The organism is Candidatus Nanopelagicus hibericus, from assembly GCF_002288005.1.
Taxonomy (GTDB): Bacteria; Actinomycetota; Actinomycetes; order Nanopelagicales; family Nanopelagicaceae; genus Nanopelagicus; species Nanopelagicus hibericus.
Genome location: NZ_CP016771.1, coordinates 115,344 through 344,618, shown reverse-complemented (window position 1 = coordinate 344,618; position 229,275 = coordinate 115,344). Strand labels below are relative to the sequence as shown.

The following is a 229,275-nucleotide window of genomic DNA, read 5'->3' as shown; positions in this document are numbered from 1 at the left end:
TTGTTTAAGTAGGTGCTCGGTGATATCAAGACCTAGGTTTTGTAATTCACTACCAATCTGCTCACTTTTTGTAATATCTGGAAGTCCCAAACTATCTATCTCACCTGGGGATAAGGCAAGGGATAATTGACCATTTGCTGCTTTGCCAGCATTTAATTGTTTTAACTCAGATAGGTGAACATAGAGATCTCGCCGATTTAATTTGCTTCCCTTTGTAATTCCATGAAGTAGATCAAAGGCGCCGATCTCAACCAAAATTTGGGTAGTTGGCCAATGAGCACCTGAGCGATAGGTGAAATCAGCTAGATCTGTATAGGGGCGGTTTTCAATAATTGATTTAATCTCAGAGGCAGATATCCCAGCAATATCTGCCAGGGATACTCTGATTCCATAACCGCTAGCATCTGGCAGAGTTAATTTAGCACCGCTGCTTTTTGTATTTGGTGCGGTATAGAGGTACTTATCTTTTTCACTCACCACCTTCTCTACTTTATAACCGGCAGCTGATTTATTTATATCTACCGGCAAGATTTCAATCCCCCACTGCCTTGCCTCATCAATTATTAATCGCTTTGGATACATCCCTGGTTCATGAGTTAAAACTGCTGCTAAGAAAGCTGCGGTGTGATGGGTTTTTAAATAAGCAGATTGATATGTGGTCATTGCAAAGGCAGATGCATGGGCTTTACAAAATCCAAAGGAGGCAAAATCTCGCAGGATCTGCCAGGTGTAATCAACAACTGATTTTGCATAACCACGTTTTGCTGCTCTTTGATAAAACCAATCACAAACCTCTTGGGCGCCCTCTTTACTGCCCATGTTTCGACGCATCTGATCTGCTGCGCCGAAGGTGGCGCCAGTCATCTTGGAGATTATTTCAATTACCTGCTCATGAAAGACCACTACCCCTTTGGTTTGCGCCAGAATTGGTGCTAAATCATCATGAATTAAATTGGCACTTACCGCGCCAGTTCTAGCATTTAAAAAGGGTGTGATCATCTCAGATTTAATTGGACCTGGCCGAAAGAGTGAGATACCAATTACTAGATCATTAAATTGATCAGGAACTAACTTGCCAACTAACTCCCGCTGTCCTGGGCTTTCCACCTGAAATAAACCTAAGGTTCTAGTTGATTTGATTAAATCAAAGGTTAGCTTGTCATCTAGTGGGATTTTATTTATATCTAGGAGCTCATCCTCACACTCTGCGATTTCTTTGATGGTATAGGCGATGGCAGATTGCATTCGTACTCCCAGCACATCTAACTTTAAAAAGCCAAGTGATTCCACATCATCCTTATCAAAGGAGAGCATTGGGTAATTACTTTGATTAATTGAAATGGGTGAAAAATCTAACAATCTGTTATCTGAGATCACTACCGCACATGGATGCATCGATAGATGCCTAGGCAGCTTATCTAGCCGCATTGCTAAGTTAATAGTTGCCTTAATTAATGGGGAGGAAAGATCTAATCTTCTTAACTCTGGTAGCTGATTTATTGCATTGCCAATATTTCTAGCGCTGACATGTGGCATAGATTTTGCCAGTAGATCAATCTGGGTTCGATCTGCCCCTAATGCGTTTCCGGCATCTCTGATGGCATGGCGAGCGCGGTATCGCTCCACCATCGAGACTGTGGCGCACCGACTTTGATTATTAACCTTTGCCCAATCACTTTCGCCATATCTTTTAAAGATTAAGTCATAGATCTCATACCTTCGATCTGACTCAACATCAATATCAATATCTGGTAACTCATTTCGCTCCAGTGAGCAAAACCGCTCCATTAATAAACCATTACTGATTGGATCAACCTCTGAGATACCAAGTAGGTGACAGGTAAGGGAACCGGCGGCGCTTCCCCGGGCTGCAACTCTGATGCCAAGTGATCTAGCTGCATCCACAACACCTGCAACTGTTAGAAAGTAGGAGGTAAAACCTAATTGGCCAATTGTGTTTATCTCTTGGGCAAGCCGGTCGTTAGCAGTTTTTTTTAAATCAGCTGGGTAGTAGTAAGTAATAGCACCAGCTGCTTTTTGCTCAAGCTGCGTCAGTAACTGCGCTTGGTTACTTGCGTTAAATAATGTTGGCTCCGGCAGGTGCACCCCACCAAGGCCAATCTCACCTCTTGGCTTTAATTCACAGCTTTGGGCAATATCTAAGGTGGTTTTTATTAATTGATACCCATCAGAAAGGCCCGCCTGCTGTGATATTTGATCAGCTAATTCATACATCTGCTTACTATCTTTTAAGTAAGCCTCACCATTGCTGCGCTCAATACTGGCATCACTAATTAGCGATAACTTTCTACTGGCATCTAGCAGATCTGCAACTGGGCCATCTGATCGATCTAAAAATCTAACTGCATTGGTAATTACCGCTGGTATTTGGTGCTTATTAGCAAAGGTGAGTGATTTAGCAGCATTTGAGGTTGATCTTAAGTTTCCACTCCGCTCTAAGTGGCTAACACACTCAATTACTACCTGATTAAAGTGGCTCTTTGCTAGCTGATAGATACTTAAAGCTGCCCCTTCCTTTCTAGCCAGTAGATTGCTAATCAACTGTGATTGCACACCAAAGAGTGCGATTAGATCAGATGAGTATTGATTAAATTTTTCAAGTAACTCAACAGTTAATACCCCATCACTGGTGTTGGTATTAATTGCAGTAATTAATCTATAAAGAGATGATAATTTGCCGCTTTTAGCAAGTAAGGTAAGCCGAGATTGTTTTTGAATAAAGCCAATATTTACTCCCAGAATTGGCGTAATGCCATATGTTTCACAGCTCTGAGCAAATCTAATTGCCCCAGCTAAATTATCAACATCGGTTAATGCCAGGGTATTCATATTTAATTGGGCAGCCCTTGCCACCAGTTGATCTGGATGATTAACCCCGTACTTAAAGGAGTAGTTAGAGCAGGCAGATAGATGGGTAAATGATTTGAGCATTTTATTTTCCTCTTGAGCTTGGCCGAATCTGCCAAGAGTTATCGCCTTGATTAAACTCAATCTCAAAGGTGGTAAGTGCGCCAATTGGCGCCGCCTCCACCTGCCAATACCTACTCACCTGCTCATTAATCTGATCAGAATCAATTTGCTGCCACCAAGAGCTGCTTTGTAGCCAGGTAGTGAGCACCGAGTTAATATGAAAGCGCACACCTTGATAAATAAACTCAACTGGTTCACCAGCTTGATTGGTCAGGCAGATTTTGGCAGCGGTATTTTGCGGTGAGTTTGGGCTTAATTTGTGTTCGAACATTTGTTCGATAAGATACTAAACCCTACTGACAGTGGCAAGTTGGGCTACTTGAGGTTAGAAGATTAAAAGAGTGTGCCGGCAGGTGGCAGCTCTATTTGTGCTGCCAACTCTGGGCCAGTATTTCGGGCATTGTTAACCTCATCAGCTACTGGCCAAAAGGTTAGCCCGGCATCTGGTGATTTTAAATCAATCATCTTTAGGTACTGATCTATCTCATCTGCTGCAAGTGATTTACTACTAAGCCAGCTGCTCCATAAACTTTTTGGCAAGATCAACGGCATGCGATGGTGAATTGGTTTTAATATCCCAGCAACCTCGCGGGTGATAATCGCTGCGGTGGTAATTGGTGAGGATGTTTGTGGATTAATCCACTCTTCATAAATACCAGCGATAGCAATGCTGCTCTTATCTGTATTTGAGATATAAAAGGGCTGCTTTGGTTTGTATTGACCCAGCTCTGTTGCCCATTCATAATAACCAGTGGCAGGTATTAAACATCTTCTTGATTTAAATGCACTCTTAAAGCTTGGTTTTTCAGCAATTGATTCCACTCTGGCATTAATTGCATTTGATTGCCTGCTTGCATCCTTCGCCCAGGATGGAATTAAGCCCCACCTTGCCAGATGAATCTGTCGATTATCACCTGCCAGATTATCTGCGGCAATAAATAGAATTGGTGTGGTGGGTGAGATATTCCAATTACTTGGTGTGATTGCAATATTGGCATTACCTGCTGCAAACTCAACCGCTAAATCCTCACCTGAGATATTAAGCGCGTATCTGCCACACATTTACTAATTCTAACTAATCTACTGGCAGTAATTGCTCTGGACAGCTTTCCAATACCCTACTCATCGCACTTTTTTCAGGCGCAGTAAGCCAAAGTGAGTACTTCAACTTCACTGCGATCTGAGCTGCCACATATTCACATCGAAAAGATTTGGCTGGTGGCAACCAGGTGGCAGCATCACCATCTCCTTTTTGACGATTCAACTTGGCATCAACTGCCAAAAGATTAAGTGGATCATTGGCAATTTGAGTACGTTTTGCCTTGTCAAAGTAGGCCGCCCCGGTTTGCCAAGCATTTGATAATGCCACTAGATGGTCGATATCAATATTAGATTTTGTGCTACTAAAGGTAATTGATTTGCCACTAAATGGATCTAATAATTGCCCACCTACCACCTTGCAATCTCTGGTCCCCACTTTGTAGGTAATATTTGTTAAATCTCGTTTAAGTGTGTCATTTCTAGCATCACAACCATTTCGATCTGGATCAGACCAGTGAGGAAATTGAGCGCGACTGTATCCAGTTTTAGCAGCACGCCCCTTCACCTCTAATTGATTTAAAGCGGTAAGGGCATCATTGGCAGCAGCTGGCGCTGTGGTGGGCAGAAGTGTGAGCAGTAAGCCAAGTACAACTATCCGTCTCATCCCGCAATACTCTTAGTAATACTTAGATAAGGCAAGTATTTAAACTACAAAGCTGCCAATCTTTGAGTTTGTTGCATTTATTAACAAAATTACATCCACAATCACAGTGACCATTAAAGACTTAAAGATTACTGAGTCTGGCGCAGCGCTAGTAATCACCGCAGCAATTAAACCAACTACCAACAACGAAGTGTTGGCAACAGTTGCATGCAATAGCAGGGTGGTTAATATCAATAAACTGGCGGTGATGACTCGGCTAGCTCTTTTGCCCAACCGCTGCGGTAATCCCTTTATGCCAGAGGTTAGATCCTGATCTAAATCTTTGAGCACATTGGCAAAGTGTGCTGCCACACCAAGTAAGGCTCCTGCTGTAATTAACCAGATTGGCACTAGGCGATCAGTTGAGATCACCAAGGATGAGACAAGTGCTGCAAAAGCTAATGCATATGGCAGTGGTGATAGCAGGGTTGATTTGAAGTAAAAGTTATAGGCAACACCCATTCCCACCCCAAATAAATAGAGTAGCCCGCCTTTAATTCCCAACGGTCCAAACAGATTGAGTACAACTGCAGCCGGAGCGGTGATCTTAATCGCCCGCAATAATTGAGCTGTAGTGATTACCCCAGAAACTAATGGTTTGCTGCTGCGATTATGCTTTAAATCATCCTGATAATCATTTAAGTCATTAGACCAGCCAACTAATAATTGGCCAAGAAAAATCCCAAAAGCGATTACAAGTGCCGGACCTTCCCACCAAAGGTTTTTCGCAAGCAGTAATGAAACCAGAGTAACTGCAATTGTTGGACCAAAGTGTGCTGCTTTTAATAATCCAATTACAAACTTCATCTTATAAGAGTACTAGTTGAAGACTTATTTATTACCTATTGCCTTCTTCAGATCTAGATACTCTTCACAGGTAACACCACACAAGCTCTTTAATTTCGCTAGGTTTTTCTTTGCATCCGCAGTTTTTTTAGTCAGCATAAATAACTCACCCTGATACTCCAGGGCGCCCAGATGTTTAGGATCAATCTTTAAAGCTTTGGTGTAGTAAGTGGCAGCTGGCTTATATTGCTTCAATTTTCTTGAGCTATAACCTAGCAAATTATTAATATCAGCATTATTTGGGAAATCTTGATCGGCTATCTTCAAAGCTGCCAGCGCTTTCGTGAAATCATTTTTAGCAATCAAAGCCCTAATTGTTGTCAGTTCACCATTTAAACTCTTAGCTGCAGCAGTGGGGGTGGATGCCACTTGAGTTGGCGTAGGCGTAGGTGTTGCGGCAGGTGCTGGCGCTGTGGTGGCGGCAGGTGCTGGCGCAGGTGTACTGCGATCAACAGCATTTGCAGCTGGGGATAAACCAAAAACTAGCAGGAGGATTAACAGCTTTTGCATGTGGATATCTTATATTGCTTTCTATCCACAGGGAATTAAGGAGGTGAAACTTAATCCCGCCTTCACCTAATAAAGTGATCTAGTTAACTGGAAATTAATAAACAAATGAAAGATTCCATTTGGTTTACGTGACAGATTTATGCGCGAGATAAATCTGACAGTAGATCCTCCTACAAAGTGGCTCAATCAAGCCCTTTGGTAAAGGCCCCGCCCACCCTTCCTGCGGGGCTTTTACAGTTTAAATAACAAAATTAACTAATTTTGGTGCAACAGTAATTACTTTTTGAATTGTGCTGCCCGCGAGTGCAGCTTTGATCTGCGCATTTTCCATACCTAATCTCTCTAACTCATCCTTTGAAATATTTGGTGAAACTTCAATCCGATCTTTTATTTTGCCATTAATCTGCAAGATTGCAATTACATTATCAGCCCCAAGTAATGATTTATCTACCACTGGCCAACCAGCATTGGCGATGGCAGGTTTATGGCCAAGTTTTTCCCACATATCCTCTGCGGTGTAGGGAGCAACAAGTGAAAGACAGATCGCAATCGCCTCACTCGCTTGTCTCACCGCTGGATCACCAGCGCCGCATCCAGAGTCAATCGCTTTGCGAGTGGCATTTACCAACTCCATCACTCTGGCAATTACTACATTAAATCGAAATGATTCAACTGCAATCTCAATATCAGATACCGCCTTGGCAACTACTTTACGAAGTGTGAGATCACCTTTAGAAAAATCTACCCCCGGCTTACTATCTACCTCTTGGCTGATCTTCCATGCACGGTTTAAAAACTTTAATGAGCCAGCTGGTGACACATCAGACCAATCAATATCATCTTCAGGTGGGCCAGCAAATACCAAGGAAACTCTAATTGCGTCCACACCATGTTTATCTAACTCATCAGATAATTTCACAAGATTGCCTCGGCTCTTGCTCATTGCCGAACCATCCATCAACACCATTCCTTGATTTAGTAATCTAGTAAATGGCTCATTGAAATTAAGCAAACCAAGATCATTTAACACCTTAGTGAAGAATCTGGAGTAAAGCAGGTGCAAGATTGCGTGGGTGACCCCACCTACATATTGATCAACCGGCAGCCAGGTTTCAACAGACTTTTTATCAAAAGCAAGCTCATGGTTATTTACTGAGGTATAGCGAAGAAAGTACCAAGATGAGTCCACAAATGTATCCATGGTGTCAGCATCGCGTTTTGCAGCCGAGCCACACTTTGGACATTTAACATTTACCCAATCAGAGGCTGCTCCCAGTGGGGATGAACCTTTTGGCTTTAAATCTAAACCTTTGGCATCTGGTAATTTCACTGGCAGTTGATCTTGCGGCACTGGGACTAAGCCGCACTTGTCACAATGAATAATAGGAATTGGCGTTCCCCAAAAACGTTGGCGGGAGATCAACCAGTCGCGCAGGCGATAATTCTTAGTCGCCTTACCTAATTTCTTTTCTGCCAATTCACTAATAATCTTATTTATGGCATCATCTTTTTTTAATCCAGTGATTGAGCCAGAGTTAATTACTAAGCCATCTCCATCGGTGGCGATCCCTGAAGTGTTTGGATCCTCAAGGCCAGTATCAATCACCACTCGGATCGGTAGCTTCATTGCTTTAGCAAAATCTAAATCTCGTTGATCATGTGCTGGAACAGCCATGATCGCACCTGTTCCATAATCAGCTAAAACATAATCCGAGGCCCAGATTGGAATTTTTTCATTATTGACCGGATTAATTGCGTAACGATTTAAAAACACGCCACTTTTAATGCGATCTGTAGCCAGGCGATCAATATCAGAGGCAGATTTAACAGTTTCTAAATACTTTTTAAACTCTGCCTCAACTGGTGTATTTGCAACTAAATCTGCTGCCAAGGTTGAATCTGCCGCTACCACCATAAATGTTGCACCATACAAAGTATCTGGCCGGGTGGTGTAAACCGTTATTTTTTTATCAGAGCCATCAATTGCAAAATCAACTTGCGCGCCAGTTGATCTGCCTATCCAGTTGCGTTGCATAAGCAAAACCTTCTCCGGCCAAGCCCCCTCTAATTGCTCCATGTCATCTAGCAGGCGATCTGCGTAATCAGTGATCTTTAAGTACCATTGATTTAATTTCTTTTTTGTAACAGCGCTATCACACCTCTCACATAATCCTGCTACTACCTGCTCATTAGCCAAAACAGTTTGGCAATCAGGGCACCAATTAACCGCTGAGTCTTTGCGATAAGCCAGCCCCTTTTCAAACATCTTAAGAAATAACCATTGATTCCATTTGTAATACTCAGGGTCACAGGTGTGAAGTACTCGATCCCAATCAAAGGAGCAGGCATACCTGCGCATTGAAGCTTTTTGGACATCAATATTTTCATAGGTCCACTGCCTTGGATCAGCATCTCTCTTTATCGCCGCATTTTCTGCGGGTAATCCAAATGCATCCCAACCAATTGGGTGCATAACATTAAATCCTTTTTGGATCCAATACCTGGCAATCACATCCCCTAATGCATAAGCCTCAGCATGACCCATGTGTAGATCACCTGATGGATAAGGAAACATATCCAAAACATATTTCTTAGGACGCTTGTCATCATCCTTGCCAGATTTAAATGGCGCTAACTTATCCCAGAGTGGCAGCCACTTATCTTGCACCGCCTTAAAGTCATACGCCTCTTGCATTACTTAGTACCAATAATTTTTTTTACTACAAAAATGAGTAAGGGTTTTGGCATTGATAAAGTCTTCACTACCACTACTCCCCTTACCTGTTGATTTAAATAACGTGGAGCTGAGGGGATTTGAACCCCTGACCCCTTGCATGCCATGCAAGTGCGCTACCAGCTGCGCCACAGCCCCGCTTGTGTATTAGAAGGTGCAACCTTATCTAATTGACCGCATCATCTCCAAAGACAGGCTCAGGTAATGAGCCGGCATTGTGCTCTGCTAAATACCACTTACTGCCAGTGTGATGCTTTGTTAACTCTAGGACTGACCAACATGCATTTGAAAGGCCGCCGATGATTCCCCATTGTGGAATCGGTAATTTAAGAATTGAACCTAAAACACTTCTTACAGTTCCGCCGTGGGTTACAAAAACTACCGTGCCAGAGAAATTATCTGTTTCTTTTTCAATTACCGCTACCGCACGCTTTGCTACATCACTCCTTCGCTCACCAGTCACACCCGCTGGTTCATCTCCACCTTCATACCACTTAGCAAATAAATCACCGTGGGAAGCTCTGTTTTCCGTAGCGGTTCTGCCCTCCCATAATCCTCCGTTGGTCTCTCTTATTCCCGGATTTATTTCAACTTTAATGTTAGTTAAATCGGCAAGGGCAGCAGCAGTTTTTTGCGCCCTGATTAAATCACTGGAGATAATTCGATCTGGCCTTAAAGCAGCAAGTACTTTTGCCGCTTCAACCACTTGATACTCACCCACTTTATTTAATGGGATATCTGAATGTCCCTGAAATCGATTTTCAACATTCCAATCAGTCTGTCCATGTCGCCATAAAACCACTCGTATTGGTGTGTTAGCACTACTCATTACCGATTCACCTGCTCTAACTCTAATTCAATTGTTGGACAATCATTCCAAAGGCGATCTAGCATGTAGTAATTTCGAAGCTCACTGCTTTGAATGTGCACAACTAAATCGGTGTAATCCAACAAAATCCAGGAGTTACTTCCCTCTTTTCGAGCAGGCTTCTGACCAATAGCAGCCAACTTTTTCTCAACCTCATCAGCTAACGCTTGTAATTGTGGCTCATTATTTCCAGTTGCAATTAGGAAAACTTGGTTTAAAACTAATTGTTCAGACAAATCAATTGCCACAATTTCACTACCTAGTTTTTCTGCCAATGCTGCAGCTGCAATCTTGGTTAACTCTATAGTTTCACTACCGACTGCCATATAACCCATACTCTCTAATAAATGTAACCACCTTGGGTGGTAATAAACTGCTTACATTCTCTCGATTAGATATTGATTTTCTCACCTTTGTTGATGAGATATCCAATGCTTTAATTGAGATTTCCTCAAAATCTGAGGGTGGAGTTGCTGGTCGCTTGACCACCAATATCTTCACTAACTTTAATAAATCAGCAGATCTATGCCATTTATCTAGATGCAACGCGGCATCAGAGCCGATTACCAAGGTGAAGTTGGCCTCTGGATAAATCTGCTTAAGATCCTCAACAGTATCTATTGTGTAGCTGCTACCCGCTTTTCTAATTTCAATTGGAAGTACCTCTACTTTTTCAGCAAGGCCCATTGAGGTAACAGCAAGGTCAGCCATTTGAAATCGCTGTTCAGAATTTGCCAGCGGTGGGTTGTCTTTGAGCCAAGGAGCTCCTGCTGGAATAACCAGCACTTTTTCAAATTTATTTGAGATCTCTTTTATAAGATGTAGGTGACCGAGATGAATGGGATCAAAAGTTCCACCAAATATTGCAAACTCTTTACTTACTGCGCTGATAATTAATCCCGGTCAATACGAAGGGTTAAATAAAGCAGGAGTGAGAGAATTCCAAAGGTAACCAAGCCAAATAATGCTGGCGACATCGGTAGTTCCCGCAGATTCTCATTAAGCATTATCACTTGATTAGTTTATCCCTTTCTCAAGTAATAATTTAAATCCTGCCTCATCCAGTATGGTAATTCCAAGCTCTTGTGCCTTATCTAACTTTGATCCAGCAGCATCTCCTGCCACTAGATAATCCGTTTTTGCAGAGACAGAAGATGCTGCCTTGCCACCCCTGGCAATAATCGCCTCACTAGCCCCATCCCGAGTGAAATCATTGAGGGATCCAGTAACTACGATCGTTAATCCAGTTAAGGTTTGTTTTAGTTTCTCCTTAGGTGCATCTACCAGCATTACACCAGCCTTCTCCCATTTCTTTATTATTTGTTTGTGCCAATCCACGCTAAACCACTCAATAATTGCCTCAGCCATAACACCGCCGACACCATCGATGTTGGCAAGCTGATCCGCGGTTGCTTTTTGGATATTTGTAATTGAACCAAAATTATCGGCAAGTGCTTGTGCGCTAGTTGGCCCAACATGTCTTATAGAAAGTGCAACCAATATTCGCCAAAGTGGTCGCCTTTTGGCTACCTCCAGCCCCGCAATAAAACGCTCAGCAATCGCTCCCAGTGAGCCATCTTTTTTGGTGAAAAATTCAGATTTACTTAAATCTTTCAGTGTGAGTGAAAACAAATCACCCTCATCAACTATTAATTTATCAGCTAACAGCGCAGCTGCTGCTTCATAACCTAAAACATCAATATCAAGGGCAGATCTTGAGCCAATATAAAACAACCGCTCAACTACCTGTGCCGGACAAGATTGCGAATTAGGGCATCTGATATCAACATCGCCCTCACTCATCGCACGAAGTTTGCTGCCACAATTAGGACACTTACTGGGCATGACAAATGCCCGCTCACTTCCATTTCGCTTTTCAATTACTGGCGCCAAGACTTCAGGAATTACATCGCCTGCTTTTCGAATGAGTACTGTGTCGCCAATTAAAACTCCTTTACGTGCAATCTCTTGCGCGTTATGTAATGTAGCGTTAGTAACTGTTGATCCAGCTACTTTCACCGGCTCCATATAAGCAAAAGGTGTTACTCGTCCAGTCCTACCAACACTTACCTTAATATCTAATAATTTAGTAACTACCTCCTCCGGTGCATACTTATAGGCGATCGCCCATTTTGGCGCACGGGAGGTGAAACCCAAGGAATTTTGTGAAGCGATTTCATTTACCTTAATTACTACACCATCTATTTCATGCTCTACATTATGGCGATTTTTTTCATATTGATTAATAAAATCTAAAACTTCATTACGATTTGAAACCACCTTGTACTTGTCACTTGTTGGCAATCCCCAACCCTTTAGTAATTCATAAGCGCTAGATTGCTTTTCAAATGAGACTCCCGTAGCTGCGCCAATGCCGTGAACAACTACTGCAAGCGGACGAGAGGCGGTGATCTTAGGATCTTTTTGGCGAAGAGATCCGGCAGCAGCATTTCTAGGATTAGCAAAAGGTGGCTTACCAGACTCAACTAGTGAGTCATTTAAATCATCAAAGGATTGCAGTGGAAAAAATACCTCACCTCTGACCTCAAGAGTTTTTGGTAGATTTTTTCCAGACAATTCAATTGGTACTGATTTGATGGTCTTAATATTTAATGTTACATCCTCACCTGTTGCGCCATTTCCTCTGGTCAATGCCCTACTTAATCTGCCATCTTCATAAAGTAAATTAATGGCTAAGCCATCCACTTTGACCTCACACAGCCAGGTATTTCTTATCTGCGCTTTCTCAATTCGATCAAACCAATTAGCCAACTCCTCCTGATCAAATACGTTATCTAAGCTCATCATTTTCTCAATGTGATCATGTTGAGTAAAGGAGGTAGAAAAACCGCCACCAACTTGCAGGGTAGGTGAGCTTTCTAACTGGTACTGCGGATACTTACGCTCTAGCTCTAGTAGTTGATTCCACAACTTATCAAAGGCGGCATCGGTAATGGTTGGTGCGTCTAATACATAATATTTGAATTGATGATCAGTGATCTCTTCACATAATTGTTGAATCTGATGCCTAATTGCTGCACTCATATTTAAATAGTTTCACAAATCGTGCCAGAGCCAACCACCCGATCACCATCATAAATAACCAATGCTTGCCCAGTTGCTAATCCAAAAACTGGCGTTTCCAAATTAGCAATTAGATTCTTGCCATCAAATTTGTATTCACAAGCGAGTGGTTCACCATGCGCCCTAACTTGGGCATAGCCAGATAAATCTGCATTGATCTGCGGTGCCGGGCCACACCAGGTAGGAGGGGTAGCAATAATTGTTGAAACCGCTAACGCTTCATGGGTGCCAACTACAACTGTGTTGCTCTTTGGTTCAATCTTTAATACATATCTAGGTTCACCAGTTGGATCGGGCACAGTTAATGCTAAACCGCGCCGCTGACCTATTGTGTAGGTATAAGCACCTTTATGCTCACCTAGCTTTTTACCATCTTGATCCACAATGTCACCGGTTTCAGAGCCTAATTTATCTCGCAACCAACCAGCGTTATCTCCTGATGGCACAAAACAAATGTCATGTGAATCTGGTTTATTTGCCACAAATAATCCGCGCTCCTTCGCCTCTTTACGAGTATCTGTTTTCACCGTATCACCTAGCGGAAAAATTGCCCCTTCAATCTGATCAGTACGAAGGACAGCTAAAACATATGATTGATCTTTAGCAATATCTGCTGCTCGATGTAAGGTTTTTCCAGCCGCGCTATCTTTAGTGATTGCATAATGTCCAGTTACAACGCCATCAAAGCCAAGCGCCTTGGCGCGATCAAGCACCGCTTCAAACTTGATTTTTTCATTGCACCGTAAGCATGGATTAGGTGTTCTACCTGATTGATACTCTGATAAAAAGTTTTCAACTACTCCTTTGTGAAACTCCTCCGCCATATCCCAAATATAAAAAGGAATGCCAATTACATCAGCAGCGCGCCTGGCATCATGTGAATCTTCAATGGTGCAACAACCACGAGCACCCGAGCGATACTTTTGTGGATTACTAGAAAGTGCTAAGTGGACACCAACAACCTCATACCCGGCATCAACTGCTCTGGCGGCAGCTACCGCGGAATCAACCCCGCCACTCATTGCTGCTATTACCTTTAATTTTTTCATTTTTTCCCTGAGGCTGCTTTTGATCTAGCCACAACCGATGCAATCACCGATCCTAATCTGGCAATCTCATTGATGGTATTCAAATGGCTTAATGAAAATCTTAGCGTGGAGGTGGTTTCATCCTCACTTAATCCCATCGCCATCAACACATGACTTGGTCGCTGCACTCCAGCACTGCAGGCAGAGCCAGTTGAACATGCAATTCCCTCTGCATCGAGCAGTAGCAATAAACCTTCGGAGTCTGTTTTAGGAAATGTAATTGAGACGATTCCTGGTAGAGATTTTTCAAGATCTCCATTTACCTGTGCCTCTGGCACACTCTTCTTTATACTTTGAATTAACTCCCGCTTCAATCCCCTAACAGTTTGCTCTCGCACTTTTCGATTTGCCTGCGCATCAGTTGCAGCAGCTGCAAAGGAGACAATACTTGGAGCATTAAATGTGCCACTTCTAAGATCTCGCTCCTGACCGCCGCCATGTAAAACTGGTTCGATATCTAAACCTTTTTTTAAGATTAAAGCGGCAACTCCCAACGGGCCACCGAGCTTATGTGCGCTAATTGTGGCTGCAGTTAAGCCCAGTTTCTTAAATGAAAGCTCAACTTTGCCAAAACTTTGCACACAATCTGCATGAACTGGAATCTGCCCAGCAATTGCTACCACTTGGGCGATATCTTGAATGCTGCCCACCTCATTATTTGCATGCATAATTGAAATCAATGCAACTTCACCAGCATGCTCTGAAACCGCTTGCTTCAACTCATCTAATTTTATAAATCCTTTGGAATCAACATTTATCCCCACGACCTGAGCACCTTCATGCTCTGCCAACCAAACAATTGGATCCATTACTGCATGGTGTTCAAAGGTTGAGGTGATAATTACTTTTTTATTCTCCTTCACACCCTTCCAATACAGCCCTTTGACCGCCAAATTATTTGCCTCAGTGCCAGTTGCGGTAAATATCACCTCACTAGCTTCACAAGTAATAGCCTTAGCAATCCCCTCCCGCGCCGCCTCTAAATCTTTTCGCACCGACCTGCCAGCTGAGTGCAGTGAGGAGGCATTACCTAATTTTTTTAATTGAGTATTAAGTGCAATTACTGCAGCCTCTGCCATAGGTGTGGTGGCAGCATGATCAAAATAGATACTCACGTAGTAAGTCTAAAGGTTGCACCGATTGGTGATGTAATTTAAGCCTTTCGCGCAACAATCTGTGCGGTGGCTTGTGGCAAAACATTAAATAAATCACCAACTACTGCAAAATCTGCGATCTCAAGAATTGGTGCCTCTGGATCTTTATTAATTGCCACAATTGTCTTGCTTGTCTGCATACCAGCGCGATGTTGAATCGCACCTGAAATTCCGGCTGCAACGTAGAGCTGTGGTGAAACAGTTTTTCCAGTTTGGCCCACCTGGTGTGAGTGTGGATACCAACCAGCATCGGTGGCAGCACGGGAAGCGCCAACTGCTGCGCCCAGCGCATCTGCTAACGCTTCAACTGGTTTGAAATCTCCATTTGTGCCACGCCCGCCTGAAACCACAATTGATGCTTCAGTTAAATCTGGTCGCCCGCCCTTAACTACTGGAGTGGCAGATGAGATCGGTGCCAATTTGGCTGCCGCAGAAATAGTTGCAGCAAAGGTTTCAACTGTTGGTGATGAGGTGGCACTTACCGCCTCAATTGAATTAGCCCGCAAAGTAATGATTGGCACACCCTTGGTCACAGTTGAGTGAACAGTTGTTGAGCCACCAAAAACTGATTGGGTGGTGATTAAATCCTTATCTACATTTACCGCATCGGTAATAATGCCAGAGCCACAAATAACCGCAACTCTGCCGGCAATCTCTTTGCCATTTGCCGATGAGGTGATCAAAACTGCAGCTGGGTTTTTAGCCTTTATTAACTGCGCTAGACCATCAGCAATTGCCGGAGCGCCGTACTTGTCCCATTCACCTGCAACGGTAATTACCTTATCGACTGCAAATACCTTTAATTGTGAAGTAATCTCATCTGCACTTTGCGCAAAAACTACCGCAACCGAATCACCAATTGATTTAGCGTAGGTGGCAAGCTCACCCGTTGCTTTACTTATCTTTCCACCAAGATGATCTACTAAAAATAAAACCTCACTCATGCCAGCCTCTTTTCTACCAAAAACTCAACTAACTTTTCGCCGCCGCTTCCCTCATCAGTTAATTTCACACCAGCACCACGTGGTGGCCTTGGTAGGGCATCTTTAACCGCGCTCCAAGCAGCAGATTGGCCAACTGAGCTGGCATCAACTCCAGTATCTGCAATTGTCATCGTGGTAATACTTTTCTTCTTTGCCGCCATAATTCCCTTAAATGATGGATATCTTGGTTCGTTTATCTTTTCAACCACCGATAAAAGTGCTGGAAATTTTGCACTCATGACTTGATTACCAAACTCAGTCACCCGCTCAATCTCAACAGCTGTATTAGCAAGATCAACCTTAACTTTTCCGGCGAAGGTTAATTGCGCCCAACCCAATCGAGCAGCAATCATTGCTGGCACTACACTCATTCGGGCATCAGTACTTTCGGTGCCACAAATAACTAGATCATAATTTTCTTTTTTAATTACCTCAGATAAAACTAATGAGGTGGCGAGTGCATCCGACCCTGCCAAAGATGCATCACTTACCAAAATCGCATTGTCAGCGCCCATGGATAAACCTTTTCTGATTGCCTCGCTAGCTCGCTCTGGTCCCATAGAAATTAATGTGATGGTATGGCCACTTGCCTCACCCACCTCTTTACTTGGTGAGTTTGCCTCCACAATCCGAAGTGCCTCTTCAACTGCGTACTCATCTAAATCATTTAAAACTGCATCAACATTGGCGCGATCTAAAACTTGACCCGCCATTTTTTTCTCAGCCCAAGAGTCTGGAACCTGTTTAATGCAGACTGCGATTTTCATACCTCAATGTTACTCGGGGGTAGATTGCGGCGCCTATTTTCACCTGGCCTTCATCAACATTTAACCTCAACCTTTACTTAAGGCTTCCTGAGTGCCTCACCCTACCTTTATGAGAGTTGCGGTGGTCACAGAATCATTTTTGCCAAATGTAAATGGCGTTACCAACTCAGTACTTCGCATCTTAGAAAACTTAGCTCAAAACAATGATCAAGCATTGGTAATTGCGCCAACCTGTCCTGGTACACCTCGATCTTACGCCGGCCACCAAGTACGAACTACACCAGCGATTCCAACTCAAAACTTTTTACCAGTGAATATGCCGATGGGTTTACCACAACGAAAATTAAAACATTTACTAGATGGCTTCTCACCCGATGTTATTCACTTGGCCTCACCTTTTGCCCTTGGCTCCTACGCTGGAAAATTAGCCAAGCAGTTAGAAATTCCTACAGTTTCAGTTTATCAAACTGATTTAGGTGGCTTTGCCAAACAGTATGGCTTGGGTGCGGCTCAAAACTCTCTGCAGAAAATTCTTTATCGAATTCACTCCCAAACAGATCGCACCTTGGCGCCGTCAAACTCCGCCTGCCTAGATCTACATCTTGCTGGTGTACCAAATGTGCACCTGTGGCAACGAGGTGTTGATAGCAACTTGTTTAATCCAGCAAAACGAGATGAAGAGTTGCGCACTCGCTGGCGTGGCATCAACCAAGAGAAAACCATTATTGGCTTTGTCGGCAGATTGGCGCAGGAAAAACGAATTAGTGATCTAGCTGTTTTAGCTAACAATCCTGATATTCAACTGGTAATTGTGGGAGATGGCGCTCATCGTAAAAAACTTGAGCAGTTACTGCCTGGCGCAATATTTCTTGGCTTTAAATCTGCAGATGAGTTGGCCAAAATCTACGCCAGCTTTGATCTGTTTATTCATCCTGGCCCTAATGAAACTTTTTGTCAGGCGGTGCAGGAGGCACTTGCTAGTGGTGTGCCAGCGATTGTGCCACTTACTGGTGGGCCAGCAGATTTAGTAGTTGATAACCGCACCGGATACATTATTGATACCAAAGATGGCGCCGCTTTGTTGCAAGCAGTAACCAAACACCGAGGCAGATTAGATCGCAAGCAGATGCGAATTGCTGCCAGAGATTCAGTAAGTATGCGCACTTGGCAAAATATTATGGATCAACTACGCCAGCATTATCAGCAGGTAATCAGCGAAAAATCAGCCAGCCAATCAGATTCGGTAGGTGTGGCGTGAGAATTGTCCATGTAGCAAACTTTTATGGCCCAAGCTCTGGTGGTATTAAAACAACTCTGCATGAGTTGGGCGCCGGTTATTTAAAGTATGGTCATGAGTTTATTTATATTGTCCCTGGCCCAAGGTATTTAAAGGAGCAGACCCCATTTGGGCTGAAAATCAGCTTGCCTAGCATCACCTTGATCGGTAGCGGTGGGTATCAAATTATCCGCAGCAACCGGCAATTACTTAATCTTTTAGAGTTTTTACACCCGGATCGGGTGGAGGTCTCAGATCGCTTCACCTTGATGAAGGTTGGAAAATGGACGAAGCAAAACAAGATTGCCAGCTTAGTTTTCTCCCATGAAACCTTAAATGGTCTAGTTAAAAAGTATGCCGGCTTTATCCCCACAGCTATTCGCAGCAAATTTGTGAACTGGCATAATAGAAAATTAGCCAGCAATTTTGATCAGGTAATTGCTACTACCAATTTTGCCGCAGCTGAGTTTGAGCAAATTGGAATAACCAATTTAAATAAAATTGCCTTAGGTGTTGATCTAGAGCAGTTCAATCCAGCAAATCGTGATTTGGCGCTACGTACCTCACTTCTCAAAGGATCACGATATCTACTAATTCACTGCGGCCGGCTCTCACCAGAAAAAGAGCCAGCAAGAAGTGTGCAGGCGGTAGAAAAACTGATAGAAGCTGGGATTGATGTGCGACTAGTAATTATTGGTGGCGGCCCGTTGTGGAAAAAAATTAGAAAACAAAGCAGCAATTTGCCGGTTGAGATGTTGGGATATATTGCAAATCGTAAAAAAGTTGCTGAGTATCTAGCCTCAGCTGATGTGGCAATCGCACCTGGCCCACTTGAAACCTTTTGCTTATCCGCACTTGAATCACTTGCCTCTGGCACACCAGTTGTTGCCTCGGCATCTAGCGCGGTGGGTGAGATTTTAGATATTACATCTACTAACCCGGCCGGGGCGGTGGCGAAAGATAATGGTGCATCCTTTGCTAATGAGATAAATAAATTACTCCGTGATAGCTCTTTAAGAGTTACTGCCAGAAAGCAGGCAGAGCTTTACTCTTGGACAAATACTGTTCACAAAATGCTGGAGCTACATGGTGCTAAGCAACCCATGGTGGTTACAAAACGTAGGTTAAGAGTTGCTTAAAATGGATGCGATTAGATCTCATCCAACCTTTGTAGTCCTTGGCGACAGCGCAGCATTTGGTACTGGAGATGAAGTCAATAAAGGAAAGTTTCGTGGCTGGGCTGGATTCCTAGCAGATGCCTTTCAAGATGGCTGTGATTACTATAATTTTTCTAGGCCAGGTGCGAAATCCGCTGAAGTATTAGCGGTGCAACTACCAAAAGCGCTGCGACAAAATCCAGATATTTGTGCGGTAATTGTGGGTGGTAATGACATGCTCCGTAATGGTTTTGACCCAATTACGCTTTATAACAATCTACGCAGTTGCTGCCAACAATTACTGGCAATGGGTAGTGAAATAATCATGGTGGAGTTACATGATCCAAATAAGTTGCTTAGATTGCCAAGGTTAATGAGTAGGGTGCTCAGCAGAAGAGTTAATGCGGTAAATGCGGTCTATCGCAAAGTAGCCCTGGAGTTTGAGATCGTAACCATCAAAACTAGAGCGATAAATGATGTTCATAACCTGCGGAATTGGCATATAGATCGAATGCATCCTGGCCCTGCTGGCCATTTTATGTTGGCAAGAAATATCGCAATGCAATTACGCCAGCGCGGCTGGGCAATCTCATTGCCATATGAATTATCTGTAACTCACAAAAGTCGGGCGCAGAAGGTCAAGTGGATGCTACGTAATGGCACTCCTTGGTTCTTAAAGCGCAGCGTGGATCTTCTGCCTGCAGCCTTAATTTTGATGGCCTTTGAAATGGGGAGAATTATTTTTGAAAAAATTAATCCACATAAAAAAGCAGCAGAGCTGCCATTTCTAGCCAAAATTGAGCAAGACCCTCAAATACGCGCCCTGCTAAAAGCTAGTTAATTAGTTTTAAAACTTGCAGATAAAGTGACATTAACTGTTTTATCAATTGTTGAAACATCATAAAAGCCACCAGCTGTCCGCTCAAGTGAATCCTTAGTTGTCACCTGGGTTGGACCAGATGAGACGGAGATAAGAGAACCTACCTCACCACCAACCGCTTCCGTGATCGCCTGCGCCCTGGCCTTTGCATCCAACATGGCAGCAGCTAATAATTTTGCACGCATTTGATCTAAGGTTGAAAGGTAATAGGAAGGTCCATAATTTCCCACATTTACGCCAGTGGCAAGCAGGGAGCCAATCTCATTGCTTAGCTTTGAAACCAACTTAACATCCTTAGTTCTAACAGTTACGGTGCGATATGCCTGATAGGAAATAACTCGCCCAGTTGGATTTCCATTTATGTACTCCATCAACGGATTACTGTTAATTGGGCCAAGCTCAATTTGATCTGCAGTAACTCCACCATTTAATAGGTAACTCTTTAATGCTTCTGCGCTGGTATCAATTTTGCTAACCGATGCGGCTAAAGTTTTTTGAGATTCATTTAAATTTAAATTCCAGACTGCATTATCTGCAGTGGCATTTTCAGAGGCGGTGCCAGTAACGGTAATTGCATTACCAGCGCGAGAGGCAAGACCAGAGCCAACCTTATAAAGCCCAAGAGTAAGCCCGGAGGATAAAATTGCCGCAGCTAAAATACCGGTTGCAAATTTGATCCGATCAGAGGCTTCAAAATTCATGCACTAATCCTATCCAATATTTGAAAAGATCTCTGCAGATCCACCTGCAAGTGCTAACCGATAAGGCTCCAACTCAATCTCCCATTGATTACCCAGTGCTTTCTCAAGATCTTGCTGCAATCTCTTTTGTGAAGGTGCATTTTGAATTAACTTATTTACTTGATGTTCATTTAAAACTACATCACCATTTGATGCCAGAGATGCTTGGTGCAAACCAAGATCTGGGGTGATGCGATACAAAGTAGCATCACCATTTTTCTTGCATTTTTGGGTTATCTCAAATCTTAAGTAACGCCAGCTGATTAAAGCTTTTGCAATCTTTGCCGCCACTGGTTGGTCGCTATAAAAATCCACCTCAGTTGCTTTTGCGCCAGGTGATAGTGGCTGATTGACCCAATTTGGCTCCACTTGATAGCCAAGATTTTGATTAAGCGCCCACTCAATATGTTGAGTCAGGGCTGCCGGGGTTGAATAAATAAGTATTCGCCCAGCATAAATTGGAGATTTACTCACTAGTACCTGCCTTTAGATCACTCGGTGTGACCTTCCCCAGCCCACCAGCGCCTAATGCAGTAAGAGATTTATACATCTCTTTTCGCAATTAGCCAATAGCAGGGTAAACTTTGCAACAGTCCGACGCTTGGCAGTACCCGTTCCACTGATTGTTGATTGGGATTCGCTGTAAGAATAAAGACCGGCGCTTGTTATATTGCAAGAGTCCAACATAATCAAAGGAAAAAAGCTAAATGGCAACAGGTACAGTTAAGTGGTTCAACTCTGAAAAGGGTTTCGGTTTCATTGCAGTTGATGGTGGCGGACAAGATGTTTTTGTTCACTACTCAGCAATCCAAGGAAACGGTTACAAGTCCCTTGAAGAGGGTCAGGCAGTTACATTCGAAGTAGTCCAAGGTCCAAAAGGTCCTCAGGCTGACGCTGTAAACCCTGCATAAATAACCATTAACCTTTCGAGCAACTCTCGAAAAAGAATTAAGGCCTGCTAGAAATAGCGGGCCTTATTTTTATTTACTTCGTAGGCTCAGCTGGAATTACCGCAGGTGTTACAACTTTTGGTTTCAAATCTTTACCCATCTGCCAAGCTTGCAAATATTTAAATGGTGGCGTCTTACCTTTACTCTCTAAACCAACGCCACGTCTCACCCACCAAATACCTTTTTCAGTTGGGTATGAGATACCAAAGTGCAGATGAGGCTTAGTTCCCCGAGCACTGCCGGATGATCCAATCTCACCTAACTTTTCCCCAGTTGTAACTCGATAGCCGGGCACAATATTTGCTTCAATTTTAGAAAGATGGCTTCCATAATATCTAAGGCCATCATCACCAATGATTGAGATTGATAGGCCGCCGCGATCTGCGCCAAGATTTGTTTTACCACTCCACTTGTCAACACTGTTTACCTCATCTATTACACCTGCAATGGGTGAGACAAATGCGCAACCTTTTTTACCAAAAATATCTGCGGCCGGATAATCATGATGGTATTTGGTATAGGTAACGGTGCAGCCGGCAACTGGAAAGGTATAGATAGGGGCAGCGGTGGCTGGTTGAGTTGATAGAAATAGAAAAATGACAGAGATAAATACTGCTCTAGTTTTCATACTTTTTATTATCCTGTGTGAGCATGTGAATATTGCCAATTAATGCTTAGTGTTGGGATAGATGTAAGGTATGACACTCACCTCCTTATTAGGGGCGGTAGCTCAGTTGGTTAGAGCCCCGGACTCATAATCCGGTCGTCGTAGGTTCGAGCCCTACCCGCCCCACATGATTAAATTAGATGGAGGGCTCTCAACAGCATTAGAAAATAATGGCAATAAATTAACAACCTCACTTTGGACAGGTGAGTTGATTAGATCAAATCCTGCGCAAATAACCAAGGCGCACTTAGATTTTATAAATGCTGGGGCGCAAATCATTATTACCTCCTCCTACCAACTCTCCTACCCTGGGTGTAGTGCACGTGGTTGGAGTGAGCAAGAAACTGATCAGGCTCTAATTACCTCAACCAAATTAGCAAAAGTTGCAGCTACTCAAAGTGGCAAGAGTGTGAAGGTGGCAGCATCGGTTGGTCCATACGGAGCATCCCTTGCAGATGGCTCTGAGTACAAAGGTAATTACGGTGTTAGTAAATCAGTATTAAAAGATTTTCATTCCAGACGTCTTGAGTTATTAATCTCAACCTCACCAGATTACTTAGCACTTGAAACCATGCCAGACACCTTTGAAGTTGAGATTTTATTAGAGCTATTAAAGGATTGCCCAATCCCATTTTGGATCTCCTACTCCTGCAGGCAGGGTAATCAAACAAATGGTGGGCAAAGCTTTCAAGCAGCGGTTGATCTAGCAAAGGAGGCAATGGCGGTGGGTATTAATTGCACTAGGCCCGAGTTGATTACAGATCTATTGCGCTCTGCTTCATCATCTAAACCTTTTATTGTCTATCCCAACTCGGGCAGAGTTTGGGATGCAAAACATAAAGTGTGGACAGGAAGTGGTTCTGCTGGGTTTAGCGATCAATTAATAAGTGAATGGGTTGGTGCCGGGGCCCAAATTATTGGTGGTTGCTGCGGTATCAGTGCTGCTGAGATCGCAGATTTGAGTATTTAACTAGGAGTTACGCAACCTTGCGCCAGTTTTTTGCACCTCAGCAATATTTCTAGCTCCAGTTAGCGCCATGGTATTTATAAAATCTCGCTTCATAATCTCAATCACTCTTTCAACACCTAATTCTCCTCCTGCCATAATTCCATATAGATAGGCACGTCCAATAAATACAGCCTTCGCTCCCATTGCAACTGCAGCATATGCATCTTGACCTGATAGGACAGCACCGTCGATATAAACATCAGCTTTCTTACCAATCGCTTTCACTACCTCTGGTAGTAACTCAAGGGGTACTGGCCCTTTTTCTAACTGCCTCCCACCATGGTTTGAAAGAATAATTCCATCTACTCCCATTTTTGCAAGCCGTTTTGCATCCTCTAAATTCTGAACACCTTTCACAATAATTGGGCCACCCCATACCGATTGCAGCCACTTAAGATCCTCGAACTTAGTCGCTGGATCAAATATTGCCGCTGCTAACTCAACAAGTGTCTTATTCCAACCCCTAAAGGCTGCAAACTCTAGTTTTTTGGTAGTAAACAAATTCAGCCACCAAATAGGTTTTCTTGCTATTGCAAAAACTGTGCTCAATCTTATTCGCGGCGGAATAGTTAGACCATTTTTCATATCTCGGATGCGAATGCCACTGACTGGCGTATCGACGGTGAGAATTAATGCTTCAAAGCCAGAGTCTTTTGCCTGTTTAATAACTGACAAACTATCTTTACGATTTTGCATCACATAAAGCTGAAACCATCGACGTGCCTGGGGCACCTGATCTGCTAATTCCTTAGGTGAGGTAGTTCCCATAGTGGAAAGTGAATAAATTAAATTATTTTTTGCTGCTACATTTGCAACTGCTGGTTCACCAACGTGATACATGAATCTGGTGTAGCCAGTGGGTGAAAATAGAATTGGAAGATCTACTTTTTGACCAAATATTTCAATTGATGGATCTATCTTTGAAACATCCCGAAGTGCGTGAGCTGTAAATTCAACTCGATCAAAAGCTGCTTGAGATCGGGAGTAGCTAACCTCATCTAAGGCTGATCCTTCTACATAATCAAAGACCACTTTTGGAACTCTCTTTTTTGCAATTTTTGCTAAATCACTAATCGTCATAGCTCTAGTAATCCTGGTTCTATTTCTATGAATTGATGGAATCTTCCAATCAATCAAAGAGACCAAATGCGGAAGATCGGGAAATCTACGTTTAGATTTGATCATTTATTGCTTATGCATACCGGGCGTGTAAAGCGCCATCAACCATCAAGTCGGCTCCAGTTATAAAAGATGCATCCTTTGACAGGGTAAATAAAATAACATTTGCGATCTCCTCCGGTGAACCAAATCTGGCATTTGGAGCAACTGATAGTGCATGAGCTTTTTCATCAGGAAATTTCTCCATATAACTTTTTAAAAGCGGAGTTGCAGTTGTGCCAGGTGATACTGAATTCACTCGAATTCCGTACTTTCCTTCATCTAGTGCTAAGTTTCTAGACAATCCAATTATTCCACCTTTAGCGGCAGAGTAAGGGAAGAAATTTGGTCTAGACATTCGGCCATGAATTGATGAAATATTTACAATTGAGCCGTACTTCTTTTCTCTCATGTCAGGCAGGCACAGCTTTGCGAGGTACCAACTTGATTTAAGATCAAGAGCAAAAAAATCATTCCACTCCTCATCTTTGTACTCAACCGCATCGGCATATGAGTTACGGCCAGCATTAGATACTGCAACTGTGACTGGACCAAAGGTTGAAACTAATTTGTCATAACCTGTTTTAAAGGTTTCAAACTTGGAAACATCTGCCTTTGTATATTGGACCTGATGCCCTTCTTTTGTTAATTTTTCAACCAAAGCATTGGCTTTCGCATCATCAATATCAACAAAAGATACTTTGGCGCCCTCTTTGGCGCCGCCAATTACTAATGCCTCACCAATTCCAGCTGCTCCGCCGGTAACAAATAAATGCTCCCCTTTTAATATCATGCTGACCTTGCTCCTAATCCACCATCAACTGCCCAGTCAGAACCACTTACATATGTAGATTTATCGGAGAGTAAGAATGTGACAACCTTTGCTACCTCACTTGGTTGACCAATTCTGCCAAGTGGTTGAATAGAGTTTGCGCGCTCTGCTCTACCCACCTCAGCGTTAAGGTAATTCTTCGTTAGATCGGTGAGGATATAACCAGGTGAAACTGCATTAACTCTTATCTCATGCTTTCCTTCATCTAAGGCTAAGTTTCTAGTTAAGCCGAGAACTGCAGATTTTGCTGCGCCGTAAGGAAAAAATCCAGGATAAGTAAGCCGGCCATGAATAGAACAAATATTTACAATCGAGCCACTCTTTGCCTTTCGCATTGCAGGCAAGGCTAACTTTGCAGTTAACCAGACTGGCTTCATGTCAATTGCAAAAAAATCATCCCATTGCTTATCAGTCATAGTTACTGGGTCTGCATGTGAATTGACCCCAGCGTTATTAACTACGCCAGTTACATCCCCAAATTTTGCTACGACTTGTTCAAATGCAGATTTTAACTGTTCAAAGCTGGCAACATCTGCTTTTACAAATGCCACTTGCTTACCTGTTGCACTTAATTCAGCAGCAAGTTTTTCACCTACTGCTACATCAATATCAATGAATGAAACTTTGGCACCCTCTGCGGCAGCATCCCTAACAATTGCTTCACCAATTCCCTTGGCGCCGCCTGTTACGAAGATATGTTTATTGGCTAACTTCATGTTTATAAACTACCTTACTAGCTTGCTCAATTGCAGTGCGGAAAGCCAAAACATTTCTACTTACCCCACTTACACCGTCTTTGGTTAATGGCCCACCTAAACCAACCAGATCCGCTCCAGCTGCAAACCACTTTGGAATTGATTCCAGAGTAATCCCAGCAGTTGGGCACCAGCGATTATTTGGAAATGGCTCTCTGATCGACTTTAAATGATCAGGACCTAATACTGATGCTGGAAATAATTTCAAAATATCAGCCCCAGCATCAACTGCAATCCCGACCTCAGTAGGGGTTGAAACCCCTGGCATTGATGCCAATTTCAATTTCTTAGTTGCTTGGATTACATCCTCATTAGTATCCGGAGAGACAATAAATTTTGCGCCAACCTCTGCCACTTTTTTTACATCTTTTACGGTTCTAACAGTCCCAGCACCAACTAATAGCTGCTTATTTTTCACCAAAGATTTAATGATCTTTAAAGCACCTGGGGTAGTTAGGGTGATCTCAATTGCCTTAACACCTGCTGCCACCAAAGCATCAGCCATCTCTTGACCTTCTTTTTGAGAATTACACCTGACCAAACTCATCATCTTCTCTGTGAGCAAGAAATCAACTGTCTTCAAAATTAACCCCTAAACCTTTTTTGATAACTCATCTGAAATTAATCCAGCGCTACCTGTTGGCATGCCAGTCCAGTCCCCAAACATACTTGCAACTAGCGCCCCACAGATACTTCCCTGTTTGAGGGCATCACTTGGTGCTAAGCCACTTAATAATCCAGCGATGCTGCCACCGGTAAAGGCATCTCCAGAACCAACTGGATCAACTGCAACCACCTTTGGGGGTGTGATTTCATCATATTGACCATCGATGGAGTAACGCATTACCTGATCACCTTTTGTCATTACCGCGATTTTACAGCCACGTTTATTCATCTGTGCAAGTACTCGCTTTGCATCACTATCGCCAAAGACGACTTTGAACTCATCTTCTCCACCAATTAATAATTCAACATTCTCTGCAATTGGTGCCAAGGTTGCACTTGCTTGAGATTCACTCCAAAGTTTTCGCCTAATATTCAAATCAAAACTAGCTTTAACTCCTAATTCACGTGCTGTCTTTAATGCATGCTTTACAGTTTTCTCACCACTTTGTGAGATCGCACAGGTAATACCAGTGGTGTGCAACCACTTGGCGGATGATATGTAGGAATCTAAAATATCTGCTGGTTCAATGGTGGATGCGGCTGAGCCTTTTCTTAAATAACTTATCTCAACTGCTTGGGATTTACCAGAGTTTCGCACCATGGCACCGGTGAAAGAATCAACTCGCTTAACTAATGAGGTATCAACACCCTCTGCCTCAATATCAGCCAGCATTACTGAGCCCAATTGATCATTTCCAAATCTTGAGAAAAATTGAGCTTTTAAACCCAATCTGGAAAGTGCAACTGCAACATTTACCTCAGCCCCTGCGGTAACCCGTTCATACTTGGTTGCGCTCATTACCGAATCAGTATCACTTGAGATAAAAACAGAGAGTGCCTCACCAAAGGTGAATAAGTCTGTGCCCAATTAGGCACCAAATAAGTTTGTTTTTTTACCCACTACCCCAGGGGTGGCAATAAATGTCATACCTGCTTGTGGAAACGCATCTAAATCAACCTGTTCTCCTGGGTTTCCAACGGCTGAGGTAATAATTAGTTGATCAAGCTTTTCTCCCGCAAATACACAGGAGGTAATTTTCTGAGTGGGTAATTTTATTTCCTCAAGTTGCTTACCAGTTTTACCATCAAAGCATCTGACACAAGAGCCTAACCAAAATGCTACCCAAAGATTATCGTTCGCATCTGAGCACATTCCATCTGGATATCCCATACCCTCTGTTACCTGTACCAATGGCCTTCTATTTGAAATTTCACCATTGAGATAATCAAATTGATCAACCCGCAGCGTTAAAGTGTCAATATAAAACATTCTGCTTTTATCTACTGACCAATCCATACCATTTGATATACCAACTGAACCAAATAACTTTGTTAGCTTTTTGCCATCTTTGCTTAAACGATAAAGCGCTCCCTGATCACTTTGATTTTCATATGCCATTGAGCCAAGAAAGAGATCTCCATCTGGTGAAACTTTGGCATCATTCCAGCGAATTACCCCTGCATAGTTATCACCATCTACATCTGCCCGAGTTGGTAATTTGCGAATTACTCCATCTGCATCTCGCAGCACCGGACCGTTAGCGGTTCCTAAAATATCACCGCCCACACTTCTTGGAATTTGAAAGCCAATATGTTCATCGGCAAGGTACTCACTACTTTGTCCAGTGAGTAAATCCTTTGACCTAACCGCTTTGCCATAGATGTCACACCACTGAACCTGATTGTTATTTTTGCCAGTGGCAGTTGGACCCTCACCCAATTGATTGCATCTAGAATCAAATACTTCAACTGCGATCGCCATGCTTATCCTTTCAAGGAGCCAGAGAGTAATCCTCGTAGAAAGTAACGTCCTAGGAAGATATAAACAATAAGTGTTGGTAGTGAAACGATTAATGAAGCGGTCATATTTACACCGTAATAAACCTGATTTGAGGAGCCGGTAATAAAATTAAGCGCTGTAGTTGCCACAGAAAGCTTGGGAGAACCGCCAGTTAAGAAGATGGCAAAGAGGAAGTCATTCCATGCTGAGGTGAATTGCCAGATTAAGACCACCACAAATGCTGGTATTGATAGTGGCAAAATAATTGAGCGATAAATTCTTACCATCGAGGCTTTATCTACCCGGCCAGCCTCAATTAACTCATTTGGAATAGCTTCATAGTAATTGCGGAAAATCAGCGTACAGATTGGAATTCCGTAAATAACGTGCGCAAAGACTAAGACATAGATAGATTTGTTTATGCCCACCTCAGTTGCCACCCTTACCAACGGAATCATGATCGCCTGATAGGGAATAAACATTCCAAAAAGGAATAGTGTAAAAATAAAGTTTGATCCCTTAAATTTCCATTTGGCAAAAACATAGCCATTAATTGAGCCAATCACCGCCGAGATTATTGATGATTGAATTACAAACAATAAGGTCCTTGTCATTGACTCCGATATTGATTGTGGGAAGTAATCAGTTCCACTCCAAGCCACCGACCAAGCTGAAAAATCCAATTTCTCTGGCAATTTAAAGGCGTTGATCAAATAAACATTTTTTACACCTTTTAGTGAGTTAATTACCATCACATAGATAGGCATTACGATTAAGAACCAAATAAAGGTAAGTGATACGTATCGGAAAATCAGCCAAAACTTCTCTTTTCCGGTTCGCTTGCGCTTTGAGTTGCGCACACCATGCTTAGTGGTGATTAAATCGACTATATCTTTACTCATTGACGGTACGCCTGTTGCTTGTTGTTATATCGAAGATATGGGATCACTACTATTGCAATTAAGACCAGCAACACAATTGCAATCGCAGTTCCTTTGGCATAATCACGGGCATCAAAGGTTGCCTCCCACATATAAACCGCTACTACCTGAGTTACGTAGGACTTTCCATTAATGCCAATAATCAGATCAAATGCCTTCAAAGATATGTGGCCTAAAATAATAAGTACCGTCAATAATGTGGGTGTTAATTGAGGGAACAATACGTAGCGATATATCTGTGATTCAGAGGCGCCATCAACTCGAGCTGCCTCTCGCATATCATCTGGAATACCGCGAAAACCAGCTAGAAAAAGAGCTAGAACATAACCAGACATCTGCCAGATGGCAGGAAGTGCCATCGCATACATTGCCCCTCGCTCTGATACATACCAATCATTTTGTAAAAAGCCTAAACCCATCTTCTGTAAGGCAAGATTTAAACCACCCGCCTCTTCATCCCTGGCGGAGTTAAGTATCCAGTTGAACACTGTTCCCATCGCAATAAATGAGATTGCCATTGGGTATAAGTAAAAAGAGCGGAAGAAACCCTCACCCTTTATCCCTTTTTCAAGTAAAAGGGCCATAATAAAACCAGTTACCAAAGTTCCTAAAATAAATACTATTGTGAATTTAACTAGATTGCTCAAAGAGTGCGTGAAGCGGTCATCACTAATCAAATCGGTGTAATTTTTTAGTCCAACATACTTAATTTCTTTGACACGACCTGAGTTTTGATCGGTTAGTGAGACATTTATTGACCAAATAATCATTCCGTAGACGAAAATTAATACGGTAATTATTGAGGGTAGTACAAATAATAAACCACCGATACGAGTCCGAAGGGGGTAGCGATTAGTATTTGATTTAGCCACCTAATCCTCCCCTGACCTAAAAGTTAGCAGTTGGTGGAGCCTAGCGAATTAGCCTTAAATTAGAAAACTTTGGTGGGCAATTAACTTGCCCACCAAAGTTATTTACTTCTTTATTGCTATTAAGCCTTGCCAGCTTCGTAAGCTGCAGCAAGATCCTTAGCAAGTCCGGCGTTATCTTTTGATCCGCCTGAGAAGTACTTACCAACAGCTGCGTTGTACTTAGCCATCAGTGCGTTATTTCCCATTACGCCGTGGACAGTTGAACCGACTAAGCGATCCTTTGACCAATCAGCAGAAGCAGATTTTAGATAATCATCGTATTTGGATAGATCAGCATCAGTACGTGCTGAAATTGATCCCTTCTTTGGATTAAATGCATCCTGTCCAGCTTGTGATCCACAAACCTTCAACCATGCAATTGCAGCGTTGCGGTGTGGTGCACCAACTGGAAGTGTGAATGAATCTGATAGCCATTGGTATGTACCAACAGTTCCTGGAGCTGCTGCGAATGTGTAGTCAGTTCCAAGCTTTAGACCATCTGATTGCCACTGTGCTGAAGCCCAGTCACCCATGATAAAGAATCCAGCTTTACCGGAAGTTACTAACTTTCCAGCATCTGGCCAATCAAGGTTTCCTGCTCCCTTATTTCCATAAGAAAGTGCCTTCTGGAAGTTCTTAAGTCCGGCAGCAACCTCAGGGCCTGTCCAAGAAGTTGATCCGTTGTATAGACCTTCAAACTTATCTGCACCCATTGATGCAAGAAGCATCCAGTCAAGAAGGTGAGCAATCGCCCAGTCTCCCTTTCCTGCAAGTGCTAGACCAGTTACGCCAGCTTTCTTAAACTTCTCAAGGTCAGCAAAGAACTCATCTAGAGTCTCAGGTGCTTTTGTGACGCCAGCTTTTGTTGCAGTTGCTGGATTCCACCAAAGAACATTTGCTCTGTGAATGTTTACTGGGACTGAATAAATTTTTCCGTCAACAGTAAGAGTTTTGATCAAATCAGATGGGAATATTTTGTCCCAACCCTCTGATGCGTACAAAGAGGTTAGATCCTCTAACTGTCCGCCTCTTACATAACCATCAAGCTCCATACCAGCGTGTGCTTGGAATGAATCTGGTGGCTCATTAGCATCTAAACGGCTTTGTAGTACAGCCTTAGCGTTTACACCAGCACCACCAGCAACAGCAGCGTTAATAAACTCTGTGTTTGGATTCTCTGCTGAGTAAACGTCAATCATTCCTTGTAGGCCAGCAGCTTCGCCACCAGATGCCCACCAGGTAAAGATTTCAAACTCTGTGTCTTCATTCGCTGCTTCATCAGATGATGATGAACAACCAGTTACCGCAAGGGCAATAGCTGCTGCAGCTGCAACAAGACGAAATGAACTTCTACGCATTCATTTCTCCTTTTCTATATAGAATGGCACAACGAGATTCGTCGAACCTGAGCCAATCCTTACTACTGCATGAGAAGCAGTCAACAAAGGCATGCTAACAATGCTTTAATAATCATCACTTTATCTGATTGTTATAAATTCCCACGCCCAATGCCTCAAGTAATGGTTAAGGGTCTGTTGGATCACCAGTGCAGCCTCTAATCTTTGGGGTGTGAGTAGCAAAAATTATGATCTGCAAAAACTCTCCACCATTTTCACCGCAGCCTTAGCCTCTGATTGTTTAGACCACATGGGATTGCGCAATCAAGTTTTAAAATCTGATATTCAAATGATCTCAGGTGATGGCGTGATGATGGGGTATGCGTTTCCAGTAAGAGTTGAGGCGGTTTTTGCTTCCCCTGATGTGCCATATGTGGGATTACTTAAAGCACTAGATGCAGTTGGCAGAGATCAAGTTTATGTAACACCATCTAATCGAAATAATGGTGGTGATCATCCGGCAGCATTTTGGGGTGAGTTACTTTCAACCGCGTGCAAACATAAGGGTGTGGCAGGTGCGTTAACTGATGGACCGGTAAGGGACACCACCAGAATGCAGGCCTTAGGTTTTAAAGTTTTTGGTGTGCAAACTTCCCCCCTTGATATTAACTCTAGGTATGAGGTGGTTGAACATAATGTGCCAGCGGTTATTGATGGCGTAAGAATTAATCCTGGTGATTTAATTGTTGGTGATATTGATGGCGTGGTAATTGTGCCAAAGGGTGCAATTGATGAGGTGATTGCCAGAGTGGAGGAGAAAAACTCTGGGGAGAGTTTATTTAGAAAAGCTGTCAAAGAAGGAATGCCACCTAGTGAGGCCTTTGCTAAGTATGGAGTGTTGTAGGTGAAACCAATTGTGCAGGTCTCACTTGATTTAATCGATATCAAAGAGGCGATGGAGATGGCGCACACTGCGATGCGCGCTGGTGTTGATTGGTTAGAAGCAGGCACGCCATTTATATTGGCGGAAGGATTACATGGTGTACGCGCACTTAGAAAAGAGTTTCCAAATATCCCAGTGGTAGCGGATTTAAAAACTATGGATGGTGGCTATCTGGAGGCGGAAATGATGGCAAAGGCTGGCGCTACTCATGTTGTGGTTATGGCAAGAGCGCATCCTGAAACAATTAAAGTTGTTGTTAAAGCGGGCGCGGATTACGGAATTACTGTGATGGGCGATAACTTAGGTTGTGACGATATGGTTGCAGGTGCAAGACAACTTGAAGATTTAGGTTGCCAGATGATCATTCACCATATTGGATATGACGAGCGACGCGGCATTGCTGCAAGTGGCAAGGTTGCACCAAATCCACTTGATCAATTAAAAGCCGTAGTCGATGCGGTTGGTATTCCAGTGCAAGCAGTTGGTGGCTTATCACTTGAACAAGCAATTGCTTGCCCTTCATATGGCGCCCCATTGGTAGTAATTGGCGCACCACTTGCCATTGATGCTGACTCTTTTTCAAGGGGTGCTGGAAATGTGGAAGAGGTTCTTAGAAAAATTTGTGAAAAGGTTCATGCATATGGTGATATCCCAATTACACCAAGAGTGAGGTAAAAATGAAATCAATCGGAGTTGTTAATTTCTCCTCCAAGCCAGGCAGTGTTGAGCTGCAAGAGATTGATTACCCAAGCTTTGGTGATGATGATGTGATTATGCAGGTAGAGGCGGTAAGTGTTTGTGGCTCCGATTTACATCAGTGGCATGGCACTAATTCTTGGGCAGTAAATTACCCAGTTGTCTTAGGACATGAGTTTTGTGGAGTTATAAAAGAGTTAGGGAAAAATGTTAAATCAGTAGGTAAGTGGAGGGTTGGTGATCGCGTAGTAACTGAGACTGCTGCGGTAATTGATACTGAATCACCGCTTAGTAGAGAGGGAAAGTACAACTTAGATCCCACACGAAAAGGCTTTGGTTATGGCGTAAACGGCGGTATGACTAGATATGCCAAGGTTGCATCCCGATTACTTCATAAGATTCCAGAAAATATCTCATTTGAATACGCTGCTATGACTGAGCCATGTGCGGTGGCGTACAGCGCAACTATTGCGCCCGGTTTTGTTAGACCAGGGGATCGAATTGTGGTTTATGGCCCGGGACCAATTGGAGTTCTCTGTGTTGCAATGGCGCGGCTTGCCGGCGCTGAGGTGGCGTTGGTTGGTTTAGAAAAGGATCGGAATCGATTAAATATTGCAAAAACTTATGGTTGTGAGGTAATTATTGGTGACGCCAAAGAATGGGCAATGGCGGCAGATGGTTTGGGTGCAGATGGTGTGGTTGATGCCGCCGGTGTAAGTGCTTCCTTAAAAAATGCTCTTGAAGTAATCCGCCCAAATGGATGGATTTCAAAGGTTGGCTGGGGGCCACAGCCACTTGATTTCTCAATGGATCCTTTGGTTGCAAAAAATGTGACATTGCGTGGAAGTTTTTCACATAACTGGCCAATGTGGGAGCGGGTGCTTCGATTGCTGGAGAGTGGTTCGTTAGATCTAAAGCCAGTGTTAGGTGGAGTATTTCCAATAAAAGATTGGAAAACTGCATTTGAAAAGATGCAATCTGGTGAGATTTTAAAATCAGTAATTAGGCCGGAGTAATCATGCGCTTAAAAGATAAGGTAATAATCATTACCGGTGCCACCTCTGGAATTGGAAAAGCTATTGCAATCAAAGCAGTTGCTGAGGGGGCAAAGGTATTAATTCATGGGATTGATAAGAGTGGCGGTCAGGAAGTAGTTGATCAATTGGGAAAAAGTGCATCACTTTGCATTGCAGACCTCGCAGATAAAAATACTCCAAAAAAAATTGTTGATGATGCAATCTCAGCCTTTGGTCAAGTTGACGGCTTGGTTAATAACGCAGCAATCATTGAGCGAAATAATCTTTCACAATTAACCCCAGAGGCATTTGCTAAAACCATCACGGTTAATTTGCAATCAGCTCTATTTTTAATTCAAGCAGCTTTTCCATATCTGAAAAAAAGCCAAGGATCTGTTTTAAATATTGGCTCAATTAATGCCTACAGTGGGGAATCATCTCTGCTTGCTTACAGCATCGGCAAGGCTGGATTACAAACTATGACTAGAAACTTAGCAAACGCCCATGGGGTGGATAAGGTGAGATTTAATTTAATTAATCCGGGTTGGATACTTACTGAACGTGAGTATGTAGATCAGGTTAAAAAAGGTATGCCAGTGGGCTGGCCAGAAAAACTAGGTAAAGAAAATATTCCATTTGGTGTTATGAGCACGCCAGAACAGTTAGCTGTTGCCTGTATTTACTGGCTAGGAGATGAATCCAAACCATTTACTGGAGCGGTGGTTGAGTTGGAACAGTTCTCAATAATTGGTAGAAATCCTGAAAAGTAATGCCTAAGTTAGCCGCCTTTCCCAAAGGATTTATTAAGCAATTAGTTTCAGGACAGATGAGTATTTATGAGTGGATTAAATTAGCTGATGAATTAAATGTTGATGGCCTTGAATTTTATAACAACTTTGCTGATCTAAAAGACCCAAGTAATTGGCCAAAGATTAAATCTGCAGTTGAGGAAACTGGCATGGTAATTCCTATGATGTGTGCCTCCCCTGATTTCACCATTCCAGATCCATCACTTCGCCAAAAAGAGATTGAGAAGGAGATTCAAGCAATAAAAATGAGTGCAGCCCTGGGTGCTAAATACTGTCGAGTGTTATCTGGTCAAAGGCGAAAAGATATTACACGGGAGGAGGGTATGAATTATGTGGTTGATTCCATCAATCAATGTATTCCGGTTGCAAAAGATGCAGGAGTAATTTTAATTATCGAAAATCACTATAAAGATGATTTTTGGACTGAGCCTGAGTTTGCTCAGATGATGGATGTATTTGTGGATCTAGTCAGCCGAATTGATTCACCCTACTTTGGAGTTAATTTTGATCCATCGAATGCAATTGCGGCGGGGGAAGAGCCGTTGGAACTACTAGAGAAGGTGAAACATAAAGTCTTAACCATGCACGCCTCTGATCGCTATCTTGCCAACGGCACTATTGAAGATCTACGCAGGGCAGAGGGCGGGAGTGCTGGATACGTTTCGTTTTTCAAACATGGCGTAATAGGAAAAGGACTTAATGATTACGACGCAATATTTAAGACATTAAAAGATGTTGGCTTTGATAGTTGGATATCAATTGAAGATGGCGTAGATGGCATGGAACAGATGCACCAGAGCGCAGATTTCTTAAGGGACAAAATTAAAAAGTATTGGCCTAATTACCAGCCACGATAACATTATTAAGCGGCTTACCTTGCACTAATAAATTTAATTGAGATTCGATTAATTTTCGAGCACGCTTTTCAAATGCTGATGAATTACCTCCCACATGTGGTGAGATCAAAACTCCTTTTGCTTTCCATAAAGGGTGATCTTTTGGCAGCGGCTCAGGATCAGTGACATCAAGTCCCGCGGTAATTCGGCCAGAGTTAAGCTCTTTAATTAGAGCTTGAGTATCCACAATTGGACCGCGGGCAACATTTACCAATAGCGCGCCATCCTTCATAAGTGCAAGACGACGAGCATCGAAAAGGTGTTTACTCTCTTTAGTCAGCGGCAAAATTAAAATTACTACATCAAGAGTTGGTAGGTGTTTATCTAAATCAGTAATTGCATTTGTGTTATCTCGGCCGGATTGAGTAAAAGCCACTATCTCAACTGAAAAACCGGAGAGCATTCTGGCGATTGTGGAGCCAATTGAGCCAAAACCGACAATTCCGATCTTTCGATCATTTATTGATTCGTAATTCTTATTTACCCACTCACCCTTATCTTGATCTCTTACAAAGGTAGCAAAGCCACGTAGGGAGGCAATTGTTAATCCAACTGCTAACTCAGCGGTTGAATCATCATGAATTCCTCGGCCATTACACAAAGCAATTCCTGGACGTAAAAATTCAAGAGCATCGTCATAGCCTGCGTTTGGAACCTGCAAAACTTTTAAGTTGGGCATTTTTTTAGTTAACTCAAGTGCGGGGCGTCCACCCAGATATGTTGGCACATAAAAAGTTACCTCAGAAAAATCTCCAGCCTCAGTAGGGGTAGTTGCCGGTGATAAGCGCTTGAATTTACTTGGAACATTTAAGTCATCCCATTGAGTCCAAACTACATGTTCACTCATTATTTAATCCGCTCATTAATATCCTCTGGCGTTACTGCCACTTTATTTACTAATGTCCCAATTTGATCAACGGTTATGGTTACTAAATCCCCTGCTATAAGTGAAATTTCAAGGGGGGGCACAATTCCAGTACCAGTAGAGAGAATTACCCCAACTGGAAAATGCTGGCAGCGAAATAGATACTCAATTAGGTCATCAAAGGAACGATTCAATGATTTAAGTGAGGTCTCTGCCTGCCAAACAACTGAACCAGCTCTTTCAATCTTTGCGTAGATATCTAATTTGTCTTGGTCAACGATCTCCCAAATTGGGCGAATCATTGGACCTAATGCATTAGATCCATAGTAAATCTTCGCTTGTGATAGATATAAGGGATTTTCCCCTTCAATATTTCTTGAGGTCATATCATTACAAATGCTCATTCCAATTAGTTCACCAAACTTATTCATCACAATTGCAACCTCAGGCTCGGGCACTGAGGTCAATGCATCAGCTCTAATTCCCACCTCTGCTAAATGGCCAACTGTCCTACGTGCGGTGGCTTTAAAAAATAACTCTGGTCGATCTGCTTCATAAACTAATTGGTAGACATCTGGGATATCACTCTCTTCTTTTCTAGCATCCCGTGAGCGTTGATAGGTAACACCCGCTCCCCAAACTTCTGTATCTACTGCAACTGGCGCAGTTAACTCACCCTTTATCTCTTTATTTCCAGAAGCCTCATAAGCTTTTCGAAAGATAGGTGAACGCAGTACGAGAGCTTCGGATAAGTCTTTAACGCCTTCAATTTCAAAGTACTTGCCATTAATCTCTTTGACTAACCGATATGGCTCAGATGCGGTTTCAATAACTGCTATATGGCTCATAAGGAAAATCTAGTAGTAGTGTGCAATATGAACATTCTGCTAATAGTATAGGAGCGTGTTGATTTAGTGAATACGCTTCGGATATTGAGATAGTAGATCGGAATTGGTGAACATGGATAAAGAGTTTGCAGGCCTTACCGCAATTATTACTGGTGGCGGCTCTGGCATTGGCTTAGCGGTTGCTAAAGGATTAAAGGAGCGCGGGGCAACTGTATTTGGCTTTGATATAAATCAAGGTGAGATGGCGCCATTTGCCACCTTTATTAAGTGCGATATTGCAGATGCAGCATCAGTTGAATCAGCTTTTGCTGAGTTTAAAAAAGCTAGCAATAAATTGGATATTTTAATTAACAATGCTGGCATTGGATCACTGACCACTGTTGAGAAAGAAAGTGATGAAAATTGGCATAAAGTCTTAAATGTAAATGTGGTTGGCACAGCCAGAGTTTCACGCTCTGCAATTCCACTTTTACGGGAAAGTAAATCTGCTGCGATTGTAAACACTGCCTCAATTGCTGGCACAGATGGGGTCCCAAATCGCGCTGCATACAGCGCATCAAAAGGTGCGGTGTTGGCATTAACACTTGCCATGGCAACTGATCACCTAGTCGATGGCATTAGAGTCAATGCAGTAAACCCAGCAACCACCGATACTCCTTGGGTTAAACGTTTACTGGATCAATCACCAGATGCTAAAGCTGCAAGATCAGCGCTAGAGGCAAGGCAACCAATGGGACGCTTGGTATCACCTGCTGAAATTGCCAGTGCAATCATATTCTTAGCAAGTCCATTGCAGAGTTCGGTTACCGGCACCACTATTAGTATTGACGGTGGTATGCACTCACTTAGAATTCCAAAGTAATGAATCCCCTTAATTATTTCCGCTTTGGCGCATACGCCATACTTGCTATGGGGCTCATAAATTTGCGATATCAAACAGGCAGTGAAGCAAATTTGCCCAAAAGCTCGGCTTTAATATTACTTGGCTCGCTGGTGCTTTTAATTACTTTTATTCCGGGAGTTAAAAATCTGCTGCTATCAAAATTTAGTAAAGTGGTGGGAATTTTGGGATTAGTAGCATCCATTATCTATGGCTTCCTAATTTAAGTTGATGGATTTAGATCAAATAAAATCAAGATGGAATGAGGTCCTAGACCTTCTGCTGGAAAATAATCGCATCATTTGGCTAGCTTTTTTTGACGCCAGATTGGTTTCATTTGAAAATAATCAATTAACCTTAGATTTTGCTGATAGCCAGAAGTTTGCAAATCCTCATGATTTCAAAGCCAGTCGTAATCCAGCACACACTCAGGCTTTAATCGATGCAATTACAGCAATATTTGGCATCTCACCTACCATAATAGAGCGGTGAAAAAGGGAGTTATTTTCTTAGTAGTAGCACTGCTATCTACTTCTCTTGTTCCTGCTGCAAATGCGGCGACTACAAAAACTATAATTTCATTCAATGTTGAGAGCACGCCTAATGCTGGTGAATCTCTAGTCACTTTTTATGGACAAATAAAACCCGCCGCAAAGGGCAATGTAAGTATTGAAAGCTTTGATGGTGATGTTTGGAAGGTAACCCCGTTAAAGACCACCGCCAGCGCAAGTGGTGCTTGGCAAATAAAGACTGTTGCAACCGCCATTAAAGCCCAGGGCAAGTACCGCGCCAAGGTTGTAGTTGGTAAAAAGAAGGCGACTTCAAAAACTGCAGATTTCATCGTTGATAACTCCAAAACTTTTGCCGATACAAATGCCTTATTTATTACCCCCGAGACAAGTAAATTAACTGGTGGTCGAATTCAAGGTGCAGATATAAGTAGGTGGCAGCACCCAAATGATCAACCAATTGATTTTAAGCAGATGTTTGATGCTGGTATGAGGTTTGTCTTAATAAAGGGCTCAGACGCGCAAGAAAAAGCAGATATTGAGACCATGAAGTGGTTGATTGGCGATCGAAATGCTGCCCAAGCAGCTGGCCTATACACCGGTATGTATCACTTTGCTTATATGCCAAACAGTACTGATGAAGCTTATGTAATTAGAGATGCAAAAGCGCAGGCACAAAAAGTTATTTGGCGGCTTGCATCCCTTGGTGGATATAACGAACGTGATCTGCCAATCGCACTTGATTTAGAAAATAACTGCGTAAAGAAAAGTAGCTCTGGAGTTTGCATTAAAACCTTGCCTAGAAGTTTAGTAACTTTATGGGCAGAGACTTGGCTTTCCACAGTTGAAGAAAAAACTGGTAGAAAACCATTTCTTTACTCTTACGCACAATTCTTAGAGATGGCGATGGAGCGAAGTGAAACTCTTCGCCAATATCCACTTTGGCTTGCCCACTATGGAATTAATCCTGCAGATCCAATCGCCAAGCCAGGACAGAGAGAGAAAATTGGTTGCTTTGTGCACTCTTGGAGCACGGCAAACTGTGCATCGCAGTGGCAGATTTGGCAGTACTCATCCTGTGGAATTGGTAAAAAATATGGTGTGCCAAGTTCAAGGCTTGATCTAAATGCTTTCCGCGGAACTCCGGAAGTTTTCCTTTCGCTCATCAAGGGCAAATGGCAGCCAGAAGCGGTGGATTTAATGCCGATAAATGAGGCAACATCTATTAATTTAATTTCAGTGGCCGCAACTGATACCAATAAGCCAGTCATAATAAATGTGGAGGTATTTAGGAGTATTGGGACGCCAGTTGTGACTGGCACAGTGGTATTTAGACCACTTGATCCAAAAATTAAAGTCAAAAAACAAACTCCTGAGCGATCTGCCAGTGGCAGATGGGAGTTAAAACTCGAGGGTCTGCCAGCAGGTATAACTGAAGGAACTTTAAATTATGTTGATATCTCAAAAACTCATGCTGATAATCTGCTGCCACTTTCAATTAATTTAATGCAAGGGCCAGAACTTCCAGCGCCAACTCCAACCCCTAAGCCAACTGCCACTAAGAAACCAACCGATAGCTGCGCTAAACAAATAAAGCACTGAAATTTTCGACTACCCTTAGCCATCATGAGTCAGAAAATATCTGGTGGGGTATTTAGAAGTGATCTAAAGCTTGCTGATGGTAGAACCATCTCTTACTACGACGGTGCTGAGATAAAGCGAAGTGCTGTTGATACCAGAGATGAGAAAGCGCAACCTGGTATTGGTCACCTTCGTCTTGACCCGCTTGTAAATGAATGGATCTCTGTTGCATCTCATCGTCAGCATCGAGTTTTTCTACCACCAAAAAATCTCTGCCCACTCTGTGCGAGTAAGGGTGATAAGTTAACGGAAATTCCAGATAGTGATTATGAAGTAGTGGTTTTTGGAAATAAATCACCTGCACTTACTGCGCCAAGTAGTAATTGGCAGCTGCCACAGATAAATGGAATTGATACTCCAAATGCAGATGCAGCTGGTGCTTGCGAGGTCGTTTGTTACACATCTAATCATGACTCTAGCTTTGCGAAATTAACTGAAAAACAAATTAGAACTGTGTTAGAGGCTTGGAAGGATCGAGATGCGGCACTTTCGAGATTAAATTATATTGAGTATGTCTTTCCATTTGAAAATAGAGGTGAAGAGGTGGGCGTAACCATCTCCCACCCACATGGTCAGATCTATGCCTACTCATTTGTGCCCCCACGGGTTGAAAAAATGCTGCAGGCAGCAGATGCTCACCTGAAAAAAACGGGCAAAGTATTACTAGATGATGTAATCGCTCGCGAGATTAAGGATAAAAAGCGAATTATTTGCCAAAACACTGAGTGGATTGCCTACGTGCCATACGCTGCCAGATACCCATTTGAAATACATATTGCGCCAAAACGATCGGTGCCAGCTTTGCAAGATTTGGATCAATCACAATCAGAGCAATTTGCAGCTGTGGCAAAGGAGTCATTAAGTAGATTAGATGGGGTATTTGGAATCGAAATGGCTTATATCGCCGCTTGGTATCAGGCTCCAGTAAATATTGGTCGAGATAGCATGCGGCTGCACTGGCAAATAGTTTCAGTTCGGCGCCAGCCTGGAAAATTAAAGTATTTATCTGGCTCAGAATCTGCCATGGGAGCTTTTATTATGGATTTAGAGCCAGAGCAGTCTGCTGAACAATTAAAAGCGGTTAAATATTAATTAACTGGGGTTACTGATAGAACCTCAACCCCACCAATAGCGGTTAAGACATTTACTAGATCAGTTGGGTCACTGCCTGGCACTGCAATTGTGATGTCATCAATGCCTCGACCATCCTCACTTCGCAGCACAACTAAGCCACGAATATCTCCGCCAGCGAAGCCAATAGCGGATGCGACCGCACCTAATGAACCCGGGCGATCTGGTAGTGCAACTTGCAATCGATATAACCCCATGCTCCCTGACTTGGACTCGAACCAAGAACCTGCCGGTTAACAGCCGGCTGCTCTGCCAATTGAGCTATCAGGGATTACACCAATCTAATTACAGATTAGTGAGGCAAATAGTAGCGAATATCTAAACTCTCTCAAACCTAGCCATATATTAGGTTTAACTCTCTCCTAATGCCAACTCTTTTTGCACCCGTCGTGCTGCCTCCATACCAACTAGCTGCCCAAAAATCTCTTGGTACTGCGCATCATTTTCAACTGGATTTAATCGCTGCAGGGTGGATTTAATCTCTGCTATTGAGCGACTTAATGCCACCTCACGTAATCTTGCAAAAATACTGATGATGTAACGATCTGAAACCTCACCATCTGTTCGAATTGGCTCCACAATTAACTCGGTAATCAAAGACTTCAACTCATCTCGATCGCAAACCTCTAGTAATTGTTGAACATTAAACTCTGCTTGCGCATCAATTAATTTACGTAGGTCGTTGTAAAGCGGAAATGAGAAAGCAGTAGGCTCTAAATCCACCCAACTATGAGCTAGCTCAGGTATTTGCAGCTTAACCTTTAAAACCTCACGCTCTAATATCAAAATTGGATCAGTCAGATTAATTCGCTTATCACTTTGAGGTTGCTCAGATTTACCACTTTTCTTCACAGCTGTTGAAACAATATCAACCTCCATACCCAACCAACCAGCAAGTAATCTCACATACTCTGGCCTTAAGGATGCATCCCTAATCTTGCCGATTAATGGCGCTACTTGGTTTAGTGCATTTACTCTTCCTTCAGCAGCAGTAATATCATAATTAGCAATTACAGATTTGATTGCAAACTCAAATAACGGAACTCTTCTAGCAACTAAATTGCGCACTGCATCATCACCATGAGCTTGGCGCAACTCACATGGATCCATGCCATTTGGTTCAACCGCCACAAAAGTTTGTGCCACAAATTTTTGATCATCTTCAAATGCACGAAGTGCCGCCTTTTGACCAGCTGCATCCCCATCAAAGGTGAAGATAACCTCACCCCGAAATGCATCAGCATCCATCAGTAATCTTCTAATAATTCTTATATGTTCATCACCAAAAGCGGTACCACAAGTGGCAACTGCGGTAGTAACACCTGATAGATGAGCCGCCATTACATCGGTATAACCCTCAACAATTACAACTTGGCGATTTTTTGCAATCTCTTTTTTAGCCATATCTAAGCCGTATAAAATCTGATTCTTTTTATAAACAGGAGTTTCAGGTGAATTTAAATACTTTGGACCAGTATCAACCTCATCACTTGCTAATTTTCTGGCTCCAAAGCCAACAACATCACCAGAGATGTCTTTTACTGGCCAGATTAATCGATTGCGATATCGATCAATCATGCCCTTACTTGCCTCTTTGACTAACCCTGCCAAATTCAACTCTTCATCGGTAAAACCTTTGCCTTTGAGGTTTTTGTATAAACCATCCCACTCATCTGGGGCGTAGCCGACATTAAAGTTCTTTGCCGCATCACGATCAAAGCCTCGTTTAGTTAAGAAATCTCGACCATGTTGGGCAGCTGGTAGTTGCAATTGCTCTTGATAAAAAATGGAGGCAGCTGTATTTGCAGCAACCAACCGTGAGCGATTAATTGATGGGCCGGTGCTAACACCAGAGCTTTCATACTTCAGGGTGTAGCCAATTCGTTCAGCTAATCGCTCCACTGTTTCTGTGAAGGTTAAATGCTCTAATTTCATAATAAATGCAATTACATCACCACCTGCCTGGCAACCAAAGCAGTGAAAAAAACCTTTACTTGGCGTTACATGAAAGGAGGGAGATTTTTCATCATGAAATGGACAAAGACCTTTTTTCTGTCCACCGCCAGCATTTTTTAGTTGCACATAATCACTAACTACATCATCAAGTGCACTGTGCTCGCGCACATATGTGACATCTTCTGCCTTAATTCTTCCCGCCATGCTTCCTATCCTAGTTTCAAATTAGACAACCTAAATTATCCCCTGTTAATAAGCCGATTATGCAGTGCAACTGCGCCAGGATCAGTTAGCGATGCCACCTGATCAATCACTACTCGCAGGCGAGCTTGATCAGTTTGGGCCCGCTGCCAATCTTGCAGGAAAAAACTTTCTAAGGTTGTGGGTGCACTTTCAAGGATTGCTGCAACCAACTCAGTTAGTAGTTTTTGCTGCTCACCGTATCTAATCTGGGAGTCACTAGCGTTAATTACATAATGGCCAGCCATTGATTTAAGCAATGCCACCTCAACCCGCTGCGCCCTAGGCACAACTAAATTTGCGCCATACCTTGTTAGATCACCATCCCCATACTTTTCTTGGGTTGCAATCTCTGCGGCCTGTGCGAATCTGCCAATTAATTGACTAGCCAAATCCTTTAATCTTGCTAAGGAGCGATGTGTGCCATCGTAATAACGTGGCCAACAAGATAGTTTCTGCAAGGCATCTAATGCTGATTGCATCTCAACTTCGGTGATATCAGCTAAATACATCTCCTGGGCAACTTTATATAGCTTAGGCAAATCATTACTTAATTGATCTAATTTAACTTGACCAGAAACTAATGAATCCTCTAAATCATGAACGCTGTAGGCAATATCATCAGACCAATCCATAATCTGCGCCTCCATAGAGGTCTTGCCAGAATCAACACCGCTGCGATACCAATTAAAGATCTCAAGATCATCTTCGTAAATACCAAATTTTTTAGCATTGACCGCTCTGCTCCAGGGATACTTTGTCGCTGCATCTAATGATGCCCTGGTTAGATTTAATCCAATTGATTTCCCATCAGGCAAAACTGTTTTTGCTTCAAGTCTTATTAATAATCTAATACTTTGGGCATTGCCCTCAAAGCCGCCACATGAGTTAGCGATTTGATTCAACGCCTCCTCGCCATTGTGACCAAATGGTGGATGACCAATGTCATGGGCAAGACATGCCCCTTCCATTAAATCTGGATCCGCTCCTAAAGCGGCGCCAAGTTCGCGGCCAACCTGTGCACACTCAAGTGAATGTGAAAGTCGTGTTCTTGGAAAATCAGTTGCCCATGGAACAGCTACTTGAGTTTTAGCAGCAAGTCTTCGAAGTGCGAAGGAGTGAATAATTCTGGCGCGATCTCTTGCAAACTCAGTTCGACCACCACGTTTTGCTGGCTCATCTAAAAATCTTGCACGGTCAAAATCAGAGTATCCGGGGTGTTCATTCGCTGGTCTGATTACCATTTGGTAATCCTATCTGCCAACAAAATTAAGTGCGATCACTTAACTTTATACCCAGCCTACCGAGAGTTATATAAGCAAGATATGCCCCAGTTTCTCTTGCCAAATACTTATAACCAGAGTTTGCAACTGCAGCTGGCCCAGTTTCAACTGCTGCACAACTTGCCGATAACCCTTGATCATTTGCCATTTTTAATGATCGAAAACAATGATAAGGATCAGTAACAATTACCACTGAAATAAGCTTTGCTTTTTTCATCACATCAGCATATGCCTGAGTACTTCCTAAGGTATCTCTACCTTCTGTAATCGATAAAATATTTATCCGCTTTACTCCATTTTTAATTAGCCAGTTTTTACTAGCCGCCGCCTCAGTGGTTCGATCCCCAGGTGCTCCTGAGCCGACGGTATAAATCCTTGGTGCCAGCCCTGCTTTATAAATCTTTAAACTCTCATCCAACCTAGATTGCAATACTTCACTGGGCCGACCATCAAATTGCGCAGCTCCCATTACTAAAATCACCTCAGATTTAACTGGCTCTGAGTTCCTGGCTGCATACCAAATACTGCCAGCCAAATATAATGGAATTACGATTATTAATAATAAAATAAATGAAATAACTCTTCTAATAAATTTAAATAAGAACAATTACTTATCCACCACTTATTGCATCATCAATTGTGATGGTGGCTAACTCATCTGGATCATCAAGCCAACCTGCTGGTAATTTCACCTCACGACCTTGACTAGTACGCCCCCTTGGTCCATCACCCACCTCTTGTGGGTATGGCTGATCCTGCAATCCTGATAACAATTGCTCCATTTCAACTAGTGATGAAACCATGCCAAGGGATGATCTAATCTCTCTTGGCACTGAGAAACCTTTCAAATACCAAGCCATATGCTTTCTAATATCTCGCATCGCTCTATCTTCATTTTCAAAGTACTCAACTAATAATTGACCATGGCGAAGCATTATTTTTCGTACCTCAAATAGATTTGGATTAACCCGCTTATTTTCACCATTTATTGAGCTAACTAAATCAGCAAATAACCAAGGTCTACCTAAACATCCCCTACCAACTACTACACCTGCGCAACCAGTTTGCTGCATCATATTTACTGCATCCGCACCTGACCAGATATCACCATTTCCAAGCACTGGCACATCAGTATCTGATAAATGTTCAACTAACTCAGTAATTTTTTTCCAATCAGATCTGCCCTCATATAACTGCGCCGCAGTTCTAGCATGCAGTGCCACCCAAGTAACACCTAGATCTGCTGCTGATTTTGCTGACTCTAAAAAGGTTTGATGATCAGAGTTAATACCAACTCGCATCTTTACCGTTACTGGAATTCCATATCTACTTGCAGCCTTGACTGCTGACTCAACAATTGCCGAAAATAATTTACGTTTAAATGGCAAGGCTGCTCCCCCACCCCGGCGAGTAACTTTAGGAACTGGACAACCAAAATTTAAATCAATGTGATCTGCTAAATCCTCACTACCAAGTAGATCTGCTGCTTTTCCGATTACATCTGGATCAACAGCGTAGAGTTGAATTGATCTAGGTGTTTCCCCAACTCCTGGCTTAATTAATCTAAAGGTTTCTTCCCGCCGTTCAATTAAGGCACGTGCGGTAACCATCTCAGAAACAAATAAACCAGCCCCTTGCTCCCGACATAATCTTCTAAATGCTGCATTAGTTATGCCTGCCATTGGGGCAAGCACAACCGGGGTGGCTAGTACTACCTCATTATTTTCAAATCTGCCATTAGAAATTGGCAGATGAAGTGGCTTAACTTTGGTGAGCAATTAGCAACCTAATAATTTTGTGGCAAGATAATTTTGAACTTGATCAATTGCAATACGAGATTGGGCCATGCTGTCACGCTCTCGAATTGTGACTGCTTGATCCTCTAAACTTTCAAAATCAATGGTGATACAAAACGGTGTACCAATCTCATCTTGGCGACGGTAGCGTCTGCCGATCGCACCAGCATCATCAAAATCCACATTCCAATGCTTACGCAGAGAATCAGCTAAATCCTTTGCTTTCGGCGATAGATCTGCATTTCTAGATAATGGCAGCACACCAATCTTTACTGGTGCTAATCGGTAATCTAATTTCATTAACGCCCGCTTTTCCATCTCACCCTTTGAGTTTGGCGCCTCATCTTCGGTATAGGCATCTAACATAAATGTCAGCGCGCAGCGATCAACTCCAGCTGCTGGTTCAATTACATAAGGCGTCCATCGCTCATTTTTTTCTTGATCAAACCAAGTTAAATTCTCACCAGATGCCCTGGAGTGTGATTTCAAATCAAAATCAGTTCGGTTTGCAATTCCCTCTAACTCACCCCACTCAGTACCAGTGAACTCAAACTTATACTCAATATCTGCAGTCCGCTTTGAGTAATGAGAGAGCTTTTCTTTGGGATGTTCAAAGACTCGAAGCCGGTCTGGATTAATTCCTAAATCTTTATACCAAGCTAATCTGGTATCAATCCAGTATTGATGCCACTCTTCATCTGTTCCTGGAACAACAAAGAATTCCATCTCCATCTGCTCAAATTCGCGAGTTCTAAAGATAAAGTTTCCAGGAGTAATTTCATTTCTAAATGATTTACCTATTTGGCCAATACCAAATGGTGGCTTTTTGCGTGAGGTTGATGCCACATTATCAAAGTTAATAAATATTCCTTGCGCAGTCTCTGGCCTTAAATACGCCAAGCCTGATTCATCCTCAACTGGTCCTAAATAAGTTTTAAGGAGTCCAGAAAATTGTTTTGGGGAGGTGAACTTGCCCTTGGTGCCACAGTTTGGACAATTTATTTCAGTAAGTGCGGCGGCTTTTTTCTTATGCTTATTTTCATAAGCCTCCTCTAAATGATCTGCACGGTAGCGTTTATGACAACTTGTGCACTCAGTTAATGGATCAGAGAAGGTTTCAACATGACCGGAGGCTTGCCAAACCTCGCGAGCTAAAATTACACAAGAATCTAAACCGACCACATCATCGCGGCCCTGCACCATGGATCTCCACCACTGGCGCTTAATATTATTTTTTAACTCAACTCCTAAAGGACCGTAATCCCAGGAGGCACGAAGTCCGCCATAAATTTCAGATGAGGGGTAAACAAAACCACGCCTCTTAGCGAGTGAAACAATTGTTTCTAATCGATCTTGCGCCATTTAATCTCCATCCGGCTGGCTGTCGGCGGCTTGCTCTTACTGCACTACCTTACGCTAGATTACGCAAATGTTAGTTATCGCACTTGCAACTACCACAGTAATAGCAACATTTTTTGGCGGTTTACTAGCCCTTCGCGCCAAAGATCGCTTTCATTTGGTCCTGGGTCTGTCAGCTGGACTCTTACTTGGATTGGTGGGCTTTGATCTACTTCCAGAAATATTTGAAATGAATTCTCAAGATTTAATTGGGGTTAAAACTGTATCGGTTGCATTGATTGCTGGATTTCTCGCACTGCACTTCATCGAACAGTTTGCTGGTTCTCATGAACCAGCAGAGTCTGATTATGGTCATGAGCACTCCCATACATTTGAGATCGCTGGCACAGTGGGCGCAATTGCCATGGCTGGACATATATTTTTAGATGGTGTGGCTCTTGCCTTAGCATTTAAAGTAAGTAATGAGCTTGGCTTTGCAGTTTTCATTGCAATGCTTGTTCATGCATTTAGTGACGGCTTAAATACTGTTGCCTTACTTATTAAAACTGGAAGTTGGAAAAAGCGTGGAAAGTTTCTCTTAGCAGTTGATGCAGTCGCCCGCATAGGTGGTGCTGCAGTTGGTTCTTCTCTGACAATAAGTGATAGCAATCTTGCAATTTATCTAGCAATATTTTCTGGAATTGTTATTTACCTCGCTACTGCACATATCTTGCCAGAGGCTCACTCTCGACATCCATCCAAGATCACTATGATTTCAACACTAAGTGGTGTGGCAATAATGTGGGTAGTGATAGCTAATCTTTAATTACGCCTTACCAAACCTTCTCTCACGCTCAGCATAAATCTCAATCGCCTTCCAAAGTGTGCGCCGGTCTGCATCTGGCCAGAGCACATCTAGGAATACCATCTCCGCATAGGCCGATTGCCACATTAAAAAATTACTAGTGCGTTGCTCCCCCGATGATCTTAAAAACAAATCCACATCACTCATTTGAGGTGAATAAAGATACTTTTTGAGTGATTTTTCAGATAATGAATCTGGCTTAACTTTCTTGCGAAGAGCATCCTTTGCAATAGCAACCGCTGCATCTAGCATCTCAGCTCTGCCACCATAATTAACACACATATTTAAAGTTAATACTTTATTGTTTTTGGTTAACTCTTGTGCCTCTTTCAAATCCTTTAATACTCCGGTCCATAACCGCTTTTCTCTACCTACCCAACGAATCTTTACACCCATCGCATTCATTTCATCACGACGTTTTCGCAAGACTTGACGATTAAACTCCATCAGAAAACGAACCTCATCCGGTGATCTTTTCCAATTCTCAGTTGAAAATGCGTAAGCACTTAACTCTTTAACACCAATTTCAATAGCGCCATGGACTATATCTAGTAACGTAGCCTCACCCGCCTCATGGCCAGCAGTTCTTGGTAATCCTTTTTGTTTTGCCCACCTACCGTTGCCATCCATTACTAGCGCCACATGATTAGGAATTTGTTTTGGATCTAACTTTGGTGGGGTAACACCGCTGCGATGCGGGGTTGGCGGTGTAACTTTTTTTCGCTGGCTTACCTTGCTCTTCTTTTTAACCACGACTAATTCTCTCAACTAATGGCAGGGATCGTAAGCCCCGCTCTAAATGCCACTGCAAATAAGCGGCGATCAAGCCAGAGGCTTCATTGCGATTTCTACTCTCACTCTTAACCGCTTGCTCCCAATCCCCAGTCAATAAATGAGCCATTAGATCTAGAGTGGCTTGCGCAGGAGTAGCACTTGCTGATGGCTTACAAACTAGACAAACACAACCACCACCTTGCAATGAGAAAAACTTATGTGGCCCTGGTGCATCACATCTGGAGCAGATTGTTAAGGATGGTGCATATCCTGCAACTGATAAGGATCTTAAAAGGTAGGCATCTAATATTAAAGAAGGGTCATATTTCTTATCAGCAAGCACCTTTAATGAACCAACAACTAATAAGTACTGCTGCAGCGCTGGTTCATGCTCTGCTTGGGTAAAGCGCTCAGCTGCTTCCAAGATAGCATTTGCAATCGTCCAGCTTTGATAATCACTAGATAAAATATCACCGTAATTTTCAATACTGACTACCTGTGTGACGGTGTCAAAGGTTCGCCCGGTATATAACTGCAGATCAACATAACTTGCGGGTTCTAATCGTGCGCCAAATCTTGATTTAGTTCTGCGCACTCCTTTTGCAACCGCTTTAATCCGGCCATGTTCTTTGGTAAACAAGGTGATAATTCGATCCGCTTCCCCTAGTTTGTGGGTGCGAAGCACAATCGCCTGGTCGCGGTATAACGGCATCCCCCTAAGTTACTAGAGGTGTAAGACAGAGTTTGTTAGCGAACTGCGCGATTGATCGAGGAGATAACTGCTTTTAGCGCTGCAGTAGTTGTACTTGGATCAATTCCTACTCCCCAATAAACCTTGCCCGCAATTTCACACTCAAGATAGGCGGCAGCTTTTGCATCCCCACCAGCAGATAAGGCGTGCTCGTAATAATCTAAAACCCGAAGCGATAACTTTGATTCGTAGGCATTAACAATTGCTACAAATGCTGCAATTGGGCCATTGCCGGTGCCAGATAATTTCTGAGCCTTACCTTTATCAAGTAACTCAATAGATAGATCAACATCCTTATCCATCTGCGAGCTTTGTGCCAAAGCGGCTAATTTAAATCTGCCCCATTGATTATTTTTTGCAGGTAGGTACTCATCTTCAAATATATGCCACATAGCCTCCGGTGTTATCTCACCACCTTCACTATCAGTCTTTGATTGAATCACCTGACTGAACTCAATTTGTAATCTGCGCGGTAAATCTAATTGATGCTCATGCTTCATCAGATATGAGACGCCACCTTTACCAGATTGACTATTTACTCTAATTACCGCCTCATATGTGCGACCAATATCTTTAGGATCAATTGGTAGGTAAGGAACTGCCCAAGTGGCTTTATCTTTTCCTATCCCTGCAGCTTTTGCATCTGTCTCCATGTGATCAAAGCCTTTTTTAATAGCATCCTGGTGTGAACCAGAAAATGCAGTAAATACCAAATCACCGCCATATGGATGACGTTCTGGCACACGCAGCTGGTTGCAGTATTCAACGGTGCGCCGAATCTCATCAATATCTGAAAAATCAATCATTGGATCAATGCCATGACTTAAAAGATTTAGCCCTAAGGTAACTAGACAAACATTTCCAGTTCGCTCTCCATTACCAAATAAAGTTCCTTCAATTCGATCAGCACCTGCCAAATACGCAAGCTCTGCCGCTGCAACTCCTGTGCCACGATCATTATGTGGGTGCAAACTTAAAATCACACTATCTCGATACTTTAAGTTTCTATGCATCCACTCAATTGAGTCGGCATAAACATTTGGTGTTGCCATCTCAACTGTTGCTGGCAGGTTCATAATTGTTTTCCAGGCAGGTGTTGGCTTCCAAATATCATTTACCGCGTTGCAAACCTCAACTGCAAACTCAAGCTCTGTTCCGGTATAAGACTCGGGTGAGTACTCAAATGAGACCAATGTGCCAGGCACAGATTTAACTAAATCCAAACAGATCTGGGCGCCGTCGGTAGCAATTTTTTTAATTCCATCCTTATCTTGGCCAAAAACCACTCGCCTTTGCAAGGTTGAGGTTGAGTTATAAAGATGCACAATCGCCTGCTTTGATCCTTTGATCGATTCAAAGGTTCGCTCAATCAACGGCTTTCTGGCTTGAGTTAGCACTTGAATGACTACATCATCTGGAATGAATTTTTCTTCGATAATTTTACGAATAAAATCAAAATCGGTTTGGCTAGCTGCCGGAAAACCAACCTCAATCTCTTTGTATCCCATCTTCACTAGCAACTTAAACATCGCCAATTTGCGATTGGCATCCATGGGATCAATTAATGCTTGATTACCATCGCGCAGATCCACCGAACACCACTTAGGTGCTTTGCTCATCACCTTATTTGGCCAGGTGCGATCTGGTAGTGAGCCATTATTTGGAAATGAGTTGTATGGGGCATACCGAGATATCGGCATCTGCGATTTACGTTGTTCTGGAAAGTTACTCATCTTATTTCTTCTCCTCGTCGGTTAAATCTGGTCTACCGGTACGACCAACCTCCGCGACGAGGGAGCCGGTTACTTGGCCCCGCCGCGGCGAAGAAGAAGCAGAGTTGACAGGCGTAATGAAGGGATAAGTAATGAGCTTTCACCTGTCGCTAACATGGCTCAAGGCTAACTCAATCTAAACAAATTCACCAAATAACTTACTTAAAGCCATTCTATTTAAGTGTAAATCTGCTTATCGTTGAGCCATGAGCATTGCTACATCAAAGCCTTATTCAGCCCCAAGACCAAATGAGTACACGCCAATCCCAGCGCCTATTCTGCGAAAGAGCTGGCTAGGTGATCCAAATATTCCGGGTCCTAATCCAATTTTTTCAGATCTACTTACCGCCACCTTCATGATTGATACCCCAAAGTTTTTACTTAAAATGCAACACAAATATGGTGATACTTGTTCTTTCTTTTTATCTCGAAGATTATTTATTGGACTCTTCTCTCCTAATGCTGTCCATCAAGTAACTGTTGCCCAGCAACACAAATTTGTAAAAGGCGTTGGCTTTGCCAGAATGCGCAAAGTACTTGGTGAGGGCTTATTAACAAATGAAGAACCAATCCACCTAGCTCACAGACGAATGATGCAACCACCATTTCACCATGGAAATTTAGATGGTTATGTTGCAATTATGTATAACTTGGTAAATGAGCACACAAATAAGTGGCGAGATAAATCAAGTATCGAGTTAGCACCAGAGATGATGGCACTTACCCTGGAGATCGTAAGTCGCTGTTTATTTGGCTTAGATTCTGCCCAATACACCAAAGCGATTGCCGATTCGATGGAGGTAGCAATTGATCGAATTGAGCGAACTATGTTGCCTGGGCTTGATCGTTTTGATAAATCAGGGATCAAGTACTTTAAAGAGTTTGAAGTAGCATCTGATCGATTAGTAGATATTGCTGAGGCAATTATCAATAAGCGAATTGAGGGTGGGCAAACGAAGGATGATGATCTGCTGGGGATCTTGCTACAAATGCGAGATCAGATTTCTACCGATCACATACGTGATGAGGTTCTAACATTAATTTTAAGTGGTCATGAAACTACTGCAAATGTAATGAGTTGGGCTTTTTCTTATCTTTCCAAAAATCCAGAGGTAAGAAAACAATTAGAGGATGAGGCAGAAGGTGCTGCCTGGATTAAAGAAAATCGCATCCCCACCTACCAAGAGTTGGAAGATAGCTCAAAAGTGGCATCTGCCATTTTGCAAGAGACGATGCGCCTGGCACCACCAGTTTGGGTGGCACCAAGAATTGCTACAACTGATTGTGAAATAGATGGCGTAAAGATTCCAAAAGGAGCCCATGTTTTAGTAAGTCAGTATGTAACCCATAGAAATCCCAGGTATTTTCCTGAGCCAGAAAAATGGCAGCCAGAACGTTGGCTCGATGTGGGATTTGAAAAGTCGCTTCCAAATGGTTCTTACTTTCCATTTGGTGGCGGCAGTCGAAAGTGTTTGGGCGAGTACTTTGCGATTGCCGAGGCAAGATTAATTTTACTAATGGTGGCAAAAAACTTCAGATTAAGTGGAGATTTTCCCAAGGCCCAACCCAGAGCAACCTATCGACCAAAGGGTGAGGTTAAGAATAAGGTGGAAGTTCGTTAACTAAGTGAGAAAGATGGATACTCATCAGTTATTAAAAGTACGGCATATCCATATAAGCGATTCCAATAAGCAATCACCTTCACTACCTCCTCCGCCTTATCAGCAGGGTAGTAACCCTTGGTAACCACGGTAAACCAAGCGATCAGTGTTAGTGCAAGTAGATATATGGCATAAATTAGACCAAGCAAAAATAATGGAATCGCTAAAAACCATTTAACCAGCGGCATCCAAGGTGATAATTTTCTTCCACCATCAATCTCAGGGTAGGTAAGCCTGACTTTTTGATTTGCCTCAATTGACGGATAATCATCGGTTAATACCAATAAATAAGCTGTAACTCGATTATCTAACTCTAAAAAAGCTTTATTAAAAGCCAATACATAGGATGGATAAACATTTCTAAAAAGCAATGAGAGCACAACCGGCAATACTAAAAAGCCACCTATCCAACCCATAGCATCATCGGCAAAGGCAGCGAAACTGGATAAAAATATCAGCACCGGAACAGCTAGAAAAATCCTAAACAATGCGGTGTTCTTATCGCGATTATCTAAATCAACACTTATTTCAGTAATAATTTGGTTGCTCATGGATAGAGCATATCTAAAGTACTGGCAAATACCTGCCTAATTCATAGGCACTTACCTGTTTTCTATACTCATCCCACTCACTACGTTTATTTCTAAGCACATATTCAAATACATCATTACCTAATGTTTTCTTTACCAACTCACTTTTCTCCATTGCGCTAATCGCCTCTGCCAAATCAGTTGGTAGTGGTGTGGGATTTGTGTTTTCCTTTAACTCATACTTTCCTTCTACCCCAGCAATACCAGCAGCAATAATTACCGCATAAGCCAAGTAAGGATTACAAGCTGAGTCAGGAGATCTGACCTCAATTCGAGTTGATGCCTCTTTTTTTGGTTTATAGGTTGGAATTCGAACCATCGCATTGCGATCTGCTTGCGCCCAAGTGGCGTAGGCAGGTGCCTCTCCTCCCCCACTTAATCTTTTATAAGAGTTAACCCATTGATTTGTAATTGCAGTTATTTCAGCTGCATGTTTGATAATTCCCGCGGTAAAGGATCTGCCAATTTTTGATAATTGCATTGGCGCACCCTCTTCATAAAAAGCATTTTTTTCACCATCAAATAATGAAAAATGTGTATGCATGGCAGAGCCAGGGTGATTAGTAAATGGTTTGGGCATAAAGGAGGCATAAAAACCTTGATCTAACGCCACCTCTTTGATTACATGTCTAAAGGTCATGATGTTATCGGCGGTGGCTAACGCATCGGCGTAGCGAAGGTCAATCTCTTGTTGGCCAGGACCTCCTTCATGGTGGGAGAACTCAACTGAGATTCCCATCGCCTCTAAAATCGTAATTGCTTGCCTTCTAAAATCATGTCCCACCACAGCTGGTGTGTGATCAAAGTATCCGGCGGAATCAACTGGTATTGGTTGATCTCCCGGCTTTGGCTCCTCTTTAAATAAGAAAAACTCAATCTCAGGGTGGGTGTAACAGGTGTAGCCAAGCTTTGCTACCTTTTCTAATGTTTGACGCAAAACTCTTCTGGGATCAACTGATGCAGCGCTGCCATCTGGCAGGGTGATATCACAAAACATTCGCGCTGCGCCTGGTGATTCCGTGCGCCATGGCAGAATTGAAAAACTTGCTGGATCTGGTTTTGCCAACATATCCGCCTCGGTAACTCTGGCAAACCCTTCAATCGCCGAACCATCAAAACCAATACCTTCTGCGAAGGCGCTCTCTAACTCAGCTGGTGCGATTGCGACTGATTTTAAAAAACCTAATACATCGGTAAACCAAAGTCGAACAAATCTAATGTTGCGCTCCTCTAAGGTGCGCTGCACAAAAGCTTGTTGTTTTGCTAAATCATTTGGGGAACTCATGGCTGTATTAAAGCCAACAATGATTACGGCTGTGTTAACTACAAAGATTTAAGCGCATTAGTAGGGGTTAGATAGCAAAAAACTCGGATGAATCCACCATGGTCCTAGCCGGAACGCTCTTAGTGACCACCACATTGGCATTAATTTTTACCCCATCACCAATGCTGATATCTCCTAAAACTCTAGCCCCCGCACCAATTACTACATTATTTCCAATAGTTGGATGTCGCTTGCCGCTACCACCTGTGCGAGCGCCGAGAGTTACATCATGATAAATCATTACATCTTCACCAACTACTGCTGTTGCACCTATTACCACCCCCATGCCATGGTCAATAAAAAACCTACGACCAATCTTGGCGGCTGGGTGTATTTCAATTCCAGTTACAGCTCTCACCCAATTTGAGTAAATCCGCGCAAGAAGTTTGAGTTTTACTCTCCACAAAAAATGCGAAATTCGATACCCCCAAACTGCGTGCACACCTGGATAGGTAAGTAGCACCTCCAACCAATTACGCGCTGCCGGATCTTGCCGGAGCGCAGCGCTGATATCCTCTTTAATAAATTGAAACATTTAGCCAATTAAATCTTGAAAGAGAATTGTTGATATATACCGCTCACCAAAGGATGGAATTATCACCACAATGGTTTTGCCAGCAAACTCATTGCGCTGCGCTACTTGATGCGCTGCCCAAAGAGCCGCCCCGGATGAAAGCCCAGCTAAAATTCCCTCTTTGGTGCCAGCCTCACGAGCATACTTAACTGAATCATCAGCTGAGGCATCAAAAATTTCATCATAGATTTTTCTATCTAAAACTGGCGGCACAAAGTTTGCTCCGATTCCTTGCAGCGGGTGCTTGCCAGGCTCACCACCATTTAATATTGGCGATGCAGCAGGTTCCACACCAAATATTTTTATCGCTGGATTTTTAGATTTTAATGATTGACCGACTCCAGTAATTGTGCCACCGGTGCCAATGCCAGAGATAACCGCATCCACTGTGCCGTCGGTATCACGCCAGATCTCCTCCCCAGTTGTTCGGCGATGAATATCTGGTCCAGCTTGGTTTTCAAATTGGCGAACTAAAACTCCACCAGAATCCTTTAAGGATTCCGCCTTTGCAACCGCGCCCTTCATTCCTTCCGCAGCTGGGGTAAGAATTAACTCGGCGCCAAAGGCTCGCAGTAATGCTTTGCGCTCACTAGACATCGACTCTGGCATAGTCAAAATAGTTTTATATCCACGGGCTGCTCCCACCATTGCAAGTGCGATGCCGGTATTGCCACTAGTCGCCTCCACAATTGTGCCACCTGGTTTTAGCTCACCAGATTTTTCCGCCGCATCCACCATCGCAATTGCCAGCCGATCCTTCACCGTTGAGGTGGGGTTATAAAACTCAAGCTTTGCCAGCACGGTAGCGGTTGAGTTGGTCATCATCTTATTTAGCTTCACCAACGGGGTATTTCCAAAAACCTCAGTTATATTGTTGTAGATCTTCACTTTTATCTCCTTATATTATTTGTTTTTAGGATTAAATTGATTTTATGCAAGCAAAAAGTTGGGCAAAGCCCAATTGAAATATTTTTAAATTAGCAACTAGTTGATGCGATGCGGCCAAAATCAACCACCCGGCGACGGGTGAAGAACCAATGCTTAGTTTGAGTCAGATTCCTTGCTGATTTTCCCATTGTGAAATTGTAGGAAATTACTTATTTATTACCTAATTGCAAATGCTTTGCGTGTTCTAATCTATGCGTAAAAATTCTTAAGATTCATTCCAATGTGAGGTAATAGGCAATCTGCGATCCTTACCAAATGCCCTACTTGAGATCTTTGTGCCTGGTGGATACTGCCGCCGTTTGTACTCAGCCCGATCTACCAACCTAACTACCTTGTCCACCAGAGCAGGATCAAAACCGGCAGCGATCGCAGCTGGCCGGCCACCATCTTGATCTATATATATAGCCAAGATCTGATCAAGTGTTCCGTAAGGGGGCAGAGAATCAGAATCCTTTTGATCAGGTGCCAGCTCCGCACTTGGCTCTTTTTCAATTGAGTTAACTGGAATAGGTGGAGTTTGCCCTTGCAAGATTGCCAACTCATTGCGCCACTTTGCCAACTGCCAAACCTGGGTTTTATATAAATCTTTTATTGGCGCAAATCCGCCAACTGCATCGCCATACAAGGTGGAGTAGCCAACTGCTAACTCAGATTTATTGCCGGTGGCCAGAACCAGATGCCCCTCTTGATTGGATAATCCCATCAAGGTAATACCCCGCACCCGTGCTTGCAGATTCTCCTCTGCAACTCCTGCCAGATGTAGATTTTCAATTAAGTTTGCCACCATCGGAGTTATTTCAATGATTCGATAATTTAAACCGGTATTTATCGCAAGCTCCTTTGCATCAGCTAGTGAGTGCTGCGATGAGTACTTGCTTGGCATTGCTACGCCAAAAACTCGATTACTACCAAGGGCATCAGCTGCTAAGGCTGCAGTTAATGCAGAATCAATTCCGCCAGATAAGCCGAGAATTACAGATTTAAAATTATTTTTCTCCACATAATCACGAAGACCAATTACTAAGCCTTGCCAGATCTCCTCTAGATCTCCCAACCTTCTGGCCACACCAGATTGCAGCTTTTTATACTTTAATATTGGCGGATTAGAGATAATTAAATCAGGATCAGATGAGGCTAATCTGACATCAAGATCAATTACAGCTAATCCATCCTCAAATTGTGGGGCTCTGGCAATTACCTCACCAGTTGGGCCAACCACAATTGTGTCGCCATCAAAAACTAAATCATCTTGACCACCTGTCATATTGACATAGGCAAGTGGGGCGCCAACCTCAATCGCCCGCTTTTGCACCAAAGCTAATCTGGCATCATCTTTATTGATCTCATAGGGTGAGCCATTTGGCACCAGTAATAAGCCGATATTGCGTTTAGTTAACTCCGCAACTGGGCCACCGCTTTGCCAAATATCCTCACAAATAGCAATCCCAATATCCACCCCACAAACTCGAATTACCAATGAGTGATTGCCGGGGGTGAAGTTTCGATACTCATCAAAAACGCCATAATTTGGCAGATGGTGCTTGATATAGGTGGCAACTATTTCGCCCCGATAAATAACTGCAACACAGTTTTGTGGCCGGGCAGCATCACTTTCTCCCAGATAGCCAACTAGCAAAGTTAAATCACCATTGCCCTCATTATTAATCCGGGCTGCAAGCTTTGTGATCGCCGCAATTGAGGCTGCTCTAAATGATGGTCGGTTTGCTAAATCCTCTACTGGATAACCGGTTAAAACCATCTCCGGATAGACCACAACCACGGCGCCTGCGTTGGCGGCATCAAAGGCGTACTTAGATATTAGATCAGCGTTCTTACTTAGATCACCAACAGTTGGGTTGATCTGGGCAAGTGCGATTCTGATCTGTCCGGTCTGGCTCACTTTTCAAGAGTACCTCAGGTGGTGTGATCTTGGCAGTTAAGTTAAACTCATCCCTACCTAGCAAAGACAGGGACCTTATTTATAGGCCTTGATCTAAAAGGAGTAAGTATGAGCAATGCTCAAAGTGTGCGGATCTCAGTTGCGGATTTAGCTGCCAAAAAGCGGGCGGGTGAAAGATTTGCGATGCTGACCTGCTACGAACAGATCACCGCAGAAATTTTTGACTCCGCAAATATTCCAGTTTTATTGGTGGGCGACTCTGCTGGTAATAATTTCCTCGGCTTTGAAAACACTATCCCAGTAACAGTTGATGAGTTGATTCCCATGGCTCGGGCGGTGGTTAATTCAAGTAGCAAAGCGATGGTGGTGGCAGATCTGCCATTTGGCTCATATGAGAGCTCCCCAGAGCAGGCGTTAATTACCTCAATTAGATTTTTTAAAGAAGCAAAGGTGGGCGCAGTAAAACTAGAGGGTGGAGTCAAAGTAGTGCCACAGATTCAAAAACTTGTTGCTTCTGGTATTCCAGTGATGGGACACCTTGGTCTAACCCCACAATCTGTTCACACCCTGGGTGGCTTTAAGGTGCAAGGACGTGGTGATGATGCTCAGGTGATCATTAATGATGCCAAAGCTTTGGTTGCGGCTGGGGTTTTTGCCATCGTCTTGGAGGCGGTCCCTGCGCAACTGGCAAAGCAGATAACCAGCGCCATCTCAGTTCCCACAATTGGCATTGGTGCTGGGGTTGATTGTGATGGCCAAGTTTTAGTTTGGACTGATCTGATGGGATTAACCGCGAAAATACCAAAGCTTGCAAAGGCGTACCGAAATATGCGTAAAGAGATGAGCGATGCGGTGAGTGAGTTTGCCCAAGATGTAGCAGCGGGTAGATTTCCGACTGCAGAGCAAAGCTTTAATTAATCCTCTGCTGGGGGGCTTTTGAAAGCAAATCTGGCGATAGATTTTTCACCTCTGAAGCGGTATCCAGATTTTCGCCGGCTATGGCTCTCTGGATTAATTTCCTACTTTGGCTCCATGTTCACCTATGTCGCACTGCCCTTTCAGGTGAAGGAGTTAACTAACTCTTTTCTAGCAGTTGGCTTAATTGGCTTGGTAGAGATTATTCCGCTGGTGGTCTTTGGTCTCTACGGCGGGGTGCTGGCAGATCATATGGATCGCAAAAAAATGATCTGGGCAACTGAGTTCGCCGCATTATTTTTATCAGCAATACTATTAATCAACGCGCTGCTGCCAGAGCCAAAATTAGCCCTGATCTATATTGTGGCCGCACTCTTTTCAGCAGTTGATGGATTACAACGACCTAGCGCAGATGCGATTTTGCCCAGATTAGTTGAACACAAAGATCTGCCCGCAGCAAGTGCGTTAATGAGTTTGCGCTGGCAGATTGGCATGGTGGCTGGGCCAGCATTAGCTGGAGTTTTAATCTCCGTAGCCGGAGTTCCTGCCGGGTACATCTTGGACATCCTTACCTACTTTTTATCCTTAACAATATTGATCCGAGTTAGAAGTGTGCCGCCAATTGAGGTCAATGAAAAACCAGCATTTTCTAGTTTGGTGGCAGGGGTTAAGTACGCCACCAGCCGCAAGGATTTAATGGGTACTTATCTAGTAGATCTTTCGGCGATGTTTTTTGCAATGCCAACTGCGCTGTATCCGTTTTGGGCAGATCAGGTAAATGCACCTTGGGCGCTAGGTTTCTTTTACGCCGCCGGCACTATTGGTTCATTACTAGTTACGGTGACCAGTGGTTGGGTTAAAAGCTATACCAAACATGGTCGGGCAATATTTTTAGCAGCCCTTGGCTGGGGGGTAGCAATTACCTTGGCTGGATTGGTAAATAACCTGGCATTGATTTTGCTATTTCTAATCTTGGCTGGTGCCTCCGATATGGTCTCGGCGCTATTTCGATCAGTGCTTTGGAATCAATCTATTCCAGATGAGTTTCGTGGCAGATTAGCTGGTGTAGAACTTATCTCCTACTCAGTTGGGCCATTAGGTGGGCAAACTCGCGCCGGCTTCACCGCCGAGCGCACCTCACTTCGCACCTCAGTTGTCTCAGGTGGCTTACTTTGCATCGGTTTTGTCTGCTTTTTCACCGCATTGCTGCCAGATTTTCGAAAATATGACAGCAAAAGTAATAAATTTGCAATTTCAGAGGCAAAAAAACGTAAAACTGCACCAAATAATTAACTCGTCAGTAGTTTTTATTAAATTAACACCAATAAAATCGATAAATTTTTAAAAAAACGGCATAAAATTCCAATTAAATAAAGTTGCGACACGCTCCATATTTTTTGCCAAATGAGTGGATTCTTTTCCCATTTAGTGCCACGCTTATCCCTGAAACAGGTTCGGTGACGGATCGAACCACTTTGATAGGAGACCACGTGGCTAAACGCCGTAAGAAAGCAGCAAAAGCTGCACCAAAGCGTCGTCGTCGCAAGAAGGCAGCTAAGGCTGCTCCAAAGCGTCGTCGTCGTAAGAAGGCAGCTAAGGCTGCTCCAAAGCGTCGTCGTCGCAAGAAGGCAGCTAAGTCTGCCCCAAAGCGTCGTCGTCGTAAGAAGGCTTAAGTTATTTAATAACTTAAAAACCCCGCCAGTAAAATGGCGGGGTTTTTTTATGGTTTAAATTTCATATCACTGTTAGATAAGGTTGCCCCCTGATGCGAAGCGGCCTAGATCTAACCCACATCGATAAAAACACCCGCCCCCAAGATGACCTGTTTAGGTTTATGAATGGCAAGTGGTTAAAGGAATCGGTGATTCCAGAGGACCGGGCTAGTGATGGTGCTTTTTATAAGCTTTTTGAAGCGGCTGAAAAACAGGTTAAGCAGATAATTCTTGACCAAGCAAATAGCAAAGCTCCTAATGGCAGTATTGCCCAAAAAATTGGCGATTTATATAACAGCTATATGGATGAGGCGAAGATTGAAAAGGATCACCTCACCCCCATTGCTAAGGATTTAGCAGCTGCGCAATCCTTTGAATCTGCAACTGAATTTTTTGAGTTGCTGGGTAAATTTGAGTTGGAGGGGTTATCTACTCTCTTCTACTCCTATGTATCAACTGATGACAAGGACTCTGCTAGAAACATTTTATATCTTGGCCAATCGGGCCTATCACTGCCGGATGAGAGCTACTACCGCGAAGAGCAGTATGTAGATATCAGGGCAGCTTTTATCGCACATGTAAAAAAGATGTTTGAGCTTGCCGGGATTGATCGGGCGCAACAACGAGCGGATGATCTGCTGGCACTTGAAACCCAGATCGCATCCCATCATTGGGACCAGGTGAAGGATCGAGATGCGATCCTTACCTACAACAAGATGAGCTTTGAGCAACTCAGCCAAATTACACCAGCATTTAATTGGCAACTCTGGATTGAAAGATCACAAACTCCACCTGCGGCATTAGCAGAGTTAATTGTCCGCCAACCCTCCTACCTGGCTGGGTTGGATAAGTTATTGGCAGATTTTGATCTAGAAAAGTGGCGTACCTGGCTCACCTGGCATTTACTATCTGGCGCGAGCCCTTACTTAAGCTCTGCCTTTGTCAATGAAAACTTTGCATTTTATGGCACTACCTTGTCTGGCATACCTAAGCTCAAAGAGCGGTGGAAGCGCGGTGTGGGCTTAGTTGAAGGCGCACTTGGTGAGGCGGTGGGTGAGATCTATGTGGACCGACACTTTGGCGCAGCTGCCAAGGAGCGAATGGTTGATTTAGTAAAAAATCTAATCCAGGCATACCGCAACAGCATCCAATCTTTAGATTGGATGAGCCAGCAGACAAAGGAAAAGGCATTTGTTAAGTTAGAAAAGTTCACCCCCAAGATTGGCTATCCAGATAAGTGGCGAGATTACTCAAAACTCAGTATTACTCCCGGTGATCTAATCGGCAATCTTGAGCAGATCGCAAAATTCTCCGCCGATTATGAGTACGCAAAGCTTGGCAAACCAGTTGATAAAACTGAGTGGCATATGACCCCACAAACAGTTAATGCTTATTACAACCCTGGAATGAATGAGATTGTCTTCCCAGCCGGAATATTGCAGCCACCATTTTTCGATGTTTTGGCCGAGGATGATGCTGCAAATTACGGCGGCATCGGCGCAGTAATTGGACATGAGATTGGCCATGGCTTTGATGACCAGGGCTCTAAATATGATGGTGATGGCAACCTAGTTAATTGGTGGAGTGATGCCGATCGAGTGGAGTTTGAAAAGCGGACCAATAAATTAATTGATCAATACAACCAACTATCACCAACCGATGCACCAGAGGTGAAGGTCAATGGCGCACTTACTGTGGGTGAGAATATTGGCGATCTTGGTGGCCTAACAATTGCTTACAAGGCTTACTTAATCGCCTTGGCAGGAAAGCAACCACCAGTAATTGATGGCTACACCGGTACGCAGCGATTTTTCATGGGTTGGGCGCAATCATGGCGGGGTAAGTATCGAAGTGAAGAGGTTAAGCGGCGGGTTGCAACTGATCCCCACTCTCCAGATGAGTTTAGATGCAACCAGATTGTGACAAATTTAGATGAGTTTTATGAGGCCTTTTCAGTTGCTAACAATGACAAACACTTTATGCCAGCTGATGAGCGGGTAAGGATCTGGTAATTACTCCGGGAAGTGACAGGCAACCTGGGATTTTCCAACAGTTAATAACTCAGGGGTCTTGCTGCGGCATACCTCTTGTACTTTCCAACACCTAGTATTAAATACACAGCCAGCAGGTGGATTAATTGGTGAAGGCAGATCTCCTTTAAGGATTATTCGCTCCCGATTTCGCTCACCACGTGGATCTGGTTGGGGAACAGCTGATAACAACGCCGTGGTGTACGGATGGTGTGGGGCGGTGAATAAATCCTCAGTCTTAGCTAGCTCCATAATCTTGCCCAAGTACATAACCGCTACTCGATCAGAGATATGTTGAACCACAGATAGATCATGGGCAATAAAGACGATTGAGATGCCATCGGCCTTTTGCAGATCATCAATTAGGTTAATTACCTGGGCTTGAATGGAGACATCAAGGGCAGATACTGGCTCATCAGCCACAATTAGTTTTGGTTTTAAAGCAATAGCTCTGGCAATTCCAATTCGCTGACGTTGCCCACCTGAGAACTCATGCGGATATCGGTTGTAATGCTCAGGGTTTAGGCCCACCCGCTCCATTAGGGCTGCAACCTCTTTTTTAACTCCACCTTCCGGTGTCACTTTTTGAATCTCAAATGGGGCAGCGATTATTTTTCCAACAGTCTGACGTGGATTAAGGGCGGAGAATGGATCTTGAAAAATAATCTGCATCTGTGCTCGCAGAGGAGTCATTAAGCCTGGACGAAGTTTGGTTATATCTTGACCTTCAAAAACTATCTCACCAGCGGTTGGTTCAATTAACTTTAGAATAGTTCTACCAGCTGTCGTTTTGCCACACCCGGATTCACCAACTAACCCAAGCGTTTCCCCCTTCATTAAATCAAAAGAGATGCCATCAACAGCTTTTACCTGCAGCTTTTCTTTTCTAAAGCCAACATTTCTAGAGGTTGGAAAGTATTTCTGTAAATTTCTAACACTAAGTAATGGAGAACTCATTAGGTGCGAGCCCCCTTTATCTCAGCGGTAAATAATTTATTCCGTTTCTCCTCCGGCACATGACACCTTGATTTATGAGAGTCAGAGTTTCCAAGAAGTTGGGGTCGAAGATTTTCACAGCTATTTTCACCAGCTAGAGATATGTACTCACATCTTGGGGCAAAGGCGCAGCCAATTGGTAAATTAATCAGTGATGGCGGCTGACCTGGGATTGCCTTTAATCTCTCTGAGCCTCTACTGCCAATGCGAGGTACTGATTTTAATAATCCCAAGGTATATGGAGCGTGTGGTGAGTAGAAAATATCATCCACATTTCCTTGCTCCACAATTCTTCCGGCATACATAACATGTACTCGATCTGCCACCTGTGCTACTACACCAAGATCATGGGTGATTAATAAAATTCCCATATTAAGATTCTTTTGTAGATCTTTTAGTAATTGCAAGATCTGGGCCTGCACCGTTACATCAAGTGCGGTAGTGGGTTCATCAGCGATTAATACTGCTGGATCATTCATCAGCGCCATTGCAATCATTACCCGCTGGCGCATACCGCCAGAGAACTGATGTGGATACTCCTTAGCCCTTACTTGTGGCTCAGGAATTCCAACTAAAGAAAGCATTTCAAGTGCTTTTTTGTTTGCCTCCTCTTTTTTACCAGGGTGATGAACTAAATATGCCTCCGCTAATTGTGAGCCAATCTTGTAGTAAGGGTGAAGTGAAGACATAGGATCTTGAAAGATCATTGAAACTACCCGACCACGATAGCTTCGAATTTTATCTAGTGGGGCTGAAACAATATCTAAACTTTCATCCTTATCCTTGACTAAAATCGAGCCGGTGATCTGAGTTACTTTTCGGTTGTGCAGACCAATTACCGATAAAGATGTAACAGTTTTACCAGAGCCAGATTCACCAACAATTGCTACCGTCTCACCTGGGGCAACTGAGATTGAAACTCCATCTGCCGCCTGGACAAAACCATCATCGGTAGGGAAAGTAACCTTTAAATCTTTGATCTCAAGTAAATTTTTCACTTCATTCTCACCCTTGGATCTAAATATCCATAAGCAATATCTACAATTAAATTCATGGTAATTACAACTCCTGCTGCCAAAATCGTGGTCGCAACAACCACTGATAGATCAAACTCATATACAGCCTGCAAAGTCATGCGGCCAAGACCAGCTAAATTAAATATTGACTCAGTGATAATGGCTCCCCCGATTAAGCCAGCAATATCTAGGCCGGCGCTGGTGGTAATTGGCGCAAGGGCGGCACGCATAGTGTGTTTAAGGAGTACCACACGCTCACTTAATCCCTTAGCTCGAGCAGTTCTAATGTAATCCTCACCTAAAGTTTCAAGCACTGTTGCTCTTGTGAATCTGGTGTAAAAGGCGGCATATAAAATTGCCAAAGTCAGCCAAGGCAAGATGAAGTATTGGAAGTACTTCACTGGACTTTCAGTAATTGGTACAAACCCTTCCAAACTTAACGGGACTATTTTCCACTTTATAGTCACATAAATTAGAAAAAATAATCCAGTTACAAATGTTGGTAGAGATGTTCCTAGCAAGACAAATACTGAACTTATGGTGTCTGGGTAACGCCCTCGAAATTTAGCTGCCAGAAGTCCTAATCCCACTCCGACAGTTATCCAAATTACAAATGCCCCAATAGCGAGATTGATAGTCACAGGTAATGCCTCTGCCAACATATCTGTCACACACATATTCTCATTAAATGAATAACCAAAGCTTGGAGCTGGACAAGTGAACTCAGCAGATCCTGCCCCATATGTTCTACCTAAAAATATCCCAGATAAAAATAACCAGTACTGCTGCCAAAGCGGTTTATCAAAGCCTAGTTTGACTCGATTTGCCTCAACGATTGCTGGTGTGCACTTTTGACCACAGGTAAGGGCTGCTGGATCAAATGGCAAAATCGAAAATACGCCGTATACAACTATTGATACTAATAAAATTGTTAAAGTTGCAAAGTAAGCACGGCGTAATATAAATCTTGGCAATTCGCTACCCCTTAATACTAATTTTTTAAGCCTAGAGTAAGTAAATAGGACCCGCAGTGACGCGGGTCCTATTTATCTATACTGTCAGTGGATTATTGATTAATCCATAACTTTCCGTAGGCCAAGTTGCCCTGTGGAACCCAGAAGAAGACGTTTTGGACCTTTGAGCCCCAAATTTCTTGAGCCTTACCAAACAATGTTGGTAGAACCCAGAAGTTCTTCATCGCTTCTTTGTCTAATTCCTTCCAAAGTGCAGCTTGCTTCTTACGATCAGTTGTCTTCATCGCAAGATTTACCTTGTCCTCAAAAGCCTTGTATGCAGGATCCTTTGAGTTTTGGCTTAGGTTAAATCCACCCGCTGTTGTGAATAGCTCTGGAATAACTGTTGAGGCATTTGCCCAGTCAGCTCCCCAGCCAGAGGTTGATAGATCACTCTGTTTTGTAGCATCCATAACAGTTGGGTAGTAACCACTCTTGATCAAGTTATAACTGATCTTAATTCCGACTCGTGCAAATGCTGCCACGTTGATTGGAATTGTGTCGTTATCACTTGCAGATGGACGACCGTCAATAACAATTCCGTCCTCAGTAGCCTTCTTGTAATCAGCAGGACACTTAGTCTTTGCTGTATCCATTAAAGCTTGAGCCTTAGCCACGTTACCAGATGGTTTAAATCCAGTAGTTGGATCTAAAACATCAGCAGTGTTCTTGTAATCAGATGGTCCGACAACCTTAGTTGGCGCAAAATCTGTTGCCAGAAGTGGGCTAATTACACCGGTTGCATATGAACCTGCATAATCAGGACCGCCTGCGTAATCAAGTAGCGCCTTAGCATCACGTGCGTAGTACATAGCCTGACGGATCTCCATGCAAGGCATCTTGACAAGGTTAAATGCCAAGTAGCGAGCATAAGGGTCAGAGTTATTCATACGACGGTCTGCAAATTTTGCATCCTTGAAGAACTTATCGCGGTTGGTTGGAAGTGGTCCACCAAAGTTAACAGCGTTTGGAATTGTATCTTCCAACATAATCTGATCGATTACTTCCTCATCCAAACCGAATTGGATAATTACCTCATCTGGATATGGTGTGCGAACGGAGTCAGATGACTTCTTCCACTTGGTATTTCGGACCAAACGAAGTTGAGTGGCGCTATTTTCAACAATCTTGTATGGGCCAGTTGCCTGTGGATTAAGGTCATACTTATCGCCAGTGTCTAACTTCTTCTGAACTGGAGAAATAACTCCATAAGTTGCAAGATAGTTAAAGTCAGCGATTGACTTATTTAAATTAAAGGTGATGGTGCTTCCCTTACAAGTTACTGCCTTGTTAAACGCAGCCACACCAGCTGGTGTGTTCTTATAAGGACCGGTATAGATTGAAGTTCCATCTGCGTTCTTTGGGATATCTAGCCATGAAACTAGGTATTGAGGTCCGTCAGAGATTACATCTGTAGCAAATACTCGGGAAGAACCATACTTAACATCTTCACAAGTAATTGCTTTGCCATCTTCAAATGTTCCGCCTGGGCGAAGAGTAAACTTCCAAGTCTTTGCCTCATTGCTTGGGACTCCAGTGTTGGTAGCAAGATCTGGAACAAGAGTTGTTCCCTTCTCACCTGGAACTGGATTGTAAGCAACCAATGTGCGAGTGTGGAATGAGTTCATGAACGCTAGATCACGGCCAGTATAAATTCTGGACGGGTCATAGTGATCAAGGCGAGGAGTGTGCTCTAGAAAATAAAGCGTTCCGCCTGCCTTTGGTGTTGCTGCATTTGCTGTAGATGTTGCGCCAACAGTAATTACTGTGCTGACGAGTGCACCTGCAGATAATGCTGCTAGCACGCGAGTGCTAATTGCATTTTTACGCATTAAATCCTCCTAGGGGATTTGTGGGCTTTTGCCCGGTGAGGCAGTTTGCCACCTCCCAGCAGTTTTGGGTAGCCAAAGAGAGCCCCCATCATCAAGCCAGGGTGAGATTGAGTGTGAATATGTGGCTATTTAGGAGCGGTTATAACAAATTTGTTAGCGTTCAGATCTTGGGTCTAACGCATCACGCAGTGCATCCCCCACCAGGTTAAAGGCAAGTACTACCAAGACTAATGAGCCAGCAGTGATTAGGAAGAAGTTTGGATACACCGTAACAAATCGTCTGGCGTTATCTAACAAAATTCCCCAGGTAGTAGCAGGTGGTTGAATCCCAATTCCTAAGAATGAAAAAACTGCCTCAGCTGCCAGATAGCCTGGAAGAGATAAAGAGACCACCACAATTACTGGCGCCCAAAGATTTGGCATTAACTCCTTAAAAATAATTCGCTTTCTAGAAGCACCCATTGCTTGAGCGGCGGTAACAAAGTCACGTTCACGCAGTGAAAGCACTTGTGACCTTACCAACCTAGAAAATCCTGGCCAACCAAAAAATGAAAGAAAGAAAATTAAAAAGATAACACGTGCGCCATTTCCTTGTGCGATACCTGTTTCTTGAATTCTTGCCACCATCGGCTCGGAGAGTGCGACGATCATAAAAAAGGCTGGAAAGGCGAGCAAAAAGTCGGTAAATCGTCCTAGGTAATCATCTATTCGGCCGCGGAAGTATCCACCAACGATTCCTACGATTAATCCAATAAAAATTGCTAGCCCGGTGGTAAGAAAAGCCACCAAAAATGAGATTCGAGATCCATAGAGCAGATTGGCTAATAAGTCTCGGCCAATTCCTGGAGTAAGACCTAATGGATGCTCCCAACTGATACCCCCATTTGGCAATGTTGGAATGCCAGAGCTGTCAATTAAATCAAGATTTAATTCATCTGGATTTATTCCAAGAATTTTACAAACCACTGGCGCAAAGAGTGAGAGCATTAAAACCACAATCGATATGCCAGCAGAAACCATGCCAACTTTATTTCGACGAAAGCGACGCCAAGCAATCTGACGTGGGCTACGGCTAGTTATCTGCCCAGCAGCGCTGGCATTAGCACTCTTTAACTTGGAGACCACTCAAACGCCCCTTCCTATTTTCTAAATTTGATCAAGTCGTAAAGGTAGCCTATGAGGGGTGAATCTTAAAAGAGTGATCAAAAGGGCCCGTAATTTAAGGGGCTAAACTTGATCAGAATTTAGTAGTATTTGCCCCTAGAGGCCGTGTATTAGATAGATAAAGATATGGAGTCAGGTAAAAATGGAGAGCAACTCAAAGTTTAAATTAGCAGTTTTAGCCGTAGCAGCTGGGTTGCTTTTAACAGCCTGCGGTGGGGGAAGTGATAGTGCTTCAACTGAATCAAACCAGGAGTTAGTAGCACCGCCTGAGCAAGAGGTGCAGGCAACTGGTGGTTTTAACACTGCCGTAAAAATCCCATCTGGGGTTTCATTTACATTATCTGAACCATCTGCATTTCGTCCTGGAAAGTTTGCAGCCGGGCAACTTCCTGGTCAGCGCTATCAACAATTTAAGGTTGATATAACAAATGGATCTACTGCTGCAATAGATCTAACTACTCTGATCATCATTGGTAAGAGTGCCACTGGTTTGTGCGTAGATATATTTGATGGTGATAATGGCATGGAGGGTGCTCCCCAAGATCCATTAGCGGTTGGAAAATCAATCTCATTTAACTGGGGTCTATCTTGTGAAGGAAAAGCTGGTGAGGATCTCTCCCTAGTACTTTCCAATGAGGGCGTGGCAATTATTGAGGTTACTGGCAAACTGGCTTAACTAAGTTTTTTTCAACTTAGTTGTAGTAATTGCCGGTTAAATATGTCCTTCTCCTTTAAGGTTGAAAAATCTTTAAAGGGTGCCTTAGGTCGAAGTGGTCTTATTTCAACCCCGCATGGGCAGATTAAAACTCCAGCTTTTATTCCAGTTGGTACTAAAGCAACCTTAAAATCAGTACTGCCTGAATCCTTATCTGATCTTGGCGCGCAAGCAGTTCTGGCAAATGCATACCACCTTTACCTACAACCAGGGCCGGAAGTTGTTGATCAAGCAGGTGGCTTAGCAAAATTTATGAATTGGAAAGGTCCAAGCTTTACCGACTCTGGTGGCTTTCAAGTTTTATCCCTAGGTGTTGGCTTTAAAAAAGTTATTGCCATGGATGAAAACACCTTTCAAGCAGATGATGTAATTGCTGATGATAAGGAACGCTTAGCTCATGTTGATGATGATGGTGTCACATTTAAATCACATTTAGATGGCTCACTGCACCGCTTTACCCCAGAGGTTTCCATGCAGGTGCAACATCAAATTGGCGCAGATATTATCTTTGCCTTTGATGAGTGCACCACTTTGCATAACACCAGGAGTTATCAAGAAAAAGCATTAGAGCGAACCCGGCTTTGGGCAATTAGATGTTTGAAAGAACATGATGGCCTAACTAAAAAGCGAGCAGGCAAGCCCTACCAAGCACTCTTTGGTGTGCTGCAAGGTGCGCAATATGAGGATCTGCGGCGCAAGGCTGCTAAAGATTTAGCAATGATGAATGTTGATGGAGTTTCCTTTGATGGCTTTGGTATTGGTGGGGCGCTAGATAAACAAACACTGGGTGATATTTTGAAGTGGGTTAATGAGGAGTTGCCGCAAGATAAGCCAAGGCACTTTTTGGGAATTGGTGAGCCAGATGATTTATTTGTTGGGGTTGAAAATGGCGCAGATACCTTTGATTGTGTGGCCCCTTCAAGGCAAGCTCGAACAAGTTCAGTCTTTACCAAAGATGGTCGCCTAAATATCTCAAATGCCCCGCATAAAAATGAGTTATTTCCCATTGAAAAAGATTGCACTTGCTACACCTGCCGCAATTACACCCGAGCATATATTTGCCATTTATTTAGAGCCAAAGAGATGGTGGCAGCCACCTTGGCCACAATTCATAACCAGCACTTTATTGTTGGCTTAGTAGATCAAATGCGCTTAAGCATTGAAGATGGCACATTTTTTGATTTTAAGGCTCAATTTATGGCCAGGTACTACGGAAAGTAATTTGAGGGTAGATTAAAGATATGAATGACGCTCGCAAGCCTCTTCGTATTGGAATATTAGGCGCAGCCCGAATTGCACCGAGTGCCATTATTTTTCCAGCCCAAGCAACAGGACATCTTTTAGTTGCAGTTGGCGCCAGAGATAAAGCACGCGCTTCTGAGTTTGCCAAGCAGTATCAGATTGAAAAAGCTTATGGTTCTTACCAAGAGGTGCTTGATGATCCAAATGTTGATGTCATCTATAACGCCCTGCACAACGGTGGCCACGGACCTTGGAATATCAAGGCATTAGCAGCTGGTAAACATGTTTTAAGTGAGAAGCCTTCTGCTTCTAATGCTGCTGAGGCGAAAGAGGTTGCAGCAGCTGTAAGTAAATCTGGCAAGGTATTTATGGAGGGGTTTCATTACTACTATCACCCAGTTTTTCAAAGATTACTTGCGATAGTTAAATCAGGTGAGATTGGTGAGGTTATAAAGGTTGAATCCTCACTTCTAATTCCACGCCCTGATGAGAGTGATTTAAGGTTGCAATTTGATCTAGCTGGTGGCTCAATGATGGATGTTGGCTGCTACGCACTTCATAGCCAGCGCATGATTAGTCAGGCTATTGCAGATGGTGAGCCAACAATTGTTAAAGCAGAGGCAAATGCTGCTGATGGAAAAATTGATACCAAGTTATATATGCAACTTAAGTATCCAAATGGAGTTGCCTGCTTAGCAAAGGGTGATTTTGAAGCACCAGTTATGGAGGCACCTTTAACTGTTACCGGCTCTAAGGGAAGCGTTCACCTTCCTAACTTTGTGGTTTCTGGTTGGGATCCAAGAGTGATTGTTGATCTTGCTGGTCAAAAACGTGTTGAGCACCTGCCATCTATTTCTACCTACACCTATCAATTACTCGCCTTTGCCGATGCGGTCGATTTAGGCAAACCAATTAAGACTGATGCAAAAGATGCACTATTGCAAGCACAATTAATTGATGCAGCATATATTGCAGCGGGATTACCGCTTCGGCCAATTTTTAAACATTAAATTAGTAAAAGTTTTTGACCCTTATCGACCGCTTCTGCTCGTCCAGCAACCTCTAATTTGCGATAAATGTTTTTAAGGTGTGTTTTCATGGTGTTTTTTGATATGTGCAATGACTTGCCAATCGCATCTATAGATTTACCAGTAGCCAGATGTTTAAGAACATCTATTTCGCGAGAGGTCAGGCCCTCACTAATAGCTTTGCTAGATTCACTTCGTTCTTTTAATCGGTTAATACAATCTCGAGCAAGTTCCTCCAAATAAATTGAGGGTTGCTCTTTAGCAATCTCAATAATTAAATTTATGTGATAGCTGTTTTGTCTAATAAAGAACTCACGACTACCTGTAATTTCTCCAATTTTTAATGCTTTCTTAACCCAATATTTGGGATTTTCATCCAACTCAGCCTTAAATTCAGATAAAAACAAATATTTATATATCTGCTCTTTATAAGTTTGTTCTGGAAATTTAATAACTTCCGCTCTAGTAGGACTCTTACTGCCTGAACTTTCCGCAATTGATGCTTTAACATGTCTGACATAAGGTAAGTCAGGACAGCGAGCAACTAAAAGATTTGCTCTGGTAAAGTCGCCTAAAATAAATCTAATGTATAGCTCGGTAACATCAATTAACCAAGCTAAGTCGTTGTTCTTTGAAACTACATCAACCTCGTTATGAAGATTTTTTAATCTTTCCAATGCTTCAGAATGCTTAAATTGAGCTGTCAAAATTCGGATTGCAAAAGTTTCTGCAAGGACAAAAAAGAGAGTTGATTTAGAGCGCTTAGCCTCGATTTTCAACTCAGCTAGCTCAATTAAAGCTTGATCTAACTTAGAGAATTCGAATAAGGTTCTAGCCAATATGTACTTGCAATCTAAAGGTACCGAAACCCCTATGAAACCATTTGCCTCAGCAGATGCGACTCCCATTTTTGCATATTCATTTGCCTTTATAAAATTACCTTCTTCATAGTAGATTAATGTTTTGATCGCTATTAAGTGATATGAGATATTGGTTCCACCAAACTCAGTCATCAAATTCTCTACTTGATTTTGTGCCTGTTGCATAGCTGGTAGATCTGAATACAGGTGGTCAATTACTGATCTCATTCTGATTAAAATTGGCTTATCCATACCACCCAAGTCATTTGTGATTACTTGTGAATTTAGCGCGATGTCAATTTGTGCTCGAGCATTGGCCAAATCTCCACTTGCAAAATAAATAAAGGCACGAGTGTATGCAATTAGTTTTTCTAAGAAATCACCTATTTTTGTTTTAGACTTTTCAATCTCAAGCTCCATCGCTAGTGCTTGAGCCACTACAAAATCTAATTCCACCAAATATCCCATCAAGGAAAACGCTTTCTGTAGTGCCATTCCATCAATGGATTGATCGCCTGCATATTTAGACAAATTTATTAATTGTTTTCCTTGTCCAGTTTGAGCCAACTCTCTCGCCGTGTTTGCAAACATTTGATATATAAAATCAACATCACCTCTTTCAATAGCCGCTTCCAGGGCGGCGGTAGTTGAACCTCTGACTGAGGGTGATGAATTAGCTTGAGTAGACATGGCGTAAGGGTGAGGCAAATGCCGGAATTTTGATAGTGGCCTCACCCCTGGCTTAGGGTGAATAGCGGGGGGATTTAATCTGACTCGTTGGGTCAAATCCTCAATTTGAGCGCAAAATTCTCACTCCTTCATAGGGCGGTTAAAATCAAGTTATGGATCTTCCCAAGGTAATTCTTTACTACATCTTCACGCCATTATCTGATCCGGCTGCAATAAAGATTTGGCAAAAAAATCTTTGCCAAACATTAAATTTAAAGGGACGAATAATTATCTCCCCCCATGGCATCAATGGCACTTTGGGTGGTGAGATGAATGACCTAAAAAAATATATTCGCCAAACAAGATCATATGAAGGCTTTGCCAAAATGAAGTTTAAATGGTCGCAAGGCACTGGCAATGATTTTCCAAAGTTAAGTGTGAAGGTGCGAGCTGAGTTGGTGGCATTTGGCTATCCAAATGAGATTAAAGTTGATAAAAATGGAGTAGTTGGTGGTGGAAAACATTTAAAGCCTGCCCAGGTTGATGAGCTGGTAGCAAAACATGGTGATGATGTGGTTTTCTTTGATGGCCGAAACGCATATGAGGCAAAGGTTGGCCGGTTTAAAAATGCAGTGGTTCCACAGGTTGAAACCAGTAGAGATTTTGTACAAGAGATTGAAAGTGGCAAGTATGACCATCTAAAGGATAAGCCAATTGTTACTTACTGCACCGGTGGTATTAGATGTGAGGTTTTATCATCAGTGATGAAGACACGTGGATTTAAAGAGGTTTATCAAATTGATGGTGGCATAGTTACCTACGGTAAAGAGATTGGTGATGATGGCCTATGGGAGGGCGCTCTTTATACCTTTGATAATAGGATGTCGATCGAGTTTAGTGAGAAGACAAAATCAATAGCTAACTGTGAAAAGTGTGCTGCACCCGCAAATCGTTTTTATGATTGCCCAAAGCCGCCATGTAACTCTCTGAATTTATTGTGTGTCACTTGTGCTGAAAAACTGAATGATGAGATCTGCAAACACCCACAGCGAAAATACTCTAAGGCTGAATTAATCGGCTAACAACTGATTTGCGTGATCCCTTGGGTGGTTTATATAGGATGAAAACCACTTTTTAAGATCATAAGCACCAGATTCAGTATGGACTCCAGCATTTGATAGTTGAGCAACCTCTAATCTTTTAATGATCTCAAGACTTGCTGCCCTAGATGCTTTATAGAAAGCTAAAGAGTTTTCAATTGGTAGCACGGTGTAACCCAAGGTGGTGTTTTGTGCCCAGATATTTTCATCATAACCTTGGATTGTTGTGCCAGGTTCTGCAACTAATCTTTTTAATCGAGCGCAAGATTGGGATTCAGAATCTGCTAAATGATGAATTACCTGCCTGGCGTTCCAGCCATCTTTTTTAGGCTTATCTAAATCAGCCAGGTTTACCTTTTTAAAGGCTTCAAGAAATACATTTGTTGCTGCTTCATACTCAGCAGCTAACTTTTCAATCTCAGAATTACTCATCTGTTTATCCTACTAGCGGCGCAAGAAGGTGCGAAGGGCCATAAGAAGTCCTCGATACAACCTGCTTGTCTGCTTAACTGGGGATAGACCAATTACCTTGGCGCTAGTTGGCTCCCCTGGTGTTATAACTGAGTGCAAGGCGGGTGAGCTCTCATCTAAAGAGTTAGCGATGATTTTCATCTGCGAGACGATTGCAATGCACCTAACAAATTGGCTACGAGGCAGCTTATCTGCCATTGCAATTAACTCCTCAGTTAAATTATCAGCTGCTTGCCGTAGATCTCTGGCGATATTGTCAATGATTCGCTCTCGATTTGAGGATTGCAGTAACTCTAGCTTTTCAGTAATTGCAGTTGAGGTAGCAGAGAGTGCGTAAGCAATCTGGCGATCAACAGTATCTTTTCGATTTGGATCAGAGGTTGAATCAAATAATGCTCTTGCCATTCCCCTTATTTGAACCACCATATGTTCAATTGCTACTCCTTGAATATATAAAGATTCAGCCTCATCAACTTCGGCAAGTGGTGACCATTTGGCATAACGTTTTGCCTCAATGGCTTGGCTTCTTAAAGTTGGGATCTCCTCAACTAATAATCTTGCTCTGGATAACCAAGCACCCGCCTGCTTTTGGGTGAAGCCACCGGCCACTCCCTCTGCCATATCACTAATTAACTCTGCCCCTCTTTTACCCAACCTTGTTATTTGATTAACAGTTCGACCTGCTGGGGTATTTGGATGTGAGAAGTAGGAAAAAATGATTGCAACCGCTGCGCCAATTAACGTGGAAACTAATCTGTGTTCTGCTGTTGAGCCAGAGATACCAGGACCAATAACAATTAATGCCGTAACTGGCACGTTGACAGATGCCACCTCACCGAGGCGAAGTCCACGTGCAACAACTGAGCATAAAAATACGGTAGTGCCAATAGCAATTACCCCAAAGCTAAAGTAGTGAACTGTTAACAGGGCAACTCCTGCGCCAATTGCAGTTCCAACTATCTGACCTAATCCTTCTCTTACTGATTTATAGAGTGAGATTCGAATGCTTAAAGCGCAAACAATTGCTGCTACTAAGCCGCCTTTAAAAACTAAGGAATCTCCTATTACCCAGGCGGTAGCAGATGCAAGAGCGGCCACCGTAATTTGGCGAACCCAAATCCTTCGATCAGTAAATAACCTTATAAACCAACTTATAAAACGCTTCACGGGCGAAACTTAATTTTTTTAGCATTCATTAATACTTTAAGCCTTGCAACAGCTGATTTACCCATGCCATGTAAGCCTTCTAATTCAGCCAGTGAAATCTTTCGCAGGTCTGAGACCTTATATAACTTGGCATCAACTAGTGCTCGCCTTGCTGGGGCTGCGATGTTGTATTCGCGCCACTCTTGATCTAATTTCTCATACCGATCTAGCTCTGCTTGAGGGATATCAACTACTTGTTTTGGCTTAGCTACGTTTCCCATGATCAGATCTTACAACTTTACCTACCTTTTCTTTTGACCATTATCTGCACCATTCGCTGCGTCATCAGTTTTCTCACCAAAGTTTTAGGAAGTGGTGCATCAAAGTGCAAAGCACTCTTAGTTTGCTTATAAATGACTAAATCTTTATTCAAGGCAGCAAGTACTGAGCCACTAAATGGATAAAAAGAGCAACCAGCACGCCGGGCAGCAATTCCACAAACAACATCTTTTCCTAATTTAAAGGCAGGAATTCCATAAGAGATCCCCTGCTTAAGCTCTGGTTCTATCTCTAAAATCATCTTGCGCATATTTTTAAGCAAGGTTTTCTCAGGCTCTTTTTGAGCTGAAATATATTGATCAATCTCTAACTTGCTCAATCTATTTCACCTGCCTATACATTCCTAGATACATCTGACCTGGTTTAGATCTAGATGGCAATGGCTTATCTGCCTCCACAAATCCTAACTTCTTATAAGCACTCCTTGCCCTTAAATTCTCTGGCCACACGCCCAAACCAATCACCTGCCAAGTATTTTCTTTAGACAATTTAATAACCCAATCCAACATTAATTGTGCAATATTTTTGCCTCTAAATTTCTCGTTAATCCACCAGCTAGATAACCAGCAATCACTATTGCGATCTTTATCAGCCCTATCTACCGCTAGTAATCCAACATCAACACCATCTGCCACCACAAAACACCATTGGGTATTTACCATCCGCTCTTGCCACTGAGAGTCTTGAATTAATAATTCATCCTCATACTTTGCTCCAAATGCCTCAGGGGCATCTTTTAATGCACTAAGTCGAAGCGATTTAAGCCGGGAAGGATCCTGGCCAGTTACAACCTCAATTGCCACGCAATTACCTGCTAAATAACTTGCTAAATATTCCCGACTTTTTTACCTGACCTTCATGGCCTTGGCAACGATCAGCTTTAGCAATACCTGCCAACGCCTCTTCAATATGTTCGCCACATCCAGACCAGGTTGGTTTCTTACACTGCCGGCAAATAACTTTGCTACACATATCTAATTCCTAACTCTTCTGGAGCCAATAATCAAAATCAAACTGCCAATAATTGCAGATAAGAGCGCAGCTACTAATAAACCAACTTTAGCCTGATTAAGCAAAATATCAGCGGTATAACTCAAGTTTGCAATCATGATTGATACTGCAAGTCCCATGCCAGCAAGGGCAGATCCACCAATTAATTCCAACTTACCTATCAACAACTGACTCTTAAAGAGTTTAACCCCAATTAATGCAAAGAGTGTGATGCCAACAATTTTTCCAACTACTCTAGCGATAATAATTGAATTACCAAGATCAGATTGCAGTTCAAGATCAGCCGTTAGAGTTGGGTAAACATTTGCAAAGACATAGATCGGCAAAATCGCAAAGTTAACAAACTTTATAAAGTATTTTTCAAGAGGTGCTTTACCAATTAACACTCCAAGCAATACTGCACCAATACTTGCCAAAACCTCAGTTGCCTTTAGCGCCCCGGTGTATTTAACTCCCAGCACAATAATTGAAAGTAGATCATCAGCAACAGCTAAGGCTAATAAAAAAGTTTTTAAAGCAACTGACGCACGTTTGCCTAAGGCAAGGACTACCAACATCACAAGTGCGATATCAGTTGGCATAACTAATGGCCAACCAGAGGCTATTGCTGGATCAGAATTTAACCCTATAAAAATTAGCGCTGGAAATAGCATCCCACCTAAGGCAGCAAAGATTGGCAATAAAATCTCTTTTGGGTGGGAGATCTCATTCCTTAGTTGCATGCCAATTAAAAAGAAAAATGGCGCCAATATTTCACTATGCGCAAAAAACTCTAATTCCATTAGAGTAGTTAAGCATATTCAGCTGGTCGGCTGCTGTAAGTGCAGTTGTTCCACTGTAATCAGATATACAATTTATACATGAGCATTAATATACGTTCAATTGAATTATCTGATAAAACAAGGTGGCTCGAGTTATTTAAAGAGTACATAGTTTTTTACAAATCAAAATTGTCAGATGAGCAGTTTGAATTGACCTGGCAGCGTATTCATTCAGATTTTAATATTAATGGCCTCGTGGCAGAACTTGATGGCAAGGTTGTGGGTTTTACACACTACATCTGGCGGCCAGACACCTGGGAGGTTGAGGATTTTTGTTACTTAGAAGATCTCTACACCGACCCAAAGGTGAGGGGTAAAGGTGTTGGTAGGGCGCTAATAAAAGCTGTTGAAGATATCGCAATTGCTAAAGGATCAAAGCGGCTTTACTGGACAACTGCCCCAGATAATGAAACTGCTCGAAAACTCTATGACAAGGTTGCCATTACAGATCGTGTGCAATACAAGATCTTCTTAAATCAGTAATTAATGCCCGGCTGTTTTTGAATTTTTAGTAACAATTAAAGTACCTAAAGCAGCTAGAGCCATACCAATTAAACCAATGCCCTTAATTCGTTCATCAAAAAAGTAGTAGGCCTGCACCGCAGCAAGGGGTGGGACCAGGTAGTAAAGGCTGGAAACAGATGAGGCACTGTCATGCCTTAGTAGGTAAAAGAGTAAAAATATAGAGCCAATTGAAAGAGCTAACACAATCCAACTTAAGGCTAAGACAAACTCCAAAGTGATATTTACTTTAAGTGGCTCAAAGATTACAGATGTAATTGCAAAAATAACTGTTGAGGTAGCGAATTGCACTGCGGTTCCAGCTAAGAATGGAATATCTGCTCCCCCTTTTTTCTGCAGCAAGTAACCAGCAGTTGTTCCAAGGAGAGCTAGAACACAGCAGATAATTCCAAAGGTTGAAAAGCCGGTGGAGAGATCTCCTTCAAATAACTTTGGTGAGAGCAAAAAGAGCACACCAATAAAACCAAGTGCTAACCCAAATACCTGGCGGTATGAAAGCTTCTCCCCCAGTAACGGAATAGCGAGTGCTGAAACTAAAATTGGTTGCAAGCTAACAATTACTGCAGTAATTCCCGCTGGAATATCAATAAATATTGCATAGAAAACCCCACCGATATAAATAACATGCAAGAAAAGCGCCACAATCATTGATTGCTTTATTGCCGCCTTACTAATACGAAGCGGCTCTCTTAGTGCTTTTGCAATTAAAACCAAAACAAGAGTGGCGAAGAAGTATCTAATAGTTAAGAAAACAAAGGGCTGCGCATATGGAAGTATGTACTTAGCGCCGATAAACCCTGTGCTCCAGAGTAAAACAAATATGAGTGGTGCAAATGTTTTTACTCTAACCATTACAAGATAGTAAGGGCTTTGTCTACATTAACCAAGAAGCGGCCTAAGCTCAACCTTACGATTACAAGCCTTAGATCCAGCAAATGCTAACTTTCTCGCCACTTCAATACTTTCTGCCTGGATCAACCAAAAACCAGAGAAGTTCTCTTTGTTAGCAAATAGTGGTTTCCCAGTGGACAAATTCGCATCATTTCGATTATCGATTACATCAGCACTCTCTGGAGCAGCAAGGCCGCCAGCAAAGATAAATTGACCATTGACTCGCAGTTGATCATTAAACTTATTTATCTCAGCCATTTCAGCTGGGCTGCCAGAGTTTGATTGATCATCTATTACGTTGATAATGAATTTCATTAATTAATTGTAGTAAAGAGTCGGCCTATAAGCCGGAAAAGTTCAGATTAGCTCACAATTTGGGGAGCACTAGCTTCTGCAATACCCGACTTTGCTTGTTTCTCTAGCCCTGCTGTAACCGCAAAAGTATCTTCATAAACATCGAAGTCATATGCCTTGCCCCAGCGCAGTTTGATTACATGGATTCCAGGATTTACGTAAGGTTCTCCATTTTCAAGATTGCAGGTTGCTACCCATCGGGCAATAACTGTTGTGTTCCATGGCCCTCCTTGAACTAAAACACTTGTAACCTCAAACTTAAGATTTGGCAGCACAGTCCCTACTCGCTTGAACCATCGACTCATAGCTTCTTTGTCATGTCGGATGCCACCCAGTGAGTTAGGACCTGCAAAACGATGGGTGAGGTTGGTAGAGGACACACCCTTTAACACTTCTTCATAATTGTGATTTTGGACGGCAAGAAATGTTTTACGTACCAATTTCTCAACGATTGAACTGTAAATAAGCATGTGCTTTTGTACCTTTCAAGGAGTTATCATCGACAATACTAAACACCAAGAAGTGGTTTGTAGTCAAAATCTGCCCATATCTGCCCATCGATTCCCCATAAAAACATCTAAATCTGCGACAGGTTATGTAACAACTTGTACAACGAATATGCAGAAAGGTGAGCGCAGTTTTAACCTACGCCCACCTAATTGGAAGAAGAGTCGCCCTATAAGCCGGATCCTGTTCTCTTGCGAGAGATCATCATCCATCTAGATCTGTAATTGCTTACAGATTCAAGCAACCTACCCGTTGACTCGAGCGAGTAGCTCTCAAATGCCAACAATCTGGTCTTGCTCCAGGTGGGGTTTACCTAGCCATATACGTTGCCGTAAATGCTGGTGGTCTCTTACACCACCGTTTCATCCTTACCATTATTGCTAATGGCGGTTTATTTTCTGTGGCACTAATCCCGCAGGTTTCCCTGGATGGCCGTTAGCCATCACCTCACTCTTTGGAGTCCGGACTTTCCTCGGTATTTTCATAACGCGATGATCCAGACGACTCTTCAGTGCTAATGATACCGAAGATATTTTTAAGAAGGAAATGCTTACATTCCGCTATCTAATACATCATTAAGTATTGAATCTGCATGTGAGTTCTCCTCGCGGGGAATCCACTGATATGAGACAAGTTTTGGATCATGGGTAGCAAAGGCTTGTTTTGCCAGCTTTTGCATATTTGGATGCTTTACCTTCCATCTTCCACTCATCTGCTCAACAACTAACTTTGAATCCATCTTCACCAATATTGTGGCTGCTGGATCAATCTCATTAGCCGCCTTAAGTCCTGCAATTAAACCTTCATACTCAGCCACATTATTTGAAGCAATTCCAATTGATGCACCAACCTCTTTAAGGATTTGATCATTTTCATAAACCACTGCGCCATAGGCTGCTTTGCCTGGATTTCCTCTACTGCCACCATCTGCGGTAATTATAAAATGTCTTGGCATTTAAATTCTTACCAATATCCGCCGGCACTCTTCACATCTAAGTAATTCATCTTTGGCTAAGGATTTAATTCGATCCATCTCAACTGCGTTAATTGCCAGATTACAGCCGTTGCATTTATTACCAACTAAGGCTGCAGCGCCAACTCCACCACCATTTCCTCTAATCTTTTCATAAAGATCTAACAATGCTTTTTCAATTTTGCCAGCAACTGCATTACGTGCTGTATTTTTATCTGCAATTACCTTATTTATTTCATCGGTTGCACTTTGTAATCGGCCTGAAATCTCATCCTTTAAGGTTTGAAGAGAGGCTAGATCAGTACTTAAAGTATTAGTACGAGCAATAACTGCGTCATTTCTAATCATGATCTCTAGCTCAATCTCCTCCAATGACTCTTGGCGCTTTTTTAAGGTTTCCACCTCATGTTGGAGTTGCTCTAACTCCTTTGGGGTGGCATTGCCGGAGGATAATCTGGCCTCATCTTTTTTAATACGATCTGTAACAGTTTCAACATCAACCTCACCACGGCGAAGCTCAAGTGCAATTTGATCAGATTCCGTTTTTACTACTGATAGCTCATCATTGGCGGCGGTAACTCTTTTTTCAATATGAAGTAATTGTTCTATTTCAGGTAAGGATTTAAGTTTGGTATTTGCCTGCATAATTTCATTATCTAGGAGCTGAAGTTCTAAAATTAGGCCTTGCTGCTCGGTAGATGCCTGCACAATGCACCCCCTGTTTTAATTGTTTAAATCTTTACTTTTTTAGTTGTATTACAAAGGATGAGTTTACTGATCTTTGCCCACCCTTTCTACCTGGTGATTGCAGCCTTAATCTGCGCACCAAACTGCTTAATCTTTGCAAGCTCGGCTTTGTAATCCCTAGATACCTTAAATTGATCACTTCTTATTGCCGTTGGTAATTGCGAGAGCTCAGTAATACATATCCCGCCGCGATATAACTTATTAAAGGCTGCAATTTTTGGATCAAATGAGATTGCAATATATGGTCGATTAAAGGCGTAGGCGATGATGGCGCCATGTAATCGGGTGGTAACTACATAATCGCAATCTTGATACATCTTTAAGTTCTTCTTCAATGGATTTTTTGTGCTCTCGATATTATCCGTAAAGTTGTAATCAAAACCTGACTCTTTGATTACTCTCTCTATCTCACCAGCTGCACCAGTTGGCTCTAAATCCACATGTGAGCTATGCAAGATCCTCTTTCCAACATCACTCTTTGGTGCCACCTTAAATTTATTGGCCACATAGACCAAGGTGGGACAGGCGGTTATGGAGATCTCAGATTTTAGATCGTAAAAATCCCGAGTTAACTCATCCCTTACATTTGCAAAAGTTGTTCTATTAAATACTGATTGCACAACTGCCTTTGGCACACCTTTAACTGAATCATTATCAGGTAGGCACACCCCAATTCCCCAGATAATGATTGGCAACTTGCAGTTCTTATCTAGATCAACCCAAAACTTTTCAAAGACTGAGTGCAATAACCCTGCGCCACCAACAATTACCTGATCATAGTTTTTATGAACAAACTCCCAATCAACTGGGGATTTATGGATATTCCAGGTATCTAACTCTTGATCTAACATCTGATGAATTGCTAGCACCGGTAGATAATTACCAATATTTCGATTAGCGGAGTAGAACTGAAGGGTTTTACTTTTTACAACCCGCTCACCCTTTGAAATATCATTTAATTTAGTAAGGGATGAGCTGGCAGAAAAGATTTTGGCAAACCTAGTGAGCATTAACAAAGCGTACCTGCTTGGTGATTTAAGAGATGGTTTGCTTCTTTGTCTCATCTCTGTGCTTGCGCAGGTAGGTCATAAATGGTGTGCCACCAGTTCCTACTGCAGATGGATTACCAGGTGTTGCTTGTGCTTGAGCGTGAATATATGTGCCGGCATACTCAAGATGCATTGCTCTAAAACTAGCTACTAACTCAACACACTCATTAAATACTGAGGTTAAAGATGTGCGCTTAGTAGTTGTGACAAAGTTGCGAACAGATGGACCAGCTTCTACCGCTTGGATAAATGCCACATGCTTTGGTGGCATATAAGTTCTCATCTCCATTAAATACTCACGTAATTCATCTCGCTCATGTTCAATTCCAAGGACACCATCCATCGCTGGAATAATCGCACTCTGCGCTCCGGTCTCTCCCCTAAACTTTTGCCCTACTCCTTTGTACTCATCCACTCCTTCATAGACCACACCATCTGGCAATGATGGGTTATTGCGCCAACCGAAGATATATGGACGAACTCGGTGGAAGTAAATATATGGATCACATCTTTCTGGCATTCTGCCCAATACTTGATACATCGAAGCTAATGCATCACGTAGTTTTGTAAGTGATGCCTCTAACTGATCAGCATCATTTGAAGCTACAGCAGCCTGTGCATCTTCAATTGCTTTAAGTGATTTACCAGCTTTTTTCTCAATATCGATGTGAATTAAAATAAACCACTCTTCATCTTGCCCGCCTAAGAAACATTGGGCCAAGCCAATATTGCCGCACTCAATTGGGCCAGATTTATCAAAGCGGCGCCAATTATCTGAGGCATAACTTTGATAAGAAAGAATCGGTGGCCGTCCTACTAACTTACCAACCTCATACCAAGGAAGAGCTAAGTTTGCTGGCATTACAGTGGCTGGGGTGTTCTCACTCCATTGATATGACTGTCCGATATAACTTAAAACCAGCATCGCTCTTTGAATCTCAGCATCACCTTTTAACTTGTCAATATTAAATTTAGGTAGTGCTTTAACCTTTGCTCTAAAGTTTGTGCTCATTAATAACTTAGGAAGATCCTTACCAAACTGATCCCACTCCTCATTGCCAGCAGAAAGTGATTGGGCAGGTTCATAAGATGGCAAATAACCAAACTCTTCAGTTATTCCATAATCTGCGATCTTGGCTGGCTTCATTTTGCTCCTTGTTATTTTTCTATGTGGGCGGTGAGGGTTTCGTCTGATTTTCCTCATTCATCCATTTCATATATTTACTTTTTCTTGACTTAGCACCCATATTAGTCAATTGGTCTGACATTTACTAGATATTGAACGGATATAGGTCAGATATAGGCGACATTATTTTCTATCCAAATTCACAGGCTATTAACACCAAATCCATTAAATTTATCAGTTTGCACTGTTAAGTTCCGCTGATGAAAATAAAAATAATCGCCACATCAATACTAGTTTTATCCATTTTCGCTGGAGTGTTTGGTCTTGAAAAATACATTTCATCTCAGATTGCTTCAGGCGTAAAGCGAGAGATGCCAAATGCTTCTGGGGTTAGCGCATCTATTCCACTAACTGATATAGCAAGTAATATAACTTCAGATTCAATCAAGTTAGCTAATATCGATATAGAAAAATATCCTTTAAAGGAAAGCAATACAGATTCTTCAATAAAAATTTCAGCAGGAAATATCAGTAAGTCCAAGCCAACACTTATTGGCTCTTTAGAAATAACTGCCACAATTCCTGTATCAACTATTGCAAAGGCATCGGAGTTCGGTGATGCACAGATTGTGGGTAATACCTTGCAGGTTGCAGCCGGAGCTGGTGGAATGGGTAAAGCAAGTCTGATTCCAAAGTACTCAAATAATCAACTCTATTTTGAACTTAAAAGTGTTTCACTTTTCGGTAATGAGATTCCCGCTTCATCATTGCCAGCAGATCTTCAGACTCAGATCAAAAGTAAGAGCCAACGCAGCCTTACGCCCCCTAAAGGGCTTAAAGTAAAATCAGTATCACTAAGCAGTAAAGGACTAGCTGTGAAAATGTATGGCACTAATGTCCAACTTGGTAATTTAGGTTTATAATTAATTTATGAAGTTTGATTTCAAAAAACTACTTCCAAACAACCCCACAAGTTTTGAGGGTTTTCGAGCAATTCGTATAGTCACAGCCATCTATATGTTAGTAATGGTGGTGCGCAGTTGCATTCACCTCTTTGCAGCAGATGGCGGTGCTCAGAGTATTGCTGGCATTGATACATCCGTTGCAGGCGGAGATAACATAATTGCGATATTTCACCAATGGGGGGCAATACAACTTATTCTTGCAGTGCTTCTATTTGTATTGTTTTTCCGTTATCCAGGATTAACTCCATTGATTTTGTTAACTCTTGCCCTTGATCCAGTTATGCGTTTTATTGCCGGGCAGATGATGAGTGTAACTTCGACGGGAACACCGCCTGGTGAAGCACTAAACGGGGCATCTTTTTACTTATTGGCGTTGTTGTTCATCGCTTCGTTAGCAAAAAAGAATTAGGCCGATAGAACTAGTGAAATAGGAGTTATTTCCTTAAAGGTTTTTGCTGACTTACATCCTGAAATTAATTACCAAAGTAAGTGACTATGCGTGCTGTGTGGGCGGTGAGGGTTTTACTCCGCTTTTTTCGGGTACTTCCCCGACTTTTAGATTGTCGGGTCATAATAAGTTAACTTACACGAGAAATCTGAAGTAAGAAAGAGTGAATTCTTATATCTAGCCCTATTTCACAATGCTCGATTCAATTAGGCTTAATTCATGGGGATCCGCCTTATTGCCTTACTAGTGATTACACCCCTTCTACTTTCATCGCAACTCTCCACCTCTCATGCCGTAGCTAAGGCCGGTGCAAAGTGCACAAAGGTGGGAAGTAAATCTGTAGTTGGCGCAAAGACATTTACCTGCATAAAGTCTGGAAAAAAGTTAGTTTGGGATAAGGGAGTTAGCGCAGTAGTCGCAGTTGATTTATTAGCTGACTGCAAATTGCCGGTTGCTGACGGTCGTGGTGATGTGTCGATCGGTGGCTGGCCACGGATTGATGAAAGATTAAAATCAACTGGAGGTGTGATATCCACCGTTGTGATGGTTGATTTTCCAGATTCACCAGCAAGTATGACGCCTACTGATGCCTTTGCTCGAATATCACCATCTGCTGATGTATTTAATGAGATGTCTTATGGAAAGTTAAGTTATACATTCAAGCCACAGTTAAAGTGGTATCGCATGAGTAAAAAGTCAACTGATTACGTTGCAGGTGGTTGGACATTTATTAAACATCGAGAGTACATCACTGAGGCAGCAAAGTTAGCTGATGTTGATATCGACTTCAGTAAAACCGATAGCCTAATTATTTTAGCGAATCCAGATTCGACTGGGATTGGAAATTCAGGACCTGCGTTTGCAGCAATTAGAAAAAATGGCATAACTCTTGATGGTAAATATATCTCTAATGGTGCTACATCAGCCTATGATCTAAACAATTGGAAATCTATCTGGTTAAACCACGAGGTCACTCACACCTTAGGATTAGTAGATCTATACGCATTTACTCAAAGTAACTCGGCTAATCGCTACGATGGCTTTAGATACACTGGCGAGTTTAGTTATATGGGTTTCAGTAGTTATGAAAGTAATGCACCAAGTCTGTTTGCTTTTGAAAGGTGGAATTTAGGCTGGATTAATGACTCACAAATTAAGTGTTTAAAGGATGCAAAATCGACTGAATTAATCTCACCAGTTCAAACTTCTGGTGGAGTTAAAGCGGTTGTTATTCCAATTTCTAGAACTAAGGCTGTTGTAATTGAAAGTAGAAGAGCAATCGGCATAGATAAAAACATCGCAAAATCCGGAGCGTTAGTTTATGTAGTTGACTCGTCAATTCAATCTGGTCAAGGTCCGGTAAGGGTATTTCCATCTGATGTAAGCAGTGATCCTCGTTATTTAAAGGCACCAAGAGCACTCGGTGAATCTGTAACCACTGAGGGCATAACGGTTAAAGTTACTAAATCAGATGACTCTGGAGATACAGTAGAAATAACTAAATCTTAATTTATTAACTGTGGGCGGTGAGGGTTTCGAACCCCCGACATCCTCGGTGTAAACGAGGCGCTCTACCACTGAGCTAACCACCCGGTGAGAGTGGGAATATTACTAGTAGATCAGTATTACTCCCAATTATCTCTGCTTATAAGGCTGAAAGTGCTGCCTTATATTCAACAAGATTTCGAGCATCACCAAGGCCATTAACAATTTGCCACTTTAAATTGCCATCTTTACCGATGATATATGTGCCGCGTTTAGCACAACCTCTACTCTCTTCAAATATGCCATAAGCCTTAGTGGCTTCACCATGTGGCCAAAAATCAGAGAGTACTTGGAATTTATATCCTTCTTGCTCAGCAAATACTTTATTTGCATACATCGGATCACATGAGATCGCCATTAATTCAACATTATCATTTTGAAAGGCTGATAGATCATCACGTAATGCGCAAAGCTCACCTGTGCAGATGCCGGAGAAGGCAAATGGATAAAAAACTAGCACTACATTTTTCTTGCCCTTAAAGGATGAGAGTGAGATCTTCTCACCATGTTGGTTTACTAATTCAAAATCTGGGGCAGCATTTCCTATTGCGAGCGCCATCTATCTATCTCCTTCGTTAGTAGGGTACTTACTTACTTTTCTTTTTATTGCTGCCAGCGTGACGAGCAACTAATCTGGTGGCAGACCAATCTGCACAAGCTGGAAAGGAGGTGGTTTGAGAAAGTCCTGCGGTGGGGGCGGCATCTTGAATATCACTTGCTTCAACATACCCAGCCCTGCCAACCTTTGGTGTGAAGAGCCAGATTGGACCATCCTCACTTAGATATGTAAGGGCATCTACTAACTCATCTACTAAATCACCATCACCATCTCGCCACCAAAGAATTACCGCATCGACAACCTCTTGCGCTGTGGCATCTAAAAATTGATTGCCACTCTTTGCATTAATTGCAGCACGTATTGTTTGATCACAATCTGATTGGTCAAAACCAACCTCAAGAATTAGTTGATCTGCTTTTATGCCAAGCCGTTCAACGGTGGCATCAGGTGCCAGTGCTGAGTTCATTAGGAGTAGTCCACCCAACTTTGGCGCAAGGTGCAACTCGTAATTGCTCATTCACCCAAAATTAAGCCAGATCACGCCTATCTACCCATTTAAATATGACCAAACCCCCCTTTAGGAGAGAGAATAAGGGAGTGAGTGAAAACTTTAAGGCCCCAGACCACTTGGTGGACCAATTAGTTGATACCGATCCAAATGAGAGCGCCGAGTGGCAACAATCCTTTGATGCAGTCTTAAAAAACGCGGGTCCTGTCAGAGCTCGTTACTTGATGCTTTCATTACTACAACGAGCAAATGAAAAAAATGTTGGTGTCTCAGGACTTCGTACCACTGATTACATAAACACAATTCCACCAGCACTTGAGCCAACTTTTCCCGGGGATGAGTATTTAGAGCGACGCATCCGGGCATTTATTAGATGGAACGCAGCGGTGATGGTGCATCGTGCGCAACGACCTGGTGTTGGTGTTGGCGGACATATTTCAACCTACGCATCTAGTGCATCTTTATATGAGGTTGGTTTTAATCACTTCTTCCGTGGCAAAGAGCATGCAGGTGGTGGGGATCAAATATTTTTCCAAGGACATGCATCCCCTGGCATGTATGCCAGAGCATTTATGGAAGGCCGCCTTACCCAAAAGCAATTAGATGGTTTCCGCCAAGAGTTATCACATGATGGTGGCGGATTATCTTCCTATCCACATCCAAGGTTGATGCCAAATTTTTGGGAGTTTCCAACTGTTTCCATGGGTATTGGTCCAATTAATGCAATTTATCAAGCAAGATTTAATCGTTATTTACACGCCCGCGGCTTTAAAGATACTAGTGATCAAAATGTTTGGGCATTTTTAGGAGATGGTGAGATTGATGAGCCAGAGACATTAAGCGCTATCTCATTAGCTGCGCGAGAAGGTTTAGATAACTTAACCTTTGTAGTTAATTGTAATCTTCAAAGATTAGATGGACCGGTCCGGGGTAATGGCAAGATTATTCAAGAGTTGGAATCTGTATTTGGTGGAGCAGGTTGGAATGTAATCAAAGTTGTTTGGGGCAGGGAGTGGGATCCACTCTTAACTGCAGATCGCGAGGGCGCCCTAGTTGATTTGATGAACAAGACCCCTGATGGGGATTTTCAAACCTTTAAATCAGAGAATGGCGCATTTGTAAGAGAGAATTTCTTTGGTAGAGATCCAAGAACTGCTGCGATGGTCTCATCTTGGAGTGATGAAGAGATTTGGAATCTAAAACGTGGTGGCCATGATTATCAAAAACTATACGCTGCGTATAAAGCAGCTACTGAACACAATGGCAGGCCTACCGTAATTTTGGCAAAGACTATTAAGGGCTGGACTTTAGGTTCACATTTTGAGGCAAGAAACTCCACCCACCAGATGAAGAAGATGACGTTGGAGGATTTAAAGAACTTTAGAGATCGCTTATTTATACCGTTAAAGGATGAAGAGATTGATGCCAAGTTGCCGCCTTACTGTCACCCAGGCATTGATTCACCTGAGTACCAGTACATGATGGATCGGCGCAAAGAGTTAGGTGGCTTTTTGCCAGCTAGGAGATCAGTTTCCAAACCATTGCCACAGCCAAAAGATGAAAGTTATGAATCGGTAAAACGAGGCTCTGGCGCCCAAGAGGTTGCCACCACTATGGCATTTGTTAGATTATTAAAAGATTTACTCAAAGATCCAGGAATCGGTAAGCGATTTGTGCCGATCATTCCAGATGAGGCAAGGACCTTTGGTATGGATTCTTTATTTCCAACACTTAAAATTTACTCACCGCAAGGTCAGGGATACACCGCGGTTGATCGTGAATTGATGCTCTCTTATAAAGAATCCAAAGAGGGTGTGATCTTGCATGAAGGAATTAATGAGGCGGGCTCAGTTGCCTCCTTCACTGCAGTTGGCTCCTCCTACTCAACCCATAATGAACCGATGATTCCGATTTATATTTTCTACTCCATGTTTGGCTTCCAACGCACTGGTGATTCATTTTGGGCGGCAAGTGATCAATTAGTAAGAGGTTTTGTCTTGGGTGCAACCGCAGGGCGAACCACACTAAATGGTGAGGGCTTACAGCATGAGGATGGTCATTCAATATTGCTGGCCTCAACTAATCCAGCTGTTATCTCCTATGACCCAGCATTTGGTTATGAGTTAGGCCATATTGTTAAAGATGGTCTAAAGAGAATGTATGGTGAAAACAGTGAGAATGTTTACTACTACCTAACTGTTTATAACGAGCCGTATGTGCAGCCAGCCCAGCCAGATAATCTTGATGTAGAGGGTTTATTAAAAGGTATTTATCTACTTAAGAAACCACTTAGATGGCGACGTAAGAAGGTAGCACTCCTTGCCTCTGGAGTTGCGGTTAATTGGGCGATCAAAGCACAAAAACTACTAAATGATGATTTTGGGATTGCAGCAACTATTTACTCCGTCACCTCTTGGAATGAGCTGCGCCGTGATGGGCTAGCAGTTGATCGACATAATCTATTAAATCCAGATAAGAAAGTAAGTGCCTTTATTACTAAGAAATTAAAGAAGGAATCTGGCCCAGTAATTGCAGTCAGTGATTTTATGAGATCGGTTCAAGATCAAATAGCCCCATGGGTTAAGCAACCTTTCTACTCACTTGGCACAGATGGCTTTGGCTTATCCGATACCCGTGGCGCACTTCGTCGTCACTTTAAAGTTGATGCTGAGTCCATTGCAGTTGCAGCGCTATCTCAACTACATAAAGAGGGATTGGTAAGTAAGCGTAAGGTGAAGAAAGCTATAAGTAAGTATCAGATTAATGATGTCACAGCAGCTGAGGCTGGAAATACTGAAGGTTCTGGGTAACAGCTAAATAACTACTGTTGGTAGTTTTAAGATCTTAAATTAAAAAATCATCTGTGCTATATTTTTAGCGAGTTAGTCATTCTCAGATTAGGTAAGCAAAAGGGCTAAGAGAAATTCTTGGCCCTTTTGCTATTTATGCAGAGATATAGATCAGATACTCTTAATCCATGGAATCACTAGCACTGCTTGCTACTTTGATTATCTCGTTAACTGTTTTAGGTGGGCCAATCTCATTGGCACTTACTTTTTTGCCACAAAGATTGCTACCACTTGCCGTAATTAAGGTCCTTGCATTTTTAATTGCACTAATAGCAGTATTTTTCGGAATTGCCCTAGTTGTTAGCGTTAATTCAATTGGTGCAAGAATCATGGGCAGCTTTGGAGTCATTACTGCTGCTACTGCGATCTATCGAATAATAAAAGTAATTCCAAAAAAATAAATGGTGGAGGTGCCGGGAATCGAACCCGGGTCCTCTAGCACTATTTCAAAGTTTCTACGGGCGTAGTGCAATTAACGCTTTCTCAGTCCAAACTCTCACATGCACAAGTAGTTTGCGGACTCAGTTACAGATTTATGTCCCCATTAACCTCCGTAACACGGTTAGGGGTAAGTCCTCTAGCGACGTTAGATCCGAAGGCGAGAACAAACTTCGGGTAACGGATAACAGAGCTAGCTTAGGCAGCTAGTTGATAATCAGCGGCAGTTTTACTTGCGCTTATAATTTGCCATGTTTTTGTGGTTAACGAGATCATCACGGCTTCCTCGGCCCGCTTGCCTTGAAGTAACGACTAAAGTCGAGACCGTTCACCCCCAAGATTAAAGCGAATTTATATTTCTATATTTAGTTGTTTGAAGGAGTTATTTTACAGGCAATCTTTAAATACTGTTAATTGCGCTACTAATCGTAATCAGCATCTGATTTTTTGCGCTTACTTGTAGCCGTACTTTTGCCAGATTTACGCCGTGATAACTCTCGATTAACCTCACGGGTCATCTGTTGCTCCATCAATGTATTTCGCTTGTCATGTGCCTTCTTACCCTTAGCAACTGCAATCTCAACCTTTGCCTTGCCATCTTTGAAGTAAAGTGAGAGTGGGATCAATGTCAATCCACCTTGTTTGATCACGCCAATAATCTGCGCAATCTCCCGGCGATTAAGCAACAGCTTTCGATCCCTACGTGGGGTGTGGTTGGTCCAAGAGCCTTGGTTGTACTCAGGAATATGAATGCCACTTACCCAGATCTCGCCATCTCTAGCCATCGCATAACCATCTGTTAATGAGGCACGGCCAGCTCTTAAAGATTTGACCTCAGTGCCAGTTAATACCAGCCCGCACTCATAGACCTCTTCAATAAAATAATCATGGCGAGCGCTTTTGTTTTGGGCAATTACTTTTCTGCCTAACTCCTTGACCATAAGTAAGCCCCCAATTCTTATTTAAGCGCTGGTGTTACACCTTTAAATATTTACGAAGGGTAATTACTGAGGCAATTGATGAGACTACTAATCCAGTAAGCAGCAACCAAGCAGATGCCACCCAAACATCCTGCCAGGTGAAGTAATTGGTAAATGTCAAAAGTGGTGCCACCCTAGAATCAACCACCGCTTTAAAGCCAGCTAATACGCCAACTGAAAATACCCAACCAAATAAGGCGGCAAATACGCCCTCTAATAAAAATGGAAGTTGGATAGAAAAACTAGAGGCACCTACTAATTTCATTACCCCAGTCTCCCTTCTGCGGTTAAAGGCGGCTAGGCGCAGGGTGTTACTAATCAATAAAGCTGCGGTAAGTACTGATGCGGCGCCAATTGCCAAGGCACCATTTCTTAGTACTCCAAGTAATCTAAAGAATTTTTCTAAGATCGCTTGTTGGTCCTGCACAATATCAACACCAGGACGGCCGGCAAAGGCGCTTTCTATTACCGCAAACTTTGTGGGATCTTTAAGTTTTACCCTAAAAGATTCTGGTAGCTGATCAGGTGTGACATTTTGCGCAATCGCTGATCCTTCAAATCTCTCTTGAAAACGTTTAAATGCTTCAGATTGTGATTCATAGAAAACTTCTTGCACGACAGGAAGTGCTTGGAGATCTCGTTGAATTCCTATTTTTTGCTCTTGGGTAATTACTCCCTTGGCGCAAGATGAACCTTCAGAGAGTGAGCCACATAGAAATATTGAAACCTCTATCTTGTCATACCAGTAATCCTTCATTACCCGTACCTGCGAGTTGGCAAGTAAGCCAACACCAAGTAATGACAATGAGATTGCTACCGTAATTACCACTGCAAAGGTCATAGTTAGATTTCGGCGCAGGCCAATGCCCACCTCACTCATTACGAATTTAGCGCGCATTTTCTAACCCTATCTTTCCCATCTTGAAATTAACCGGTATAGCCATAGACACCACGGACTTGGTCTCGAATTACCGAGCCACCCTCCAACTCAATTACTCGCTTTCGCATTTGATCAACAATTCCAGCATCATGGGTTGCCATCACTACCGTGGTTCCCTCACGGTTGATCCGATCTAGTAATTTCATAATCCCAACCGAGGTGGCAGGATCTAGATTTCCAGTTGGTTCATCTGCAATCAAAATTGTTGGCCGAGAAACATAGGCCCTAGCAATCGCCACTCGTTGCTGCTCACCACCTGATAATTCACTTGGTTTGCGATCACCTTTTTCCTCAAGCCCAACCAACTCCAATACCTCTGGCACCTCTCGGCTAATTTGTTTATTTGGATAGCCAAGGACATGCAAGGTGAAAGCGACATTTTCAGAAACGGTTTTATTTGGCAGTAACCTGAAATCTTGAAATACAGTTCCCACCTGACGTCGTAACTCTGGCACTTTATGGTTGGCCAGAGTGTTTAACTCCTTACCAGCCACATGAATTACCCCAGCTGTTGGACGTTCCTCCCGCAAAACTAATCTTAGAAAGGTTGATTTTCCAGAGCCAGATAGACCAACCAAGAAAACAAACTCGCCCTTATTTATTTCAAGGTTTACCGCATTTAAGGCTGGCTTTTCCTGTTTGGGATAGAGTTTGGTTACATTCTCAAAACGAATCAAAATCAAAACCTCTCATTAGTAAATCAACCTAATCTGATCCTAGTTTAGATAAGTAATCAGAGATCTTTGGTGATTTAGCGGTAATTTTCCACAATTAATACTGAGAATCAACGCTTATATGTGAGATTACTCCCGCCCCTTGCGCCATTTAATACCCGCCTCAATAAATCCATCTAAATCACCATCTAGCACAGCTGATGGATTACCAACCTCATAATCTGTGCGCAAATCTTTTACCATTTGGTATGGCGCCAATACATAAGAGCGCATTTGATTTCCCCAAGAGCCAGTGTTGTCACCTTTGAGTGCATCCATCTTGGCCCGTTCTGCCAACCTTCGTCGCTCCAATAATTTTGATTGCAATACCGCCATTGCAGTTGCCCGATTTTGAATTTGAGATCTTTCATTTTGGCAGGAGACCACAATCCCAGATGGAGTGTGGGTAATACGCACAGCAGAGTCGGTGGTATTAACACCTTGGCCACCAGGACCTGATGAACGATAGACATCAACCCTTAAATCTTTTTCATCAATCTCAATATGATCACTTTGCTCCACCACAGGTACTACCTCCACGCCAGCAAATGATGTGTGCCGACGTGATTGAGAATCAAATGGAGATATTCGAACCAAGCGATGGGTTCCCTGCTCTACCGATAATCTGCCGTAAGCGTAAGGGGATGAAATACGAAATGTGGTTGATTTAATCCCTGCCTCTTCAGCGTAGGAGGTTTCTAGCACCTCAACCTTGTAATTGTTTCGTTCGCAAAACCTTAAGTACATCCGCATTAACATCTGCGCCCAATCAGCCGCCTCAACTCCACCAGCCTCAGATCTGATAGTCATCAACGCATCCCGCTCGTCATACTCACCACTTAATAATGTTTGCACCTCTAAATCATTAATAACTTGAATGAGATTATCTAGCTCTTTATCAATATCTTTAAAGGCAGCTGCTTTATCACCCTCACTATTTGCTAACTCAACCATCACTGGCAGATCATCTAATCTAGATCTAATTCCACTGATTTTATTTATCGTTGATTGCGCCCTGGATAATTTACTGGTGATTACCTGCGCAGCTTGTGGGTCATCCCAAAGATTTGGCACAGAGGCTTGGTGCTCTAAATCTGCAGCAGTTGCCACCAATTTGGGCAGGTTTAATACCTGTTCAATTGATTTAAGGGTGAGATCAATTTTGCTTATCTCACCTTGATAATCTCGCACCGCCATGGGGCAAGGGTAATCTAATTAGGCATGTATACCGAACTCGCGCCAACCTTACTTCGAATTGTCAGAGTATTTAACTGATCAAGATGAAGAAAGGTGAGATCAACTGGCAATTTGCCAGTAATGGAAACCTGCGCCCAAACTTCATATAGTGAGCAATTAAAATCTTCTACCAGTATTTGCTTGTCAGATAAGCGTGCGTTGGCAATCAAATTATGAAACTTAATATTTGCAACTACACAATCTATTGGTACTTGTTTGTTGGAGTTAAATCTATTTAGCTCTGCGTAGTAAGCCAAGATATTGATTGATTGTGCAGATTTATTTATCGCACCCTCTGCAATATTAGTCAACTCTTTCTTTATATTGTATGCCGATGCAACATTGATTGAAATAAATGCCAATGTCATTGCTAATAAGTAGAAGCCAAAAGATAATGCCATTAATGAACCACGGCTTTGGCCAAGTACAATTCCCTTAATTATTTTAGAGTTTATCGCCATAGATCTACATACTCAGTTGCTGAAGATTTTTGATCTCTACCAATAGTGATAGTGGCAGTAACTAAATTCCCAGCCTTAAAACATGGATGGTCACTGCAGGTAATCTCAACTGTAATTGGCCGGGCTAATTGGGCTGAATCCGATTGCTTTGATTTGTAAATCTCAACCACTTGGAATGCGCGCTGCTGAGCCAACTGCTCATTGGGGCTGGTAATAAACGCCCTGATCACCTGCCGAGCCAAATTACTGCTCTCAGCCATAGCCATAGATTTGAATTGAATACTGGTGATCAATAATAGAAATGCAGTAAAAAATGGCAAGGTGAAAATTAAGAACTCTGCCACCGCTGATCCACTTGAGCTTGAGTTGAGGTATTTAATTACTTTCATCTTCATCAACTGCAATTGAGGTAACTTTCTTAAATGATAAGTGGTTAAAATCTAAAAACTTTCTAATACTTACCACCTTACTTCTTACTAAAACTGAACCCCCACCTAGCAGTGGATATCGTTCATACTGATTATTTCCACCAGAGATAGCGATCTTTGAAACCTCACCTTGTGACAAATGGGTATCTGACATCAGGTTAAATTGCATAAAGACCAGTTGAAACATCACCAAAAAAACAAAAACCTGTGGAATTATGGTTAGAAATGACTCAACTGATCCCCTGCTTTGGGCGAATAAGTGCTTGCGCAACTACCTGATACCGCCCATTGCATCTAATGAGTTGCGCAAGATTGTGGTCAGTTTTGGTGCGGCAATTGACCAGATGCCGGTAACTAAAGCTGTTGTCATAAGTACTACTAATACCCACCCTGGTACATCTGCTCGGCTCTGACCTTTAATCAGCTTTGCCAGCTTTGATTTTAAAAAGAGATTCACCCGTATCACCTGCATGGTTATATTCATATAGCTCCAAATTTCTTTGCGTTTGGGAACTATAAAGAAAAATGCATACTAAAAAACTGCAGAAACTTAAATTGTGGATTACTAGTAGAAATACTTACTTAAGGCTACAAACCAACCTCTGTTAGTGATTTCGAGAGTAACTCTAAGCCAAGTTTTGCATCACTTTCTGAGATATTGCAAGGTGGCACCATGTGAATACGGTTGAAGTTATTAAATGGCATCAAGCCATTCTTCTTACAAGTTGCCACGATCTCATTCATCTTTGGACTAGATGCACCGTATGGTGCAAGTGGTTGGCGACTCTTTTGATCTGAAACCATATCTATCCCCCAGAAAACTCCAGCACCGCGAATATCTCCCATAACTTGATGTTTTTTAGCCAAATTATCTAATCCAGGTCCCAGAATTTTCTCGCCAATACTTGCTGCATTTTCAACCATTTTCTCACTCTTCATTGTTTCAATTGTGGCAACTGCAGCTGCGCAAGCCAGTGGATGGCCAGAGTAGGTAAGACCGCCTGGAAAAACTCGCTCATCAAATGTTTTAGCTATTTTCTCTGGAATTACTACCCCACCAAGTGGCACATATCCAGAGGTAACACCTTTTGCAAAAACAATTAAATCTGGAGTTGATTTTGAGTGCTGAAAGCCAAACCACTTACCAGTTCTACCAAAGCCAGACATAACCTCATCTGCGATCCATAGGATTTCATACTTATCGCATAATGCACGCAAGCCATCTAGATATCCAGCAGGTGGTACTAATACACCAGCGGTTCCAGGAACTGATTCGATCAGTACCGCTGCAATTGTCTTTGGTCCCTCAAAAATAATTGTCTGCTCTAGATGTTCTAATGCTCGCTGACACTCTTCAGCCTCATTGGTTGCCCAAAAAGCACTTCGATAAAGATATGGACCCCAAAAGTGCACATGGCCAAATGCAAACTCATTTGGAAACCTTCTGGGATCCCCAGTTGCATTAATCGCAGAGCCGGTGTTGCCGTGATAGGAACGATAGGTAGATAAAATTTTATGTTTATTTGTATGCAGCCTTGCCATTCTGACCGCATTTTCCACACCATCTGCGCCGGCATTGGTAAAGAAAACTTTCTGAAAATTTCCATTTGCTACTTCAATAATTGCTTTTGCCGCTTGATTTCTTGCCTCATTTGCATGTTGTGGCGCCACAGTTGCCAAAACATCAGCCTGCGCTTTAATCGCAGAGATTACCTTTGGATGTTGATGACCAATATTGGTGAAAACTAATTGGCAGGAAAAATCTAGATATTTTTTGCCGGTGAAATCCCAAAAATAGGAACCGGCGCCACCAGCAACAACCATTGGTGAAATCTGAGCTTGCGCCGACCAGGAGTGAAATACATTTGCACGATCATCAGCAAATACCTTCGCCTGCTTATCTGGATTGTTTTCTAGATTACTCACCATACTCCTAATCAACTAATGAGCCAATCTAATCACTTATGCTCTGATTTTGGTAGGAATCAGTGATTTCACCGGCCAATATCCTTCGGGTATTGTGGGCAGATGGAATCAATCTCACATTGGATTAACGGCTCAGTTTCAACTGAGAAATCTGATCGCACCGGTGATGTTTATAACCCGGCAACAGGTGAGATCTCTGCCAAAGTAAATTTTGCAACCAACCAAACTGTGGATCAAGCGGTGACGGTGGCCACCAAAGCCTTTACCGAGTGGCGACATAGCTCCCTAACAAAACGTACTCAAGTTTTATTTGCATTTAGAGAATTGGTCAATCAAAATAAGGAAAAGTTAGCTGCCCTAATTACCAATGAGCATGGCAAAGTATTAAGTGATGCCTCTGGTGAAGTAACACGTGGGCTTGAGGTAGTTGAGTTTGCTTGTGGAATTCCACATCTACTTAAAGGCGGATTCTCTGAGGAGGTATCAACCGGCGTAGATGTTTATTCAATCCGGCAGCCATTAGGACCAGTTGCGATCATATCCCCATTTAATTTTCCAGCAATGGTGCCGATGTGGTTTTTCCCAATTGCAATTGCTTGCGGAAATACCGTAATTGTTAAACCATCTGAAAAAGATCCAAGTGCAATTATGTTGGTTGCACAACTACTCAAACAGGCAGGATTACCAGATGGGGTATTTAATGTTGTTCACGGCGATAAAGTGGCGGTTGATGCACTTTTAACTCACCCAGGAATCAAGGCTGTTTCATTTGTGGGATCAACCCCAATTGCAAAATATGTTTATGAGAGTGGGACGAAAGCGGGCAAGCGTGTTCAAGCTTTAGGTGGGGCGAAAAACCACATGATCGTATTGCCTGATGCTGATCTTAATTTGGCAGCAGATGCTGCTATAAATGCTGGCTTTGGATCTGCCGGTGAGCGATGTATGGCAATTTCAGCAATTGTGGCAGTTGAGCCAATCGCCGATAAATTGATTGAAAAAATAAAAGAGCGAGCTTTAAAGATTAAGACTGGTGATGGCACCAAAGGTGCCGATATGGGACCACTTGTTACCAAAGTACATCGAGACAAGGTTGCTTCTTATATTGCAGCTGGTGAAAAAGAAGGCGCCAAGATTGTTTTTGATGGCAGAGATGTAAAGGTTGATTCTGAGGGCTTCTGGTTAGGGCCAACCCTGTTTGATCAGGTAAAGCCAAATATGAGTATTTATCTAGAAGAAATTTTTGGTCCAGTGCTAAGTGTAATTCGGGTAAAAAGTTATGACGAAGCACTCAAGTTGGTAAATGATCATCAATACGGAAATGGCACAGCCATTTTTACCAACGATGGTGGCGCAGCACGTCGATTCCAAAATGAGGTTGAGGTGGGAATGGTTGGTATCAATGTGCCTATTCCAGTGCCAATGGCTTACTTCTCATTTGGTGGTTGGAAGAACTCCTTATTTGGCGATTCACATGCGCATGGAACTGAGGGTGTTCACTTCTTCACCCGGGGCAAGGTCGTTACCAGTCGTTGGTTAGACCCAAGCCATGGTGGAATTAATTTAGGTTTCCCGCAAAATACCTAAGTTAGCCGCGAAGGGTTTTTGCTAACTCTTTAAAATCATTAACCATAAAATCAATTTCGGCTTGATCATGGGCCAAGCTAATTAGCCACTGCTCATCTAATCCAGGTGGTGTCATAATTCCATGATTTAGTGACCAAATAAATGAAAGCTCTGCCACCTGAAAGTTTGTCGCTTTGTAATCTCGATAGTTACGCACTGGTGTATCAGACCAAGTAACACACCCTTTAACACCAAAACCAACGGTGTGTGCCGGTAATTCATAAATATCGATCATCTCTTGAATCCGTGTGAGTGCTTGAATATTTAAAGACTCTGCCTTTGCCAGTGCTGTGGGTGTAAATATTTTATCAACCGCTCTAACTGCTGCCATCGCCAAAATATGGCCATTAAATGTGCCAAGGTGTGGCATTCTGCCATCGGTTACTGGTCGCATAAACTCTTCTTTGCCACCAAATGCTGCAAGTGGAATGCCACCACCAATTGATTTAGCCATACAAATTAAATCTGGTGTAATTCCCAATCGCTGCGCCGCTCCTTGTGGGCCTGCAGTCAAGCCAGTCTTTACCTCATCAAAAATCAAAATGATTTTGTATTGATCACAAAGTTGTCGAACCGCCTCTAAATATCCTTCATCGGGTAGAACAATGCCGATATTTTCTAAGACTGGCTCCACAATAAAGCAAGCAATAGTTGAGTAATGTTTTTCAAAGACATTTTCAAGGGCTTGAATATTATTAAATGGCACGACATATGACTCACCTGGTACTGATGCATTTCCGATCACCGAGTTTGGTGAATCAGCAGGTCCTGCCTTATCAAGTGGCGGTTTAGTTGAAACCATCACCGCATCACCACTTCCGTGGTAACCACCCTCAACTTTTACTACCCCCTCTTTGCCGGTGTAGGCACGAGCGGTACGGATTGCATACATCGTTGACTCAGTTCCAGAGTTGGTAAATCTAATTTGATCAATTCCGAATCGACGACAGAGCCGTTCAGCCGCATCTCTTGAATCTGGAGATGGTGCGGTATACAAAGTGCCTACATCTAAGGTGGCTTTCAACTCTGCAATTACCTCTGGATTTAAGTGCCCTGCCAACATGGAGCCAAAGCCCATGGAAAGATCCAACATCTTTCGACCATCAACATCAGTCATCCAAGCACCTTTAGCGGAGGCGATTGAGATGGGATAAGGATCAAATGATTGGAAGGTTGAATGAGCACCTAATGGAATTGATTTAAGTGCGGTCTCATACTCAGCACTGGAGCTGCGCAGGTTTGATTTATACAAAGCAATCTGTTGTTCAAACAAAACCGCCAACCTATTGGTATCAAGTGGTTTTGAATGTGTTGGTAGGGCTCTAAAGGTTTGGGGGTGGTGCGTTTGGGTTTTCATACTTTTTGAACTGGCAACGGGTCTAGGTTAAGACCAAAGTTTGTAGTGCACTCTCCTAATCAGAACTGCTCTTACAAGTACACTTTAGCAGGATTAAAACAATATGCAATTTATGCGTAAAGTCATGCGAGTTTTACATTGTTTTTTACCTTTAAATAGTAAAAATATGTGATTTTAAAGAGATTAAATAAGTTTATGAAATCAAGTATTATCTGCATATGTTTAATAAGCGAGTTGATCTATCCGCAGATCAAATTGAGCATTTAAAAAGTTTAGTAACTGGTTTAGTTTCAACAAATGAAACTGTGTTGGCACAACATGGCAGAGATGAATCTGCTATTCCACCAGTTAATCCATCAGCTGTAGTGATGCCACAAAGCACAGAGGAAGTTTCTAAGGTTTTGGCTTACTGCAATCAACAAAAGATTCCAGTAGTTGCCTTCGGTGCTGGCTCATCGCTGGAAGGCCATGTGCTCCCCCTATTTGGTGGTATTTCACTTGATCTAACTCAGATGAACAAGATTATTGATGTTCGGGCAGATGATTTGTTGGTAAGGGTTCAACCAGGTGTTCATAGGGTTGCGTTAAATGAAAAGCTAGCCAACTTTGGCCTATTTTTCTCAGTTGATCCAGGAGCCGATGCAACCCTCGGGGGCATGGCAGCAACTGGGGCTGCCGGTACCACAACTGTTAGATATGGCTCGATGCGAGATAACGTATTGGCTCTGACTGCGGTAATGGCAGATGGCACCATAATTAAAACTGGCCGCGAAACTAGAAAATTATCAGCTGGCTATGACTTAACCAGATTACTTGTTGGCTCCGAGGGAACCTTGGCGGTAATAACTGAGTTAACTCTTCGAGTCTTTGGTATTCCAGAGAAGATGGCCGCTGCCACAGTACAGTTTAAAACCCTTTCAGATGGAGTAACTGCGGCTACTGCAATTGTCAGATCTGGGATCTCAATTGCAAGATGTGAGTTTTTAGATGCCAAGTGCATTAAAAATGTTAACTCACATGATGGCTTGTCATTAGCAGAGGTGCCAACCTTATTCTTTGAATTTCATGGCTCACCGCAAGGAGTAGCAGAGGATGCGCAATCTGTGAAAAATATTGTGGAGGAGTTTGGTGGCTCTGAGTTTGCGTGGAGTACAGATGAGGGCGCAAGACGGAAATTATGGCAAGCACGACATAACGCATACTGGGCGGGAATCGCAGCAAATCCTGGTAAACGAGCGGTAAGCACTGATGCGGCTGTACCACTTTCTAAACTTGCGCAGGCGGTAACAGTTGCCGAACAGGTACTTAGTAAACACCCTTATCCATTTTCAATATTAGGACATGTGGCAGATGCAAACTTTCATTGTTTTATCGTTACTGACCCAGAAAAACCTGAGGAGTTAGAGGATGTTCGTCACATTACCCATGAGCTAACTATGAAGATGATTGCTATGGGTGGCACCTGCACTGGTGAACATGGCATTGGCTCAGGAAAGATATCGGCATTAGTCGCAGAAACTGGTGCTGAAGCGGTTAGTATTATGCGTTCAATCAAGAAAACCTTAGATCCAAATAATATTTTAAATCCAGGGAAGGTCTTTAATTAAATGAGTGCAACTGTCTGGCAAGTAACAATCGCTGGACTTTTAGCAGTTCTACTCTTTGACCTCGCCTTAGCCATCATCAGGCGAAATAAGGAAACCTCTATGAAAGAGGCAGCAGCCTGGACTATTTTTTATGTAAGCGCAGCAATTATTTTTGGTTACTCGTTGGGTGAATGGAGCACCACCCAGGCGCGTGGTGAGTTTTTCGCCGGTTGGATTACTGAGTACTCACTCTCAGTTGATAACTTGTTTATTTTTATTTTGATTTTAGCAAGATTTAAGATTGATAAGACAAAGCAGCAATTGGTGCTTCTGATTGGAATCATTATGGCATTGGTGCTTCGCGGCATATTTATTGCTCTAGGCAGCGCTGCAATCTCAAGATACTCCTGGGTTTTTTACATATTTGGCGCTTTCTTGCTCTACACCGCTTATAAGTTGGTAAGTGAATCTGGTGAAAAAGAGTGGAAAGAGGGAAAACTAATTACTTGGTTTAGAAACAAAGGTGCCTCACCGATGATGATTGTACTGGTGGCAATTGCATTTACTGATCTGGTTTTTGCCCTTGATTCTATTCCTGCAATATTTGGCTTAACTAAAGATCCTTATATTGTCTTTACCGCCAATGCTTTTGCACTGATGGGTCTTCGTCAGCTCTACTTTTTATTGGGTGGCTTGATGGATAAATTGATTTACTTAACCAAAGGCCTAGCAGTTATTTTGGGCTTCATCGGGGTAAAGCTAATTGTTGAAGCCCTACATGGTGGAGATATCCATAAAATATTTGGTGTTGAAATTCCAGAAATTTCCACACAATTCTCGCTGCTAGTCATCATTGGAACTTTACTTATAACAACTATTGCAAGTCTTTTCGTCAGTTCTAAATCAAAGGTGGCAGAATAACCCTCATGATCGAGGGTATTAATAAGATCCAAGTATTTAAGCCTTACCACTCAGCTTTGCCACCATTAAAGCCCTACTTTAAAGAGTTTTGGCGCAGGCGAGAGTTTGCAACTGAGCTATCAAAATTCTCTGATAAAGCTGAATATCTGGAATCAAAGCTAGGCAAGGTTTGGTTAGTTTTAAATCCGTTATTTTTGGCGGTTATTTACTACTTGTTGGTGACAATCATTCAAGGGGGTCGGGGCCAAGGAAATGGCTTCATTACTTTGTGCCATATTTTAATCGGATTATTTACTTTCTACTTTGCCCAAAATTGCATTCTGCTCGGAGCTGCATCTATCACCTCAGGTGGCAGTCTTATTTTAAATCAAGCATTTCCAAGGTCACTATTGCCACTTTCCAGTGCGATCAGTGCGGCGAGGCAATTTCTACCAACAATTCCAATTTATATTTTAATTGTATTGGTTGGGAAGTTACTCCTTGATAATACTCAGTTGCCAGGACTTAATTGGAATTACCTACTACTGCCATTTTTGTTTGTATTGTTGGTAATAACCAGTTTTGGGCTCTCCTTATTGTTTGCCACAATGAATGTTTACTTCCGAGATACCACAAAGCTGCTCTCATACATCATGCGAATCTGGCTCTACGCCTCCCCAGTATTATGGCAACCAGATATGTTAAATGGCTGGTATCGAGTAATTCTTTATATCAACCCACTTGGTCCCATACTTTCCGCTAATTCAAGAATTTGGATTGATGGGCTGCCTCCAACCCCCTTTCAATTACTTGGCTGCATATTTTGGGCAGTATTTGCATTTTTAATGGGAAGTTATTTCTTTATTTCAAGGGAGCGTGAATTTGCTGTCCGCATCTAGTACTGATATTTCACTGCCAAAAGATTTGGCAATTCGAATTAAAGATTTATCTATAAGTTATAAGATAAATGTAGAGTCGAAAAAAACTTTAAAAAATGCGATTATGCGTGCCAGCAGGGGTGAACGGGTTAGAACTAGAACCGTTGAAGCTGTGAAAAACTTAAGTTTAGATATTCCACACGGCTCTGTGCTGGGAATTGTGGGAGCAAATGGCGCTGGAAAATCAACGTTGATGCGTTCAATTGCTGGCATCTTGCCACCAACTTCTGGACAAATAACTGTTAATGGTCGGATCTCAACCTTGCTAGCACTTGGAGTAGGTTTTAATAAAGCATTATCTGGCCGAGATAATATTATTTTGGGCGGACTTGCAGCTGGGATGAGTAAAGCCGAAATCGAAGGCCAAGCTGATGCAATTGCTGAATTTGCTGATTTGCCGGAAGGTTTTATCGATATGCCGGTGCGGACCTATAGCAATGGAATGTATAGCAGGGTGGCTTTTGCAGTTGCAGTAAATATGACGCCAGATATTTTGCTTCTTGATGAGGCACTTTCCGCTGGAGATGCTGCCTTTAAAGAAAAATCTTTTAACCGTATGCGCCAATTGTGCGATGAGGCCAGAACTATATTAATAGTTTCCCACGCATTATCTTCGTTGAATGAGTTATGTGATCATGCAATTTGGATGCATAAAGGCAAGATGCTGGCATCTGGTAAGCCAGAGGAGATTACTGATCAATACCTTAAGTTCTTAAATGTTGGTGAACTGCCCTCAAGTTATGAAGATTTATAGCGGCAAAGCATAAAAAACGGCAGTAATTACAGCGGCCAGAGCAAGTGATTTCAATAAAATAAGTACTGCGGTTTTGCGATCAGCTTTGCGATCCTGTAACGACGCTACTTTAGAAACCTGGCCCAATTTGCCTAGGTTAAATGTTCCAGCCAGTCCATAAGCAAGGCAGAATTTACTTCGAGATTGGATGAAACCAATTGAAAAAATTGCAGCAGGTAGAAAAATAGACAACCGTGCTGATTTACTTTGATCAGTTGATATCAAAGTTAAGGCGGTAATGACGGTAATTACAGCGCCAAAGAGGGCAACCATCTGTCTACTTCTGATTTCCTGTGGACCGATATTGCAACTACCTGGCAGATATTCAGTGCTCAACTACGCGTCTTCTCGCTCTTCGTCGTCACTCCACACCTCATACTCATCATTTTCAGAACGAGCTAGCCAATTAAAGGCAGTCTTAATCGCACCAAATATCACCAGTACTCCGGCAAGGAGTGCGAATAATCTTTTAAAGGCTTTGATCATGGGATAAATCTACACTCTTTTTATATCAAGGTAAGACTAATTACCTTCCTCTGCAAGTTTTGCCAGTGAACTCCCAGAAACTCTAAAGACGGTCCACTCATCCATCGGCTCTGCCCCGATAGATTTATAAAAATCTATTGCGCTCTTATTCCAATCAAGCACCCACCATTGCAACCTTGAGTACCCTTTTTCAATACAAATCTGAGCAAGTTTTCTGAGCAACGCCTTTCCATGGCCGGCGCCTCGAAACCTAGGATCGACATAAAGATCCTCTAGGTACACCCCATGTTTACCTAACCAGGTTGAGTAATTTAGATGCCAAACTGCAAAGCCACTTACCTGCCCTGCCTGCTCTGAAATTAGACAAAAAACCGCGGGCACTTGGCCAAATAAGGAGCTCTCTAAATCTGCGACCGAAAGGCGGACCTCATTTGGTGCTTTCTCATACTCAGCCAAAGCATGAATGAAGCGAAAAATATCGGGTAGGTCTTTTGTGGTTGCAGCGCGAACAATTACTGCCATTATTTAATTTTTGCTAGAAGCATTGCCTGGTCAATATCTGACCAAATATCATCCACATTTTCAATACCAACTGAGAATCGAATTAAACTCTCTGGCACGGTATGACTTTCTGTATCCCATCTTCGTCTGCGCTCCCAAATAGATTCAACTCCGCCCAAAGAGGTGGCATTAGTTATCAATTTAGCGCTATCGCACATCAAATCTACCTGTGCTGCGCTGCCTCTTGGTTCAAATGAAACCACTGCGCCAAATCCCTTCATAAATGATTTAGCAAGTAGGTGGTTTGGGTCGCTAGGCAATCCTGGATAGCGAACTCTGCTAATTCTTGAATCCTTTGATAATCGCTCTGCCAATATCATGGCATTTTCTTGCGAGCGCTGCATTCTTACTGCAAATGTTCGCAAGCCTCGAAGTGCTAGCCAGGTTTCAAATGGTCCAGCAATAGCACCGCCATACTTTCGTGATTGTTCTAGACGATTATAAAGTGCTAGGTCATTGGTACTTAGTGAGCCGAGTAAAATATCGCTGTGTCCAGATAAGAATTTAGTAACTGAATGAATGACAATATCTGCCCCCATCGCTAATGGGTTTTGATTCAATGGTGTGGCAAAAGTATTGTCTACAGACACTCCACATCCTTTGGCTTTGGCATAGGTTATGAGCTTTGGTAGATCAACCACATCAAGTAGTGGGTTTACCGGTGACTCTAAATGAACTATTTGGGCGCCATCAATAGCTGCCATAGATTCTTCGGCATTTGTTAGATCTACAAATCTGACGGTTAATTTTCCGCTTTCATGCAAATTCTTTAAGTAGGTAGTTGTGCCTTGATAGCCATTTTTTGCCGCAACTATTACACCAGCTGGTGGCAGTAATGAGAGAATGGCGTTAATTGCCGCCATGCCAGATGCAAAAATTAATGTCTTCCCACCCTCAAGGAGTTCAATTGCCTCCTCTAATGCGCTCCAAGTTTGATTTCCAGATCTGGCATATCCAATTGGTCCACCAACATGAAATGTGGAGTTTAAGGCGATTGGTGGATTGAGTTCACCATCTGCCTTCTTTTCTGGTCGGCCAGCTGCAACTACCTTGGATTCGGTGGATAGCTTGCTCCACTCATGTTTTTGACCCATAGGACGACTCTAGTCTTTTATGGTTTTGCTTCCAACACCAGTGCTACTGAATTAATACACCATCTTTCATCAGTTGGAACTGAATAACCTTCACCGGTGAAAACATGACCAAGGTGTGAGCCACAAGCTGCACACCTAACCTCGGTACGAATTCGGGGAAAAAGCGAACGATCCTCAATTAATTCGACCGCATCTTTTTGCGTTGGTGCGTAAAAAGATGGCCAGCCACAACCTGAGTGAAACTTAGTCTCTGATCTAAATAGTTCAGCAGCACAGGCTTTGCACTTGTAAACACCAATTGTTTCAGTATCGGTGTACTCACCGGTGAATGCCATTTCCGTATCAGCCTTGCGCAAAACATTAAAAGATAAGGAGTCAACTCGCTGTTTTAATTCACTCTCATCAATTTTGATCTTATACGGCTCACCCTTTGAGTTGATACTTGAATCAATTGGCGTAATCTCATTCATGTTAAGAAAGTGCAGCCATTGGATAATTGATTCCAGTTGATGAATGGCAGTCATAGCCATTTGGATTCTTAGCTAAGTATTTTTGGTGGTACTCCTCCGCTAACCAGTAGGTAACCCCTGATGCTGGCAGTATTTGGGTAACAATTTTACCGATGCCATTTTTGTCTAACTCTGCTTGATAAATACCCTTACTGGCAATAGCTTGCTTTAGCTGGTCATCAGAGGTGGTGTAGATGGCAGATCGATACTGGGTGCCAATATCACCGCCTTGTTGATTTAATGAGGTGGGATCATGCATCTCCCAAAATTCCGCAAGTAATCTCTGATAAGTAATTACCTCTGGATCAAAAATAATTTCCACCATCTCAGCATGATTTGTTGTTCCAGTGCAAACTTCTTTATAGGTTGGATCTGGTTTATTTCCACCCATATAACCAACTGAGGTTTGAATTACTCCTGCCAATTGCCAAAATCTGCGCTCTGCTCCCCAAAAGCAACCAGTAGCAAAGTATGCGGTGTGACTCATCTGCTAATTCTCTCCTAATCACAATTACTTCGCAATCTTTAAATATTTCAAGGGATAAAAAATGGGGTAAATGTGAGAGTGATAACCTTTGCGCTTATTTGTAATTAACGCCCTCGTAGCTCAGGGGATAGAGAACCGCCCTCCGGAGGCGGGTGCGCAGGTTCGATTCCTGCCGAGGGCACATAGATAATCAAATAAAGTGATGAATATCTGTGAAATATTTTCACTTCATAGCAAAATATCCTTGTTTATTAATTAGATTAAGGAGAGAATAGGGGAGTTAAGTTTTCGTTAACTTTTATTACCATCTATTTCACTGAAGGAGTTGCTGCCCTATGGATTGGCGACATCAAGCTATTTGTCGCGATGAGGATCCAGAGGTTTTCTTTCCCGTCGGCAATACCGGTCCCGCATTAGCTCAAATTGAGGAAGCGAAAAAGATTTGTGCCAGATGCCCAGTCAAGGAGCCATGTTTAGCTTGGGCACTTGAAAGCGGACAAGATGCCGGAGTTTGGGGTGGGTTATCTGAGGATGAAAGACGTGCGATGAAACGTCGGGCGGCGCGTAACCGTGCTCGACAAATGGAGAATCAAAACCCTTTTTAGTTTACCTTAAAAATTATCTCACCTTTGGTGAGGTTATCAATACGTACCAATCTGATACTCCCACTTAATTCATTTTTAGTAAGTGTGTTGGCAATTTGTAATCCTAAATTTGCTGATTTTTCAATATTGAAATCATCAGGAAGGCCAACACCATTATCAGATACCGAAACTTTGTAATCATTTCCATTTTTTATGATCTCAACAGTTAACAAATCTCCAGATTTTGATAAACCATGCTCAATTGCGTTATGAATTAACTCGGTAACTACAAGGGATAAGGCAGTGGCAGTTTTGGAATCAAAAGATCCAAAATCTCCGATTTTTTTATATTTAATCTTTCGCGGATTTAGATCTAACGCGTTCTTCACAATTTGCTCAAAAACCTGATCGAACTCCAGCAGCTCTGATGATTGATTGGATAAAGATTCATGGACAAGTGCGATTGAGGCAACTCGCCTGACCGCCTCATCTAATGCCGCACTTGCCATCGGGTCGCTGACGCGGCGTGATTGCAATCGAAGCAGCGCGGAGACAGTTTGTAAGTTGTTCTTAACCCGATGGTGAATCTCTTTAATGGTGGCATCTTTTGTTACTAATGCTCGATCACGATTACGCAGTTCAGTTACATTGTGAAGTAAAACTATCGCACCAATTCGATCCCCTTTTTGAGTCAACGGAATCACTAATAAATCAATTACCGCTGCTGCACTTTCATACTCAACTCTGCGCAAAAACTTCCCGCTAAGTGAAGTTTGCCAAGACTCATCTGTTGGTTGATTACCTGCCTTGCTCAAGTTACTAAAAACTTCACCTAGGTTTTTACCCTCAAGCTCATTTTCAAAACCAACTCTACTTAAAGCAGATCTTGCATTTGGCGACGCAAAAAACACCACACCATTTGTATCTAATCGAATTAATCCATCACCAACTCTGGGCGCAGATTCAGAGCTGTAAATGCTATTACGAATCGGAAAATTACCATCTACTACCATCTGAAACATTTTGCGAGCAATTTCGCGATAATTTAATTCAAGCTTTGAAGGCGACCGCATTAGATTAAAATTGCGATGCCTTGATATCACTGCCAAACTTTTCCCACCAAAAATTACTGGAATGCTCTCGTCTTTAATTAGTACTTCACCAAGTAACTCTGGCTCTGCATCTCGAATAATTTCACCATCTGATAAGGCTTGATCAATTCGTGGCCTATCCCCCCAATTAATTTGGGTGCCAATTAAATCGTTGCTAAAGACGGTTGCAGCGGTAGTTGGTCTGATTTGAGCAATCGCCACAAAGCCCTCAGGCCATGATTTTTCATCCCTGCGAATTGGCAACCAAAGTATTAGATCGGCAAAGGATAAGTCAGCTAGTAAACGCCACTCAGCAACTAGTTGCGACAGATGTTCTGCTTCAACATCGCTTAATTTAGAGTTCTCAGTGATCAACTCTGCAAGGGTTGCCATAGGTCAATGGTAGAGCCCCTGTCATATAAGTTGTTTACCAATTTTATCTATCTGCTTACTAAAGGCGGTACTGCGCCAAAATGAGTATTTGCTCACTGTTGAACCTACCGAAAGCTGTGCTGCGTGATCAAATGGGATTTGGATATTTGGCCAACTGCTAACTAACTCTAGAAACTTACCTTGAATTACCCTACCTATTCGATCAAACCTTTGTTGATTTAGTAGAAATATAATTGGCGGTGGGTTAATTACCTTTTGAAAATCCTTCAAAAACTGCGCTAAGTATAAAATCCCATTCTCATCGGCCTTTGTTACGTAAATTAATTTACTGGCACAAGCAACACTTTCACTTAACCAGTGGGAATTCATTCGCCGATCTGCCAGAGTTTGGGTCAAGAAAAGTACGGCGCCACCATCAATTACTATCGCACCCTCTTTCACAGTGGAAAGGTGTCTACTCAACTCTGGTGCCTGGATACCTACCACCTTAGATTTTGCCGGCGGCCGCAAATTTTGATGACTGGCAGAAATTATTGTGGCAGATACTTGGGCCGCAATTTGATTTGCGATTGTGGATACACCTGGTGCGCCAGGTGATCCAATCACTGTGGTGAGATTTACAAGTTTTTCTATCGCATGAATAAGAGGTGGTCGATTAATTTGAGATAAGGCATTCATTAATTCTGTTTGTTCATTTTTTTCGTCAAGTGCGATAAACCTGTGCTGTTTATACTTACTGATTATAGAATTTAACTCACCGACTTCACAAAAATCTTTACTATATACAATTGTTAGATTTAACTGGGATGTGGGGAGAAATTTTGATAGCAGCGACAGATTTAAGGCGCGATAAATAATGTTGCAGCCTTGGGAAAAAAGTAAGGCGGCAACTTTTTCCTCCTGGTCACTGCTGCTGATTGCAGTTACTAGGTTGAGATTTACTTTAGAAGCTTCGGACAATAATCAACCTGCTATCGGTAATTAGATTTAAGGCTGATATGACCTGGTCGCTATTTAAGATTACTAATACACTCACCGAACCTGAATTGCTGCGCTCCAACACCTGTTCAACTGATACACCAGCAGCTAATAATTCTGGGGTAATTATAGATTTAGAGTCTCTTTTTGGGATTGCATAAATATCAATGACATCACCACGTACTAATGCAATTGGTAGATCGGTGATTTCAACCGATAGTGGCACCAGCCGCTTATCTGTTGAATCAACCTCATTACTGATCGCGGCCACTGGAATTAAATCTCCGGTGGAAATCCTTGAAATTACAGTTGCACCAACAATTTGTGCAGCTGATGAAAAGTAGTTTTTTGCAGATTGAGCGAGTAACACCGAAGCCGGGATGATGTCTGTTGGGGTAATTATCTGACCTGGCGCAAGTTCGCCAACACTAGCCCAGACCAAAACGGTTCTATTTGCTTCTTTTGATATCAAACTGGCTGCAGACAAAGCAATTATTAATAGTGCCAGCCCCATCGCCAATCTTGAATTTTTTAGGAAATCTAACTTAGCCATTTGCATAAGTACTATTTAGCAAAGTTGGGCATGGAATAACTCATCCCTTCGGATGATCTGCTGATCAATCAATCCTTGCAGAGTTGCAGTATGACAATTACTCAATCACTGCCACAGGAGGTACCTAATCAAACGAAGAAGTTATACCTAGTACCAACAACTGATAAAGAGTTTGGCAACGAGCTCTCCCACCCGAAGTTCTCACCAATCCCCTCATCCTTGGCAGAACTACCAGATTTATTCCAATGGAGTGAGAATTTTGTAATTGCAGTTATTGAAGTTTGGTCTGGCCGCAGATCTGCACTCCAACTATCACGAAACTGCCATCGCTCTGTTATAAATAAAATTATCGAAGAAGGTAAGCATTTAAACCAAAAATGCCAAATTAGAAAGCTTTACACAAATCAGCCAATTGAAGGTGTGATAGAGGTAGTGGTGACCTTACGAGTTCAAGACCGAGTTCGCTCATTGACCTTAAGATTTGAAGGTGTTGATAAGCGTTGGATTTGTACTGATCTAAACTTACTTTAAGCAGCTCCATGGCATCGTTTGTATTTCTTTCCAGAGCCACATGGACAAGGCGCATTTTTAGATGTTCCACCAGAGTTTGTTGGCTCCACATCTGCGGCTGAATATTGCAATGCTGCAGCAGGTGCTGGTGCCGGGGTTAAACCTTTAGCGCCAACCTCACTACCTTCTACCTGTACCTCAACATGAAATACAAAACTAACTAATTCTTCCTTTATTGCATCCATCATCGCGGTGAATAGGTCAAATCCCTCTTTTTGATACTCAACTAATGGATCACGTTGTGCCATGGCACGTAAGCCAATACCTTCTTGCAAATAATCCATCTCATAAAGGTGCTCGCGCCATTTGCGATCTAAGACGGAAAGCAAGATTTTTCGCTCTAATTCTCGCATGACAACTGGAGTTAATTCACTCTCCCGCTTTTCATAAGCAACCCTGGAGTCTTGCAAAATTCTTTCCAATAAGAACTCACTATCAAGTGCTACTGCACCACCGATCTCTGCCAGTAATTCCTCGGCGGTGAAGGAGATTGGATAAAGAACTTTAAGCGCACTCCATAAAGTATTTAAATCCCACTCCTCTGCCACTCCATTTGCCGTCGCCGAGTTAACATATGCAGTAATTGTCTCCTCTAGCGAAACCTCAACTAGCTCCTTAATATCAACACCCTCAAGCACCTCACGACGCTCGGAGTAGACAACCTCACGTTGTTTGTTCATAACATCGTCATACTTCAATACATTTTTACGCATTTCAAAGTTTAAAGATTCAACCTGAGTTTGCGCTGATTTAATTGCATTGCTTACTATCTTTGACTCAAGCGGTGTCTCCTCCGGCATACCTGCTGCACCTAAAAATCTTTCGACTAAGCCAGAATTAAACCTGCGCATCAAATCATCTTGTAGAGATAGATAAAATCTTGATTCACCTGGATCACCTTGCCGACCGGAGCGACCTCTTAGCTGATTATCAATTCGCCTTGATTCGTGGCGCTCAGTACCAAGCACATAAAGTCCACCTAGAGCGACCACAGTTTCATGCTCTTTTGCCACAGCAGCTTTTTGTTTTTCAATCTCACTTGGCCAAGCTTTTTCATACTCCTCAGGTGAATCAACTGGATTTAATCCTTTGCGTTGTAATTCAAAATCTGCCATGAACTCTGGATTACCACCCAGCATGATGTCAGTTCCACGACCGGCCATATTGGTAGCAACCGTGACTGCGCCAATGGTGCCAGCTCTAGCAATAATCGCCGCCTCGCGCTCATGTTGTTTGGCGTTAAGAACTTCATGCGCGATGCCATTCTTCTTTAATACCGCGGATAACTCCTCAGATTTTTCAACACTTACTGTGCCAACCAATACTGGTTGACCTTTCTTATTTCTATCCACGATGTCGTTTGCAACAGCGGCAAATTTTCCAGCCTCTGATTTGTAAATAAGATCTGATTGATCAATTCTGACCATATTTTTATTGGTTGGAATCGGGATAACACCTAGCTTATAGATCTGCATAAATTCAGATGCTTCAGTCATCGCAGTACCAGTCATGCCGCTGAGCTTTTTATAGAGGCGGAAGTAATTCTGCAGGGTGATTGTTGCCAGGGTTTGATTCTCGTCCTGGATCTCAATTCGCTCTTTTGCCTCCAAAGCTTGGTGTAGACCCTCGCTATACCTACGCCCGGCCAACATCCGGCCAGTGTGCTCATCAACAATCAATAAATCGCCATTCATAACTACATAATCTTTATCTCGCTTAAATAATTCTTTTGCTCGAATTGCATTATTTAAGTAACCAATCATTGGCGTATTGGCTGCTTCATAGAGATTTTCAATCTTTAACGCCTCTTCAACCCTGGTTACACCCTCCTCTAAAATGCCAACAGTGCGCTTTTTAACATCAACTTCATAATGCTGATCCAGGGTTAGTTTTGAAACAATATTTGCAAACTCCACATACCACTTAGTTGCCTTATCTGCCGGGCCAGAGATAATTAATGGTGTTCTTGCCTCGTCAATCAAAATAGAGTCAACCTCATCTACGATCGCAAAGTTGTGGTCTCGTTGCACACAATCGGATAGTGACCATGCCATGTTGTCACGGAGATAATCAAAACCAAATTCATTATTTGTTCCATAGGTGATATCTGCTGCATAGGCTTCACGTCTTTCAGTTGGGGACATGCTTGCCAGAATTACACCAACTTTAAGTCCAAGAAAACGATGTACTCGACCCATCCATTCACTATCACGCTCTGCTAAATAATCATTAACAGTAACAATGTGCACACCTTTACCAGTCAATGCGTTTAAGTATGCTGGCAAGGTTGAAACCAGAGTTTTACCTTCGCCAGTGCGCATCTCAGCGATATTTCCTCGATGAAGTGCGGCGCCACCCATTAATTGAACGTCGTAATGACGTTGACCAAGAGTACGTTTTGCCGCCTCCCTGACAACTGCAAACGCCTCAGGCAGTATGGAATCCAAACTTTCACCATTGTTATAGCGCTCTTTGAATTTATCAGTTTTACTTCTTAACGATTGATCATCTAAAGCAGAGATTTCACTCTCAAATTTATTTACCTCTTGCGAAATCTTTACTAGGCGCTTAACCGCCTTACCCTCACCAGCTCGTAAAACCTTGTCTAATAAACCCACAAAGATCCTCCGCTGGCCTCTTAAATATTATTGGTGAAATTCGGTAGTGGCTTATCGTATTAGAGAATTACGCCCCACCGCACACGCGGTAATAACGGCGGTGATACCGATTTTCGCATTGGCCAAGGCCCTAGCCCCCTCTTGGATGGATGCGCCTGTGGTTACAAGGTCATCAATCAAGAAGAGATCACCGCTCGGAATCTCGCAGTTTTTAACGCTGAAAGCACCACTTAGATTTTGGGTGCGTTGGCGGCTATTTAATTTACTTTGATCTTTTATGTTTTTAGAAAGATAAATAACAGGTGAATAAGTGGCGGGGATATTTTCTACTGCAAGATTCTTTACAACCTGCTTAGCCACCTGACTTATGTGATCTCTGCCCCGCCTTCGAATTGCTGCAGGTGAGGATGGAATAGTAATAATTGCTACTGGCTGGGCAATAAAAGATTCTGATAGCGCAAAAATTATTGATCTGGCTATACAGCGTGCCAGTAGATTTATGCAAAATACATTACCATCTTCTTTGGCAGCTAAAATAATCCTGGCAGATTGTGGATTGTAGTTGGCAACAAAATAAAGTTTACTCTCACCCAAGTAATTTAATTTAGGGGGTGTAAACCAGGTTTCACTACAACTGTTACATAACTGAGTGCCAAGTAAATTACAGCCTGCGCAGGTAGTGGGATATACAAGTTCTTTTAACGCAGCTAAAGTTTTTATCACTGCCCTGTTATAACAGGATAGGTTTGATTTATTCTCTAAACTCTATTATCTGTTAATAGTAAATCATCTGGCGTGAGTGTGATTGGGAAAGATTGCACTGAATCACCATGGCGTTTAGGAATAGTCAACACAAAGTGAGCACCTTGATTTGGCTTTCCCCAGGCAAGTAACTGTCCCTGGTGTAATTTGGCATCTTCAAGCGCGATTGATAAACCTAATCCAGTTCCACCACTTGTTCGAGCTCTAGATGGATCTGCCCGCCAAAACCGATCAAATAGATAAGGTGCATCCTCCTCATTAAAACCTAATCCATAATCTCTTACACCTATCGCCACCTCTTTATCACTTTCTGCAATTGTTACCTTAACCCTGCGGCCCTCGCCATGATCAACTGCATTGGTTACAAGGTTACGAAGAATTCTTTCAATTCGTCGCGGATCTGCCTCAATTTGAATTGGCCCAACTGGTGCGATTACCTGGAAAAGTGCTGCTTTACTTGGATGCAGGAAATCCACTGTCTGTTTGGTTAATGCACAAATATCAAAAGTTACAACACCTAGCGCTGCCGCCTCGGCATCAAATCTGCTCACCTCCAGTAAATCTGAAAGTAGTAATTCAAACCGATCAATTTGGTTAATTAATAACTCACTACTTCTAGCAATATTTGGATCAAAACTTCCTTTTTGTTCAAATATTACTTCAGCCGCCATCCGTAAAGTTGTTAGTGGTGTACGCAGCTCATGTGACACATCAGAGACAAATCGCTGTTGTAACATGGATAAATTCTCTAGTCGAATAATTTGTTGTTGAATTGACACTGCCATTTCATTAAAGGATTTACCTAAAGTCGCTAACTCATCATCACTAGAAACACTCATTCGACTAGTCAGATCACCGTGAGTGAATTTCGCAGCCACTGCTGCGGCTTGCTGCACCGGTGAAACAACTTGCCGGATTACAAACTGAGTACTGAGTCCGATAAGTATCACCAGTAATAAGCCTGCACCTAGTAAATTCCAGGTGATGCTAGAAATGCTCTGATACTGCGCATCTAATTTGAAGAGGTAATAAATTTCATAAACTCCAGTACGGGGAATATTTAATTTGCCTCCAATTAAAAATCCTGGAAACTCTTTTCCATCTGAGTAGCGAATCATCACCCGCTTTTCCAAGACCTCGTCAGCTTTCTTAACCTGCTCACGGAAGCTTTCTGGAATTGAATCAAGCACCAATAATGTTGGAACTGTTTGATAAATATTTTGCTTACTATTGCCCTTAACCACCGGCAAAATTACCGTTTCCCGGCCAGACAGTGAGCCATCCTCTCGAGAAGAGGTGATGAACTCTTGAACTACCTTTTTTAGGCCTGCATCATTTTGAAATCTTGCAAGATTGAAATGTCCTTGCGCCAAATAAAGCGCGTTTGCAGTTTCTATCTTTGAAATAGAGATCTTCTCATTAATAATCGTTGTTGCCACTCGGTTATGTATTGATACACCAATAACTGTTGCAATCAATATCGAAAAAGCAATACTTGTCAGCAGCACCTTAAGGCTTAGGGATTTCCTAATCTTAATTTTGGTGCTGAACATGGCTAAACTCTAGCCGCCCCCGCCTTATAGCCAACACCCCGAACAGTTAATACATACTCAGGATTATCAGCATCTGATTCAATTTTAGAGCGCAATCGCTGGACATGCACGTTAACCAAACGAGTATCAGCTGCGTGCTGATAGCCCCAAACCTCACTCAATAATGCTTCGCGGGTAAAGACTCTGCCTGGTTCTTTGGCTAATGTGGCTAGTAAATCAAACTCCAACCGTGTAAGCGGAATTTCTCTGCCACTTTTTAATACCTTGTGTTCCATTTGATCAATTACTAGATCACCAATTGCAAGTGTGCCAATCTTGGTAACTCTTCTGAGTCTGGTGTTAATTCGTGCTACCAACTCTTGCTGTTTAAATGGTTTAACGATGTAATCATCGGCGCCAGCTTCAAGTCCAAGAACCACATCATGGGTATCATCTTTTGCGGTAAGCATTACTATTGGCACCATCGAAGTTTCTCTAATAATTTTGCATACCTGTATGCCATCAATTCCAGGTAACATAAGATCTAATAAAACTAAATCAGGTGGATTTGAATTAAATAAATCCATCACTTGATCCCCGCGATTTACTAAATCAACCTCCATACCTGCAGAGGTTAAGACGATGCTAAGCATCTCTGCTAAGTCTTGGTCGTCATCAACGACCATGACTAATGGCATTTAAGAGCCGTGTTCCCAGGAGTTTAAGTAGAGCTCTTGGGCTGGCGTAAGAACATCAAGTGCTGAACCCATACTCTCTAACTTAAGTCGTGCTACATCCTTATCAATAGAAACCGGCACATTATGCAATCCGGCTGCTAAACCTTTGCCAGATTTCAATAACCATTCAGCGGTTAATGCTTGATCAGAAAATGACATATCCATAACTGAGGCAGGGTGCCCTTCAGCTGCGCCTAAGTTGGCAAGTCTGCCTTCGGCAATAAGTAGTATCCGGCGGCCATCTGCCATTACAAACTCATCAGTCTGATGGCGCATCTTCGAGTTTTTACTCTGTGCATTCTTCTCTAACCACGCCACATCAATTTCAATATCAAAGTGGCCAGAGTTGGCGAGAATTGCACCATCTTTCATTTGCTTGAAATGCTCATCACGTAAAACATCACGATTTCCAGTTACGGTAATGAAAATATCGCCAATCGCAGCAGCTTTTGTCATCGGCATTACCCTAAATCCTTGCATCAGCGCATCCAATGCTTTGGTGGGATCAATCTCAGTCACAATCACCTCAGCGCCCATTCCTTTAGCACGTTCGGCAACTCCTTTACCGCAATAACCAAAACCAGCAACTACCACTATTTTTCCAGCAACTAATGTGTTTGTAGCACGGAATATTGCATCAAGGGTTGATTGGCCAGTGCCGTATCTATTATCAAACATGTGCTTAGTATCAGTGTCATTTACGGCAATCATAGGAAATTTAAGGGCGCCGTCTTTCGCCATCTGACTTAATCGAATAACACCAGTAGTGGTCTCTTCACATCCAGCCATAACACCGTCGATTAATTCGGTTCGGGTGGTGTGTAAAACATTTACTAAATCACAGCCATCATCAAATACTAATTGTGGTTTTATATCTAATGCAGAGTTTAAATGCTGATAGTAACCATCTCGATCAACTGCATTTCGTGCAAAGACAGAAATTCCATACTCATGCACCAAAGCTGCTGCAGTGTCATCCTGAGTTGAAAGTGGATTTGATGCACAGAGTGCTAGGTCTGCTCCACCGGCCTTTAACGCCAACATTAAGTTTGCGGTCTCAGTCGTAACATGCATACAGGCAGCAATACGAATCCCTGAAAAAGGTTTCTCTTTTGCAAAACGCTCTTTAATTTGTGCCAACACCGGCATGTTTCTCGCAGCCCATTCAATTCGCTTTTTGCCTTCGCCAGCTAAGGCAGGATTAGCAATATCGTTTTTAATCGCAGTGGTGGTGCTCATTTACTCTCCTATGGATTCGAACTAATAAAATGTTGGCTTTTACATTGGCGTTAGGGGATAAAGATACCCTGAGAGCGGTTGTTTTATCACCTTTAAAGCAATGCTAAAACAGTATCTGTGATGCTTGCCATCTCTTTTTCGGTATTAGCCTCAACATTTAGCCTGAGCAATGGCTCAGTATTAGATGGTCGAAGATTAAACCACCAAGTATCGGCGGTAACAGTTAGGCCATCTAACTCATCAAGTTGATATTTGTCTTGATATTCTGCCCGCACCGCCTTAATAGATTTGGCAACATCCTTTACTTTGCTATTGATCTCACCACTTGAAAAATATCGGTTGTATGGCTGTAGCAAATTAGATAACGGCTTGCTGCTCTCCATCAACTCAGCTAAGGCGTAAAGCGCGGCTAACATGCCAGAATCTGCACGCCAAAAATCTGCAAAGTAAAAGTGACCTGAGTGTTCGCCACCAAATATTGCCCCTGACTCAGCCATTAAACTTTTGATATATGAGTGGCCAACCCGACTGCGTAGAGCTACGCCTCCGTTTTCAGCAATAACCTCAGCCACCGCTTTTGAGGAGATTAGGTTGTAGATAATGGTGGAACCGGGCTTTGATTTCAGTTCGCGAGCAGCAATTAGAGCGGTTAGAGCAGATGGATTTACTAAATCTCCTTTTTCATCAATTAAAAAACATCGGTCAGCATCCCCATCAAAAGCCAGCCCAATATCAGCCTTCTCTTTTTTCACTTTCTTTTGCAGATCCTTAAGGTTGTCAGACTCAATTGGATTTGCTTCGTGATTCGGAAAATTACCATCTAATTCAAAATACATGGGAACTAAATCAATATTTAGATGCTTCATCACCGCTGGAGCGGTAAAGCCAGCCATGCCATTTCCAGCGTCAATGACAACTTTTAATTTACGTTTTTTGAAAGTTTTTTTAGGGAATCTGGCGAGTAAATACTCCACATACTCACTTAGTAAATCTTGATTTCGCACTGAGCCGACTGGTCGATTTGAGATTGGCACACCATCTTCGATGAATTGACGTATCTTCAATAATCCCGACTCTTGTCCAATTGGTCTGGCCCCACTTTTACAAAGCTTCATGCCGTTATATTTTGCAGGGTTGTGACTGGCAGTAAACATAATTCCCGGTAAATTTAATTTGCCAGAGGCAAAATACAACATGTCGGTAGAGGCTAAACCAATTCGAATTACATCCATGCCTTGACTGGTGGCACCATCAGAAAAAGCTGCTGCAAGTGGCGCAGATGAAGGGCGCATATCCTCACCGACCACAATTGTGGCTGGCTCTCTTTCAATCTCTAGAAATTTAGCAAAGGCAACACCGAGTGAGAATGAAAAGTCAGGTGTAATTTCATTTTTTACCAAGCCTCTAATGTCATAGGCCTTGATAATTTTCTCTAACATAATGCTCTTAACTTAGAGGTTAATTAAGGATTTTAAAAATTAGTTTGACGGCAGCACGCGCAGATGGCCTCGACGACCTAGCTCTGGCTGCATTGTTTTCCCGCCTGTTTCGGTATTTGCTACTTCACGAACTGCGTTAGCAATCGCCATTAAATCTTCCTCAGATGGCCCAGTGTTGTGATCAATAATCTCCTCTTTAATTACACTCCAACCAACTGGAACTGTTAACCGTTCGCTGTGCAGTGAGCAAAGATCATAATTGTGTGGCTCGGCATAGGTTGATAGCGGCCCTAATACTGCAGTTGAGTCAGAGTAGATGTAAGTAAGAGTCTTTATTGCAGCATTAGTGCAACTAGCTCGTGAGCATCTACGTGAATTCGACTTTCGCATATGAACAGGTTAATACGAGTATGGTGAAAATGTTGGGATTTAGCCCCGACTTATTACTTTTGCATCGGCGATTGGCTCGGCTGCTGTTTCTAAATTTGCGCCATTATTCATTGGAATGTAGCTGCTACCGATACCGCCATCTGCTGGTAACAAAATGACACCCCCGCTAATTCCCTTACTCTTTGCGGTAATTTGCAATCTATTTAGACCAACTGGGGCTGACCAGGTCAAAAAATTTGATCCAGTTAATTGTTGTTGAATTTTCTTTCCATTTACACCTGTTGCTGATACTTCGACACTTATTTGATCGCCGACAAAACTAAGTATGGGTTTGGAGCCCGTGAGGTTTACGCTCCACTTACTTAGCGGATCAGCAGCTGTTGCCCAGGCAATTTCAAAACTCTTGCCATAGGTAAAGGTACTTAACACCGAAGCTAAAATGGGTTGATCAGAATCGATAATTACTGAAAATGGTTGATTTGTTGGTGCAAAGGTCAACGGGATATCTAAAACTTTTTGCCCCTTTACATCCAACTCAGAAAGTCCTAGCGGTACAAAGTTTCCATCATTTGAATTTATGGTGACTGCAACATTTGCATCGATTGAGGCGGGTACTAGTAAGCGCAAGGTATGAGTTACCAAATTTTTAGAAGTAATCAATTTTCCAGTAAAGCCAGAGATGGCAGAGATCTTTACCTGCTTACTTGCTGCGGCTACTGGCGCTACAAAATCAGCACCTAAAGATTTAAGCCCTTTTTTTCTTTCATCAAATAAAAAAGAACTAACGCGCCCTGATTTAGTTTTTACGGCCATCATTATTACTTCTTCACCTGGGATCATCGAATCCACAGATATTTTTTTAGTTGAATCCTGAGCAATCACAACACTCTTTGGCTCAATCGGGCCAGTTGGAGTAAATATCTCGATATCAACCGATGATTCACTGAAGCCACTATTTGTAATATATAAAAATGATTTACTTGTAAGTGCGCCAGATCCACCAGCAAACCATTGCTCACCATTGCTAATTGAACATGGCACTACCGCTTTCCAACTACTATTGGCGAAAGTTAGCGCAGTTCCAGAATTGCCCTCCACTAAGACAGCTTCACTTACTAATGGAATCACACTACTTTTACCAGGATTAAGCCGTTTACTTTTGCCATCAATTAATCTGCGATTAATTTTTGAATTCACCAGAGCGGCGATTGAAGATACTTTGTTGCCAATTGCTGGGCAAACAGTCGCTGGATAGGTGCTGGTTAATTTCACCTGCTCAATTTGTGAAGGCGCAAAGTAGGAAATACCCGCTAAGCAGATAAGTACTAAAGGAATTGTCAGAATTTTCCATCTAAATTGGCTTATTTTCATACCAACTCCTCAAGGGGAACTTCACTGCGCCTTCGCCCAGCAGGTAGTGCCAAAACTATTGTGGCAATCAGCGCAATCATCTGCATTGATATCCAGGCATTTCGATACTCGCCATTATGGATTAAGGAAAAATCACCAGCTTCAGCGACTTTAAATACTGGTATACCAAACTGATTTTGTTCAACTGGAATCTTTTTCCCATTTAATATTAACTGCCAAGCTCTGTCATATTTTTCAGCCAATAAAATTTGTCCAGGACCTGTGACATAGCCCAGCGATTTCCCATCCGAGAGGCTGATTGGAAAATTTTTGCCTTGCGGGTTTTGGAAAGTAACTCTGGCATTAGAGTCATTAACTTTCCACACCACTCCATCCTTTGTGGCAGAGCTGCGGGTATACCCACCAATCCCATCAATGGTGCGCACCAAAGCTGGATCGGCTGGGTTTTTCATAAACAGGTATTGCACGCCATAAGCTCCCAGCACTTGGCTGCTAGCAGCGCCCACACCATTTACTAAATCAACAATCCCTTTGTGCACAAGTGCAGGAGTTTCACTTGCGATATCTGCATCACCTAGTTGCAGATCACCGCCTCGGGTTATGAAATATTGCAGTTGATTGCTGGTTTTCCTGATTACAACCGTCTTTGGTTGTTCAGTTGTGCTTGCCAAATCAGTTATAAATGCAGGCACTATCTGCTCTTGATTTGAGCGCACCAAAGAGTTAGCACCAGCGGTGGCGGCCCACACTGATATTGAGGCCATGGAAATCACGGTAATTATGGTGGTCAAAACAGTGGCTATATGTTTGAAACCAAAATTACTCCGGCGCAGCTGAGGCAGTAACCGCTCTACCACTGCAAAAAAAGCAAGCAGGCAGAGCAGTTGGGCAAAAACAATTAATGGACCACTCCAAATTCTCTCTGCACCACTGCTGTTGCCTGCAATGTAATAAGAACTAAATGTTGCAGCAACAGCAATAACTACAACCGCGAATGAGGCAATTTTTCGTTGATCGTATGAAATTACCCCCACTAGCAAGAACAGCATAAATGGTGCCAAAATTAACAAACCTGGGGATCCCAAGCCGCCTGGATTAAATAATAAGACTGATACTTGATTACCAGATTCAATTGATAATCCTGGCTCCCTAAGCGCTTTAATAGGATGCATAATTAGATTAAACGAGTGGGGAACATTAATTAGTACTGGGGTTATCAGTAGGGCAAGGCGCTTTTTAAACTCCTCGGTATCTAGATTCTTAAGAATCACTTGCCACTGAATCGCCCGCCAATTTGTTGAAGTAAAGTAATGATTGATACCAACTGCAAAGTGAAAGCAAATCCAGCCAAGTAGGAATAATGGCGAAAAGGCGGCGGCAACCGCTGCTAACAGGGTAATAGAGAATATCTTGCGCCATGAAATTTTCAATAATCCTTGGTATCTGCCCAATAAAGTAATTATGGCTGGCAGTAACAAGGCAACCACAATTGTGCCAAGTCGACCCTGATTTATTGAGGTTAGTACCACTGGTGAGAGTGCGTAGATAAATCCTAGAAATACACTGAAGTACTTGCTTAAAGCATAATTTCGAGCGGAGCGATAACTTAAAATAAACAGCAGCGTTGGAGCTAGAAAAAACAGCGCAGTAATAAAGCTTTGGGGGTTGGCAGCAGTAATAAATGAAGCAAGACCAATTATCGGCACCCATAATGGAACAGCGGCACTGCTGCCCAGCCCTATTTGATGCCAAGAGTTGAAATAGGAATTAATTAATTCATAAGCACTGGCAGGTGATACTGCTAGGGCACCACCAGAGAGTGAACCTAATCTATTTCGTGAGTAAAAAATGCTAATAAATAATGTTAGTAATACTCCAAATAATAAGGGCTGCTTTACTAAGGCTCTAATCTTGCCAAAACTTTTTGTTTGAACATAATCAATTTCATCAAAACTTTCATCGATGACACCAATATCAGAGTAGCTCTTTGCTCTTGTAATCTCACCTTCACCTCTGTTTGGTTTGAAAGCATTAACTAGTGCGGAAGAAATTCTCTCAAAAATACTTCTTATCTGAACTGCCCGTGCCGGGATAAAAGGTTTGATCACTCGAGCGGTTAATACTCGATTTGATCTTCGATATCTTCTAGATTTAATTAAATCTGCTGGCTTGAAAATCAAAAGTCCGACCGCAGCAATTTCATCGGCCGCATAGCCAGGAAGTTTTGCAAGTAAGTAAATTAGCGATCTACCCAATGAGGTGAAAAGAAGCTGAACCACCACCCACGGAAGAATCCACCAACTTGAGTTGGCGAGTAAGACAAATGCAGCATTGCGCCGATCCAACAGTAAGGGACGATGCAAAATCGCATCTTTCACATCAACCGTGCGCCGTTCAGAGGAGGCCGCCTCTGCGTGATAAAGAATTGCATCTCCTACACAAATTACTGAGTAACCAGCTATGTGAGTGCGCCAGCCAAAATCAACATCATCTCTAAATAATTCTAAGCTGGGGTCAAATCCACCCAACGTCTCAAACAGCGAGCGCTTTACTAACATTCCTGCGGTGCTTACCGCCAACACCTCATTAATCTCATCATGTTGACCTTGATCATGTTCGCGCTCCTCCAACCCGGTCCAGCGACTGCCATTCTCAGTAATGCTTATGCCAACCTCTAAAATATGTTTGCGGTCATACCAACCTAATATTTTTGGACCGGCGACGGCAACCTGTGGTCTTGCAATCGCGGCTGCTAATAATTTTGCTAGTGCATATCGATCCGGCGCAGAATCATCATGCAAAATCCATAACCACTCTTGTTCTTGGCTATTTTTTTTCATAGTTGGAAGTTGTCTAACCGCAGCAGCGACAGCTGCGCCAAATCCAGTACTACGAGATTTTTTTATTACTTGAATTCCAGCGTTACTTAATAATTTAGCTGAGCCATCAATCGAACCGGTATCGACCGCGATAATTTCATCTACCGGGTGCTTTTGCGAAGATAAGGAGGCAACAACCTCACTTAGCCAGGTGGCACCGTCATGGGTAACAATTACTGCAGTTACATATTGATCTTCAATTTGGGCACTTGCCCCGGTGATCGCTTTTTCAGCCACCCGTAATTTTAAGCGCTACGGCGCTTTAAGCGACGACGCTCACGTTCAGATAATCCGCCCCAAATTCCAAATCGCTCATCATGGGCTAAGGCGTACTCCAGGCACTCAGCACGGACCTCACAGGAAAGACAGACCCGCTTCGCCTCCCGAGTTGAGCCACCCTTTTCGGGGAAAAAAGCCTCTGGATCGGTTTGAGCGCAAAGCGCCCGCTCCTGCCAAGAAAGTTGTTCTGAGGAAACTACTAGGGCTGCAAGCTCTGCACGTTGATCTGACATATCTCTCCAATAACTCTTAAGTTAATTCCGCGAGTACCTAGGGCTAGGGTGTGCCCACTAATGGGGTAATTACACGCCTGTAATTCAAATAAGTCAAGTCAGTAGTATCCAAATTGTGGAGATTAAAACCCTAAATAATTGCCGATAACTACCATTCCAGCCTCAATTTGGGTATTTGGCGCAATTATTGAGTCAGTTATGCGGCAATTAGACCCAATTTTTGCGCCGCTACCAATTATTGAACCACTAATCTGACAATTACTCTCAATATATACCTCAGACTCAATAACACTGCCATTATTAATACTGCTATTGCTAGCAACTGATGCAGTAGGTGAGATTAAATAATCTCCACTGTGTTTTGGGGTGGCAGATGATTTTATTTGGCCAGTAATTAGATCAGCAGAGGCTTTTACTAACGCAGCTGGGGTGCCGATGTCTAGCCAGTATGAGTTATCCAAATAACCAAAGACGCTAATACCTGCAGCTAATAGCTCTGGAAAGGTTTGCCGTTCCACACTTACTACTTGATTTGCTGGAATCTTTTCAATCACCTGGCGATTAAATATATAACACCCGGCGTTAATTAAGTTGCTTACGGGGTTTTCCATCTTTTCTAAAAAAGTTTTAACCTGGTCATTTGCAGCCAATTCCACGCAGCCAAAAGCTCTGGCATCTAGAACCTTGGTTAAATACAATGTTATCTCTGCTTTATTCTTGCGATGAAAATCTAACTGCGCGGATAAATCATGGCCACTTAAAACATCCCCATTAAATACCACTACCTGATCACACTTATCCAAAGCAGCTGCTGCATTACGGATGCCACCACCAGTGCCTAATGCGGTTTTTTCTACAGCGTATTTGATCTTGATACCAAATTTTTCACCATTGCCAAAGTAAGGCTCAAATAACTCTGCTTTATAAGAGGTGGCTAAAACTATCTCCGATACTCCAGCATCAGCTGCTTTTCTAATTTGGTGTTCTGTAAATGGCACACCAGCCACCTGCAGCATTGGCTTTGGAGTTTTAAGGGTTAACGGCAACAGCCGAGTTCCCATACCGCCCACCAATAAAATTGCGCCGGTTTTCATGCACTTATCCGCTGAGCTGCTTGGCTGATATTTTCATCAGTTGCCGTTAATGCAATTCGAATAAATTGATCGCTGCCATAAAAAGCTCCTGGAGTTACTAAAATGCCTAGATTTGCAAAGTAATCCACGGTTTTATACCCATCCTCACCTCTGCTACACCAGATATATAAACCAGCGTGGCTGTATTCAATCTTAAATCCTTTACTCATTAACGCCGCTTTTAGTATTTGCCTGCGCCGGTCATACCGCGCTACCTGCTCCTTTACATGCTGCTCATCAGCCAGCGCGGTCACCATGACTTGCTGCACTGGAAGTGGGGTCATTAAGCCCGCATGCTTTCGCACCTGTCTAATCCGATCAATTAATTTCACATCCCCAACCACAAAGCCTGCACGGTAACCCGCCAAATTTGAGCGCTTAGATAGTGAATGAATCGCCAGCAGGCCGGTGTTATCACCATTTGCTATCGCCAAGATTGATTTGGCGTCAGTAGCAAAGCTTAAATAACACTCATCGCTGGCAACAATTGCATTATTTTTTCGAGCCCAACTGATGCAAGCAGCTAATTCAGTTTCATTCTGCACCTGCCCAGTTGGATTAGAGGGTGAGTTAAGCCAAGCTAAATCAGCAGTCGGCCAAGTGTTGGCATCTATTTCAACTGGCAGCACCTGCGCCGATGCCATCATGCCACTTACTTGATAGGTTGGATAAGCCACTTTTGGATAAAGAATTTTTTTGCTCTGCAAAAATGTTGGTAATAGCGCAATGAATTCTTTTGAACCAATTGATGGCAGTACATCAAACTCACCGCTTACGCCAAGATTTTTTATCGCCCACTGTCGAATCCCTTGACGCAACTCCTCTGTGCCTCCAGTTACTGGATAGCCAGGTGAATTACTAACTTGGGAGAGCCGCTCTTGAATAAATTTTGGCGTGGGATCAACTGGTGTGCCTTGAGATAGATCTATGAAACCGCCAGGATATTTTTTTGCCTTTTCACCATATGGTGCCAACAAATCCCATGGAAAATCTGGCAGTTTCAGAAAAAACTTATTTCTCTTGTGGCGGTAATGCAGCAACTACTTGATGGTCCTTACCAGTAGGGCCAAGTTTTGCTGCGCCCCCGGGAGAGCCGATCTCTATAAAAAATTTAGAGTTAACCTCGCTATATTCTTTCCACTGCGATGGCACATCATCTTCATAGTAAATAGCTTCTACTGGGCAGACTGGCTCACAGGCACCACAATCCACACACTCATCGGGTTGGATATAGAGCATGCGATCGCCCTCATAGATGCAATCAACTGGGCACTCTTCAATACATGATTTGTCTTTAACATCAACACAAGGTTGAGCAATTATGTAGGTCATGCCACTCCTTACAGCTAGATCTGCCTGATTAGGTAGAGAATACTGCCATTACTCTTAATGTTTATTAAGCCTTAAGTTTAGTAGAGAGGGTCAAATGCAGCCATCAGCGGCTCAGGTTGGTGAGCGGGTAAGCATTCGATTACATGATCCTGCAGGTGGCTACCGGGACTTACTGGGTATTTTAGTGAGTGAAAACACGGTGAAAAAGAAAGATGGCACTTTGATTACCTTTGACCCAAGCAAGATCGCAGTATGGAAGATTGTGCCCAATAAATGAGCAATAAAGAGATCTTATTATTTGATACCAAAAGCCGAAAGTTACAACCACTGGTAAGTAGCAACGGCAAAAATTTAAGAATCTATAGCTGTGGACCTACTGTTTACCGAGATGCCCATGTGGGCAATATGCGCACATTTTTGCTGGGAGATTTGATTACCCGCCTTGCAAAATTTCTCAATTACTCTGTTGAATTTATCCAAAACATTACCGATGTTGGACATATGTCGGAGGATTTTGTGGAGGACAAGATACTAGCTCAGGCAAAAGCTGAATCTAAAGATCCATTTGAAATTGCTCGCACCTACGAAAAAAGATTTCATACCGATCTAAAAACCCTAAATATCAGCCCAGCTGATTCATATCCCAAAGCAAGTGAGTGTATTGATTTGATGCATGATTTGATTGCACAATTAATTAAATCTAATAATGCTTATGTCGGCAGTGATGATTGTGTCTATTTTGATGCACAATCCTTTGCTGGGTATGGCGCAATCAGTGGAAATAGATTGGACTCACTTAAGCCGGGCCATCGCTTTGAATACACCGAGGATGGTGCAAAGAGATTTCACGCAGATTGGGCGCTTTGGAAAGCGGCTGCTGGCCGCAGTGAAATGATTTGGGATTCACCTTGGGGCAAAGGTTTTCCGGGTTGGCACATTGAGTGCTCTGCTATGTCATTGCACTACCTAGATAAATTTGTAGATTTACATCTTGGTGGAATTGATTTGCGCTTTCCTCACCATGAAAATGAGCGAGCGCAATCAAATGCAGCAATAAATCAGGAAGCAGTTGCACTTTGGGTGCATGGTGAGCACCTGTTATTTGAGGGGAGGAAAATGGCTAAGAGCACCGGCAATGTTGTTCTAGTCTCTGATTTAACGGTGAGGCATATTGATCCGCTATCACTTCGACTTTGTTTTTTGGAGAATCGATACCGAAGTCAAATGGATTTAAGTTGGGATAGTTTGAAGGCTGCGCACTTATTGCTGCAAAGGTGGCGGCAACGAGTTCAATCCTGGAAGGGTGATCAGCAGGTAGATCAAGCTGCGGTGCAAAGGTTTACCGATGAGATTATGGCGGATTTGCGACAAGACCTTGATACCCCAAGAGCATTACAAAAATTGCGAGGGATTGAAAAATCTGAAATTATCTCTGCTGCAAGTAAGTACGAAATTTTTATCGCAGCCGATAAGGTCTTTGGTCTAGATTTAGCTAGGCAGCCTTATAAGAGTGAGTTACCGGTAGAACTTGCTGATTTGCTAGAAAAGCGAGTGCAAGCACGAGCCTCCGGAAATTTTGCTGAAAGTGATCGCCTGCGAGATCTTCTTGCAGAAAATAAAGTGGTGGTAAGGGATAGTAAAGAGGGACAAAGTTGGGACTGGTTAATCTAGCGGGAGTTGGACCTTGATAAGACTAGGCTGAAAACAACTACTGCAAAACCACTAATTAAAAAAAGGTTTCCATAAGTATTTCCATAAATTAATAGCTCATCACCATCACCTGGCGTGCCAGCTCTGATTACTACTGCCAGCCAAGTTGCACCTGCTAAAACTTGATAGCGCAGATAATACAAATTTTGGCCAACAACTCTTATACCTAAGTAGGTAAGCAATAATGATGCAACAAATCCGAAGGGTGGCAGGTAATTGTGCAACAAGGTTGCGCTAAATGCGATTAGTGCACCAAAAAGCACTGACTTTATGATCTTCATTATTTCACTCCAGCAAAGATATCTAACTCTCGGCCATTTTCATCAAATGGTGCAGATATCTCCCCCTTAACCAAGGTGTAGTACTCATCTGCCCAGACAGATAAGCCCAGGTTATTTGACAGCGCAAAAAATGGTCCATCAACCGATATCTGAGTGGCATGTGCCTTCATCGCGGCTAATTTTTGTGGCACATACTCCTGAGCGTTAACGACTGAGGTCACTAACTCATCAGCTTTTGCAAATGGCAGATCATCAGCACTCTCAGCGCCAAAGAAATCTGAACCCACCGCTTTCATCTTATCTATGCCATCTTGCAAAACAGATCTTGGCATTGTGTTCCAATAAATTTTTGCAATTTGCCAGCCTTGAGTTGCTGAAAGTTCAGCAGCCCGCATCGCTACCCGATGCGCTTTTATGTGATCAGGGTGTCCATACCCACCAAACTCATCGTAAGTAATCAATACCTGTGGCTTTATCTCCAGAATTATCTTAACCAACTCATTTGCAGCCTCATCTAAATCAGATTGCCAAAAAACGTCATCACGATCATTTTGTGGGGCGCCCATCATTCCACTATCTCGCCATTTTTTATTTGGCGCTCCTAAGAACCGAAAATCACTAATTCCAAGTTCAACCATCGCATCATGCAGCTCAATCTCGCGATGAGGTCCGAGTTTGTCATCTCTATCACTTGCTAAATTTTTTAAACTTTCTACCAGCACCTCACCCTCTTCGCCTCTGGTGCAGGTAACCAAGGTGACATGCACTCCTTCAGCTGCATATTTAGCCATCGTCACACCATTGTTGATGGTCTCATCATCTGGATGGGCGTGTACTAATAACAATCTTTTATCTGTTTTCACCCGCACAATATAACTATAAAAGTAATAAAACCTGACAATTTATCTGATTACAGATTAGAATTGAGAAATGCTGGAGGATAAAGTTGCACGGTTACCTCGCGATGAAAGACGTGCGCAACTTCTAGTTGCCGCCCTTGAGGTTTTCACAGCCGCTGGCTACCACTCAGCTGCGATGGATGAGATTGCAGATCGAGCTAAGGTTAGTAAACCAGTTTTATACCAGCACTTTCCCTCAAAGTTAGAGCTTTATCTAGCGGTATTAGATCTTCATATTGATTCATTAGTTTTTGCAATTCAAAAAGCAATCGCATCAAATCGAGAAAACTCTGCGAGAGTTTCAGCAACTGTTGAAGCCTACTTTGGCTTTATTAACTCTGAAGGTGAGGCATTTAGATTACTTTTTGAAAGTGATATGAATTTAGAGCCTCAGGTCAGGGAACGCTTAAATCGCATGACCTATGATTGCGCCGCTGCGGTGAGTGCGGTGATTTCAATAGATACCGGTTTGGGTAAAGAAGAATCGATGATGCTTGCAGTCGGCATTATTGGCACCGTCCAAACCACTGCCAGGCATTGGTTGGATAGGGATGGAAAGATTGATCGCCAGCGCGCTACTGAACTAGTAATGAATTTGATTTGGCGAGGTATTTCTGGGTTCCCTAAGTCACAATCTTAAATTCGCAAAGTAATCTCCCAATAGATAAGGTTAAGCAATGGCTACAGCAAAGGTAAAAAGTGCAACAAAAACTGATGTAAAGATTGGCATTTCTGATACCACTCAAGAGATAAATTTTGAGTGTGCCAGTACTCAAGCTGAGGTAATCGCAAAAGTTAATGAAGCAATTAAGTCTGCAACACTCTTATCGCTAAGTGACACCAAAGGTCGAGAAATTCTTGTTCCGCATAGCAAGATAAGTTTTGTTGAAGTCGGCGAATCAGCAGACCGTCGCGTTGGCTTTGCCAACTAATACTTAAACCTTAACTACCCTACGGGCGTTTGCCCTTGATTCAAGTTTTTCCCATTGCTCCGGGTTGGTGGTGTACTCAGCCAAAGTATTGAGCTTGCCGTTACCGTGATAATCGCTGGCGCCAGTCATAACTAAATTAAACTCTTGCGCAAGTTCAATCAACGCCTTTTTTTCATCAGGTGAGTGATCTCGGTGGTCCACCTCAACCCCATCCAAGCCAGCTGTTATTAGAGAACCAAAGGTTTGAATTGAGATGGTTCGACCACGATGAGATGCCATCGGATGGGCAATCACTGATACTCCACCGGCAGCCTTGATCAACTTAATTACCGCTTCAGGTGATGGCGAGTGGTGGGATACGTAATATTTTGATTTGTTATGCAGCATCTGTGCGAAAACTTCTTCACGATTATTAAAGACTCCCTTTATAATTAGTGCATCAGCAAGATGTGGTCTACCCAGAGTTGCCCCATCTGATAATTGCGCCAACACCTCTGCCATTGTGATATCTATTCCTGCCGCATTAATTCGGGCAATAATTTTTTCCATTCTGCCATATCTGTTTTCTCTAGTCTGCTCCATTACATTAGTGAGCTCTTGATTTTCTGGATCAAACAGCAGTCCTAAAATGTGAACGCTAATACCATCAGAGGTTTGGCAGGATATTTCAGCACCAGGTGCAAGTGAGATGCCGGGACGAAGTGCTGCCACCGCCTCTTGCCAGCCGGCAGTTGAATCATGGTCAGTTAATCCCAAAATTGAAATTCCAGCCGCTAGTGCTTTGTTGACAAGTTCAGTAGGTGTATCAGTACCATCACTGCAATTGGTGTGGGTATGTAAATCAATCATCTATTTAATTTCATTTACACTACTTGATTTATTAGAACGTAATACGAATAAGGTGCAGCCAAAAAGCAGCCCGATGATTCCAGGAATTGTGCCCGATGGTGGTTGTTGTCCTAACCAAATATAAGCCAAGATAGCGCTCACGGGAACTTCAAAAAATACAACTAGGGAAACAACTGCAGGGGAAACTCTTTTTAAGGTGAAATTAAATAATGTATGCCCCAAAAATTGGGCGCCCAATATTAATCCTGCCAGCAAGATCCACTCAGCTGTGGAAAACCCAGTGAGTGCCGAATTACTTAATATAGCCACCGGAAAAATTAAAACCGCACAGGTGGCGAAACAGATTGTTGTAAAGGTTGAGGTAGAGATCTCTCTTTGAACTCTAGCCCCAATCATCATGTAAGCCGCCCCTACTGCGCCACCAAAGACCGCCAACATGTCTCCTTGAAAGGCGCGTACTGAAAGATTTAAATCTACGCCGGTGATCAAAACTACCGAGAAAAATGCAATCACCATGCCACCGATTGATTTGTTTGGAATGTGCCCACCTGTAAGTTTTATAAATAATGCCGCAAATATTGGTTGAGTGGCAGTCAGTGCAGTGCCAGTTGCCACACTAGTCAACTTCATGGCCCAAAAGAAACAAATAAAATGTGTGGCAAGTAAAACCCCGGCCAATACCGACCAACGTATTGCATTTCGTTGGGTAGCAGTTTTCCACTCACCCCTAGCAAGTGCGAAGGGCAGCATTACTAATGCACCCACTAAGTTTCGCCAGAAAATTAAGGTAGGAATTGGCATGGTGCTTTTCGCGATTATTGGACCTGAGGAGCCGATTCCGATCACGCCAAGAAACAGAAATGGGATATCACGCCCAGTTGGTAATTTGGTGTGGTCTTGATCTTTCATAGGTAAAACCTATCTGCAAATTAATTATTATTATGAATTGGTATCTAGACGATACCCTTATCCCATGAATACAAGTAAAGGTTCAATCCTAAATCGTGTATTCCTAGCCCGATTAGCTGGTACTGGGGTCTTTGACCCAAATGGTGATCAACTTGGCAAGGTTAGGGATGCGGTCGCAACTTTGCGTAGCAACAATCAACCACCAAGAATTCTTGGTTTGATTATCGAAGTTCCTCCACGCAAGCGAATCTTTATTCCTATCACTCGAGTAACCTCGATTAATAATGGTCACGTAATAATCACTGGGTTATTAAATATGCGTAGATTTGAACCACGTGCCAATGAGATAACTGTGCTCTCAGAGATGCTTGATCGAACGGTTACATTAAATGATAGTGAAGAAAAAGTTACTGTTGAAGATATTGCAATGGAGCTATCTAAAACTGGGGATTGGTTTATTGAGCATATTCACATAATGCACCGTGGAACTGGATTCAGAAAGCGTGGAAATTACTCAACCCTCTTGTGGTCAGAGATTTCAGGGATTACTACTACTGAAAGTAATCAGGGCGTTAACAACCTACTTGGAACGCTGGCAAATTTACGACCAGCTGATTTAGCCTCCGTGATTCTTGAATTAAATACCAAGCGCAGAGTAGAGATTGCTCGCGCGTTAGATGATGAGCGGCTGGCGGATGTTCTGGAGGAGATGGATGAAACTTCCAGAGTTGCTTTACTTGCAGAGCTTGAAGGAGAACGAGCCGCTGATGTTTTGGAGGAGATGGATCCAGATGATGCTGCAGATTTGCTGCGTGAGATTGGAAAAGAGAAAGCACAAAAGCTTTTAGCGCTGATGGAGCCAGAGGATGCAGAAGATGTTGCACGTTTAATGGATTATGAGGATTACACAGCTGGTGGAATGATGACGACCGAGCCAATTGTTTTAACAGCTGATGCAACAGTTGCTGAAGCATTATCTCGAGTTAGATTATCTGAAGTTGCACCTGGGCTTGCTTCTCAAGTTTTTGTTTGCCGGCCACCAGTTGAAACACCAACTGGCAGATTAATGGGTGTGGTGCATTTTCAACGCTTACTACGCGAGCCACCAGCAACTTTGTTGGGTGGAATATTAGATTCAGATATCACTCCACTTGCACCTGAGACTGCATTAAATGAGGTTGCATCACACCTAGCAAGTTATAACCTCTTAGCTGCGCCAATCGTGGACACAAATGAGCGGTTACTGGGCGCAGTAACAGTCGATGACGTACTAGATCACTTATTGCCAGAAAACTGGCGTCATAAAGATTTAGTTAAAGCAGAAACCATGGAGGAGTAATCATGGCAAAAGCAAAAATTAACAAGAATTCACTGGAGTTTCCACGTGAATCTCGTAGAACCCTAAAACCATCTTACGATCCAGAGACCTTTGGTCGATGGTCGGAGCGATTTGCAAGATTCTTGGGAACATCTAGATTCTTGGTATATATGACTACTTTTGTACTATTTTGGGTCACCTGGAATTCACTCGCGCCTGATAATTTAAAGTTTGATAATTATCCATTTATATTCTTAACATTAATTCTCTCGCTGCAAGCATCCTACGCTGCGCCGTTGATTTTGCTTGCGCAAAATCGTCAAACTGATCGAGATCGTGTGCAGAACAAAGAGGATCGGGAGCGAAATGAACAAAACTTGGCAGATACTGAGTACTTAACACGTGAATTGGCCAGTCTACGAACTGCAATTGGTGAGGTAACAACTCGAGAGTATTTGCATGGTGAAATAGCTGATGCGATTGAGGAAATTGTTCAAAAAATAAACAAAAAGCCTTAAGTATTTACATTAAGCCTAACTCCAACTAAGGATTTAGGTCTAATAATTATTCTATCTAGAATCCCGTCAAAAATATCCATCACTTTTTGATCTGCCAACACTATTGGCTTTCCCTGATCCCCGCCCTCACGCAGCTCAGCATTAAATGGCACTTTTGCTAGCAGTGGCACATCTGCGCCAACTAATTCACTCAATCTTTTAGCAGTTTCTTCCCCTCCACCTGAACCAAATATTGAAATCTTTTCACCACACTTTGCACAAGTGGTGTCAGACATATTTTCAATTACACCAATTACTGGCTGTTTTATTTGGTGTGCGATGCGGCCAGCTCGTTCGGCGACCTCTGCCGCCGCAATTTGTGGTGTGGTGACAACAATAATTTCAGATCCAGGGATTAATTGACCGAGTGAAATTGCGATATCACCGGTGCCGGGTGGTAAGTCAAGAAGAAGTAAATCTAAGTCCCCCCAATAAGCATCACTTAATAATTGCTCAAGTACTCGGTGCAGGAGCGGACCACGATATGCAACTGGGTCTGATCTTTCTGGTTTAAACATCTCCATTGAAACAACCTTTACACCGTAATTTTCAACTGGAATAAAGGTTTGATCAATTGCAGTGGGTCTTTTATCTAAAATTCCCATAAGTCTTGGAATTGAATGGCCATAAACATCTGCATCTAAAATTCCTACCTTAAGGCCACGCTTTGCTGCTGCCACCGCCAAATTAACAGTCACAGATGATTTGCCTACACCACCTTTACCTGACGCAATACCTAAAACTCTAGTTAAGGAATCAGGTTGGGCAAATGGAATAAACTTTTCACGTCCGCCCCTGATTATTTTCTTTACATTATTTCGTTGTTCTTCACTCATTACACCAAAAATAACCTCAATTGAAGTAACTTCTTTGATATCACTAAGTGCCTTGGTGATATCTGCTTTTAATCGATCCTTCATTGGGCAACCAACTATTGTTAATAAAATGCCGATCTTTGCTGCCCCGGATGAAAAATCTACCGACTCCACCATTCCTAGCTCAGGTAGTGGCTTATGAAGCTCTGGGTCGATCACATTCCCTAGTGCTTCTCTGATTAAATCAGTGGTACTCATAAAATATCTGGATCTATTCTAGGTTTTGGCTTAGCATCAAAATCTGACTTATCGATTACATCAGAGATATGTTTTTTGATTAAAGCTTTTGGATGCAGGTCCTGAACCTGTAAATCCTCATAGCCAGGCCCAAGGTTATCCTTTATTTCATTTGTCACTTTTTGTGCCATTTTTTTAATTTTAATTAATAATCTAGCCGCATCAGCTGCCACAGTTGGCATTCTGTCTGGACCAATTAAAATCATGCCCACCACAATAAGTGCAAGGATTTCACCGCCACCAATGTTAAACATATTTCCTACCCCTTTGATGCAGCAAGCGTAACGGTTGTTTGACGGGTAATATTATTTCGTTGGTATTGAATAGTTACTTTATCGCCCACACTTTTGCTGCGAATCATCACAATTAATTCATCTGAGTTTTCGACCTCAACTCCACCAAACTCAATGATTACATCCCCTTCTTTTAAGCCAGCTTTATCTGCTGGTCCACCAGGTGTGACGCCAGCTCCTTCACTGCTTATTAGCGCACCAGTGCCGGTAAATCTAGAATCTACTGAAATTCCCATAATTGGATAGGTGGCAGATCCTGTTGCGATCAACTGCTCCGCGGTTTTCTTTGCTTGGTTAATCGGAATTGCAAAACCCAGTCCGATTGAACCTGCTTGGCTAGTAAAACCAAGTGTTGCAATCGCTGAATTTACGCCAACTACCGCACCTGTGGCATCAACTAGCGGACCTCCTGAATTTCCTGGATTAATAGCCGCATCAGTTTGAAGTGCATTAATGAAGGAGCTCTCACCACTACCACTTCCAGTAGTAACAGCTCGATTTTTAGAACTGATAATTCCTGAAGTGACAGTTCCTGATAAGCCAAGTGGTGAACCAATTGCAATCACCGCATCCCCTACTTGCACTTGATCACTGTTTCCTAGCTGCAAAGTTGGTGCTGATATCACCTCTATTTTTAGTATTGCTAAATCATATGAACTATCTCGCCCAATCAATTTTGCTGGATATTTTTTACCATCAGATAGTTTCACATTGATACTCCCACCCCTGGCAGCCGCATCAATCACATGGTTATTAGTCAAAATAAATCCATCACTATCAAAAAAGAAACCAGATCCAGTACCTGAGCCATTTACACCTTTGACTGAAATCGAAACCACCGCCGGAATCACTCGAGCAGCAAGGGCTGCTATCGAATCTGGCGCCCGCTCTACTGAATTATTTGTCTGGACTAAGTTTGCACCCAAGTTGGTAGAACTGTTGCGACCAACTACTGCTCCAATACCGCCGGCAATAATCGCTATTACTATTGCGAGCACAAAAAAATTGGAGTTACTTCTCACCCTTACTAATTGTGCAGGCTTTGTCTGTGCACTGCTCTGCCACCATGGAGTATCTGATGGTGGCTTCATTTAAGGAAGTTTATTGGCAACTAATATGCCGGCGCCAATTGGAATCACTGTGGCTGTCCATCGTTCATCCTCTTTTACGACCTTAATCACATCACGCCTTGCAATACTCTCAGGATCTCGTTGAGTTGGATCCACCACTTTACCGCCGCTTAACACCTGGTCAATAATTAGTAATCCACCAGTTTTTAACAATCGATGAGACTCTTGCACCATATCAAATAGATCTAAAGCTGGTCGAATGATAATTAAATCATAGGAGTTATCAGCTAATTTTCCGATTACCTCGATTAATTTCCCAGTAATGATTCGATACTTTGTAGATGAGATATCAGCATCTTCAAATACTGTGCGAGCAATTTTTGAGTGTTCTCGTTCAGAATCAATTGTGGTCAACACCGCATCATCAGACATCCCACTTAAAAGCCAAAGCCCACCAACTCCTGATCCGGTTCCAATTTCTACAACAGATTTAGCTTTTAATAGTTGAGCTGTAAACTTTAGAAAATTTCCTACCGCAGCAGTTGGATCAGTTGCTCCTACCTCTTGACCATTAGCCCTTGCTTGTTGCTTGAAATAATCTTCATGTGCAAAACTCTCCGCATATGCGTTCATATCTGTGCGTAGTGAAGTTGAATCTTTCAAAATGTTGCCAGCCACTCAATTAACAACCTAACACCAAAACCTGTTCCACCTTTAATGTTTTCACCCGCATCAACCTCTGATCTACCTGTGCCAGCAATATCAAGATGGACCCAGTTGCGTTCACCGACAAACTTTTCTAAAAATAAAGCAGCGGTGATTGAACCAGCTGAGAAGCCCATTTTGTCTGCTAAATGATTTAAATCTGCCACCTCACTTTGCAAAGCTTGTGCATAATCATCAACTAATGGCATATGCCATACTTTTTCACCAACGTTGTTGCCAACTTCAAATAATCGCTTAGCTAAACTGTTTTTTCTGGTGTACATCGCAGCATATTGGCGGCCAAGGCCTAATGTTGCAGCACCGGTAAGAGTTGCTACATCTATTAAATAATCTGGATCAAGTGTTAAATCTGCATAAGCAAGTCCATCTGCTAAAACTAATCTGCCTTCAGCATCAGTATTTAACACCTCAACAGTAGTACCGCCATAATGTTTAATTACATCAGATGGGCGCTGGGCCGTCGCAGATAAAGCGTTCTCTGCGACCATTAATAATGTAGTCACCTTAACTTTTGGTTTAATTCTTGCAAGTGCAACAGTTGCGCACAAAACAGCTGCAGCCCCTGCCATATCACTCTTCATACCAACCATGGTGTCGTAGGGGCGCTTCAATGAAACGCCACCAGTATCAAAGGTAATTCCCTTGCCAACCAATACAACATGAGGCCAAGCAGATGAACCTTTTGGTGCATAGGTAAGTTCAATTAATCTTGGACCTGGATTGGGAGATGAGTTTCCAACTGCTACTAAGCCACCAAAATCCTTTATTGCCCGACCAGATTTAATGCTTAGCGAAAGACTGGAACTTTTTGCCTTAGAAACCATGGCAGTTGCTTGTTTTGCTAGCCACTCTGGATTCTTAATATTTGATGGCGTGTGGATAAGATCTCGCGCCTGCCATACAGCTGATGCCAAAACATCAGCACGCTCAATCTCGGCTTCAAAATCACCATAAATTACAAACTCGGGCTTCTTATCTTTTTGATCACTCTTTAGTGAGTACTGATAATTAGATAACGTAAATGCCACTGCCGCTGTAGTTACTAGCTTCTTATCGCTTACCAGCGCAGAAAGCAGTAAAGCATTACTTGATTTAACCCGCCTACCTAGAGCGGCGGCGGCTTTGCGGACATCATTTTGATTTTCTTCACCAACTCCAACTAAATATATGCGCTTTAGTGAGCCTGCTGATAATGGGACCTCAATAATTTCCCCAGCTTTTGCCGCAAAATCAGGCCAATTACCTAACTCTATGTTTAAATCTAATTTGGTGAAATTTGTAAGTGCCGTTAAAAACCTACTCTTGCTGATTTGTATTTTTTCACCAGCAAGCACTGGCAGTGCCACAGCTGTAAAACGAGTGAACTCCAAATCATCTTCTGGAAGGTAAGAAAGTTTTGGATATAGATCTGGGAGTTTTTGAGCCATAACCCTGAGTTAAATTAGTTCAGTCGGTTACTTTTTTACTAATGCAACAGCAGCTTGTAATACATTTCCAAGATTGGTTGCCTCTTCCACATTTAACTCAACGACTAATCTGCCGCCACCCTCAAGTGGAATTCGCATCACCATGGAACGAGCCTCTTTGGTGACCTCCATTGGACCATCACCAGTTCTTGGTTTCATCGCTGCCATTTAACTCTCCCCTGCCAAAATTATTAATTCCAGATCATTCTTAGTAGAGGGGCAATTATCCCCTATATACCTGCGGGTGGGAAATCCTTATAAATAACCTTAAGAAATCAAGCCAATTAGGCGGGATCTGCCTGATGTGATAACTGAAATAACCGCCCGTTCGGGCACTTCAAGTTTTGCCGCAATCTCAGATGTACTGATCATATTTACAAAGTGCAATGTCAAAATCAGCCGTTCCTCTTCTGGCAATGTGGCAATCAGTTCAGCGATCGTCTTACTGTTGCCCTCAGATGCCATGTATAAAGATTACTCGGCAGGGCCAATACTTTCGACCTAAGCCGAAACTTGTCGACTAAATCGCCGCAGTGAGAGCCAGACTCCGATTAGCAACATCGGCTTAATAAACAACAAAACTATTGCTGGAGCCAAAATCTCCTCCTGCCAGTAAAACACTGTTCCACCACGTACTGGTTTCAATTCAAATTTTCCAGTGCCTCTAATTACTCTGCCAATATGAACCACCTCGCAAATTACTGGTGGTTTCCACTTAGTTATCTCCATAGTGTCTAAAATCCCTAATTTTAAATTTGGATATAGCTTTGGAAATAATCCAGTAAAGGCAAATATCAAAACTCCTTTGCCATTCTTAACAGTTCTATCTTGATCTAACTCTGACCAGACCTTAGTTTGAAGCATCCAATTACTTTGACCTTGCCAGTCAACCAATGCACCCCAGACAGTTTTGATTGGCTTATTAATCTTAATTGTCAGCGAGAGATTTGAAAGTTTATTCATTTTATTCTGATCGCCTCAATTGTTGTTGGAATATCGCTGCACCAACTAACCAGTTCAGCTTGGCCTGCTTTCATAAAATTTTGGGCTGCAAGATGGTCGATAGCAACCTGTAATGGTGCATAAACTCCAGTGGGATCACATACTGCGATAGGTTTGTGGTGAAACTTTAAATATCTACCGACCCAAATTTCAAAAAACTCCTCCAATGTGCCGATACCACCAGGCAAAATAATAAATGCCTCTGCTAAATCCTCAATTTTTGCTTTTCTGGTGCGCATATTTGTAACCACATGCATATTTGTAGCATCTGTATCTTCAAACTCAACCTTCTTCAACCCTTCTGGAATCACACCAATTGTCGCTGCTCCGGTAGATCTTGCACCTTTTGCAACCTCTCCCATCATTGAGGCTTTGCCACCACCCCAAACTAGATCCCAACCTTGATCGCCAATTGCTTTTCCAATATTAAATGCCAATTCCAGTGAAGTTTGTGGAATATTGGGAGCAGATGAGCAGAATACTGATACGCGCATGAAATTAGTCTATTGCCTTCCATGCACTTTGATACCGTTGGCTAATGAACGCTAGCCAAAGCACCGCATATGGCTTTGGTATTGCCACCCAAAACCTTTCAGCTTCAACCCTTGAGTGTTCCTTCTATCAATTAGGTCTTGGCAATCCACCAACAAATAACATGGATAGTAATTTCAAATCCTTAATTGGTGAAGATCCAATCCGTAAGGTTAAACGGGTTGCAATTGAGGTAAAGAGTAATCTCAACGATAAGCCAAAAGATGCTGCAGATGTCTACTTAAGATTGCATCTACTCTCTCATCGGTTAGTTAAACCAAATAGTATTAATTTAGACGGAATTTTCTCCTTACTTTCAAATGTGGTTTGGACATCAGCTGGGGCTTGTGAAGTTGAGGGCTTTGAGAAAGTAAGGCCACAATTACAGAGCAAGTTTCAAAACCTCACCATTTACGGTGTAGATAAATTCCCAAGAATGGTTGATTATGTAATTCCAGCGGGCGTGAGAATTGCAGATGGTGACCGGGTCCGACTAGGTGCTTACTTATCTGCTGGCACAACTGTCATGCATGAAGGCTTTGTAAATTTTAACGCTGGCACCTTAGGTAAATCTATGGTGGAGGGAAGGATTAGTGCCGGAGTAGTAGTTGGCGATGGCAGTGATATTGGTGGCGGTGCCTCGATTATGGGCACCTTAAGTGGCGGTGGCAAAGAGATTATTTCTATTGGCGAAAGAACTTTACTGGGGGCAAACTCTGGGGTTGGAATTTCGCTAGGTAATGATTGTGTAGTTGAGGCGGGAAATTATGTCACTGCTGGATCAAAAATAACGTTACCAGATGGAAAAATAGTTAAGGCTAAAGAGTTAAGTGGCGCCAATAACTTGTTGTTTCGGCGCAATTCGCAAACTGGATCACTTGAAGTGCTGCCAAAAACTGGTAGCTGGGGTGGCTTAAATTCAGTACTGCACAAAAATTAATCTTTAAATAGTTTTTTAGGCGAGGTAAGAAAACCCACTCCCCATGAAAAATGCATAGTTGCCAGTACAAATGGCATGATCAATCTATCAACTAATTTCTTTCCGATTAGAAATCCGCCGATAAGTAATAGAAAAATGTAAGCAAGGCTGGGCAATATTAGAATTCGGTTTATAAATAATCCGGTAAATATAGATACTAGAGTTATGACAACTGCAATCGGTGGAGCAAGGTATCGATAATTAACCGTCTGTGGATGCTGACGAGCAATAACTCTGCGCCAGCGACCGTATTGGAAATACTGTTTAGCTAATTTACTAAATGAGTTACGTGGTCGGTAGGTAACAATTAATCGTGGATCAAACCAAATTAAACCGCCCTGCTTTCGCATTCGATGGTTTAATTCCCAATCTTGTGCCCTGATATAACGCTCATCAAAACCACCGGCTGCAATAATCGCAGATTTCTTAAATACTCCAAGATAAACAGTGTCGGAAGCACCAGCTTTACCGCCTGTGTGAAATTTGGATGGTCCAACACCTAATTTAGATCGCATTGCTTGTGCGATGGTTCTTTGCAAGCCAAACTCACTATTGGCGTACATCAATCCACCCACATTTACCGCACCCGTCTCTTGCATAATCAAAACTGCAGTTTTTATATAAGCTCTGTCTATCTCTGAATGCCCATCAATCCGACAGATAATTTCATAAGAGCTAGATTTAATAGCTAAATTTAATCCCCGTGCGGTCTGTCCAGTTGGATTATCAACCAACTTAATTCGGGTGTCACCAGCAGCTATGGTGTTAGCAATTTGCGTAGTTTTATCTATTGATGGCCCAAGGGCCAAAATTATTTCAATACTTCCAAGGTAATCTTGCTGAAGAATTGCTGAGACACAATTTTCCAAATCACGTTCTTCATTAAGAATAGGCAAGATAAACGATACGGATGGTTGTGAAATCTGATTCACCTACCCTCCGATCATTATTTGTGCTCAACTATTCCCTGCCCATAATCTAGGATAAGAAGATGAAATCCTCTCGAAGTATCAAGATATTTACTGGTATTTCGCTCGCGACTTTGGCAATTTCAGCAATTAGTTCTTTGGCTTTTACCACAGTTACGGCATCAATTAACAAGATTGATGCCTTTGCTGGAATTGAAAAACGCCCTGAAAAAATCTCCTCAGCAGTAAATTACTTACTGGTGGGATCAGATACTCGAGAAGGTCTTTCTAAGGCTGAACTAAAAGAGTTAAGAGTTGGATCTGTGGCAACTGCTGCTGGTAAACGATCAGACACAATGCTGCTGGTGCACATTTCTAAAGCTAGAGATAAGGCGGTCTTGATCTCAATACCGCGAGATAGTTTTGCATTAATACCGTCTTATACCACTAAGGCAGGAAGAGTTATTCCTGCCAGACATTCCAAAATAAACTCAGCATTTAATTGGGGTGGTGCACCACTTTTAATCCAAACCATTGAAGAGATGACCCAACTAAAAATTGATCATTATGTTGAGGTTAATTTTGCTGGTTTCGCACAAGTGGTAGACGCACTGGGTGGAATTGAAGTTTGCACCAAAAAAGATATTGATGATCCAAAAAGCCACCTAGTACTAGCGGCTGGGGTTCACACGTTAAACGGAATTGAATCACTTAAGTATGTAAGGACAAGGGAGTTTGATGGCATGGGAGATATTGGCAGGATGCAACGCCAACAAGCATTTATGTCCTCGGTACTTAAAAAGGCTACTAGTGCTGGGGTCTTGCTCAATCCAATTACTATGACTAGCTTTATAAATTCATCCCTTGATGCAGTAACAACTGATGAGGGATTACAAAGTGCAGAGTTAATTTCATTAGCAAAGGGAATGAAATCACTTGCTACCTCAAATATTCGAACTCTCACTGTTCCGCTTTCAGATCTAAATTATTATGCAAATGGTGTGACTGCGTCGGTACTTTGGGATCCAGTTCTAGCGCCAGAGCTATGGAATCGCTTGCGTGAAGATAGGGCGGTAGTTGATGAAGTTCTTCCTTCTGCCTCGCCATCATCTACAAAGGCGGCAAAAGTAGAGGTTATCGATAAGTTTAAAACCCGTACCGCTGAAGATAATATCTGTCGGTAAACAAGTAATTTATAGGTAGGCTCTACATATGGCGTTAAAACTTTCGGTAATTGGCACCGGCTACTTAGGAGCCACGCACGCCGCATGTATGGCTAGCTTGGGGTTTGAGGTAATTGGATATGACACCGATGCCAGCAAGATTGATCTACTAAGTAAAGCAAAGGTTCCATTTTATGAACCAGATTTGGAAGAATTGCTGGCAGAGCAAATAAAATCTGGTCGACTGACCTTTACTAAAAACATTAACGATTTGGCTACCGCAGATATCCACTTTATCTGTGTTGGAACCCCACAAGTAAAGGGTGGTAATGCAGCAGATTTAAGCTATGTGAATTCAGCGCTAGAGGGTATTGCCAAAATTGTTAAGCCGGGCGGCCTCGTGGTTGGTAAGTCAACCGTTCCAGTTGGTACCGCCAGCAAACTTCGAGATAGATTAATTGCATTAAATCCCAAAGCTGATCTGGCATGGAATCCTGAATTTTTACGGGAAGGATTTGCAGTTGAAGATACTTTGAAACCAAACCGATTAGTAGTTGGTGTGATGAGTGATGAGGCAGAGCGAATTTTAAAAGAGGTCTATGCGGCTAACTTGAAAGAAAATACCCCGTGGGTAAGGGCAGATTTACCAACTGCAGAGTTAGTAAAAGTTGCCGCCAACTCATTTTTGGCTACAAAGATTTCATTTATTAATGCCATGGCAGAGGTCTGTGAGGCATCTGGTGGCGACATAACAGTTTTAGCAAAAGCTATTGGATATGACCCAAGAATTGGTAGTCGTTTTTTACAGGCAGGAATTGGTTTTGGTGGCGGTTGCCTGCCAAAAGATATTCGCGCCTTCATGGCACGTGCTGAGGAGTTGGGGGCAAAACAGGCGGTTGAGTTTCTCAAGGAGATTGACGCCATTAATTTACGTGCAAGGCAGCGAATTATTGAATTAGTTCGTAAAGATTTATCAAATGATCTATCTGGAAAGAAGATTGCAGTGCTAGGCGCAGCTTTTAAACCAGATAGTGATGATGTGCGCGACTCACCAGCGTTGGATATATCAGCTCAAATACAAGCAGCCGGTGCGCTCGTGACAGTTCATGATCCAAAAGCAATTGCTAATGCACAAAAGCGCTTTCCTGGATTAAATTATGCACAGGAGATAAATGAGACTTTAAAGGATGCAGAGCTAGTTCTACACCTTACTGAGTGGAAGATCTATCGAGAGCTAAATCCAGTACAGATTAAATCACTAGTGAAAACTCCAATAATCATCGATGGTAGAAATGCATTGGATCGCGAAGCATGGCGTGCTGCGGGATGGAAATTTAGAGCGCTAGGTCGCACAAATCATGAGTGATCAGATTGATCAATTGCTAGCCTTAAAAACTTGGGCGATAGTTGGTTTGAGTAATAACTCTGAACGAGCAGCATATGGTGTTGCAAAAGTTCTAATGGATCGTGGTCATACAGTCATTCCAGTACACCCAAAAGCTGAGAGTGTTCATGGGCAAAAAGGTTATGCAAAACTTGCCGATATTCCAGTATCAATAGATGTGGTAGATATTTTTGTAAACTCAGAGCTTGCAGGCGCAGTAGTTGACGAAGCAATTGCCATCAAATCTAAGGGAGTTTGGCTACAACTTGATGTAATTGACGAGCAAGCAGTTTCTCGAGCAAGCGCTTCCGGATTAATTGCAGTAATGAATCGTTGCCCTGCGATTGAGTATAAAAAGCGAGTCTGACTACTCCTCTATCTCACCACTGTAGTACTGCTGGGCATGAATGATTTCAGTCAGCGCACTTTCCAAATCATCACTGGTGATAGCCACTTGCTTAATTGATTGATCAAACTTTAGCTTTGGATTTCGAGCCATTAAATGTAGGTATGGCCGGTAATCATCACTTGCGGGATCAGTCTTAAGATTTCCAGTAATCACATATTTATCCAATAAATCTGTGCTACCAAGGGGTAAGTCCAAAGCTGCCCGCAAATTTTGCTCATAAAAATTGGTAACGCAACCGATCTGGCTCCAGAATTTTGCATAAGGGGTAATCCAATTGATACTTATTAATTGCTTGTAATCCGTCGCATCAACTAATAATTCAAAACCGCCAATCAACCCCACCTCACCAGCAAGCTTTAATACCGAAAGTTGAATTTCTTGCGATAACTCATCACTTATTCCTGGCAATGGGGTGATTGTTAAATTACTGGTGATAAGAGTTATTGGCCAACTAGCAACCTGAGCATGGGCAGATCTAGTAACTAGAATTGATAAGTGCTCACCAGAAATTTGAACAGTATTTATCTGGTCTAGTTGCTCAAGAGTTTTTGCGGAGGGATAGATCCGCACTCCTGCCCGTTCAGCGGTTTTTACTGAGGCAGTAGAAATTAACTTCGGATCTATAAGTAAAAAGTCACAATCTTCTGCAAATCTGATTAAATCCTCAACTGCTAAAGCCTGGCTTTCAAATTTAAGATTAATTCCAAGTTTTCTCCCCTCATTCAGATAGTTGAATTGGCTCGATTCGTCAGCTACTACTCCAACAAGGGGTAACTTCATGTAATAAGGTTACCCGCATAATGATTGAACTAATTCTTGCCTCCGCCTCACCATCAAGACTCAGGCTGCTAGAAAGTGTTGGAATTACACCCAAGGTAATTGTTAGTGGAGTTAATGAAGAGGCTGCTGAATTTGCTTCACTGACCCCTGCTGAATTAGTTATTGCGCTAGCAATCCTTAAAGCACATACGGTGAAAGATATAGCGCCGGCAAACTCATTAATTATCGGTTGCGACTCTACCTTTGAGTTTGAGGGTAAATCACTTGGTAAACCAGAAACTAAAGAGAATGCAATTCAAAGATGCAAACAGTTAAGTGGTCAATCTGGATATCTTCATACTGGCCATTGCCTAATCGATTTAAAACAAGGAGTTGAGCTAAGTGAGAAATCAACATCCAAAGTGACGTTTGCGCAGATGAGTGATGAGGAAATTGTAGATTATGTTAATTCTGGTGAACCATTACAAGTTGCAGGTGGCTTCACGCTCGATGGACTAAGTTCAGCATTCATCACAAAAATTGAGGGTGATCCAAGTGGAATTATTGGTTTATCACTGCCGCTACTAAGGAAAATGATTATCTCCCTGGGTTATAGCTGGCCTGAGTTAAAACATAAGTAATTATTTAGGATAAGTTTGCCTCATGGGCAAGCTTTATAAAGATCCTATCGGCACAGCGCAAAAAGCCGCCAAAGCGATCGCCAAAATAACAGGGAAAGACAAACATGATGTTGCACTTGTTATGGGTTCAGGGTGGATTTCAGCTGCCGATGCACTTGGAAAACCAACACATGAATTCGCGGTAACGGAGTTACCCGGCTTTCCAGCTCCTACTGTTGCAGGACATGGTGGCAAAGTTCGTTCCTATAAATTAGAAAATAAAATTAATGCTCTAGTTTTCTTAGGTAGAACTCACTTCTACGAAGGTTTAGGAATGGAGCCAGTAGCGCATGCAGTAAGAACTGCAGTAAAGGCAGGATGTCGAACCATTGTCCTAACAAATGCCTGTGGTGGGATTAACTTAGATTACAAAGTGGGCCAGCCAGTTTTAATAAAGGATCATATTTCACTAACCGCAGCATCACCTTTGATTGGTGCAGACTTTGTTGATCTGACAGATCTTTATAGCAAGAAATTACGGGAAATAGTTAAGGCTGAGGATCCTTCACTAGCTGAAGGCGTTTATGTACATTGGCGTGGCCCATCCTATGAAACACCTGCAGAGATTCGCATGATGCGCACAATGGGCGCAGATCTAGTTGGTATGTCAACTGTTCCAGAAGCAATTGCAGCTCATGCACTGGGTGCGCAAATACTTGCCATCTCATTAGTGACAAATGCTGCAGCTGGTGTGACTGGTGAGAAACTCAATCATGCTGAGGTAATTGCTGCTGGAAAAGCTGCTGCAGATCGCATGGGAAATCTTTTGGCAAAGGTCCTGCCTAAGTTGTGATCTCAGATAAGTTGCGCATTGAAGTTCAAGAGTGGATCGATCATGACCCAGATAAAAAAACAGCAAATCAACTAAGTAAATGGCTAGCAGAAAATAATGAAGTTGAAATAGCCCGCTCATTTAACGGATTCCTACAATTTGGAACTGCTGGCTTGCGCGGAAGGATTGGGATCGGCCCCTCTTGTATGAATCGAGCAGTAGTAAGTAGAACTGCAGCCGGAATTGTTAGTTTTATGAAAGCCAACAATCTATCTTCGATTGTAATTGGGCGAGATGCCCGTCATGGATCTAATGATTTTGCCCAAGACAGTGCTGAGATATTTGCCGGTGCAGGTTTTAAAACCTATGTTCTACCAAGAGCATTTCCCACTCCTGTACTTGCATTTGCAGTTAATAAACTGCAAGTAGGTGTGGGCATTATGGTCACTGCTAGTCACAATCCAGCAACTGATAATGGCTACAAGGTTTACCTCGGCGGCCAATTAAAAGGGGTTAAATACAATGGTTCACAAATAATCTCACCGGTTGACCGAGAAATTTCAAATTACATAACAGATGCAGATCTTTCACCAAAAAGATCCAAGAACTATGAAATTGTAAATGAAACTTTAATTAATGATTATGTGCAATCAGTTGCAAAGCTGATTAGCAAACCAAATAACTTAAAAATTATCTATACACCTTTGCATGGTGTTGGTGCAGAGATCTTCTTAAAGGTATTTAATGAGGCAAAGTTTGCTACTCCGACAATTGTTAAAGAGCAAGCAGAACCAGATGCAGATTTTCCTACTACCCCATTCCCAAATCCAGAGGAGCCAGGCGCTATAGATCTTTCTCTAGAGTATGCAAGAAAACTGGATGCAGATCTAGTCATTGCAAATGATCCTGATGCTGATCGGTGTGCAATCGCGATAAATGATGGCGAAACTGGTTGGCGAATGCTCAGAGGTGATGAGGTGGGGGTTATTTTAGGCAATTACTTAATCCAGAGAAATAAATTACCAAACTCAGCAATTGCAAACTCTTTGGTTTCTTCATCATTGCTCGGAAAAATTGCTAGCAAACATAAATTAGTTTTTGCAGAAACTCTGACAGGCTTCAAATGGATCTCAAAGATCGATGAACTTTTGTTCGGATATGAAGAAGCTCTGGGTTACTGTGTTGATCCAAAAGTTGTAAATGACAAGGATGGAATTAGCGCTGCAGTGATAATTGCTCAATTAGTTGGAGAGTTAAAAGAAAAGGGAGTCTCCTTAACAGATTACCTTGATAAAATTGGTGAGGAGTACGGATTTCATTTAACTGATCAGATATCAATACGATTTACTGACTTAAAAGAAATTGATAATTTACTTACTAAAGTAAAAAATAATCCACCCGCAGAACTTTCTGGATACCCACTTGAAAAAAGTGAAGATTTAAGTAGTTCGAAAACCATGCCATCAATAGGTATTAGGTTGAGTTATAAAGATCAAATTAGGGTAATCATTCGACCTAGTGGCACTGAACCTAAATTAAAGTGCTACATAGAGGTTGTGTGTAGGAGCAAAAATGAGGCAAATTTATTGATCTCGCAAATCAAGGCAGCTTTGACTAAAGTTCTCATATGATTATTGACGGTAGTGAAAGCTCATTAAAAAAGTTTTTAGCAGATTTGCCACCCGTCGATCAGGTCGGAGCAGAAGCACGTGCGGGAATGTTGGCCACCAGAAGTATTAAAACCACCAGTAAAGCTTGGGCAATAGATACTGCAATTAGCATGGTTGATTTAACAACCTTAGAAGGAGCAGATTCTCCTGGAAAGGTGAAAGCACTCTGCGCTAAAGCGGTAAGACCAGATCCAAGTGATTTGACAGTGCCATCAGTTGGTGCAATTTGTGTTTACAACGATATGGTAAAAATCGCTCGTGCTGAATTAGATGCAATTGGCGGTAGAGATATACCAGTAGCTGCTGTTGCTACTGCATTTCCATCAGGCAGAGCATCTATTGCGGTAAAAAAGATTGATACTCAAGATGCATTAGCTGCAGGTGCAAATGAAATTGATATGGTGATTGATAGAGGCGCATTTCTTTCAGGAAAATTGGGTGAGGTTTTTGAAGAGATTAAAAACATTAAGCAAATTTGTGGAAATAAGGCACATTTAAAAGTGATTTTAGAAACTGGTGAATTAGTTACTTATGACAATGTAAGAAAGGCCTCCTACCTTGCGATGTTGGCTGGAGCCGATTTCATCAAAACTAGCACTGGAAAGGTTGCACCTGCCGCTACCGCTCCTGTTGTGCTGGTGATGTTAGAGGCGGTGCGAGATTACTTTGCCTTAACTGGCACCAGAATTGGTGTGAAACCAGCGGGTGGAATTCGAACCACAAAGGATGCAATCAAGCAGCTTGTCCTCGTAAATGAAACTGCAGGATCTGAGTGGCTTAAACCATCACTTTTTCGAATTGGTGCGAGTGCATTGTTAAATGATTTACTTATGCAGCGGATGAAGTTGCGTACGGGGTACTACGCTGGTGCCAACTACGTAACTGTTGATTAGGAGCGCTATGAGTAATTTTGAGTATGCCAGCGCACCTGAATCTAAGGCCATCGCAAATATCAGCGATTCGTATGGCCTATTTATCGGAGGTAAGTTTGTTGATCCTCGAAAGGGAAAAAGTTTTGAAACAATAAATCCTGCAACCGAAGAGGTGCTATCCAAGATTGGATACGCAGATAAATTAGATATTGACCTGGCTGTGAAAAGTGCAAGGTCGGCATTTACAAAAGTTTGGTCTAAAACGCCAGCAAAAGAGCGTGGTAAATATCTTTATCGAATTGCGCGCATCTTGCAAGTGCGAGCCAGAGAGTTTGCAGTTGTTGAGACCCTAGATAATGGAAAGCCAATTAGAGAATCTAGAGATACTGATATCCCACTCGCAGCTGCGCACTTTTTTTATCACGCTGGTTGGGCAGATAAGTTGGAGTACGCAGGCTTTGGCAACAAGCCAAAACCAGTTGGAGTAGTTGGTCAAATAATTCCGTGGAATTTCCCACTTTTAATGCTCGCTTGGAAGATTGCGCCAGCACTTGCTGCGGGAAACACAGTTGTGCTGAAACCAGCGGAGACAACTCCACTAACTGCATTGTTGTTCGCCCAAGTTTGCCAACAGGCAGGGTTACCAGATGGTGTGGTAAATATTGTCACTGGCGATGGTATTACTGGTGCTGCGCTGGTCAATCACCCAGATATAAACAAAATTGCATTTACCGGCTCAACCGAGGTTGGCAAAGCAATCGCCAGATCCATATCTGCTACCAATAAAAGTGCCACATTGGAGCTTGGTGGCAAAGCAGCAAATCTAATCTTTGAAGATGCGGCTATTGATGAGGCGGTGGAGGGAATAGTTAATGGAATTTTCTTTAATCAAGGCCATGTGTGCTGCGCTGGCTCTAGATTATTAGTGCAGGAAAATGTTGCTGATGAAATCTTGGAAAAGCTTAAGGCGCGAATGAGTTTGATTCGAATTGGGGATCCAATGGATAAGAACACTGACTTGGGTGCTATTAATTCAAAGGAGCAGTTGAAGCGAATTCATGAGATTTCAAAGAGTGGTGATGCAGAGGGGGCAAACAGGTGGTCACCTGAATGTAAATTGCCTAGTAAGGGATATTGGTATCCACCAACGATTTTTACTGGTGTATCACAATCTCATCGCATTGCTCGAGAGGAAATTTTTGGTCCGGTTTTATCTGTACTTACTTTTAGAACACCCGCTGAAGGAATTGAAAAAGCAAACAACACTATGTACGGCTTATCTGCTGGTATTTGGAGTGATAAAGGTGCAAAGGTGCTTTGGGCTGCAAAACAATTGAAAGCTGGAGTTATCTGGAGCAACACATTTAATAAATTTGACCCTGCTAGTCCATTTGGTGGTTACAAAGAATCTGGCTGGGGCCGTGAAGGTGGCAGGCATGGTTTGTCCGGTTATCTAAAATCTGATGTGAAGGCAAGTAAATGAGTCGCATCGATGTAAATAAAACCTATAAGTTGTTTATTGGTGGCGCCTTTCCAAGAAGTGAATCTGGGCGGGTGTACGAGATAAAGGGTGCAAATAAGAAATTTATTGCAAACCCAGCCCAAGCATCTAGAAAAGATCTTAGAGATGCTGTTGTTGCAGCTAAATCTGCAGTAAGTGGCTGGGCGAATGCAACTGCTTTCAATCGTGGTCAAATCCTCTACCGAATTGCTGAAATTATGCAGGGCCGAAGTGAACAATTTGCGGATGAGATTTGTTTATTGGAGGGAGTAAGTAACAAAGTTGCCAAGCTGCAAGTTGATGAGGCGATAGATACTTGGGTTTGGTATTCAGGCTGGTGTGATAAATTATTTTCAATCTCTGGATCACAAAATCAAGTCTCTGGTCCGTTTTATAACTTCACTACACCCGAAGCGTTAGGTGTTGTAGCAGTCTTCGCCGAAAGTAAGCCATCCTTACTTGGAGTTGTCAGGACTTTGGCACCAGTAATAGCTGCTGGTAACAGCGCTGTGGTAATTGCAAGTGAGAGTTATCCACTTTCTGCAATAACTCTAGGTGAAGTGCTAGCAACCAGTGATCTTCCTGCTGGTGTAGTAAACATCTTGACTGGCAAATCTTCAGAGCTAGCCCCTTGGGTCGGCTCTCATATGGAGATTGATGGTGTCGATGTTGCTGGTTTAAGCAAGAAGCAAGAGGAAGAATTAAAACTTGTCGGGGCTGATAACTTAAAGCGAATTCACCGCTTTGCTACTGCAAATAGCCCAGAGAGAATTTTAAGCTTTATGGAGCACAAAACTATCTGGCATCCAATTGGAATTTAAATATTATTCGGCAGATATTTTTGTGTAGGCTGGCTTAACAACCTTTTCAATTATTTCTAACCGCTCTTCAAATGGAATAAAGGCACTTTTTAGTGCATTAACTGTCACTCTTTGTAAATCCGCAAATTTCCATTCAAATGAATTCACACATTGACTCATCTCATGAGTCATAGAGGTATTACTCATTAGGCGATTATCAGTATTTAAGGTAACTCGAAAACGTAGTTTTGCTAACTTACCTATTGGATGTTCAGCGTAAGTTTTAGCTGCGCCAGTTTGCAGATTTGAGGTGGGGCAAAGTTCAAGTGGAATCCTTCGATCTCTTACATATGAAGCGAGTGGGCCTAATTTTGGTGTGTCACTGGAGAAATCAATATCATCAATAATGCGAACACCATGCCCTAATCGCTCTGCTCCACAAATTTGAATTGCCTCCCAGATTGAAGGTAATCCATAAGCCTCACCCGCATGGATAGTGAAGTGAGCATTTTCTTTACGCAAATATGAAAAAGTCTCTAATTGATTAGTTGGTGGATACCCATCCTCAGGACCTGCAATATCAAAACCAACCACTCCTTTGTTGCGGTATTTAACGGCAGCCTGCGCAACCTCTTGTGATCTATTGTTTTGGCGCATGCCACAAAGTAATGACTCGACTCTTATTTTGTTACCCTCTTTCGCAGCCTCAGCCACTCCTTGCTTATATCCCTCATTAGTTGCATCTATTACCTGATCTAAGCTCAATCCTTGCTCTGTAAATAACTCCGGTGCTCCTCGTACCTCTGCATAAACCACACCATCTCTTGCCAAATCTATTGCGCACTCTCGAGCAACTTGGATTATCGCATCCTTACTTTGCATTACTGCAATAGTGTGAGCGAAGGTCTCAAGATAGCGAACTAGAGAGTGGGAATTACAGGACTCTTCAAACCAATCTGCTAGCTTTTTAGGATCATCGGTTGGTAATTTTTTATAGCCAATTTTGTTTGCAATTTCAATAATTGTTTCTGGACGCAATCCACCATCTAAATGATCATGAAGTAGCGCTTTAGGCACCCGTTTAATTTGATCAACTGTTGGTGTGTTGGTTAAAGACACTTACCCCTCAATTCTTTCAATTACTAATGGTAATCGCTGAACCACTTCATCTTTACCACCGATAGAAAAACTACCGGTAAGTGCTTCGACAGCTCGATCAAATCGATTAGATTCATCAGTATGCAATGTAAGAATAGTTTGATCCTTAACTACTAAATCACCTGGCTTTGCATGAATTTCAATTCCAGCTCCAGCCTGCACGGCCTCACCTTGTTTTTGCCTACCTGCACCTAATCGCCATGCTGCAACGCCAATCTTTTTGGCATCCATACTCAATAACTTTCCAGATGCAGTGGCTTTAATTTCAGTCTTCTCTCTTGCCACTGCAAGGGCAGCATCGTTGTCCCCACCTTGAGCAGAAATCATCTTGCGCCAAACATCCATTGCCATTCCATTTTTAAGTGCATCTGCTGGTGAAACCTTTGGCTTAATTCCAACTGCGTCAAGCATCTCATTTGCAAGTAAAAGTGTTAGCTCCACAACATCACTGGGCCCACCACCTGCTAAAACTTCGAGGGTTTCTCTTATTTCTAATGCGTTTCCTACCGTCAAACCAAGGGGGACATCCATGGCGGTAACAAGTGCCCGAGTTTTAACACCTGCTGCATTACCCAAATTAACCATTGTTCTTGCAAGTAGGGCTGAATTCTTCGGGTCACTCATAAACGCCCCGGAACCAGTTTTTACATCAAGCACCAATGCACTTGTTCCCTCAGCAATTTTCTTACTCATAATTGATGAAGCAATCAATGGAATTGCTTCCACAGTTCCAGTTACATCACGCAGGGCGTAAAGTTTTTTATCAGCTGGTGCCAGTCCTGCGCCAGCAGCACATATAACTGCGCCACATTCTTGTATTACTTTTAACATTTCTGTATTGGAGAGATTTGCTTTCCAACCTTTAATCGATTCCAACTTGTCTAAAGTGCCCCCAGTATGTCCTAATCCTCTACCTGATAATTGCGGCACCGCAGCACCACAGGCAGCAACCAAAGGTGCAAGTGGTAGTGTGATTTTATCGCCAACTCCACCAGTTGAGTGTTTATCAACTGTTAGTCGGTCAAGCATCGACCAATTCATTTTTTCACCACTGGCAATCATGGCATCGGTCCATTTAGAAATTTCGCGATCATTCATTCCGTTTAGCAATATCGCCATTAATAAAGAAGACATTTGTTCATCAGCTACTACACCTCGAGTGTAGGCATCGACTGTCCACTCGATTTGCTCATTACTTAACTCAAGTTTGTCTCGCTTTGCTGAGATAATCTCAACTGCGGCAAATCTTTCACTCATTTAAGATCCTCTGGACCAAACCCCCATGGAAGTAAGTACGACATCGGTTTTGGACCCTCTGGAGTCATGAATAACATTTCATTTCCGCCATGTTCAAAAAGTAGTTGTCGACATCGGCCACAAGGAGATAGGTACTCTCCATTGCCATCAACACAAACAACTGCAATCAAGCGCCCACCACCAGTTGCAGTTAAAGATGAAACCAGACCACACTCAGCACAAAGACCAACGCCATAACTTGCATTTTCACTATTACAACCAACAACAACTCGACCGTCTGAAACTAAACCTGCTGCACCAACTTTAAAATTTGAATACGGAGCATAGGCTTTTTCCATAACCTCTTTTGCTGATAGATGGAGTTTTTCCCAGTTAATTTCCATAGGGTAATTCTCCTACGAAAATTAACTATTTATTACCGCGCGAATATGGAATTCCATCAGCCGCTGGCGCTCTGACTCGCCCAACTACGCCTGATACTGCAATTATTGTTGCTATATAGGGAACCATCAACATAAATTCTGAAGGAATCGCAAGGCCAATAATTGTTAAGGTGCCTTGCAGATTATCGGCAAAGCCAAAGAATAACGCCGCAATTACAGCTCCGCGCGGAGACCACTTTCCAAAAATCAATCCAGCGAGAGCGATGAAGCCTGCGCCCGCTGTCATCTGTTTTGTAAAGCTGCCAACAGACCCAATCGTGAAGTATGCACCGCCAATTCCTGCAACGAACCCAGCCAGCATCACATTAAAAAATCTCAATTTATTGACATTAATTCCCACAGAATCAGCTGCGACTGGCATTTCGCCAACTGCGCGAGTTCTTAGTCCCCATTTACTTTTGAACAAGGCGATTTGAATTGCAATAACAATGATGTACATAAAATAAACGATTATTGTCTGATTAAACAGAACAGGTCCAATAATAGGTATTTTTGATAGTAGTGGTATTTCAATGCTTGCAAAACTTGGGCCACTATTCCATTTGTCTTCATATTCGACTAGCAGCTCAGAATAAATAAATCCAGTAAAACCGATGACTAACACATTTATAACGAATCCAATAATAACTTGGTCAACAGCATATTTAATTGCAAAAATTGCTAATAAAAGTGAAATAAGCGCACCGGCAAATGGTGCAGCAACTAGACCCCAGATTGTGCTCTGCGTCAGGCTGGCCACAATTCCAGAAACAAAAGCTGCAGCTAATAATTGTCCTTCGATAGCAATATTTATAACCCCAGATTTTTCACAAAGCAAGCCAGACATAGATCCAAAAATTAGTGGTATCGAAAGCATTAGAGAGCCCTGCAACAAACCGGTGAAAGGAATAAATTTTCCACTAGCAGCCCAACATAAAAATGACATTACAAAGCCAAAACCAAATATTAAACTAGAAAAAGTTAATGTGCGCTTTGCTTTAAACTCTAGATACCCAATTAGTATGCCAAAAGTCGAGCAGATTATAAAAATTCCGGCACCAGTTTTTGAAGCTACTACCCATTCTTTTAGCAATGCCCATTCATTGCCAACAATAAAGCCAAAAGTTATAGGTTCTGTTTTATCTGAGTTGAAATAAAAAGTATAAAATGAAAAAAGTGTTATTACTCCCATAGTTATTAAGCCCCGAACTTGGCGGCGCGCTTGTGCAGTTAAATTCGTCATTATCCGTTCCAACCCTTTGCGGTAAGAGTTTTATCGGCTGTTGATTGCTTTAACCGGAAAATCCCTTTAATCAGGGCTGGAGCTGCAATGAATAAAACTATTAAAGCCTGGATCACTTGAATAATCTCAGCTGGAGTTCCAGTGTTCGATTGCAAGGTGATTCCACCCGTGCGAAGTGCTGCAAAAAGAAATGCAGCTATTACCGTACCTAAAGGAGCCGCACCACCGAGTAGTGCCACTGTGATTGCATCAAAACCAAGTGATCCACCTATGTTATTGGTTAGTGCATACTCAGTGCCAAGCACATGAACCGCACCACCTAATCCAGCAAGTGCACCACATAAAACCATAGTTGAGGTAGTAACAAACGCTATAGATATGCCTGCCGATTTTGCTGCATTTGCATTTGCCCCAACTGCGCGAAACTTAAATCCAAGCGTGCTCTTCTTTAACAGCCACCAAACAAAAAATGCAGCAGCCAGCGCAACAAATATGCCAACATGGATTCGTAAATCCTCACCCAAAAATTTAGAAAGCCTTGAATTAGGATTTACCTCTGGCGCTAGTGGGTCAATTCGACCAGGCCTCAGAAAAGCACTTGTTTTTAGAATCCATAAAATAAAAAACCCAGCAATATAATTCAACATGATAGTGACGATCACTTCATGTGCGCCAGTTTTTGCTTTAAGTAGACCCACGATGCCACCATATATTCCAGCTAAAAGAACTCCAGCAGATATTGCAGCTATGGGATGAATTACTGGCGGCAAATCGAAATGAAATCCAACATATGATGCACCGATTGCTCCAAAAATAAACTGTCCTTGGGCACCAATATTAAATAGCCCAGATCTAAACGCTAACGTAACAGCTAAGCCAGTCAAAATCAATGGTGTTGCTGTGACTACAGTTTCTGAAAGTGGATAAAATCCTTTAAAAAAAGATTCTCCTCTTGCCAAGTTAATATCGAAAATAGATCCTTGGAAAACCGCCAAATAAGAGTTTCCAATTTTAGATAATGCTGAGATTATAAATTTTCTTGGAGAATTTAAATTACTCATTACTTCAGTGTCCGAAAAAACTATCACTAGACCACCAATGAAAAAAGCAAAAATAAACGCAAAAAATGGTAGTAAAACATTCTTCTTCACATATTGAGTAAATCTCATTTTATTTTACACCCGCCATCATTAAACCCAATTTTTCTCGTGACACATCTGAATTCACAATCCCTAGGATTTCTCCACGATAAATAACCGCAATTCGATCAGCCAGGGCGGCTACTTCATCTAATTCTGTACTTATTAGTAAAACAGCGCGTCCAGAATTACGCTCAGCTAGAAGTCTTTCGTGAACAAACTCAATCGATCCAACATCTAGACCTCGCGTAGGCTGGCATGCCACAACTACTTTTACCTGTCGTGAAAGTTCTCGTGCCAACACAACTTTTTGTTTATTTCCGCCCGACAAAGAATTTGCTGTGTCATAAATACTTTGAGCTCTGATATCAAATTCATCTTTTAGTTTTGTCGCATTATCACTGATTCTATTCGCAGATAGTTGGCCAACCTTTGAAAAAGGGGCCAAACCGTGGGTATCTAAAACTAAATTCTCAGCTATCGAAAATGTTCCCACCAGGCCATCTAACTCTCTTGATTCTGGAATATAAGCCACCCCTGAATGGATAGTTTGGTGCACCGACTTACCAACTAACTCTTCACCAAGAATTTTTATTGAACCAGTCACGTTCTCTTCCAAATTCATTATTGCTCTTACCAACTCACTCTGACCATTGCCCTGCACTCCAGCAATAGCCAAAATCTCTCCCGCCTTAACCTCCAATGAAATATTCTTTACAATAGTCCGCCCTGTTGGGTTAAGAACACTCAAATTTGCAATTTTTAGGGTGGTTTCCCCCGTTTTTGATTTGATTACATTAGGTGTTAAATCCACTGGGCGACCAACCATTAAATTTGCAAGCTCTTCTTGACTCGCGTTTGGCTTAGCTGTACCTACAACTTTACCAAGTCGGATAATTGTAATTTGATCTGCTACTTCCTTTACCTCACGCAATTTGTGTGTAATAAAAATGATCGAAGTACCTTTAGATTTTAGTGTTCTCATTATGTTGAGCAACTCATCGGTTTCTTGGGGCGTTAATACAGCTGTGGGCTCATCTAGAATTAAGACTTTTGCGTCATACATTAACGCTCTTATGATTTCGACTCTTTGTTGCACACCAACCGGGAGATTTTCAATCAATTCATCTGGATCAACTTCAAATTTAAACTCTGCCGCAATCTGTTCAATTCTCATTCTAGCTTCTGCTAGTGACAATATTCCTCGTTTAGACACTTCATGGCCTAAAACAATATTCTCTGCGACAGTAAACACTGGAACCAACATAAAATGTTGATGGACCATACCTATTCCAACATTTAATGCATCTGAGGGTTCAGAAATTTTTACCTCACTGCCATCTACCCAAATGCTTCCACTATCTGCTTGGGTTAAGCCATAAACAACATTCATTAAGGTTGATTTGCCGGCACCATTTTCGCCTAAAATTGCATGGATTTCACCCTTTGCAACCTTTAGATTTATTGAATCATTGGCAATTAAGGAACCAAATTTCTTGGTTATTCCCTTCAATTCCAAAGACATTGTTTCCTCACCTAAAATAAAACTGGGTGAGTTAATTTCTTAACTCACCCAGTAATCTTACTAATTGGTCAACAAATAGTCGATCAATTAGCTAACAGGAATATATCCGCTTGCTACGTTAGCTTGTAGATCCTTAAGCTCTGTTTGTAGAGACTTAGGGATCGACTTAGTAAATGGTGCGTACAAAGGTGATAATCCAACGCCTTTGTTCTTTAATGTTCCAACATACTGCTTGTTAGAGTATTTGCCATCGTAAGCTTCTTTGACAGATGCTTGAACGGCCTCATTTAATCCCTTAAGCACTGAGATTAAAATTGCGCTCTTAACTTTTGGTGCAGTTAAATTGAAGTCAGCGTCAACACCGATAGTTACGGATTTCTTGGACTTCACACTGTTTTCAGCTGTTGTTACTCCAAGGCTTCCAGCAACAGGGAAGATTACATCCGCACCCTGTAACTCAAAGTTTTGTGAGATTGAAAGTGCTTTGTTGGTGCTTGAGAAATCTCCAACCATTGTGCCAGCACTTGGCTTGGCAGGATCCCAACCAAGAACCTTTACTGACTTTCCTTTAACATCATTGTAATACTCAACTCCCTTAGCAAACCCATCCATGAAGATAGTTACTGTTGGGAATGGCATACCGCCGTAGGTAGCAACAACGCCAGTCTTTGAATAGCCAGCTGCTAGATATCCAGCAAGAAAGGAGTTTTCATTTGTCTTGAATGTAATGCCCTTAAGGTTAGCTATTGGTGTTGTGAAATTCTTAAGACCAGCATCATCCACGATTGCATACTTCACTGTTGGATTTGCTTCTGCGGATGCGATAATGGCATCACCTAATGCAAAGCCAACACCAATAATGTATGTACATTTCTTATCAACAAACTTCTTTAAATTTGGGCCGTAATCAGCAGGAGATGCTGCAGGCAAGTACTCAGCAGAGGATGCATAACCCTTTTTAACTGATGTGGTAGCTCCCAAATAAGATAATTGGTTGAATGACTTATCATTGATTCCACCAGTATCCAGCGCAACGCAAACTTTCTGCTTTGTTGCAGCATTTGCTGCCGGTGTAACAGCCATTGTGGCCATTAATGATGCGGCTGCGATAGCCACGACTAATTTATATGATTTTTTCAAAATCCCTCCCAAGGACTAGGACCCAAGAAATATGGGTAAGTTGTAGGCTGACCTTATCGGTGATGGCAGTGGCTCACCGACATGTGCTGAGATGGCGTTGATTACGATTTCTTTAGAATTACTTCAACTCTAACTAGAGAGTTTAAAGTTTTAGGCGCTGTTGGAAATTTAAGAAAGGTTTTTTACTCGCCCTGCCTTCAAATCATTGGATATTTTGCTGATCTTTGCCCCAAATGCCGCACCACTGACCAACCTCACAGATACTCCACCATCTTTAAGGTTGTAGCGATGGCCGTATATGCCTTGTTTTGAATCCAATATTTCTAGCATATTTTTATCAGCTAATTCAGCTGCAATTATCTGCTCGACCGCAAGATCAAACCGTTTTCTTACCGTTAAATACTGATTCTTTTTTCCTGCAGAAAAGTTTAAGAAGTATTGATCCGGCAAGATCCCCGAGATTAATACCCGCTTACTACCACTGTTAAAGGAGGCACCAGTTGAGATTACTTCATCTGATCTAAACCAATTAGTAAAAATCTGGTCAACGCCATCACTAACCAAAGTCCTGACCTCACTGGTTGCCTGCGTATCTACCAACTTGCTACTTACAGTCACCTTGGCATTAGCTGCTATGGCACCTTTAGTAAATATTGCTAAGTTTCTTTCAGATGAGGCTTCAGATTTATCACCAATAAATCCTATTTTTCCACTCTTGCTGACCAAGGCAAGTGCTGCTCCTGCCAGATAAACTCCTTCATTTGTTGCAAACGAGAGATTTGAAACATTGGTCATGGCAACTGATTCATCATCAATAATTGCAAATTGAGTGTTTGGAAACTCATTTGAAATCCGTCGGACGGTGTCGGCGTATCCTGATCCAACACAGATAATTAATTGATACTTATTTCGTGCTAAAAACCTCACTCTGGTGATTCGATCACCCAATGTGCCGTCAGTGATCTGCTCTCTAATATCTAAGCGAGATAGCTTATGTTTTTTGATAGCTCTTTCAAGACCTGCAGCTGCTAAATCATTACTCCCGTTATCACCCCGGCCACCAACATCATATGCAATTGCAATCTTTTTTGGTGTGGCAGCATTGGTATTTGGTGCTAATAAGGTTGCAGAAAATAAAAGCGTAAGGAGCAGATAAGCAAAACGCCTAGCCATTTTTGATCAGACCTAAGGCGGTATAGACATCGGCTAGTGTCTTACTCGCTACTTGGTTGGCTTTATCTGCGCCATCTTTTAAAAGTTGTAACAATGCAGCTTTATCAGCCATTAACTCTTGCGTCCGTATTCGGATTGGATTTATTACCTCAACTGCAATTTCAGCTACTTGAACTTTAAAATCACCATATCCTTTGCCAGCGTACTCATTTTCTAAATCTTTGATGGTTTTTCCAGATAGTGCCGATGCGATGGTCAATAGATTTGAAATACCTGGCTTACCTTGTTCATCAAATTTAATCTCTTTACCCGCATCGGTAACACTTGATTTGAATTTCTTGATTATTGCATCAGATGAATCTAGCAACTCAATTACTCCTGCCATTGATGATGCAGATTTGCTCATTTTGGCATTTGGATCTTGCAAATCATTTATTTTTGCTAACGATTTAATGATCTGTGGTGCTGGAATCGTGAATACTTCATGGTATTTATTATTAAATCGCTGTCCTAAATCCCTAGTTAATTCAATGTGCTGCCGTTGATCCTCGCCCACTGGCACAAAATCTGCTTGGTATAACAAAATATCTGCGGCTTGCAGGATTGGATAAGTAAACAGACCAACATTGGTTCTATCTGTGCCACCTTTTTGCGACTTATCTTTAAATTGTGTCATTCGCCCAGCTTCACCAAAACCAGTAATGCACTCCAACACCCATGCCAGTTGATTGTGTGCTGGTACATGCGACTGAATAAATAATGTGCACTGTTTTGGATCTAGGCCAATTGCCAGTAATTGCGCAACCGATAACAGAGTGCGCTTTTCTAACAACTTGGGATCGGTCTCAACTGTAAGGGCGTGAAGATCTACTACGCAGTAAAAAGCATCACTGTCTTTTTGGAACTCAACCCATTGTTTCAGTGCGCCTAAATAATTTCCCAGATGAAATGAATCATGGGTTGGCTGGATACCTGATAGGACCCGTTTTTTACTCATTATTTGCGCACTTCTTTGGAAAGTAATATTTGGCCTGCACGTTTGCCAGTCATGCTGGTAATTGTAAAGCGTGCGCCATTAATTCGAACCACATCACCAACCTGGGCAATCCGTCCTAAATAATTCATGATAAATCCGCTCACCGTTTCATAGGGACCCTCCGGCAAGGTTATGCCAGCTAAATCCTGTAGATCCTCAAGTGAGATTAAGCCATCAATCTCAATATCTCCTGTGCGTTGTTCGGGTTTTGGCTCACCCTCATGGCCGTCATACTCATCATGAATCTCACCAATTAAGCACTCCACTAGGTTTTCTAAGGTGATGATGCCATCAGTTCCACCATACTCATCAAGCACAATTGCAATATGTTGTCGCTTACTTCGCATCTCAGTTAAGGCGGGTAATACCCCTTTTGTGCCAGGAAGAAAAATTACATTTCGAATGATCTCCATTATTGTAATTTGGGCATCATCTAATTTTGGGTTGAGTAAATCTCGCACATGTAGAAATCCAATAATCTCATCGCTGCTTCCGCGGACAACTGGATAGCGTGAGTGGGCTAACTCAGCCGCCACTTTTCGAGCCTCTGAGATTGACAATGAGGCATCAAGAAAATCAACCTCAGTTCTTGGAACCATTACCTCATGAATAAGTCGATCAGAGGTGTTAAATACCTCCTCCACAATCTCCCGCTCTTCAGTGCTCAAGTCAGTATGACCGCTAACTAGCTCCATTAACTCCACATCTGAGATTTTACTTCGCTGAGTTTGCGCAGTAATTCCAAATATTCTTACAATCAAATCAGTTGAATGAGAAAGTAGCCAAATGACTGGCTTAAAAATAATGGCAACTCGATCAATAATTGCAGCGGTAGCGAGTGCAATTTTCTCAGTCTTAAATAATGCCAGTCGCTTTGGAACTAGTTCACCAAAAACTAAGGAGATATAAACAATTACTAAGGTGATGCCAACAATTGATAAAATCTCACTCGCCTGCTCTGAAAAACCAGCCCGTTCTAAAGCAGGTATGACATAAGTACCTAATTGATCAGCACCAAAGGCGGCTGATAGAAAACCGCAGAGCGTTATGCCAACCTGGACTGCAGCAAGGAAGCGATTTGGGTTTGAGGTTAATTTTGCTACCCGCACCCCACGCTTGCCTTTACTGGCAAGCTGCTTTACCTGGGACTCTCGCAGAGATATCAGAGCAATCTCGGCGGCAACAAAGATTCCACCCAAGGCAATTAGGCCCAAAACGATTGCGATACTTATTAAAGCACCATCAGCCATATCTCTAATGATATCTAGTTGCGCTGGGATCTCAGCCGGCAGGCGTAATTTGCACCTCGCCCTTCCCTTTTTTACCCATTCTGTCGTAGCCTTTGCCAACTCTCACAACCGTGAGACCTTCATCCAACGGATCGTCGGGCGCGTACCTGCCCGGAAGAAGGAGTTATTAATCATGGCATCAGTTGTATTCTCACAAGCATCACGAATCTATCCCGGCACAACTAAACCTGCGGTAGACAAACTAGATCTGACTGTAAATGATGGTGAGTTTCTAGTATTAGTTGGACCATCTGGTTGCGGTAAGTCAACCTCACTACGCATGTTGGCTGGTCTAGAGGAAATAGATACTGGATCAATTCGAATCGGTGATAAAGATGTAACAAATGTGGCACCAAAGGATCGTGATATTGCAATGGTCTTTCAGTCCTACGCCCTCTACCCACATATGTCAGTTGCTGAAAATATGGGATTTGCATTAAAGATTGCTGGCGTAGCCAAGGAAGAGCGTGAGCGTCGAGTAAAAGATGCAGCAAAGTTATTAGATTTAGAGGATTACTTAGATCGCAAACCAAAAGCATTATCAGGTGGTCAACGCCAGCGAGTTGCAATGGGCAGAGCGATTGTGCGAGAGCCACAGGTTTTCTTGATGGATGAACCATTATCAAACCTGGATGCAAAGCTTCGAGTAGCAACTAGAACACAAATTGCTGCCCTACAACGCAGACTTGGTATCACCACTGTTTATGTCACCCACGATCAAGTGGAAGCGATGACAATGGGTGATCGAGTTGCAGTATTAAAGGATGGCTTACTACAACAGGTTGATACTCCAAGAAATCTTTATGAAAAACCACAAAATGCTTTTGTGGCTGGATTTATTGGCTCACCTGCAATGAATCTATTGACTGCGCCAGTATCTGGTGGCAAAGCGATGCTAGGAAATCTTGGCGTTGCTGTCCCATCATCTGCAAGCTCATCTGTCACAGTTGGTATTAGGCCAGAGGGCTTCACCCCTGCTGCTACCGGTTTTGAGGTTGCAGTTGAGGTGGTTGAAGAGTTAGGCGCCGATGCATTTGTTTATGGCAAGCCAGTTGATAAATCACTTAAGTTTGCTAATACCAGTGAGGAGCTTGGTCAGGTAATTATTCGCTGGGATCCAAAGAGTCCGCCAAAGCCAGGTCAAACAGTTACTGTAGGTGTAAATCCTGATGTGGTTCACTTATTTGATGCTGGGACAGGCAAACGCTTAAATTAATTACAAATTAAAAAACCCCACTTAATTTAGGTGGGGTTTTTTATTTAAGGCTCTACGCCATAGCCTTCTTTAAATTATCATCAATTGCAACTAAAAATTCTTGGGTGTTAAGCCACGGGGCATCCTTGCTAATTAATAGCGCAAGATCTTTAGTCATTTTGCCACTTTCAACTGTTTGAATACATACTTTCTCTAAAGTTTTTGCAAATTGCTCAACCTTTGGCGTGTTATCTAATTTTGCGCGATGAGATAAACCTTGTGTCCATGCAAAGATGGAGGCGATTGGATTGGTCGAGGTTGGTTTACCAGCTTGGTGATCACGGTAATGGCGAGTAACCGTGCCATGTGCTGCCTCTGCCTCCACCGTCTTACCGTCGGGTGATAGCAACACTGAGGTCATCAATCCAAGTGAGCCATAACCTTGAGCAACGGTGTCAGATTGAACATCACCATCATAATTCTTACAAGCCCAGATATATCCGCCCTCCCAACGAAGTGAGGTGGCGACCATGTCATCAATTAAACGATGGTCATACTCTAAGTTATTTTTAGCAAACTCTGCCTTAAACTCTTTTTCAAAAACCTCAGCAAAAATATCTTTAAAGCGACCATCGTAAGCCTTAAGAATTGTATTTTTTGTGGAGAGAAAGACTGGATACTTTCTTATAAGGCCGTAATTAAATGAGGCTCTGGCAAAATCTCGAATTGAATCATCAAGGTTATACATCGCCATTGCCACCCCTGATGATGGAAAATCAAAGACATTAAACTCCATCGGCTTTGAGCCATCCTCCGGGGTGAAGGTAACGGTTAACTTTCCAGCACCTGGCACTCTAAAATCTGTGGCTCGGTATTGATCACCAAATGCATGACGACCAATCACAATTGGCTTGGTCCAGTGCGGAATCAAACGTGGAACATTTTTTATAATAATTGGCTCACGGAAAATAACTCCACCTAAGATATTGCGAACAGTTCCGTTTGGTGACTTCCACATCTTCTTTAAATTAAACTCTTTTACTCGAGCCTCATCTGGAGTGATAGTTGCGCACTTAACTCCCACACCATGCTTTTGAATTGCATGAGCAGAATCAATAGTTACTTGATCATCAGTTTTGTCGCGGTATTCAATACCCAGGTCGTAATACTCGAGGTTTACATCCAAATAAGGCAGGATCAATGAGTCTTTAATGAACTGCCAGATGATTCGAGTCATCTCATCACCATCTAATTCAACAACAGTTCCGACAACTTTGATTTTATTCATACTCACTCATTTCACCTTATAGATTTTTAACATCTGCTTGTTTTGTACGTACCGCCTCCGCTGCTGCTTTTAATGATGTCAGCTCCTCTGCAGTTAAATTGCTCTCAACTACTTTTGACACCCCTTGCTTACCGATTTGAGCCTCAACTCCTAGATACACGCCAGAGATCCCATACTCACCATCAACCCAAGCACAAACTGGCATTACCTCATTTGAATTTGTGATTACCGCCTTTGCCATTCGAGCAGCGGCGGCAGATGGTGCGTAGTAAGCGGAGCCAGTTTTTAATAATGCCACAATCTCTGCTCCACCATTTCTAGTTCGATCCACTAGATCTTTAATCTCATCTGCTGATAAAACTTCAGAAAGTGGTTTCCCATTAACTGTGCACCGGCTTGGCACCGGCACCATAGTTTCACCGTGTGATCCCAGGGTTAAAGTTTTAACAGCTGAGATTGCAACTCCACATTTTTCTGCAACAAAATTAGTAAATCTTGCAGTATCTAACATTCCAGCTTGTCCCATAACCTTGTTGTATGAAAACTTGGTGGCAATTTGAGCCAGCGCAGTCATTTCATCTAACGGATTAGAAACTACGATTATCACTGCATTTGGTGAGTGTTTAGCAATATTTTCTGCCACTCCACGGACAATCCCCGCATTGACTCCAATCAAATCCATTCGACTCATACCGGGTTTGCGCGGCAAGCCTGCAGTAATAACTACCACATCTGAATTTGCACTCTTTTCATAACCACCGCCATCTGCAGTGGTGGTTGCGCCAATTACTTTTGTTTCAAAATTTTCAATTGATCTTGATTGATTTATATCTAAAGCTAAGCCCTCTGGTTTTCCTTCTACAATGTCGGTCAGAACTACTGTTTCAAAAACATCGTATTCAGCTAATCTCAATGCGGTAGTTGATCCATAAAACCCGGCTCCAACAACTGTTACTTTTCCAGATCTACTCATTTGATCCCTTCACCACCGACCTCCAATATTACTGATTTATCTCCAATCAACTAAATCCGCATCTTCCTACCTGGCATTGGGCAGTGAAAGCGCCAATCCAAACAATGAGATGCAGATCAGTAGCGGCAAAATTAGTTCAATGTTTCGCTTCACTTTTTGCTGTGAATACCTAGTTATGATAAAAGCAGAAGCAGAAAGTGATAGAAGTACTGATCCTGTACGCACCGCACCAGTTATTCCAATGATTACTCCGATTACTACGAAAATTAGGGAGAAATTTCTGATCTGATCTAGCGAAAAACTTTTCTTCATTGTTTTGCTAACTCAACAACATTGCTCAACAAGATTGCCCTAGTCATCGGTCCAACCCCACCTGGCATTGGCGCTAGGAAGGAGCAGATCTGTGAAACTGCTGGATCAATATCACCCAAGAGTCCTTGTGATGTTCGAGTAATACCCACATCTACTAAGGTCGCACCTTTTTTGACCATTGCTGGCTTTATGAAATGTGCGGATCCAAGGGCAGCAATCACCACATCTGCCTCTTTTAACAACTCCAATAGATTTGTGGTGGCAGAGTGAGCAAGAGTTACTGTGGCATTTATTGGTTTTTGTGAAAGAAGTATTGAAAGCGGGCGACCAACAGTTGTGCCACGTCCGATAATCAAAACTTTCATACCCGATAACTTAATTTTGTATTCAGTCAGTAGATCTAAAATTGCTTTTGGTGTGCAAGGAACAACGGTATTTTTGCCTAAAACTAACATTCCAAGATTTATTGGATGCAGACCATCAGCGTCTTTTTTTGGATCTATTGCTAGTAATACCTCCTCGGTATTAACCCCATCTGGTAGTGGTAGTTGCACAATAAATCCAGAACACTCCGGATTTTGATTTAGATCACTAACCGCTTTTAAAACATCGGCAGTTTTAGCAGTTGCTGGAAGATTTATTTTTATTGAATTAATTCCAACTTCAGCGCAATCTTTGTGCTTACCTTCTACATAAGCTTTTGAGCCTGGGTCTTCACCAACCAGAATGGTGCCAAGCCCAGGTTTTTTACTTAATTTGCGCACCTGTTCAGTGATATCAGCTTTTAATCGGGCAGCCAACATCTTGCCATCCATAATCACTGCGCTCATATATCCAGCCTACCTTGCTTAGCTTTTTTGTTAAACAATTTAGGAAGAAGTTGAATCAGAAGTAGGACTAGTAAAAGATGCGCAGCAACTACCGCGCTGATATGTAGAGGATTAACCCCAACCGGTGACATATTGGCAGAGATCAATGAACCTGATGTAACAAATGCTAATGCTGCAGCTCCTAGAATAGATGTGACAAAAAATCTAATATAAATTTGTCGCTTACTTTTTACATCTAATTCCAATTGTTTGATTTGATTTAAGTTAATCCACGCGTAGATCGTCAACATGATGGTGGCCATAGCAAGCCATGGGCTTTGACCTGTTGGCAGCGCTGCTAGTAAAGGTATTGCCGGTATCTCGCGTAAATCAAATATAAAGGGGGTAATTTGGGTGGCACTTCCCAAAGAAAACCCAGCGCCCAAGATATAACTTAATGTTGCAAAAAATATGTTTGGCAAATACAAGATCTGTAATAACAGTAGTAGGACTCCACCAAATATCCCTGGTTGAATCACAATCGTAAGATTCTTGGCAGTTCCAAAGTTCATTGCTAGGCAGATGGAATAAATCAAGCCGGCAATGCCCAGCATCAGCAAAAACATCTGCCATGGCAACTTAGTCAGCTGCTCAGCTTTTACACTTGTGGTTGCTAACAACAAAAGGATGACTAATGTGATTACTCCACGGCTCCAATTAATGGATACCTGTGAGTTTGAAGCGATCAATCCCAATAAACTGTAAATAAAAATATAGGACAAAATAAAGTATGCCCGGCTGACTTTTTTATTTCCGATCACCTCAACTACCCTGCGATAGCCCACACGAATTGATAACCAGGGCAGAATCACTGCTCCGACTGGTAAATAAGAAAGGTATCCGGTTATTTCATTACTTGTTATGTGAAATGGGGTCAGATGTGAGCCCAACCATAACCAAACAGCTGCACGCATTGGATCAGCTGTTGACCCGTAGGTACTGCCAGCTGTTGCCCAGGCAAATAATGTAATAAAAGCTAGTGGAAATAAGATTATTAGTATTGACCTGATTACTTGTTGCAGTGTTACCCAAACAACACGCGCAACCATTATTTTCCTATCTGCGATTTATCCATTCAATATCTTGCGCATCAAGTTAGCGGTTTCACTTGGTGTTTTACCAACCGCAACACCGACAGCCTCTAATGCTTCTTTTTTAGCCGCGGCAGTTCCAGATGATCCAGAGACTATTGCGCCAGCATGTCCCATCGTTTTACCTTCTGGGGCGGTAAAACCGGCGACATAACCAACTACTGGCTTTGTTACATACTCCTTTATAAATTGCGCGGCTCTCTCCTCAGCATCGCCACCAATTTCACCAATCATCACAATTGCTTTTGTCTCTGGATCATCTTGGAAAGCACGTAAGCAATCAATATGAGTGGTACCAATTATTGGATCACCACCAATTCCAACTGCGGTAGTAAATCCAAAATCTCTTAACTCAAACATCATTTGATAGGTCAAAGTTCCAGATTTTGAAACTAATCCAATCTTGCCTGGACCTGTGATATCAGCTGGGATAATTCCAAGATTTGCTTTACCTGGGGTAATAATTCCTGGACAGTTTGGACCAAGAATTTGCGTCTTACCTTTGCTTACTGCGTAAGCATAAAAAGCAGCCACATCATGAACTGGAATTCCTTCAGTAATTACAACTACTAAGGCAATTGCGGCATCAACTGCATCAATTACTGCAGCCTTTGCAAATTTTGGTGGCACAAATACAACTGATGCGTTTGCGCCAGTTGCAGATATTGCCTCAGCAACTGTATTAAAAATTGGTAGCTCTACCCCATCCATATCAACCCGTTGCCCACCTTTACCTGGTGTAACACCTGCCACAATTTTTGTGCCAGCTTTAAGCATCCGTTTTGTGTGTTTAGTTCCCTCAGAGCCAGTCATTCCCTGCACAATAACTTTGGTATTTTCGTTTACAAAGATAGCCATTATTTGCCTGCCAACTCTGCCGCATTTGCTGCTGCGCCATCCATAGTTTCTAACTGTTGTATCAATGGATGATTTGCATCATTTAAAATCTTCCGGCCTGCTTCAACATTATTACCATCAAGCCTTACAACTATGGGTTTTGTCGCCTTACTCCCCAGCATCTCTAGCGCCTGCACAATTCCAGTTGCCACCGCATCACATGAGGTGATGCCACCAAAGACATTTACAAAAACACTTTTAACATCGCTATCACCCAAGATAATAGACAAGCCATTAGCCATTACCTCAGCAGATGCGCCACCACCAATATCTAAGAAGTTTGCTGGCTTAACGCCATATTTCTCACCGGCATAAGCCACAACATCTAGTGTGCTCATCACTAAGCCTGCGCCATTGCCAATTATTCCAACCTGGCCCTCTAGTTTTACATAATTTAAATCTTTTTCTTTTGCCAGCTTTTCTAAAGGATTTGTGGCTGCATGATCAACTAGCTCTTCATGGTTTGGATGTCTAAAGCCAGCATTCTCATCCAATGTCACCTTGCCATCTAACGCAATAATTTTCCCATCCGCAGTTTTTACTAATGGATTTATCTCCATCAAAGTTGCATCCTCTTTCACAAATGCCTGCCATAACTTGATTAAAACATCTGCCACCTGATCAGCAATATCACTTGGAAATTGACCACTTTTAACAATCTCTAATGCTTTCACCTTATCGATTCCAATATTTGGATTTATTCCAACCTTGGCTAATTTTTCGGGCGTCTTATGAGCAACCTCTTCAATCTCCATACCACCAGCAACGGAAGCCATCACTAAAAAGTTTCGATTAGCACGATCTAATAAAATTGCTAAGTAGTACTCAGACGCAATTGGGGCTGCTTGGGCAATCATTACTTTGTTTACAGTGTGGCCTTTAATATCCATTCCTAAAATAGCTTTGGCTTTTTCTTTTGCATCATTGGCGTTTTCAGCAAGTTTGACTCCACCTGCTTTACCTCGACCGCCTACTTTTACCTGCGCCTTAACCACAACCTTGCCACCCATTTTTGTTGCCGCTTCATAAGCTTGCTCTGGGGTGGTTGCCACCGCGCCAGCTAACACTGGTATTTGATGTGATTCGAAAAGATCGCGTGCTTGATACTCGAAAAGATCCACTAATTATCCCCGATCAAATTACTGCCCGCCCTAGTGGTAATACTATTGTTTTATTCAATAAATTTATAATTTCTCAACTGGTGCATAACGAAGCAGTAGTCGCTTCTCACCAAATGAGCCAAAATTAATAGTTGCCTCAGCGCGATCTGCCTCACCAGTAACGGCAACCACTGTTCCTAATCCAAAGGTGTCGTGGGAAACTCGCTCACCAACCTCAAGCTTCATCGTATTGCTGATCTTGCCGGTTGCTTTAGATGGAATGAATGATCTTTTTATTGAAGTTTTCATCGGTGAAAATCTCTCTGCGCTTTGGTTCCATTCAATTACCGAGTCTGGAATTTCACTTAAAAATCTTGAAGCCGGGTTGTAATTTGGCGCTCCCCAAGAGGATCGATACTCAGCCCTGGTGATAAATAAATTCTGCCTAGCTCTGGTCAGGCCAACGTAGGCAAGCCGGCGCTCCTCTTGCAATTCATCTGGATCACCAAGAGTTCTAGAGTGGGGGAAAATTCCCTCTTCCATTCCAGTTAAGAAAACAGTTGGAAACTCTAAGCCTTTAGCGGTGTGCAGTGTCATCATAGTTACAACACCACCATGATCCTCTCCCTCTGGAATTTGATCAGCATCTGCAACAAGTGAGACATCCTCTAAGAAGCCAACTAAAGAAATCTCTTCACCTTCATCTACCTCACCCTCTTCATACTCAGTGGCCACTGCAACTAACTCCTCTAAGTTTTCAATCCTTACCTCATCTTGTGGGTCATTACTCTGCGATAACTCAGCTAACAAACCAGATTGTTCAAGGGTTGCTTGCGCAATTACTGAAGGCCGAGTTTTTGCCTCTACTAAAGTTTGTAGGGATTGAATGAATTTAACAAATTCAACTAGTGAGGCAGCAGATCTTGGTGCGATATCTGAGTTTTTCTCGACCTCAGTTAGCGCTTGCCAAAAGCTGATGTTATTTGCTTGAGCGTATAGATCTAATTGATCTAACGCCCGATCACCAATACCTCGTTTAGGAGTGTTAATGATTCTGCGCATTGATACTTCATCATTTGGATTAACTATCACTCGCAGGTATGCCAGGAAATCCTTAATCTCTTTTCGCTCATAAAACCTCACCCCGCCAACTACTTTGTAGGGAATAGCTACTCGCATAAATACCTCTTCAAATACCCGAGATTGCGCATTGGTTCGATAAAAAATAGCGGTATCTCCAGGATTAGATTTACCAGAGTCTTGTAGTTTACGGATTTGCTGAACAACAAAATCCGCCTCATCATGTTCACTTTCTGCCACATATCCAGTAATCAACTCACCAGCGCCAGCCTCAGACCATAAATTCTTCTCTTTTCGTCCCTCATTGTTGGCAATCACGGAGTTAGCTGCATTTAAGATGTTTTGGGTAGATCGATAATTTTGCTCTAATAAAATAGTTTTAGCATTTGGGTAATCAGCTTCAAACTGCAAAATATTGCGAATATTAGCTCCACGAAAAGCGTAGATCGATTGATCAGCATCTCCCACAACACAAAGCTCTGCTGGCGGGAAACCCTCTTGCTCACTGCCAACTAACTCTTTGATTAATACATACTGGGCATGATTTGTGTCCTGATACTCATCTACCAAGATATGTTTAAAGCGTGATCGATACTTCGCCCGGCACTCAGGAAATCGCTGCATCACCTCAACTGTTTTAGCAATCAGATCATCAAAATCCATAGAGTTAGCAGCTGATAATCGCTTTTGATAAATGGCAAAAACTTGGGCAACAATCTCCTGGAAGTGATCTTTGCTCTGATTTAGATAATCAGCCGGGCCCAGTAACTCATTTTTTGCTTGGGAGATTAGTGCTGCTACCGCTCTTGGTGCATACCGTTTGGCGTCAAGATTTAGATCTCGCATTACTAAGGTGACTAGTCTTAATGAATCACTTTGATCATAGATTGTAAATGAGTTTGAATATCCAAGTAATGCAGCCTCCCTGCGCAAAATTCGAACGCAGGCTGAGTGAAAGGTTGATACCCACATCATCTTTGCTCGATCACCAACTAATTGCGCAACCCGCTCCTTCATCTCACCAGCTGCTTTATTAGTGAAGGTAATGGCTAATACCTCATATGGTGCAACATTGCGCTCTGCTAATAAATAAGCCACTCGTCTGGTTAATACTCGCGTTTTACCAGAGCCCGCACCAGCAACAACTAATAATGGTGATCCAGAGTGCTTAACCGCTGCTAATTGTTGAGGATTTAGACCATCGGTAAGCGCAGACATATTGGTAAGTCTATCCCTCGGTGAGACATAGGTAATTGCTGAGGTAATGTTGGCAATGATGGAGCCATTAAATGATAGTGAGATCGAGCGAGTATTAGTGGTAGTTGCTCACCCAGATGATTGTGACTTTGGTGCAGCTGGAACTACTGCGCTTTGGAGTGCCAAAGGAATTAAAGTCTCCTACTGCATTGCCACCAACGGAGATCAAGGTGGTGAAGATCCGACTGTGCCACGGGAGGAAATGCCAAAGATTCGCCAACATGAGCAACGTGAAGCAGGAAAAGCGGTTGGTGTAAGTGATATTACTTTTTTAAATTACCGTGATGGTTGGTTAGAACCAACAATTGCATTGCGCAAAGATATTGTGCGCCAAATACGTATTACCAAACCTGACCGCATGGTTATTCAATCTCCAGAGCGCAATTGGGAGCGAATTGGTGCCTCTCACCCAGATCATTTAGCGGCAGGTGAGGCAGCAATTCAAGCGGTTTACCCCGATGCTAGAAATCCTTTTGCCTTTGAGGATTTATTAAAGGATGAAGGTTTACAACCTTGGCGAGTAAAAGAGGTTTGGGTTATGTCTAGTACAAATCCAGATCACTTTGTTGATATCACTTCAACATTTGATCTGAAAATGAAAGCACTTCACAGCCATGTGAGCCAAACTGCCCATAATGAAAACTTAGAAAAAATGGTACGGGAGTGGGGCGAGAAAAACGCTCAAGCTAACAATTTACCGGCAGGATCGGTCGCAGAGGTATTTAAGATTGTAAATACTAATTAACGAACTCTTACCTTTTCAATTGCAATGGTTTGTTTAGGCATCCCATCACTTGTTCCATTAATAACACCCTCTTTGGCAATTGCTTTAACAATATCAAGTCCTTTAATGACCTTGCCCCAGATCGTGTAATTTGGATCCATCGAAGTATCTTCGTAAACAATAAAAAACTGGCTACCGTTGGTATTTGGTCCAGAGTTAGCCATCGCCACAATTCCAGCAGGGTAATTTTCTAAGGTTGGCAGCGGTAAATTCTCATCCCGATAGCTAAAGTTTGGACCACCCATCCCAGTTCCGGTTGGATCCCCGCACTGCAATACATAAATTCCATCGGTTACCAAACGGTGGCAAATGGTTTTGTTGAAAAAACCACTATTTGCCAATGCTGACAAAGCGATTACGGTAATTGGTGCATTTTTACCATCTGCTGCAATCACAATCTCACCACAATTGGTAGTCAAGGTTAAGGTCTTATTCTTAAATGGACCTTTAACCTCAGGTGGAGTTATATTCTTTGCCGGCTGTCCCTTGGCATTAGTTTTCTTACACTTCACCTCAGCTGATTTGTGTGGCGCTGCATTTGCTGAAACTGGAGGTAATGCAAATAAAATAACAAGTGTTACAAAGAAAGTAATTGGCTTTGTTATTTTTTGCATTTGATAATTGTAATCGAGTATTTTACTTAAAGGAAAAAATGTATGAATTTATCTGATTTAAGGTCAAACTTTAAGTGATTTCACAGGTAGCAATTAAGATTGAACAATTACCTCTACCCGTTGGAACTCCTTCAGATCTGAGTAACCACAAGTTGCCATCGATCTGCGCAGTGCGCCAAATAGATTCATCGATCCATCGGATGTGTGAGATGGTCCAGTTAACACCTGCGCCAAGCTGCCGACGCTTCCAACTTGCACCCGATTGCCACGTGGAAGTTGGCCATGGTGTGCCTCTAATCCCCAGTGCCAACCTCTACCAGGTGCTTCAGCCGCCTTTGCAAGTGGTGAACCCATCATTACCGCATCTGCGCCACATGCAATTGCTTTTGCAATCTCACCACTAGACCCAACTGAACCATCAGCAATTACATGCACATATCTGCCGCCAGATTCCTCTAAATAATCTCGACGTGCTGATGCCACCTCAGCAACTGCTGAGGCCATTGGTACTGATATTCCTAAAACTTTCTTAGTGGTGTGTGCCGAACCGCCACCAAAACCAACTAGTACACCAGCAGCTCCTGACCTCATCAAATGCTGCGCACCTTGCGCAGTAGCGCAACCGCCAACAATTACTGGCACATCTAATTCATAAATAAATTTCTTTAGGTTTAAGGGAGCAGTTTTGTCTGAGACATGTTCAGCTGAAACTGTGGTGCCACGAATTACAAATATATCTACCCCAGCGTCAAGCACAGCTTTATGAAATTGCGCAGTCCGCTGTGGTGAAAGTGCGCCTGCAACCACTACTCCTGCTGCCCGGATTTGTGCTATCCGCTCTTTTATTAAAGTTGGTTGAATTGGCGCAGCGTATATCTCCTGCATTTTTTTAATTGCACTCTCTTCAGAGAGTTTAGCCATTTCAGATAATTGTTTATCGGCATCTTCATACCTTGTCCAAATTCCTTCTAAATTTAAAACTCCTACGCCACCTGCTTTACCAATCTCAATTGCAGTTGCTGGTGAAACAACCGAGTCCATTGGTGCTGCCATAAATGGTAAATCAAATTTATATGCATCAATCTGCCAAGTGATAGAAACTTCCTCTGGATCTCGAGTTCGTCTAGATGGAACTATTGCAATATCATCAAATGAGTACGCTGCCCGCGCACGTTTGCCAGGACCTAATTCAATATCGGACATATCCCTAACCTTATCTGTTGGTACTTATCTGATGAAATTCAGGTCAACAAATCCCAGGCTTTAACCCCACCTGCAACCCCAGCTGAGTTTGGAATGATCTTCACCTTATAATCAAAACTTTTTAAAGCAGATTTACTTATCTTTGATGAGTTGCCACCTCCGATATATAACTTATCCCAAATAATCATTGGATATAACTCCTCGATTAAGGTTTTTACTCGCCTTGACCAAAGCTGATTTCCCATCCGCCGGCGAGATATCTCACCAATCCAAGCATCGATTGATTTACCGTACCGAATCGTGGCGTGTGAAATTTCAAGATGTGGGGCTAATTTGCCATCATTAAATATTGCACTTCCCAAACCGGTGCCAAAGGTAAGTACCGTCTCTAATCCAACTTTGGTAATAACTGCTGCAGCATGCACCTCAGCATCATTTAAAACCAAGGTTGGCAGCCTTAATTTTTTCGCAAGTCCTGCCTGCATATCAAAGCCATACCAAGCCTTTTTTAGTTGTTGATCAACCGCACTCCTGGGACCGCTCCTATTTATATAGTGCGGAATAACAATAATTTTTCCATCTCTGATCATCCCTGGCAGACCAACTGTAACTCGCTTAATTCTGCTATCAGCTGCGATGAAATTTTCAATAATTTTTATTAATTTAGCAGGTGATAGTGGATATGGAGTTTTTAGATAGGGAAAATCTATTAATACTTTGCCGCTCTTATCAAGTACTGAGGCCTTGATCCCAGTGCCACCGCAATCAACGGTTAGCGTTGTAAGTTTCACCGATTGATGTTAATCGATTAAAACTACTTTGAGAACAAGGCCTCGTAAGTTAATTTACTTTATTTAGTGAGAGTGCCCGCCTGGTCCGTGTGAGTGGCCATGACCGGCGGCCTCTTCCTTCTTCTCTTCCGGAGTTTCAAAGACAAGTGCTTCAGTAGTAATAAACATTGCTGCAATTGATGCCGCATTTGCCAGTGCTGATCTAGTTACTTTAACTGGATCAATTACACCCTCTTTAACAAGATCGGTGTAAGTCTCGGAGAAAGCATTAAAACCTTCATTAGGTTTCATGGTGCGAACCTTTGAAACTACAACATAGCCTTCTTGGCCAGCATTTTCTGCAATCCAACGAAGTGGCTCATCACATGCCTTACGGACTAGACGAACACCAACTGCTCGATCACCTTCAAAACCTAAATCATTATCAAGTGCGGCTGCAGCATGTACTAATGCAGCACCTCCACCAACAACAATTCCCTCTTCAACCGCAGCTCTAGTTGCAGAGATTGCATCCTCAAGACGATGCTTCTTCTCCTTCAACTCAACCTCAGTGTGTGCACCAACTTTGATTACACAAACTCCACCAGCAAGTTTTGCTACTCGCTCCTGTAGTTTTTCGCGATCCCAATCAGAGTCGGTGTTTTCAATCTCCCGACGAATCTCAGTTACTCGCGCTGCGACAGCCTTCTTATCACCGGCGCCATCAACAATTGTGGTGTTATCTTTTGAAATAACAACTCTGCGAGCCTTACCCAACATTGCGATATCTATCTGCTCAAGTTTTAAGCCAACCTCAGCTGAAATAACCTGTCCGCCAGTTAAAACTGCAATGTCATCTAGCATCGCTTTACGCCTATCTCCAAAGCCTGGTGCCTTAACTGCGGCTGAGGCAAAGGTGCCACGCATGCGATTTACTACCAAGGTTGAAAGTGCTTCACCCTCAACATCTTCAGCAATAATTAATAGCGGCTTACTTGCTTGTGCGACCTTTTCTAATACCGGCAAGATCTCACTTAATGCTGAGATTTTCTGACCAGAGATAAGAATGTAGGCATCTTCTAAAACTGTCTCCATCCGATCTGAATCGGTGACAAAGTAAGGTGAGATATAACCCTTATCAAATTGCATACCTTCAGTGAACTCAAGCTCAAGCCCAGTGGTAGATGACTCTTCAACGGTAATAACGCCATCTTTGCCAACCTTGTCCATCGCCTCTGCGATTAAATCACCAATTGCTTTATCTTGAGCTGAAATGGTTGCTACATCTGCAATCTGTGACTTTCCACTAACTGCAGTTGAGTTTTTACGTAGCGCTTCAGTAATTGCATTTACCGCTTGCTCAATACCGTATTTAAGCTCCATTGGCTGGGCACCTGCTGCAAGATTTCGCAGCCCCTCTTTCACCATTGCTTGGGCAAGAACTGTGGCAGTAGTTGTGCCATCTCCTGCGACATCATTAGTTTTTTCTGCAACCTGCTTAACAAGTTGTGCACCCATGTTTTCAGCTGGGTCAGATAGTTCAATCTCTTTGGCAATAGTTACACCATCATTGGTGATGGTTGGTGCGCCATAACTCTTAGCAATAACTACGTTACGACCCTTTGGTCCAAGGGTTACCTTTACTGTGTCAGCAAGGATATTTACTCCGCGCTCCATCGCACGTCTTGCTGCTTCATCAAATTGAAGTGATTTACCCACGATTACTTCTTCGCAATAATTGCTAGTACATCACGGGAGGAAAGTACTAAGTACTCCTCATTGTTGTACTTCACTTCAGTGCCGCCATACTTTGAATAAAGCACAGTGTCACCCTCTTTAATATCTAATGGGATTCGATTTCCATTTTCAAAACGGCCTGGACCAACTGCCATCACAGTTCCCTCTTGTGGCTTTTCTTTGGCAGTATCTGGAATTACTAAACCAGATGCAGTCTTTTGCTCCGCCTCATTTGCCTTAACAACAATGCGATCTTCTAGTGGCTTAATTGAAATTGCCATCCTGGTTTCTCCTTCTTAGATTCGGTATTACCCTCTGAAGTACCCCGTAGATTAATTAGCACACGGGGGCTTAGAGTGCTAAAGCCAACTTTAAAGGGCGGGCGGTATCAGTGCAAATTAAGCGCTGATTACCAGATTACTTGGGCAATTGAGGCGGCTGAATCAGCTGCTACGCCTATCTCAGAGGGCTTTACACCCTCGGTTATAGCCAGGCTACCAAGGGCGGCCACCATCGCGCCATTGTCGGTACAAAGCCCAACTGGGGGAATTGAAAGGTGGATTTTGGCTTTCTCACACCGTTGCTTTGCCAGCTCTCGCAGCCTGCTGTTGGCAGCGACTCCTCCTGCAATAATTAAATTATCAATGCCACTTTCTTTGCAGGCAGCTAATGATTTAATCAGCAACACGTCAACAACTGCTTCTTGAAAAGAGGCGGCAAGATCACTCTTTTTATAATTTGGAGTCTTCTCAATATATCTTGCTACCGCTGTTTTTAAACCTGAAAATGAAAAATTATATTGATGCTTATCCAAATCAGCAGCTGAGGTTAAACCACGTGGGAAATTAACATGGTGCAAGTCACCATCTTTAGATTGCTTATCAATTAGTGGCCCACCTGGAAAACCTAACCCCATGATTCTGGCAATCTTGTCAAATGCTTCACCTGCTGCATCATCAATTGTTGCACCTAAAACTTGAACATCTTTTGCCAGATTATTCACTTTTAGAATTGAGGAGTGACCACCACTAACTAATAAAGCAATTGTTGGTATAATTCTCTTATCATTATCTAATTGATCAACTGCAATATGAGCAGATAAATGATTTACGCCATATAATGGTTTGCCTAAGGCAAGAGCTAAGCCAGAGGCGCTGCTTACCCCAACTAGTAATGCACCAATTAAACCTGGGCCGGCGGTTACGGCAATCGCATCGATATCCTTGATTGAAACACCTGCATCCTTTAGGGCTTGTTTAATTACCTGCTGCATCGCTTCCAGGTGAGCACGGCTGGCAACCTCAGGAACCACACCACCAAACCTGACATGCTGTTCAACACTTGATGAGATTACATTTGCTAGTAATTTTCGCCCATCAACTATGCCAACTGCGGTTTCATCACAGGAGGTTTCGATTCCAAGTACTAGCGCCATTACTTAAGCTCCTTACGCATTACAACTGCAGTTAATCCTGGTCCGTAGTAATTCTCGCGTTTAGAAATCTCTACAAATCCAAAGGATTCATATAAAGGGCGGGCGGCATCATTGCCTAATCTCATCTCAAGCATTATGGCCGGTGCTTTTTTAACTCTGGCCCAATCAAGTAATCTCTTTAACAGCTCTCGGCCAATACCTTTTCGGCGGTGATCTGCCACCACAGTTAATGTGTGAATATCAGCTACATCTGCCACATAAAAGACGCCAGCGTAGGCAATTAATTGTCCCTCGTACTCAGCTGCTAGGTACTGCGCAGTTTTTGGTGCCTTGGCAAACTCGGATCTAAATTGGTCAGCACTCCAAGCTGTTTTTCCATATACCTCTTTCTCAATTGCAATTGCAGGGACTAAATCAAGTGAGGTCATTGGGCGAAACTTCACGCCCTGCGGCAATGGATAAGCATCTGGTTTTCTAATATAAATTGGTTGCTCAACTGATTTTGAAGTTAATGCAATCTTGGCCAAAGCAACTGGATCTGGAAAGTAATCACCCTCATTGAATATCGGAAGACCAAACTTTTCTAATTCACTTGCCTTACTAACTGCCGGATCAGTAATTCTAACTCCCTCTTTATATCTTGCCCAAAATCTCTCTTTACGTCTGGCATCGGTTGAAACAATAAACTCACTCTCTTTAATACCAGCAGCCATCGCATCAAGTGAGCAAACTCCGACCCAATCTATTTCAGCTGCTAGTGCAAAACTTTGCGCAAAAGCTATGCCAACTCTTAGGCCAGTAAATGGACCAGGACCCATACCAACAACAACTAAATCTATTTTGTTATTTAGTGCAATCACTTTTGAGACTAGCTTTGGTAGTACTTCACCATGAGCAAGTGAATCATTGTGGGATTTATTAAATACAACTTTGCCATCACAAATTAGTGCGACAGAAGTTTTTGAAGTTGAGGTATCAATCGCTAATACATTGTTCATAACTTGAAGTTTTCCCAACGATCTCCGACCGTTACAAACTCCACCTGACGTTGATCATCTTTTTCACCGCGAAGGATATTGATCTCTAAGTATTGATCGGTAAGGGTTGCGACAAAATCCTTGCCCCACTCAATCACAAATACGCTACTGGCTAGGTATCCTTCAAAATCTAAATCTGCAAAATTGCTGGGATCAGAGCCCAATAATCGATAAGCATCGATATGAATAAAATTTGGATTTCCTTTATGAATTCGACTGATGACAAATGTGGGTGAGGTGACGCCAAGTATTTTGAAAGCTGAAGCAATTCCTTGGGTTAATACCGTCTTACCCGCACCCAGCTCGCCATTTAATACGACCACATCTGATGGTTTTAGTTGGTGGCCAATTTTTTCACCCAACTCAAACATCTGGTGAGGTGAATCAATTTGAATTTTCATCAGGGGCTTAGTTTATAGAGAATGAAAACGGGCCCCTAGTTTCCTAGAGGCCCGCTTAATTACTTACTTACTTATTGACGAAACTTCAGCAGTGGTGGCGTGAAGTTCGGATTAACAAACAAGTTTGGCTCATTCTTAATTGCAGCCTTCACAGCTGAACTAGAAGGTAACTTGCCTGTTTTTGCTGCAGATGCTGCAAGCTTTGCAACTGCCAAGATCTGGCTAGTTGTGTAGTTGCAGTGATTAGTTCCATTTGTAATTACAGTTGGAGTAATTGGTGCTCCAGCAGAACTAAACTCAGTGTACTCATCGGCAGGCTTATTCCAGATTGTTAGAAGTTTGCCTGACTTTGACACGCCATTAGCAACAGATGCTTCGTACTGATCGATCAAGTACTGAGCAGCTCCTGGTGGGGTGATGTGATCAGCGGTTGCAGCAATTTGAATAGTTGGAACTTCAATGTTGCCTTGAATTTGATACTGACTGTTCATCTTTGCCACGGCTGCAGCATTTGCTGTGACGCGAGGAGCGGCAGGATTTAGAGGGCTTAGGTAAGTAAGCATTCCAGTAATTCCACTTTGCCCAGTCAGGGCAGCTCTGTATGTAAGGCCATCATCACCAAGACGTTTTGCATAATCAGTCTTTGAGTTATCAAATACCACGCCGCCGTAGCGAATCTCCATGTCGTAATTAGCAATTACCGCAAGGATCGCAGCTTGTGCACCATTCTCAAGAACTGCAAGTGCTGGGCTAATTGCCAAGCCGAATGAGGTCTCAAGTGGTCCAACTGGACCAGAGGATGCATCATAAGTATTTGACTGCGTTGAAATTCCAGCGATCAAGCCGAGCATCAAGATTGCGCTGCGGACAGGAAGCACTTGAAGTGCAGCAGTAGATGCAGGCGCAGTAGCAGGCCATTTTGGTGTTACTGGGTCAGCAGAAATTGCTGCAGAAAGTGCGCCCAGAGTTGTTAGGACAGTTCCTAGATCTGTAAGCATCTCTACATAACCTGCTTGACCTGCTGAGTAATTTGTTCCCTTAATTGCAGGATTAAAGAATGTCTTCATTCCCCATAGGAAATCACCAGCCATAGTAATTTCAGCTTGCGCAGAGTCTGAAATACACATTGGTGCGGCAGCATCAATAGCTCCAGGCATACGCTCATTAAGTACTTGTGCGGCCAATCCGCCGAGTGAGTTGCCCCAAGCAACAACCTTGCTTACCTTTGGGTACTTATCACGGGCGATCACAATCAACTGAAGCATCGCTTCAGCCTCTTCCTCGTAGTTCCACCCTTGCACCTGAACACCCACGCCAGCTAACGCAAAACCTTGCGCTAGAAGTGCAGCTGTTACCTCTTCAGATGGTGAGACAGAAGCAGAGTAATCAATTAGTGAACCCTTTGGCGCAACTACTGGAATCGCTGGCAGGTTTACGTTGTAACGAATGCCATGTCCGTAAACCATAAGTGTGCCATTGAATTTTTCTGGCATCATGATTTCATACTTGGACTTGTTCTCATCAGTGCCATTGCATTTTTCAACAGTAACAGCCTTTGCACCAGATAGCACAGTTGTATTGGTGCATGCCTCATCAGCACGAGCAACTGTTGGTATGGCAACTGTAAATACCGCAACTAATGCAGCAGAGGTTAGGGCAACTAGACCCTTAGTTAGTTTTAGATTTTTCATGAGTTTGTTGGTATCCCATTCTTAGGCATTGTTGGACGAACAAATGTTGATACTGATACTGCGCCAGCACCGGAATCAGTTGTGTAGATAACTAATTTGCCACCGTAAGGCTTTGCCTCACCCTTGGCATTTAATTGTGCTACCCAGTAACCGTTGTAACCGATTCGGCTAGTTGGTGAGTATCCAAGTGGTACTAAACCTGCGCTAGCAAACTTAGCTCCCTTGTTTTCAATTGCAGAAATAACGCCTGCGCGAGTTAAATCCTTACCAGCAGCACGTAGTGCTTGCACAGTTAGCATTGCAGAGTTCATCGCTGCAAGTACGTAGTTATCAAAGGAAATTCCCTTGTTGTACTTGGCATTGATATCAGCAAATTGCTTAACATAAGGATCAGTTAGATCTTTAGCATCTGGCATAAAGCTGGCAGAAACAACGCCATCAATTGTGGCTGGCTTAACACCTAGTGCAAGTAATGTATTTGCGTCCGCACCAACAGATCCGGCATACCAAGTGAACTTGGTAGTAAGGGCTAACTTCTCAGCTGCCTTAAGGATTGTTGCAGTTACATCTGTTGTTCCAAATAGAACAACTACTGGCTTTCCTGGTGTTGCACCTAGTGCTGTTAATGCTGCTTCAGCGCGAGCTGCTGTCATAGAACTTTGTGGGTAAAGAATTGGAGCGGCTGAGAATGTATGTCCGGCAGCTTTGAAGCCTGCAACACCATCGGTACCAAACTCATCATCTTGTGCCAATAGAAATGTTGCTTGACCGGCAAAGTTATCTTTAATTGCTTTAGCAATTACTTTTGCTTCCATTGCATAGGTTGGTAGCACCATAAATGTTGTTGGATACTTAGTCTGGTCAGTGAATCCACTGTATCCAGTGTTAATAAATAGATCAGGAACATTGTTCTTAGCTAACGCTGCTGCTTTGTAAGCCTTTGAGTGTGTAGCAGTTCCTAGTGCCCCTACTAGAGCAAATACCTTGTCCTTTAATACTAAATTGGTGGTTTGAGTTGCAGCCAGTGTAGGTAAGTACTTATCGTCGCGGCTAACTAGTGTGATCTTTCGACCATATACACCGCCATTTGCGTTGATGTAATTGAAGTACGCCTTCATCGCTCCTGGAACCTTTCCATATGAAAGTCCAGCTGAGCCTGTCAGTGGGGATGAAATTCCCAACTTGATCTCAGTTGCGCTAACTCCCGGTTCAGCCGCTTGAGCTGGCAGGGTGCTAAGCACCATTGCCGCTGCAGCAATTACCGCTGAAGCAAGACTTGCTCGCTTCATGCTTTTATTTCTGATCATTTATTTCCTTCCCTAGGTTTTTACGTTTAAAACTACTTTTTCTTATGGTGCCCCTTTATTAAGTGCCCTGGACCATTTGGCGTAAATACCACCGCCAAGATCAGCAGCGCACTCACCAAGAATCCAGGCAAAGCGGTCAGATACCCTTCCGAACCTCCAATACTAGATACTAACGAATCGGCGATTTCAGGTATAGCCACCAGCACCAACCCGCCAAGAATGACACCCTTTAGGTTGTACAAGCCAGTAACAACCGCCCCGGTGAGGATAGAAAAGGAGAGGCTGAGCGGGAAAGCGCTGGGTGAGACCCCGCTGATCAGCATTACCAGCAAACCCCCAGAAAGACCGGCCACCCCCGAACTGATAGCAAAAGCTGTGACCTTTAACTGTCCAACATTTATGCCAACTAAGGAAGCAGCGACTGGATTATCGCGCATTGCCCTAAAAGTTCTACCCATTCGAGCTGAAAGCAGGTTAGCAATCAACCAAACCATGATTAATGAGGCAAGTGCACTTATCCAAAAAAACCATTTGTACTGCGAAAACTCTTCACCAAACCTAACTGGAGATGGCCCAACATCAAAAACTATTCCTTCCTCTGCTCCCAAGATTGGAAATTGATTAGCCAGAGTTGGTAATGAAATTGCTAGTGCAAGTGTGGTGCCAGCCAAGTAAGGACCACTTAATCGGGCAACGATCAAACCCAGTAACAAACCAAATACTCCAGCAACTAAGGCGGAGATAAATAAACCTAATGCTGGATGTAATCCGGCGTTAAAAATACTTAACGCCCCTGCATAAGCACCCACCGCCATCAATGCGCTTTGGCCAAGTGACAACTGCCCACTATATCCAGTCAATAAAATAATTGAAGTAATTGCTAAGGCATATGTGGCGACAAATGAAGCCTGATACAACTCAAGATCGCCCACCCGATCGCTAGCTATTAACAAGATCCAGCCAAATAATACAAATAGTAATAAACGCTTCTTAGTCGGTGTTGTTTTTATCAATTAAGCACTCCTGCTCTTTTTTGATCCAAACAAACCAGCTGGTTTTATCAACAGCACTGTAACTAAAACAATAAAAGCGGTTGGGAAAAACAATTTAGCGCTGATATATGTTGTAGCAAAATTGATTGCAAAACCTAGAATCATTGCTCCTACTACTGCACCAAATAGACTTTCCAATCCACCAATCACTGCAGCAACAAATCCAAAGACCAGTAACAAATCCATCGCATTTGGAAATAAAAAGTATCCTGGAATATAAAGCATCCCGGCCAGACCGCCCGACGCACCAGCTATTGCCCAACCAAGAGTTCTAACTGAATCAACTTTTATTCCAGATAATTTCGCTATCTCCGGTGAATAAGCAGAGGCCCTTAATGCCAATCCGATATCAGTTTTTTGGAACAAAATAGTTAGCAGCAACATAGCTAGTGCAACAAAAATTAATACCAGTAGGTTAAATTGGCTGAAAGCAATAACTGTGCCCATAACTTTAAATCCACCAGTCGAAACTGGCGCTTCAATGGATTGATTGGTTAAGCCCCAGATAAATCCAATTATTGCTTGAATTATTCCAAGCAGACCTAAGGTGGCAACAACTGGTGCGATCATTACAATTGGACCAGATTTAATCCGTTTGAAGATAGGCCGCATAAAAAATCTATCAATTACTGCGCCAATAATCGCACCACTTACAACTGCCACAACTAATGCCAGCCAATAAGAGCCGGTGCGCTGAATGACTGTGTATCCAATATAGGTTGTTAACACTGCTTGGCCAGCTTGGGCAAAGTTAATTACCCTAGTTGAGCGCCATACCAAAACCAATGCCAATGACATCAGTGCGTAAATAGCACCAGATGATAAAGATGTTAGGACCGCAGTAATAAATTGTGTCATGTTAAAACCCCAAATAGGCAGCGCGCACTGCCGGATCATTAAGAAGTTTTTCCGCCGAATCAACCGCTACTACTGTCCCTAGGTTTAGAACAACTCCTTCATCAGCGATCTTTAGTGCGCCCATGGCATTTTGTTCAACCAAAACAACAGTCAGATTCATCTTTTTTACTAAAGATTTAATAGTTTGAAAGATTTGTTCCACAATCAATGGCGCAAGCCCGAGGGATGGTTCATCTAATAACAACAGCTTTGGTCGAGCAATTAAAGCTCTGCCAATAGCCAACATTTGCCGCTCACCGCCGGATAAGGCGCCAGCAGATTGTGATAATCGTTGACCTAAAATAGGAAACAATTCAATTGCTTCGTTTGTGGCAGCTGCAACATCCTTCTTATCTTTGCGCCATATTCCAGGCAAAGCTAAATTTTCTTTAACCGTCAACTCAGCAATTACTGATTTGCCATCCGATACATGCATGATGCCAGATCGGGCTAAATCCTCAGGGCGAGTGCCTAAAATCGAGATACCATTCCAACTCGCATTCCCTGAAGCTGCTTCTTTTAATCCAGATAAGGTGCGCAGCAAAGTAGTTTTACCAGCACCATTTGATCCAATAATTGCAGCCAGTTGGCCTTGCGGCACTGTAAATGAGACATTATTTATTGCTCTGATCGCACCATGATCAATTGTTAAATTGCTAACTACTAGGCTCAATTGTTCACCCCCAGGTATGCAGCAACTACCGCAGGATCTTGGCGGACAGTTTCAACCTCACCAGATGCAATTACTTCGCCAAAATTAAGTACACAAAGTCGATCACAAACACTCATCACCACATCCATATGGTGTTCAACTAAAATAATTGAGCATTGGCTAGCAAGATTATGGATAAGTGAGTTCATCCACTCAATATCCTGCGCTCCCATGCCACCAGCAGGCTCATCAAGTAAAAGTATTTTTGGCTCAGAAACTAAGGCTCGGGCAATAGCTACCCGCTTAGTCACTGGATATGGCAGAGAATCCGCTCTTTGATCGGCAATACCGGAGGCATAAACCCGCTCAAGTGCGCTCATTGCCCGCTGCTTTAGCTTTGCCTCATCCCTTCCACTTAAACCCAGCGCCGATGAGATCAAACCACTTCGTGCATTTTTATTATCACCAACCATTACATTCTCTAAAACTGTTAACTCTGGAAATAAGCCCACTCCTTGCAATGTGCGCGAGATTCCCAGATCAACTAATTGATGCGGCTTTGGCCATTTATGTGATTTACCATTTATCAAAAGTGATCCAGATTCAACATCTACTAAGCCAGAAAGTGCGTTAAACAATGTGGTCTTACCAGCACCATTTGGGCCAATTAAGCCGACTACCTCATTTTGATTTAGTTCTAGATTTACATTTGTTAATGCTTTGAGCCCACCAAAAGAAACTGAGAGTGCTTTTATTGAAAGCAGATTTTCGTTACTCACGAGGGTAGATTCTAGGCACACGAGAACCGATTCGGGTAACAATCTCATAATTAATTGTTCCGCAAGCCTTAGCCCACTCATCAATTGTGTACTCACCCTTACTGCCATCACCAAAAACAATCACTTCATCACCAGTTTTTGCTAAGGAATCAATACCAAGATCAACTACAAATTGATCCATCGAAACTCTGCCAATTAATGGTGCACGGCTACCAGCTACAAAAACTCCAGCCAGATTACTAGCATTTCGAGGTATGCCATCTGCGTAACCTAAGGTAACTACACCTAGTTTGGTATCAACTTTTGTCTTTGCAGTTGCGCCATATCCAACAGTGACGCCAGCCTTAACCGATTTAACTAATTGTAATTTTGCATACAATCTCATAGCAGGATGCAGAGTGAGTGATTTTGAATCACCTAAATTATTAACATCTGGTGATAGGCCATAAAGCCCAATACCCCAGCGAATAATATTTTTGTGTGATGATTTGTTGGTAAGAGCAGCGGCAGAGTTTGCGATATGTAGATACTTAGGAGAAATTCCTACCTTACTTAAATCATCGACTCGGTTTGAAAAGAGTGCTATTTGTTCTTCATTCATTTTCTCACCTGGCTCATCAGCCCTGGCGAAATGGGACCAGATACCAACAACCTCAATTTTCTCTACCACCTTTGCAATCTCAGAAAAAAATTGTTTCCAATCCTCTGCCACACCGCCACGACTCATGCCAGTATCAACTTCAATATGAACTCTTGGCTTTTTATTTAAGGATTGCCCGGCAGTTAATATTTCAGATAGCACCTCAATTGATGAGATTGAAAGATCAATATCTAACTTGATCGCAGTTTTAAAATCCTCACCGGGTGGAGTTAGCCAAGCAAGAATTGGTTTGGTGATTCCGCCATTGCGAAGTGTTATTGCTTCCTCTAGCAAAGCTGTGCCCAACCAATCTGCGCCAGCTGCCTGGGCGGCGATTGCTACTGGAAGTAGTCCGTGGCCATATGCATCGGCTTTTACTACCGCCAGCACCTGGGCCGTGCTTTTACTTTTAATAAATTTTAAGTTATCTGCAATCGCTGAAAGATCTATCTCAGCCCGAGCACGACTCATAATAGAAAGCCTACCTGTGTTTTATGAGGGCTGACGAGTTGAGGTAATTGAGCGATCAAGTGCAATGGTTGCCACTAATAATGCTGAGCCGATAAATAATCCACCCAGTAAATCTGAAAACCAGTGAGTATTTCGATATAGCGAGGCTAGGCATACCGCGATATTTATAATGATGACAAAATAGGTTAATCGCAATCCTTCAAATGGTTGTTTATGGGAGTAGCGAAAGATCAAATAAGCAAACATCCCCCAAGTTAAAACTGCGTTGGCAGCGTGGCCACTGGGATATGACAGTCCACTATCTGTGAAAAACAAATCAAAACCAGTGCTGGGTTTAGTTCTACCAAAAAGTAATTTAGAAGCGCCTACTGTTAAGTTCAGTAGTAGCAACGCAAGAATTGAAAGATTAATTGGCCGCCATGATTTAAATCTTCTGCTGATAAGTATTGCGGTGATGATTAGTATTATTGATGTGACACTCCTAAGTCCTAAATCATCAATTAATTGCACAAGTAATGGAGTGTTCTCCGGTGTAACCCTTAAAAAGTCTCGTTCTAGGATCTTCTCATCTAATCTTCTTATCCAAGTGTTAGCTACTACCTGCTGGGTGATAAAGCCATAGCCGGAGAGAAATAGAAGCGTCAACTTCAGTGCAGAGTTCATCTGCTTTCTTCTGTGTTCTGGCATTTACTTACTCAACTGTTACTGATTTTGCCAAATTTCTGGGCTGATCAACATCGTTGCCACGAGCTACCGCCATTTCATAGGCAATGACCTGTAGTGGAACTACCGCTAACACTGGTTGTAATAGTGGATCAACTTTTGGAATACGGATTAAATGATCTGCGCCAGCAAATTCATCTTCACTAATTGCAATTACTACCGCGCCTCTCGCTTTAACCTCTTGAATATTACTTGCCATCTTGCCTGCTAATACTGAATCTTTAGTTGGCATGATCGCTACCACTGGGGTGCCATTATCAATAAGTGCAATTGGTCCATGTTTTAATTCACCACCTGCAAAGCCTTCAGCATGCATATATGCCAACTCTTTTAATTTAAGTGCTCCCTCTAAAACAGTTGGGTAGCCGGTGTACCTACCTAAAAATAGGACTGAATCTGCTGACTTAAACTTTCTAGTTAACTCTCGAAGTGGTTCAACTGTCTCTAATACCTGTTCAACCTTTGCTGGTAGCTGAGTAAGCTCTTTAATAATCTCTTTACATTTTTTGCTATTTAAATGCTCTAACTGGCGACCAATTTCTAGGCCAATTAAATACATTGCAATTAGCTGAGTGGCAAAGGCTTTTGTTGAAGCCACTGCAATCTCTGGTCCAGCGTGGGTATAGAGAACGGCATCTGATTCTCGACCAATTGTTGAGCCATTGGTGTTGCAAACTGAGAATATAGTTGCACCCATTGATTTTGCATATCGCAGCGCCATCAAGGTATCCATAGTCTCACCTGATTGTGAGATTGGAATTACTAAAGTTTTTTTATCCAAGCTTGGCTCCCGGTATCGATACTCCGATGCCAACTCAACATCTACTGGGATCTGCCCCCATTTTTCAATTGCATATTTGCCAACTAAGCCAGCGTTATAAGCAGTGCCACAGGCGATGATTACAATTTTTTCAAACTTTTTAAACTTAATCTTTACATCAAGCCCATCTAAGCGGCCAAGTAAAGTATCTGCAATCGCTTTTGGCTGTTCATATATCTCTTTCAACATAAAGTGGGAGAACCCACCGCGCTCTGCAGCTTTTGCATCCCAAGAGATCTCAAACTGATTAGGTTTGACCACCTGACCTGACAAATTTGTTACCACCACTGAGGTCGGGGTTATCTCAACTACCTCATCTTGGCCCAGCTCTAATGCGGTTTTAGTGTGCGCAATAAAGGCAGCAACATCTGAGGCTAAGAAATTTTCACCATTGCCAACACCAACTACTAATGGTGAGTTTCTTCTTGCGCCGACAATATGAGATGGATTATCTGAATGAATCGCAAGTAAAGTAAAGGAGCCCTTTAATTGCTGGCAAACCTGACGCATCGCTGCCGCCAAATCACCATTATTTTCTTTTCTGGCATCACTTAAAAGATGCACCACAGATTCAGTATCGGTTTCAGATTTAAACTTATGACCACGTTTTTCAAGCTGCGATCTTAATTGAACATAATTTTCAATAATTCCATTATGTATCAAAGCTAACTTACCCTCATTATCAAGATGTGGGTGAGCATTAGTATCAGTTGGGCCACCATGAGTTGCCCACCTAGTATGGCCAATTCCACTTTTTGCATCTGGGGTTTTCGCTAACGCATCCTCTAACTTTTTTAATTTACCAGCACGCTTTTCAATAAATAGCGGCTTACCAATTGCAATTGGCAGAGCGATGCCAGCTGAGTCGTATCCCCGATACTCAAGCTTTCTAAGTCCCTCAATAACTGGCGAGAGTGCGGAGTTGTTTCCGGTGTAGCCAACTATGCCGCACATTTATAAAACTCCTTTGACTACTTAAGCTCTAATCTTACTAGGGCAGCCAATGATTCTGCGATCTTTTGAGCCAAATCCAATTCATTTGCTTCAACCATTACTCGAATCAAAGATTCAGTTCCAGATGCTCTTACCAAGACTCTGCCTACACCTGATAATTGCTTCTCTGATTCTAGAATCCCTTCCTTAATTTTGACTGAGGATGTGAATTTTTCTTTTGCTACATCCTTAACATTGATTAATACTTGTGGAAATTTTTGCATGGAGTTTGCTAACTCTTCGAGTGATTTCTTTGAATTCACCATCACCTGCATAACTTGCAACGCAGTTAGTAAGCCATCACCAGTGTTTGAAAATTGGCGCATAATTACATGGCCAGATTGCTCACCGCCAAGGGTGTAATCATTTTCTAACATCTTTTCCAGTACATATCGATCACCTACTGCGGTTTTTTCAAACTTAATTCCGGCAGATTCCATTGATTTAATAAAGCCTAAATTACTCATGACGGTGCCAACTACCGCTTTTTTACTTAACTTACCTTGCGCTAAAAAGGAGTGGGCAAGAATATTTAATATCTGGTCACCATCTACTACCTCACCATTTTTTGCTACTAACAAGCATCTATCAGCATCACCATCATGGGCAACTCCTAGATCTGCGCCTGTTCTTTTTACCTCATTAATTAAATTTTCCAAATGAGTAGAGCCACAATTCTCATTAATATTCCAGCCAGTTGGAGTGGCAGATATTGCCGAAACTGTTGCGCCGGCTTTTTCATATGCAATTGGTGCTACGGTGGAGGCTGCGCCATTGGCGCAATCAACAATTACTTTAATACCAGCTAATTTTGTATCCAGGGTAGAGAGCAAGTACTTTAAGTAACGATTTTTTGCCTCTTCATCAAAGATAATCCTGCCAACATTTAAACCAGTTGGCCTATCCCACGGCTCACCCAATCTTGCTTCAATCTGTGCCTCAACTTGATCAGCTAATTTATCCCCGCCCTTAGCAAAAAATTTAATTCCATTATCTGGCATTGGGTTATGAGAGGCGCTAATCATTACGCCAAGATCAGCATTACTTTCTTTTACTAAAAATGCCACCGCCGGTGTTGGTAATACACCGACACGATAAACATCAACACCAGCGCTAGTTAAGCCCGCTACAACTGCTGCCTCTAGAAAATCACCAGATGCACGAGAGTCTTGACCAACAATTGCTTTTGGCCGATGTCCTGCGAATGCACCAATCTCACCTAAAACATGAGCGGCGGCAATTGCTAAATCAACTGCTAACTCTGCAGTGAGATCAACATTGGCAACGCCTCGCACACCATCGGTGCCGAAGAGGGCCATAATTTATTTAAGCAGCTAAGAGATTAGCGCTTGCTGTATTGAGAGCGCTTACGAGCCTTTTTCAGACCATACTTCTTGCGCTCAATAACACGTGCATCCCGAGTTAAGAAGCCAGCTTTCTTAAGTGTTGGTCGGTTTGCATCAACATCAATTGCATTAAGTGCGCGGGCAACACCTAATCGAAGTGCGCCAGCTTGTCCTGATGTACCACCGCCATTAATACGGGCAAAAACATCATAAGTTCCTTCGGCGCCGACAATCTTAAATGGCTCGGCAACAGATTGTTGGTGAACCTTGTTTGGGAAATAAACCTCAAGTGGCTTGCCATTAACAACCCAGCGACCAGATCCTGGCACTAAGCGAACTCTGGCAACTGCTTCCTTACGACGACCTACGCCTCCACCAGGTGCGGTTATAGCTTTGCGATTTGTTGCAGCTGCAGGTGTGCTAGAGCTGTATGAGCTTGGTGTTGCCTCATCAGTTGTGTCATCAATCTCGTTAGACATTGCTCCCCTATTACTTCTTGTTTATTTGAGAAACTTGATTGAACTCAAATACCTTTGGATTTTGAGCAGCATGTGGGTGCTCACTGCCAGCATAAACCTTCAATTTAGTAGCAGCTGATCTGCCGATACTGTTCTTAGGTAGCATGCCCTTAATTGCTTTTTCAACCGCACGGGTTGGAAACTTTTCAAACAAATCAGCGTAAACAGTTGAGGTCAATCCACCTGGATAACCAGAGTGTTGGTGAGCAACTTTTTGTGTGTTCTTAGATCCAGTCAAAACTACTTTTTCAGCATTAATAATAATTACAAAATCGCCCATATCCATATGAGGGGCAAAAGTTGGTTTGTGTTTTCCGTACAAAATATTGGCAGCGTGTGTGGCAAGACGTCCGAGCACTACATCTTGAGCATCGATGAGATACCAAGTACGGGTAATCTCACTTGCCTTTGGTGTAAAAGTGCGCACAAGCATCTGCCTTTCTTAAGATAAGGATTGTCCCAAGCGGGTCATTTCCAGAGGCGCAAGATTACCTGCTGATACCGCTTGGGGTCAAAACTAGAAAAACCCCCCGCTTAAAAACCAGCCCTACTCCTCAGCTGCATCTTGTAGGGTGAAATATTGGTTGTATGTGGCTAAATATTGCTCAGCTGGTGGATATTGGATTGAAAGAAGTGTCAATCCCTTTGCTGGAAAAACATAACTATCTGACACTCTTTCCTTCTCATCTAGGATTTTTCGAAGCCAGCCAACTTCAAATCTACCTTCGCCAACACAAACTGCAGCACCGACTAAATTTCTCACCATGTTATAACCAAAAGAGTTGGCCTGGATTAATCCAACCACCACACCCTTTTCATCTCGCTGCCAATCAAATTTGATCAAATTTTTCACCGTACTCATCCCTTGACGATGCTTACAAAAAGTAAAGAAATCATGCTCACCTACTATTGATTGGCAAGCTTGATTCATTAACCCAATATCTAATGCTCTAAACCACTCGGCGCTGTCATATCGATCAAGTGGTGCGGTGACTTGGCCGCCGTCAGTAATTTTGTATTGATAACTCCTTGAGGTTGCGCCGAATCTGGCATGAAAATACTGAGGCGCTTTAATGACAGACAAAATCCTGATATCCTTTTTTAAAATCTGATTTAATCGAAATGCTAGATTTTCAATCTCAATCTCAGCTGGTAAATCAAGGTGAAGCACCTGATGTTTTGCATGCACACCCGCATCGGTTCGACCCGCAACAATTGTGGCAACTTGGGTTCTAGTAATTGTTGAAAGTGCGGTTTCAATCTCTTCTTGGATGGTTCGAAGTCCTGGCTGCTTGGCCCAACCAGAAAAATCGCTGCCGTCATAGGATAAATCAATCCTTAAACGAGAAAACCCACTCTCAACTTCAAGAGTGGGTTTAGTCATAATCTTATTTAGTTGCGCTATTACTCAGCTTTCGCTGCAGCTTTTTTAGCAACTTTTTTAGCCGGTGCACCCGCTTCAACCATTTCAATCACTGCCATTGGTGCGTTATCACCTTTGCGCGGACCGATTTTGGTAATACGGGTGTAGCCACCATCACGAGATTCAAATCTTTTGGCAATATCTGTAAACAAAGTATGTACTACAGATTTGTTGGAGATTCTTGCCATTACTCGACGACGTGCTGGCAGATCACCTTTTTTAGCATGAGTAATTAATCGCTCAGCTAACGGGCGAAGGCGTTTTGCTTTTGCTTCAGTTGTAGTCAACTTTCCTTTTTCAAAAAGTTGCGCAGCAAGTGTGCCCAGCAATAATTTCTCATGTGCTGGTCCGCTACCTAGGCGTGGGCCTTTACTTGGTTTTGGCATCTTCTCTCCTAGACCTCATCCGCATCAACAAGTTCATCATCAACAGAGCTGCCATAGTTGGCATGCTTTGTTAAATCAAACCCTGCTGGGCTATCTTTAAGTTGCATTCCCATTGATTGTAATTTCGCCTTAACCTCATCAATTGATTTGGAACCGAAGTTACGAATATCCATCAGATCTGCCTCCGAGCGAGCGAGTAATTCACCAACTGTGTGAATACCTTCACGCTTTAAGCAGTTATAAGAACGGACTGTCAGATCAAGATCTTCAATTGGTAGCGCCATATCTGCAGCAAGTGCTGCATCTTGAATGGAAGGTCCCATCTCAATACCTTCAGCATTTGCATTAAGTTCGCGGGCAAGTCCAAACAACTCAACTAGAGTTTTTCCGGCAGATGCCATGGCATCAGCTGGCTTCATTGATCGCTTGGTCTCAACATCTACAACTAATCGATCAAAGTCGGTGCGCTGTTCAACACGAGTTGCCTCAACTTTGTAGGTAACACGCAAAACTGGTGAGTAAATTGAATCAACCGGAATCCGGCCAATCTCTCCTCCTGCTTGCTTATTTTGTACCGCAGTGATGTAACCACGGCCGCGCTCAACAGTTAACTCAATCTCAAACTTTGCCTTTGAGTTTAAAGTGGCAATGTGAAGCTCTGGGTTGTGCACCTGCACACCGGCTGGAGCTGCTACATCTGCACCAGTAACAATTCCCTCACCATTTTTACGGATGTAAAGTAGTGATGGTTCATCATTATCTGAGGATAAGACTAGGTTTTTGATGTTTAAAACGATCTCAGTGAGATCCTCTTTCACACCTTCTAATGCTGTGAACTCATGCAACGCATTATTAACTCTGATCCCAGTAACAGCTGCTCCTGGAATTGAAGATAGCAATGTGCGACGAATTGAATTACCAAGGGTATAGCCAAAACCTGGCTCCAGCGGCTCGATGATGAACCGTGAACGGTAATCGCTTACTACTTCCTCAGTGAGGATTGGGCGTTGTGCAATTAGCACTTTTATTCCTCCGTAAGTTCTGGAAGACCCTCTATTTGATCTTCCGGTTGGACTGCTATTTAGTTTTTACTGCGGTAAATCTGTACTGCTTAAACAACTTGATTACTTGGAGTAAAGCTCAACGATTAGTTGCTCTTGTACCTGAGTATCAATAATTGGGCGGGTGGGAACTGCGTGCACCAGGATTCTCATCTTGGAGCCCACAACCTCCATCCATGCTGGAACTGTTTTCTCACCAAGCTCGGCGCTGGCAACAATAAATGGTGTGGTATCAAGTGAGGCTGGTACAACATCAATTATGTCCATTGGTGTTACTTGGAAGGATGGGATATTTACGCTTTTGCCATTGACTAAGAAGTGACCATGGCGCACAAGTTGGCGTGCCATATCACGGCTCTTAGCAAAGCCAGCGCGGAAGACAACATTGTCTAATCTGGTTTCAAGTAGTACTAAAAGATTCTCACCAGTCTTACCTTGCAGACGGTTTGCCTCTTCGTAGTAACCACGGAACTGTCTTTCCAGAATTCCATAAATACGTGCGCACTTCTGCTTCTCACGCATCTGTAGTAAGTACTCAGAATCTTTTGAACGAGCACGGCCGTGTTGTCCTGGTGGATATGGACGTGACTCAATTGGACATTTTGGTCCATCGCACTTGGAGCCCTTAAGGAAGAGCTTTACTTTTTCGCGACGGCATCTTTTGCAATCAGCACCGGTATAGCGAGCCATAGTTTTCTCCCTTTCCTTATACTCGACGTGGTTTACGTGGACGGCAACCGTTGTGTGGTGCTGGAGTTACATCTGCGATGGCTCCAACCTCAAGACCGGCTGCTTGTAATGAACGGATTGCAGTTTCCCGGCCAGAGCCAGGTCCCTTAACAAATACATCTACCTTTTTTAAACCATGCTCCTGTGCTTTGCGAGCAGCAGCTTCAGCAGCCATTTGCGCAGCGAATGGAGTTGATTTACGAGAACCTTTAAATCCAACTTGGCCAGATGATGACCAAGCAATTACCGAACCTGCTGGATCGGTGATTGAAACAATGGTGTTATTAAATGTGCTCTTGATATAGGCGTGACCGAAGGCAACATTTTTCTTATCCTTCTTACGCGCTTTAATTTTCTTTGGTGCTGGCTTTGCAGCAGCCTCTTTTGCTGGTTTAGTTTTCTCAGTAGCCATTACTTGGCCTCAACTTTCTTACCAGCGATTGCAACACGTGGGCCTTTGCGAGTACGGGCATTTGTATGAGTTCTTTGTCCGCGTACTGGCAATCCTTTACGGTGTCTTGAGCCTTGATAGCTTTGAATATCAACCTTGCGGCGAATATTGCTTGCAACTTCACGGCGCAGGTCACCCTCAATTTTGTAGTTTGCTTCAATGAATTCACGAAGCTTTGCCAAATCTGGCTCTTGTAGATCTTTGACTCGAGTATCTGGTGAAATACCAGTTGCTGCAAGTGTTGCTTGCGAACGAGTTAACCCCATTCCAAAAATATAAGTAAGTGCGACTTCAACCCGCTTTTCGCGAGGAAGGTCTACACCAACAAGACGTGCCATATCACTTACCTGTTTCTAATATCCGAAAGGTCCTTCGCAATGCACCCAGATAATTTCTTATCTGGCCTCAGCCTTTCGGACTGAGGGTCTTAATTAAGTTTTACCTTAATTAAGTCGCATCACGCGTTTTTTTAATTAACCCTGTCGTTGTTTGTGACGTAGGTTTTCGCAAATAATCATTACCCGGCCATTACGACGAATGACTTTGCATTTGTCGCAAATCTTCTTAACGCTAGGTTTGACCTTCACGATCACCTTTCACACAACTTCAGTTTAAATAATTATTTATTTGTAACGATAAATAATTCGACCTCTGGTGAGATCGTATGGACTAAGTTCTACAATCACTTTATCTGCCGGCAAAATGCGAATGTAGTTCTGTCGCATCTTTCCACTGATATGTGCTAAAACTTTGTGCCCATTTGTTAACTCAACTCGGAACATTGCGTTCGGTAGTGCTTCAGCAACGGTGCCTTCGATCTCAATTGCACCGTCTTTCTTGGCCAAGCGATACCTACTTATCTGTTCTAAATCAGGTTTACCCCTTGCGAGGCAGGAGGGATAGTTTAGGAGGTGGGGGTAGAAAAAGAAAATCCGCTAATCCCCCTACCAATCTATGCGGGAAAATCTGGGGGCAATCAGAGCAAATCAGAGATTTCAACACCTAATTTAGCTAGCTCACTGGCGCCGCCATCTGATGCGGTTAATACAAATACTTTGCCATCTGGTGCGATTGTGTAGGTGTGTTCGAAGTGAGCACCTTTTGATGAATCTTGTGAAACCACGGTCCAATCATCACTTAAAACTTTGGTGCGCTCATTGCCTCGGGTGATCATTGGCTCAATTGCAAGTGCCATTCCCACAACCAACTCTGGTCCATTACCAGCGGGACCAAAATTTAATATATGTGGCTCTTGATGCATCGCACTACCAATTCCATGGCCACCATACTCGCGCAAGATTCCATACTTACCTTGCGAGTTTATATAACCTTCAACCGCAGCAGATATATCCGTTAACTTGCCACCACATTTTCCAGCTGCAATACCACGCCATAAAGATTGCTCACATACATCCATTAACTTCTGATCTGCCGAATCAATCTCACCGAGGCCAAATGAGATCGCAGCATCACCATGCCAGCCTTCAATGATTGCCCCAAAATCAATTGATAATAGATCACCAGATACTAGTTTTCTTTTGTTAGGAATTCCGTGAACTACCTCTTCATTAACGGATGCACAAATAACTGCTGGAAATCCGTGATACCCCAAAAATGATGAGGTAGCACCATGTTTGGCAAGATTTGCAATCGCAATCTCATTTAAATCTAAAGTAGTCATGCCAATTTGTGTTGATTGTTTAATCAGTTTTAAAGTATCAGCCACCACTAGACCAGCTTTTCGCATGGATTTTAATTGGGTGAGATTTTTTATCTCAATTGCCATTTTACTTACCTAGCGCTGATATGGCAGCTTTAGTAATTGTTTCCACGCTACCTACTGCTGAAATATTTTTAAGTAATCCCTTTGAATTATAAAAGCTGATAATTGGTTCAGTTTGTTGGGCATAAATTTCTAATCTTCGGTTTAAGACCTCTTCTTTGTCATCTTCACGTTGATATAACTGGCCACCACATTTATCACATACTCCTGCAACCTTTGGTTTTTCAAACTCAACATGTGAGGATGCACCGCAACCACGGCAGGTTCTACGACCTGATAGTCGCTTAATAATTTCCGCATGATCAATTTTTAATTCTAACGCCGCATCAAGTGGCATTTTTTTCTCTACCAAAATTTGATCAAGTACTTGTGCTTGATTGGTGTTGCGTGGAAAGCCATCTAATAAAAACCCTTTGGCAGCATCTGGATTACCAAGGCGATCTTTCACCATTTCATTTGTCACTGAATCTGGTACTAATTCTCCGCGATCCATAAATGATTGTGCTTGTTTGCCAAGTTCAGTGCCGTTTTTCAAATTAGCACGAAAAATATCACCAGTAGAAATGTGTGGAATTTGGTAGTGAGCAGCTAAGTGAACTGCTTGTGTTCCTTTACCAGCACCTGGTGGTCCAACCAGGATTAATCGCATTAGCGCAAGAACCCCTCATAAGAGCGTTGTTGTAATTGAGATTCAATCTGCTTGGCAGTATCCAAGCCAACGCCAACAACAATCAAAATTGAGGTGCCACCAAATGGAAAGTTTTGTGAAGCTTGGAAAAGAATCAATGCAATAAATGGAATAACCGCAACGATAGAAAGGTATAGGGCGCCAGGGGCGGTAATTCTTGATAATACATATTGCAGGTATTCAGAGGTTGGTCTGCCAGCTCTGATTCCTGGAATAAAGCCACCGTACTTTTTCATGTTGTCAGATACCTCATCTGGGTTAAATGTGATCGCTACATAAAAGTAGGTGAAGAAAACAATCAATAACGCATATAGTGCGATGTAAAAGTAGTTATCGCCATTTACAAGATTTTTTGATACCCAAATAGCCCAGCCTGCTTGGCTGCCGCTGAAGTTCACAATCAACGATGGAATATAAAGCAGGGAGGATGCAAAAATAACTGGGATAACACCAGATTGGTTAACCTTGATTGGAATATAGGTGCTAGTTCCACCATATTGCTGACGACCTACTTGACGCTTGGCATACTGAACTGGAATTCGTCGTTGTGCTTGCTCCACAAATACCACCGCAGCAACAATAAGTACGCCAACTGCCATAATAAATAGGAATGCGAACCAGCCTTTTTGTAATCTGATTGACCAAAGTTGACCTGGGAATGTTGCAGCAATTGAGGTGAAAATCAAAATAGACATACCGTTTCCAACACCACGATCGGTAATCAACTCACCCAACCACATAATTACTGATGTTCCGGCGGTCATTACTGCAATCATGGTGATAATTCGCTGCCATGATGTGTCAGGAATAATTGGTAGAGCACAGTTTGGAAAAATTCGACCCTCAATTTGTGCAACTGCAACTAAGCCGGTGGATTGCAAAATAGCCAAACCAATTGTTAGGTAACGGGTGTATTGGGTTAATTTGGCAGTTCCTGATTGGCCTTCCTTCTTTAATGCTTCAAATCTAGGAATAACAACTGTTAATAATTGAACGATGATCGAGCTGGTGATGTAAGGCATGATGCCAAGAGCAAATACGCTTAGTTGTAACAATGCGCCACCACTAAATAGGTTAATCAAGCCAAATAATCCACCGGTGTTTGCAGTCTTTAGGCACTCCTGCACATTCACATAAGAGACACCAGGAGTTGGAATTACTGAACCTAATCTGAACAACGCCATGATAGCTAGGGTGAAGAAAATCTTGACGCGAAGATCAGGGGTTTTAAACGCCTTGGCAAATGCTGATAACAAGATATCTCCCTTCTATCTAAATTTAAGTATTAAAGTGTTTTTGCAGTTCCACCAGCTGCGGTGATCTTTTCAGTAGCAGAGCTAGAGAATGCATGAGCTAAAACAGTTACCTTCACTGATATCTCACCATTACCAAGCACCTTTACTGGATGACCCATCCGAGCTGCACCTTTTTTAACTAAATCATCAACTGTGACATCCCCACCTTTTGGATAAAGTGAGTTAATTGTTGAAATATTTACCGCCTGATACTCAATTCTTTCTGGATTTTTAAATCCGCGAAGTTTTGGCAAGCGCATAACTAATGGCAATTGACCGCCTTCAAATCCAGCACGAACTACGTTACGAGCACGCGTTCCTTTACCACCACGACCAGCAGTCTTTCCCTTTGATGCCTCACCGCGACCCTTACGAGTCTTAGCTGTTTTAGCACCAGGTGCTGGACGTAAATGATGAATCTTGAGCACCATTGTTATTCAACCTCCTCAACTGCAATTAAGTGACGCACGGCGTAAACCATGCCACGAATCTCTGGACGATCTTCCTTTACAACTACATCACCAATTCGTTTTAAACCAAGTGAACGAAGTGTGTCGCGCTGATCAGGAGGATTTCCAACCTTAGATCTAATTTGTGTGACTTTTAATCTTTTCATTAGGCACCAACCTTTACTTGCTCGGCAATTAAGCGAGTCAAAGCGGCAGGGGCAACATCCTCAAGTGGACGTCCACGGCGAGCTGCAATTGCAGTTGGGTTTTCCAACATCTTTAATGCCGCAGCGGTGGCGTGCACCATATTAATTGGATTTCCTGAACCCAAAGATTTAGTAAGCACATCGGTAATACCAGCACACTCAAGTACGGCGCGAACTGGACCACCAGCAATCACACCAGTTCCTGGAGATGCTGGACGAAGCAAAATTACTCCGGCAGCTTTTTCACCCTGTACTGGATGTGGAATCGTTCCATTTAATAGTGGCACTTTAAAGAAATTCTTTTTGCCATCTTCTACCGCTTTCGCAATAGCTTGTGGCACCTCTTTTGCCTTGCCATAACCAACACCAACCATGCCTTTGCCATCGCCTACGACAACCAATGCAGTAAAGGAGAAACGACGTCCACCTTTAACAACTTTGGCAACACGGTTAATGAAAACTACCCGCTCGGTATATGGAGATTTTTCCTTTTGGAAATCACCATCACGACGTTCGCGTTTTTCGCGTCCGCCCTTTGGCTTCTCGGAGCGACTACCAGTGGTAGGGGTTGTATTCGCGGCCATTAGAACTCCAATCCGTTTGCACGAGCACTTGTTGCAACTGCTGCAACTCGGCCGTGATACTTATTGCCACCGCGATCAAATACCACAGTAGAAACTCCTTTTTCTTTTGCCCGCTTGGCAATTAATTCACCAATCTGCTTTGCCTTTGCAGTTTTATCACCAGCAAAGTTACGTAGCTCCTTCTCCATAGTGGAGGCAGATGCCAAAGTAGTAGAGGTAGTGTCATCAACAACCTGCACAAATAAATGGCGGGCAGATCGAGAAACAACTAACCGTGGACGAGTTGATGTACCAGAAACACGTTTGCGCAGACGGAAGTGACGGCGGATTCGCGCTTTAGTAGCTGAACCCTTAACAACCTTAGAACCGATAGTCATTATTTTTTACCTGTCTTTCCTTGCTTGCGGCGAATATAAGCACCCTCAAGATGTAGACCCTTACCTTTATAAGGATCAACCTTGCGAAGCTTTTGAATCTTTGCTGTGGTCTCACCAACTAATTGCTTATCGATACCAACTACTGTGATTTCAGTTGGTGAGTCAATTTTGAAAGTGATGCCTTCATCGGCAATAAAGTTGATTGGGTGGCTGTAGCCAAGGGCGAACTCTAGGTTTTTACCCTTTGCAGCAACCTTGTATCCAACACCAACAATATTTATCTTCTTGCTGTATCCCTTAGTTACTCCTTCAATCATGTTCGCCACTAAGGTGCGAGACATTCCATGAAGTGAACGTGATAAACGTGTTTCATCTGGGCGAGAGATAGTAAGAGTTGAACCCTCCTGCTTTGCAGTAATTGGCTCAGCAAGTACCTTAGTTAAACTCCCCTTAGGTCCCTTAACTGAAACTGATTGACCAGCAACATTTATCTCAACTCCAGATGGAATTGCAATCGGCATTTTTCCAATACGTGACATTAGATCACCATACGTAGGCGAGAACTTCTCCGCCTACTCCCTGTTTGTTAGCTTGCTTATCAGTAAGCAAACCTGAGGATGTGGAAATAATTGCAACACCAAGGCCACCTAATACTTTAGGCAGACCTGTTGATTTTGCATATACCCGAAGTCCTGGCTTTGAAACTCGGCGCAAACCAGCGATTGATCGCTCACGGTTTGAACCAAATTTAAGATCTAAAACTAATGTCTTACCAAAGCCGGTTGGATTATTTTCAATGTGAAAATTAGAAATATAACCCTCCTGCTTTAATATCTCAGCAATTCGAGCCTTTACCGAAGATGAAGGAATTGAAACCTTCTCGTGGTACGCCGAATTAGCGTTACGCAAACGTGCAAGCATGTCTGCGATCGGGTCTGTCATTGTCATTACTTTGGCCTCTGGCCTTTCTCGAAATGGTTTCCGCTTTTTTAGCGGACCTTCTCCGTAGTTGATAGTTGGTTTTGTATTACCAAGACGCCTTGGTGATACCTGGTAGTTCTCCGGCATGTGCCATTTCGCGGAAGCAAATACGGCAGATACCAAATTTTTGATAGACAGCATGGACGCGGCCACAACGTTGGCAACGTGTATAACCGCGAACCTTAAACTTTGGTTTACGGCTAGCTCTTACCTTTAGTGATGTTTTTGCCATTTGTTGGTGCCCTCCTTATTTTTCCTGGAAAGGGAAACCAAGTGCACGAAGCAACTCTCTTCCCTCTTCATCGGTTTTAGCAGTGGTTACGAAAGTAATATCCATTCCGCGAGTGCGATCGATTTTGTCCTGCTCGATCTCTGGGAATACAACCTGTTCCGTTAAGCCAAAGGTGTAATTGCCATTTCCATCAAATTGTTTTGGTGAAAGTCCGCGGAAGTCGCGGATACGTGGCAATGCAATTGAAAGTAGTCGATCGGTGAACTCCCACATGCGGTCATTACGCAAGGTGACGTGTGCACCAATTGGCATATTCTCACGCAATTTAAATTGCGCAATTGATTTACGAGATCTTGTTACCTGTGGACGCTGTCCAGTGATAACTGCCAGGTCGCGAATAGCACCCTCAATAATCTTTGAATCCCGAGCAGCCTCGCCAACACCCATATTTACAACAACCTTGGAAAGGGTAGGAATCTGCATCACATTCTTATAACCAAACTTGGTTTTAAGAGCTGGTGCAATCTCAGCGCGATAACGTCCCTTAAGACGTGGTGCTAAATCAGTAGCCATTAGGCATCCTTTCCAGAACGGCGAGAGATACGAACATTCTTGCCGTTTTCATCTTTGCGAGATCCAATTCGAGTCGCCTTGCCTTCACCATCAACTAACATCACATTTGATAAATGAATTGCAGATTCAACTGTGGTAATTCCGCCAACTTTTACACCACGATCAGAGGTTGTCTCCTTTGTGTGGCGCTTAACTCGATTAACGCCCTCAATTAAAATCCGCTCTTTGACGCGATCAATTGATAAGACAGTTCCAGTTGTGCCTTTATCTTTACCGGCAATTACCTGCACGGTGTCACCCTTACGAATGTTTGCCATTTTTATAACACCTCCGGAGCTAATGAAATGATTCGCATAAATCTCTTATCCCGAAGTTCGCGAGCAACTGGACCAAAAATACGAGTTCCACGTGGCTCACCATCATCTTTAATAATTACGGCAGCATTCTCATCAAAGCGAATATATGAACCATCGGCGCGACGGTTTTCTTTTACGGTGCGAACGATGACAGCTTTAACAACCTCACCTTTTTTCACCTGACCACCAGGGATCGCATCTTTAACCGAACAAACAATGATGTCGCCAATTCCAGCGTAGCGACGAGATGAACCACCTAGAACTCTGATGCAAAGTAATTCCCTTGCGCCAGTGTTGTCGGCGACTGCTAGTCGCGATTCTTGTTGAATCATCTTTGCCCCTTACTTAGCCTTCTCAAGAATCTCAACCACACGCCAGCGTTTTGTTGCTGAGAGTGGACGAGTTTCCATGATTAAAACGCGATCACCGATGCCGGCGGTATTGCCTTCATCATGTGCTTTTAATTTACGAGAGCGTGTTAAAACTTTGCTGTACATCCCATGCTTTACTCGATCTTGAATAGCAACCACAACAGTTTTATCCATTTTGTCACTAGTCACAATTCCTTCACGGGTCTTACGGAAAGGGCGCTCTACTGAAGCAGCTGATGCTTTTTCTTTACTCATGCGCTGACTCCAATCCCTAGTTCGCGTTCACGTAAAATTGTGTAAATCCGAGCGATCTCTTTACGTACTGCAGTTAAGCGGCCATGGTTTTCTAACTGACCAGTCGCTGCTTGAAAGCGCAGATTAAACAACTCTTCCTTCGCCTCACGTAGCTTCTCATTCAACTCATCAGTTGAACTAGCGCGTAATGTTTCAGCAGTTGTAGATGACATTAGAACTCCTCTCGGCGAACAATTCGACACTTCATTGGCAATTTGTGCATCGCACGAGTCATTGCCTCAGTAGCAACCGCCTCGGTCACACCTGAAATTTCAAACATAACTCTTCCTGGCTTCACATTTGCAATCCACCACTCTGGAGATCCTTTTCCAGATCCCATACGAGTTTCAGCTGGCTTCTTAGTTAATGGACGATCTGGATAAATATTTATCCAAACTTTTCCACCACGTTTAATGTGACGTGTCATAGCAATACGAGCCGCTTCAATTTGGCGGTTTGTTACATATGCTGGCGCCATCGCCTGCACACCATAATCACCAAAGGAAACCGCTGTTCCACCCTTAGATTTTCCAGCACGCTTTGGGTGATGTTGTTTACGGTGCTTAACTCGACGTGGAATTAACATTAGTTAGCTCCGCTCTCATCAGGTGTTACTGGAGTTGAACTCTGTTCTGCAGCAGCAGCTTCCGCAGCACGCTCGGCAACAGTTGTAGTTTTAACCTCACCACGTGGTGCCCGCGGTGCTCTGGTTGAACGATTTGGTTTTGGTGCTTTCGCAGCAGCAAGAGCTGCAGCAGCACGCTCGGCGCGAGATTCAATAACCTCACCCTTATAAATCCAAACTTTTACACCTAAGCGACCAAATGTTGTGTGTGCCTCGGCAAATCCATAATCAATATCAGCACGTAATGTGTGTAGTGGAACTCTGCCTTCACGATAAAACTCAGAACGGCTCATCTCTGCTCCACCTAAACGACCACCGCACTGCACGCGAATTCCCTCTGCTCCTGCCTTTAATGCAGTTTGCATTCCTTTTCGCATCGCACGACGGAATGAAACACGAGCAGCTAACTGCTCAGCAATTCCTTGTGCAACTAGTTGCGCATCAATCTCAGGATTCTTGACCTCAAGAATATTTAACTGCACCTGCTTGCCGGTTAGATTTTCTAGATCAATTCGAAGCTTGTCCGCCTCTTGACCACGACGACCAATCACAATTCCCGGACGTGCAGTAAATAGATCGATTCGAACCTTCTCGCGGGTGCGCTCGATCTCAATCTTAGATACGCCAGCTCGCTCCATCTTTTTTGCCATTAATTTACGAATTAAAATATCTTCCTTAACGTAGGCACCGTAAAGTTTGTCGGCATACCAACGTGATTTAAAATCAGTAGTAATTCCAAGACGGAAGCCGTGTGGATTTATCTTTTGACCCATTTACTCGGCCTTTCTCTTGGTTGCTGCCTTTTTGGCAGGTGCTTTTTTAGCGGTAGCTTTTTTAGCTGCCGCTTTCTTTGGTGCTGGCTTTTCAGATAACGAGTCAGCTGCCTTTGTTGGTGCTGGCTTATCTGCAATTACCGCTGGCTTTCGTCTCGCCTTTGGCTTTTGCATCTGAGAAGCTTTTAAATTTTTATTAGTGCGAAGATTCTTATCATCAGATAACACCACGGTGACCTGTGATGACCTTTTATCAATTGCAAAACCACGCCCCTGTGCACGTGGGCGATATCGCTTCATCGTAAAGCCCTCATCAACTAGCGCCTCAACCACCCAAAGCTCAGATGCATCACGAAGTGATGGATTTTTTTGCTTTGCATTTGAAACAGCGGAGGCTATTAATGTGTAGATCGCTTGTCCTAGCTCTGGCTGATTAGCAAACTTCATCATGTTAAGTGCGGTATCTGCACGTTGTCCACGAACTAGATTCACAACTCGACGAGCTTTTTGTGGTGTGGCACGTAAATCGCGAAGTACTGCGCGAGAAACTAATGCGGTAGTGGTGTCGGTATTACTCACTTACTACCACCGCCTTTCCATCAGCACGAGAGTGACCTTTGAAAGTTCTAGTTGGTGAAAACTCACCAAGCTTGTGACCGATCATTGCCTCGGTAATGAAAACTGGCACATGTTTGCGACCATCATGAACTGCAATGGTGTGACCAATCATGTCCGGAGTAATCATTGATCGACGTGACCAAGTTTTAATAACATTTTTAGTGTTTTTCGCATTTTGTTCCTCTACCTTTTTAGATAGATGAAGATCAACGAAAGGACCCTTCTTTAAACTGCGTGGCATCTTAAGATCCCCCCTTATCTCTTCTTATTGGACTTGCGTCGACGGATAATTAAAGAATCACTTGCTTTCTTTTTACGGGTGCGCTTTTCAGGTAGACCCCAAGGTGAAACTGGGTGGCGACCACCAGAAGTTTTACCCTCACCACCACCATGTGGGTGATCTACTGGGTTCATAACCACACCGCGAACCGATGGGCGCTTACCCTTCCAACGCATTCGGCCAGCTTTTCCATAATTTCTATTTACTTGCTCAGCATTACCAACTGTGCCAACAGTTGCCCGGCAGCGAACATCGATATTTCTAATTTCACCAGATGGCATACGAATTTGTGCATACGGTCCATCTTTAGCAACTAACTGCACCGCAGAACCAGCAGAGCGGGCAATCTTTGCTCCCCCACCTGGGCGAAGTTCAATTGCATGAATCATGGTTCCAACTGGAATATTACGAAGTGGCAAATTATTTCCTGGCTTAATATCTGCAGCTGGGCCATTCTCAATTGCTGCACCTTGCACTAAACCATCTGGTGCGATGATGTAACGCTTCTCGCCATCAGCAAAGTGAAGTAGTGCAATATTTGCAGTGCGGTTTGGATCGTATTCAATCTGTGCCACCTTTGCTGGCACACCATCTTTATCGTTGCGAATAAAATCTATTAACCGATAGGCACGTTTGTGTCCGCCACCTTGATGGCGCATGGTTACTCGTCCAGTTGCGTTGCGACCACCTTTTGAGTTGATCGGACGGACCAAAGATTTCTCTGGCTTTTGACGAGTGATCTCTTCAAAATCAGGAACGCTTGCTCCGCGCTGACCAGGTGTGATCGGCCTCAGATTACGCAGTGCCATTTATCTTCTCCCTATTCCTATTCAAGTCCCAATCTCCTTAGGAGACTGGTCCTCCAAAGATGTCGATTCGTTGTCCAGCTGCTACATGCACAATTGCCCGCTTGGTATCTTTACGTTTTCCAAAACCTAAAGCGGTTCGCTTGCGCTTACCCTCGCGGTTCATGGTGTTAACACTTAATACCTTTACATTAAATACTTTTTCTACTGCAATCTTTATTTCAGTCTTATTAGCATCAGGTGATACCAAGAATGTGTACTTATTGCCATCTAGCAATGAGTATGACTTCTCCGAGACCACTGGTGCTAGTAATACATCACGGTAGTTTTTCATGCTGATACTCCTACTTCACTCTCACGGGCAACTGCGGTTGCACCTTTGCCAGTTGTAGGTCCGGCGATGAAATCACGAAGGGCACCTTCAGAAAAAATCACATCATCAGAAACTAAAACATCGTAGGCATTTAATTGATCATTCACAATTAAATGAAGTTCATCATGATTTCTAAGTGATAGCCAGGCTGAATTCTCATTACGTGATAGGACGACTAATAAATTCTTGCGATCTGAGAATTGACGCACCGCTGCAATTGCAGCTTTAGTAGTTGTTGCTTCCACCAAACCACTAACTGCATGAATCCGGGAAGCGCGTTGACGATCAGAGAGCACACCTTTTAAGGCTGCTGCAATCATTTTCTTAGGTGTGCGTTGGTCATACTTACGAGGGACTGGACCATGGGCAACTCCACCATGACGTTGGTTTGGTGAACGGGTTGAACCCTGACGAGCGCGACCAGTTCCTTTTTGCTTAAATGGTTTCTTTCCACCACCTGAAACCTCACCACGGTTTTTAGCCTTATGGGTTCCAGCTCTGGCTGCAGCTAATTGCGCAACTACCACCTGGTGAATTAATGGCACATTCGCCTGCACATCAAATATTGCTGCTGGCAGATCAATTGAACCAGTTGCCTTACCAGTAATATCTTTAACCTCAATTTTTAATGACATTAGGCACCAACCTTTGTATTAACAGTCTCTGCTGCAGTCATCTTGGCTGCTGTGCGAATAAATACTGTGCCACCAATTGCGCCAGGAACTGAACCGCGAACTAATATTTTGTTGTTTTCAGCATCTACTGAATGCACTAAAAGATTTTGGGTGGTGACGGTGTCAATACCCATGCGGCCAGTCATGCGCTTGCCCTTAAATACTCTTCCTGGTGTAGTTCTATTTCCAACTGAACCACCCATACGGTGACGCTTATCAACACCGTGGGATGCACCCATGCCAGAGAAACCATGGCGTTTCATAACACCAGCGGTTCCTTTTCCTTTTGATGTACCGGTGGCGTCAATAATTTCACCAGCTGCAAATACATCTGCCTTTAATTCTTGACCTACGGTGTAGCCATCAGTGGATGAAATTCGAAGTTCACAAACCTCACGACGTGGTGTCACACCAGCTTTTGCAAATTGGCCGGTTTGTGGCTTAGAAACTTTTCTTGGCTCAGTTGCACCAAATGCAAGTTGCACAGCGGTGTAGCCATCTTTTTCAATTGAACGAATTTGAGTAACCACACAAGGACCAGCCTGAATAACAGTTACTGGCACAATTTTATTTTGGGAATCAAAGACTTGAGTCATACCCAGCTTTGTGCCCAAGATGCCTTTAATGGCAGATGAGCGTGATTGCGTAGTTGTCATTTGTTTATTCCCTTAGAGCTTGATCTCAATGTCAACGCCAGCTGGCAAATCAAGACGCATCAAGGAATCAACTGTTTTTGGAGTTGGATCGATGATGTCAATTAGGCGCTTATGGGTGCGCATCTCAAAGTGCTCGCGGCTATCTTTATATTTATGGGGAGAGCGAATAACACAGTAAGTGTTTTTCTCAGTTGGCAGCGGAACAGGGCCTGCGACGGTTGCCCCGGTGCGTTCAACAGTTTCAACGATTTTTTTCGCTGAACTATCAATCACCTCGTGGTCATACGCCTTAAGCCTAATGCGGATCTTTTGTCCGGCCATTTTGCTCTCCTTCTTTACTAGTTTTCTTTTAGTTATTTCTGGGCCACATATTTCAGCAGCCCAGAAATAATTCTGTTTTTACTTGACGATCTTGGTTACGCGACCTGCACCAACGGTGCGGCCACCTTCTCTGATCGCAAAGCGAAGTCCCTCTTCCATTGCAACTGGCTGAATAAGAGTTACAGTCATAGCGGTGTTATCGCCAGGCATAACCATTTCAGTACCAGATGGCAGTGTTACTACGCCAGTTACATCCGTTGTGCGGAAGTAGAACTGAGGACGGTAGTTGTTAAAGAATGGTGTGTGACGACCACCCTCATCCTTTGAAAGGATGTATGCAGAGGCTTCGAAATCTGTGTGAGGTGTAATTGATCCAGGCTTACAAACAACCTGACCACGCTCAACATCTTCCCGCTTAGTTCCACGAAGAAGTAAACCAACGTTTTCGCCGGCCTGACCCTCATCAAGTAACTTACGGAACATTTCAACACCAGTAACAATTGTCTTTTGGGCATCTAGACGGATACCAACGATTTCAACCTCTTCGTTGACCTTAACAATTCCGCGCTCGATACGACCAGTAACAACAGTTCCGCGACCAGTAATAGTGAATACATCTTCTACTGGCATTAGGAATGGTTTTTCAATCTCGCGTGTTGGTTGTGGAATAAAGCTATCAACTTGATTCATCAACTCAAGCAATGCATCAACCCACTTCTGATCACCCTCAAGTGCTTTAAGCGCTGAGATGCGAACGATTGGAGTGGTATCTCCTGGGAACTCGTACTTGTTTAGAAGTTCACGAACTTCCATCTCTACTAGCTCAAGAATTTCAGCATCATCAACCATGTCAGTTTTGTTTAACGCAACAATGATTGAAGGCACTCCAACTTGGCGAGCAAGAAGTACGTGCTCCTTAGTTTGTGGCATTGGTCCATCAGTTGCGGCTACTACCAAAATTGCGCCATCCATTTGTGCTGCACCAGTGATCATGTTCTTGATGTAGTCAGCGTGACCTGGACAGTCAACGTGTGCGTAGTGACGCTTCTCAGTTTGGTACTCAATGTGTGCGATAGAAATAGTAATACCGCGTTGACGCTCTTCTGGCGCCTTATCAATTTGATCAAAATTCATCAGCGGATTTACATCCGGGAACTTGTCATGAAGCACCTTGGAAATCGCCGCAGTAAGAGTTGTCTTACCGTGGTCAATGTGACCAATGGTGCCGATGTTTACGTGCGGTTTGGTCCGCTCGAACTTCGCCTTTGTCACTTTTTCCTCCTGTTTTTGCTGTTAGTAGTTATTTCGGATTTTCGCTCTGGTCGTTGCGGTTTTACTCGCCGCGAACCTTCGCAATGATTTCTTTCGATACCGCTTGTGGAACTTCGGCATACGAATCAAATTGCATGCTGTAGCTCGCGCGACCTTGTGTCCTGCTGCGAAGATCTCCGACGTAGCCGAACATCTCTGACAGTGGCACTAGTGCCTTAACGATTCGGGCACCTGACCGCTCATCCATGGCCAAGATTTGACCACGACGACTATTAATGTCGCCGATGACATCACCCATGAAATCTTCAGGGGTAATAACTTCAACCGACATAACTGGCTCTAGCAGAACTGGACCAGCAAGTTTTGCTGCTTCCTTAAATGCTGCGATGCCAGCAATCTTGAAGGCAAGCTCTGATGAGTCAACATCATGATAAGCGCCATCAAGAAGAGTTACTTTCACATCAACTAATGGATAACCAGCAAGTGGTCCACTAGCGAGTGCTTCCTGGCAACCATCATCAACAGATGGGATGTACTCCTTTGGAATACGTCCGCCAGTAATTTTATTTACGAATTCATAAGGCTCTTCAGAACCAGTTGGAAGTGGCTCTACTGAGATTTGAATCTTTGCAAACTGACCAGATCCACCAGATTGTTTCTTATGGGTGTAGTCATAACGGCTAACTGTTTTGCGAAGTGTTTCGCGGTATGCAACCTGTGGCTTACCAACATTTGCTTCAACTTTAAACTCACGCTTCATGCGATCTACCAAAATCTCTAAGTGCAGCTCACCCATTCCAGAAATAATGGTCTGGCCTGTCTCTTCATCTGATTTCACATGGAAGGTTGGATCTTCCTCTGCTAAAGATTGGATTGCGATGCCAAGTTTTTCTTGATCTGCCTTGGTCTTTGGTTCGATTGCTACTGAAATAACTGGTGCTGGGAAATCCATTGATTCTAAAATTACTGGCTTATCTACATCACATAATGTTTCACCGGTGGTGGTGTCCTTTAGACCCATTACCGCGATAATCATTCCGGCTCCGGCTGAATCCATCTCCTCACGCTTATTTGCGTGCATCTGATAAATCTTTCCGATTCTTTCTTTTCTATCTTTAGTTGAGTTAAGTACTGCAGTTCCAGCTGTTAGTGAGCCGGAGTAAATCCGAACGAAGGTCAATTTACCTAGATGGGGATCTCGCATAATTTTAAAAGCAAGAGCTGAGAACGGCTCATTATTGTTTGGTTGGCGCTCAATGGCGGTAGCAGGATCACCTTGTTTATGACCAACAATTGCTTTGATATCAAGTGGGCTTGGTAGATAACGATTGACCGCATCCAACATTGGTTGCACACCTTTATTCTTAAATGCTGAGCCGGTAAGCACCGGTGTTGCCTTGTCAGCAAGAGTTGCCCGACGGATGCCAGCAATGATTTCTTCTTCAGTTAATTCTGCACCCTCTAAGTACTTCTCCATTACCGCATCATCTGACTCAGCTAAAGTTTCAATTAAATCATGGCGTGCCTTCTTTGCCTTCTCAGCTAAGTTTGCTGGAATCTCTTCTACTAAATAATCTTCACCTTTTTTAGTCTCACCCGGCCAGACAAGTGCCTTCATTGCAATTAAATCAACCACACCTAGGAAATCACCCTCAACACCGATTGGAATTTGTAGTACTAGCGGCGTTGCATTAAGCCGAGACTTGATCATATCCACGCAGCGATCAAAGGATGCACCGGTGCGATCTAGTTTGTTAACAAAACAAATACGAGGAACGTTATAACGATCTGCTTGGCGCCAAACAGTTTCAGATTGTGGCTCAACCCCTGCCACACCATCAAATACTGCAACTGCGCCATCTAATACTCGAAGAGAACGCTCAACCTCCACGGTGAAATCTACGTGGCCAGGAGTATCAATGATATTAATCATGTGATCTTTCCAATGGCATGTGGTGGCAGCGGAGGTAATTGTGATTCCACGCTCTTGCTCTTGTTCCATCCAGTCCATAGTGGCAGCGCCCTCATGAACCTCACCAATTTTGTAATTAATTCCGGTGTAGAAAAGAATTCGCTCAGTTGTTGTGGTTTTGCCCGCGTCGATGTGCGCCATGATTCCAATGTTTCGAACCTTGGCTAAATCAACTGCAGTTGCAACTGACATTTTCTTCTCTCCCCTTCCGTTGTCTCTTTTATTACCAGCGATAGTGAGCAAACGCCTTGTTTGCTTCAGCCATCTTGTGGGTGTCTTCGCGCTTTTTAACCGCTGCGCCTAAGCCATTGCTGGCATCAATTAATTCATTTCCTAATCGCTCTGCCATTGACTTCTCGCGGCGTTCTCTGGAGTTATCAACGATCCAACGAAGACCCAGAGCTAATGCCCGAGCTGGCTTTACCTCAACTGGTACTTGATAAGTAGCTCCGCCAACACGGCGGGAGCGAACTTCAACAGTTGGTTTCACATTGTCTAATGCACGCTTTAATACAATTACTGGATCACCACTTGTTTTTGTGCGGCAATTTTCCAATGCACCATAAACAATGGCTTCGGCGGTAGATCTTTTACCATGCACTAATACTTTATTGATTAAAGATGTAACCACAGGTGAGCTGTATACAGGATCTGCAACAACTGGATCTTTTGCGACCGGGCCTTTACGTGGCATTACTTCTTCTCCTTCTTTGCACCATAACGAGAGCGTGATTGCTTACGATCTTTAACACCTTGGGTATCAAGGGAACCACGAACAATTTTGTAACGAACTCCAGGTAGATCTTTAACACGTCCACCACGAACTAAAACAATTGAATGCTCTTGCAAGTTATGACCTTCACCAGGAATGTATGCAGTTACTTCCATGCCACTTGTTAGACGTACACGTGCAACTTTACGAAGCGCAGAGTTTGGCTTCTTCGGTGTAGTTGTGTAAACACGTGTGCAAACGCCACGACGTTGCGGGCTACCTTTTAATGCAGGCGTGCTCGTCTTATCTGTCTTCTCGGCGCGGCCCTTACGGACCAGCTGCTGAATAGTTGGCACTACATCTCCTAGTTACTTGAAGTTATAAATAACTTTTAAAATTATTTATCCAAACTTTTTTCTTACAAATCACCACACTTTCCCGACCCACGAGGTCGGGCGTGTTGCCCATTCCTTGCAGATAAGATGCAATCGAAATTGCATGTTTTAGTGCAGCTCCTAAGTTGAAAAGAGCAGGACGGGAAGGGTAGCCCAGTGCCACCGCCTCGGTCAAAACGGTGGTTCTACTCCTACCCCATAAATCTTATGGTTACGACACGCCGAAGTGGTCGCACAATCCACGCCTATGGTTAATAGGTGAGAAAGCCAAAATTGCGAGGTGTGGTCCATTTAGTGATGTCGCCAATCAGCCTGGTGGCAGGGTTAATCCTTATTACTTTGGCTGATGAACTTCGTGGGCGAATTACCTTAGGGATATTCACTCTAACCGCAGTTACTTTATTTACCTGCAGCGCCTTATATCACCGGGTTGGTTGGAGTGATAAAAACCGAGCGATCTGGCGCAGAATTGATCATTCAAATATTTCAATTCTAATTGCCGGTACCTACACACCATTTGCGATTTACCTATTAGAGGCTGATCAAGCAAGAATTTTGTTAATCCTAGCTTGGGGTGGCGCTCTGCTTAGCTCACTTCTTCGAATATTTTGGCTATCTGCACCCCGTTGGTTATATGTCTCTGGATATATTGCACTTGGATGGGCGGCGGTTATTTATATGCCAGAGTTTCTAAAATCTGGTGGAGTTGTAATCTTTGTTTTAATTCTAGTTGGTGGAGTTTTATACTCCGCAGGCGGAGTGATTTACGCGCTTAAAAAACCAAATTTTTCCATAAACTGGTTTGGCTTTCATGAGTTATTTCACGCAATGACTGCAGCCGCTTTTATCTGCCACTTTGTTGCTGCGGTATTGACGGTATTTTTGAAAGGTTAAAAGTTGGCTCGTAGAAATATTTTTATACCAATTGCAATTTTGATTATTGCATTTTTATTTGGTTTGTTTCAACCTCAATTTTTCCCAAGCACTTCCACATTACAAAGCTGCTACCACGCAACTATTGGTGACTCAAGCTCTTTATTGCAAATAAAAGATCCAAGGGCTGATCAGTTAACTGGTGAACTAATTTTTTATAACTATCAAAAAGATAGCTCCTACGGTGTTTTTACCGGAAAGTTGGCTGCAGATCAATTAACCCTAGATTTCACCTTCCAATCTGAAGGGGTTGAGTCAAAGCGGCAAATCACCTTAACTAAATCAGGAGATGAATTATCTGGTGAGGGATATTTATATAAACCGGTGGATGATTGTAAAAAAGTGGTTTATAGCCAAGGTTTAGGGCTTATTCCATTTGATATGAAGCTTCCACTTTATCTATTCCCACAAATGAAATTGCAGCAAATGAGTGAGGAACAAGTTGGCTGGACCTTTGGACCCGGTGGCTTTAAACCAATCCAATCGGCAAAGATTGTTTACACCCCAACTAAGGGTGAGCCAGTTGATGCAGTTGTCTTTTATCTCTGGCAAAAAAGTGTTTGGGATGTAATTGCCAATCCAAATGAAGCACCAGATTGGGGTGTTATGCAATGGAGTGATCAGGCAAATGTCTTTAGCGTAAATGGTGTACAAGATTGTGTTTATCCTAATGAACCAGACTGCGGAAACATTAGTGAGATCTACACATATATCTATGAGAAAAGCTCTTATGTTAATAAGGTGCCAAAGTACGCGCCAGCACAAGTTAAAGTTGTAAAGACCAATACCTTTCATGATCCAGAGACTGGTTACTACGTTCTCTCACAATTTAACATTTTAGGAATCAAAGCTAATCAAAGTTATCGCTGTGATCTGATCGCCTTTGATAAAGCAGGTAAAGAAATTATCACTTGGAAAACTGAAGGTTTAAGTTTTTCACCAAGGCCTTCAACTATTTACTCTGGTCAAACAAATATCACTCCTGATCAAGTACCAACTGTTGGTAGCAGTAGCGTTAAATGCGAAGTGGCCGACGCAATTATTTAGCGCCGGCCACTTTTGAATTACTTATTTTTTAACGAACCTCTAGATCATCCAAACGAACCGCTTCACCTGAACCTTGTGATTCAAATGGTGTGAACTCGTACTGGTCATAAGCTGCATAAACTGCTGCTTTTGCTTCCTCGGTTGGCTCAACTCGAACATTGCGATAACGAGCAAGTCCAGTTCCAGCTGGAATCAACTTACCGATAATTACGTTTTCCTTCAGACCAAGTAGTGGATCACTCTTCTCAGATAAAGCAGCGTCCGTTAGAACACGAGTTGTCTCTTGGAATGAGGCGGCTGATAGCCATGACTCAGTTGCAAGTGAGGCCTTAGTAATTCCCATTAACTCAGGACGTCCTGAAGCTGCTTTGCCACCAGTTGAAACTACGCGACGATTCTCTTCTTCAAAGCGACCACGCTCAACTAACTCACCTGGAAGTAGATCAGCATCTCCTGGCTCTAGCACAGTGATGCGCTTTAACATTTGGCGAACAATAATTTCAATGTGCTTATCGTGAATTGATACACCTTGCATACGATAAACCTCTTGAATTTCACTTACCAAGTGGATCTGTGTTTGACGAGGTCCCAGAATTCGAAGTACCTGCTTTGGATCAATTGCGCCAACAACTAATTGTTGACCCACAGTAACTCGAACACCCTCTTCAACTAGAAGTTTTTGACGACGAGTAATTGGATAAGCAACCGCTTCACCACCATCTTCTGGGGTGACCACAATCTTCTTACCCTTTGCATCCTCTAAGAATGAAACCGTGCCAGCAGCCTCGGCAATTGGTGCCACACCCTTTGGTGTTCTGGCCTCAAACAACTCTTGAACACGAGGTAGACCATGAGTAATTTGAGTTTCACCAAGTAATTGCGCTCCACCAGTATGGAAGGTACGCATTGTTAACTGGGTTCCTGGCTCACCAATTGATTGCGCAGCAATAATTCCAACAGCTTCACCGACATCAACTATCTTGCCAGCCGCCATTGATCGGCCGTAACACATTGCACATTGGCCAACCTTGCTATCGCAGGTTAGAACTGAGCGAACCTTAACCTCTTCAACTCCTGCTGCAACCAAGGTGTCGATATTGCGATCACCAAGATCAGTACCTGCTGCCAAAATTACTTTGCCTGATGCAGTTACATCCTCAGCTAAGTTACGGCCAAAGAGTGATGTTTCGACATGGTCATCACGAAGTAATGTGCCGGTTGCATCTTTTGCCGCAATCTTTAGCGTTAGACCACGATCAGTTCCGCAATCTTCCTCGCGAATAATTACATCTTGCGCAACATCGCAAAGACGACGGGTTAAATAACCTGAGTCTGCGGTACGAAGTGCGGTATCTGCCAAACCTTTACGAGCACCGTGAGTTGAAATGAAGTACTCCAGAACTGAAAGTCCTTCACGGAAGTTTGATTTAATCGGACGAGGAATAATTTCACCCTTTGGGTTAGCTACAAGTCCGCGCATTCCAGCAATTTGGCGGATCTGCATCATATTTCCACGAGCACCTGAATAAACCATCATCCAAACTGGGTTGGTGCGAGGGAAGTTATCTTCCATCTCCTTAGCAACCTCATTAGTGGCAAGTGTCCAGATTTCAATTAACTCTTGGCGACGCTCATCATCAGTAATCAATCCCTTTTCATACTGTGATTGAACCTTATCCGCCTTAGTTTCATACCCTTCCAAGATTTCGCGCTTGCGACCTGGTGTTACCACATCATTAATTGAGATTGTGACACCAGCTCTGGTTGCCCAGTAAAAACCAAGTGATTTAAGGGCATCAAGTGTTTGTGCCACTGTTACCTTGGCATAACCTTCAGCCAAATTATCAACAATTAAACCAAGTAGCTTCTTTGTTACATCGTAATCAACAAATGGGAAATCAGCAGGTAGTACCTCATTAAATAAAGCACGACCTAAAGTGGTTTCCTTAACCTCAGCAACACCACTCTTATCAATACGCAGCTTAATCTTTGCTTGCAATGAAAGGCTGCCCTGATCAAATGCCATTACCGCTTCTGCGATAGATGAGAATGCTCTGCCTTCACCCAATTGCTTCTCACGAAGTGAGGTCAGGAAGTAAAGACCAAGCACCATATCCTGGGTAGGAGATGTAATTGGTCGACCTGATGCCGGAGACAAAATATTATTGCTAGAAAGCATTAATACTCGAGCCTCTGCTTGTGCTTCAGCTGAAAGTGGCAAGTGAACCGCCATCTGATCACCATCAAAGTCTGCGTTAAATGCAGTACAAACTAATGGGTGAATCTGAATAGCTTTTCCTTCAACTAGTTGTGGTTCAAATGCTTGAATACCAAGGCGGTGCAGGGTTGGTGCACGGTTTAGTAGCACTGGATGCTCAGCAATTACTTCCTCAAGCACATCCCAAACTACTGGTCGAGCACGCTCAACCATTCGTTTAGCAGATTTAATATTTTGTGCATGGTTTAAATCGACAAGACGTTTCATTACAAATGGTTTGAACAACTCAAGTGCCATCTGCTTAGGCAGACCACACTGATGCAATTTAAGTTGTGGACCAACCACAATTACAGAACGGCCAGAGTAATCAACACGCTTTCCAAGTAGGTTTTGACGGAAACGTCCCTGCTTTCCCTTTAACATGTCAGAGAGTGATTTCAGTGGACGGTTTCCAGGTCCAGTTACTGGACGACCACGACGGCCATTATCAAATAATGAGTCAACCGCTTCTTGCAACATACGCTTTTCGTTATTAACAATAATCTCAGGTGCACCTAAATCGGCAAGACGCTTTAAACGATTATTACGGTTAATTACTCGGCGATAAAGATCATTTAGATCACTGGTTGCAAACCGGCCACCATCTAGCTGAACCATTGGACGAAGATCTGGCGGAATAACTGGCACACAATCAAGCACCATTGATGCTGGTTTGTTGCGAGTATTAAGGAATGAGTTAACTACTTTTAATCGCTTAATTGCTCGGGTTTTCTTCTGACCCTTACCAGTTTGTGATAACTCATTTAATTTATCAAACTCAGCTTTTAGATCAAAGGTTTCAAGCCGTGATTGGATAGCTTGTGCGCCCATAGATCCTTTGAAGTAGATTCCGTAACGATCACGAAGCTCACGATAAATTGATTCATCACCTTCAAGATCTTGAACTTTAAGATTCTTAAACTTATTCCAAACTGCATCCAAACGATCTAGCTCTTTTTGAGAGCGATCACGAATAGTTTTTAACTCTCGCTCACCAGCCTCGCGCACCTTACGGCGAGCATCTGCTTTAGCGCCCTCATCCTCTAGATCTGACAAATCAGATTCCATCTTTTTGGTGCGAGTATCTAATTCAAGATCACGACGAGACTCAATCTTTTTAACATCAGCGCCATACTTCTTTTCTAAAGTTGGCATATCTTCAGTTCTGGCCTCAGTATCAACCTCGGTGATCATGTAAGCGGCAAAGTAAATTACTTTTTCTAAATCCTTTGGTGCTAAATCTAATAAATACCCAAGACGGCTTGGGACACCCTTGAAGTACCAGATATGGGTTACTGGAGCTGCAAGTTCAATATGACCCATCCGCTCACGACGCACCTTGGCACGAGTTACCTCAACGCCGCATCGCTCGCAGATAATTCCCTTAAACCGCACTCGCTTGTACTTACCGCAATAACATTCCCAGTCACGAGTTGGTCCGAAGATCTTTTCATCAAATAATCCGTCTTTTTCAGGCTTCAGTGTGCGGTAATTAATTGTCTCTGGCTTTTTAACCTCACCAAATGACCATTCACGAATATTGTCAGTTGAGGCAAGACCAATTCTTAACTCATCAAAAAAGTTAACATCTAACATGGTTATCCTCTCCTCACACTTCTTCTACAGAGCTTGGCTCAACTCGGGATAAGTTGATACCTAATTCTTCAGCGGTTCTAAATACCTCTTCATCAGTGTCGCGCATTTCAATTGCTACACCCTCTGAAGAAAGTACTTCAACATTTAAGCAAAGTGATTGCATTTCCTTAACCAAAACCTTAAATGATTCAGGAATTCCTGGCTCTGGAATATTTTCACCCTTAACAATTGCTTCATAAACCTTTACTCGTCCAAGAACATCATCAGATTTAATAGTTAACAACTCCTGCAAGGTGTAGGCGGCGCCATAAGCTTCAAGTGCCCAGACCTCCATCTCACCAAAGCGTTGTCCACCAAACTGTGCTTTTCCACCCAACGGTTGTTGCGTAATCATTGAGTAAGGACCGGTGGAACGAGCGTGGATCTTGTCATCTACTAAATGGTGCAGCTTTAAAATGTACATATATCCAACTGAAATCATCTGCTTATATGGCTCACCAGTTCTGCCATCAAATAATTGCGCTTTACCGTCTGCGCCAATTAAGCGCATGCCATCTTTGTTTGGCAGAGTTGATCCCAAAAGTCCAGATAACTCCTCTTCCTTTGTGCCATCAAATACCGGTGTTGCCACCTTGGTATTTGCCGGAGCTTCGGCGTAACCATTTTCGCGAAGTGATTGTTGCCAATCCTCATTTCCTTCTAGCTTCCAGCCAGATTTAGCAACCCATCCAAGATGCGTCTCTAATACCTGACCAACATTCATACGTCCTGGCACACCAAGTGGATTTAACACCACATCAACTGGAGTTCCATCCTCTAAAAATGGCATATCTTCAACTGGAAGAATCTTTGAGATAACACCCTTGTTACCGTGACGACCAGCAAGTTTGTCACCATCTTGAATCTTACGTTTTTGTGCAACATAGACTCGAACCACCTGATTAACACCAGCTGCTAATTCAAATCCCTCTGCTGAATCTTGAATACTTACACCAATTACTTTGCCAGATTCACCATGGGGCACCTTAAGAGATGTATCGCGAACTTCACGGGCTTTTTCACCAAAGATGGCGCGAAGTAAACGCTCTTCCGGTGTTAATTCAGTTTCACCTTTAGGGGTTACTTTTCCTACCAAAATATCGCCAGGCACAACATCTGCGCCAACTCGAATAATTCCGCGCTCATCAAGATCTGCTAATACCTCTTCCGAAACATTTGGAATATCACGAGTAATTTCCTCAGCACCTAACTTGGTATCGCGAGCATCAACTTCATACTCTTCAATATGAATTGAGGTGAGCACATCATCTTGCACCAGGCGTTGTGAAAGAATGATCGCATCCTCATAGTTATGACCTTCCCAGGACATAAATGCCACAAGTAGATTTTTACCTAGCGCCATCTCACCTTTATCGGTACTAGCGCCATCTGCAACTACTTGACCAACTTCGATTTTATCTCCCACGGAGACAATCACCTTTTGGTTTCGGCTAGTTCCTTGGTTAGATCTAACAAACTTCTCAACAAAATAGGTTTCAGTTGAACCATCATCATTTTTAACAATGACTTGATCAGAGTTAACCTCAGTGACTACACCTGGTTTGCGGGCAAGTAAAACATCACCAGCATCAACCGCAGCACGAAACTCCATACCAGTTCCAACTAATGGCGCTTCAGCTCTGATTAGTGGTACTGCTTGACGCATCATATTTGCGCCCATTAACGCACGGTTAGCATCATCATGCTCCAAGAATGGAATCATTGCAGTTGCAACTGAAACCATCTGACGTGGTGAAACATCCATGTAATCAACCTCGGATGCTTGAATATTTTCAACCTCACCACCACGACGACGTACTAATACTCTGGCTTCAGCAAAATGATTATCTTCAGTTAGTGGCGCATTTGCTTGCGCAATAATGTGCTCATCCTCTTCATCAGCAGTTAAGTAATCAATACGGTCAGAAACTTTGCCATCAACAACCTTGCGATAAGGAGTTTCAATAAAACCAAATGGCGTTACGCGGGCATATGTTGCAAGTGATCCAATCAAGCCAATGTTTGGTCCCTCTGGTGTTTCAATTGGGCACATACGTCCGTAGTGGGATGGGTGCACATCTCGAACCTCAAAGCCTGCACGTTCACGAGATAGACCGCCGGGCCCAAGGGCTGAAAGTCGACGCTTATGTGTCATACCTGAAAGTGGATTTGTTTGATCCATAAACTGTGAAAGTTGTGATGTACCAAAAAACTCTTTTATGGATGCAACCACGGGGCGAATATTGATCAAGGTTTGTGGGGTAATTGCCTCTACATCTTGAGTGGTCATGCGCTCGCGCACTACCCGCTCCATTCGAGAAAGTCCGGTGCGAACCTGGTTTTGAATTAACTCACCAACGGTGCGCAGACGTCGATTACCAAAATGGTCAATATCATCAGTTTCAACTCGGACCTCTTTGCCATACTCCAGCAATGCATCGCCACGATGCAGGGCCACTAAGTATTTAATTGTGCCGACAATATCTTCGATGGTTAATAAACCACGACTTAGATCTAATTCCATACCAAGCTTCTTATTTATCTTAAACCGGCCAACCTTAGCCAAGTCATAACGTTTTGGATTGAAATAAAGATTCTCAATTAAATTCTGAGCAGCCTCTTTAGTTGGTGGCTCACCTGGGCGAAGTTTGCGATAAATATCTAATAACGCATCATCTTGAGTCTCTACGTTATCTTTTTCTAAAGTTAATTTCATTGATTCAAACTCACCAAATTGTTCGAGAATTTGGGCGCTGGTCCAACCAAGTGCTTTTAAGAAAACAGTAACCGATTGCTTACGTTTGCGATCGATACGAACACCGACCATATCCTTCTTATCAACTTCAAACTCAAGCCAAGCACCACGGCTTGGAATAATTTTTGTTGTGAATACATCTTTGTCAGATGTTTTTTCAATTGTGCGCTCAAAGTAAACACCTGGAGAACGAACGATCTGTGAAACCACAACTCGCTCTGTGCCGTTGATTACGAAGGTTCCTCGAGGTGTCATTAATGGGAAATCACCCATGAAAACAGTTTGGGATTTAATTTCTCCGGTGATGTTGTTGGTGAACTCAGCAGTTAAGAAAAGTGGAGCTGCGTAGGTAATATCGCGCTCTTTACACTCGGCAATTGAGTACTTAGGTGGCTCAAATCGATGGTCACGGAATGAAAGTGACATTGATCCTTGAAAATCTTCAATTGGTGATATCTCTTCAAAAATTTCTTCAAGTCCTGATTGCTTTGGTACCTCACCGCGATGTGATTTTTCAGCCTCCGCCAAGCGAGTGCGCCAAGCATCATTTCCTAATAACCAATCAATGCTTTCTAGTTGTAATGAAAGCAGATTTGGAACCTCAAGTGGTTCACGAATCTTTGCGAATGAAACACGACGTGGAGCATGAGATTTAATTTTCGAAGCGGCCAAAGTTTCCTCCAGTAATAAACTGCGTTAAACACACGGCTACCACTAGGTCTTAGCCGCTATATGCTTTTGACCTATTGGTTTTTAAAAAAGATGAAGGGGCAGAGTATCTAACCTGTGCCCCTTCTGTCTAATTGGAAGATGCTTACTTGATTGTGACCTTAGCCCCTGCAGCCTCAAACGCAGCCTTCGCCTTATCAGCGGTCGCCTTGTCAGCCTTCTCCATCAGGGTTGCAGGTGTGGCATCAACTAGATCCTTCGCCTCTTTTAGGCCAAGGCTGGAGTTAAGCGCACGAACCTCTTTGATAACTGCAATCTTTTGAGATCCAGCATCCTCAAGGATGATAGTGAACTCATCTTTTACCGCTTCAGCAGCGCCGCCAGCGGCACCACCAGCAGCAGCTGCTGCAACTGGAGCTGCAGCTGTTACATCAAACTCTGTCTCAAATGCTTTCACAAACTCTGTTAGCTCAACCAAAGACATGTCTTTGAACTGACCTAATAGATCTGCGGTGTTTAGTTTTGCCATTTTCGTTCCTTTTCTTTTTGTTCCCGACTCCAACTCTTGGTATGAGTGCGGGGTTGGGGGTCGGTTTTAGTTTTCTGTGCTTTCAGCAGCTGGTGCTGCTTCAGCGACAACTTCTGGTGCTGCAACTGGTGCTGGTGTTTCCACCGCTACCTCAGCAACTGGTGCTGCAACTGGTGTTGCAACTGGTGCTGGTGCACCGGCTTCCATCTTGATGCGAAGTGCGTCAAATGTTCTAGCTGCCTTAGACATAGATGCCTTCATAGCACCTGCAATCTTGGCAAGAAGAACTTCGCGAGATTCAAGATTTGCAAGCTGAATAATCTCAGCAGTGGTGACTGC

General features: G+C 42.7%; 248 protein-coding genes, 5 tRNA genes and 2 other RNA genes (2 of these 255 running past the window's edge). 60 read left to right on the top strand and 195 right to left on the bottom strand.

The annotated features are described in order from the left end of the window. The 16 genes from B1s21160_RS01845 to B1s21160_RS01770 form a co-directional block, all read right to left on the bottom strand. Positions 1-2,952 carry the 5' portion of a DNA polymerase III subunit alpha gene (locus B1s21160_RS01845; protein WP_095672175.1) on the bottom strand. The gene continues 390 nt to the left of window position 1, outside the view, so the window shows 2,952 of its 3,342 coding nt (coding positions 1-2,952); it begins with the start codon at positions 2,950-2,952; its stop codon lies beyond the left edge, outside the window. Between the two features lies 1 nt (position 2,953). Continuing rightward, positions 2,954-3,262 (bottom strand): DUF6504 family protein, encoded by a 309-nt coding sequence (locus B1s21160_RS01840; RefSeq protein ID WP_095672174.1) that lies wholly within the window; start codon positions 3,260-3,262, stop codon positions 2,954-2,956. Between the two features lie 62 nt (positions 3,263-3,324). Then, positions 3,325-4,053, bottom strand: coding sequence for an SOS response-associated peptidase (locus B1s21160_RS01835; RefSeq protein ID WP_095672173.1), 729 nt, complete (start codon positions 4,051-4,053; stop codon positions 3,325-3,327). Between the two features lie 13 nt (positions 4,054-4,066). Continuing rightward, a complete protein-coding gene (locus tag B1s21160_RS01830; protein WP_095672172.1) occupies positions 4,067-4,696 on the bottom strand; it encodes an HNH endonuclease family protein in 630 nt (209 codons plus the stop codon). Between the two features lie 39 nt (positions 4,697-4,735). Next, positions 4,736-5,542 carry a UbiA family prenyltransferase gene (locus B1s21160_RS01825; RefSeq protein WP_095672171.1) on the bottom strand — a complete coding sequence of 269 codons (807 nt, stop codon included), beginning with the start codon at positions 5,540-5,542 and terminating at the stop codon, positions 4,736-4,738. 24 nt (positions 5,543-5,566) lie between these two features. Continuing rightward, a complete protein-coding gene (locus B1s21160_RS01820) occupies positions 5,567-6,091 on the bottom strand; it encodes a tetratricopeptide repeat protein (protein ID WP_095672170.1) in 525 nt (174 codons plus the stop codon). Between the two features lie 238 nt (positions 6,092-6,329). Next, positions 6,330-8,786 carry a leucine--tRNA ligase gene (leuS, locus tag B1s21160_RS01815; RefSeq protein ID WP_095672169.1) on the bottom strand — a complete coding sequence of 819 codons (2,457 nt, stop codon included), beginning with the start codon at positions 8,784-8,786 and terminating at the stop codon, positions 6,330-6,332. 104 nt (positions 8,787-8,890) lie between these two features. Then, a tRNA-Ala gene (locus B1s21160_RS01810) sits at positions 8,891-8,963 on the bottom strand. 28 nt (positions 8,964-8,991) lie between these two features. Continuing rightward, complete coding sequence (locus B1s21160_RS01805; protein WP_095672168.1) at positions 8,992-9,654, bottom strand: histidine phosphatase family protein; 663 nt, start codon at positions 9,652-9,654, stop codon at positions 8,992-8,994. Continuing rightward, entirely contained in the window at positions 9,654-10,019 is a 366-nt protein-coding gene (gene rsfS / locus B1s21160_RS01800; RefSeq protein WP_095672167.1) for a ribosome silencing factor, read from the bottom strand. Before rsfS ends, B1s21160_RS01805 begins: the two co-directional genes overlap by 1 nt. Next, on the bottom strand, positions 10,006-10,557 hold the full coding sequence (gene nadD / locus B1s21160_RS01795) for a nicotinate (nicotinamide) nucleotide adenylyltransferase (RefSeq protein WP_095672166.1): 552 nt from the start codon (positions 10,555-10,557) through the stop codon (positions 10,006-10,008). The genes rsfS and nadD overlap by 14 nt, the downstream gene beginning before the upstream one ends. 153 nt (positions 10,558-10,710) lie before the next feature. Next, a complete protein-coding gene (ligA, locus tag B1s21160_RS01790; protein ID WP_095672165.1) occupies positions 10,711-12,738 on the bottom strand; it encodes an NAD-dependent DNA ligase LigA in 2,028 nt (675 codons plus the stop codon). A gap of 2 nt (positions 12,739-12,740) precedes the next feature. Beyond that, positions 12,741-13,826, bottom strand: coding sequence for a tRNA 2-thiouridine(34) synthase MnmA (mnmA, locus tag B1s21160_RS01785; protein WP_095672164.1), 1,086 nt, complete (start codon positions 13,824-13,826; stop codon positions 12,741-12,743). Further along, complete coding sequence (locus tag B1s21160_RS01780) at positions 13,823-14,980, bottom strand: cysteine desulfurase family protein (protein WP_095672163.1); 1,158 nt, start codon at positions 14,978-14,980, stop codon at positions 13,823-13,825. Before B1s21160_RS01780 ends, mnmA begins: the two co-directional genes overlap by 4 nt. Positions 14,981-15,018: 38 nt before the next feature. After that, positions 15,019-15,963: an electron transfer flavoprotein subunit alpha/FixB family protein gene (locus B1s21160_RS06500; RefSeq protein ID WP_095672162.1), complete on the bottom strand. Its 945-nt coding sequence runs from the start codon at positions 15,961-15,963 to the stop codon at positions 15,019-15,021. Then, complete coding sequence (locus B1s21160_RS01770; RefSeq protein WP_095672161.1) at positions 15,960-16,769, bottom strand: electron transfer flavoprotein subunit beta/FixA family protein; 810 nt, start codon at positions 16,767-16,769, stop codon at positions 15,960-15,962. The genes B1s21160_RS06500 and B1s21160_RS01770 overlap by 4 nt, the downstream gene beginning before the upstream one ends. Positions 16,770-16,878: 109 nt before the next feature. Here B1s21160_RS01770 and B1s21160_RS01765 point away from each other — a divergent pair, with 109 nt between their 5' ends. The 3 genes from B1s21160_RS01765 to B1s21160_RS01755 are packed head-to-tail and all read left to right on the top strand — an operon-like array spanning position 16,879 to position 20,043. Further along, positions 16,879-18,027, top strand: a complete 1,149-nt coding sequence (locus B1s21160_RS01765) for a glycosyltransferase family 4 protein (RefSeq protein ID WP_095672160.1) — start codon at positions 16,879-16,881, stop codon at positions 18,025-18,027. Further along, positions 17,934-19,184, top strand: a complete 1,251-nt coding sequence (locus tag B1s21160_RS01760; RefSeq protein ID WP_223297972.1) for a glycosyltransferase — start codon at positions 17,934-17,936, stop codon at positions 19,182-19,184. The genes B1s21160_RS01765 and B1s21160_RS01760 overlap by 94 nt, the downstream gene beginning before the upstream one ends. Before the next feature lies 1 nt (position 19,185). Further along, positions 19,186-20,043 carry an SGNH/GDSL hydrolase family protein gene (locus B1s21160_RS01755; RefSeq protein ID WP_095672158.1) on the top strand — a complete coding sequence of 286 codons (858 nt, stop codon included), beginning with the start codon at positions 19,186-19,188 and terminating at the stop codon, positions 20,041-20,043. Here the strand turns inward: B1s21160_RS01755 and B1s21160_RS01750 are convergent. Together B1s21160_RS01750 and B1s21160_RS01745 are read right to left on the bottom strand one after the other, a co-directional pair. After that, the gene (locus tag B1s21160_RS01750) at positions 20,040-20,783 is read right to left on the bottom strand and encodes an SIMPL domain-containing protein (RefSeq protein ID WP_095672157.1); all 744 of its coding nucleotides are present in this window, start codon (positions 20,781-20,783) and stop codon (positions 20,040-20,042) included. The two genes, B1s21160_RS01755 and B1s21160_RS01750, sit on opposite strands and share 4 nt — an antisense overlap. 9 nt (positions 20,784-20,792) lie before the next feature. Further along, a complete protein-coding gene (locus B1s21160_RS01745; RefSeq protein WP_095672156.1) occupies positions 20,793-21,296 on the bottom strand; it encodes a DUF3145 family protein in 504 nt (167 codons plus the stop codon). Positions 21,297-21,529: 233 nt separating this feature from the next. Between B1s21160_RS01745 and B1s21160_RS01740 the strand changes: the two genes are divergently transcribed. Further along, on the top strand, positions 21,530-21,733 hold the full coding sequence (locus tag B1s21160_RS01740; RefSeq protein WP_009612185.1) for a cold-shock protein: 204 nt from the start codon (positions 21,530-21,532) through the stop codon (positions 21,731-21,733). A gap of 73 nt (positions 21,734-21,806) precedes the next feature. Here B1s21160_RS01740 and B1s21160_RS01735 read toward each other — a convergent pair whose 3' ends face one another. Beyond that, positions 21,807-22,400: a M23 family metallopeptidase gene (locus tag B1s21160_RS01735; protein WP_095672155.1), complete on the bottom strand. Its 594-nt coding sequence runs from the start codon at positions 22,398-22,400 to the stop codon at positions 21,807-21,809. Between the two features lie 91 nt (positions 22,401-22,491). Here B1s21160_RS01735 and B1s21160_RS01730 point away from each other — a divergent pair. Together B1s21160_RS01730 and mmuM are read left to right on the top strand one after the other, a co-directional pair. Then, positions 22,492-22,565 (top strand) — tRNA-Ile (locus B1s21160_RS01730). Between the two features lies 1 nt (position 22,566). Beyond that, on the top strand, positions 22,567-23,409 hold the full coding sequence (gene mmuM / locus B1s21160_RS01725; protein WP_095672154.1) for a homocysteine S-methyltransferase: 843 nt from the start codon (positions 22,567-22,569) through the stop codon (positions 23,407-23,409). Here mmuM and B1s21160_RS01720 read toward each other — a convergent pair whose 3' ends face one another. The 9 genes from B1s21160_RS01720 to B1s21160_RS01680 all read right to left on the bottom strand — a co-directional run bounded on the left by B1s21160_RS01720 (position 23,410) and on the right by B1s21160_RS01680 (position 31,849). Further along, a complete protein-coding gene (locus B1s21160_RS01720) occupies positions 23,410-24,633 on the bottom strand; it encodes an alpha-hydroxy acid oxidase (protein WP_095672153.1) in 1,224 nt (407 codons plus the stop codon). It abuts the gene before it with no gap. Between the two features lie 7 nt (positions 24,634-24,640). Beyond that, complete coding sequence (locus B1s21160_RS01715) at positions 24,641-25,399, bottom strand: SDR family NAD(P)-dependent oxidoreductase (protein ID WP_095672152.1); 759 nt, start codon at positions 25,397-25,399, stop codon at positions 24,641-24,643. Beyond that, positions 25,396-26,154 carry an SDR family NAD(P)-dependent oxidoreductase gene (locus tag B1s21160_RS01710; RefSeq protein ID WP_095672151.1) on the bottom strand — a complete coding sequence of 253 codons (759 nt, stop codon included), beginning with the start codon at positions 26,152-26,154 and terminating at the stop codon, positions 25,396-25,398. Before B1s21160_RS01710 ends, B1s21160_RS01715 begins: the two co-directional genes overlap by 4 nt. Beyond that, positions 26,138-26,776: a bifunctional 4-hydroxy-2-oxoglutarate aldolase/2-dehydro-3-deoxy-phosphogluconate aldolase gene (locus tag B1s21160_RS01705; protein ID WP_095672150.1), complete on the bottom strand. Its 639-nt coding sequence runs from the start codon at positions 26,774-26,776 to the stop codon at positions 26,138-26,140. Before B1s21160_RS01705 ends, B1s21160_RS01710 begins: the two co-directional genes overlap by 17 nt. A 9-nt stretch (positions 26,777-26,785) precedes the next feature. Further along, a complete protein-coding gene (locus B1s21160_RS01700; RefSeq protein ID WP_095672149.1) occupies positions 26,786-27,727 on the bottom strand; it encodes a sugar kinase in 942 nt (313 codons plus the stop codon). Further along, positions 27,728-28,621, bottom strand: coding sequence for an SMP-30/gluconolactonase/LRE family protein (locus tag B1s21160_RS01695; protein WP_095672148.1), 894 nt, complete (start codon positions 28,619-28,621; stop codon positions 27,728-27,730). It lies immediately after the preceding gene. A 2-nt stretch (positions 28,622-28,623) separates the two neighbouring features. Then, the gene (locus B1s21160_RS01690; protein ID WP_095672147.1) at positions 28,624-29,541 is read right to left on the bottom strand and encodes a carbohydrate ABC transporter permease; all 918 of its coding nucleotides are present in this window, start codon (positions 29,539-29,541) and stop codon (positions 28,624-28,626) included. Continuing rightward, complete coding sequence (locus B1s21160_RS01685; RefSeq protein WP_190276969.1) at positions 29,538-30,350, bottom strand: carbohydrate ABC transporter permease; 813 nt, start codon at positions 30,348-30,350, stop codon at positions 29,538-29,540. The genes B1s21160_RS01690 and B1s21160_RS01685 overlap by 4 nt, the downstream gene beginning before the upstream one ends. A 221-nt stretch (positions 30,351-30,571) precedes the next feature. Further along, entirely contained in the window at positions 30,572-31,849 is a 1,278-nt protein-coding gene (locus B1s21160_RS01680) for an ABC transporter substrate-binding protein (protein WP_095672145.1), read from the bottom strand. Between the two features lie 211 nt (positions 31,850-32,060). Here B1s21160_RS01680 and B1s21160_RS01675 point away from each other — a divergent pair, with 211 nt between their 5' ends. Genes B1s21160_RS01675 through B1s21160_RS01655 form a run of 5 tightly spaced genes read left to right on the top strand, consistent with a single transcriptional unit; the run spans position 32,061 to position 36,149 of the window. Further along, a complete protein-coding gene (locus tag B1s21160_RS01675) occupies positions 32,061-32,732 on the top strand; it encodes an RraA family protein (protein WP_095672144.1) in 672 nt (223 codons plus the stop codon). Continuing rightward, the gene (locus B1s21160_RS01670; protein WP_095672143.1) at positions 32,733-33,446 is read left to right on the top strand and encodes an orotidine 5'-phosphate decarboxylase / HUMPS family protein; all 714 of its coding nucleotides are present in this window, start codon (positions 32,733-32,735) and stop codon (positions 33,444-33,446) included. Positions 33,447-33,448: 2 nt separating this feature from the next. Beyond that, entirely contained in the window at positions 33,449-34,483 is a 1,035-nt protein-coding gene (locus B1s21160_RS01665; RefSeq protein ID WP_095672142.1) for a zinc-binding dehydrogenase, read from the top strand. A 2-nt stretch (positions 34,484-34,485) separates the two neighbouring features. Continuing rightward, positions 34,486-35,253 (top strand): SDR family NAD(P)-dependent oxidoreductase, encoded by a 768-nt coding sequence (locus B1s21160_RS01660; RefSeq protein WP_095672141.1) that lies wholly within the window; start codon positions 34,486-34,488, stop codon positions 35,251-35,253. Then, on the top strand, positions 35,253-36,149 hold the full coding sequence (locus tag B1s21160_RS01655; RefSeq protein ID WP_095672140.1) for a sugar phosphate isomerase/epimerase family protein: 897 nt from the start codon (positions 35,253-35,255) through the stop codon (positions 36,147-36,149). Before B1s21160_RS01660 ends, B1s21160_RS01655 begins: the two co-directional genes overlap by 1 nt. Here the strand turns inward: B1s21160_RS01655 and B1s21160_RS01650 are convergent. Further along, positions 36,130-37,035, bottom strand: a complete 906-nt coding sequence (locus B1s21160_RS01650) for a 2-hydroxyacid dehydrogenase (RefSeq protein ID WP_095672139.1) — start codon at positions 37,033-37,035, stop codon at positions 36,130-36,132. The genes B1s21160_RS01655 and B1s21160_RS01650 overlap by 20 nt on opposite strands. Beyond that, positions 37,035-37,901: a fumarylacetoacetate hydrolase family protein gene (locus B1s21160_RS01645; protein ID WP_095672138.1), complete on the bottom strand. Its 867-nt coding sequence runs from the start codon at positions 37,899-37,901 to the stop codon at positions 37,035-37,037. Before B1s21160_RS01645 ends, B1s21160_RS01650 begins: the two co-directional genes overlap by 1 nt. 112 nt (positions 37,902-38,013) lie before the next feature. On the opposite strand from B1s21160_RS01645, the gene B1s21160_RS01640 reads away from it, so the two are divergent. From B1s21160_RS01640 to galT, 5 genes are read left to right on the top strand one after another with little or no spacing between them, the layout of a single operon-like run. After that, complete coding sequence (locus tag B1s21160_RS01640; protein WP_095672137.1) at positions 38,014-38,763, top strand: SDR family NAD(P)-dependent oxidoreductase; 750 nt, start codon at positions 38,014-38,016, stop codon at positions 38,761-38,763. Next, positions 38,763-39,008, top strand: coding sequence for a hypothetical protein (locus B1s21160_RS01635; RefSeq protein WP_095672136.1), 246 nt, complete (start codon positions 38,763-38,765; stop codon positions 39,006-39,008). The genes B1s21160_RS01640 and B1s21160_RS01635 overlap by 1 nt, the downstream gene beginning before the upstream one ends. A 4-nt stretch (positions 39,009-39,012) precedes the next feature. Further along, on the top strand, positions 39,013-39,273 hold the full coding sequence (locus B1s21160_RS01630; RefSeq protein WP_095672135.1) for a hypothetical protein: 261 nt from the start codon (positions 39,013-39,015) through the stop codon (positions 39,271-39,273). Next, entirely contained in the window at positions 39,270-40,892 is a 1,623-nt protein-coding gene (locus tag B1s21160_RS01625; RefSeq protein WP_095672134.1) for a glycoside hydrolase family 25 protein, read from the top strand. The genes B1s21160_RS01630 and B1s21160_RS01625 overlap by 4 nt, the downstream gene beginning before the upstream one ends. Positions 40,893-40,916: 24 nt before the next feature. Beyond that, positions 40,917-42,023, top strand: coding sequence for a galactose-1-phosphate uridylyltransferase (galT, locus tag B1s21160_RS01620; RefSeq protein ID WP_095672133.1), 1,107 nt, complete (start codon positions 40,917-40,919; stop codon positions 42,021-42,023). Here galT and B1s21160_RS01615 read toward each other — a convergent pair. The 7 genes from B1s21160_RS01615 to B1s21160_RS01585 all read right to left on the bottom strand — a co-directional run bounded on the left by B1s21160_RS01615 (position 42,020) and on the right by B1s21160_RS01585 (position 48,699). Next, entirely contained in the window at positions 42,020-42,259 is a 240-nt protein-coding gene (locus B1s21160_RS01615; RefSeq protein ID WP_095672132.1) for an ACT domain-containing protein, read from the bottom strand. The genes galT and B1s21160_RS01615 overlap by 4 nt on opposite strands. A gap of 1 nt (position 42,260) precedes the next feature. Continuing rightward, positions 42,261-42,333: transfer RNA gene (locus B1s21160_RS01610), tRNA-Asn, on the bottom strand. 80 nt (positions 42,334-42,413) lie between these two features. Next, on the bottom strand, positions 42,414-44,222 hold the full coding sequence (gene dnaG / locus B1s21160_RS01605; protein ID WP_095672131.1) for a DNA primase: 1,809 nt from the start codon (positions 44,220-44,222) through the stop codon (positions 42,414-42,416). Between the two features lie 35 nt (positions 44,223-44,257). Continuing rightward, the gene (locus B1s21160_RS01600) at positions 44,258-45,502 is read right to left on the bottom strand and encodes a deoxyguanosinetriphosphate triphosphohydrolase (RefSeq protein ID WP_095672130.1); all 1,245 of its coding nucleotides are present in this window, start codon (positions 45,500-45,502) and stop codon (positions 44,258-44,260) included. Between the two features lie 25 nt (positions 45,503-45,527). Beyond that, entirely contained in the window at positions 45,528-46,148 is a 621-nt protein-coding gene (locus tag B1s21160_RS01595; RefSeq protein ID WP_095672129.1) for a YdcF family protein, read from the bottom strand. Positions 46,149-46,152: 4 nt separating this feature from the next. Then, positions 46,153-47,319, bottom strand: coding sequence for a tRNA dihydrouridine synthase DusB (gene dusB, locus B1s21160_RS01590; RefSeq protein WP_095672128.1), 1,167 nt, complete (start codon positions 47,317-47,319; stop codon positions 46,153-46,155). Beyond that, on the bottom strand, positions 47,320-48,699 hold the full coding sequence (locus B1s21160_RS01585) for a glycine--tRNA ligase (protein WP_095672127.1): 1,380 nt from the start codon (positions 48,697-48,699) through the stop codon (positions 47,320-47,322). Between the two features lie 67 nt (positions 48,700-48,766). On the opposite strand from B1s21160_RS01585, the gene B1s21160_RS01580 reads away from it, so the two are divergent. Beyond that, entirely contained in the window at positions 48,767-49,501 is a 735-nt protein-coding gene (locus B1s21160_RS01580) for a ZIP family metal transporter (protein ID WP_095672126.1), read from the top strand. On the opposite strand, the gene B1s21160_RS01575 is transcribed toward B1s21160_RS01580, so the two are convergent. The 3 genes from B1s21160_RS01575 to leuA are packed head-to-tail and all read right to left on the bottom strand — an operon-like array spanning position 49,502 to position 52,798. Continuing rightward, positions 49,502-50,293 (bottom strand): isoprenyl transferase, encoded by a 792-nt coding sequence (locus B1s21160_RS01575; protein WP_095672125.1) that lies wholly within the window; start codon positions 50,291-50,293, stop codon positions 49,502-49,504. It abuts the gene before it with no gap. Further along, on the bottom strand, positions 50,286-51,026 hold the full coding sequence (gene recO / locus B1s21160_RS01570) for a DNA repair protein RecO (RefSeq protein ID WP_095672124.1): 741 nt from the start codon (positions 51,024-51,026) through the stop codon (positions 50,286-50,288). The genes B1s21160_RS01575 and recO overlap by 8 nt, the downstream gene beginning before the upstream one ends. Positions 51,027-51,061: 35 nt before the next feature. Beyond that, the gene (leuA, locus tag B1s21160_RS01565; protein WP_095672123.1) at positions 51,062-52,798 is read right to left on the bottom strand and encodes a 2-isopropylmalate synthase; all 1,737 of its coding nucleotides are present in this window, start codon (positions 52,796-52,798) and stop codon (positions 51,062-51,064) included. Positions 52,799-53,043: 245 nt separating this feature from the next. Between leuA and B1s21160_RS01560 the strand changes: the two genes are divergently transcribed. Then, positions 53,044-54,459: a cytochrome P450 gene (locus B1s21160_RS01560; protein WP_095672122.1), complete on the top strand. Its 1,416-nt coding sequence runs from the start codon at positions 53,044-53,046 to the stop codon at positions 54,457-54,459. Here the strand turns inward: B1s21160_RS01560 and B1s21160_RS01555 are convergent. From B1s21160_RS01555 to B1s21160_RS01535, 5 genes are all read right to left on the bottom strand, one after another. After that, positions 54,456-55,049: a hypothetical protein gene (locus B1s21160_RS01555; RefSeq protein WP_095672121.1), complete on the bottom strand. Its 594-nt coding sequence runs from the start codon at positions 55,047-55,049 to the stop codon at positions 54,456-54,458. The genes B1s21160_RS01560 and B1s21160_RS01555 overlap by 4 nt on opposite strands. Positions 55,050-55,062: 13 nt before the next feature. Then, positions 55,063-56,373, bottom strand: a complete 1,311-nt coding sequence (locus B1s21160_RS01550) for a glutamine synthetase family protein (protein WP_095672120.1) — start codon at positions 56,371-56,373, stop codon at positions 55,063-55,065. Positions 56,374-56,440: 67 nt separating this feature from the next. Next, positions 56,441-56,947, bottom strand: coding sequence for a serine O-acetyltransferase (gene cysE / locus B1s21160_RS01545; RefSeq protein ID WP_095672119.1), 507 nt, complete (start codon positions 56,945-56,947; stop codon positions 56,441-56,443). Next, a complete protein-coding gene (cysK, locus tag B1s21160_RS01540) occupies positions 56,948-57,874 on the bottom strand; it encodes a cysteine synthase A (protein ID WP_095672118.1) in 927 nt (308 codons plus the stop codon). It abuts the gene before it with no gap. Positions 57,875-58,139: 265 nt separating this feature from the next. Continuing rightward, on the bottom strand, positions 58,140-59,834 hold the full coding sequence (locus B1s21160_RS01535) for an NAD+ synthase (RefSeq protein ID WP_095672117.1): 1,695 nt from the start codon (positions 59,832-59,834) through the stop codon (positions 58,140-58,142). Between the two features lie 108 nt (positions 59,835-59,942). Between B1s21160_RS01535 and panB the strand changes: the two genes are divergently transcribed. From panB to B1s21160_RS01515, 4 genes are all read left to right on the top strand, one after another. After that, positions 59,943-60,752 (top strand): 3-methyl-2-oxobutanoate hydroxymethyltransferase, encoded by an 810-nt coding sequence (panB, locus tag B1s21160_RS01530; RefSeq protein ID WP_095672116.1) that lies wholly within the window; start codon positions 59,943-59,945, stop codon positions 60,750-60,752. An 18-nt stretch (positions 60,753-60,770) separates the two neighbouring features. Further along, a complete protein-coding gene (locus B1s21160_RS01525) occupies positions 60,771-62,042 on the top strand; it encodes an MFS transporter (RefSeq protein WP_095672115.1) in 1,272 nt (423 codons plus the stop codon). Positions 62,043-62,239: 197 nt separating this feature from the next. Continuing rightward, positions 62,240-62,422, top strand: a complete 183-nt coding sequence (locus tag B1s21160_RS01520) for a hypothetical protein (protein WP_095672114.1) — start codon at positions 62,240-62,242, stop codon at positions 62,420-62,422. 92 nt (positions 62,423-62,514) lie between these two features. Beyond that, positions 62,515-64,473 carry a M13 family metallopeptidase gene (locus tag B1s21160_RS01515; protein ID WP_095672113.1) on the top strand — a complete coding sequence of 653 codons (1,959 nt, stop codon included), beginning with the start codon at positions 62,515-62,517 and terminating at the stop codon, positions 64,471-64,473. Here the strand turns inward: B1s21160_RS01515 and B1s21160_RS01510 are convergent, their stop codons facing one another. The 5 genes from B1s21160_RS01510 to B1s21160_RS01490 all read right to left on the bottom strand — a co-directional run bounded on the left by B1s21160_RS01510 (position 64,474) and on the right by B1s21160_RS01490 (position 70,473). Beyond that, complete coding sequence (locus tag B1s21160_RS01510; RefSeq protein ID WP_095672112.1) at positions 64,474-65,448, bottom strand: ABC transporter ATP-binding protein; 975 nt, start codon at positions 65,446-65,448, stop codon at positions 64,474-64,476. It abuts the gene before it with no gap. Beyond that, positions 65,448-66,485, bottom strand: a complete 1,038-nt coding sequence (locus tag B1s21160_RS01505) for an ABC transporter ATP-binding protein (RefSeq protein WP_095672111.1) — start codon at positions 66,483-66,485, stop codon at positions 65,448-65,450. The genes B1s21160_RS01510 and B1s21160_RS01505 overlap by 1 nt, the downstream gene beginning before the upstream one ends. Beyond that, positions 66,482-67,477, bottom strand: a complete 996-nt coding sequence (locus tag B1s21160_RS01500) for an ABC transporter permease (RefSeq protein ID WP_095672110.1) — start codon at positions 67,475-67,477, stop codon at positions 66,482-66,484. Before B1s21160_RS01500 ends, B1s21160_RS01505 begins: the two co-directional genes overlap by 4 nt. 92 nt (positions 67,478-67,569) lie before the next feature. Beyond that, the gene (locus tag B1s21160_RS01495; RefSeq protein WP_095672109.1) at positions 67,570-69,348 is read right to left on the bottom strand and encodes an ABC transporter substrate-binding protein; all 1,779 of its coding nucleotides are present in this window, start codon (positions 69,346-69,348) and stop codon (positions 67,570-67,572) included. Positions 69,349-69,501: 153 nt separating this feature from the next. After that, positions 69,502-70,473, bottom strand: a complete 972-nt coding sequence (locus tag B1s21160_RS01490) for an ABC transporter permease (protein ID WP_223297971.1) — start codon at positions 70,471-70,473, stop codon at positions 69,502-69,504. 181 nt (positions 70,474-70,654) lie between these two features. Here B1s21160_RS01490 and B1s21160_RS01485 point away from each other — a divergent pair, with 181 nt between their 5' ends. The 3 genes from B1s21160_RS01485 to B1s21160_RS01475 are packed head-to-tail and all read left to right on the top strand — an operon-like array spanning position 70,655 to position 73,479. Further along, a complete protein-coding gene (locus B1s21160_RS01485) occupies positions 70,655-71,188 on the top strand; it encodes a hypothetical protein (protein WP_095672108.1) in 534 nt (177 codons plus the stop codon). A 42-nt stretch (positions 71,189-71,230) separates the two neighbouring features. Beyond that, complete coding sequence (tgt, locus tag B1s21160_RS01480) at positions 71,231-72,448, top strand: tRNA guanosine(34) transglycosylase Tgt (protein ID WP_095672107.1); 1,218 nt, start codon at positions 71,231-71,233, stop codon at positions 72,446-72,448. Between the two features lie 20 nt (positions 72,449-72,468). Continuing rightward, positions 72,469-73,479 (top strand): Gfo/Idh/MocA family protein, encoded by a 1,011-nt coding sequence (locus B1s21160_RS01475; RefSeq protein WP_095672106.1) that lies wholly within the window; start codon positions 72,469-72,471, stop codon positions 73,477-73,479. Here B1s21160_RS01475 and B1s21160_RS01470 read toward each other — a convergent pair. After that, positions 73,476-75,047 (bottom strand): response regulator transcription factor, encoded by a 1,572-nt coding sequence (locus B1s21160_RS01470; protein WP_095672105.1) that lies wholly within the window; start codon positions 75,045-75,047, stop codon positions 73,476-73,478. The two genes, B1s21160_RS01475 and B1s21160_RS01470, sit on opposite strands and share 4 nt — an antisense overlap. Before the next feature lie 152 nt (positions 75,048-75,199). On the opposite strand from B1s21160_RS01470, the gene trhO reads away from it, so the two are divergent. Continuing rightward, a complete protein-coding gene (trhO, locus tag B1s21160_RS01465) occupies positions 75,200-76,108 on the top strand; it encodes an oxygen-dependent tRNA uridine(34) hydroxylase TrhO (protein WP_095672104.1) in 909 nt (302 codons plus the stop codon). Here the strand turns inward: trhO and B1s21160_RS01460 are convergent. From B1s21160_RS01460 to B1s21160_RS01435, 7 genes are read right to left on the bottom strand one after another with little or no spacing between them, the layout of a single operon-like run. After that, a complete protein-coding gene (locus B1s21160_RS01460) occupies positions 76,097-76,558 on the bottom strand; it encodes a DinB family protein (RefSeq protein WP_095672103.1) in 462 nt (153 codons plus the stop codon). The two genes, trhO and B1s21160_RS01460, sit on opposite strands and share 12 nt — an antisense overlap. Positions 76,559-76,570: 12 nt before the next feature. Beyond that, a complete protein-coding gene (locus tag B1s21160_RS01455; protein ID WP_095672102.1) occupies positions 76,571-77,764 on the bottom strand; it encodes an FUSC family protein in 1,194 nt (397 codons plus the stop codon). Further along, the gene (locus tag B1s21160_RS01450; protein ID WP_095672101.1) at positions 77,761-78,024 is read right to left on the bottom strand and encodes a helix-hairpin-helix domain-containing protein; all 264 of its coding nucleotides are present in this window, start codon (positions 78,022-78,024) and stop codon (positions 77,761-77,763) included. The genes B1s21160_RS01455 and B1s21160_RS01450 overlap by 4 nt, the downstream gene beginning before the upstream one ends. A gap of 17 nt (positions 78,025-78,041) precedes the next feature. Continuing rightward, on the bottom strand, positions 78,042-78,401 hold the full coding sequence (locus B1s21160_RS01445; RefSeq protein ID WP_095672100.1) for an iron chaperone: 360 nt from the start codon (positions 78,399-78,401) through the stop codon (positions 78,042-78,044). 1 nt (position 78,402) lies between these two features. Next, on the bottom strand, positions 78,403-78,885 hold the full coding sequence (locus B1s21160_RS01440) for a GNAT family N-acetyltransferase (RefSeq protein ID WP_095672099.1): 483 nt from the start codon (positions 78,883-78,885) through the stop codon (positions 78,403-78,405). Positions 78,886-78,889: 4 nt separating this feature from the next. Further along, positions 78,890-79,054: a DUF8730 family Cys-rich protein gene (locus B1s21160_RS06325; protein WP_190276958.1), complete on the bottom strand. Its 165-nt coding sequence runs from the start codon at positions 79,052-79,054 to the stop codon at positions 78,890-78,892. Positions 79,055-79,056: 2 nt separating this feature from the next. Then, the gene (locus B1s21160_RS01435) at positions 79,057-79,875 is read right to left on the bottom strand and encodes a Na+/H+ antiporter NhaA (RefSeq protein ID WP_095672098.1); all 819 of its coding nucleotides are present in this window, start codon (positions 79,873-79,875) and stop codon (positions 79,057-79,059) included. 78 nt (positions 79,876-79,953) lie between these two features. Here B1s21160_RS01435 and B1s21160_RS01430 point away from each other — a divergent pair, with 78 nt between their 5' ends. Next, positions 79,954-80,397, top strand: coding sequence for a GNAT family N-acetyltransferase (locus B1s21160_RS01430; RefSeq protein ID WP_095672097.1), 444 nt, complete (start codon positions 79,954-79,956; stop codon positions 80,395-80,397). On the opposite strand, the gene B1s21160_RS01425 is transcribed toward B1s21160_RS01430, so the two are convergent. The 8 genes from B1s21160_RS01425 to B1s21160_RS01390 all read right to left on the bottom strand — a co-directional run bounded on the left by B1s21160_RS01425 (position 80,398) and on the right by B1s21160_RS01390 (position 86,104). Continuing rightward, positions 80,398-81,288 (bottom strand): DMT family transporter, encoded by an 891-nt coding sequence (locus B1s21160_RS01425; protein ID WP_095672096.1) that lies wholly within the window; start codon positions 81,286-81,288, stop codon positions 80,398-80,400. A 27-nt stretch (positions 81,289-81,315) separates the two neighbouring features. After that, complete coding sequence (locus tag B1s21160_RS01420; RefSeq protein WP_095672095.1) at positions 81,316-81,642, bottom strand: YciI family protein; 327 nt, start codon at positions 81,640-81,642, stop codon at positions 81,316-81,318. Between the two features lie 47 nt (positions 81,643-81,689). Then, positions 81,690-82,151: a nuclear transport factor 2 family protein gene (locus tag B1s21160_RS01415; RefSeq protein WP_095672094.1), complete on the bottom strand. Its 462-nt coding sequence runs from the start codon at positions 82,149-82,151 to the stop codon at positions 81,690-81,692. A 193-nt stretch (positions 82,152-82,344) separates the two neighbouring features. Then, positions 82,345-82,696, bottom strand: an RNA gene (rnpB, locus tag B1s21160_RS01410) — RNase P RNA component class A. Between the two features lie 42 nt (positions 82,697-82,738). Then, positions 82,739-83,143 (bottom strand): reverse transcriptase-like protein, encoded by a 405-nt coding sequence (locus B1s21160_RS01405; protein WP_095672093.1) that lies wholly within the window; start codon positions 83,141-83,143, stop codon positions 82,739-82,741. Next, the gene (locus B1s21160_RS01400; RefSeq protein ID WP_095672092.1) at positions 83,144-83,869 is read right to left on the bottom strand and encodes a zinc ribbon domain-containing protein; all 726 of its coding nucleotides are present in this window, start codon (positions 83,867-83,869) and stop codon (positions 83,144-83,146) included. It abuts the gene before it with no gap. An 86-nt stretch (positions 83,870-83,955) separates the two neighbouring features. Continuing rightward, positions 83,956-84,918 carry a polysaccharide pyruvyl transferase family protein gene (locus tag B1s21160_RS01395; protein ID WP_190276957.1) on the bottom strand — a complete coding sequence of 321 codons (963 nt, stop codon included), beginning with the start codon at positions 84,916-84,918 and terminating at the stop codon, positions 83,956-83,958. Positions 84,919-84,943: 25 nt separating this feature from the next. Beyond that, the gene (locus B1s21160_RS01390; RefSeq protein WP_095672090.1) at positions 84,944-86,104 is read right to left on the bottom strand and encodes a PrnB family protein; all 1,161 of its coding nucleotides are present in this window, start codon (positions 86,102-86,104) and stop codon (positions 84,944-84,946) included. A 239-nt stretch (positions 86,105-86,343) separates the two neighbouring features. On the opposite strand from B1s21160_RS01390, the gene B1s21160_RS01385 reads away from it, so the two are divergent. The 3 genes from B1s21160_RS01385 (at position 86,344) to B1s21160_RS01375 (ending at position 89,005) form a co-directional block, all read left to right on the top strand. After that, positions 86,344-87,006 (top strand): hypothetical protein, encoded by a 663-nt coding sequence (locus B1s21160_RS01385; RefSeq protein ID WP_095672089.1) that lies wholly within the window; start codon positions 86,344-86,346, stop codon positions 87,004-87,006. Between the two features lie 7 nt (positions 87,007-87,013). Further along, positions 87,014-87,457 carry a hypothetical protein gene (locus B1s21160_RS01380; RefSeq protein ID WP_095672088.1) on the top strand — a complete coding sequence of 148 codons (444 nt, stop codon included), beginning with the start codon at positions 87,014-87,016 and terminating at the stop codon, positions 87,455-87,457. 258 nt (positions 87,458-87,715) lie between these two features. After that, positions 87,716-89,005 carry a metallopeptidase domain-containing protein gene (locus tag B1s21160_RS01375; RefSeq protein ID WP_223297970.1) on the top strand — a complete coding sequence of 430 codons (1,290 nt, stop codon included), beginning with the start codon at positions 87,716-87,718 and terminating at the stop codon, positions 89,003-89,005. 11 nt (positions 89,006-89,016) lie between these two features. Here the strand turns inward: B1s21160_RS01375 and B1s21160_RS01370 are convergent. The 3 genes from B1s21160_RS01370 to B1s21160_RS01360 form a co-directional block, all read right to left on the bottom strand. Further along, positions 89,017-89,088 (bottom strand) — tRNA-Val (locus B1s21160_RS01370). Between the two features lie 53 nt (positions 89,089-89,141). Then, a complete protein-coding gene (locus B1s21160_RS01365) occupies positions 89,142-89,600 on the bottom strand; it encodes a peroxiredoxin (protein WP_095672087.1) in 459 nt (152 codons plus the stop codon). A 28-nt stretch (positions 89,601-89,628) separates the two neighbouring features. After that, positions 89,629-90,066, bottom strand: a complete 438-nt coding sequence (locus B1s21160_RS01360) for a DUF3052 domain-containing protein (protein WP_095672885.1) — start codon at positions 90,064-90,066, stop codon at positions 89,629-89,631. 95 nt (positions 90,067-90,161) lie between these two features. On the opposite strand from B1s21160_RS01360, the gene aceE reads away from it, so the two are divergent. Together aceE and B1s21160_RS01350 are read left to right on the top strand one after the other, a co-directional pair. Continuing rightward, positions 90,162-92,918 carry a pyruvate dehydrogenase (acetyl-transferring), homodimeric type gene (gene aceE / locus B1s21160_RS01355; RefSeq protein ID WP_420021828.1) on the top strand — a complete coding sequence of 919 codons (2,757 nt, stop codon included), beginning with the start codon at positions 90,162-90,164 and terminating at the stop codon, positions 92,916-92,918. Between the two features lie 167 nt (positions 92,919-93,085). Further along, a complete protein-coding gene (locus tag B1s21160_RS01350) occupies positions 93,086-93,358 on the top strand; it encodes a phosphatase (RefSeq protein WP_095672085.1) in 273 nt (90 codons plus the stop codon). Position 93,359: 1 nt separating this feature from the next. Here B1s21160_RS01350 and ssrA read toward each other — a convergent pair. The 10 genes from ssrA to B1s21160_RS01300 form a co-directional block, all read right to left on the bottom strand. Beyond that, positions 93,360-93,731: a transfer-messenger RNA gene (gene ssrA / locus B1s21160_RS01345) on the bottom strand. Between the two features lie 86 nt (positions 93,732-93,817). Then, the gene (gene smpB, locus B1s21160_RS01340) at positions 93,818-94,336 is read right to left on the bottom strand and encodes an SsrA-binding protein SmpB (protein WP_095672084.1); all 519 of its coding nucleotides are present in this window, start codon (positions 94,334-94,336) and stop codon (positions 93,818-93,820) included. 34 nt (positions 94,337-94,370) lie between these two features. After that, positions 94,371-95,273 carry a permease-like cell division protein FtsX gene (ftsX, locus tag B1s21160_RS01335; RefSeq protein WP_095672083.1) on the bottom strand — a complete coding sequence of 301 codons (903 nt, stop codon included), beginning with the start codon at positions 95,271-95,273 and terminating at the stop codon, positions 94,371-94,373. 29 nt (positions 95,274-95,302) lie between these two features. After that, positions 95,303-95,992: a cell division ATP-binding protein FtsE gene (gene ftsE / locus B1s21160_RS01330; RefSeq protein WP_095672884.1), complete on the bottom strand. Its 690-nt coding sequence runs from the start codon at positions 95,990-95,992 to the stop codon at positions 95,303-95,305. A 126-nt stretch (positions 95,993-96,118) separates the two neighbouring features. Beyond that, entirely contained in the window at positions 96,119-97,225 is a 1,107-nt protein-coding gene (gene prfB, locus B1s21160_RS01325; RefSeq protein ID WP_095672082.1) for a peptide chain release factor 2, read from the bottom strand. Between the two features lie 14 nt (positions 97,226-97,239). Next, positions 97,240-97,725, bottom strand: a complete 486-nt coding sequence (locus tag B1s21160_RS01320) for a hypothetical protein (protein ID WP_095672081.1) — start codon at positions 97,723-97,725, stop codon at positions 97,240-97,242. After that, positions 97,716-98,114, bottom strand: a complete 399-nt coding sequence (locus B1s21160_RS01315) for a hypothetical protein (RefSeq protein ID WP_095672080.1) — start codon at positions 98,112-98,114, stop codon at positions 97,716-97,718. The genes B1s21160_RS01320 and B1s21160_RS01315 overlap by 10 nt, the downstream gene beginning before the upstream one ends. Further along, on the bottom strand, positions 98,101-98,307 hold the full coding sequence (locus B1s21160_RS06410; protein ID WP_223297968.1) for a hypothetical protein: 207 nt from the start codon (positions 98,305-98,307) through the stop codon (positions 98,101-98,103). Before B1s21160_RS06410 ends, B1s21160_RS01315 begins: the two co-directional genes overlap by 14 nt. A gap of 117 nt (positions 98,308-98,424) precedes the next feature. After that, the gene (locus B1s21160_RS01305; RefSeq protein ID WP_223297967.1) at positions 98,425-98,610 is read right to left on the bottom strand and encodes a hypothetical protein; all 186 of its coding nucleotides are present in this window, start codon (positions 98,608-98,610) and stop codon (positions 98,425-98,427) included. A 131-nt stretch (positions 98,611-98,741) separates the two neighbouring features. Then, positions 98,742-100,079, bottom strand: coding sequence for an aspartate aminotransferase family protein (locus tag B1s21160_RS01300; RefSeq protein ID WP_095672882.1), 1,338 nt, complete (start codon positions 100,077-100,079; stop codon positions 98,742-98,744). Positions 100,080-100,181: 102 nt separating this feature from the next. Between B1s21160_RS01300 and B1s21160_RS01295 the strand changes: the two genes are divergently transcribed. Continuing rightward, entirely contained in the window at positions 100,182-101,666 is a 1,485-nt protein-coding gene (locus B1s21160_RS01295; RefSeq protein WP_095672078.1) for a CoA-acylating methylmalonate-semialdehyde dehydrogenase, read from the top strand. Position 101,667: 1 nt separating this feature from the next. Here the strand turns inward: B1s21160_RS01295 and B1s21160_RS01290 are convergent, their stop codons facing one another. Further along, a complete protein-coding gene (locus tag B1s21160_RS01290; protein ID WP_095672077.1) occupies positions 101,668-103,062 on the bottom strand; it encodes an aspartate aminotransferase family protein in 1,395 nt (464 codons plus the stop codon). A gap of 218 nt (positions 103,063-103,280) precedes the next feature. Between B1s21160_RS01290 and B1s21160_RS01285 the strand changes: the two genes are divergently transcribed. From B1s21160_RS01285 to B1s21160_RS01270, 4 genes are read left to right on the top strand one after another with little or no spacing between them, the layout of a single operon-like run. Further along, a complete protein-coding gene (locus B1s21160_RS01285; protein WP_095672076.1) occupies positions 103,281-104,669 on the top strand; it encodes an FAD-binding oxidoreductase in 1,389 nt (462 codons plus the stop codon). Further along, positions 104,670-105,569, top strand: a complete 900-nt coding sequence (locus B1s21160_RS01280) for a TerC family protein (protein WP_095672075.1) — start codon at positions 104,670-104,672, stop codon at positions 105,567-105,569. Positions 105,570-105,574: 5 nt separating this feature from the next. Continuing rightward, on the top strand, positions 105,575-106,447 hold the full coding sequence (locus B1s21160_RS01275; RefSeq protein ID WP_095672074.1) for an ABC transporter permease: 873 nt from the start codon (positions 105,575-105,577) through the stop codon (positions 106,445-106,447). Continuing rightward, positions 106,431-107,240, top strand: coding sequence for an ABC transporter ATP-binding protein (locus B1s21160_RS01270; protein WP_095672881.1), 810 nt, complete (start codon positions 106,431-106,433; stop codon positions 107,238-107,240). Before B1s21160_RS01275 ends, B1s21160_RS01270 begins: the two co-directional genes overlap by 17 nt. On the opposite strand, the gene B1s21160_RS01265 is transcribed toward B1s21160_RS01270, so the two are convergent. Genes B1s21160_RS01265 through msrA form a run of 6 tightly spaced genes read right to left on the bottom strand, consistent with a single transcriptional unit; the run spans position 107,235 to position 110,416 of the window. Then, positions 107,235-107,615 (bottom strand): hypothetical protein, encoded by a 381-nt coding sequence (locus B1s21160_RS01265; protein WP_095672073.1) that lies wholly within the window; start codon positions 107,613-107,615, stop codon positions 107,235-107,237. The two genes, B1s21160_RS01270 and B1s21160_RS01265, sit on opposite strands and share 6 nt — an antisense overlap. Further along, positions 107,616-107,765 carry a hypothetical protein gene (locus B1s21160_RS06320; RefSeq protein ID WP_190276954.1) on the bottom strand — a complete coding sequence of 50 codons (150 nt, stop codon included), beginning with the start codon at positions 107,763-107,765 and terminating at the stop codon, positions 107,616-107,618. It lies immediately after the preceding gene. A 36-nt stretch (positions 107,766-107,801) separates the two neighbouring features. Continuing rightward, entirely contained in the window at positions 107,802-108,287 is a 486-nt protein-coding gene (locus tag B1s21160_RS01260; RefSeq protein WP_095672072.1) for a GNAT family N-acetyltransferase, read from the bottom strand. Beyond that, positions 108,287-109,420: a trans-sulfuration enzyme family protein gene (locus tag B1s21160_RS01255; protein ID WP_095672071.1), complete on the bottom strand. Its 1,134-nt coding sequence runs from the start codon at positions 109,418-109,420 to the stop codon at positions 108,287-108,289. Before B1s21160_RS01255 ends, B1s21160_RS01260 begins: the two co-directional genes overlap by 1 nt. Positions 109,421-109,437: 17 nt before the next feature. Next, on the bottom strand, positions 109,438-109,890 hold the full coding sequence (gene msrB / locus B1s21160_RS01250; RefSeq protein ID WP_095672070.1) for a peptide-methionine (R)-S-oxide reductase MsrB: 453 nt from the start codon (positions 109,888-109,890) through the stop codon (positions 109,438-109,440). Between the two features lies 1 nt (position 109,891). Then, positions 109,892-110,416: a peptide-methionine (S)-S-oxide reductase MsrA gene (msrA, locus tag B1s21160_RS01245; protein WP_095672069.1), complete on the bottom strand. Its 525-nt coding sequence runs from the start codon at positions 110,414-110,416 to the stop codon at positions 109,892-109,894. A gap of 109 nt (positions 110,417-110,525) precedes the next feature. Here msrA and B1s21160_RS01240 point away from each other — a divergent pair. Beyond that, positions 110,526-110,597: transfer RNA gene (locus B1s21160_RS01240), tRNA-Arg, on the top strand. 154 nt (positions 110,598-110,751) lie between these two features. Beyond that, on the top strand, positions 110,752-111,021 hold the full coding sequence (locus B1s21160_RS01235; RefSeq protein WP_095672068.1) for a WhiB family transcriptional regulator: 270 nt from the start codon (positions 110,752-110,754) through the stop codon (positions 111,019-111,021). Here the strand turns inward: B1s21160_RS01235 and B1s21160_RS01230 are convergent. From B1s21160_RS01230 to B1s21160_RS01220, 3 genes are read right to left on the bottom strand one after another with little or no spacing between them, the layout of a single operon-like run. Then, positions 111,018-112,484: a sensor histidine kinase gene (locus B1s21160_RS01230; protein ID WP_095672067.1), complete on the bottom strand. Its 1,467-nt coding sequence runs from the start codon at positions 112,482-112,484 to the stop codon at positions 111,018-111,020. The genes B1s21160_RS01235 and B1s21160_RS01230 overlap by 4 nt on opposite strands. A gap of 21 nt (positions 112,485-112,505) precedes the next feature. Then, positions 112,506-113,444 carry a hypothetical protein gene (locus B1s21160_RS01225; RefSeq protein WP_095672066.1) on the bottom strand — a complete coding sequence of 313 codons (939 nt, stop codon included), beginning with the start codon at positions 113,442-113,444 and terminating at the stop codon, positions 112,506-112,508. Next, positions 113,428-114,015, bottom strand: a complete 588-nt coding sequence (locus B1s21160_RS01220) for an SAF domain-containing protein (RefSeq protein WP_223297965.1) — start codon at positions 114,013-114,015, stop codon at positions 113,428-113,430. The genes B1s21160_RS01225 and B1s21160_RS01220 overlap by 17 nt, the downstream gene beginning before the upstream one ends. Before the next feature lie 90 nt (positions 114,016-114,105). On the opposite strand from B1s21160_RS01220, the gene B1s21160_RS01215 reads away from it, so the two are divergent. Next, positions 114,106-114,546 carry an Rv3235 family protein gene (locus B1s21160_RS01215; protein ID WP_095672065.1) on the top strand — a complete coding sequence of 147 codons (441 nt, stop codon included), beginning with the start codon at positions 114,106-114,108 and terminating at the stop codon, positions 114,544-114,546. Here the strand turns inward: B1s21160_RS01215 and secA are convergent. From secA to fdxA, 13 genes are all read right to left on the bottom strand, one after another. Next, positions 114,543-117,203, bottom strand: a complete 2,661-nt coding sequence (secA, locus tag B1s21160_RS01210; RefSeq protein WP_095672064.1) for a preprotein translocase subunit SecA — start codon at positions 117,201-117,203, stop codon at positions 114,543-114,545. The genes B1s21160_RS01215 and secA overlap by 4 nt on opposite strands. Before the next feature lie 51 nt (positions 117,204-117,254). Beyond that, a complete protein-coding gene (locus B1s21160_RS01205) occupies positions 117,255-117,797 on the bottom strand; it encodes a ComF family protein (RefSeq protein WP_095672879.1) in 543 nt (180 codons plus the stop codon). Between the two features lie 164 nt (positions 117,798-117,961). Beyond that, positions 117,962-119,518: an MtrAB system histidine kinase MtrB gene (gene mtrB, locus B1s21160_RS01200; RefSeq protein ID WP_095672063.1), complete on the bottom strand. Its 1,557-nt coding sequence runs from the start codon at positions 119,516-119,518 to the stop codon at positions 117,962-117,964. A 2-nt stretch (positions 119,519-119,520) separates the two neighbouring features. After that, positions 119,521-120,195: an MtrAB system response regulator MtrA gene (gene mtrA, locus B1s21160_RS01195; RefSeq protein WP_095672062.1), complete on the bottom strand. Its 675-nt coding sequence runs from the start codon at positions 120,193-120,195 to the stop codon at positions 119,521-119,523. Further along, positions 120,196-121,473: an adenosylhomocysteinase gene (gene ahcY / locus B1s21160_RS01190; protein WP_095672061.1), complete on the bottom strand. Its 1,278-nt coding sequence runs from the start codon at positions 121,471-121,473 to the stop codon at positions 120,196-120,198. A gap of 92 nt (positions 121,474-121,565) precedes the next feature. Further along, positions 121,566-122,912, bottom strand: coding sequence for a phosphomannomutase/phosphoglucomutase (locus B1s21160_RS01185; protein ID WP_095672060.1), 1,347 nt, complete (start codon positions 122,910-122,912; stop codon positions 121,566-121,568). A 39-nt stretch (positions 122,913-122,951) separates the two neighbouring features. After that, positions 122,952-123,302 carry a DUF3499 domain-containing protein gene (locus tag B1s21160_RS01180; protein WP_041887309.1) on the bottom strand — a complete coding sequence of 117 codons (351 nt, stop codon included), beginning with the start codon at positions 123,300-123,302 and terminating at the stop codon, positions 122,952-122,954. A 39-nt stretch (positions 123,303-123,341) separates the two neighbouring features. After that, positions 123,342-124,673, bottom strand: a complete 1,332-nt coding sequence (locus B1s21160_RS01175) for a DUF5719 family protein (RefSeq protein WP_041887310.1) — start codon at positions 124,671-124,673, stop codon at positions 123,342-123,344. After that, a complete protein-coding gene (locus tag B1s21160_RS01170) occupies positions 124,670-127,789 on the bottom strand; it encodes a glycosyltransferase family 2 protein (RefSeq protein WP_095672059.1) in 3,120 nt (1,039 codons plus the stop codon). The genes B1s21160_RS01175 and B1s21160_RS01170 overlap by 4 nt, the downstream gene beginning before the upstream one ends. An 8-nt stretch (positions 127,790-127,797) precedes the next feature. Beyond that, positions 127,798-128,064: a WhiB family transcriptional regulator gene (locus tag B1s21160_RS01165; protein WP_018224761.1), complete on the bottom strand. Its 267-nt coding sequence runs from the start codon at positions 128,062-128,064 to the stop codon at positions 127,798-127,800. 122 nt (positions 128,065-128,186) lie between these two features. Then, a complete protein-coding gene (locus B1s21160_RS01160; RefSeq protein ID WP_095672058.1) occupies positions 128,187-129,158 on the bottom strand; it encodes a nucleotidyltransferase family protein in 972 nt (323 codons plus the stop codon). Beyond that, the gene (gene dapC, locus B1s21160_RS01155) at positions 129,155-130,237 is read right to left on the bottom strand and encodes a succinyldiaminopimelate transaminase (RefSeq protein WP_223297964.1); all 1,083 of its coding nucleotides are present in this window, start codon (positions 130,235-130,237) and stop codon (positions 129,155-129,157) included. The genes B1s21160_RS01160 and dapC overlap by 4 nt, the downstream gene beginning before the upstream one ends. Next, on the bottom strand, positions 130,209-130,529 hold the full coding sequence (gene fdxA, locus B1s21160_RS01150; protein WP_041887318.1) for a ferredoxin: 321 nt from the start codon (positions 130,527-130,529) through the stop codon (positions 130,209-130,211). Before fdxA ends, dapC begins: the two co-directional genes overlap by 29 nt. A 94-nt stretch (positions 130,530-130,623) precedes the next feature. On the opposite strand from fdxA, the gene B1s21160_RS01145 reads away from it, so the two are divergent. Together B1s21160_RS01145 and cysS are read left to right on the top strand one after the other, a co-directional pair. Then, on the top strand, positions 130,624-130,806 hold the full coding sequence (locus B1s21160_RS01145) for an LSm family protein (RefSeq protein WP_041887320.1): 183 nt from the start codon (positions 130,624-130,626) through the stop codon (positions 130,804-130,806). Then, on the top strand, positions 130,803-132,200 hold the full coding sequence (gene cysS, locus B1s21160_RS01140; RefSeq protein WP_095672057.1) for a cysteine--tRNA ligase: 1,398 nt from the start codon (positions 130,803-130,805) through the stop codon (positions 132,198-132,200). Before B1s21160_RS01145 ends, cysS begins: the two co-directional genes overlap by 4 nt. On the opposite strand, the gene B1s21160_RS01135 is transcribed toward cysS, so the two are convergent. Then, positions 132,197-132,520, bottom strand: coding sequence for a hypothetical protein (locus B1s21160_RS01135; RefSeq protein WP_041887324.1), 324 nt, complete (start codon positions 132,518-132,520; stop codon positions 132,197-132,199). The two genes, cysS and B1s21160_RS01135, sit on opposite strands and share 4 nt — an antisense overlap. Next, on the bottom strand, positions 132,520-133,389 hold the full coding sequence (gene mshB, locus B1s21160_RS01130) for an N-acetyl-1-D-myo-inositol-2-amino-2-deoxy-alpha-D-glucopyranoside deacetylase (RefSeq protein ID WP_041887326.1): 870 nt from the start codon (positions 133,387-133,389) through the stop codon (positions 132,520-132,522). The genes B1s21160_RS01135 and mshB overlap by 1 nt, the downstream gene beginning before the upstream one ends. A 61-nt stretch (positions 133,390-133,450) precedes the next feature. Here mshB and B1s21160_RS01125 point away from each other — a divergent pair, with 61 nt between their 5' ends. Further along, entirely contained in the window at positions 133,451-134,059 is a 609-nt protein-coding gene (locus B1s21160_RS01125; RefSeq protein WP_041887328.1) for a TetR/AcrR family transcriptional regulator, read from the top strand. A 37-nt stretch (positions 134,060-134,096) separates the two neighbouring features. Next, positions 134,097-134,351 carry a DUF3107 domain-containing protein gene (locus B1s21160_RS01120; RefSeq protein ID WP_095672056.1) on the top strand — a complete coding sequence of 85 codons (255 nt, stop codon included), beginning with the start codon at positions 134,097-134,099 and terminating at the stop codon, positions 134,349-134,351. A gap of 3 nt (positions 134,352-134,354) precedes the next feature. On the opposite strand, the gene B1s21160_RS01115 is transcribed toward B1s21160_RS01120, so the two are convergent. Beyond that, the gene (locus B1s21160_RS01115) at positions 134,355-135,200 is read right to left on the bottom strand and encodes a PHP domain-containing protein (protein WP_095672055.1); all 846 of its coding nucleotides are present in this window, start codon (positions 135,198-135,200) and stop codon (positions 134,355-134,357) included. Then, positions 135,201-136,109, bottom strand: coding sequence for a DMT family transporter (locus B1s21160_RS01110; RefSeq protein ID WP_095672054.1), 909 nt, complete (start codon positions 136,107-136,109; stop codon positions 135,201-135,203). 64 nt (positions 136,110-136,173) lie between these two features. On the opposite strand from B1s21160_RS01110, the gene B1s21160_RS01105 reads away from it, so the two are divergent. After that, positions 136,174-137,448 carry a magnesium transporter MgtE N-terminal domain-containing protein gene (locus tag B1s21160_RS01105; RefSeq protein WP_041887333.1) on the top strand — a complete coding sequence of 425 codons (1,275 nt, stop codon included), beginning with the start codon at positions 136,174-136,176 and terminating at the stop codon, positions 137,446-137,448. A gap of 2 nt (positions 137,449-137,450) precedes the next feature. Continuing rightward, the gene (locus B1s21160_RS01100; RefSeq protein ID WP_041887334.1) at positions 137,451-137,945 is read left to right on the top strand and encodes a DUF1003 domain-containing protein; all 495 of its coding nucleotides are present in this window, start codon (positions 137,451-137,453) and stop codon (positions 137,943-137,945) included. Here the strand turns inward: B1s21160_RS01100 and B1s21160_RS01095 are convergent. The 9 genes from B1s21160_RS01095 to B1s21160_RS01055 form a co-directional block, all read right to left on the bottom strand. Then, positions 137,942-139,057: an Mrp/NBP35 family ATP-binding protein gene (locus tag B1s21160_RS01095; protein WP_041887336.1), complete on the bottom strand. Its 1,116-nt coding sequence runs from the start codon at positions 139,055-139,057 to the stop codon at positions 137,942-137,944. The two genes, B1s21160_RS01100 and B1s21160_RS01095, sit on opposite strands and share 4 nt — an antisense overlap. Beyond that, a complete protein-coding gene (locus tag B1s21160_RS01090; RefSeq protein WP_095672053.1) occupies positions 139,054-139,350 on the bottom strand; it encodes a sec-independent translocase in 297 nt (98 codons plus the stop codon). Before B1s21160_RS01090 ends, B1s21160_RS01095 begins: the two co-directional genes overlap by 4 nt. Before the next feature lie 5 nt (positions 139,351-139,355). Beyond that, positions 139,356-140,480 carry a S1C family serine protease gene (locus tag B1s21160_RS01085; protein WP_041887340.1) on the bottom strand — a complete coding sequence of 375 codons (1,125 nt, stop codon included), beginning with the start codon at positions 140,478-140,480 and terminating at the stop codon, positions 139,356-139,358. Then, positions 140,481-141,137: an O-methyltransferase gene (locus tag B1s21160_RS01080; protein ID WP_095672052.1), complete on the bottom strand. Its 657-nt coding sequence runs from the start codon at positions 141,135-141,137 to the stop codon at positions 140,481-140,483. Beyond that, on the bottom strand, positions 141,119-142,612 hold the full coding sequence (locus B1s21160_RS01075; RefSeq protein ID WP_041887342.1) for a leucyl aminopeptidase family protein: 1,494 nt from the start codon (positions 142,610-142,612) through the stop codon (positions 141,119-141,121). The genes B1s21160_RS01080 and B1s21160_RS01075 overlap by 19 nt, the downstream gene beginning before the upstream one ends. A gap of 27 nt (positions 142,613-142,639) precedes the next feature. Next, complete coding sequence (locus B1s21160_RS01070; protein ID WP_009612632.1) at positions 142,640-142,819, bottom strand: DUF3117 domain-containing protein; 180 nt, start codon at positions 142,817-142,819, stop codon at positions 142,640-142,642. A 99-nt stretch (positions 142,820-142,918) separates the two neighbouring features. Beyond that, the gene (locus B1s21160_RS01065) at positions 142,919-143,116 is read right to left on the bottom strand and encodes an RNA polymerase sigma factor (RefSeq protein WP_041887344.1); all 198 of its coding nucleotides are present in this window, start codon (positions 143,114-143,116) and stop codon (positions 142,919-142,921) included. 36 nt (positions 143,117-143,152) lie between these two features. After that, entirely contained in the window at positions 143,153-143,614 is a 462-nt protein-coding gene (locus B1s21160_RS01060; protein ID WP_041887345.1) for an SRPBCC family protein, read from the bottom strand. After that, on the bottom strand, positions 143,611-144,147 hold the full coding sequence (locus B1s21160_RS01055) for an LOG family protein (protein ID WP_041887347.1): 537 nt from the start codon (positions 144,145-144,147) through the stop codon (positions 143,611-143,613). Before B1s21160_RS01055 ends, B1s21160_RS01060 begins: the two co-directional genes overlap by 4 nt. 44 nt (positions 144,148-144,191) lie before the next feature. On the opposite strand from B1s21160_RS01055, the gene dapD reads away from it, so the two are divergent. Then, positions 144,192-145,124: a 2,3,4,5-tetrahydropyridine-2,6-dicarboxylate N-succinyltransferase gene (gene dapD / locus B1s21160_RS01050; RefSeq protein ID WP_095672051.1), complete on the top strand. Its 933-nt coding sequence runs from the start codon at positions 144,192-144,194 to the stop codon at positions 145,122-145,124. Here the strand turns inward: dapD and B1s21160_RS01045 are convergent. Then, positions 145,121-146,095 carry a glycosyltransferase family 2 protein gene (locus B1s21160_RS01045; RefSeq protein WP_190276952.1) on the bottom strand — a complete coding sequence of 325 codons (975 nt, stop codon included), beginning with the start codon at positions 146,093-146,095 and terminating at the stop codon, positions 145,121-145,123. The two genes, dapD and B1s21160_RS01045, sit on opposite strands and share 4 nt — an antisense overlap. 59 nt (positions 146,096-146,154) lie before the next feature. On the opposite strand from B1s21160_RS01045, the gene B1s21160_RS01040 reads away from it, so the two are divergent. Genes B1s21160_RS01040 through B1s21160_RS01030 form a run of 3 tightly spaced genes read left to right on the top strand, consistent with a single transcriptional unit; the run spans position 146,155 to position 148,985 of the window. After that, entirely contained in the window at positions 146,155-147,255 is a 1,101-nt protein-coding gene (locus tag B1s21160_RS01040) for an LCP family protein (protein WP_095672050.1), read from the top strand. Between the two features lie 28 nt (positions 147,256-147,283). After that, positions 147,284-148,600 carry a UDP-glucose dehydrogenase family protein gene (locus B1s21160_RS01035; protein WP_095672049.1) on the top strand — a complete coding sequence of 439 codons (1,317 nt, stop codon included), beginning with the start codon at positions 147,284-147,286 and terminating at the stop codon, positions 148,598-148,600. Continuing rightward, positions 148,593-148,985, top strand: coding sequence for a CoA-binding protein (locus B1s21160_RS01030; protein ID WP_041887354.1), 393 nt, complete (start codon positions 148,593-148,595; stop codon positions 148,983-148,985). The genes B1s21160_RS01035 and B1s21160_RS01030 overlap by 8 nt, the downstream gene beginning before the upstream one ends. Here B1s21160_RS01030 and B1s21160_RS01025 read toward each other — a convergent pair whose 3' ends face one another. Beyond that, the gene (locus B1s21160_RS01025) at positions 148,986-149,807 is read right to left on the bottom strand and encodes a 5-(carboxyamino)imidazole ribonucleotide synthase (protein ID WP_041887356.1); all 822 of its coding nucleotides are present in this window, start codon (positions 149,805-149,807) and stop codon (positions 148,986-148,988) included. Positions 149,808-149,827: 20 nt separating this feature from the next. On the opposite strand from B1s21160_RS01025, the gene B1s21160_RS01020 reads away from it, so the two are divergent. Genes B1s21160_RS01020 through B1s21160_RS00995 form a run of 6 tightly spaced genes read left to right on the top strand, consistent with a single transcriptional unit; the run spans position 149,828 to position 156,102 of the window. Beyond that, entirely contained in the window at positions 149,828-150,427 is a 600-nt protein-coding gene (locus B1s21160_RS01020; protein ID WP_095672048.1) for a Maf family protein, read from the top strand. A 22-nt stretch (positions 150,428-150,449) separates the two neighbouring features. Next, complete coding sequence (locus B1s21160_RS01015) at positions 150,450-151,259, top strand: purine-nucleoside phosphorylase (protein WP_041887360.1); 810 nt, start codon at positions 150,450-150,452, stop codon at positions 151,257-151,259. Continuing rightward, positions 151,256-152,869, top strand: coding sequence for a phospho-sugar mutase (locus B1s21160_RS01010; protein ID WP_095672047.1), 1,614 nt, complete (start codon positions 151,256-151,258; stop codon positions 152,867-152,869). The genes B1s21160_RS01015 and B1s21160_RS01010 overlap by 4 nt, the downstream gene beginning before the upstream one ends. Then, positions 152,866-153,801, top strand: a complete 936-nt coding sequence (deoC, locus tag B1s21160_RS01005; RefSeq protein WP_095672046.1) for a deoxyribose-phosphate aldolase — start codon at positions 152,866-152,868, stop codon at positions 153,799-153,801. The genes B1s21160_RS01010 and deoC overlap by 4 nt, the downstream gene beginning before the upstream one ends. A 7-nt stretch (positions 153,802-153,808) precedes the next feature. Then, positions 153,809-155,263 (top strand): aldehyde dehydrogenase family protein, encoded by a 1,455-nt coding sequence (locus tag B1s21160_RS01000; RefSeq protein WP_095672045.1) that lies wholly within the window; start codon positions 153,809-153,811, stop codon positions 155,261-155,263. Then, complete coding sequence (locus B1s21160_RS00995; RefSeq protein WP_041887364.1) at positions 155,260-156,102, top strand: aldehyde dehydrogenase family protein; 843 nt, start codon at positions 155,260-155,262, stop codon at positions 156,100-156,102. The genes B1s21160_RS01000 and B1s21160_RS00995 overlap by 4 nt, the downstream gene beginning before the upstream one ends. Positions 156,103-156,105: 3 nt before the next feature. Here B1s21160_RS00995 and B1s21160_RS00990 read toward each other — a convergent pair whose 3' ends face one another. The 10 genes from B1s21160_RS00990 to B1s21160_RS00945 form a co-directional block, all read right to left on the bottom strand. Then, positions 156,106-157,200, bottom strand: coding sequence for an adenosine deaminase (locus B1s21160_RS00990; protein WP_095672044.1), 1,095 nt, complete (start codon positions 157,198-157,200; stop codon positions 156,106-156,108). Continuing rightward, positions 157,201-158,496 (bottom strand): thymidine phosphorylase, encoded by a 1,296-nt coding sequence (locus B1s21160_RS00985; protein WP_095672043.1) that lies wholly within the window; start codon positions 158,494-158,496, stop codon positions 157,201-157,203. Further along, a complete protein-coding gene (locus B1s21160_RS00980) occupies positions 158,493-158,879 on the bottom strand; it encodes a cytidine deaminase (RefSeq protein WP_095672042.1) in 387 nt (128 codons plus the stop codon). The genes B1s21160_RS00985 and B1s21160_RS00980 overlap by 4 nt, the downstream gene beginning before the upstream one ends. A gap of 25 nt (positions 158,880-158,904) precedes the next feature. Beyond that, entirely contained in the window at positions 158,905-160,161 is a 1,257-nt protein-coding gene (locus B1s21160_RS00975; RefSeq protein ID WP_095672041.1) for an ABC transporter permease, read from the bottom strand. After that, positions 160,161-161,330, bottom strand: a complete 1,170-nt coding sequence (locus tag B1s21160_RS00970; RefSeq protein ID WP_041887370.1) for an ABC transporter permease — start codon at positions 161,328-161,330, stop codon at positions 160,161-160,163. Before B1s21160_RS00970 ends, B1s21160_RS00975 begins: the two co-directional genes overlap by 1 nt. 1 nt (position 161,331) lies before the next feature. Further along, positions 161,332-162,825, bottom strand: coding sequence for an ABC transporter ATP-binding protein (locus tag B1s21160_RS00965; protein ID WP_041887371.1), 1,494 nt, complete (start codon positions 162,823-162,825; stop codon positions 161,332-161,334). Between the two features lie 87 nt (positions 162,826-162,912). Further along, the gene (locus B1s21160_RS00960) at positions 162,913-163,965 is read right to left on the bottom strand and encodes a BMP family lipoprotein (RefSeq protein WP_095672040.1); all 1,053 of its coding nucleotides are present in this window, start codon (positions 163,963-163,965) and stop codon (positions 162,913-162,915) included. 168 nt (positions 163,966-164,133) lie between these two features. Further along, positions 164,134-165,138 carry a BMP family lipoprotein gene (locus tag B1s21160_RS00955; protein ID WP_095672039.1) on the bottom strand — a complete coding sequence of 335 codons (1,005 nt, stop codon included), beginning with the start codon at positions 165,136-165,138 and terminating at the stop codon, positions 164,134-164,136. Next, positions 165,131-166,135 carry a tryptophan--tRNA ligase gene (trpS, locus tag B1s21160_RS00950; protein ID WP_095672038.1) on the bottom strand — a complete coding sequence of 335 codons (1,005 nt, stop codon included), beginning with the start codon at positions 166,133-166,135 and terminating at the stop codon, positions 165,131-165,133. The genes B1s21160_RS00955 and trpS overlap by 8 nt, the downstream gene beginning before the upstream one ends. Then, positions 166,135-167,424: a hemolysin family protein gene (locus tag B1s21160_RS00945; RefSeq protein WP_095672876.1), complete on the bottom strand. Its 1,290-nt coding sequence runs from the start codon at positions 167,422-167,424 to the stop codon at positions 166,135-166,137. Before B1s21160_RS00945 ends, trpS begins: the two co-directional genes overlap by 1 nt. Positions 167,425-167,596: 172 nt before the next feature. Here B1s21160_RS00945 and B1s21160_RS00940 point away from each other — a divergent pair, with 172 nt between their 5' ends. Then, on the top strand, positions 167,597-168,679 hold the full coding sequence (locus B1s21160_RS00940; RefSeq protein ID WP_041887928.1) for an ABC transporter ATP-binding protein: 1,083 nt from the start codon (positions 167,597-167,599) through the stop codon (positions 168,677-168,679). A gap of 52 nt (positions 168,680-168,731) precedes the next feature. Here B1s21160_RS00940 and B1s21160_RS00935 read toward each other — a convergent pair whose 3' ends face one another. From B1s21160_RS00935 to pcrA, 8 genes are all read right to left on the bottom strand, one after another. Then, positions 168,732-169,946 carry an NADP-dependent isocitrate dehydrogenase gene (locus tag B1s21160_RS00935; protein WP_041887930.1) on the bottom strand — a complete coding sequence of 405 codons (1,215 nt, stop codon included), beginning with the start codon at positions 169,944-169,946 and terminating at the stop codon, positions 168,732-168,734. 16 nt (positions 169,947-169,962) lie between these two features. Further along, on the bottom strand, positions 169,963-170,919 hold the full coding sequence (locus B1s21160_RS00930) for a malate dehydrogenase (protein WP_095672037.1): 957 nt from the start codon (positions 170,917-170,919) through the stop codon (positions 169,963-169,965). A 66-nt stretch (positions 170,920-170,985) separates the two neighbouring features. Further along, entirely contained in the window at positions 170,986-171,231 is a 246-nt protein-coding gene (locus B1s21160_RS00925; protein WP_041887934.1) for a hypothetical protein, read from the bottom strand. Then, the gene (locus tag B1s21160_RS00920; protein ID WP_095672036.1) at positions 171,228-172,061 is read right to left on the bottom strand and encodes a bifunctional 5,10-methylenetetrahydrofolate dehydrogenase/5,10-methenyltetrahydrofolate cyclohydrolase; all 834 of its coding nucleotides are present in this window, start codon (positions 172,059-172,061) and stop codon (positions 171,228-171,230) included. Before B1s21160_RS00920 ends, B1s21160_RS00925 begins: the two co-directional genes overlap by 4 nt. Further along, positions 172,058-173,149, bottom strand: coding sequence for a cell division protein PerM (locus B1s21160_RS00915; protein WP_095672035.1), 1,092 nt, complete (start codon positions 173,147-173,149; stop codon positions 172,058-172,060). Before B1s21160_RS00915 ends, B1s21160_RS00920 begins: the two co-directional genes overlap by 4 nt. A gap of 18 nt (positions 173,150-173,167) precedes the next feature. Continuing rightward, entirely contained in the window at positions 173,168-174,049 is an 882-nt protein-coding gene (gene sucD, locus B1s21160_RS00910) for a succinate--CoA ligase subunit alpha (RefSeq protein WP_095672034.1), read from the bottom strand. Next, on the bottom strand, positions 174,049-175,209 hold the full coding sequence (gene sucC / locus B1s21160_RS00905; RefSeq protein WP_095672033.1) for an ADP-forming succinate--CoA ligase subunit beta: 1,161 nt from the start codon (positions 175,207-175,209) through the stop codon (positions 174,049-174,051). The genes sucD and sucC overlap by 1 nt, the downstream gene beginning before the upstream one ends. 63 nt (positions 175,210-175,272) lie before the next feature. After that, a complete protein-coding gene (pcrA, locus tag B1s21160_RS00900; RefSeq protein ID WP_095672032.1) occupies positions 175,273-177,486 on the bottom strand; it encodes a DNA helicase PcrA in 2,214 nt (737 codons plus the stop codon). A gap of 58 nt (positions 177,487-177,544) precedes the next feature. Here pcrA and B1s21160_RS00895 point away from each other — a divergent pair, with 58 nt between their 5' ends. Further along, positions 177,545-178,270, top strand: coding sequence for a PIG-L deacetylase family protein (locus tag B1s21160_RS00895; protein WP_095672875.1), 726 nt, complete (start codon positions 177,545-177,547; stop codon positions 178,268-178,270). On the opposite strand, the gene B1s21160_RS00890 is transcribed toward B1s21160_RS00895, so the two are convergent. The 56 genes from B1s21160_RS00890 to rpsL all read right to left on the bottom strand — a co-directional run bounded on the left by B1s21160_RS00890 (position 178,267) and on the right by rpsL (position 219,072). Beyond that, positions 178,267-178,923, bottom strand: coding sequence for a peptidylprolyl isomerase (locus B1s21160_RS00890; protein ID WP_095672031.1), 657 nt, complete (start codon positions 178,921-178,923; stop codon positions 178,267-178,269). The genes B1s21160_RS00895 and B1s21160_RS00890 overlap by 4 nt on opposite strands. 93 nt (positions 178,924-179,016) lie before the next feature. Beyond that, complete coding sequence (locus B1s21160_RS00885) at positions 179,017-180,126, bottom strand: GuaB3 family IMP dehydrogenase-related protein (protein ID WP_095672030.1); 1,110 nt, start codon at positions 180,124-180,126, stop codon at positions 179,017-179,019. A gap of 38 nt (positions 180,127-180,164) precedes the next feature. Further along, positions 180,165-180,917, bottom strand: coding sequence for an ROK family protein (locus B1s21160_RS00880; protein WP_095672029.1), 753 nt, complete (start codon positions 180,915-180,917; stop codon positions 180,165-180,167). A 63-nt stretch (positions 180,918-180,980) separates the two neighbouring features. After that, positions 180,981-182,615: a chaperonin GroEL gene (gene groL, locus B1s21160_RS00875; RefSeq protein WP_095672028.1), complete on the bottom strand. Its 1,635-nt coding sequence runs from the start codon at positions 182,613-182,615 to the stop codon at positions 180,981-180,983. A gap of 2 nt (positions 182,616-182,617) precedes the next feature. Further along, positions 182,618-182,914 (bottom strand): co-chaperone GroES, encoded by a 297-nt coding sequence (gene groES, locus B1s21160_RS00870; RefSeq protein ID WP_095672027.1) that lies wholly within the window; start codon positions 182,912-182,914, stop codon positions 182,618-182,620. Positions 182,915-183,042: 128 nt separating this feature from the next. Beyond that, positions 183,043-184,068: a tRNA (adenosine(37)-N6)-threonylcarbamoyltransferase complex transferase subunit TsaD gene (gene tsaD / locus B1s21160_RS00865; protein ID WP_095672026.1), complete on the bottom strand. Its 1,026-nt coding sequence runs from the start codon at positions 184,066-184,068 to the stop codon at positions 183,043-183,045. Beyond that, complete coding sequence (gene tsaB / locus B1s21160_RS00860) at positions 184,068-185,066, bottom strand: tRNA (adenosine(37)-N6)-threonylcarbamoyltransferase complex dimerization subunit type 1 TsaB (RefSeq protein WP_095672025.1); 999 nt, start codon at positions 185,064-185,066, stop codon at positions 184,068-184,070. Before tsaB ends, tsaD begins: the two co-directional genes overlap by 1 nt. Next, complete coding sequence (tsaE, locus tag B1s21160_RS00855; protein ID WP_095672024.1) at positions 185,063-185,506, bottom strand: tRNA (adenosine(37)-N6)-threonylcarbamoyltransferase complex ATPase subunit type 1 TsaE; 444 nt, start codon at positions 185,504-185,506, stop codon at positions 185,063-185,065. Before tsaE ends, tsaB begins: the two co-directional genes overlap by 4 nt. Positions 185,507-185,577: 71 nt before the next feature. Next, the gene (locus B1s21160_RS00850; protein ID WP_095672023.1) at positions 185,578-187,197 is read right to left on the bottom strand and encodes a hypothetical protein; all 1,620 of its coding nucleotides are present in this window, start codon (positions 187,195-187,197) and stop codon (positions 185,578-185,580) included. Then, complete coding sequence (locus tag B1s21160_RS00845; RefSeq protein WP_095672022.1) at positions 187,194-188,504, bottom strand: ABC transporter substrate-binding protein; 1,311 nt, start codon at positions 188,502-188,504, stop codon at positions 187,194-187,196. The genes B1s21160_RS00850 and B1s21160_RS00845 overlap by 4 nt, the downstream gene beginning before the upstream one ends. Positions 188,505-188,536: 32 nt before the next feature. Next, positions 188,537-189,517, bottom strand: a complete 981-nt coding sequence (locus B1s21160_RS00840; protein ID WP_223297961.1) for a branched-chain amino acid ABC transporter permease — start codon at positions 189,515-189,517, stop codon at positions 188,537-188,539. Continuing rightward, entirely contained in the window at positions 189,518-190,414 is an 897-nt protein-coding gene (locus B1s21160_RS00835; protein ID WP_095672021.1) for a branched-chain amino acid ABC transporter permease, read from the bottom strand. It abuts the gene before it with no gap. A gap of 1 nt (position 190,415) precedes the next feature. Continuing rightward, positions 190,416-191,126, bottom strand: a complete 711-nt coding sequence (locus tag B1s21160_RS00830) for an ABC transporter ATP-binding protein (protein ID WP_095672020.1) — start codon at positions 191,124-191,126, stop codon at positions 190,416-190,418. Beyond that, a complete protein-coding gene (locus tag B1s21160_RS00825) occupies positions 191,123-191,884 on the bottom strand; it encodes an ABC transporter ATP-binding protein (protein WP_095672019.1) in 762 nt (253 codons plus the stop codon). The genes B1s21160_RS00830 and B1s21160_RS00825 overlap by 4 nt, the downstream gene beginning before the upstream one ends. Beyond that, positions 191,877-192,995 carry an alanine racemase gene (gene alr, locus B1s21160_RS00820; protein ID WP_095672018.1) on the bottom strand — a complete coding sequence of 373 codons (1,119 nt, stop codon included), beginning with the start codon at positions 192,993-192,995 and terminating at the stop codon, positions 191,877-191,879. The genes B1s21160_RS00825 and alr overlap by 8 nt, the downstream gene beginning before the upstream one ends. Positions 192,996-193,016: 21 nt before the next feature. Beyond that, the gene (locus tag B1s21160_RS00815; protein WP_095672017.1) at positions 193,017-193,682 is read right to left on the bottom strand and encodes a phosphatase PAP2 family protein; all 666 of its coding nucleotides are present in this window, start codon (positions 193,680-193,682) and stop codon (positions 193,017-193,019) included. Positions 193,683-193,686: 4 nt separating this feature from the next. Next, a complete protein-coding gene (glmS, locus tag B1s21160_RS00810; protein WP_095672016.1) occupies positions 193,687-195,492 on the bottom strand; it encodes a glutamine--fructose-6-phosphate transaminase (isomerizing) in 1,806 nt (601 codons plus the stop codon). A 17-nt stretch (positions 195,493-195,509) separates the two neighbouring features. Next, positions 195,510-196,850, bottom strand: coding sequence for a phosphoglucosamine mutase (glmM, locus tag B1s21160_RS00805; protein WP_095672015.1), 1,341 nt, complete (start codon positions 196,848-196,850; stop codon positions 195,510-195,512). Between the two features lie 23 nt (positions 196,851-196,873). After that, complete coding sequence (gene rpsI / locus B1s21160_RS00800) at positions 196,874-197,356, bottom strand: 30S ribosomal protein S9 (protein WP_095672014.1); 483 nt, start codon at positions 197,354-197,356, stop codon at positions 196,874-196,876. 10 nt (positions 197,357-197,366) lie between these two features. After that, entirely contained in the window at positions 197,367-197,822 is a 456-nt protein-coding gene (gene rplM, locus B1s21160_RS00795) for a 50S ribosomal protein L13 (protein WP_095672873.1), read from the bottom strand. A gap of 120 nt (positions 197,823-197,942) precedes the next feature. Beyond that, positions 197,943-198,779 carry a tRNA pseudouridine(38-40) synthase TruA gene (gene truA, locus B1s21160_RS00790; RefSeq protein ID WP_095672013.1) on the bottom strand — a complete coding sequence of 279 codons (837 nt, stop codon included), beginning with the start codon at positions 198,777-198,779 and terminating at the stop codon, positions 197,943-197,945. 20 nt (positions 198,780-198,799) lie between these two features. After that, positions 198,800-199,204 (bottom strand): 50S ribosomal protein L17, encoded by a 405-nt coding sequence (rplQ, locus tag B1s21160_RS00785; RefSeq protein WP_095672012.1) that lies wholly within the window; start codon positions 199,202-199,204, stop codon positions 198,800-198,802. A gap of 8 nt (positions 199,205-199,212) precedes the next feature. Then, on the bottom strand, positions 199,213-200,226 hold the full coding sequence (locus tag B1s21160_RS00780; RefSeq protein WP_095672011.1) for a DNA-directed RNA polymerase subunit alpha: 1,014 nt from the start codon (positions 200,224-200,226) through the stop codon (positions 199,213-199,215). A 102-nt stretch (positions 200,227-200,328) separates the two neighbouring features. Next, entirely contained in the window at positions 200,329-200,955 is a 627-nt protein-coding gene (gene rpsD / locus B1s21160_RS00775) for a 30S ribosomal protein S4 (RefSeq protein WP_095672010.1), read from the bottom strand. A gap of 16 nt (positions 200,956-200,971) precedes the next feature. Then, positions 200,972-201,406 (bottom strand): 30S ribosomal protein S11, encoded by a 435-nt coding sequence (rpsK, locus tag B1s21160_RS00770; protein ID WP_223297960.1) that lies wholly within the window; start codon positions 201,404-201,406, stop codon positions 200,972-200,974. Beyond that, entirely contained in the window at positions 201,406-201,783 is a 378-nt protein-coding gene (gene rpsM, locus B1s21160_RS00765) for a 30S ribosomal protein S13 (protein WP_095672009.1), read from the bottom strand. Before rpsM ends, rpsK begins: the two co-directional genes overlap by 1 nt. Positions 201,784-201,918: 135 nt before the next feature. Then, positions 201,919-202,032, bottom strand: coding sequence for a 50S ribosomal protein L36 (rpmJ, locus tag B1s21160_RS00760; protein WP_095672008.1), 114 nt, complete (start codon positions 202,030-202,032; stop codon positions 201,919-201,921). A gap of 36 nt (positions 202,033-202,068) precedes the next feature. Beyond that, positions 202,069-202,290: a translation initiation factor IF-1 gene (gene infA, locus B1s21160_RS00755; protein WP_095672007.1), complete on the bottom strand. Its 222-nt coding sequence runs from the start codon at positions 202,288-202,290 to the stop codon at positions 202,069-202,071. 131 nt (positions 202,291-202,421) lie between these two features. Next, positions 202,422-203,231 carry a type I methionyl aminopeptidase gene (gene map / locus B1s21160_RS00750; protein ID WP_095672006.1) on the bottom strand — a complete coding sequence of 270 codons (810 nt, stop codon included), beginning with the start codon at positions 203,229-203,231 and terminating at the stop codon, positions 202,422-202,424. A 1-nt stretch (position 203,232) separates the two neighbouring features. Further along, positions 203,233-203,877 carry an adenylate kinase gene (locus B1s21160_RS00745; protein ID WP_095672005.1) on the bottom strand — a complete coding sequence of 215 codons (645 nt, stop codon included), beginning with the start codon at positions 203,875-203,877 and terminating at the stop codon, positions 203,233-203,235. Then, positions 203,877-205,172: a preprotein translocase subunit SecY gene (gene secY / locus B1s21160_RS00740; RefSeq protein ID WP_095672004.1), complete on the bottom strand. Its 1,296-nt coding sequence runs from the start codon at positions 205,170-205,172 to the stop codon at positions 203,877-203,879. Before secY ends, B1s21160_RS00745 begins: the two co-directional genes overlap by 1 nt. A gap of 29 nt (positions 205,173-205,201) precedes the next feature. After that, complete coding sequence (gene rplO / locus B1s21160_RS00735; RefSeq protein WP_095672003.1) at positions 205,202-205,642, bottom strand: 50S ribosomal protein L15; 441 nt, start codon at positions 205,640-205,642, stop codon at positions 205,202-205,204. Between the two features lie 2 nt (positions 205,643-205,644). Then, positions 205,645-205,827: a 50S ribosomal protein L30 gene (gene rpmD, locus B1s21160_RS00730; RefSeq protein ID WP_095672002.1), complete on the bottom strand. Its 183-nt coding sequence runs from the start codon at positions 205,825-205,827 to the stop codon at positions 205,645-205,647. Further along, positions 205,827-206,450 (bottom strand): 30S ribosomal protein S5, encoded by a 624-nt coding sequence (rpsE, locus tag B1s21160_RS00725; protein WP_095672001.1) that lies wholly within the window; start codon positions 206,448-206,450, stop codon positions 205,827-205,829. Before rpsE ends, rpmD begins: the two co-directional genes overlap by 1 nt. After that, positions 206,450-206,827, bottom strand: a complete 378-nt coding sequence (gene rplR, locus B1s21160_RS00720; protein WP_095672000.1) for a 50S ribosomal protein L18 — start codon at positions 206,825-206,827, stop codon at positions 206,450-206,452. The genes rpsE and rplR overlap by 1 nt, the downstream gene beginning before the upstream one ends. Next, positions 206,827-207,366, bottom strand: coding sequence for a 50S ribosomal protein L6 (gene rplF / locus B1s21160_RS00715; protein ID WP_095671999.1), 540 nt, complete (start codon positions 207,364-207,366; stop codon positions 206,827-206,829). Before rplF ends, rplR begins: the two co-directional genes overlap by 1 nt. A 4-nt stretch (positions 207,367-207,370) precedes the next feature. Beyond that, positions 207,371-207,775, bottom strand: coding sequence for a 30S ribosomal protein S8 (gene rpsH, locus B1s21160_RS00710; protein ID WP_095671998.1), 405 nt, complete (start codon positions 207,773-207,775; stop codon positions 207,371-207,373). A 79-nt stretch (positions 207,776-207,854) separates the two neighbouring features. Further along, positions 207,855-208,040 (bottom strand): type Z 30S ribosomal protein S14, encoded by a 186-nt coding sequence (locus tag B1s21160_RS00705; RefSeq protein WP_095671997.1) that lies wholly within the window; start codon positions 208,038-208,040, stop codon positions 207,855-207,857. Between the two features lie 15 nt (positions 208,041-208,055). After that, positions 208,056-208,613, bottom strand: a complete 558-nt coding sequence (gene rplE / locus B1s21160_RS00700; RefSeq protein ID WP_095671996.1) for a 50S ribosomal protein L5 — start codon at positions 208,611-208,613, stop codon at positions 208,056-208,058. Beyond that, complete coding sequence (gene rplX, locus B1s21160_RS00695) at positions 208,613-208,930, bottom strand: 50S ribosomal protein L24 (RefSeq protein WP_095671995.1); 318 nt, start codon at positions 208,928-208,930, stop codon at positions 208,613-208,615. Before rplX ends, rplE begins: the two co-directional genes overlap by 1 nt. Before the next feature lie 2 nt (positions 208,931-208,932). Further along, positions 208,933-209,301 carry a 50S ribosomal protein L14 gene (gene rplN / locus B1s21160_RS00690; RefSeq protein WP_095671994.1) on the bottom strand — a complete coding sequence of 123 codons (369 nt, stop codon included), beginning with the start codon at positions 209,299-209,301 and terminating at the stop codon, positions 208,933-208,935. Between the two features lie 9 nt (positions 209,302-209,310). Further along, complete coding sequence (rpsQ, locus tag B1s21160_RS00685) at positions 209,311-209,595, bottom strand: 30S ribosomal protein S17 (protein ID WP_095671993.1); 285 nt, start codon at positions 209,593-209,595, stop codon at positions 209,311-209,313. Beyond that, entirely contained in the window at positions 209,592-209,807 is a 216-nt protein-coding gene (gene rpmC, locus B1s21160_RS00680; RefSeq protein ID WP_095671992.1) for a 50S ribosomal protein L29, read from the bottom strand. The genes rpsQ and rpmC overlap by 4 nt, the downstream gene beginning before the upstream one ends. Further along, positions 209,807-210,220: a 50S ribosomal protein L16 gene (gene rplP, locus B1s21160_RS00675; protein WP_095671991.1), complete on the bottom strand. Its 414-nt coding sequence runs from the start codon at positions 210,218-210,220 to the stop codon at positions 209,807-209,809. The genes rpmC and rplP overlap by 1 nt, the downstream gene beginning before the upstream one ends. Then, complete coding sequence (gene rpsC, locus B1s21160_RS00670) at positions 210,220-211,032, bottom strand: 30S ribosomal protein S3 (protein ID WP_095671990.1); 813 nt, start codon at positions 211,030-211,032, stop codon at positions 210,220-210,222. Before rpsC ends, rplP begins: the two co-directional genes overlap by 1 nt. Then, positions 211,033-211,611, bottom strand: coding sequence for a 50S ribosomal protein L22 (gene rplV / locus B1s21160_RS00665; protein ID WP_095671989.1), 579 nt, complete (start codon positions 211,609-211,611; stop codon positions 211,033-211,035). Further along, entirely contained in the window at positions 211,604-211,891 is a 288-nt protein-coding gene (gene rpsS, locus B1s21160_RS00660) for a 30S ribosomal protein S19 (RefSeq protein WP_095671988.1), read from the bottom strand. Before rpsS ends, rplV begins: the two co-directional genes overlap by 8 nt. Positions 211,892-211,905: 14 nt before the next feature. Next, positions 211,906-212,739, bottom strand: a complete 834-nt coding sequence (gene rplB, locus B1s21160_RS00655) for a 50S ribosomal protein L2 (protein WP_095671987.1) — start codon at positions 212,737-212,739, stop codon at positions 211,906-211,908. A 37-nt stretch (positions 212,740-212,776) separates the two neighbouring features. Then, a complete protein-coding gene (gene rplW, locus B1s21160_RS00650) occupies positions 212,777-213,070 on the bottom strand; it encodes a 50S ribosomal protein L23 (RefSeq protein ID WP_095671986.1) in 294 nt (97 codons plus the stop codon). After that, positions 213,067-213,744 carry a 50S ribosomal protein L4 gene (rplD, locus tag B1s21160_RS00645; RefSeq protein WP_095671985.1) on the bottom strand — a complete coding sequence of 226 codons (678 nt, stop codon included), beginning with the start codon at positions 213,742-213,744 and terminating at the stop codon, positions 213,067-213,069. The genes rplW and rplD overlap by 4 nt, the downstream gene beginning before the upstream one ends. Next, the gene (gene rplC, locus B1s21160_RS00640; RefSeq protein WP_095671984.1) at positions 213,744-214,439 is read right to left on the bottom strand and encodes a 50S ribosomal protein L3; all 696 of its coding nucleotides are present in this window, start codon (positions 214,437-214,439) and stop codon (positions 213,744-213,746) included. Before rplC ends, rplD begins: the two co-directional genes overlap by 1 nt. 12 nt (positions 214,440-214,451) lie before the next feature. Next, positions 214,452-214,760 carry a 30S ribosomal protein S10 gene (gene rpsJ, locus B1s21160_RS00635; protein ID WP_017955300.1) on the bottom strand — a complete coding sequence of 103 codons (309 nt, stop codon included), beginning with the start codon at positions 214,758-214,760 and terminating at the stop codon, positions 214,452-214,454. Between the two features lie 78 nt (positions 214,761-214,838). After that, positions 214,839-216,032, bottom strand: coding sequence for an elongation factor Tu (gene tuf / locus B1s21160_RS00630; protein ID WP_095671983.1), 1,194 nt, complete (start codon positions 216,030-216,032; stop codon positions 214,839-214,841). A gap of 61 nt (positions 216,033-216,093) precedes the next feature. Further along, positions 216,094-218,196 (bottom strand): elongation factor G, encoded by a 2,103-nt coding sequence (fusA, locus tag B1s21160_RS00625; RefSeq protein WP_095671982.1) that lies wholly within the window; start codon positions 218,194-218,196, stop codon positions 216,094-216,096. Between the two features lie 31 nt (positions 218,197-218,227). Continuing rightward, positions 218,228-218,698 carry a 30S ribosomal protein S7 gene (gene rpsG / locus B1s21160_RS00620; protein ID WP_095671981.1) on the bottom strand — a complete coding sequence of 157 codons (471 nt, stop codon included), beginning with the start codon at positions 218,696-218,698 and terminating at the stop codon, positions 218,228-218,230. Further along, complete coding sequence (rpsL, locus tag B1s21160_RS00615) at positions 218,698-219,072, bottom strand: 30S ribosomal protein S12 (protein WP_009611830.1); 375 nt, start codon at positions 219,070-219,072, stop codon at positions 218,698-218,700. The genes rpsG and rpsL overlap by 1 nt, the downstream gene beginning before the upstream one ends. A 297-nt stretch (positions 219,073-219,369) precedes the next feature. Here rpsL and trhA point away from each other — a divergent pair, with 297 nt between their 5' ends. Together trhA and B1s21160_RS00600 are read left to right on the top strand one after the other, a co-directional pair. Then, on the top strand, positions 219,370-220,005 hold the full coding sequence (gene trhA / locus B1s21160_RS00605; RefSeq protein WP_095671979.1) for a PAQR family membrane homeostasis protein TrhA: 636 nt from the start codon (positions 219,370-219,372) through the stop codon (positions 220,003-220,005). Positions 220,006-220,008: 3 nt separating this feature from the next. Further along, positions 220,009-221,091 carry a hypothetical protein gene (locus B1s21160_RS00600; protein ID WP_095671978.1) on the top strand — a complete coding sequence of 361 codons (1,083 nt, stop codon included), beginning with the start codon at positions 220,009-220,011 and terminating at the stop codon, positions 221,089-221,091. A 28-nt stretch (positions 221,092-221,119) separates the two neighbouring features. Here B1s21160_RS00600 and B1s21160_RS00595 read toward each other — a convergent pair whose 3' ends face one another. From B1s21160_RS00595 to rplJ, 4 genes are all read right to left on the bottom strand, one after another. Continuing rightward, positions 221,120-224,944 (bottom strand): DNA-directed RNA polymerase subunit beta', encoded by a 3,825-nt coding sequence (locus tag B1s21160_RS00595; protein ID WP_095671977.1) that lies wholly within the window; start codon positions 224,942-224,944, stop codon positions 221,120-221,122. Positions 224,945-224,957: 13 nt separating this feature from the next. Further along, positions 224,958-228,422, bottom strand: a complete 3,465-nt coding sequence (gene rpoB / locus B1s21160_RS00590; protein ID WP_190276968.1) for a DNA-directed RNA polymerase subunit beta — start codon at positions 228,420-228,422, stop codon at positions 224,958-224,960. A 130-nt stretch (positions 228,423-228,552) separates the two neighbouring features. Continuing rightward, positions 228,553-228,936, bottom strand: coding sequence for a 50S ribosomal protein L7/L12 (gene rplL / locus B1s21160_RS00585; protein ID WP_095671975.1), 384 nt, complete (start codon positions 228,934-228,936; stop codon positions 228,553-228,555). A 66-nt stretch (positions 228,937-229,002) separates the two neighbouring features. Next, a protein-coding gene (gene rplJ, locus B1s21160_RS00580; protein ID WP_095671974.1) for a 50S ribosomal protein L10 crosses the window boundary here: on the bottom strand, positions 229,003-229,275 show its final stretch. The gene runs 339 nt beyond the window's last position; 273 of the gene's 612 nt are visible here — the last part of the coding sequence; the start codon falls outside the window, past its right edge; the stop codon is at positions 229,003-229,005.

What these genes read in the sequence shown, in the direction of transcription:
- B1s21160_RS01375 (WP_223297970.1), top strand. Translation starts at nt 87,716, where the DNA reads ATGGGGATCCGCCTTATTGCCTTACTAGTGATTACACCCCTTCTACTT.
- B1s21160_RS01075 (WP_041887342.1), bottom strand. Translation starts at nt 142,612, where the DNA reads ATGGCTCAAAAACTCCCAGATCTATATCCAAAACTTTCTTACCTTCCA.
- rplL (WP_095671975.1), bottom strand. Translation starts at nt 228,936, where the DNA reads ATGGCAAAACTAAACACCGCAGATCTATTAGGTCAGTTCAAAGACATG.
- B1s21160_RS01135 (WP_041887324.1), bottom strand. Translation starts at nt 132,520, where the DNA reads ATGAAGATCATAAAGTCAGTGCTTTTTGGTGCACTAATCGCATTTAGC.
- B1s21160_RS01000 (WP_095672045.1), top strand. Translation starts at nt 153,809, where the DNA reads ATGAGTAATTTTGAGTATGCCAGCGCACCTGAATCTAAGGCCATCGCA.
- B1s21160_RS01415 (WP_095672094.1), bottom strand. Translation starts at nt 82,151, where the DNA reads ATGCTTATTTACAGTTCAATCGTTGAGAAATTGGTACGTAAAACATTT.
- ftsX (WP_095672083.1), bottom strand. Translation starts at nt 95,273, where the DNA reads ATGCGCGCTAAATTCGTAATGAGTGAGGTGGGCATTGGCCTGCGCCGA.
- leuA (WP_095672123.1), bottom strand. Translation starts at nt 52,798, where the DNA reads ATGAGTAACTTTCCAGAACAACGTAAATCGCAGATGCCGATATCTCGG.
- rpsH (WP_095671998.1), bottom strand. Translation starts at nt 207,775, where the DNA reads ATGACAATGACAGACCCGATCGCAGACATGCTTGCACGTTTGCGTAAC.
- B1s21160_RS01635 (WP_095672136.1), top strand. Translation starts at nt 38,763, where the DNA reads ATGAATCCCCTTAATTATTTCCGCTTTGGCGCATACGCCATACTTGCT.
- B1s21160_RS01090 (WP_095672053.1), bottom strand. Translation starts at nt 139,350, where the DNA reads ATGTTTAACATTGGTGGCGGTGAAATCCTTGCACTTATTGTGGTGGGC.
- B1s21160_RS01290 (WP_095672077.1), bottom strand. Translation starts at nt 103,062, where the DNA reads ATGAAAACCCAAACGCACCACCCCCAAACCTTTAGAGCCCTACCAACA.
- B1s21160_RS00970 (WP_041887370.1), bottom strand. Translation starts at nt 161,330, where the DNA reads ATGAGATTTACTCAATATGTGAAGAAGAATGTTTTACTACCATTTTTT.
- sucD (WP_095672034.1), bottom strand. Translation starts at nt 174,049, where the DNA reads ATGGCTATCTTTGTAAACGAAAATACCAAAGTTATTGTGCAGGGAATG.
- B1s21160_RS01640 (WP_095672137.1), top strand. Translation starts at nt 38,014, where the DNA reads ATGGATAAAGAGTTTGCAGGCCTTACCGCAATTATTACTGGTGGCGGC.
- B1s21160_RS01630 (WP_095672135.1), top strand. Translation starts at nt 39,013, where the DNA reads ATGGATTTAGATCAAATAAAATCAAGATGGAATGAGGTCCTAGACCTT.
- B1s21160_RS00915 (WP_095672035.1), bottom strand. Translation starts at nt 173,149, where the DNA reads ATGGTTGCGCGTGTTGTTTGGGTAACACTGCAACAAGTAATCAGGTCA.
- B1s21160_RS06410 (WP_223297968.1), bottom strand. Translation starts at nt 98,307, where the DNA reads ATGTCAGATACCCATTTGTCACAAGGTGAGGTTTCAAAGATCGCTATC.
- B1s21160_RS00835 (WP_095672021.1), bottom strand. Translation starts at nt 190,414, where the DNA reads ATGACACAATTTATTACTGCGGTCCTAACATCTTTATCATCTGGTGCT.
- rplW (WP_095671986.1), bottom strand. Translation starts at nt 213,070, where the DNA reads ATGAAAAACTACCGTGATGTATTACTAGCACCAGTGGTCTCGGAGAAG.
- fusA (WP_095671982.1), bottom strand. Translation starts at nt 218,196, where the DNA reads ATGTCAGTTGCAACTGCAGTTGATTTAGCCAAGGTTCGAAACATTGGA.
- cysE (WP_095672119.1), bottom strand. Translation starts at nt 56,947, where the DNA reads ATGTTTCAATTTATTAAAGAGGATATCAGCGCTGCGCTCCGGCAAGAT.
- B1s21160_RS01255 (WP_095672071.1), bottom strand. Translation starts at nt 109,420, where the DNA reads ATGGGTCAAAAACATGAGTGGAGCAAGCTATCCACCGAATCCAAGGTA.
- B1s21160_RS00975 (WP_095672041.1), bottom strand. Translation starts at nt 160,161, where the DNA reads ATGACGAATTTAACTGCACAAGCGCGCCGCCAAGTTCGGGGCTTAATA.
- B1s21160_RS01385 (WP_095672089.1), top strand. Translation starts at nt 86,344, where the DNA reads ATGAAAATAAAAATAATCGCCACATCAATACTAGTTTTATCCATTTTC.
- rplR (WP_095672000.1), bottom strand. Translation starts at nt 206,827, where the DNA reads ATGACTATCGGTTCTAAGGTTGTTAAGGGTTCAGCTACTAAAGCGCGA.
- B1s21160_RS01125 (WP_041887328.1), top strand. Translation starts at nt 133,451, where the DNA reads ATGCTGGAGGATAAAGTTGCACGGTTACCTCGCGATGAAAGACGTGCG.
- rpsJ (WP_017955300.1), bottom strand. Translation starts at nt 214,760, where the DNA reads ATGGCCGGACAAAAGATCCGCATTAGGCTTAAGGCGTATGACCACGAG.
- B1s21160_RS00595 (WP_095671977.1), bottom strand. Translation starts at nt 224,944, where the DNA reads ATGTTAGATGTTAACTTTTTTGATGAGTTAAGAATTGGTCTTGCCTCA.
- truA (WP_095672013.1), bottom strand. Translation starts at nt 198,779, where the DNA reads ATGACTAAACCCACTCTTGAAGTTGAGAGTGGGTTTTCTCGTTTAAGG.
- rpsM (WP_095672009.1), bottom strand. Translation starts at nt 201,783, where the DNA reads ATGGCACGTCTTGTTGGTGTAGACCTTCCTCGCGAAAAGCGGGTTGAA.
- B1s21160_RS00745 (WP_095672005.1), bottom strand. Translation starts at nt 203,877, where the DNA reads ATGCGATTAATCCTGGTTGGACCACCAGGTGCTGGTAAAGGAACACAA.
- rplE (WP_095671996.1), bottom strand. Translation starts at nt 208,613, where the DNA reads ATGGCTACTGATTTAGCACCACGTCTTAAGGGACGTTATCGCGCTGAG.
- B1s21160_RS01460 (WP_095672103.1), bottom strand. Translation starts at nt 76,558, where the DNA reads ATGAGTAATTCTGAGATTGAAAAGTTAGCTGCTGAGTATGAAGCAGCA.
- B1s21160_RS01175 (WP_041887310.1), bottom strand. Translation starts at nt 124,673, where the DNA reads ATGAAAATAAGCCAATTTAGATGGAAAATTCTGACAATTCCTTTAGTA.
- B1s21160_RS00925 (WP_041887934.1), bottom strand. Translation starts at nt 171,231, where the DNA reads ATGAAGAAAAGTTTTTCGCTAGATCAGATCAGAAATTTCTCCCTAATT.
- B1s21160_RS01750 (WP_095672157.1), bottom strand. Translation starts at nt 20,783, where the DNA reads ATGAATTTTGAAGCCTCTGATCGGATCAAATTTGCAACCGGTATTTTA.
- rplQ (WP_095672012.1), bottom strand. Translation starts at nt 199,204, where the DNA reads ATGCCAAAACCAAGTAAAGGCCCACGCCTAGGTAGCGGACCAGCACAT.
- B1s21160_RS01740 (WP_009612185.1), top strand. Translation starts at nt 21,530, where the DNA reads ATGGCAACAGGTACAGTTAAGTGGTTCAACTCTGAAAAGGGTTTCGGT.
- rplB (WP_095671987.1), bottom strand. Translation starts at nt 212,739, where the DNA reads ATGGCACTGCGTAATCTGAGGCCGATCACACCTGGTCAGCGCGGAGCA.
- B1s21160_RS00965 (WP_041887371.1), bottom strand. Translation starts at nt 162,825, where the DNA reads ATGTCTTTGGAATTGAAGGGAATAACCAAGAAATTTGGTTCCTTAATT.
- groES (WP_095672027.1), bottom strand. Translation starts at nt 182,914, where the DNA reads ATGGCAATTTCAATTAAGCCACTAGAAGATCGCATTGTTGTTAAGGCA.
- B1s21160_RS01390 (WP_095672090.1), bottom strand. Translation starts at nt 86,104, where the DNA reads ATGAAGCCAGCCAAGATCGCAGATTATGGAATAACTGAAGAGTTTGGT.
- rplP (WP_095671991.1), bottom strand. Translation starts at nt 210,220, where the DNA reads ATGTTAATTCCACGTCGAGTTAAGCACCGTAAACAACATCACCCAAAG.
- rpsC (WP_095671990.1), bottom strand. Translation starts at nt 211,032, where the DNA reads ATGGGTCAAAAGATAAATCCACACGGCTTCCGTCTTGGAATTACTACT.
- B1s21160_RS06500 (WP_095672162.1), bottom strand. Translation starts at nt 15,963, where the DNA reads ATGAGTGAGGTTTTATTTTTAGTAGATCATCTTGGTGGAAAGATAAGT.
- B1s21160_RS01820 (WP_095672170.1), bottom strand. Translation starts at nt 6,091, where the DNA reads ATGCAAAAGCTGTTAATCCTCCTGCTAGTTTTTGGTTTATCCCCAGCT.
- B1s21160_RS01115 (WP_095672055.1), bottom strand. Translation starts at nt 135,200, where the DNA reads ATGATTGATTTACATACCCACACCAATTGCAGTGATGGTACTGATACA.
- B1s21160_RS01475 (WP_095672106.1), top strand. Translation starts at nt 72,469, where the DNA reads ATGAATGACGCTCGCAAGCCTCTTCGTATTGGAATATTAGGCGCAGCC.
- B1s21160_RS01085 (WP_041887340.1), bottom strand. Translation starts at nt 140,480, where the DNA reads ATGAAGCCACCATCAGATACTCCATGGTGGCAGAGCAGTGCACAGACA.
- trhO (WP_095672104.1), top strand. Translation starts at nt 75,200, where the DNA reads ATGGATCTTCCCAAGGTAATTCTTTACTACATCTTCACGCCATTATCT.
- B1s21160_RS01435 (WP_095672098.1), bottom strand. Translation starts at nt 79,875, where the DNA reads ATGGAATTAGAGTTTTTTGCGCATAGTGAAATATTGGCGCCATTTTTC.
- B1s21160_RS01660 (WP_095672141.1), top strand. Translation starts at nt 34,486, where the DNA reads ATGCGCTTAAAAGATAAGGTAATAATCATTACCGGTGCCACCTCTGGA.
- rplO (WP_095672003.1), bottom strand. Translation starts at nt 205,642, where the DNA reads ATGGTGCTCAAGATTCATCATTTACGTCCAGCACCTGGTGCTAAAACA.
- B1s21160_RS01420 (WP_095672095.1), bottom strand. Translation starts at nt 81,642, where the DNA reads ATGAAATTCATTATCAACGTAATAGATGATCAATCAAACTCTGGCAGC.
- leuS (WP_095672169.1), bottom strand. Translation starts at nt 8,786, where the DNA reads ATGCAAGAGGCGTATGACTTTAAGGCGGTGCAAGATAAGTGGCTGCCA.
- deoC (WP_095672046.1), top strand. Translation starts at nt 152,866, where the DNA reads ATGATTATTGACGGTAGTGAAAGCTCATTAAAAAAGTTTTTAGCAGAT.
- mtrB (WP_095672063.1), bottom strand. Translation starts at nt 119,518, where the DNA reads ATGTTCAGCACCAAAATTAAGATTAGGAAATCCCTAAGCCTTAAGGTG.
- B1s21160_RS01380 (WP_095672088.1), top strand. Translation starts at nt 87,014, where the DNA reads ATGAAGTTTGATTTCAAAAAACTACTTCCAAACAACCCCACAAGTTTT.
- mmuM (WP_095672154.1), top strand. Translation starts at nt 22,567, where the DNA reads ATGATTAAATTAGATGGAGGGCTCTCAACAGCATTAGAAAATAATGGC.
- rpsQ (WP_095671993.1), bottom strand. Translation starts at nt 209,595, where the DNA reads ATGAGTAAAGAAAAAGCATCAGCTGCTTCAGTAGAGCGCCCTTTCCGT.
- B1s21160_RS01470 (WP_095672105.1), bottom strand. Translation starts at nt 75,047, where the DNA reads ATGTCTACTCAAGCTAATTCATCACCCTCAGTCAGAGGTTCAACTACC.
- galT (WP_095672133.1), top strand. Translation starts at nt 40,917, where the DNA reads ATGAGTCAGAAAATATCTGGTGGGGTATTTAGAAGTGATCTAAAGCTT.
- B1s21160_RS01280 (WP_095672075.1), top strand. Translation starts at nt 104,670, where the DNA reads ATGAGTGCAACTGTCTGGCAAGTAACAATCGCTGGACTTTTAGCAGTT.
- B1s21160_RS01600 (WP_095672130.1), bottom strand. Translation starts at nt 45,502, where the DNA reads ATGGTAATCAGACCAGCGAATGAACACCCCGGATACTCTGATTTTGAC.
- B1s21160_RS01645 (WP_095672138.1), bottom strand. Translation starts at nt 37,901, where the DNA reads ATGAGCCATATAGCAGTTATTGAAACCGCATCTGAGCCATATCGGTTA.
- B1s21160_RS01070 (WP_009612632.1), bottom strand. Translation starts at nt 142,819, where the DNA reads ATGGCAGCGATGAAACCAAGAACTGGTGATGGTCCAATGGAGGTCACC.
- B1s21160_RS01120 (WP_095672056.1), top strand. Translation starts at nt 134,097, where the DNA reads ATGGCTACAGCAAAGGTAAAAAGTGCAACAAAAACTGATGTAAAGATT.
- B1s21160_RS01365 (WP_095672087.1), bottom strand. Translation starts at nt 89,600, where the DNA reads ATGGCGCTCGCAATAGGAAATGCTGCCCCAGATTTTGAATTAGTAAAC.
- B1s21160_RS01095 (WP_041887336.1), bottom strand. Translation starts at nt 139,057, where the DNA reads ATGAGTACCACTGATTTAATCAGAGAAGCACTAGGGAATGTGATCGAC.
- mnmA (WP_095672164.1), bottom strand. Translation starts at nt 13,826, where the DNA reads ATGAAAAAATTAAAGGTAATAGCAGCAATGAGTGGCGGGGTTGATTCC.
- aceE (WP_420021828.1), top strand. Translation starts at nt 90,162, where the DNA reads ATGACCAAACCCCCCTTTAGGAGAGAGAATAAGGGAGTGAGTGAAAAC.
- B1s21160_RS00885 (WP_095672030.1), bottom strand. Translation starts at nt 180,126, where the DNA reads ATGTCCGATATTGAATTAGGTCCTGGCAAACGTGCGCGGGCAGCGTAC.
- B1s21160_RS01615 (WP_095672132.1), bottom strand. Translation starts at nt 42,259, where the DNA reads ATGGGGTTATATCGATTGCAAGTTGCACTACCAGATCGCCCGGGTTCA.
- B1s21160_RS01555 (WP_095672121.1), bottom strand. Translation starts at nt 55,049, where the DNA reads ATGAGCAACCAAATTATTACTGAAATAAGTGTTGATTTAGATAATCGC.
- fdxA (WP_041887318.1), bottom strand. Translation starts at nt 130,529, where the DNA reads ATGACCTACATAATTGCTCAACCTTGTGTTGATGTTAAAGACAAATCA.
- panB (WP_095672116.1), top strand. Translation starts at nt 59,943, where the DNA reads ATGAGCAATGCTCAAAGTGTGCGGATCTCAGTTGCGGATTTAGCTGCC.
- ahcY (WP_095672061.1), bottom strand. Translation starts at nt 121,473, where the DNA reads ATGAGCACCACCACTGCGATTAAAAACGATATTGCTAATCCTGCCTTA.
- B1s21160_RS01425 (WP_095672096.1), bottom strand. Translation starts at nt 81,288, where the DNA reads ATGGTTAGAGTAAAAACATTTGCACCACTCATATTTGTTTTACTCTGG.
- B1s21160_RS01770 (WP_095672161.1), bottom strand. Translation starts at nt 16,769, where the DNA reads ATGAAAATCGCAGTCTGCATTAAACAGGTTCCAGACTCTTGGGCTGAG.
- B1s21160_RS00705 (WP_095671997.1), bottom strand. Translation starts at nt 208,040, where the DNA reads ATGGCAAAAACATCACTAAAGGTAAGAGCTAGCCGTAAACCAAAGTTT.
- B1s21160_RS00845 (WP_095672022.1), bottom strand. Translation starts at nt 188,504, where the DNA reads ATGATCAGAAATAAAAGCATGAAGCGAGCAAGTCTTGCTTCAGCGGTA.
- B1s21160_RS01020 (WP_095672048.1), top strand. Translation starts at nt 149,828, where the DNA reads ATGATTGAACTAATTCTTGCCTCCGCCTCACCATCAAGACTCAGGCTG.
- tsaE (WP_095672024.1), bottom strand. Translation starts at nt 185,506, where the DNA reads ATGAAAATTCAAATTGATTCACCTCACCAGATGTTTGAGTTGGGTGAA.
- dapD (WP_095672051.1), top strand. Translation starts at nt 144,192, where the DNA reads ATGAACGCTAGCCAAAGCACCGCATATGGCTTTGGTATTGCCACCCAA.
- B1s21160_RS01315 (WP_095672080.1), bottom strand. Translation starts at nt 98,114, where the DNA reads ATGAAAGTAATTAAATACCTCAACTCAAGCTCAAGTGGATCAGCGGTG.
- B1s21160_RS01830 (WP_095672172.1), bottom strand. Translation starts at nt 4,696, where the DNA reads ATGAGACGGATAGTTGTACTTGGCTTACTGCTCACACTTCTGCCCACC.
- B1s21160_RS01715 (WP_095672152.1), bottom strand. Translation starts at nt 25,399, where the DNA reads ATGATATTAAAAGGGGAGCATTTATTTGTTACCGGCGGAGCAGCTGGA.
- B1s21160_RS01735 (WP_095672155.1), bottom strand. Translation starts at nt 22,400, where the DNA reads ATGAAAACTAGAGCAGTATTTATCTCTGTCATTTTTCTATTTCTATCA.
- dnaG (WP_095672131.1), bottom strand. Translation starts at nt 44,222, where the DNA reads ATGGCGGGAAGAATTAAGGCAGAAGATGTCACATATGTGCGCGAGCAC.
- B1s21160_RS01145 (WP_041887320.1), top strand. Translation starts at nt 130,624, where the DNA reads ATGCAGCCATCAGCGGCTCAGGTTGGTGAGCGGGTAAGCATTCGATTA.
- B1s21160_RS01320 (WP_095672081.1), bottom strand. Translation starts at nt 97,725, where the DNA reads ATGGCGATAAACTCTAAAATAATTAAGGGAATTGTACTTGGCCAAAGC.
- B1s21160_RS01235 (WP_095672068.1), top strand. Translation starts at nt 110,752, where the DNA reads ATGGATTGGCGACATCAAGCTATTTGTCGCGATGAGGATCCAGAGGTT.
- B1s21160_RS01165 (WP_018224761.1), bottom strand. Translation starts at nt 128,064, where the DNA reads ATGTCAGATCAACGTGCAGAGCTTGCAGCCCTAGTAGTTTCCTCAGAA.
- tsaB (WP_095672025.1), bottom strand. Translation starts at nt 185,066, where the DNA reads ATGAACAATGTATTAGCGATTGATACCTCAACTTCAAAAACTTCTGTC.
- B1s21160_RS01015 (WP_041887360.1), top strand. Translation starts at nt 150,450, where the DNA reads ATGGGCAAGCTTTATAAAGATCCTATCGGCACAGCGCAAAAAGCCGCC.
- B1s21160_RS00930 (WP_095672037.1), bottom strand. Translation starts at nt 170,919, where the DNA reads ATGAGTAGATCTGGAAAAGTAACAGTTGTTGGAGCCGGGTTTTATGGA.
- B1s21160_RS01695 (WP_095672148.1), bottom strand. Translation starts at nt 28,621, where the DNA reads ATGGCGATCGCAGTTGAAGTATTTGATTCTAGATGCAATCAATTGGGT.
- B1s21160_RS00995 (WP_041887364.1), top strand. Translation starts at nt 155,260, where the DNA reads ATGAGTCGCATCGATGTAAATAAAACCTATAAGTTGTTTATTGGTGGC.
- B1s21160_RS01580 (WP_095672126.1), top strand. Translation starts at nt 48,767, where the DNA reads ATGTTAGTTATCGCACTTGCAACTACCACAGTAATAGCAACATTTTTT.
- rplN (WP_095671994.1), bottom strand. Translation starts at nt 209,301, where the DNA reads ATGATTCAACAAGAATCGCGACTAGCAGTCGCCGACAACACTGGCGCA.
- B1s21160_RS01295 (WP_095672078.1), top strand. Translation starts at nt 100,182, where the DNA reads ATGGAATCAATCTCACATTGGATTAACGGCTCAGTTTCAACTGAGAAA.
- B1s21160_RS01100 (WP_041887334.1), top strand. Translation starts at nt 137,451, where the DNA reads ATGGCAAAAGCAAAAATTAACAAGAATTCACTGGAGTTTCCACGTGAA.
- B1s21160_RS00955 (WP_095672039.1), bottom strand. Translation starts at nt 165,138, where the DNA reads ATGGCTAGGCGTTTTGCTTATCTGCTCCTTACGCTTTTATTTTCTGCA.
- rpmC (WP_095671992.1), bottom strand. Translation starts at nt 209,807, where the DNA reads ATGTCATCTACAACTGCTGAAACATTACGCGCTAGTTCAACTGATGAG.
- B1s21160_RS01510 (WP_095672112.1), bottom strand. Translation starts at nt 65,448, where the DNA reads ATGAGTTCTCCATTACTTAGTGTTAGAAATTTACAGAAATACTTTCCA.
- B1s21160_RS01685 (WP_190276969.1), bottom strand. Translation starts at nt 30,350, where the DNA reads ATGATTATTTGGTCAATAAATGTCTCACTAACCGATCAAAACTCAGGT.
- B1s21160_RS01805 (WP_095672168.1), bottom strand. Translation starts at nt 9,654, where the DNA reads ATGAGTAGTGCTAACACACCAATACGAGTGGTTTTATGGCGACATGGA.
- rplD (WP_095671985.1), bottom strand. Translation starts at nt 213,744, where the DNA reads ATGTCATTAAAAATTGAGGTTAAAGATATTACTGGTAAGGCAACTGGT.
- B1s21160_RS00945 (WP_095672876.1), bottom strand. Translation starts at nt 167,424, where the DNA reads ATGGCTGATGGTGCTTTAATAAGTATCGCAATCGTTTTGGGCCTAATT.
- B1s21160_RS00940 (WP_041887928.1), top strand. Translation starts at nt 167,597, where the DNA reads ATGGCATCAGTTGTATTCTCACAAGCATCACGAATCTATCCCGGCACA.
- rpsG (WP_095671981.1), bottom strand. Translation starts at nt 218,698, where the DNA reads ATGCCACGTAAAGGCCCGGTCGCAAAAGATCCAGTTGTTGCAGATCCT.
- B1s21160_RS01180 (WP_041887309.1), bottom strand. Translation starts at nt 123,302, where the DNA reads ATGCGAAAGTCGAATTCACGTAGATGCTCACGAGCTAGTTGCACTAAT.
- B1s21160_RS01160 (WP_095672058.1), bottom strand. Translation starts at nt 129,158, where the DNA reads ATGAAAACCGGCGCAATTTTATTGGTGGGCGGTATGGGAACTCGGCTG.
- B1s21160_RS00895 (WP_095672875.1), top strand. Translation starts at nt 177,545, where the DNA reads ATGGAGCCATTAAATGATAGTGAGATCGAGCGAGTATTAGTGGTAGTT.
- rpsS (WP_095671988.1), bottom strand. Translation starts at nt 211,891, where the DNA reads ATGCCACGCAGTTTAAAGAAGGGTCCTTTCGTTGATCTTCATCTATCT.
- B1s21160_RS01515 (WP_095672113.1), top strand. Translation starts at nt 62,515, where the DNA reads ATGCGAAGCGGCCTAGATCTAACCCACATCGATAAAAACACCCGCCCC.
- rplF (WP_095671999.1), bottom strand. Translation starts at nt 207,366, where the DNA reads ATGTCACGTATTGGAAAAATGCCGATTGCAATTCCATCTGGAGTTGAG.
- B1s21160_RS01055 (WP_041887347.1), bottom strand. Translation starts at nt 144,147, where the DNA reads ATGCGCGTATCAGTATTCTGCTCATCTGCTCCCAATATTCCACAAACT.
- map (WP_095672006.1), bottom strand. Translation starts at nt 203,231, where the DNA reads ATGGCAATTGAGATAAAAAATCTCACCCAATTAAAATCCATGCGAAAA.
- mtrA (WP_095672062.1), bottom strand. Translation starts at nt 120,195, where the DNA reads ATGCCATTAGTCATGGTCGTTGATGACGACCAAGACTTAGCAGAGATG.
- B1s21160_RS01350 (WP_095672085.1), top strand. Translation starts at nt 93,086, where the DNA reads ATGGAATCACTAGCACTGCTTGCTACTTTGATTATCTCGTTAACTGTT.
- rplC (WP_095671984.1), bottom strand. Translation starts at nt 214,439, where the DNA reads ATGACAACTACGCAATCACGCTCATCTGCCATTAAAGGCATCTTGGGC.
- B1s21160_RS00815 (WP_095672017.1), bottom strand. Translation starts at nt 193,682, where the DNA reads ATGCCAGAACACAGAAGAAAGCAGATGAACTCTGCACTGAAGTTGACG.
- B1s21160_RS01395 (WP_190276957.1), bottom strand. Translation starts at nt 84,918, where the DNA reads ATGCTCACTAGGTTTGCCAAAATCTTTTCTGCCAGCTCATCCCTTACT.
- rpmD (WP_095672002.1), bottom strand. Translation starts at nt 205,827, where the DNA reads ATGAAAAGATTAAAAGTCACACAAATTAGATCTAAGGTTGGAAATCCT.
- B1s21160_RS01680 (WP_095672145.1), bottom strand. Translation starts at nt 31,849, where the DNA reads ATGCGTAGAAGTTCATTTCGTCTTGTTGCAGCTGCAGCAGCTATTGCC.
- B1s21160_RS01215 (WP_095672065.1), top strand. Translation starts at nt 114,106, where the DNA reads ATGACAATTACTCAATCACTGCCACAGGAGGTACCTAATCAAACGAAG.
- B1s21160_RS01825 (WP_095672171.1), bottom strand. Translation starts at nt 5,542, where the DNA reads ATGAAGTTTGTAATTGGATTATTAAAAGCAGCACACTTTGGTCCAACA.
- B1s21160_RS00980 (WP_095672042.1), bottom strand. Translation starts at nt 158,879, where the DNA reads ATGGAAATTAACTGGGAAAAACTCCATCTATCAGCAAAAGAGGTTATG.
- B1s21160_RS01035 (WP_095672049.1), top strand. Translation starts at nt 147,284, where the DNA reads ATGGCGTTAAAACTTTCGGTAATTGGCACCGGCTACTTAGGAGCCACG.
- B1s21160_RS01765 (WP_095672160.1), top strand. Translation starts at nt 16,879, where the DNA reads ATGAGAGTTGCGGTGGTCACAGAATCATTTTTGCCAAATGTAAATGGC.
- rpsD (WP_095672010.1), bottom strand. Translation starts at nt 200,955, where the DNA reads ATGGCTCGCTATACCGGTGCTGATTGCAAAAGATGCCGTCGCGAAAAA.
- pcrA (WP_095672032.1), bottom strand. Translation starts at nt 177,486, where the DNA reads ATGTCTGCGCTTACCGATGGTCTAAATCCTCAACAATTAGCAGCGGTT.
- B1s21160_RS01060 (WP_041887345.1), bottom strand. Translation starts at nt 143,614, where the DNA reads ATGAATAAACTTTCAAATCTCTCGCTGACAATTAAGATTAATAAGCCA.
- glmS (WP_095672016.1), bottom strand. Translation starts at nt 195,492, where the DNA reads ATGTGCGGCATAGTTGGCTACACCGGAAACAACTCCGCACTCTCGCCA.
- B1s21160_RS06320 (WP_190276954.1), bottom strand. Translation starts at nt 107,765, where the DNA reads ATGATCAAAGCCTTTAAAAGATTATTCGCACTCCTTGCCGGAGTACTG.
- msrB (WP_095672070.1), bottom strand. Translation starts at nt 109,890, where the DNA reads ATGAATGAGATTACGCCAATTGATTCAAGTATCAACTCAAAGGGTGAG.
- rpsK (WP_223297960.1), bottom strand. Translation starts at nt 201,406, where the DNA reads ATGGCTACTGAGAAAACTAAACCAGCAAAAGAGGCTGCTGCAAAGCCA.
- B1s21160_RS01230 (WP_095672067.1), bottom strand. Translation starts at nt 112,484, where the DNA reads ATGGCAACCCTTGCAGAGTTGATCACTGAGAACTCTAAATTAAGCGAT.
- B1s21160_RS00935 (WP_041887930.1), bottom strand. Translation starts at nt 169,946, where the DNA reads ATGAATAAAATCAAAGTTGTCGGAACTGTTGTTGAATTAGATGGTGAT.
- B1s21160_RS01065 (WP_041887344.1), bottom strand. Translation starts at nt 143,116, where the DNA reads ATGGCATCTGAGGGCAACAGTAAGACGATCGCTGAACTGATTGCCACA.
- B1s21160_RS01105 (WP_041887333.1), top strand. Translation starts at nt 136,174, where the DNA reads ATGAATACAAGTAAAGGTTCAATCCTAAATCGTGTATTCCTAGCCCGA.
- B1s21160_RS01220 (WP_223297965.1), bottom strand. Translation starts at nt 114,015, where the DNA reads ATGGCTAAGTTAGATTTCCTAAAAAATTCAAGATTGGCGATGGGGCTG.
- smpB (WP_095672084.1), bottom strand. Translation starts at nt 94,336, where the DNA reads ATGGTCAAGGAGTTAGGCAGAAAAGTAATTGCCCAAAACAAAAGCGCT.
- prfB (WP_095672082.1), bottom strand. Translation starts at nt 97,225, where the DNA reads ATGGCGGTGCGAGATTATCAAGGTGAGATAAGCAAAATTGATCTCACC.
- B1s21160_RS00985 (WP_095672043.1), bottom strand. Translation starts at nt 158,496, where the DNA reads ATGAGTGAAAGATTTGCCGCAGTTGAGATTATCTCAGCAAAGCGAGAC.
- B1s21160_RS01450 (WP_095672101.1), bottom strand. Translation starts at nt 78,024, where the DNA reads ATGGGAAACGTAGCTAAGCCAAAACAAGTAGTTGATATCCCTCAAGCA.
- rpsI (WP_095672014.1), bottom strand. Translation starts at nt 197,356, where the DNA reads ATGTCTAACGAGATTGATGACACAACTGATGAGGCAACACCAAGCTCA.
- cysS (WP_095672057.1), top strand. Translation starts at nt 130,803, where the DNA reads ATGAGCAATAAAGAGATCTTATTATTTGATACCAAAAGCCGAAAGTTA.
- B1s21160_RS01840 (WP_095672174.1), bottom strand. Translation starts at nt 3,262, where the DNA reads ATGTTCGAACACAAATTAAGCCCAAACTCACCGCAAAATACCGCTGCC.
- B1s21160_RS00920 (WP_095672036.1), bottom strand. Translation starts at nt 172,061, where the DNA reads ATGAGCGCAGTGATTATGGATGGCAAGATGTTGGCTGCCCGATTAAAA.
- B1s21160_RS01110 (WP_095672054.1), bottom strand. Translation starts at nt 136,109, where the DNA reads ATGAAAGATCAAGACCACACCAAATTACCAACTGGGCGTGATATCCCA.
- B1s21160_RS01550 (WP_095672120.1), bottom strand. Translation starts at nt 56,373, where the DNA reads ATGAGTTCCCCAAATGATTTAGCAAAACAACAAGCTTTTGTGCAGCGC.
- B1s21160_RS00890 (WP_095672031.1), bottom strand. Translation starts at nt 178,923, where the DNA reads ATGCAAAAAATAACAAAGCCAATTACTTTCTTTGTAACACTTGTTATT.
- B1s21160_RS01665 (WP_095672142.1), top strand. Translation starts at nt 33,449, where the DNA reads ATGAAATCAATCGGAGTTGTTAATTTCTCCTCCAAGCCAGGCAGTGTT.
- rsfS (WP_095672167.1), bottom strand. Translation starts at nt 10,019, where the DNA reads ATGGCAGTCGGTAGTGAAACTATAGAGTTAACCAAGATTGCAGCTGCA.
- B1s21160_RS01495 (WP_095672109.1), bottom strand. Translation starts at nt 69,348, where the DNA reads ATGCGTAAAAATGCAATTAGCACTCGCGTGCTAGCAGCATTATCTGCA.
- B1s21160_RS01430 (WP_095672097.1), top strand. Translation starts at nt 79,954, where the DNA reads ATGAGCATTAATATACGTTCAATTGAATTATCTGATAAAACAAGGTGG.
- B1s21160_RS01275 (WP_095672074.1), top strand. Translation starts at nt 105,575, where the DNA reads ATGATCGAGGGTATTAATAAGATCCAAGTATTTAAGCCTTACCACTCA.
- alr (WP_095672018.1), bottom strand. Translation starts at nt 192,995, where the DNA reads ATGAGTCGTGCTCGGGCTGAGATAGATCTTTCAGCGATTGCAGATAAC.
- B1s21160_RS01405 (WP_095672093.1), bottom strand. Translation starts at nt 83,143, where the DNA reads ATGCCAAGACATTTTATAATTACCGCAGATGGTGGCAGTAGAGGAAAT.
- msrA (WP_095672069.1), bottom strand. Translation starts at nt 110,416, where the DNA reads ATGAGTCACACCGCATACTTTGCTACTGGTTGCTTTTGGGGAGCAGAG.
- rplX (WP_095671995.1), bottom strand. Translation starts at nt 208,930, where the DNA reads ATGGCAAACATTCGTAAGGGTGACACCGTGCAGGTAATTGCCGGTAAA.
- B1s21160_RS06325 (WP_190276958.1), bottom strand. Translation starts at nt 79,054, where the DNA reads ATGTGTAGCAAAGTTATTTGCCGGCAGTGTAAGAAACCAACCTGGTCT.
- glmM (WP_095672015.1), bottom strand. Translation starts at nt 196,850, where the DNA reads ATGGCCCTCTTCGGCACCGATGGTGTGCGAGGCGTTGCCAATGTTGAT.
- B1s21160_RS01585 (WP_095672127.1), bottom strand. Translation starts at nt 48,699, where the DNA reads ATGGCGCAAGATCGATTAGAAACAATTGTTTCACTCGCTAAGAGGCGT.
- B1s21160_RS01260 (WP_095672072.1), bottom strand. Translation starts at nt 108,287, where the DNA reads ATGGCAGTAATTGTTCGCGCTGCAACCACAAAAGACCTACCCGATATT.
- B1s21160_RS01025 (WP_041887356.1), bottom strand. Translation starts at nt 149,807, where the DNA reads ATGAAGTTACCCCTTGTTGGAGTAGTAGCTGACGAATCGAGCCAATTC.
- B1s21160_RS01650 (WP_095672139.1), bottom strand. Translation starts at nt 37,035, where the DNA reads ATGAGTGAACATGTAGTTTGGACTCAATGGGATGACTTAAATGTTCCA.
- B1s21160_RS01755 (WP_095672158.1), top strand. Translation starts at nt 19,186, where the DNA reads ATGGATGCGATTAGATCTCATCCAACCTTTGTAGTCCTTGGCGACAGC.
- B1s21160_RS01040 (WP_095672050.1), top strand. Translation starts at nt 146,155, where the DNA reads ATGAAATCCTCTCGAAGTATCAAGATATTTACTGGTATTTCGCTCGCG.
- B1s21160_RS01485 (WP_095672108.1), top strand. Translation starts at nt 70,655, where the DNA reads ATGGAGAGCAACTCAAAGTTTAAATTAGCAGTTTTAGCCGTAGCAGCT.
- B1s21160_RS01655 (WP_095672140.1), top strand. Translation starts at nt 35,253, where the DNA reads ATGCCTAAGTTAGCCGCCTTTCCCAAAGGATTTATTAAGCAATTAGTT.
- B1s21160_RS01720 (WP_095672153.1), bottom strand. Translation starts at nt 24,633, where the DNA reads ATGATCAAATCTAAACGTAGATTTCCCGATCTTCCGCATTTGGTCTCT.
- trpS (WP_095672038.1), bottom strand. Translation starts at nt 166,135, where the DNA reads ATGAGTAAAAAACGGGTCCTATCAGGTATCCAGCCAACCCATGATTCA.
- rpsE (WP_095672001.1), bottom strand. Translation starts at nt 206,450, where the DNA reads ATGGCCGCGAATACAACCCCTACCACTGGTAGTCGCTCCGAGAAGCCA.
- B1s21160_RS01560 (WP_095672122.1), top strand. Translation starts at nt 53,044, where the DNA reads ATGAGCATTGCTACATCAAAGCCTTATTCAGCCCCAAGACCAAATGAG.
- B1s21160_RS01285 (WP_095672076.1), top strand. Translation starts at nt 103,281, where the DNA reads ATGTTTAATAAGCGAGTTGATCTATCCGCAGATCAAATTGAGCATTTA.
- recO (WP_095672124.1), bottom strand. Translation starts at nt 51,026, where the DNA reads ATGCCGTTATACCGCGACCAGGCGATTGTGCTTCGCACCCACAAACTA.
- B1s21160_RS00850 (WP_095672023.1), bottom strand. Translation starts at nt 187,197, where the DNA reads ATGAAAAATCTAAAACTAACTAAGGGTCTAGTTGCCCTAACCTCTGCT.
- B1s21160_RS01690 (WP_095672147.1), bottom strand. Translation starts at nt 29,541, where the DNA reads ATGAGTAAAGATATAGTCGATTTAATCACCACTAAGCATGGTGTGCGC.
- ligA (WP_095672165.1), bottom strand. Translation starts at nt 12,738, where the DNA reads ATGAGTGCAGCAATTAGGCATCAGATTCAACAATTATGTGAAGAGATC.
- tsaD (WP_095672026.1), bottom strand. Translation starts at nt 184,068, where the DNA reads ATGGCGCTAGTACTTGGAATCGAAACCTCCTGTGATGAAACCGCAGTT.
- B1s21160_RS01835 (WP_095672173.1), bottom strand. Translation starts at nt 4,053, where the DNA reads ATGTGTGGCAGATACGCGCTTAATATCTCAGGTGAGGATTTAGCGGTT.
- B1s21160_RS01710 (WP_095672151.1), bottom strand. Translation starts at nt 26,154, where the DNA reads ATGAAGTTAGCCAATAAACATATCTTCGTAACAGGCGGCGCCAAGGGA.
- B1s21160_RS01030 (WP_041887354.1), top strand. Translation starts at nt 148,593, where the DNA reads ATGAGTGATCAGATTGATCAATTGCTAGCCTTAAAAACTTGGGCGATA.
- tgt (WP_095672107.1), top strand. Translation starts at nt 71,231, where the DNA reads ATGTCCTTCTCCTTTAAGGTTGAAAAATCTTTAAAGGGTGCCTTAGGT.
- B1s21160_RS01360 (WP_095672885.1), bottom strand. Translation starts at nt 90,066, where the DNA reads ATGAACTCAGCACTGGCACCTGATGCCACCGTTGAACGGCTTGGCATA.
- B1s21160_RS01185 (WP_095672060.1), bottom strand. Translation starts at nt 122,912, where the DNA reads ATGTTAGAGAAAATTATCAAGGCCTATGACATTAGAGGCTTGGTAAAA.